We start from the raw sequence: 178958 nt of genomic DNA, 5'->3' as shown, positions 1-178958 counted from the left end.
GAGCGCTTCTCCAAAAATCGCAAAGATTTTTCTCGCCGCCAGAACTCATTGAAAGTGCAGCGATTTATCTCCCGGAGTCGTATCGGAACGATACGGCAGGAAGGAACTTATTAACCTTCCTTTTCTATCCCGGTAGGGTCGTAATTTGCAAAGCATGAGTGAGTAGCGGACGCATGCGTTTTCCCAGAACCAATTTGACGGATGCCGGAGATTTTTCCAGCGAGATTGAAACGGACCTTCCGGAGGAAAACCCAGGGGAGAAGCCGGCGGCACCCATCTGGCAGAGCAACTTTTCTCTCGCGCCGAATGTGCGTTTCACCCGCACGCCGGAAACGCTGATCAGTAGGCGGCGCGCGCCGAATGAGCCCGTTCGCGATGATTCGCAGATTGGACAGCAGGCGATACGGATAGAGCCGGTTGCCGTCGACGTGCCGTTCGATATCTATCTGCCGGAGCCGGACGAAATTTCCGCAGCACCGCACAGGATCGAACTGCAGCAGTCACCTTTGCTTGATGAGGCCGCCGCGCCGGCTTTCCGCGCCAGCGCTGAGCTTTCCTCCATTTCGGATTTCGCCTTCTGGGAAGTCATGGCCTTCGAAGAGGCAGAGCCGGTTCGCGCACCGCCGTTGATATCGTTCCCGAAGACCGAGACCTCGCCCGAATCGATCACGTCGCTGTTCCGGATCATGGAATGGCGCCCCGGCCGGCCGGCCCCCGCTCCCGTCGTCTCCCGCCCGGCCCCGCAACCCGCCGCGGTCTCCGCAAAGGTTGCCGTGCGCCCTCAGGCCGCCCCGTCCCTGGAAAAGCCGAGGCGCATTATTGTCGAGGCGCCGGTCATGCTGGCACCTCAGGCTGCGCCAACCCCTCAGGTCGCGCCAGCCCCACAAATTGCATCGGCCCCTCCGGCCGCGCCGGCGCCGCAGCGCACGCCGCCCGTCGCCGCGGTCCTACCGTCGCCGCGCCTGGCCGTGAGGCCCGAAAGGATCGACGCATCCGGCTATGAATTTCCGCCGCGCGCGCTGCTGCAGGAACCGCCGGAACGCCTTGGCGAGATCATGTCGCAAGAGACGCTGGAGCAGAATGCCGGGCTTTTGGAAAGCGTGCTGGAAGATTTCGGCATCAAGGGCGAGATCATCCATGTCCGTCCCGGCCCGGTCGTCACCCTCTATGAATTCGAGCCGGCGCCGGGCGTGAAATCGTCGCGCGTCATCGGCCTTGCCGATGATATCGCCCGCTCGATGTCGGCGCTCTCGGCCCGTGTTGCCGTGGTCCCCGGCCGCAACGTCATCGGCATCGAACTGCCGAATGTCACGCGCGAAACCGTTTATTTCCGCGAGATGATCGAGAGCCAGGATTTCGAGAAGAGCGGCTACAAGTTGGCGCTCGGCCTCGGCAAGACCATCGGCGGCGAGCCTGTCATTGCCGAACTCGCCAAGATGCCGCATCTGCTCGTCGCCGGCACCACCGGTTCCGGCAAGTCGGTCGCCATCAATACGATGATCCTGTCGCTGCTCTACCGCATGACGCCGGAACAGTGCCGCCTGATCATGGTCGACCCGAAGATGCTCGAACTGTCCGTCTATGACGGCATCCCGCATCTGCTAACGCCCGTCGTCACCGATCCGAAGAAGGCGGTGATGGCGCTGAAATGGGCCGTGCGCGAAATGGAGGAGCGCTATCGCAAGATGTCGCGCCTCGGTGTCCGCAACATCGACGGTTACAACGACCGCGTCGCCCAGGCCCGCGAAAAGGGCGAGACCATCCATGTCATGGTCCAGGTCGGCTTCGACAAGGGCACCGGCACTCCGATCGAGGAAAGCCAGGCGCTGGACCTGACGCCGATGCCTTATATCGTCGTCATCGTCGACGAGATGGCCGACCTGATGATGGTCGCCGGCAAGGACATCGAAGGTGCGATCCAACGCCTCGCCCAGATGGCGCGAGCCGCCGGCATCCATCTGATCATGGCGACACAGCGTCCGTCGGTCGACGTCATCACCGGCACGATCAAGGCAAACTTCCCGACCCGCATCTCCTTCCAGGTGACCTCGAAGATCGACAGCCGCACCATTCTCGGCGAACAGGGCGCCGAGCAGCTGCTCGGCCAGGGAGATATGTTGCATATGCAGGGCGGCGGACGGATTTCCCGTGTCCACGGTCCCTTCGTCTCGGATGTCGAGGTCGAAAAGGTCGTTGCCCATCTGAAGACCCAGGGCCGCCCGGAATATCTCGACACCGTCACCGCCGACGAGGAGGAAGAGACGGAAGAGGAAGAAGCCGGCGCCGTCTTCGACAAGAGCGCCATGGCCTCCGAGGATGGCAACGAGCTCTACGAACAGGCGGTCAAGGTCGTCATGCGAGACAAGAAGTGCTCGACCTCCTATATCCAGCGCCGCCTCGGCATCGGCTACAACCGCGCCGCCTCATTGGTGGAACGCATGGAAAAGGAAGGCCTCGTCGGCCCGGCCAATCACGTCGGCAAGCGCGAGATCGTATCGGGACGGGGCGACGGCGAGTAATCGCCGGCGGCCAGGGCGTCTGACGGATTCCTCTTTTACATCCTCAAGGCAGCCAGCCGAACCGTCTCGCTGACAAACTCGGTCTTTCCGCCGGTATAAAAATCCCAAACGCCGTCTGCCTCCGCAGCCAGCCGGCGTTTCAGATCGGCATAGGCCTCGGCCCTCCCGGGGTGATCCCTGAGATAATCGCGAAACAGAATGCGGTCCTGATGCGCGCGATTATCGGGTCCGCAAAGATAGAGCCTGAAGCCATAAGCTTGATGATCGCGGGTGAAAGCCCATCGTCGCTCTCCAGTATCGCCGTGGAAGACGAAGTCGGCAGCGCGCACGACCTCGATCGCCGCTGCCAGGAACGCGTCGGATATCACCACGGCAGCAAGGTCGATCTTCGGTTTGGCCAGCAAACCAGGCACCGACGTACTGCCGATATGATCGATGGAAAGCAGGCGGTCACCGAGCAAGGCGGAGACCTCGGTGCTGATCTCGGTAAACAGCCGCGGCCAGGAAGGATCGTAGTCGACTACCTTGATGGCGCGCATGCCCTTCCTCTCGATCTGTTCAGGGCGCCTTGGTCAGCAATCCGTCGAGGATTTCGATCATCTTCTGCTCGGCCTCTTCGAGCGAGCCGCTATTGTCGAGCTCCACCACGTCATACTCGCCGCGCACCGTCAGCGGTCCGCGGGCGAGCCGGGCCATGATATCTTCATGCGTCTCGCGGCCGCGCGCCTCCAGCCGGCCGGCGAGCACCTCGGGGCGGGCGGTGACGTTGATGACTTTCAGCCGCGGGAAGGCGGCCTGGAAGCGGTGAAGCGCCGAGCGTGAACCGTTGGCGACGACGATATGGCCTCGCGACAGCGCCACCGAGACCTCGGCCGGAATACCGTATCTCAGGCCATGCGCTTCCCACCAGACGGCGAAGGAGCCTGACTGCTCCATGGCGGCAAAACCTTGCAGGGAGACGGAAAGATGGTCTTCGCCACCGGCGTCGCGGTGACGGGTGATGACGCGGCGGACGAAATGCACATCTTCGCGGCCCTTGAAACGCCGGGCCGCGAGGTTCATCAGCGTGTCCTTGCCAGCGCCGCTCGGTCCGACGACGACGACCATGATGCCGCGCTCGGCTCCGGCTCCTGCGTGGGGTTCGTGCGGCATCATGCGACACGGCGTCCCTGGCGCCAGACGGAGCGTGTCACCGGCACGCCGTGCGAACGATGGACGCGGACGAGATCGGCGCGCAGCCCGGTCGCGATCCGGCCGCGATCGTCGAGGCTGACGGTGCGGGCGGGTGTCGACGTCACCATGGCGATCGCCTTCGGCAGGCTGATGCTCTCGACCTCGTCGGCGAGGATGAACGGCGCATGCAGCAGGCTGAGCGGCACGTAGTCGGAGGAAAGCACGTCGAGCACCCCCATTTCGGCAAGGTCGCGGGCGGCGATGTTGCCGGAATGGGATTTGCCGCGCACGATGTTCGGCGCGCCCATCAGCACGCTCATGCCATGTCCGTGCGATGCCCGCGCGGCGTCGAAGCTGGTCGGGAATTCGGCCAGGCGCACGCCGTTGTCGATCGCCTCGTCGACATGGGAGAGCGTCGCATCGTCATGGCTTGCCACGGTGATGCCGCGCTCGGCGCAGACCTTGGCAATGGCGTTGCGGTGCGGCGTCGAATTACGCGCCGATTCTGCCTGGCGCTTGGCGACGAAACGCGCAAAGGCCTCGTCGCTCAGGCCCCGCTTCTTCTGGTAGTAGAAGATATATTGATCCATCGTCTGGAACTGACGCTGGCCGGGCGCATGATCCATCAGCGAGACGAGCCGCACATGCCGGTCGTTTTCGAAATCGGCGAAATGTTCGAGCACATTGTCGGCCGAGACCTCGCAGCGCAGGTGGATGAGGTGCTCGGCGCGCAGCCTGCCTTCCGTCTCCGCCGACTGGATGGCATCGGCCATCTCGCGCATCTCGCCATGTTCGAAGCCGCCGTCCTCGTCCGCACCCATGCGCAGGCAGTCGAACACCGTGGTGATGCCTGATGTGACGATCTGGGCGTCATGCGCCTGGATGGCGGCGGTCTTGTTCCAGCGAATGCCGGGGCGCGGCTGATAATGGCCTTCGAGATGATCGGTGTGCAGCTCGACGAGGCCGGGAATGATATAGTCGCCTTCGAAATCTTCGCCGGCTACCGAGTTGCCCTCGGAGATGTCGGCGATCTTCCCGTCGCGGATGAGGATCGAGCCCGAGAGGATGTCGTCCTCGAGAACGATGCAGGCGTTGGAAAACACGGTCTCTTTGCTCATGTCGTCAGGTCTTTCAGCTTTTGGCGCCGGCAAGCGGCAGCCAGGAATGAACTTTGAACGGGGCGCCGCGCGTCTCCTCAATGAAGACGGCAAGGCCGGAAATCGAAAGCGGCCGGCCGGTAAAATCGGCAAACCGCTCGGTCAGGATCGCTTTCATCACCTCGGCGCGTGTCTCGGGCACCTGGCCGCTCAGCGTCATGTGAAAGCCGAAATCCTCCATGACGTAAGGATAACCCCAGCGCTGCAGATGGGCACGCTGGCTGTCGCTGAGCTTCTCCGGGTTGCGCCGCGCCATATCGGCCTCGGAAAGCGCCGCGCGGAACGGTTCGAACGACCTTACCACCTTCGCGGCGAAATCCTGAAGAGGTTGATGAAGAGAACCGGGAACGAGGGCAAAAAAACGGCCGAGCTGGCCAAGCACGAGTTCAGGAATCTCGAAGGCTTGCGTGCGCTGGGCAAAATCCTCGGCAACGGTCAGGAGATCCTTCTCGGTGACGGAGGAGGCGAGCGAAAACGGCGCCTTGATCGTGGCATGAAAGCCGTAGCGGCGGGGGTCGGCGGTCAGCTCGAACTGTTCTGCAGCACCCAGCTGATCATATTCCGGTGCAGAATAAGTCTCGCCCGTGAAAGCATTGCGGCCGAGCCAGAGCGAGGCCGCGCCGGTCAGGGGATCATCCTTCGGCGGCGAGAAATAGAGAGCGTAGCGCAAGACTTTTATCCTGGAGATCGTCCAAACGGGGGGAGCGCACTGTGCAGTGATTTGGCGGCGAACCGCAAGCAGGCTCCCGGCTAAAAGATTTCCGTGACAGAATGATGATGGCGTCAGTTCGTCAGTGGCCCTTTTTTCCCATCACGCGCGAACGCAGCGCATTCGAGAGGTTGTCGAAGGCGAAGACCACGAGGAGGATCAGCAGGACCATATAGGCGACTTTGTCCCAGTCCGAATTGGTCTTCATGGATTCGAGCAGCTTAAGGCCAATGCCGCCCGCACCGACGGCGCCGATTACGGTCGCCGAGCGGGTATTCGATTCCCAGAAATAGAGCGATTGCGAGATGAACACCGGCAGAACCTGGGGGATGACGCCGTAGCGTTGGACGGCCACCGGTGCCGCGCCGACCGATCTCACGCCCTCACGCTGCTTGTCGTCGATGTTCTCAAGCGCTTCGGCATAGACCTTTCCGAGCGCGCCCGTATCGGTGAAGAAGATCGCCGCGATGCCCGGAAGCGGCCCTGGGCCGAAGGCACGGGTGAAGAACAACGCCCAGATCAGCATGTCGATCGAGCGCAGGAAATCGAAGAGCCGCTTCGTGCCCCAGTTCGCAGCGCGGCTGCGCATGATGTTGCGCGCGGCGATGAAGGCGAGCGGAAAAGCGACCAGCGTGCCGAAGAGCGTGCCGACAAAGGCCATGACCAGCGTCTGCATCAACTTCGACAGGATGTCGCCATGCTGCCAGCTTGCGTTGTTGAGGAAGTTGTCCAACGCCAGCGAGGCATTGGACTGGTTCGGATCGAGCCGTTCGCCGGAGAACATCAGGCCGGCGACCTCAGGCAGGCTGCGGCCCCAGAAGAGCGACTGCGTATCGAAGAAGAAGTTCGCCCAGCCGAGAAAGCGGCGCTGGACATAGACCTGGCTGGTACGGATTTCCGCCTGTCCCGCAAAACCGTAATAGACGATCACCTTGTTGTCGTCCTGCTGCATCTGGGCAGGCGCATCGGCCGGCAGGGAGGCACGATCGCGGGTGATGGTCACGGGATAGAGCTTGCCGCCGATATAGACGTCGATGCGGCTCGGCGTCACTTCCATGCGGTCGCCGTCGCTGCCGAAGGTAACGGTGTATCGGCTGCCGTCGGCATTGGGCTTCAGCCAGTTGATATCGGCGCCCTCGGGATACTGGCGGCGGCTGGTCCATTGGGGGACGACCTGATCGTTCTGGAAACGCAGGCGCGGCTGGGCGCGCCAGGAATACCAGTCCTGGACATAGATCGCCGCGCGGTCCCAGTTGCCGTTCACGAAGGTGGGGATGACGTTGAAGAAGGCGAAGCAGAAGGCAAGGTAAACGAAAACCGCAGCTGAAATGAGGAGCAGACCCCAGCGCTGCATGAAGCTGCGATGGAAGACGTCCGGATAGGCGGAAAGCAGTCGTTCGCGCTCGGCGGCGTTGATGGTCGGAACAGAGGACATCAGGCTGCTCCCTGTCCGAATTCGAAGGACTGCTTGCCGATCAGCCGGCGGCGCAGCCAGGCGGAGAACTGGTCGACGCAAATGACGGTGACGAGCAGCAGGATGATGATCGCATAGGTCTTGGCAGCATGGTCGCGTCCGATCGACAGGCTGAAGACCTCGCCTATGCCGCCGCCGCCGACGGCGCCGATAATCGTCGAGGCGCGCACGTTGATCTCAGTCCGCAGCAGCGTGTAGGAGACGAAGTTCGGCAACACCTGCGGCAGGATCGCGAAGCGCACGCGCTCCAGCCAGCCGGCGCCGGCAGCGCGCAGGCCTTCATCCGGCTTCATGTCGGCATTCTCGACGACTTCGAAAAACAGCTTCCCAAGCGCGCCGACAGTATGGACCCATACCGCGATGATCGCCGAAATAGGACCGATCGACAGGATCGCGGCGAGAAGACCGGCGACGACGATTTCCGGGAAGGCGCGCATGATTTCCATGATGCGCCGCACGACCCAGCGCGTCACGCCTGCACCGACCAGATTGGTGGAAGCGAAAAAGCAGAGCACGAACGCGCCGCTCGCACCGAGAATGGTGGAGACGATGGCGATGTTGAGCGTGATCGCGAGCTGGTAGAAGAAATTCGGGATGTAGAAACTATCGGTGATCCAGACGCGGTCGCTTGTATAGTCGTATTTGATCGAACCGTCGGAGAACGGCGACGGCAGGTCGAACATGGCGCGGAAGATCTCCAGCGGACTGTCCGGCACGAAGCTCTTCATGAAGTCGAAGAAATAGGGGAGGCGCTCGAAGAATTTGCCCGAATTGGCGCTGTTGGCGAAGTCGAGCGAGGCGCCGAGGATGATCAGGAAGATCACGATTGAAACGACGGTATAGATCCGCCGCGTTCGAACCTGGCTCTGATAATGATCGAGGATGGTGCGGGAGCCCTCCTGCAATCCGCTCAGAGAGTCCGCGCCGGCTGAGTGCGCCATATGTGGCTTCCTTCTTGGAAAACGGCGGCATCATCATGATGCCGCCGCAAACTCGTTCAGACTGAGGATCAGCCGCCGATAACGGCCTTACGGGCGTCGATGATCGTCTGGTAGAAGCTCTGGTCGACCGGCGACCAGTCGACGTAGCCGCCGCCCGTGAACGATTCGAAGCAGCTCTTGTCTGTCTTCGGCAGTTCGGCGAAGTAGGTGGTAACCTTCTTCTGGAGGTCGGCCGGCAGCTTCTGGGAAACCATCAGTGGACCGTTCGGGATGAGCGGCGACTTCCAGACTTCGACGATATCGTCCATGTCGAGCAGGCCCTTGGTGACCATCTGGTGCAGGTTGCCGGAGGAGTAGCCCTGCGCCCAGTCGCCCTGACCGGAACCGAAGGTGGTACCAACGTCGAACTTTTTGTCGAGAACGCCGAGAACGAGGTTCTCGTGGCCGCCGCCGAAGCCGGTTTCAGAGAAGTACTGCTTGACTGGAGCGCCGGTGTCCTTCGGAAGGGCAACGTTAGGAACAAGGTAGCCGGAGGTAGAGTCCGGATCGGCGAAGCCGAGCTTCTTGCCCTTCGCGTCGGCGAGCGTCTTGATGCCGGAATCCTTGCGGGCAACCATGATCGAGTAGTAGCCGGTCGAACCGTCGGCCTGCTTGGTGGTCAGAACCGGAGTGACGGCGTTCGGATCCTTGATGTAGATCGCGGCGTAAGAGGCGGCGCCCATGACGGCGAGGTCGATCGTGCCGCCAAGGAGGCCCTGGATGACGCCGTTGTAATTCGGCGATGGGAACAGCTGAACTTCAGAAACGCCGGTGGCAGCGATCAGGCCCGGCTTGACGCACTCGGTGCGGCGAACCTGGTCGGCTTCGTTTTCACCGCCATCGAGACCGATGCGGAGGACCTTGACGTCCTGGGCAGCAGCATTGCCGGCGAGGGCGGCGACGGCGATGGTTGCCATCAGGATCTTGCGGAATGCAGACATGGAAGTCTCCTTTTGTGACATGGTTTGTTTGTCAGTTATTTTTCCGACCGTTGTCCCGTCGGCCGGAAACGGGTCAGTGCACGGCGGCTGCTTTGGCCACCCTGCCGGATGAGACATCCTCGGCGCGACGCTTGGATTCGAGGCTGGTCGAGGTCACCGTTTCGTCGATGCCGGCGCCATCCTTGTCCGTCCCGTAGATTTCCTTCACCGCTTCGGCGGTCAGCTCCGAGGGCTTGCCGTCGAAGACGACGCGGCCGCCGGCCATGCCGACGATGCGCTCACAATAGTTGCGGGCGGTGTCGAGCGTGTGAAGGTTGGTGATGACGGTGATGCCCTCGCGCTCGTTGATGTCGCGCAGCGCATCCATGACGATCTTGGCGTTCAGCGGATCGAGAGAGGCGATCGGCTCGTCGGCGAGAACCATTTTCGGGTTCTGCATCAGCGCCCGGGCGATCGCCACGCGCTGCTGCTGGCCACCGGAAAGCGTGCCGGCTGCCTGCAGCGCCGTCTGCTCGATGCCGAGGCGTTCGAGTGCCGCGATGGCATGCACGCGTTCCTCGCGGGTGAAGATGTTGAGCAGACTCATAAGCGTCGAGCGATGATTGAGGCGGCCGAGCATGACATTGGTGAGAACGTCGAGGCGCGGCACCAGGTTGAACTGCTGGAAGATCATCGCGCAGTCGCGCTGCCAGTTGCGCAACGCCCGGCCGCGAAGCCCGGAGACCTCGACGCCGGCGAAATGAACGGAGCCGGAGCTCGGCTCCTGAAGGCGGTTGATCATGCGCAGCAGCGTCGACTTGCCGGCGCCGGAGCGGCCGATGATGCCGACCATCTGGCCTTGGGGAATGGCGAGCGTAACGGAATCGACAGCGAGCTTTTTTCCGAAACGACGTGTGACATTCTTCAGCTCGAACATCATGCTCTTCCCTTGCGACCCAGGCCCTGATCAGCATCGCATTAGTCCCGCTTGATGAACCTCGCATGTCATATTTGTGTAAGTCCTGTCACAATTCTTCGCCCCTATATCGGGAGTTTTAACCGCCGTAGCGGGACAGGAAATCTTCCGCGTCCAGGTTGCGAAAATCCTCGAGCGCCTGGCGCAGCCGGTCATGCTCCCAGTCCCACCACGAAAGCCTGTCCATCCGTTCGCCGACCTCTCTTGGAAAGCGCTCGCGGATGAGCTTGGCCGGAACCCCGCCGACGATCGTATAGGGCGCGACGTCCTTCGACACGACGGCGCCGGCCCCGATCACCGCGCCGTTGCCGACGTTGACGCCCGGCAGGATCGTCGCCCCGTGGCCGATCCAGACGTCGTTGCCGATCGTCACGCGGTTTGCACGCCGCCAGGCGAAGAAGTCCGTCTCCATGTCGCCGTCCGGCCAGTAATCGGCGGCGCGATAGGTGAAATGATGCAGTGTCGCGCGCCAGGTCGGATGGTTGGTGGCGTTGATGCGCACGGCGGCGGCGATATTGACGAACTTGCCGATCGTCGCACACCAGACGGACCCGTCCTGCATGATGTAGGAATAGTCGCCGAACGTGGCCTCGCTGATGCGGCAGCGCTCCGAGACCTCCGTATAGCGCCCGAAAGTGGAATCGCTGACGGATGCCGTTTCATGAAAGTAGGGCTCGATACCCAGCTTGCGGCTCATGCAGCGATCTTTCTGGGTGAGAACTGCTGGACGTCGAGGATGCGGTCGGCGACGGCCTCGCGCACTTCTTCGTCGTGGAAGATGCCGAGAAGGGCCACCCCCGCCTTCTTCTTTTCCGCGATCATGCCGACGACGACGGCACGGTTCCTGGCATCGAGCGACGCCGTGGGCTCGTCGAGAAGCAGGATCGTGTGCTCGGTGATGAAGCCGCGTGCGATGTTGACGCGTTGCTGCTCGCCGCCGGAGAAGGTGGCGGGCGGAAGCTGCCAGAGCGTTTCCGGCAGGTTGAGCCTGGCAAGCAGGGCGCCAGCCTTTTCCCGTGCCGTGACGGCGTCCTCGCCGCGTGCCACCAGCGGTTCGGCAACCACGTCGATCGCCGCGACGCGCGGCACGGTGCGCAGGAACTGGCTGACATAACCGAGCGTATTGCGCCGCACGTTGAGCACGGTGCGCGGATCGGTGGAGGCGAGATCGACGATGCGTCCGTCGTGACGGATGAGGATCTGGCCGGTGTCGACGGCATAATTGCCGTAGATCATCTTGAGGAGTGAGCTTTTTCCGATGCCCGATGGGCCACCGAGCACGACGCATTCGCCCGATGCGACCGAGAAGGCGACATCGGAGACGACAGGTAGCTTGATGCCGTCGCGCAGATGCATGGTGAAGCTCTTCGAGACTTCGGAAACGACGAGGGGCGTTGCCATGATTTCTTCTTTCTAGAGCAATTCCAGGAAAAGTGTGAAGTGGATTTCCGTCCGGAGTTGCGTAAAAACAAAAGGTTAGAACGGTTCTGCGCTTCCCTGAAACTGAACCGCTCTAGGTTTCCGACTCAGACCTGCAGGATCGAGGAGACGAGCAGCTGCGTATAGGGTTCGCGCGGGTCGTCGAGCACGCGGTCGGTGAGCCCGTGTTCGATGACGTAGCCGTCCTTCATCACCATCATCCGGTGCGAGAGAAGGCGGGCGACGGCGAGATCGTGGGTGACGATGATGGCCGAGAGGCCGAGATCGTTGACGAGGCCGCGCACGAGATCGAGCAGGCGCGCCTGCACCGAGACGTCGAGGCCGCCGGTCGGCTCGTCCATGAAGACGAGGCGCGGGCCGGTGACGAGGTTGCGGGCGATCTGTAATCGCTGGCGCATGCCGCCGGAAAAGGCGCGCGGCTGGTCGTCGATGCGGTCGGCGTCGATCTCGACGCGTTCGAGCCAGTCAATCGCCGAAGCGCGGATCTTGCCATAGTGCCGGTCGCCGATCGCCATCAGTCGTTCGCCGACATTGGCGCCAGCTGAGACGGTCATGCGCAGGCCGTCGGCCGGGTTCTGGTGCACGAAGCCCCAGTCGGTGCGCATCAGGAAACGCCGCTCGGCCTCGTTCATGCGATAGAGGTCGCGGTAGCTGCCGTCGCGCATGTGATATTCGACGCTGCCGGTGCTCGGCAGCAGCCGGGTGGAAAGGCAGTTGAGCAGCGTCGTCTTGCCGGAGCCGGATTCACCGACGATGGCGAGCACTTCGCCGGGCCAGAGCTCGAAGGAGACGTCGCGGCAGCCAATGCGGTTGCCGTAGAATTTCGAAACGTCATGGACTTTGAGAAGTGGAGTATCGCTCATTCTGCAGCCTCCCGGGCCAGCATTTCGCCGGCATGTCCGTGCGCGCGGCGGTCTTCGCAATGATCGGTGTCGGAGCAGACGAACATCCGCCCGCCCTTGTCGTCGAGAACCACTTCGTCGAGATAGACGTCCTCGGCGCCGCAAAGGGCGCAGGGCTTGTCGAAGCGCTGGATATCGAAGGGGTAATCCTCGAAATCCAGGCTGACGACGTCGGTATAGGGTGGAACCGCATAAATGCGCTTCTCGCGTCCGGCGCCGAAGAGCTGCAGCGCGTCCGACATATGCATCTTCGGATTGTCGAATTTCGGCGTCGGCGACGGGTCCATGACATAGCGGCCGTGGACCTTTACCGGATAGGCGTAGGTCCTGGAGATGCGGCCGTTATGGGCGATATCCTCGTAGAGCTTCACATGCATGAGGCCGTATTCTTCGAGCGCATGCATCTTGCGGGTCTCGGTCTCGCGCGGTTCGAGGAAGCGCAGCGGCTCGGGGATCGGCACCTGGTAGACGAGCACCTGGCCAACCCCGAGCTTTTCCTCGGGAATGCGGTGGCGCGTCTGGATGATCGTCGCATCCTTGGTATGCGTCGTCACCGCGACATTGGCGACCTTCTGGAAGAAGGCGCGGATGGAAACGGCGTTGGTCGTGTCGTCGGCGCCCTGGTCGATGACCTTCAGCACGTCGTCAGATCCGATGATCGAGGCCGTCACCTGCACGCCGCCGGTGCCCCAGCCATAGGGCATCGGCATTTCGCGCGAGGCGAAGGGCACCTGATAACCGGGAATGGCGATCGCCTTCAGGATGGCCCGGCGGATCATCCGCTTGGTCTGTTCGTCGAGATAGGCGAAGTTGTAGCTGGCCAGATCGGTCATTCGGCGGCTTCCTTCATGTCTTCGCCACCGTTGCGGGCGGCTTCGAATTCGCGGCGCATGCGGCGGACGAGATCGAGTTCGGCCTGGAAGTCCACATAATGCGGAAGCTTCAGGTGCTCGACGAAGCCCGTCGCCTGGACGTTGTCGGAGTGCGAGATGACGAATTCCTCGTCCTGTGCCGGCGCGGTGATATCCTCGCCGAGCTCTTCGGCGCGAAGCGCCCGGTCGACCAGCGACATCGCCATCGCCTTGCGCTCACTCTGGCCGAAGACCAGGCCATAGCCACGGGTGAATTGCGGCGGCGCCTTGGCCGAACCCTTGAACTGGTTGACCATCTGGCATTCGGTGATCTGGATGGTGCCGAGCGAGACGGCGAAACCGAGTTCTGGCACATCGAATTCCACCTCGACGTCGCCGATGCGGATTTCACCGGTGAAGGGGTGGTTGCGGCCATAGCCGCGCTGGGTAGAATAACCGAGCGCCAGCAGGAAGCCCTCGTCGCCGCGGGCAAGCGCCTGCAGACGGAGATCCCGGGTCATCGGGAATTCCATCGGCTCGCGGGTCAGGTCGCCGATCTCGTGATCCTCAGGCATGTCGCCGTCGGCCTCGATCAGGCCTTCCTCGCCGAGGATTTCCGAGACGCGCATGACGCGGCCGGTCTCGGCGGCGCGCTGAGCGGGCGTCTCGACTGCCTCGTCCGAAAGCAGCGAGGGATCGAGCAGGCGGTGGGTGTAGTCGAAGGTAGGCCCAAGAAGCTGGCCGCCCGGCAGATCCTTGTAGGTCGCCGAAATGCGGCGTTCGATCGTCATATCAGCTGTGTCGAGCGGCCTGGAATAGCCGAAACGCGGCAGCGTCGTGCGGTAGGCGCGCAGCAGGAAGATCGCCTCGATCATGTCGCCCCGCGATTGGCGGATGGCGAGTGCAGCGAGCGTGCGGTCGAAAAGCGAAGCCTCGGCCATGACGCGGTCGACGGCGAGTGCCAGCTGCGCCACGATCTGATCGATGCCGATCGCCGGCAGCGAACGGTCGCCGCGACGGCGGTCGGCCAGCAGGCGGTGGGCATTGGCGATGGCGGTCTCGCCACCCTTGACGGCAACATACATGAGCTCAGATCTCCGTTGCTGTGATCTTGGTGGTGCGCGGCAGGCAGAGGAAACGCTTGCCCGCCGTCAGCACGATGTCGACGCCGCGCGGAAAGAGCGCGCGGTTCTCGGTCCAGAGCCGCAGGAAGGTCTCCGGCAGGCCGATAGGCGCCATCTCCGCCACGCTCTGGATGCCGGGACCCATCAGCGCCAGCCTGCGGCCGCCTTCGAGTTCGGCGAGTTCGATGATGAGGGTCGTCGAGCGGTCGGGATATTCCTGCGTACCTGATGCAAAGAGGCCGAAGGAGGAAAGTGCGGTGCCGGCCTCGGTGAAGGCAAAGCGCGCTTCGGCCTTTTCGGTGGTCAACGGCGCGCCGGTATGGAAGCCGAGCCACTCCGGCACGGCGGATCTCGCCAGTCCCTGGGAAAGCCAGACGGGCGTGTCGTGGTCGCAAAGCGTCAGCGCGATCGTGCCGGCGGCGATGCCGAGCGGTGCCGGCGGAGCGACGTCGGGCTGAACCGTCTGGATCGTGCTGGGGCGGGCCATACCGTCCATCAGCATCTTGAAGACGCTTTGGGCATGGAAGACCGGCTCGGCAAAGCCGCCGGTCAGAGCTTCTGTGTTCAGGCCCATCAGTTGTCTCCCCGCACCATGGTGAAGAAATCGACGCGGGTTGCCGCCGTCTCGTCCGCCTTGCGGCGCTGGGCATCGGCGATCCGCTCAGTGATCGGTAAAAGCAGGGCCTGTTCGACGAAATCCTTCGTCGCATCCTCCTGCCAGAGCGCGTCGAAGATCGCCGCAAGCCTGGCCTTTTCGCGGTCGGTGCCGAGCGCCTGTGCATGACCAATCGAGCCGGTGTCGAGCCGGACCGTCGCCCGCGTCACGGTCACTTCGCCGAGATTGAAGGGAGCGCCGCCGCCGCCGATGCGTCCGCGCACCATCACCAGCCCGGTCTCCGGTCCGCGCACCTGATGGGCCACAGGCTTTTCCGGCAGCGCATCGAAGGCCGCTGAGAGTTCGCTGCGCTCCGCACGCGCCAGCAGATCGGCGGCGCGTTTACGCCCGGATGCCGTCTGTGACGCAGCGTCTGTCCTGTCCGCTGATATCATTGCCGCTTCCCTTAAAAAGTCTATTGATATAGACAACTATACAAGATATATTTAGCTCTAAATCGATGTCGTGACAAGCGTGTGACATCCTACAGCGCCGCGCGCCTTTTAAGACGCGCAAAGGACGCTGTAGCAGAAGGCGTGAAATGGCAGGGCAGGGGTGGAATGGCGGGATTGAAGCAGGTGCAAAGGCAAACCGGCGTGGCGCTCTGGCGCCAGATCGCCGATCGGATTCGCGAGGCGATCAGCAGCGGAGCCTATGACGAAACGGGAATGGTGCCGCCGGAAACCATGCTGGCGCTGCAATTCGGCGTCAACCGCCATACGGTGCGCAGCGCGCTGGCGGCGCTGGCGCAGGAAGGTATCGTCCGTGCGGTACAAGGTCGCGGTACGCTGATCGAGCGCAAGGAGCGGCTGAATTTCCCGATCACCAGGCGCACGCGTTTCACCGCCGGCATCGGCGATCAGGCCCGTGAAATGCGCGGCCTTCTGCTCGATGAGGCGAAGGAAGAAGCGAGTGCCGAGATCGCCCGCTGGCTGGGCCTTAAACAAGGAGAACAGGTGATCCGCCTGGAAACATTGCGCCAGGCAGACAAGCGGCCGGTTTCAAGGGCGACGAGCTGGTTTCCCGCCAAGCGCTTTGCCGGTATCGGTGAGGCTTACCGGAAGGAGGAATCGATCACCAAGGCTTTCGCCGAACTCGGCCTGCCGGACTACGTCCGGGCGACGACCGAGGTGACGGCAGCCCATGCGAGTGCAGCCGATATGGCCGACCTCGAACTCACCCCCGGCGCGATCCTGCTGATCGCCAAGGCGATGAATACCGATCTTGAGGGTGTGCCGGTGCAATATTCGATCAGCCGCTTCGCGGCCGACCGGGTGCAGTTCACCATCGAGAACTGAGCGCCTTTCCCCGCCGAAGCGGGGAAAGATCAGCTGAGATCAATGCGCGCCCGACATGTCGCCGAGCACTTCCTTGGAAGCGACGGTGGAATCCGCCTTCAGCTTATAGACCATCGGCACGCCGGTCGCGAGGTTGAGGGCGAGCACGCCTTCTTTGCTCAGCTTGTCGAGCACCATCACCAGCGAGCGCAGCGAATTGCCGTGCGCGGCAACCAGCACCTTCTCGCCCCTGAGCACGCGCGGCAGGATTTCGGTGAGGTAGTAGGGCCAGACGCGGGCGCCGGTGTCACGCAGGCTTTCACCGCCGGGAGGCGGCACGTCATAGGAGCGGCGCCAGATATGCACCTGTTCCTCGCCCCATTTGGCGCGTGCATCGTCCTTGTTGAGGCCGGAGAGATCGCCGTAGTCGCGCTCGTTCAGCGCCTGGTCGCGGATCGTCAGGAGATCGGGCTGGCCGACCTTGTCGAGGATGAGCTTCAGCGTGTGCTGCGCACGCACCAGCACCGAGGTGTAGGCGACATCGAATTTGATCCCGTATTCGGCGAGCGCCGCACCGCCTGTATTGGCTTCCTGGATGCCGAGTTCCGTCAGATCGGGATCCTTCCAGCCGGTGAAGAGATTCTTCAGGTTCCAGTCACTCTGGCCGTGGCGAACGAGGACGAGGGTACCGCTCATGAACATGCCTCCGTAGTATCGTTATGAGGAAGAAAGCCCGAGCACGTCGAGCATGGAATAGAGACCCGGCTTCTTGTCGCGCGCCCAAAGGGCCGCCTTGATGGCGCCGCGCGCGAAGATCGAGCGGTCGGCCGCACTGTGCGACAGGGTGACGATTTCGCCTTCGCCGGCAAAAAGCACGGAATGTTCGCCGATGACGGAGCCTCCGCGTAGCGTCGCAAAGCCGATCGTGCCCGCTTCGCGGGCGCCGGTATGGCCGTCGCGCACCCGCACCGATTGCGAGGCAAGATCGATCCCACGCCCCTTTGCCGCGGCCTCGCCGATGAGAAGAGCGGTTCCGGAAGGCGCATCCACCTTGTGCTTGTGGTGCATTTCCAGGATCTCGACGTCCCAGTCGACAGGATCGAGCGCACGCGCTGCCTGCTCTGCGAGCACGCTGAGCAGATTGACCCCGAGGCTCATATTGCCCGACTTGACGATGCGGGCATGGCGGGCCGCCGCGGCGATCTTGGCATTGTCGTCAGCCGAACAGCCCGTCGTGCCGACGATATGGACGATGCGGGCCTGCGCGGCAAGGCCAGAGAATTCTACCGTTGCGGCAGGCGAGGTAAAGTCGAGCACGCCTTCGGCATCGAGAAAGGCGTTGAGCGGATCGTCGCCGATAACGACGCCGGTCGGGCCAAGACCGGCGATCTCGCCGGCATCCTTGCCGACGAAGGGCGAGCCGGCGCGCTCGACCGCGGCATGCAGCTTGACGCCTTCGATCGAATGGATGAGCCGGATCAGCGTCTGCCCCATGCGTCCTGCTGCGCCAACCACCACCAGTTTCATCGCAGCATCGCTCATGTCAGTCTCACCAGGTCAGTTTGAATCGGAGGCCGAAGGCCTCTGCAGGTTGTTGAGGCGAGCGTAAAGACCGTCGCTGACCTTCGCAAGCGTCTCGTGATTGCCTTCCTCGACGACGCGGCCCTGCTGCATGACGACGATCTTGTCGGCGCGCACCACGGTCGAAAGCCGATGGGCGATGACGACGACGGTGCGTCCGCTCATCGCTTCGTCGAGCGCTTTCTGCACGGCCGCCTCGGATTCGGTGTCGAGGGCCGAGGTCGCCTCGTCGAGAAGCAGGATCGGCGCATTGCGCACGAGGGCGCGCGCGATCGACAGCCGCTGACGCTGGCCGCCCGAAAGCGTCACGCCGTTTTCGCCGACCGGCGTCTCGTAACCTTGCGGCTGTGCTGAGATGAAGTCATGCGCATAGGCAAGCCGCGCCGCCTCTTCCACCTCGGCATCGGTCGCTTCCGGCCGGCCATAGCGGATATTGTCGCGGATCGTGCCCTCGAACAGATAGGGCTGCTGCGAGACATAGGCGAGTTGCTGGCGCAGCGACTTCTTGGTGATGTGGGCAATGTCCTGCCCGTCGATCAGGATCTCGCCCTCGCGCGGATCGTAGAAGCGCGGAATGAGGCTGATGACTGTGGATTTGCCGGCGCCTGAGGGACCGACCAGCGCTGTGGTCGCGCCGCCCTCGGCGATGAAACTGACGCCGCTGAGCACGCTCTCATTGCCGTAGGCGAAGGACACATTGCGGAATTCGATCCTTGCCTGCGTCACCGTCAGCGGCCGGGCATCCGGCAGGTCCCGCTGGCGCGGTTCCATGTCGAGCAGTTCATAGATCATCCGCGCATTGACGACGGCGCGCTCCATCTGCACCTGCAGGCGGGCGAGCCGGCGGGCCGGGTCATAGGCAAGCAGCAGCGCCGTGACGAAGGAGAAGAAGGCGCCAGGCGGCACATTGAAGTAGATCGAGCGGTAGGCGGCATAGGCAAGCACGCTGGCGACGGCAAAACCCGCGAAACTCTCTGTCAGAGGAGAGGTGCGTTCGGACAGCCGGGCAATCCGGTTCGCCCGGCTTTCGGCGCCCTTGATGAGTTTGTTGACCTTGCGCTCCAGCTCTTCTTCCATCGTGAAGGCTTTCACGATGGCGATGCCCTGGATCGTCTCCTGCATGGCGCCGAGAACGTGGCTGTTCAGATGCACGGCCTCGCGGGTCGCCGAGCGCAGCCGCTTGGAAACATAGCGCAGTGCATAGAGCAGCGGCGGCGCCATGATGAACACGGCAAGGCTGAGCAGCGGATCCTGGATGATCATCACGGCGAGCAGCGAAACGAAGGTCAGCAGGTCGCGCACCGTCGAGGTGATCGTCAGGTTTAGCACGTCGCGGATGCCGCTGACGTTCTGGCTCACCTGCGCGGCGATATGGGCAGATCGCGCCTCGCTGAAGAAGCCGACCGAAAGCGTCATCAGATGCGCATAGAGCCGGCGCTGGTAGCGGGCGACGATATCGTTGCCGACCTTGGAAAGCGCCACCGCCTGGCCATAGCTCGCAAAGCCGCGCAGCACGAAAGCGATGAAGATCGAAAGACAGATGATCCAGACGACGTCGGCGCGCCGGTTGGCGAAGGCCTCGTCGATGATCGCCCGCATGATCCAGGCGGTGAACGCCGTCGAAAGCGCCACCACGATGAGGCAGGCGATCGCAAAGACATAGCCCCACAGATGGTCGCGGCCGTTTTCAGCGATGATGCGTTTCAGGATGCCGGTTACGGTATCGCTGCTGACGCTCTGCGTTCTGCTTTCCGCCGCTTCCAAATAGGGTTTCCTGTCTCGGACCAAGCGCCCCGTGAGGGCGACGCGCACTTTTGCCGGGGTCTATAAAGAGTTGGGACCGGTTTGGCTAGAGCGCCGCGCGTCCGGACAGGACGCGCCAAGGACACTCTATTTGCTTTGCGTCGGGGCTAGCGGCGCCAGCGGCGGCCCTCCGTCGAGACGCCGAAATTCGCCGGCATGCGTGCATAGGAGGAAAGCCCGGCAAGCGCTGCCAGCGGATGTGTTACCACATAGGTCGGGATGGTCCGAAGCAGCGCCGTATGCGGCGCCTTGTCCTCGAAGGCGATGCGGAATTCCGGCTTCTTCAGCGCCGGGATGATCTTCTGCGAGATGCCGCCGGAGAGATAGACGCCGCCGCGCGCCATGAACACCATCGCCATGTCGCCCGCCACGCGGCCGAGATAGGTGGCAAACAGCGAGACGGTCTCTATCGCCGCCTTGTCGCTACCGGCAAGTGCGTGCGAGGTGATGTCGGCAGGATCCTTCATCGTCGGCTCGATGCCGTCGACCATGCATATGGCGTGATAGAGGTTGACGAGGCCGCGCCCGCAGAGGATCTGCTCGGCCGACACGCGGCCTTCGATCGTCTCGATATGCGGGAAGATGTCATAATCGCGCTTGCTGCGCGGCCCGAGATCGACATGGCCGCCTTCGCCGGGAACCGGGATCCAGCTATGCTGGGCATGCACGAGCCCGCCGACGCCGAGGCCGGTGCCCGGTCCGAGTACGACGCGGGAGGCGATCATGTCGCCGGTGGCGTCGCCGATGCGTTCGCGGTTTTCATCCGAAAGCGCGGCGATTGCCAGCGCCTGCGCCTCGAAATCGTTGACGACGAGCACATCCTCCATCCCGAGGCCCTCGATCATCGTTTTCGGCCGCACCACCCAGTCACAATTGGTCAGCGGGATCTCGTCGTCGTTGATCGGACCGGCGACGGCGAGGATCGCCGAGCGCGGCTGCACGGCGGTCTTGTCGAGCACGCCTTGCTGGATCGCTTCGTCGATCGTGGCGAAATCCGCCGTGCGCACGTTCGGAAACTGCTTCGGCTCGGCATAGGCATCGGTCAGGATGGAGAAGCGGGCATTCGTGCCGCCGATATCGCCGATCAGGATCGGGAAAGGCATCGGAGCGGTGCTGTTGTTCGGTTTTGACATGGCCGGTTCCGTGCTGATCAGGCTTCGAGTGTGGGAAGAAGTTTTATAGCGGTCGCGCGGTTGAGCGCCATCGGAATATCGTAGACGATCGCCAGCCGCATCAGCGCCTTCACGTCGACATCGTGCGGCATCGGCGTCAAGGGGTCGACGAAGAAGATCAGGGCGTCGACCTCGCCGGTCGAAATCAGCGCGCCGATCTGCTGGTCGCCGCCGAGCGGCCCGCTTTTCAGCCTGACGACGTCAAGGTCGGGAGCGGCGTCGAGCACCCGCCCGCCGGTCGTGCCCGTCGCGACGATCTTCCAGCGCGAGAGAATGTCCCGGTTGGCGCGGGCGAACGCCGCCATGTCGTCCTTCTTCTGGTCATGCGCGATCAGCGCAAGGCATTTGCCGCCGGCCATGAAGTGAATCTCCGCCCCACAATTCAATCGATTTGACCGCTGTATACCAAGAATTTGCGATTTGAAAGACAGCGCATCCGCCCCTTCATTGGATCGCTGGCTTGTCGTTCGGAACCGGGCCGACATCCGGTAACGCCCCATCGGTGTCATCGGCCGACGCGGCTGCCGGAGTGGCGGCGAGCGCGCTTGCGGCGGAGGGTCCACCATAGGTGGCGGCCTGCATCGAAGCAACGGAAGCGGCATCGAGCACGGCGGCGCAAGCGTTGGGCAGATCGGTGACCATCATCTCACGCGGCGGCTTCGGCGGCTTGGCGCCGGGCTTGGGCGGTTTCGGCGGCGCCCAAGGCGCCGGCGTGAACCAATAGGCGAGCGACTTATCGCAGCCGTCGCCGGCAGGGACAGGAGCTTGCGGCGTGCATCCGGCAGCGCCCGGCGGGCATTTGATGCGGATGTGGAAATGCGAGTCATGGCCGTATATTGGCCGGAGCTTACCAAGGTTGGTGCGGTCGCCGCCCCAGGTGTCGCACATCTTCTTCTTGATCGCCGGATTGACGAAGATACGCTCCACTTCGGGATAGCTCGCCGCCAGCATCAAAAGCCGCGCGCGCGATTCCGTCCACACTTTGGGGTTGACGGTGAGGAACTTGTCCTTCTGCAGCATGCTGGTGAAGGGCAAGTCCTCGCGTTCCTGGGCTGTCATGCGGCGCGCCGGCATCGGGCTAAACCAGATATCGGCGTCGAGGCCAATCTGGTGCGAGGAATGGCCGTTGAGCATCGGCCCGCCGCGTGGTTGAGCGATATCGCCGACAAGGATGCCCGGCCAGCCGGCATATCTGACCGCATCCTGCGAAAAGCGCTCCAAGAGCGCGATCATGGCCGGATTGCCCCAGCGACGGTTGCGCGAAAGCCGCATCGCCTGCCAGGTCGGACCATCGGTCGGCAGCGCTACCGCGCCAGCCATGCAGCCTTTAGCATAGAAGCCGATCGGCTGCGCTGGCCCCCGCGTCGGCAGGCCGGCGCCGCCGAACAGCGCCTTGGCGCTGCCTGGGCTTGGCGTCTTCTGCTCAGCGCCGACGTCGCCAACGGCAAGGCCTGCGCCGATCGCGCCGGCGAGCGCCAGTGTGCCTAATGTCCTGAAAGCCTGGGCGAAGCCGAAAGCCATGCTGTTCCCTTAATTCGATGTCGAAGTGATTTGCACTCGAATCTATCCTGAAAAGCGATTTTGGTGAATCGATGTTTTGGCTGGCGATGGGAAGCGGCGGTGATGGATCGCCGCAGAGTTGCGTCGCATGTTGCGAAGGCGGCTCGAAGAGGTGACGCCCTCAAGCGAGCCGATGGCTCAAAATTTCGCGCGCCCGGCAAAAACCAAACTCTCTCCTGTTTTTCGCCCGTATTTTTCGTATTGTCGAACCCATCAATAATCAGGGGAAAGCGTGAATGGCGGCTCTGTGGTCGAAGATCGGTTTGTTTCTGTCGCTTGCGGGTGCCTTGGCGCCAATGACGGCAACGGCTCAGGACCAGCCGTTTGTGATCGGAAGCTCGGTCATCAGCGAGATGAAGTACAAGCCGGGCTTTGCGCACTTCGACTACGTCAATCCCGATGCACCGAAAGGCGGAGACCTGCGCCTCTCCGCAAGCGGCGCCTTCGACACCTTCAACCCGCTGCTCGCTAAAGGCCAGGCAGCAGTGGGCTTGACGCTCGTTTACGACACGCTGATGAAGCCCGCCGACGACGAGCTGCTCGTCTCCTACGGTCTGCTTGCCGAGGGATTGTCTTTTCCCACCGACGTCTCGAGCGCGACCTTCCGCCTGCGCAAGGAAGCGAAATGGTCGGATGGTCAGCCGGTAACGCCCGAGGATGTCATCTTCAGTTTGGATAAGACGAAGGAATTAAATCCCCTCACGGCGAACTATTACCGCCACGTCGCGAAGGCCGAAAAGACCGGCGACCGCGACGTCACCTTCACCTTCGACGAGAAGAACAACCGGGAGCTCCCGAATATTCTCGGCCAGTTGGTGGTGGTGCCGAAACATTGGTGGGAGGGGCAGGGACCGGACGGCAAGCCACGCGATATTTCAAAGACGACGCTCGAGCCCGTGATGGGTTCGGGACCCTACAAGATTGCTTCCTTCTCGCCGGGCGCGACAATCCGCTATGAATTGCGTGACGACTATTGGGGCAAGGACCTCAATGTGAATGTCGGCCAGAACAATTTCCGCAACGTCATCTACACCTATTTCGGTGATCGGGACGTCGAGTTCGAAGCCTTTCGCGCCGGCAACAGCGACTACTGGCAGGAAACCACGGCTGCCCGCTGGGCGACGGGATATGATTTTCCGGCGGTGAAGGAAGGGCGTGTCAAGAAAGAGGAGGTTGCAAATCCGTTACGCGCCACCGGCATCATGCAGGCTCTCGTGCCCAACATGCGACGTGACCTCTTCAAGGACATCAGGGTCCGCAAGGCGCTGAACTATGGTCTGGATTTTGAGGAGCTGAACCGCACTGTGGCCTTTAATAGTTACAAACGCATCGACAGCTATTTCTGGAACACCGAACTCGCCTCCTCAGGCCTTCCCCAGGGCAGAGAGCTGGAAATTCTGCAGGGCATGAAGGATAAGGTTCCGGCAGAAATCTTCACCACGCCCTATGCCAATCCGGTCGGTGGCGATCCGCAGAAGAGCCGCGATAACCTCCGCAAGGCAATTGCGCTTCTCAAAGAAGCCGGCTGGGAGATCAAGGGCAATCGCATGGTCAACGGCAAGACCGGCCAGCCGATGAGTTTCGAGATCCTGTTGTCGAGCCCGATACTGGAGCGCTGGGCGGTGCCCTATGCCAGCAATCTCAAGAAAATCGGCATAGATGCGCGAGTGCGGACAGTCGACGCCTCGCAGGCCGTCAACCGCGAACGCAGCTTCGACTATGATATTATCTGGAATGTCTGGGCGGAGACCATGAATCCAGGCAATGAGCAAGCCGACTATTGGGGTTCCGGCTCGGTCAACCAGCAAGGCTCTCGGAATTATGCCGGCATTGCCAACCCGGCCGTCGATGAACTCATTCGCATGGTTATCTTCGCGCCGAATCGCGACGAGCAGATCGCAGCAATCAAGGCCATGGATCGGGTCCTGCTTGCAAATCACTACGTCATCCCGCTGTTCTACCGCGATACCTATAACATCGCCTATTGGAACACGGTCACGCATCCGGCCGAGTTTCCGGCCTACAGTCTTGGCTTCCCCGATGCTTGGTGGTCGACATCGGCAAAATGAGCGGGCTTGCAATGCAGGGGCCCTCGGCTCCAAATGGCACGAGCGAATCACGACAAGCCGGCAGGGCCGGCAAGGGAAGGCTGGCGGATTGAGCGGCATGAGACTGGACGGCAGGCAGACGAGAAAGATATTCCCGGAGGCTGAAGGCTGATGGGCGCCTATATTCTTCGCCGCCTGCTTTTGATGGTTCCGACCATCGTCGGCATCATGGCGATTTCCTTCATCGTCATTCAGTTCGCGCCCGGCGGTCCCGTCGAGCAGGTGATCGCCCAATTGACCGGTCAGGCCGACAGTGCCGACCAGCGCCTGTCCGGCGGTGGCGATCTTCTCGGCGGAGGCGGTAGCGACGAAGGCTCGAAATATCGCGGCGCCCAGGGGCTCGATCCGGAACTGATTGCCAAGCTCGAAAAGCAGTTCGGCTTCGACAAGCCGCCGCTGACGCGTTTTGGCGAGATGATGTGGAATTACATCCGCTTCGATTTCGGCGAAAGCTTCTTCCGCAACACCTCCGTGCTCGAGCTCATCAAGGAGAAGCTGCCGGTGTCGATCTCGCTCGGCATCTGGATCCTGATCTTCTCCTATGCCATTTCCATCCCGCTCGGCATCCGCAAGGCGGTCAAGGACGGATCGACCTTCGACGTCTGGACGTCGGGCGTCATCGTCGTCGGCTACGCCGTCCCGAGCTTCCTCTTCGGCATTCTTCTGATCGTGCTTTTCGCCGGCGGCTCCTTCTATGACTGGTTTCCGTTGCGCGGCCTGGTCTCCGACAATTTCGACGAGCTTGCCTGGTGGCAGAAGCCGCTCGACTATTTCTGGCACCTGACCTTGCCGCTGATCTCGCTTTCGCTTGCAGCCTTCGCGACGACGACCCTGCTGACCAAGAATTCCTTCATCGAGGAAATCAAGAAGCAGTATGTCGTCACCGCCCGCGCCAAGGGTCTGAATGAGCGGCAGGTCCTTTACGGCCATATTTTCCGCAATGCCATGCTGATCATCATCGCCGGCTTCCCCGGCGCCTTCATTTCCGCTTTCTTCACCGGCTCGCTGTTGATCGAAAATATCTTCTCGCTCGATGGCCTCGGCCGTCTCGGCTATCTCTCGGTCGTCAACCGGGATTACCCGATCGTCTTCGCCACGCTCTACATCTTCTCGCTGCTCGGCCTCGTCGTCAGCCTGGTTTCCGACCTGATCTACACCTGGATCGATCCGCGCATCGATTTCGAGCGGAGGGATGTCTGATGGACGCCGCCGCAAATTCTGTCGTTGCAACACCCGTCAAGCCGCCGCGCAAGGGCTTGCTCTCGCCGACCAACGTCCGCCGCTGGCAGAATTTCAAGGCGAACGGTCGCGGTTACTGGTCGCTGTGGCTGTTCCTGGTGTTGTTCGTGCTCAGCCTGTTCGCCGAGTTCCTCGCCAACGACCGGCCGATCATCGCCTCCTACAAGGGCGAGATCCTGTTTCCTGTCCTCATTGACTACCCCGAGGAGAAGTTCGGCGGCTTCCTGGCCGAAACCGACTATCGTTCCTCGGTGATAACAGACGAGATCAATGCCAATGGCTGGATGATCTGGCCACCGATCCGCTATTCCTACCGCTCGGTCAATTCCAACATTCCGCATTCGGCCCCCACCGCTCCCTTCTGGCTGATGACGAAGGAGGAGCGTTGCGCCGGTTATCCGCAAGGGGCGAATGATCCGGACTGCACCCTCGGCAATCTCAACTGGCTCGGCACCGATGACCAGGCGCGAGACGTGTTGGCGCGCGTCATCTACGGCTTCCGCATATCGGTGCTTTTCGGCCTGGTGCTGACCATCTGCTCGGCGATCATCGGCGTGACGGCGGGTGCGGTGCAGGGTTATTTCGGCGGCTGGACGGATCTGCTGCTGCAGCGCTTCATCGAGATCTGGTCGTCGATGCCGGTGCTCTACATCCTGCTGATCATCGCGGCACTCCTGCCGCCCGGCTTCTTCGTGCTGCTCGGCATCATGCTGCTCTTCTCCTGGGTCGGCTTCGTCGGCATCGTGCGCGCCGAATTCCTGCGCGCCCGCAATTTCGAATATGTCCGCGCCGCCCGCGCGCTCGGCGTCAACAATCGCACCATCATGTGGCGCCACCTGCTGCCGAACGCGATGGTCGCGACGCTGACCTTCCTGCCCTTCATCCTGTCCGGTTCGATCACGACGCTGACCTCGCTCGATTTCCTCGGCTTCGGCATGCCGCCGGGCTCTCCCTCGCTCGGTGAGATGATCGCGCAGGGCAAGACCAATCTGCAGGCGCCATGGCTCGGGCTGACGGCCTTCTTCGCCATGTCGATCATGCTTTCCCTGCTGATCTTCATCGGCGAAGCTGTGCGCGATGCCTTCGACCCGAGAAAGACGTTTCAATGAGTGACATGACAGAACCGCTGCTTTCCGTCCGCGATCTCTCGGTTGCCTTTCATCAGGGCGGCGAAACCTCGCTGGCGGTCGATCATATCTCCTTCGATATCGCCAAAGGCGAGGTCGTGGCGCTGGTCGGCGAATCCGGCTCCGGCAAGTCGGTCTCGGCCAACTCGATCCTGCGGCTTCTGCCTTATCCCTCCGCAAGCCACCCCTCCGGCGAAGTCCTGTTCAAGGGCACGGACCTCTTGAAGGCGTCGGAGCGGGTGCTACGGGAAGTGCGCGGCAACGACATCACCATGATCTTCCAGGAGCCGATGACCTCGCTCAATCCGCTTCACACGATCGAGAAGCAGATCGCCGAGATCCTCGCCCTCCACCAAGGCCTCACCGGTCAGTCGGCGCGCCAGCGTGTCCTGGAATTGCTGAACCAGGTCGGCATCCGTGAGCCGGAGAAGCGGTTGAAGGCCTATCCGCACGAACTGTCAGGTGGCCAGCGCCAGCGCGTCATGATCGCCATGGCGCTCGCCAACCGGCCGGAATTGCTGATCGCCGACGAGCCGACCACCGCCCTCGACGTCACTGTACAGGCGCAGATCCTCGAATTGCTCCGGCAGTTAAAAGCCGTCCACGGCATGTCGATGCTGTTCATCACTCATGATCTCGGCATCGTCCGCAAATTCGCCGATCGCGTCTGCGTCATGACCAAGGGCAGAATCGTCGAAACCGGAACCGTGGAGGACGTCTTCGCCAATCCGAAGCACGAATATACCCGGCACCTTCTCGCCTCCGAACCGCGCGGCGAGCCGCCATTGGCCGATCCGTCGAAACCCATGGTGATGGAAGGTTCGGACATCCGCGTCTGGTTCCCGATCAAGGCTGGGCTGATGCGCCGCGTCGTCGATCACGTCAAGGCAGTCGATGGCATCGATCTTTCGCTGCGCGCCGGCCAGACGCTCGGCGTCGTCGGGGAGTCCGGCTCGGGTAAGACCACGCTCGGCCTGGCGCTCACCCGGCTGATCTCCTCGGAAGGGCGGATCGCCTTTGTCGGCAAGGATATAGCCGGCTATTCATTCAATGAGATGCGGCCGTTGCGCAACCAGCTGCAGGTGGTCTTCCAGGATCCCTATGGCTCGCTCAGCCCGCGCATGTCAGTCGGGGATATCGTCGCCGAAGGGCTGAAAGTGCATGAGCGGTCCCTGACATCAGAAGAACGCGACCAGCGCGTCTGCTGGGCGCTGGAAGAGGTGGGTCTCGATCCGCTCACCCGCTGGCGTTATCCGCATGAATTCTCCGGCGGCCAGCGCCAGCGCATCGCCATCGCCCGCGCCATGGTGCTGAAGCCGCGCTTCGTCATGCTCGACGAGCCGACCTCCGCGCTCGACATGAGCGTGCAGGCGCAGGTGGTCGATCTCCTGCGTGATCTGCAGAAGAAGCACGACCTCGCCTATCTCTTCATCAGCCACGACCTGAAGGTGGTGAAGGCGCTCGCCAACGACGTCATCGTCATGCGTTTCGGCAAGGTGGTGGAACAGGGTCCGTCAGCGGACATCTTCCGCGCGCCGAAGGACGATTACACCCGGGCACTGATGGCCGCCGCTTTCAACATCGAGGCGGTGCCGACACCCGCCGTACAGCAATAAAGAAGATCATGCCAGCAACTCCTCCCGTTCTCGTCGACATCAAGTTCAATGCCGAAGGCGTCGCCCGCGTGCTGAAGACCGCCTTTGCCGACCGCGGCAGCATCAATCTCGCCGATCCGGGCAATCGGGCACGCGATCTCCGCGCGGTCGAATACGCGCTTCTGTGGAAGCCGGATGCCGACCTTTTCGCGCGGGCGCCGAACCTGAAAGTGATCTTCTCCGGCGGCGCCGGTGTCGACCATATTATCGGCATGGACGGCCTGCCCGAGATCCCGATCGTCCGCTTCGTCGACCGCAGCCTGACGACCCGCATGAGCGAATGGGTGGTCATGCAATGCCTGATGCATTTGCGCGGGCAATACGCCCATGATAGCCACCAGCGGCAGCGTGAGTGGGCCAAGCTGATCGCGCCGGAGGCGGCGGAAGTGACAGTCGGTGTCATGGGCCTCGGCATTCTCGGGCAGGATGCGGTCGCCAAGCTGAGAGTGATGGGTTTCAACGTCATCGGCTGGTCACGCAGCCGCAAGCAGATCGCTGGCGTCGAAACCTTCGATGCCAGCGAGTTGGACAGCTTCCTCGCAAGGGCCGACATCCTCGTCGGCCTGCTGCCGCTGACGCCTGAAACATCAGGTTTCTATGACGCCGGGCTGTTTGCGAAGCTGCGCCGCGACGGTGCGCTCGGACAGCCGGTCTTCATCAATGCCGGCCGAGGCAAGAGCCAGGTCGAGGCCGATATCGTCTCCGCCATCCGCGACGGCACTCTCGGCGGCGCTTCCCTCGATGTTTTCGAGGTGGAGCCGCTTGCATCAGACCACCCGCTATGGGAATTGCAGAACGTCTTCCTCACGCCGCACGACGCGGCCGTCTCAGAAGAAAACGCGCTGTTCCGGCATGTCGAGACGCAGATCGCCCGCTTCGAGCGCGGCGAGCCACTGCAGTTCGTGGTCGACCGCGCTGCCGGCTATTGAGCTTTCGGAACCTTCCAGACAGCCACCCGTTTCTTCTGCGGAAATTCTTCGCGGCCGGATCGGCCCGTCAAGACAGCGGAAGGAGACGATGATGGCCCATCAGACGGAAACACGCTGGGAAAAGTCGGATGGCAAGCTTCACAAGGAAGAGCAGATCCCGCCGGTGAAGGCAAGGCAGGGACGCATGGGTTATCGCATCCTGACGGTGCTGATCGTCGCGCTGGTGCTTGCCTTCGTGGTCTGGATACCGGTCGAAATCTGGGGTAATCGCGAGGCAAACGAAGTTGCCCCGCAACAGCCCGGTCAGCAGCTCCAGTCGCAGCAGCCTGCTCCGGCCCCCGCGCCGGCGCTGCAGAACGGTACTGCCGTTCCAACCGAAACGCCGAACACCACGCCGGCCGCTCCGAATGTGGCGCCCGCAACGCCGGCTCAATAATCGTGAGCAAAACCATGTTCACCTCCCGCCGCCACACCGCGGCGGGACGTTCATTGTTTTGTCTGGACTTTAGCCGCCGATTTTTCGATAAGAAGGCGCACGAGCCGGTTTTGTGCGCCGGCCGGGAACTTGGCAGTCCCCAGGATTTTGGCAGCACCTGACCGGAGTGGACAGGGGCGGGAGTTTGATGGCCAGGACCGATATCGCAAGACGCGTCTACAATCACGCCTGGAAACTCGATCCGATCATCCGCAGTCTGATCGATACCGACTTCTACAAGCTTTTGATGCTGCAGATGATCTGGAAGCTTTATCCGGACGTGAACGCTTCCTTCACCCTCATCAACCGCACCAAGCGGGTGCGTCTGGCCGAGGAGCTCGACGAAGGCGAGTTGCGCGAGCAACTCGATCATGCCCGCACGCTGAGACTGTCCAAAAAGGAGATGATCTGGCTTGCGGGTAACAGCTTCTATGGCCGCGCCCAGATCTTCGAACCGGAATTCCTTGCCTGGCTTTCCAATTTCCAGCTTCCCGAATACGAGCTGTCGAAGAAGGACGGCCAGTATGTGCTGGATTTCCACGGATCGTGGAAGGAAACCACCATGTGGGAAATCCCGGCGCTCGCCATCGTCAACGAGCTGCGGTCGCGCTCGGCGATGAAAGCGCTCGGTCCCTTCACCCTCGATGTGCTCTATGCCCGCGCCAAGGCGAAGATGTGGTCGAAGGTCGAACGGCTGAAGGAACTGCCGGGCCTGCGCATCTCCGATTTCGGCACCCGCCGCCGCCACAGTTTCCTGTGGCAGCGTTGGTGCGTCGAGGCGCTGAAGGAAGGCATCGGCCCGGCCTTTGCCGGTACCAGCAACGTATTGCTGGCGATGGATTCCGATCTCGAGGCCGTCGGCACCAATGCCCACGAGCTGCCGATGGTGGCCGCCGCCCTAGCCGAAACCGATGAGCAGCTGCGCAACGCGCCCTACAAGATCCTGCGCGACTGGAACAAGCTCTATGGCGGCAACCTTCTGATCGTGCTGCCCGATGCCTTCGGCACCGCTGCTTTCCTGCGCGACGCACCGGAATGGGTCGCCGACTGGACCGGGTTCCGCCCGGACAGCGCCCCGCCGATCGAAGGTGGCGAGAAGATTATCGACTGGTGGAAGAAGATGGGCCGCGATCCGCGCCAGAAGCTGCTGATCTTCTCCGACGGCCTCGATGTCGACGCCATCATCGATACCTACCGGCATTTCGAAGGCCGCGTGCGCATGAGCTTCGGCTGGGGCACGAACCTGACGAACGATTTTTCCGGCTGCGCGCCGATCGAGATCTCCGGCCTCAACCCGATCTCCGTCGTCTGCAAGGTCAGCGACGCCAACGGCCGTCCGGCGGTGAAGCTCTCCGACAACCCGCAGAAGGCGACCGGCGACCCGGCCGAGGTCGAACGCTACCTGAAATTCTTCGGCGCCGAGGACAGGATCGATCAGACCGTTCTGGTGTAGGTCTGGGCCAATGTGCCGCTATCCCGAGGCATATTGATGTGCCCCGCCATCGCATCCTCGATCGACCAACCGAAGCGCCAGGCGTCGAACATCGAGTACCATTCCTGAAAATCAGCGATCGGCAGGATATCCGGCTTCGACATCGGATTGTCGGCTAGGCTGCGGCCACGCGCACGATCCCGTGCGCCACGCTCCTGCATCTCAAGCAGATTCTCGAACATCATTACCCCCGTCTTTATCCCGATTTATGCAATCATGCTAATAAAGCATTGTCGAGTCCGGATGCGGCAATTGGGGTTTTTCACAGGATTAGCCCCAATTCGCTAGTTCAAGGGGATGATGAGGTCGCAGCCGTTCCGGGGCATTTCATCAGACAAGCAGAGCATGGCGGCGTCCGAGAGCCGGCCATGCCTTTCACCATCGCGGTCCACGAGTATCCGTGACGGGGAGGCTCGGCTTCCTGGCTGGGGTCCGCCGCCGAGCCTCCCGGCTGGCCGACCTTGAACAAGCCGGCAGCGCCGACACGTTGCCGCTTTCCGGCAGCGGCGATCCAACCCGGATGATATCGAGGGCTAACAGCCGGTTAATATCCACCGGCCTCGTCCCGATTTCGCACAAGCTATCCTTCGGGTTTTTCAGGCAGCCAGTCTGCGAAACCGGGTTCTGATACGGTCGAGGTAATAATGGCCGGGAGACGGCGCCACCGTCATTGCATGCGCTTCCGAGGAGGGAACGCCTTCGAACAGACGCTCCTCGCCATTCTTGAAACATATCCTGAGCCGTCCGTCGTCCTGGCTGAAATAGACGGATTTGATGATCTTCGACTTTACCGAAAGTTCTTCCACCTGTTTTACCTCTGTTTTTGACTTTGGCAGACGATAAACCCAAACGTGCAAAGACGCGGTGAAGCTGCATGGTAAAAAATTCAGGAATCTTTGGGCGCTTTAAACCTCGCGGCGCGGGCCGGAGCGACAGGTTCGATCAGCCTCGAACGCACGCTTGCGAGCGGAGCATTTCGTTTCCCCGTCTTGACGCGTCCAGCACAGGCAAAGACCTGTTTGGGTCATTTGATCGTGAACTCGAAAACAAGATCAAGCCCGATCAGATTTTGCCAATCCGGCGGAAAACGCCGTTAGCAAGGCCTTTCCCTGGCCCCAGTCCTCAAGGCCGCTTTGCCCGTTGATATGGCCGAAAGGACCGATCGCGACAAGGCCGCTGCCCCACAGATCCGCTCGCGCATGGGCATGGTCGAGCGTGCCGAAGGGATCATCGGCGCTTGCGACAATCAGAGTGGGGAAGCGTATTTTTTGCGATGGCGGATTTGCGAATCCGGCCGCCTCCTCGGGAAATGACGCGGACTGCGGATCTGGAACCGCCACAAGTAATGCTCCGGCAACGGCAAGCGAAGAAACCTGCTGCCAATGAGCGACCAGCAGACATGCAAGGCTGTGGGCGACCAGCAGGGGAGGGGTTGCCGATGCGCCGACGGCGCGCTCCAGGGCTGAAATCCAGTCTGCCAGGTCGGGTTTTTCCCAATCGGCTGGTTGAAAACGTCGCATGTCCGGGTTCGACCTTTCCCAGCGTGTTTGCCAATGAGCCTCGCCCGAACCGCCAATCCCCGGCAATATGATGATGTCCTTCATGTCTTTTCCTCTGATCATCCGTGCAGATGAAAATGATGCATTTTCATTTGCTTCGGAATGAATGATCATCGGAAAACCGCGTCTCTTTCCGATGATTTCAAGGTGATCCCATGGCTTTTCAGGAAAACAATCGGGTACGGCTCGATCCAACCGATATCGCCATTATCGAAGCGATGCAGGAAAATGGACGTATTGCGGTTTCCGAACTCGGTCGACGGGTCGGGCTCTCTCAGCCGGCAGCATCAGAACGGGTCAAGCGGCTGGAAGACCGCGGCATCATTGTCGGTTACGCCGCCCGTATCGACCCCACCGCTTTGGGAATTGGAATGACGGCTGTGCTTCGCTTGCGCACGACGCATGAGCATATCAAACCCTGTCTGAAACAGTTCGCGGAGATGCCGCAGGTCATGGAAGTATTGCGCCTCACCGGAGAGGACTGTTTTCTTTTGAAGGTGCTGGTTCCGTCGCCGGGAGAACTGGAAACGATCGTTGACACGATTGCGCAATTTGGGGGCGTGACGACATCTCTCGTGTTGCGCAGCGAGAATCCGAAACCGATTGGACGCGCCCTACTTCAGCGCCCTTGAGAATGTGCGGACGACCAGCTTGTTCTATCGAAGCGTGCCGCCAAAAACGCTTCCGCGTCCCGCTCTCGATACGGTTTGAATCAATATTGAGAATGAGGGTATGGCGGACAGGGTGGGATTCGAACCCACGGTACGCTTTCACGTACACACGCGTTCCAGGCGTGCGCCTTAAACCACTCGGCCACCTGTCCTTTTTTGGCGTTCGCGCCCGGATAGGAGCAAATCGTCGGAACGGCGCGATATATACCGATGAATTTTTGTCGATCAACCGAAATCTAACAGTTTTTTGACTTCTTGCGATAAAACTCGCCTCGGCCACTCCATTGTGCTTCACCTCATCGACGACTATGTAATTCTCTAAGGTGGAGAATGGCGCGGCCGGCCGGAATTGTCCGGCATATCGAGCGTCGGAGGAATTGATGCGTTTCCTGTTGCGTCTGGCGAGTCTTGTCGCGCTTGCGGCGGCCGTTATTGCCGGGACCATCGATTCGATCCAATCGGTTGCGGCGTCCTCCGTGGTGATGACGCCGATCTCCGATGCCTGGCAGGATGTCAGCCCGACAACGCTGACGTCACTGCAATCCTCCCTTTCCTATTATATCCACCCGCGTTTCTACACCCTCATCTTCCAGTGGCTGATGCTCCAGCCGGCCTTTGCCGTTTTCCTGGTGATCGCGCTGCTTCTGTGGATGATCGGCTACAAGAAGCCGCCGGTGGCCGGTCGCTTCACCGCATAAAAAACGCAGTTAATCCGGTTGGCTGTCACCCCTCTGCTGCGTCGGCATTTGCCGCCGGATTGGCTAGAAAATCCGCATTCTGATGGAGAGAATGTCCAAATATCAGCCCCGAAGAGCTGATTTTCGGCAATCGCTGCAAATCTTTACCGCCTGAAAAATTTCTGGTGAATTTTTCCGTGAGCCATGCAAGGATGCACGCAGCCAGGCCTCCGGGGGGAGGTCGGTGGTTCCGCAGACATGCCCGAAAAGGGCTTGCGGGAGGACCCCTAACGAATAGCAACAACAGGGCTGCACAATGAAAAAATCCCTTCTCACTCTCTTTGCCGTGGCTGCCATGTCGACGACGGCGCTTGCTGCCGACGTCAAGCCGGCGCTGGTTTACGGCACCGGCGGGAAGTTCGATAAGTCCTTCAACGAGGCGGCCTATAACGGTGCCGAGAAGTTCAAGGCCGAGACCGGCATTGCCTATCGCGACTTCGAGCCGACGGGCGACACCCAGGGCGAACAGGCCATCCGCAACTTCGCCAGCCGCGGGTTCAATCCGGTGGTTGCCGTTTCCTTCGCCTGGACCTCGGCCATCGAGAAGGTTGCAGCCGAATTCCCCGATACCAAGTTCATCATCGTTGACTCCGTCGTCGACAAGCCGAACGTCCGCTCGGTTGTCTACAAGGAAGAAGAAGGCTCCTACCTCGTCGGCGTTCTCGCCGGCATGGCCTCCAAGACCGGCAAGGTTGGCTTCGTCGGCGGCATGGACATCCCGCTGATCCGCAAGTTCGAATGCGGCTACGAGCAGGGCGCACGCTCCGTCAAGGCCGATATCGAAGTGTTCCAGAACATGACCGGCACCACGGGCGCTGCCTGGAACGACCCGGTCCGCGGCGGTGAGCTCACCAAGAACCAGATCGACCAGGGCGCTGACGTCGTTTATGCGGCAGCCGGCGCCACCGGTCTCGGCGTTCTGCAGACGGCTGCCGACAACAAGAAGCTGTCGATCGGCGTCGACTCCAACCAGAACCATCTGCATCCGGGCTCGGTCCTGACCTCGATGGTCAAGCGCGTCGACCTCGCCGTCTACAATGCCTACAACGACACCAAGAACGACAAGTTCACCGCTGGCGTCCAGGCGCTCGGCGTCAAGGAAGATGGTGTCGGCGCCGCGATCGACGACAACAACAAGTCGCTGATCACGCCGGAAATGCAGGCTGCCGTCGACAAGGCCAAGGCCGATATCATCGCGGGTACCATCAAGGTTCACGATTATACCTCGGACAACGCTTGCCCGAAGTGATCCGCGCCCGAATGTGATCGACGATTGAGATCGGGCGTATGGCGGAGGGGATTTTCGCCATACGCCCTTTTCTTATTTGGAGCCTGCAGTGACAGATAAGCCCGCTATCGAGCTTGTCGGCATCGACAAGAAGTTCGGTGCCGTCCATGCCAACAAGGACATCAACCTGACCGTTGCCAAGGGGACGATCCACGGCATCATCGGTGAAAACGGCGCCGGCAAATCGACCCTGATGTCGATCATCTACGGTTTCTACCATGCCGATAGCGGCGAGATCCGCGTCAACGGCAATCCCGTCACCATCCGCGACAGCCAGGCGGCGATCGCCACCGGCATCGGCATGGTGCACCAGCACTTCATGCTGGTCGATAATTTCACGGTGCTCGAGAACATCATGCTTGGCGCCGAAGGCGGCATGCTGCTGGCGAGAGGCGTTGCCTCGGCCCGCGCCGAGCTCAAGCGGCTGGAAACGGAATATGGCCTGGAGGTCGATCCGGACGCGCTGATCGAAGAGCTCCCGGTCGGCCTGCAGCAGCGTGTCGAGATCCTGAAAGCCATGTATCGCGGCGCCGAGATCCTGATCCTCGACGAGCCCACCGGCGTGTTGACGCCGGCGGAGGCCGATCACCTCTTCCGCATTCTCAAGGTGCTGCGCGACCAGGGCAAGACGATCATCCTCATCACCCACAAGCTGCGCGAGATCATGGCGATCACCGATACGGTCTCGGTCATGCGTCGCGGCGAGATGGTCGCGACCCGCAAGACGGCGGAGACGACGGTGGAGGAACTCGCCGAACTGATGGTCGGCCGCCGCGTGCTGCTGCGCGTGCAGAAGGGCGAGGCCAACCCCGGATCTGCCGTGCTGTCTGTCCGCAACCTGACGGTGAAGGACAATCGCGGCGTCACCATGGTCGACAACGTCTCCTTCGACGTGCGCGCCGGTGAGATCGTCGGCATCGCCGGTGTCGCCGGCAATGGCCAATCCGAATTGCTGGAGGCAATTGCCGGCATCCGCAAGCCGACCTCCGGTGAAATTCTTCTCGACGGCCAGACGATCGACAAGGCTGATCCCGCCCGCCTGCGTGATCTCGGCCTCGCGCATATTCCTGAGGACCGCCACCATATGGGCCTGGTGTTGAAATTCGAGGAATATGAAAATTCCGTGCTCGGCTATCATCGCCGCCCGGCCTACAGCAAAGGCCCGCTGCTCGATCTCGAAGCGATCCGCAAGGATGCGATGGAGAAGATCGAGAAATACGACATCCGCCCGCCAAACCCGCGTCTGAAGACGGCGAATTTCTCCGGCGGCAACCAGCAGAAGATCGTCGTCGCCCGCGAGATCGAACGCGATCCGAAGATGCTGATCATCGGCCAACCGACACGTGGCGTCGATATCGGCGCTATCGAATTCATCCACCGCCGTATCATCGAAATGCGCGACGCGGGCAAGGCGATCCTACTCGTCTCCGTCGAACTCGATGAAATCCGCTCCCTTTCGGACCGTATCCTTGTCATGTTTGCCGGCCATGTCGTCGGCGAGAAGACGCCCGATGCCGGTGAACAGACCCTCGGCCTGATGATGGCCGGCATTGCCGCATGAGGCCTTTATGAGCACTGCTTCCGTTCCGCTGCCAAACTGGATCAATTACGGCCTCATCCCGATTTTGAACCTTATCGTCGCCTTCCTGATCTCCGGATTCGTCGTCTGGCTGATCGGCGAGAGCCCGCTCGATGCGCTGTCGCTGCTGATCGAGGGTGCGCTCGGCAATGGCGAATTCATCGGCTTCACGCTGTTCTACGCGACGAGCTTCATCTTCACCGGCCTTTCCGTCGCAGTGGCAATCCATGCCGGTCTCTTCAACATCGGCTCCGAAGGCCAGGCCTACATGGGCGGCCTCGGCTGTGCTTTGGTGGCGCTTTCGCTCGATAATTACGTGCCATGGTATGTGACGATGCCGGTTGCGGTGGTCGGCGCTGCACTCTTCGGCGCGGTTGCCGCCTTCATACCGGCGTGGCTTCAGGCGAAGCGCGGCAGCCATATCGTCATCACGACGATCATGTTCAACTACATCATCGCCTCGCTGATGAACTACCTGCTGGTGCACGTATTGATCGTGCCCGGCAAAATGGCGCCGGAAACACGCACATTCCTCGAGGGTGGGCAGTTGCCGAAGCTAACATGGCTGATGGAAATATTCGGGACAAAGCTGGGTGCTGCCCCGTTGAATGTCTCTTTCATCATTGCACTGGTTATGTGCTACGTCGTCTGGCTTTTAATCTGGCGCACGAAACTTGGCTTCGAGATGCGCACGCTGGGCGTCAGCCCGACAGCTGCTTCATACGCCGGTATTCCCTACGTACGAATCGTGATGATCGCGATGATGCTCTCCGGCGCGCTGGCCGGCATGATGGCGCTGAATCCGGTTATGGGCGCCTCCGCGCGCCTGCAGGTGGGATTCGTCGGCGGCGCCGGCTTCGTCGGCATCGCCGTATCGCTGATGGGCCGCAATCATCCGCTTGGCATCATCCTGGCGGCAATCCTCTTCGGCATCCTCTACCAGGGCGGCGACTGGATCTCCTTCGAAATGCCGAATATCACCCGCGAGATGATCCTCGTCATCCAGGGTCTGGTGATCCTCTTTGCCGGCGCGCTGGAATATATGTTCCGGCCGGCGATGGTGCGCCTCTATCAGCAGTTCAAGCGCGGTTAAGGAGCGGGCGATGGATTATTATGACATCTTCATCAGCGTTCTAGCCTCCACCATCCGCCTGTCGATCCCGCTGATCTTCACCGCCCTTGCCGGTCTGTTTTCGGAACGCGCCGGCATCTTCGATATCGGCCTCGAGGGTAAGATGCTGGGCTCGGCCTTTGCCGCCGCCTGCGTTGCCTATCTCACCGATTCGGCCTGGCTCGGCCTCGGTGCCGGCATCCTCTGCTCGGTGGCGCTGAGCCTGGTGCACGGCTTTGCCTCGATCACCAATCGCGGCAACCAGATTGTGTCAGGTGTGGCGATCAACTTCTTCATCGCCGGCATCACCATCGTGCTCGGCCAGGCATGGTTCGGCCAGGGCGGGCGCACGCCGCAGCTGGCGCCGGATTCGCGCTTTGCGCCGATCATCCTGCCGGGCGCCGACGTCGCCCGCGACATTCCGATCATCGGCCCGCTTTATGCCAATGTCATATCCGGCAACAATATACTCACCTACCTCGCCTTTCTCGCCGTACCGTTTTCCTGGTGGGTGCTTTACCGCACACGTTTCGGCCTGCGCCTTCGCGCCGTCGGCGAAAATCCGGGCGCGGTCGATACGGCAGGTATTTCCGTTGCCTGGCTGCGCTACCGCGCCGTCATGTGTGCCGGCATTCTCTGCGGCTTTGCCGGCACCTATCTGGCCATCGCCCAGTCCGCCGCCTTCATCAAGGACATGTCGGCCGGCAAGGGCTACATCGCGCTCGCCGCTCTCGTCTTTGCCAAGTGGAAGCCGGTGCCCGTCATGTTTGCCTGCCTGCTCTTCGGCTTCCTCGATGCGCTGGCAAACTTCATGCAGGGCAAGCAGGTGCCGCTGATCGGCGAAGTGCCGGTTCAGGTCTTCCAGGCGCTGCCCTATGTCCTCACCTGCGTCCTGCTTGCCGGCTTCATCGGCGTCGCGACCCCGCCGAAAGCCGGTGGCGTGCCCTATACGAAGGAGCGTTGATATGTCTCACGATCTGTTCGAAGCCGCCCGCGGCGCCATGGCCTTTGCCCATGCGCCCTATTCGAAATTCCCGGTCGGTGCCGCGATCCGCGCCGAGGATGGCAAGGTTTATACCGGCGCCAACATCGAAAACCTCTCCTTCCCGCAAGGATGGTGCGCCGAGCCGACGGCGATCGGCGCCATGATCATGGGCGGCGGGAAGAAGATCGTCGAAATGGCGGTCATTGCCGAAAAACTGCCGCTCTGCCCACCCTGCGGCGGCTGCCGCCAGAAGATCTCCGAATTCGCCTCCAAGGAGACGAAGATCTACCTCTGCGATGAAGCGGGCGTGAAGAAGACCATGACGATGGAAGAGCTTCTTCCCTTCAGCTTCGAGACCGAACTCGGATGAAGGCGACCGTCAGCCTGCTCGCCGCATTGCTCGGCGGCATCAAGCCGCGCCACGGCATCGTGCTCGGCTCTGGTCTCGGCTCCCTCGTCGGTGAGCTGGACGGAGCCGTCCGTGTCCCTTATCGCGACCTGCCGGGCTTTCCCGTCAGCGCCGTCTCCGGACATGCAGGCGAAGTCGTCGCCGGCCGCCTCGGCGGCGTGCCTGTCGTCATGCTCTCCGGCCGCGTGCATTATTACGAGAAGGGCGATGCCAACGCCATGCGCCTGCCGATCGAGGTGCTGAAGGCGCTCGGCGTCGAAGCGCTGATCCTGACCAATTCGGCCGGATCGCTGCGCGACGACATGCCGCCCGGTTCGGTAATGCAGATCACCGATCACATCAACTATTCCGGCATGAACCCGCTGATCGGCGAGGAAAGCGATCACCGTTTCGTCGGCATGACCAATGCCTATGATGCGGGCCTTGCCGCGGCGATGCAGAGGGCAGCGGCAAAGCTTAAAATCGAGCTGGCGCAAGGTGTCTATATGTGGTTCTCCGGTCCAAGCTTCGAAACGCCGGCCGAAATCCGCATGGCGCGCATCCTCGGTGCCGATGCCGTCGGCATGTCGACGGTGCCCGAGGTCATCATCGCAAGAATGCTGGGCCTGAGGGTTGCAGCCGCCTCCGTTATCACCAACTATGGGGCAGGCATGACCGGCAATGAGCTCAGCCATGAAGAAACCAAGGACATGGCGCCCATCGGCGGCGCCCGTCTCGCCGCCATCCTGAAAGACATGATTGCGGCTGGAAGAGGATGATTTCTAGGCCGGGTCGGCCTAGAATCTGAATCCTGTTCTAAATTAAAGAGTTAGAGCATGATGTCGTCCGAAAACCGCTCACACTTTTCGGCATCATGCTCTAGAGGAAGCGAAGATGAATAGCCATTCCAACCGGGAGACGGCGGCTGTCGCCCTTTCTCTTCTCGATCTCACCAATTTGAGGGATGATTGCACCGAGGCGCAGATCGACGCGCTCTGCGCCCGTGCGCAGACGCCCTACGGCACCAGCGCTGCGATCTGCATCTGGCCGCGATTCGTCGCTCAGGCCCGCAATATCCTTGGCACCGGGCATGCCGTGCGTATCGCGACCGTCGTCAACCTCCCTTCCGGCGATATGGAAGTGGCCGATGTCGCTGCCGAAGCACGCGAGGCGATTGCCGATGGAGCCGATGAGATCGATCTGGTCATTCCATACCGCAAGCTGCTCGCCGGCAACGAGAAGGCGGTGACCGACATGGTCAAGGCCGTGCGCGCCGAATGCACCGGTCCCGTTCTTCTGAAGGTCATCATCGAGACTGGCGAGTTGAAGGATGCGGCATCGATCCGCCGTGCCTCCGAACTCGCCATCGAAGCCGGCGCCGATTTCATCAAGACGTCGACCGGCAAGGTCACCGTCAACGCCACGCTCGAAGCCGCCGACATCATGATCCGCGCCATTCGTGAAAGTGGACGCAAGGTCGGTTTCAAGCCGGCCGGCGGCATCGGCTCAGTGGCCGATGCCGCGCTCTATCTGAGCCTTGCCGAAACCATCATGACACCGGACTGGGCGATGCCGTCGACGTTCCGCTTCGGCGCTTCCGACCTGCTCGACGATATCCTGGCGGTTCTGAGTGGAACACAGTCCGCACCGGCTACGGCGTCGAGCTACTGAAATGATTCCGCAGGAGATCATCCGACGTAAGCGCGATGGCGACGAACTCGACGCCGCCGATATCAGGTCCTTCATCGCGGCACTCGCTGCTGGTCGATTGTCGGAAGGCCAGATCGGCGCATTCGCCATGGCTGTCTGGTTCAAGGGCATGTCGCGGACCGAAATCGTGGCCTTGACGCTGGCGATGGCCGATTCCGGCGACAGGCTGCAATGGGCCGATATCGACCGCCCGATCGCCGACAAACATTCGACCGGCGGCGTCGGCGACAATGTTTCGCTGATGCTGGCGCCGATCGCCGCCGCCTGCGGCCTCGCCGTTCCGATGATCTCTGGACGCGGCCTCGGCCATACCGGCGGCACGCTGGATAAGCTCGAATCCATTCCCGGCTATATGATCACCCCGGACGCGGACCTGTTCCACAAGGTCGTGAAGGAGGCGGGATGCGCCATCATCGGCCAGACCGGGACTTTGGCGCCCGCCGACGGCAGGCTCTATGCCGTGCGCGACGTGACCGCCACCGTCGATTCCATTCCCCTCATCACTGCCTCTATCCTCTCGAAGAAACTTGCGGCGGGGCTCGAGACATTGGTGCTCGACGTCAAGGTCGGCAATGGCGCCTTCATGGCCGATCGCGGCCAGGCGGAGATTCTGGCGCAGTCGCTGGTCGAGGTGGCCAATGGCGCAGGCGTGAAGACCTCGGCCCTGATCACCGACATGAACCAGCCGCTCGCCGATAGTGCCGGCAACGCTGTCGAGATGCGCAACTGTCTGGATTTCCTGGCAGGCCGGAAAAAGGACACGCGGCTCGAGACTGTCGTTCTCGCCTTCGCCGCCGAAATGCTGGTGAAATCCGGCATTGCCGCCTCGTCTGATGAAGCCGAGGGAATGGCGCGTCAGGCCCTGTCATCGGGAAAGGCGGCCGAGGTCTTCGCGCGCATGGTGTCGATGCTCGGCGGCCCGGCCGATCTGATCGAAAACCCCGACCGATACCTGGCCAGGGCGCCGGTCGCAAAGCCTGTTCCGGCCGCCCGGTCCGGCTGGCTTGCCGCCTGCGATGCGCGCGGTATCGGGGTCAGTGTCATCGATCTTGGCGGCGGAAGACGCCATCCGGCGGACCGGATCGATCATCGCGTCGGCTTCTCCGAACTCCTGCCGCTCGGTACCCGCGTGAATGCGGGCGAACCGATCGCGCTGGTTCATGCCGCCGACGACGCAGCGGCGGAGAGAGCAGTTACGGCACTTGCCGCGCACTACTGCATTACCGAGGAGAAGCCGGAGCTGACACCGGTGATTGTGGGCCTGATCTGACGCGGTTTACTGCTTGAGGCTGAGCGAACCGTCGGCGACGGAATAGGAGGCGAGCTTCTGCAGGAAGCTCATGCCGACCAGCGTCGTCGTCAGCGCATCGTCCTTCAGGACGAAGGCTTCGACCTCACGTACGCGAATACCGCCGATCTCGACGCGGTCGAGCGTCACATGCGCGGCCTTCGTCTGGCCGTTTGCCGTGTTCACCCCATAGCGGAAATCGAGCTGGTTGGCGGTAAACCCTAGCCGGCGGGCGAGCGTCTCGTTGAGCGCCACATAGGTGGCGCCGGTATCGATCAGGCCCTGCACCGGCTTGCCGTTGATCTTGAAGCTGCCGGTATAGTGGCCCTGGGCATCGGCCTGCAGGCGGATCGCATTGCTGCCGTAGACGGGCTCCGGTGCGACCGGCTGCTCGGTTTCGGCCGATACGTAATTGGCGGAGAGAGTTTCAGCGGGCTGCTGGCTGGTGCCTCCGAAGAAGGAAGGCACCTGTGTGGCGAGCACCGCGGCGATGCTGGCGAATAGGACGGTACGCACGAGCATGAAACAGAAATCCTTCCTGTATAAACCCGGCTTCATGCAGGGCCTCATGCTCCAAGCTTGCTAAACCTCAAGTGCTGATAAGTTGCTAATGTCGACAACAAAAGGCCCGGAATGAACCTCCGGGCCGTAAAGTCTTTCGATTTGGTAAAGGAAGGCTGAAATTACTTGGTGCCGTACATGCGGTCGCCAGCATCGCCGAGGCCGGGCATGATGTAGCCCTTCTCATTGAGATGACTGTCGATCGATGCGGTGAAGACCGGAACATCGGGATGCGCGGCGCGGAAGTTGCGGATGCCTTCCGGGGCGGCAAGCAGGCAGAGGAAGCGGATATTGTGGGCGCCGCGTTCCTTGAGCTTGTCGATCGCCGCGATCGAGGAATTGCCGGTCGCAAGCATCGGGTCGACGACGATGATCAGCCGCTCGGCCACGTCTTCCGGCGCCTTGAAGTAATATTCGACCGGCTGCAGCGTCTCGTGGTCGCGGTAGACGCCGATATGCGAGACGCGCGCGGACGGCACGAGATCGAGCATGCCTTCGAGCAGCCCGTTGCCGGCGCGCAGGATCGAAGCGAAGACCAGCTTCTTGCCCTCGAGGATCGGCGATTCCATCGTTTGCAGCGGCGTCTCGATCGTTTCCATCGTCAGTTCGAGATCGCGGGTCACCTCGTAGCAGAGCAGCGTTGAGATTTCGCGCAGCAAGCGCCGGAAACTTCCCGTCGATGTCTCCTTGCGCCGCATGATGGTGAGCTTGTGCTGCACAAGCGGATGATCGATGACCGTGACGCCGTCCATGGGGAAGCCTTTCATTCTTTCTATCGAATGTTTCTTTCACGGAAATCGGCCCGACCGCAAGAGTGGCGGTCAATTTGTGCCGATCATCCCCAGCCTCTAACCCTCAGATTCGAGCGAGCAGGGCCTTGCGTGTCTCATCGTCGACGAAGGCGGCTTCGATCGCCGTGCGCGTCATCGCATCGATCTCGGCGTCGCTGAAGCCGAAGGTCCCGGCCGCAAGTTCGTATTCCCGCTTGAGCGAAGTATGAAAGAAGGGCGGATCGTCCGAGCTGATCGTCACCCTGACACCTGCTTCCTTCAGCCGGGGCAGCGGATGGGAGGCGAAATCGGGAAACACCCCGAGCGCGATATTGGAGCCCGGGCAGATCTCGAGCACGGTGCCGAGATCGGCAAGCCGCGTTACGAGATCGAGATCCTCGATAGCGCGCACCCCATGGCCGATGCGCGAGGGGCGCACCGCATCGAGCGCGTCGGCGACGCTGAAGGCGCCGCAGACCTCGCCGGCATGGATGGTGAGCCCGAGGCCGGCATCTCGGGCGATATCGAAGGCGCGGGCGTAGTCGGCCACACGGCCCATGCGCTCTTCGCCGGCGAGGTTGAACCCGGTAATCAGAGGGTTACCGGCCTTTGCCGCATATTCGGCAGCACCGATCACGCTCTCCGGACCGAAATGCCGCTCGCCGGTGACGATCAGCCGGGCCTCGATGCCGCTCTTTTCCTTGGCCCGCCGGATGCCTTCGCAGATACCGGATATATAAGCATCGGCGCCCAGCCCGATGCGCTTGCCGTGGTCGGGCGAAACGATGAGCTCGCTGTAGATCGTATCGATGCCGGCGAGTTCGTCGAGATATGTTTCGGTCAGAAGCGCATAGTCCTCCTCGGTCCTGTAGACCTCGGAAACCTTGTCGTAACATTCGAGGAAGCTTGCGAAATCATGCCAGACATAGGCGCCGTCGCGAAGCTCGGCGCTGATGTCGACGCCATATTTCCGTGCCTGCGCCGCGGTCAGCGCTGGCGGTGCCGCACCTTCCAGATGGCAGTGCAGTTCGACCTTCTTCAAATGCGATGTCACAGAAAACTCCTTCCGTGCGATCCGGCCGGGATGCCGAGATGCCGCGCGATGCTCTCGCCGATATCGGCATAGCTGCGGCGCACCCCGATCGAACGCGACCGGATGCCGGGGCCATAGGCGATGACAGGCACGCGCTCGCGCGTATGGTCGGTGCCGCGCCAGGTCGGATCGCAGCCATGGTCGGCGGTGAGCACGACGAGATCGCCGGGTTTCAGTTTCTTGTGGACTTCGGGCAACCGCGCATCGAAGGCTTCGAGTGCCGCGGCATAACCCGGCACGTCGCGGCGATGACCGTAGATCATGTCGAAATCGACGAAATTGGTGAAAACGAGATCACCGTCCTCAGCCTCATCGATCGCCGAGAGCGACGCATCCGTCAGCGCCTCGTTGCCATTCGCCTTGATGACCCTGGAAATGCCCTGATGCGCGAAGATGTCGCCGATCTTTCCCACAGCATGCACGTGTCGGCCGTGCTCGATCAGCCGGTCGAGCAGCGTCGGCTCCGGCGGCAGCACGGAGAAGTCGCGCCGGTTTCCGGTGCGCTGGAAAGTAGCGGCGGACTGGCCGATAAAGGGCCGGGCGATGACACGGCCGATATTGTAGGGATCGAGCAGCCCCCTAGCCAAACGGCAGAAGGCGAGCAGACGATCGAGGCCAAAATGCACCTCGTGCGCCGCGACCTGGAAGACCGAATCCGAGGAGGTGTAGCAGATTGGCTTGCCGGTGCGGATATGGTCCTCGCCGAGCCGGGCAATGATCTCCGTTCCCGAGGCATGGCAGTTGCCGAGAATGCCGGGCACGTCAGCCTCCCTGCACAGTGCCTCGATGAATTCCTCAGGAAAGGCGTCACCCTCCGTCGGGAAATAACCCCAATCGAAACTGACAGGTGTTCCCGCAATCTCCCAATGGCCCGACGGTGTATCCTTGCCGCGGGAAATTTCGGTGGCGGCGCCATAAATGCCGTAGACCTTTTCCGGGACGGGCATACCGGCCGGAAACCGGCCGGAGGCGGACCGCGCGATGTGCATCAACCCGAGTTCCGACATGTTGGGCAGGGAAAGCGGCCCTTCGCGCAATCCGGCGCGGTCTGCGGCTCCGGCTGCGCAGAACTCGGCGATATGGCCAAGCGTATCGGCGCCCTCGTCGCCATAGGCCGCCGCATCCGGCGCTCCGCCGACGCCGAAGGAATCCAGAACAAAAAGAAAGGCACGCGCCATTTTACACCCGAGAGAGCCGATCGCCGGCCTCTGCAATATCGGAGGCGGCTGAGATCCAGCCATATAATGCTGCGGCCGGCTTGGCAAATTACAGCGCCGCGCGTCTTTTTCAGACGCGCAAAGGACGCTGTAACGCTTTGAATTGCTGCATAACTCCCTAATCGATTTCGATTGAGGGAGTTATGCAGCAGAGAAGAGTAGGCGGCGGCCGTCAGCAGTCGCCGCAGGGGATCGAGTCGCCTTGCCGCTGGCGGTAGAAATAACTGCGGCTGATGGTGATCGTGCGCATGCCGTCCGGCATGAAGTTCGGGGCGAACAGGAACATCGTATAGGGGATGCTGAGCTCGGTACGAACAAGGAAACTGTTCGCCGTCTTCATATCTGCCGGCACGTTGCTCACCGTGGTGTTCTTGGCATAGGGCACCGTCCCGTCTTGCGCCCAGGACCAGAGCACCTTCGCATTGGCGCCGGCATCGATGGTGATTCCGGTGATCTTCAGCGTCAGCGACGTGGAGTTGTAGGGCACGAAGATCGCCGTTGCGACCGACGGCATCTGCGCGAGCGCGCTCTTCGTGACGGATTGCTGCTGGGTGACGAGGTCGGCGACCGTTCCTGCGGCGCGTGTCACGCGCTTGCTGACGCTGAGGCCGACCGTGATCTCGAAAGCGCCGATATAGAGCATGACGAGCACGGGAAAGAGGATCGCGAATTCGATCGCTCCGGCGCCCTTGCGGTCGCGGGCCAGCCGCCGCATCGTTAGGACCAATCTGGTGAACGGGTTGCGCAACGCCATTATGGATACTGCTCGTTCTGGAAGGCCGCGGTCCCGACGATCAGATATTGCCTCGGCATCGAAGCGTCGGTGGGACGTATCGTGGTGATGTAAGGCCGGACCAGGTCCGCGGTGATTTCCCAGCGATAGTAAGCGCGCAGCATGTTGATCGTGCCGGCGCCGCCCGGCGCATATTTGAAGGCAGCCGTGTTGATGTCGGCATATTTGTCGGTGGAAACCTTGGGGATCGTCGTCGGAATGGCCGAGAAGGTGCTGAACGTCTGCACATCCAGGTAGAGCTTGTTCGGTGTGGCGACTTCGGTCGCCGAGCAGCGGATCAGGATCGAGACCTCATTGCAGAAAGCCTGGCGGAATTGCGCCTGGTTCATATCGGTCGTGCGGCCGAGATTATAGGTGATCTGCCCGGTTCGCATCCGGCGGCTCATCGTATCGACGGCATTGGAGACGAGTTCCTCGGCGGCGAAGGCGACGAAAGTTTCGAGAATGGCGAAAATCACCAGGAAATAGGGAATGGCGAGCAGGGCGAATTCGATCGCCGCAGCACCCTCGCGTGAGCGGGCGAGAGCGCGAAACCGTAAGAAACGGAACGGCGCAAAAGCGCGCCCCTTATCCGTCTTCTGATCAATTACCGTCATTGCCTGGACCCGAGCGACATTTTCCAGTCGTCAGACTAAGGTCCGTTCGTTGATTTTCCGTTTCAACCTGACACGACGATTTTAACGAATGGCCGAGGAAGCTCCGAAATATATTCAGGGTGAGGCGGTCGCAGTGGCCGCTTGCTGCGCATGCTGCTCGCAATTCGGCGTGCAGGACAGCACGGAGCGCTGTGTCTGCCGGTAAACGCGCACCGTATTGCCCTCGTCGATCGACACCAGGATGCGTTCGTCGAGGATCGCATTGCCGTCGGCATCGAGAAGCACCAGATTGGTGGTGCCGAAGCTGCGTCCCGTGAGCACGATGGTTTTGGCGTCGGCGACGGTCGCATCGGCGACTGCAGCATTGCCGACAATCACCTTGCTGACGGGGCGGTCGAGCTTCAAGACGCGCGCGTGATCCATATAGACGCGCAGCATGTCATCGTCTGCGGCCGCGGACACTCCCGAAATACCGAAAACGGCGATCATGCCGGCAAAGAAAATGGTTTTGCCGCTCGATGACATTGGGTCCTCTTTCACGATCACAGCGCAATATCCGCATAGAATGGAAAAAAATGGTGAACGAAGCTTTAAGCCTGCCACTCTGTTCCGAGATGAAGCGTAATGATCCGATTTGGCACGGCGTTCGGGCGGCGCACGCCTCGGTTGGAAGCGGAATTTGTGCTATTTCCGGATGAATGCAGCGGTTATTCCAGGAATATTGTTAAATATTGAGGTAAGTGCGTAAGAAAATACTGACTCTACAAAGTCCTGTTGTCTCGTTCACGTGTCGTTAACTCTTTTCCTTAAGCCGATGGAAACGGCCATTCGCTAGGTTGCAGTCATCCGATCAACGGCAAACAGTTGGCGGACGTGCTGAACATCAACTGGAGTTAGGAGTTACCATGACCAAGCTTTTTAGCCGTTTTCTGAAGGACGAATCCGGCGCGACCGCAATCGAATACGGCCTGATCGCCGCTCTCATTTCCGTAGCGCTCATCACCGGTGCAACGACCCTCGGCGAGAAGATCGGCAACACGTTCGAAGGTTTGAGCACCAAGATGGATGACGCCACTACGGCTGTCAACTAAGCGAGGTGCCGCGAGGCGGCACCTCCCTGATTCTGGCCGGATCTGACTTGGCTAGTCTATCGAGCGGGCTCACGCGCTGGAATGCCGTGAGCCTTTTCGCATCCTATTAAGATCGGGTATACGCATGATCGCAGCTGCAGTCTTTGTAATACTGCCACTCTGCCTCGCCATGGCGGCCTTCTCGGATCTGTTCACCATGACGATCCCGAACCGCATCTCCCTGATCCTTGTTTTCTCTTTCCTCGCACTGGCGCCGTTCTCGGGTCTCGGCCTGCAGGCAATCGGAACGCATCTTGCCGCCGGCGCGATCGTCTTCAGCGCATGCTTCGCTCTTTTTGCCTTCAATGTGATGGGCGGCGGAGACGCAAAGCTGTTGACCGCCACCGCGCTCTGGTTCGGCCTGAACGAATCCCTCCTTTTCCTGATGACCGATGTTGCCATGATCGGCGGCCTCATCACCCTGATTATCCTGCTGGTGAGGGCACAGTCGAATACCATCCTTGCGATCGGCCTGCCGGTTCCGAACTCTTTGCTGCTCGCCAAGAAGATCCCCTACGGCATCGCCATCGCGATCGGCGGCTTCATGGCTTTTCCCTCCTCGCCGCTCTTCCTCGCCGCGCTGGAAAGCCTGAAATAACGGCATTTTAAATGCCCGTTAACTTAAAATGTAAGCGTTCTATTAACCATAATTATACCAATTGCTGAGCATTCTACAGGGCGAACATATCGTGCCCTGAGGAATGATCGATGAAACCGGCCCGCCTTATAATCCTAGCTGTCGCCGTGGTGGCAGCCGGCCTTGCCGGCCTCCTGGCAATGCGCATGGCGGGCAGTGGCGGTGTCGTTACCCAGGTCCGCTCGGTCGTCGAGAAGGAACCGACCGTCAACATCCTCGTCTCGAGCGCCAATCTATCGGTCGGCGCAAGGCTGGACGATCAATCGGTGCATTGGATGGCCTGGCCGCAGGGCGGTGTCGTTCCCGGCCTCATCACCGAAGCCGACAAGCCGGATGCGATCAAGGATCTGCAGGGCGCCGTCGTGCGTCTGCCGATCTTCGAAGGCGAACCGATCCGGCCGGAAAAGATCGCCGATTCCAGCAGCCGCATCCTCTCCTCGCTGTTGCCGGCCGGCAAGCGCGCCGTCGCGACCGAGATATCGGTGGCAACGGGCGCCGGCGGTTTCATCCTGCCGAATGATCGCGTCGACGTCATCATGGTCCGCAAGGGCGCTGAGGCCGACAAGCTCATCACCGAAACCGTGCTGAGCAATGTCCGCGTCCTCGCCATCGACCAGCAGATTCAGGAAAAGGACGACGGCTCGAAATCGGTGGTCGGCACGACCGCGACGCTCGAGCTCACCCCTGATCAAACGAAGGTTCTCGCGGTCGCCCAGCAGATGGCGGACCGGCTGTCGCTCGCGCTGCGTTCGGTCGCCGATGCGCAGGAGCAGGATACCAGTGCCGCCGACTATCTGCTGAGCGGCGACAACGGCAGTTCGATCATTCAGGTCATCAAGTCGGGCGCCATCGTCACGGATGCCAGCGCAGCACCGAAGGCGGAGTAAAGGACGTGCAAATGGGCAATTCAACGCGGCGCGCCGGACCTCTCCTGACGGGCTGCCTTTCGCTGGCAATCGGCGTCTCCGGTATAGTGCCGGCCTCTTTCGCCCCGCTTTTCGGAGCAGGCGAGGCGCGCGCCGATTCCGATAGCCTGGTCCGGATCTCGCAGACCGGCTCCAATGCCCATCGCCGGCTCAAGCTCGGGCTCAACAAGGCCGTCGTCGTCGATCTGCCGGAGGATGCGCATGATATCCTCGTCTCCGATCCAACCATGGCCGATGCCGTGACCCGCACCTCGCGGCGCATCTACCTGTTCGGCAAGAAGGTCGGCCAGACGAATATCTTCGTCTTCGGCGCCGGTGGACAGGAGATCGTCAATCTCGACATCGAGATCGAGCGCGACGTCTCCGGCCTCGAAGTCAATCTTCGCCGCTTCATTCCCGACTCCAACATCAACGTCGAAATCGTCTCCGACAACATCGTGCTGACCGGCACGGTGCGCACGCCGCAGGATGCCACACAGGCGGCCGATCTGGCGCAGGTCTTCCTGAAAGGCGGCGAGGCGACGACCAGAACCGAAACGGCGTCCGGGACCGGCGGTGACAGCTCGGTGGCGCTCTTTGCCGAAAACCGCCAGTCATCGCAGGTCGTCAACCTCCTGCAGATCGAGGGCGAGGACCAGGTCACCCTCAAGGTGACGATTGCCGAGGTCCGCCGCGAGGTGCTGAAGCAGCTCGGCTTCGACAATCTGGTTTCCAGCTCCTCCGGTATGACGGTCGCCCAGCTCGGCAGCCCAAGCGCCGACAGCGCGACATCGACCGTCGGCGGCGGTCTGGCGGCGCTCTTCAAGAGCTCGATCGGCAAATACGACATTTCGACCTACCTCAACGCGCTGGAACAGGCCAAGGTCGTCAAGACGCTCGCCGAGCCGACGCTGACGGCGATATCGGGCCAGGCCGCGACCTTCAACTCGGGCGGCCAGCAGCTTTATTCGACGACCGACAACGACGGCAATGTCACCGTCGTACCGTTCAACTACGGTATCAACCTCGCCTTCAAACCGGTCGTGCTGTCATCGGGACGCATCAGCCTGCAGATCAAGACCAATGTCTCCGAACCGGTGGCCGGCAGCGGCAACGCCACTTATCAGCGCCGTTCGGCGGAGACCTCGGTGGAGCTGCCTTCGGGCGGCTCGATCGCGCTCGCCGGCCTTATACGCGACAATGTTTCCCAGACGATGGGCGGGACCCCTGGCGTCTCGAAGATCCCGCTGCTTGGGACGCTCTTCCGCCAGAAGGGGTTCGAGCGTCAGGAAACCGAACTCGTCATCATCGCAACGCCCTATCTGGTGCGCCCGGTGGCGCGCAACCAGCTCAACCGGCCGGACGATAATTTCAGCCCTGAGAACGACGGTGCGACCTTCTTCCTCAACCGTGTCAACAAGGTCTATGGCCGCCGCGAGGCGCCCGTTGCCGATGCGCAGTTCCACGGCTCGATCGGGTTCATCTACAAATGAGCGGGGCGCGAGCGGCAGCGATGGCAGAAAACAGAGATCAGGCGATGGCCCATATGAATGCGACGACACCCCGCCTCGGAATCGCGAAGGCGCTTTTCGCCACGGTCGCCATGTCGGCGGCGATACTTTCCGGATGCGCCGGCCCGCATGACCAGCTGACGACCGGCGGCATTCCGGACGATTACCGCGCCCGCCACCCGATCATCGTCACGGAAGCGGAGCAGACGGTGGATATACCCGTCGCCTCCACCGATCGCCGCCTCACCATCGCCCAGCGCGACCTCATCCGCGGCTTCGCCGCAAACTACATCTCGCGGGCCTCGGGGCCGGTTTACGTGCTGTCGCCGCAAGGCTCGCCCAATTCGGCAGCAGCCTATCAGCTTCGCAATCAGGTTCGTGCCGAGCTGACATCGAGGGGGATCGCAAGCTCGAAAATCGTCAACACCTCCTATGCGGCCGCCGGTCCCGGCGATGCGGCGCCGATCCGGCTGAGCTTTACCGGCACCACAGCGGTCACCACACAATGCGGTCAATGGCCGAAGGACATCTCGAACGATTTGACCAACCAGAACTACTATAATTTCGGCTGCGCCTCGCAGAATAACCTCGCCGCCCAGATCGCCAATCCGGAGGATCTGGTGGCGCCCCGCGGCATGACCCCGATCGATGCTCAGCGGCGCAACAATGCCATCCAGGAATACCGGACGACGACATCGACGATCGAAGATGTCGCCGGCAGCGACAGCAGCTTCTGAGGCGGAATGGCACGATGAGCGCGATTGAATACGAAATCAAAAACCCCAGCGAGCTTCGCAACGCCGAGGAGGCGGTGCGCATGGCGGATCTGGAAAACATGCGGCCGCTGCCGCGCATCTCCGTCCATGCTTTCTGCGAGAGCGAGGCCCTGCAGCATGTCATGGAACGCTGCGCCAATGATCGGCGCGTCGCGAAAGTTAGCATGCGCATCACCAGCGGCGGCATCGCCGCTGCCGCCAATATGTTTTCCGGCGCCCCGACGCCGAACCTCATCATCCTTGAGACCAAGGCGAATGCAGCGAACCTGCTCGGCGAGCTTGCGCCGCTCGCCGCCGTCTGCGATCCGACGACCAAGGTCGTCATTATCGGCTATTACAACGATATCGGGCTTTACCGCGAGCTCATCCGCAACGGCATTTCCGAATATATGGTCCAGCCCGTCGTCATGCCCGATATCCTTACGGCGATGGCGTCGATCTTTGTCGATCCGGACGCCGAGCCGCTCGGCCGCAGCATCGCCTTCATCGGCTCGAAGGGCGGCACCGGCGCTTCGACCATCGCGCATAATTGCGCCTTTGGCATTTCCAATCTCTTCTCCACCGAGACGATCCTCGCCGATCTCGACCTGCCCTATGGCACGGCGAACATCGACTTCGATCAAGATCCGGCCCAGGGCATCGCCGAAGCGGTCTTCGCACCCGATCGTCTCGACGAGGTCTTCCTCGACCGCCTGCTGACCAAATGCTCCGAGCATCTCTCCCTGCTTGCAGCCCCCTCGCTTCTCGACCGCGCCTATGATTTCGACGGCCAGGCCTTCCAGCCGGTGCTCGACGTCCTGCAGCGCAGCGCGCCCGTCACCGTGCTCGATGTTCCGCATGCATGGTCGGAATGGACGCGCTCGGTGCTGTCGAGCGTCGACGAGGTGGTCATTGCAGCGGTTCCCGATCTCGCCAATCTGCGCAACGCCAAGAACATGCTGGACGCGCTGCGCAAGATGCGGCCGAACGACCGGCCGCCGCATCTCATCCTCAATCAGGTCGGCATGCCGAAACGTCCGGAGATTTCGCCGTCGGATTTCTGTGAGCCGCTGGAGATCGATCCGATCGCGATCATCCCCTTCGACATCAATCTTTTCGGCAACGCCGCCAACAGCGGCCGAATGATCTCGGAAGTCGACCCGAAGTCGCCGACGGCGGAAACCTTTTCGCAGATATCGCACATCGTCACCGGCCGTGTCGCGATCAAGAAGGCGAAGAAGGGCGGCCTGCTGGGCCTCCTGAAGCGCAAGTAGACAAGTTAGAACGAGCAGATTGGATCGAGTGGCATGTTTGGAAAACGCGGAAATGAAGGTTCCGGAAAGGTGGGAGGGGCGATTGCTCCTCCGCCGCCGGCTCCGGCCGCCGCCCCTGCGGCCTCTTCCCCTTCCATTCTGGTCGAACCCTCGCGCGAGTCCGCACGCCAGCAGGTGACGCCGCCGCCGATGCAGACCCCGCAGCGCAAGCGCCCGGCCCGCACCGATGAATATTACGACACCAAGGCGCAGGTCTTTTCCGCGCTGATCGACACGATCGATCTCTCGCAGCTTTCCAAGCTCGACGGCGAAAGCGCCCGCGAGGAAATCCGCGACATCGTCAACGACATCATCACCATCAAGAACTTTGCGATGTCGATCTCCGAGCAGGAAGAACTGCTCGAGGATATCTGCAACGACGTCCTCGGCTACGGTCCGCTGGAGCCGTTGCTGGCGCGCGACGACATTGCCGACATCATGGTCAACGGTGCCGGCCAGACTTTCATCGAAGTCGGCGGCAAGACGATCGAATCCGAGATCCGCTTCCGCGACAATGCACAGCTTCTCTCGATCTGCCAGCGCATCGTCAGCCAGGTCGGCCGCCGCGTCGACGAATCGAGCCCGATCTGCGACGCCCGCCTGCCGGATGGTTCGCGCGTCAACGTTATCGCCCCGCCGCTGTCGATCGATGGGCCGGCGCTCACCATCCGCAAGTTCAAGAAGGACAAGCTGACGCTCGATCAGCTCGTCCGTTTCGGCGCGATCACGCCGGAAGGCGCAACCGTCCTGCAGATCATCGGGCGTGTGCGCTGCAATGTCGTCATTTCAGGCGGCACCGGCTCGGGCAAAACCACGCTTCTGAACTGCCTCACTAACTATATCGACAGGGACGAACGCGTCATCACCTGCGAGGATACCGCCGAACTGCAGCTTCAGCAGCCGCATGTCGTCCGTCTCGAAACGCGCCCACCGAATATCGAAGGCGAGGGCGAGATCACCATGCGCGATCTCGTCAAGAATTGCCTGCGCATGCGTCCCGAGCGCATCATCGTCGGCGAAGTGCGCGGACCGGAGGTCTTCGATTTGCTGCAGGCGATGAATACCGGTCACGACGGCTCGATGGGCACCATCCACGCCAATACGCCGCGCGAATGCCTGAGCCGTATCGAATCGATGATCGCCATGGGCGGTTTTACCTTGCCGGCAAAGACGGTGCGCGAGATCATTTCCAGCTCGGTCGACGTCGTCATTCAGGCGGCGCGCCTTCGCGACGGTTCGCGCCGCATCACCCAGATCACCGAGGTGATCGGCATGGAAGGCGACGTCATCATCACCCAGGACCTGATGCGATACGAGATCGAAGGCGAGGATGCGAACGGCCGCCTGGTCGGCCGGCACATGTCGACCGGCGTCGGCAAGCCGCATTTCTGGGATCGCGCGCGCTACTTCAACGAGGAAAAGCGTCTTGCCGCCGCCCTCGACGCGATGGAAGCGAAAACGAAGGAATAGGCGCGATGTTCGGGTTCGATCCGATAGTGTTGGCAATCGTCGTCCTCGCCGCCGTCTCCGCGGCGGCGGTCGCCTATGCCCTGTTGTTTTCGAAGATCGAGGCCGATAAGAAATCGGCAAGCCGCATCAATCGCGTCAAATCGGCCGAAAGCGACCGGGTCAAGGTCAAGGCCGCCCGTGACCGGGTGCAAGAGCTGTCGAAGCGCCGTAAATCCGTGCAAGACAATCTGAAGGATCTGGAAAAGCGCCAGCACGAAAAGACCAAGAAGACCCTGTCGATGAAATCGCGGCTGGTGCAGGCCGGCCTGACGATCACGGTGGCGAAATTCTATCTCATCAGCGCCATCTTCGCCTCCGTGCTGCTGCTTGTGGCCTTCGTCGTTGGTGTATCGTGGATGGTCATGGTCGGTGTCGCCGTGGTCGCCGGTCTCGGCCTGCCGCGCTGGGTTCTCGGCTTCCTGATCAAGCGCCGGCAGAACAAGTTTCTTAACGAGCTTCCCAATGCGCTTGATGTCATCACGCGCTCGATCAAATCGGGGCTGCCGCTCAACGATGCGATCCGTCTTATCGCCACCGAAGGTACCGAGCCGGTCAAGAGTGAGTTTCTGCGGGTGATCGAGGCGCAGCAGGTGGGCCTTAGCATTCCCGACGCCTGCGCCCGCATGACGATCCACATGCCGCTGCAGGAAGTCAATTTCTTCGCCATCGTCATCGCCATCCAGTCGCAGGCCGGCGGCAATCTGTCGGAAGCGATCGGCAACCTCTCCAAGGTGCTGCGCGAGCGCAGGAAGATGAAGGCCAAGGTCCAGGCGCTCTCGATGGAAGCCAAGGCATCGGCCGTCATCATCGGCGCTCTGCCCTTCATCGTCGCGACCCTCGTCTACATGACGTCGCCGAACTACATGATGATCCTTTTCACCGATCCGCGCGGCCATTTCATCATGGGTGTCTCGGCGATCTGGATGTCGATCGGTATCTTCGTCATGCGCAATATGGTCAATTTTGACATCTAGCCGGAAGGAAGCACCATGTCGCAGGACCTTGCCGCAACGCTGACCAATCCGAGCATGCTGATCGCCCTTCTCGTCGCGATCGCCGTCTTCGCCACTTTTTACACTATTGCCGTTCCCTTCTTCGAGCGCGGCGATCTGAACAAGCGCATGAAGGCTGTTTCCACGGAGCGTGAGCAGATCCGTGCCCGCGAACGCGCCCGCATGAACACGGAAACCGGCGCCGGCAAGGCCTCGCTCAGGAGCCAGAACAACCGCTCGGTCCGTCAGATCGTCGAGCGCTTCAACCTGCGCAAGGCGCTGGTCGACGAAAACACGGTCAACAAGCTACGTGCCGCCGGTTTCCGTTCGGAGAATGCGCTGAATACCTTCCTGGTGGCGCGTTTCCTGCTGCCTTTCCTTTTCCTGGCGCTTGCTGCCTTCTGGGTCTTCGGTCTCGGCAATCTCGCCGAAAGGGGCACGCCGATCCGCCTCTTCGCCGTCATCGGCGTCGGTTATCTCGGCTTCTACGCACCGAACATTTATATCTCCAACCGCATGGGCAAGCGGCAGCACTCGATCAAACGCGCCTGGCCGGATGCGCTGGACCTGATGCTGATCTGCGTCGAATCCGGTATCTCGATCGAGGCCGCGATGCGCCGTGTGTCGGAAGAACTCGGCGAGCAGTCGCCGGCGCTTGCCGAGGAGATGGTGCTGACCACGGCCGAACTTTCCTTCCTGCCGGACCGCCGCGTGGCGCTCGAAAATCTTGCCACGCGCACCCAGATCGAATTGGTACGCTCGGTGACGCAGGCATTGATCCAGGCCGATCGCTATGGCACGCCGGTCGCGCAGGCGCTGCGCGTTCTCGCCCAGGAAGGACGCGACGAGCGCATGAACGAGGCGGAAAAGAAGGCTGCCGCCCTGCCGCCGAAACTGACGGTGCCGATGATCCTGTTCTTCCTGCCGGTGCTGATCGCCGTCATTCTCGGTCCGGCCGGCATTCAGGTGGCAGACAAGTTCTGACGATTGCGTCAGTCCCGGAAAGCGGCTGCCGCCTTCTGTAGAAGACGATGTTGCCTCAAAGACCGTCGGCCGATCGCGGCCTTCAAACACGCGTGACCGCCGCCGACATAGCTGGTAAACGGGATGGGCGACCATCGGCAAGCGCGGATGCAACTGCAGTGCCCCTGGCGCGCGTTCAATCCCAAAGGAGAGGTTTCCGATGTCTTCTGCCGGCATTTTCATCAGTATCATGGCAGCCCTGGCGGTCGGCGCGATGAGCCCCGGCCCGAGCTTCGTCGTCGTCTCCAGGATCGCCATCTCGCGTTCGAGGCTGGACGGCCTTGCGGCCGCGCTCGGCATGGGCGTCGGCGGTGTCGTTTTTGCCGTGCTGGCGCTTGCCGGGCTGACGGCGCTGCTGTCTCAGTTCGAATGGCTCTACGTCCTGCTAAAGGTCGCAGGCGGTGCCTATCTCGTCTATATCGCCGTCAATATCTGGAGGAGTGCCGGTCAGCCGCTCGAAGTCTCTGAGGCCGTCAACGGCAACCGCGCGCTGAGATTGAGCTTCATGACCGCGCTGCTGACCCAACTCAGCAACCCGAAAACCATCATCGTCTATGCCAGCCTCTTTGCGGCACTTCTGCCGAGAACGGTGCCGCTCGATCTCATCGTCGCGCTGCCGCTCGGCGTCTTTGCCGTGGAGGCGGGGTGGTATTCGATCGTGGCCTTGGCCTTTTCGGCCCGCCATCCGCGGCGCCTCTATCTTGCCGCCAAGGGCTGGATCGACCGGGCCGCCGGTGCCGTCATGGGCGGCCTGGGTTTGCGTCTCATTCTTTCGGGCCTGAGCGCCCGCTAGACTAGAGCATGATGCCGAAAAGTGTGCGCGGTTTTCGGACGACATCATGCTCTAACTCTTTAAATTAAATCATGATCTCTCCGAAGCAGTAAGCCCTTTCGACGACATGATTGGGTCAATTGGTGCTGCTGTCGACTGCTTGCGGCGTCTTGTCCTTGGCGGCGAGTTTCTGCCAGGAATTCTGCTGCGAGAGCATGCCTCTGAGATAGGCGACATTGGCATCGGCCTGCTGCGGCGAAAGTTCGCGCCGGGCGATCTGCTCGGCTTCCGGGAAACGCCCCTGCAGACCGACGACGAGAGCAAGGTTCTGCCTGACGCGGCTGTCGGCGGTCGGTTGGCTGGCGGCGGAGCGCAGGTAGGTTTCGGCCGTGCGCAGATCGCCGGTCAGCACGTAGGACATGCCGAGGTTGGAAAGGATGGACGGCTCGTTCGGCTGGATGTCGAGCGCGTCGCGGTAGCGCTGCCGGGCATCGCTTGCCCGGCCCATCTGGTCGAGGATCGCGCCTTGGGCCGAGATCAGCTTCCAGTCCGGACGGTCCGGCGTCTGGGCGCGGCCGATCGTGTCGAGCGCCTGCTGGAACTGGCCGGCCGCCGCCTGCGCCTTGCCGTAGGCGGCCAGCACGTTGCGGTCGCCGGGATTGGCGATCGCCACCTGCTGCATGACGGCGAGCGCCTGCGCATCGCGGCCGCTCATGCGCAGCAGATTGGCATAGCTGACGCCGGTGACGGGATCGCGCGGGTTCTTTGCATAGGCCTGGCCGAGTCGGTCCGTCGCCGAGCGCAGCTCTGTCGCGTCCATCTCTTCGACCGGCTTGGTGAGTTTCGGGACCGAGCCTGTTGTCATCCGGTCCTTGGTTGTGGAGCAACCGGCAAGTGCCAGGACGAGCAGCGATGCCGCAGCGCCCTGCAGGATACGATTGGTGAATGTGGTGGTGAGCGAGGCAGGCATGGCGCGTTCCTGGATTCCGAAATCGGCGCCTGACCTCGAAGCGGAACAGGGAAAGGTTTGACGCGTAATCTTCGCTCCAGCAATAGTCTGTTAACCCTAACAGACCGTTAAGGAACGATTCCTTGCGACCGCCGAAGGACAATCATGGCCCCCTATCAGTTCATCGAGAGACCGACCCCTTTCAACACGAAGGGCGGTTCGACGCTGCCGATCTTTGCCGTCACGCCTGCCCATATCGAGACCGGCACGATCGATCCGATCGCGCTCGATTGGGCGCGCAGGGCAGGCTACAAGGCCGAAAGTGGATCGCTGCTGCTGATCCCGACGGCCGAAGGCCATCTCGGCGGCGCGCTTTACGGCCTTGGCACCAACCCATCCGAGCAGCCTTACATCACCGGCAGGCTCGCCCGTGCGCTGCCGGCCGGCGACTGGCACATCGAGACCGCGCCGCTGACGGCAAATCGCCTGGCCCTCGGCTTTGGGCTCGGTAGCTACCGTTTCGACCGTTACAAATCCGAAAAATCGCCGGCGGCGACGCTGATGATCCCCCGCGATGCCGACGCCGCCGATATCAAGCGCCAGCTGGCCGGCGTCTTTCTTGCCCGCGACCTGATCAATACGCCGACGAACGACATGGGCCCGAACCAACTCGAGGCCGTTTTCCGTGGCCTGGCCGCACACTACAAGGCGGAGATATCGGTGATTACGGGTGATGACCTGCTCACGCAGAACTTCCCGCTGGTCCATACCGTCGGCCGCGCCAGCGCCGATGCGCCGCGCCTTCTCGATCTGCGCTGGGGCAAGAAGGGCCATCGCAAGGTGACGCTCGTCGGCAAGGGCGTCTGCTTCGACACCGGCGGTCTCGACATCAAGCCTGCCGCCTCCATGCTGCTGATGAAGAAAGACATGGGCGGCGCGGCGAATGTCATGGGCCTTGCCCTGATGATCATGGATGCCAAGCTGAAAGTCGACCTGCGCGTTATCGTCCCGGTCGTCGAAAACGCGATCTCGTCCAATGCCTTCCGCCCCGGCGACATCTACCGGAGCCGCAAGGGCCTGACCGTCCAGATCGACAATACCGACGCCGAAGGCCGGCTCATCCTTGCCGATGCGCTTGCCTATGCCGATGAGGAAGAGCCCGAACTCTTGATCGACATGGCGACGCTGACCGGCGCTGCCCGCGTTGCGCTTGGCCCGGATCTCCCGCCCTTCTTCACCGACGACGCCAATCTGGCGCATGACCTCACCGAAGCGAGCCTGGAAACCGACGATCCGATCTGGCGCCTGCCGCTCTATTCCGGCTACGAAAAGGATATCCGCACCAAGTTCGCCGACCTTACCAACGCGCCGGCCGGCGGCATGGCAGGGGCGATCACCGCCGCCCTCTTCCTCAAGCGTTTCGTCAGCAAGGCGAAGAGCTGGGTGCATTTCGATATTTACGGCTGGGCTTCGTCCGAACGGCCGCATTCGCCTGGTGGTGGCGAAGCTCAGGCAATCCGCGCGCTCTTTCACCATATTCGCGAGAGCTTGCGCTGATGCCATGTTAAAGCGCGTCGCTGCGGCGCGTCGGATGATCCCTGTTCACGCGCCGCGCCTCGCTGCCGATCGTTAAAATTTTATTCACCTTGCCGGGCGGCAATTTCTGCCGCCCCTTGCATGTGCATGGCAACTGCCGGAAAATGGAACGTTAGCGTAACGATCTTCCGGAGGGGCCGTGCCGATCGAACTGACCGCCTCGCAAGCGCTGGGGCTCTGGCATGGCGCGGCGCTCGATCAGGTCCGCCACGACGACCGCGATTTGACGTTGCGCCAGATGGCGATCCTGCTGCATATTTATCTGGTGCCGCCGCCGCACACGGTGCGCGGGCTTGCCGCCACGCTTGACGTCACCAAGCCGGTCATCACCCGCGCCTTGGATACGATGGGCGAGATGGGCCTGGTCGATCGTGTGCGTGACGATGCCGACCGGCGCAACGTGATCATCAAGCGCACCGTCGGCGGTGCGCTCTATCTGGAAAAGCTCGGCGATCTCATCCGAGATCAGGCCCGCCGGTTGCCGATCTGAAGGGAATGCGAATGACGATGCTCGACCGCCGCCTGCATGCCTACAGGTCTGATCTCGCGGAAGCCGGCCTCGAAGGCAAGGTCGAGGCGTCGCGCTTTGTGAAAGGCGCGCCCGCGCGTGTCGCCGTTCCTGTCCTGGCCGTGCGCCCTGAACCGGACCTTGCCCGCGGCATCGATACGGAACTGCTTCTCGGCGAGGATGTGACGGTTTTCGATCGCGCCGACGGCTGGTGCTGGGTGAAAGCCGCCGCGGACGGTTATGTCGGTTATGTCGCGGCGGACGCGCTCTTGGAAGGCCGGCCGGTGCCGACCCATATCGTCACCGTGCAACGCAGCTTCGTCTATCCCGAACCGGAACTGCGCAAGCCCCACCAGGCCATCGTGTCGATGGGAAGTCGCGTCTACGTCGCCGGCGAGGCGGAAGCGCGGGGCAATCGCTACGTCGTGCTCGAGGACGGAACGGCGATCTTTGCCAAGCATGTCCAACCGATCGGCGCGCTCGATGGCGCCGATTACGTGGAGATCGTCGGCCGTTTCCTGGAGACGCCCTATCTCTGGGGCGGACGTTCCGGCCTCGGCATCGATTGCTCCGGCCTCGTCCAGCTGGCGATGCTGATGACGGGCAGAGCTGCGCCACGCGATACCGATATGCAGGCGGCCGGCCTCGGCCAGCCGATCGACCGATCCGAAATCCGCCGTGGCGACCTGGTATTCTGGAAGGGTCATGTCGCCGTCTTCGAAGATCCGGAAACCATTCTGCACGCCAACGGTCATAGCATGACGGTGGCGCGCGAGAATTTCGAGGCCGCGGTCGAGCGGATCGGCTGGCTCTACGAGCAACCAACCGGCTATCGCCGCCCGATCAGCTGATCAGCCGATCGGAGGCTGCGGCCAGGATCTCACTCCGCCCGTCCAGTCCTCGAAGGCTTTCGACAGTCTCAGCACCCGCATGTCGTCGAAGCGCGGTCCGACAATCTGCAGGCCGATCGGCATCCCTGATCGGGAGAAACCGCAATTGATCGAAGCGGCCGGCTGCTCCGACATGTTCCACGGCACCGTGAAACCGATATGTTCGAACGGCAGGGCCGGATCGTTGGTCGGAGATGCCCATTCGGCCGGATAGGAGATGATCGGATTGGTCGGCGAAAGCAGGGCGTCGACCTCGGTGAACAGTCGTCCGCAGCTCTTGCGCATCTCGATCGTCTGGTTGAAGCCCTTGACCGCATCGACACCGCTGATGTTGGCGCCGCCCATCGCCCAATCCCTGATATAGGGCAGGATGCTGTCGCGCCTGTTGTCGTCGAGATCGGCGATATCGCCCCAGAACCGGGACCGCCAGAAATTGTCGAGGCCATCCAGCATTGCGCGTGTCAGCACCGGCTGGACCGATAGAATGGTCGCGCCGGCCGCCTCGAACTGTTTCGCCGCCGTTTCGACCGCGGCCATGATCTCGTCCTCCACCGCAAGCCCGCAGCCGGCATCGAGCATCAACCCGATCTTCATGCCCGACAGGTCGATATCGAGATCCATCCAGTTGAAATCGTTCGGCGGCAGGCTGGTGCCGTCGCGCCAGTCCGGCCGTGACAGCGTCGCCATCGAAAAGGCCGCATCCTCGACGGTGCGCGCCATCGGCCCGACGCAGCGCCCGACATAATAGGGATCGGCCGGAATGCGCCCATGGCTCGGTTTGAAGCCGAAGATGCCGGTCCAGCCGGCGGGAAGGCGTACCGAACCGCCGATATCGGTGCCGATATGCAGCGGTCCGTAACCGGCCGCCGCCGCCGCAGAAGCCCCAGCACTCGATCCGCCGGGATTCTGCGTGATGTCCCAGGGATTACGGCTGAGAGGATGAAAGCTCGAAAGGCCGGAGGAAAGCATGCCGTAATCGGGGCAGGTGGTCTTGGCGAAGATCACCGCGCCGTCTTCCCGCAGCCGGGCAGCGGCAGGCGCATCGGCCTCTGCCGGCTTCAGTTCCACCGCCCTCGTGCCAAGTGGCACCGGCTGGCCCTTCGTGGCGATCAGTTCCTTCAGCGTCACCGGGATGCCGTCGAGTGGGCCTAGCGTTTCTGCCTTCGCCCAGCGCTCCGTCGACGCTTTCGCCTGGGCGCGCGCCGATTCCCGATCGTAGAGGTAGAGTGCCGAAATCGACGGCTCCCAGGCGGCGATACGGTCTTCGAGGGCGAGCCAGTATTCGAGAGGGGAGAGGCTCTTATCGGCGAAGCGCTGCCTGAGTTCGTGGATGGTAAGGTCGGTTTCGGTCATGGCATGGTCTTTCGGGCTTTTCGTCTTGGGAGGACATCAGCGGCTCGCCTCGCGCGGGTCGAGCAGATCGCGCAGACCGTCGCCGAGCATGTTGAAGCCGAAGACGGTGAGCGCGATGGCAAGGCCGGGCAGGATCGCCAGCCAGGGAGCGAGCGCCAGATAGGTTTGCGCATCGGCAAGCATCCGGCCCCAGGTCGGTGCCGGTGGCGCCATGCCGAGCCCGAGGAAGCTGAGACCCGCTTCGGTGAGGATCGCCAGCCCCAGCTGGATCGCGCCATGCACGATGATCTGGCTGATGATGTTCGGCAGCACATGGCGCAGCGAAATGGTCAGGCGCGTATTGCCGATGGCGCGCGCCGCCGTCACATAGTCGCGGCTCCAGGCCTGCAGCGAGGTCGCAAGCGTCACCCGGGCAAAGACCGGGATCATGAAGACGGCGATCGCGGTGATCGCGGTGAACCGCCCGGGCCCGAGAAAGGCGCCGAGCACCATCGCGGACAGGATCGGCGGCAGCGCGAAGATGACGTCGCAGATGCGCATCAGCAGTGCTTCGAAGGGACCGCGGATCGCCGCTGCCGAAATGCCTGATATCGAGCCGAGTGTCCCGCCGATCGCAACCGCTGTGATGGCGATCGACAGCGAATTCCAGCAGCCCGCCATCAGCATCGAAAGCACATCGCGGCCGAACTGGTCTGTGCCGAGCAGGCCGAAGGCAAGCGGCGGCTGCAATTTATGGATGATCTGCATTTTTGTTGGCGGCAGCGGCGTCCAGACGAGCGACAGCAGCGCCACGGCGACCAGCAGGCCGATGATGACGACCCCCGAAATCAGGTTCATTCGCCGGCTAAGTCTAAAGACCCGGCGGTGGCTGATGATTGCGGTGGATACGATCGGTACCATGTTTCAGGCCGCCTTTCTCATCCTGGGATCGATCGCCAGATAGGAGAGATCGACGATGAAGTTCATCACGATGACCAGGCCTGCGAAGAACAGCACGACATCCTGCATGACGATGATGTCGCGCTGTGAGAGCGCCTGAAGGGCGAGCCGTCCGAGGCCGGGCAGGTTGAAGACGTTTTCCACCAGCACCGCGCCGGCGACGAGAAAGGTGAATTGCAGCCCGATCATCGTCAGGATCGGGATCAGCGCATTCGGCACGATATGGCGCCACAGCACCGCACTGCGGGACAGCCCCTTGGCGACCGCGGTGCGGGCAAAATCCTCATGCATCGTGTCAAGCACCGCCGAGCGCGCCACCCGCGTCAACACGCCCGCCTGCGGCATCGCCAGCGCGACGGCGGGCATAACCAGCGCCTGCAATGCCGGCGTGAGGCCGGCGCTCCAGCCCGGGAAACCGCCGGCCGGCATCAGCCCGAGCATCGTCGAAAACAGGATGATCAACAGCAGCGCCACCCAGAAGGCGGGCACGGCGATGCTGATCTGCGAAAACAGCGTCGCGATGACGTCGAAGATACCGCCGCGGCGCGAGGCGGCCAGCACGCCGAGCGGCAGGGCAATCGCCACCGAAAGCACGATCGCCATCAGCGCCAGCGGCAGCGTTACCGCCAACCGCTCGACGATCAACCCAGCGACCGGCACGCCATAGGTCAGGGAATTGCCGAGATCGCCGGAGAGCACGCCGGCCAGCCATTGCCCGTAGCGCAGCAACAGCGGCTGGTCGAGGCCGAGACTGTGACGGAGCGCTGCAAGCGTTTCCGGTGTTGCCGATGTGCCGAGCATGATCGAGGCGGGATCGCCGGGCAGAAGGTCCATGACGGCGAAGATCAGCAGCGAGACGACGATGAGCGTGACGATGAGACCGGCGAAGCGGCGGGCGAGGAGTGGGATCATATCAGATTGAGCACGGCCGCAATGGGACGCGGCACATCCTCTCCTCCGTCATTCCTGTGCTCGTCACAGGAATCCAGCCACGGCGCGTCGGCGCCGTGAAAGACTGTCATGCGATGAAGTCGTTCTCTCGCTCCCAAGGACTTGGGCGCACTGGATTCCTGTGACGAGCACAGGAATGAGGGAGCGAGAGGTTCGCGTGAATCGACCAAATCCGACTGTCCTGCTTCAGGCACCAAGGCCATCACCTTCATCGTACGCCGCCTAGCCTGCCGCCCCTCACTCGTCCCAGGAAACACCAGACAGCACGTTGGAAGGGATCGGTTCGTTCTCCCACAGGCCCTTCAGCTTTTTGTCCCAGACGCCGAGTTTCGGCATAACGAAGAGGTAGAGCGCCGGCACGTCCTCGGCGAGGATCTTCTGCGCTTCGCCATAGATCGCATTCTGCGTGGCGGGATCGGCCGTCTCCTGGACCTTCTTCATCAGCGCGTTGAAAGCAGGGTTCTTGTAGTTGAAATAATAGGGATCGCGGGCATAGATGTCGATGTCGAGCGGTTCGGCATGGGCAACGATCGTCATGTCGAAGTTGCGGTCCTTCATGATGTCCTGGACCCATTTTGCCGGAAATTCCGTCGGCTCGATATTCATCGTCACGCCGATCTCGGCAAACATCGCCTGCATCACCTGGGCGCTGCGCGGCGCATAGGCCATCTGCGGCGATTTGATCGTGAAGGTGAAGCCGTTGGGATAGCCGGCTTCGGCAAGCAACGCCTTCGCCTTCTCGACGTCATAGGGCAGCACGCCTGTCATGTCCTGATAGCCCGGATCATTCGGCGTGTAGTGGCTGCCGATCGGCGTTCCCAGCCCGGACCATGCGCCGTCGATTACCGTCTTGCGGTCGATCGCCATCATCAGCGCCTGGCGGACGCGTTTGTCGTCGAACGGCTTCTTGGCGTTGTTCATGCCGGCAACGACCTTGAGTTCGGTATTGCCGATCCGGGTGACGAGCCTTGCATCGCCGTCGAAAGAACTCATCAGCTCGGGTGCTGCAAATTCTGGAAAGGCATCGAGATCGCCGGATTTCAGCGCAGCCGCCTGCGCCTGCGGATCGGCAATGAAGCGGAAAGTCACCTTGTCGAGCTTGGCGGCCGCGCCCTTGTTCCAGTAATCGGCATTCCTGGCGAGTTCGACCTTGTCGCCCTTCGCCCAGCTGGCGAATTTGAACGGACCGGTGCCCACTGGCGTCGTCTTGTCGTCGGCAGCCGTCTTCGGTGCGACCATCACCGAGGCCGGCCAGCCGAGCCAGTAGATCAGGCTGCCGGTCGGTGCCGAGAGATGCAGCACCAGCGTTTCGGCATCGGGCGTATCGATCGAGGCGATCGAGGCGAAGAAGCGCTTCTGCGGATTGACCGAATCCGCGCCGCGGGCGCGGTCGAGCGAAAACTTGGCGGCAGTGGCATCGAAGGCCTCGCCGTCATGGAATTTGACGCCGGTCTGTAGCTTGAACGTATAGGTCAGGCCATCGGGAGAGATCTCCCAGCTTTTTGCTAGCTGCGGCTGGATCTTGCCGGCCTGGTCGATCGTCACCAGCCCCTCGAACACGTTCTGCCAGGTCACCTGGCCGATCGCGACGGGTGCTGCGATCGTCGGGTCGAGACCAGTCGGCTCGACGCTCATGCCGAGGTTGAGCGTGGTCTTCGCCGCCTCGGCCGGCGTCATCGCCGTCATCACCAGGCCGGCCGAAAGCGCGGCACCGAGCGAAAGACGCCGGGCCAAACGCCCTGAAGGCGCAAACGAAAGCTTGATCATCATGTTCCCTTATCTGGCCGCGCGTCGATGACGAAGACCTTTTGCGAGGAGAGTGACACTATGCCGGTGCACACACAATGACGATTTTGTGTGCTCAGTGTAGCCAAAAAAGCTACACCGTAAATCGTCGGGCAATGCAAGCTCGAAGCGTCAGTCTTTCGTCTCGGCCCGGCGGTTCGTGCGCTCGCGCATGAACCTTTCGATGAAGTCGAGCAGTTTCGTCGCGGCGAAGGACAGCTGCCGGTCCGGCGCGACGCAGAGATCGACATGGGTGCGGATGCCGGTTTTGCCGGCCAGTGGAATGGCAAGGAGCTGACCCGCCTCGATCTCGCGGCGGACGGTCAGCGCCGGCAGCAGCGTGACCGCAGCCCCGCTGAGCACGAGCTCTTTCAGCATTTCGAGCGAGCTGGTGACGAAGACGGGATCGAGGCTCAACCCTTCCTTCTCGAACAGCGCGTCGAAGGCCTGGCGGAAGCCGAAGGATTGATCCGGCAGCGCCAATGCGTAGTCGGCAAGCGTCCTCAGCGGGATCTCGGCATGGGCGGCGGCCGGATGTTGCGGCGTGGCGATGAGATCATAGCCGATCTCGGAGCGCAGCCGCACCTTGGTGCCGGACATAGGAGGCGCAAACAGCGTCACCGCAATATCCGCCTCGGCGCTGTTGACGGCATCGATCGCCTGCCGCGCGCTGGTGATCGTCACGGTAAAGCGCAGCTTCGGATATTTCAGGCTGAATTCGGCGAGCGCCGGCGCCAGCAGATTGGCGACGGTGGCGCCATTGGCATAGATGCTGACACGGCCGCGCTGCAGGCCCTTGAGGTCTTCGATCAGCTGCTGCACATGATCGAGCTCGCGCAGCGTTCGGCCGGCGCGGGCGGCAAGCAGCTCGCCGGCGGCCGTCAGCTTGACGCCGCGGGCGCTGCGTTCGACGAGCGGCGCACCGAAATGGTATTCGAGGTTCTCGATCTGCCGGCTGATCGCCGTCGGCGCGACATTCAGGTTCTCGGCTGCCTGGCGCATCGAATTGGTCCTGACCAGCTCGTCGAAATACATCAGCGCCCGGATCTGCATTCACGTCTCTCCGCCATTCGGCATATTGGATCTGTAGAGAGTCTGACCCTATTCAATCAGCTGCTGCTCGCATAGCGGTCGCGCCAGGCCTTTTGCGCGCCCTCGACCGGCAGTGCGGTCGCCGCGTAGACGCCACGGGCGATCGCCCGCGCCATGACGATGGTCGCAAGGTGGCAAAGCTCCATCAGGCTTGCCATGTCGTCTCTTTGATGCCTGGCCGTCGAAGCGGCAAAGACGGTATCGCCGTCGAGCGGCAGGTGCGCCGGCAGCAGTGCCCTGGCAAACCCGTCATGGCCGGCAAGCGATAGCCGGTGCGCCTCGGCCTTCGTCAGCTGCGCATCGGTCACCACTGCGCCGATCGTCGTTGCCGGCGTGTTCATGCCCTTGAGCCGCATCCTATGGTCGGCCATCGCAGGCATGCCGAGCCCGCCGAATTCCGCGACTTTTTCAAAGGGTGCTGCCCAGAAATGCGGCCCGTCGCCGATCGTTGCCGAACCGAGCGCATTGACAGCGACGATCGCCGCGACACGATGCCCGGCGCTGCTGACGGCACTGGCCGAGCCGAGCCCGCCCTTGACGGTGGCCGTCGTCGCTCCCGTCCCGGCACCTGTCGTGCCGAGCGCGAATGTGCCCTTGGCCGCGGCCTGCAGTGCCGTGTAACCCATGTCGCGATAGGGCGAGTGAAGGCCCCAATCCTTGTCGCCGCCGTTCAGCAGGTCCATCAGGATTGCCTGCGGCACAATCGGAATGCGCACCGACCCGACGGCAAAGCCGCGGCCGAGTTCGCGCAGGCCCGCCTGCACGCCGCCGGCGGCATCCAGCCCGAAGGCCGAGCCGCCGGAGAGCACGAAGGCATCCACGGCATTGACGGTCATCGACGGATCGAGCAGGCCGGTGTCGCGCCCGCCGGGCGCACCGCCGAGCACCGTGCCGGATGCGACGGCCGGTTCGTCGAAGACGATGACCGTGACGCCGGAACCGAGCACAAGGTCGGTCGCATGGCCGACGGAAACGCCTTCGATATCGGTGATGAGGTTGAGAAGTTCGGGCAAGGGCGGATCCTTATGCGGAAAGGCGGCCGGTAGGACTGTACTGCATAATTCCTTAAATCGGAATCGATTCAAGGATAAAATTATGCAGCAATTCAAAGTGTTACAGCGTCCTTTGCGCGTCTGATAAAGACGCGCGGCGCTGTAATGTCCTCAAAAAACAAGACCGGCCCCATTTGGCGGGACCGGTCGGACATCGGGAAAAGCCGTGAATGCTAATCGCGGCCTCATGCCCTCAGGCATGAAGCGGCTTCGGATGACGGCGGGTCATCAGGTCATGGATGGCCAGCCGCACCTCGTCCGGCGAGCCGAAACGCTGCTCGTCGAGGTCGTGGACATGAAATTTCACGGCGATGAATTTCAGCCGGTCTTCATCGGGAATGACGATCCCGACGGGAACGCCTGCATATTCGATAACTTGCTTCTTCATAGATAGAACTCCTGCTGCGCGACATGCGCAGCCATGGCGAATTGACTTGTCTGGTACCGTTGAAAGGAGGACGAACGTCACATTCGACAGTTCGGGCGGGAGAGGGCGCCCGGACGGTCATTGCCAAGCACAGATCGCCCAAGGAGATCGGCGAGAATATCGATGTCTATCATGCTCGTTCCTTGTGTTGGCGTTGCACTTGAGTGGTCCCGGTAGAGCCCGGGGCCGGTGAAGGCTGTCTTCGATAATCCACTAACATAGTAGAGATTACCCGATAGCCTGTCAGAAACATATTCCGAAACATGTCAAAATATCGACGATCGAAAAAAATTCATTCCGTCAAAGCCCGAACTTACAGAAAGAAACATATCAGCTCTTCGTTAAATTCGCATGACAGAATCGAACTTCGATCGATCACCGCGGCAGAGATAGGAAGTCCTGCTGATTCCGGCAATGGCCCGCTTCATTAAAAATCGACATGCCTCGAAATGACCGATTTGATTAATGCCGGGTGCCCCTGGGTCACCAGCCTTCTTCGAGCACCTTCTCCAGCATGTCTGCGAAGAAATCCGCGCTGTCGATGCTGAGGCAGAGCGGCGGTTTGATCTTCAGCACATTTTGGTGATCGCCGGTCGGCTGCATGATGACGCCGAGTTCGAGAAGCCGGTCGCAGATTGCAGCCGTCTCTTCCGTCGCCGGCTCCAGCGTCGTTCTGTCGCGGACGAATTCGAGGCCGAGATAGAGGCCCATGCCGTGCACGGCGCCCGCAATCGGATGGCGGTCGATCAGCGCGGCGAGCCGCGCCTTCAGATGATCGCCGACCGTCCGGGCATTTTCCTGCAGCTTTTCCTCGGTCATGATGTCGAGCACCGTCATGCCGGCGATGCAACTGACCGGGCTGCCGCCGGTGGAGGAAAAGAAAGTGCCCTCCTTCTCCAGCGATTGCGCAATCTCCCGCGTGGTGATGACGGCGCCGAGCGGATGGCCGTTGCCCATGCCCTTGGCGACGGTGATGATATCAGGCACGACGCCCTGCTGCTGGAAGCCCCAGAAATAATGCCCGAGCCTGGCATAGCCGACCTGCACTTCGTCGGCGATGCAGAGGCCGCCGCGAGCGCGTACCTGCGCATAGAGCTCTTTGAGATAGCCTTCCGGCAATGGAATGCCGCCGGCATTGCCGTAGACCGATTCGGCGATGAAGCCCGCAAGGCCTTCGCCCGCAGCATCTATTGCCTCCAGCACCGGCGTCGCCATGCCGAGATAATCCGCTGCCGTATCGGGACCACGGAAGTCGCCGCGATAGGTGTTCGGCGAAACGATGGTATGCACCCAGTCCGGCCGGGTGGTCGGTGCCTGCGGATTGTCGGCGATCGAGGTGGAGACGGCATCGCTCGCCGCTGACCAGCCATGATAGGCTTCGAGCAGGCAGAGCATGCTGCGCGCGCCGCTTTGGGCTTGCGCGAGCCGAAGCGCCAGATCGTTCGCCTCCGAGCCGCTGTTGACCAGGAAGACCGCGTCGAGCCCATCCGGCGACAGGGCGGCGAGGCGTTCGGAAAATTCCGTGATCGCGGCATAGTGGAAGCGCGAATTCGTGTTGAGCCGCAGCCATTGCGCGCCGATCGCCGCCGCGAACTTGGGATGGCCATGGCCAAGGATGGTGACGTTGTTGACCATGTCGAGATAGGCGCGGCCCTCGACATCGAACAAATGTTCCTTCCAGCCGCGCTCGATCTGCGGCGGCGCCGCATAATAATTCTTCTGCGGCCTTGCGAGATGCGCCCGCCGCCTGGCGAAGAGCGGGGCGGTATCAGGTTGCGGCGCATCCGCTTGCGGGCTGAGAAGCAGCGAAGGCGAAGGGCAGAGCACCGACCAGGCCGCCGCCGCGCGCGGTGAGGCAAAGAGCGGCGGTTCGAGACCGGCGACGCTGCAAAGCTGGACGCGCAGCCCGCCGAGCGACGACGCCTCTCCGAAAACCGTGCCGAGCGAATTGCCGGCGGCAATCTCGGCTCCATCCTCGACCGAGAGGTCGAGACCATCGAGATGCAGGGTCATGTTGTCGCCGGCGAGCGTCAGATGCTGGTCCTTCCAGCCGATGCGGCCGGCAAAGGGCGCGGCAATCGCGCTGCCTGCTGCAAGGCATATGTCGACATGCAGGGCGCAGGTCGCCTGTCCCTTCGCAGTTCCCGCGCGGGAAAGCCGATATTCGCCGTAGCGCGTCGCCGCCGTACCGTTTTCGGTTGCCATGCGGGCAAGCAGCCGCCAGTCCATGTCGGTATTCAGCCAGTTGCCGGCGGAAAAATGCGGGCTCCGTACCCCAAGATCGACATAGGCGATCCCGGCGGGATCGATGTCGGGCAACAACGGCAGCCATCCCGATGTTTCCGGGGCGGCGATATCTGCGCCGGCTGCCTTGAGGATCGCGGCTTCCATGAGATCGAAGGGAACCGACATCGCCGTATCGAAGATCGCCCGCTCGCGGTCGAGATTGTCGCGGACATAGTCATTATCGGGATCGACCGAAATCTGCTGTTCGCCGCTGGCGACGAGAATGACCGCGCGCGCGACGATCAGCGGCCAGAGCGCCTTCAGTTCCTCGTCGCTCAGCGGATAGACCGCCTGATAGGCCGTGACGGCGGGCAGGATATGAAAAGGGTCGCCATCTGCCTGATGCAGCAGCGAAGCGCAGGTGACGGCGAGGTCGCCGACCAGCCAGCCGCGGATGATGTCGCCGAAATCGATCACCCCGTCGGGGATGATATGGCCATGGGCGTCACGGTGGCCGACGACATTGTCGCCGGTGACGTCGTGATGCACGGCCTGCAGCCGAAGCGCCGGCGCCAACGGCTGGATGCGGCGGACGGCCATCACCATGGTCTTGGCGATCCGGTCGCGCGCCGCACTGTCGGTGATGGCCGAAAGCAGCTGCACGGCAACGGGACCTGCTCGTCTGAGATCCCATTGCAGGCTGCGGTCGAGACCGGGATGGTTGAAATCGGCAAGCGCCTGCGCCAGCCTGGCGCAGAGCGCGCCGAGGGCCGCCACGGAAGCCGGCGCCAGATAGGTCAGCGCCGTCAGCCCCTGGCCTTCCAGATATTCCAACAGCCGGACCTGATAGCCCTGCCCGCGCACGGTAAGGACGACGATCTCCCGCCCGTCATTGGTGGTGACCACCTTCGGAACGCGCGGCGCACCTTGCCTGCTTTTGAGGTGATGGATCGCCGCATTCTGTGCTTCGAGCTCGCGGACGTCGTAGGCGGCATGGCAGATCTTCAGGACGTAGCGACCCCTATCGCTATCGACGCGATAGTTGCGATCCTGCTGGCTGCCGAGTTCGGCAAGCCTGCCGGAGAGGCTGTAATGAGCGAGGAGGATCTCTTCCGCGTCGGTGGCGGTCACGTCGGGGCGCGGCAGCGCCATGCGATCAACAAGCGCCTCGTCGGTCACGACACCCCTCCCGCAGCATGATTCGATTACCTATTGAAGGCGATAATCAAGTACTTGCCGCCGGCAGGCAACGGGGATTGTCGTTTGCCAGCAAAAGAGATGCAGGGCTGAGCTCAGCCCATGCGTTCGGAGGCGTAACCGCCGGGGCTTGCCGGGAAGACCACGGTGCGGTTGCCGTTCAGGAAGGTGCGGTGATGGATATGGGCGTGGATGGCGCGCGCCAGCACCTGGCTTTCGACGTCGCGGCCGATCGAGACATAGTCGTCGGGCGACTGCGCATGGGTGATTCGCGCCGTGTCCTGCTCGATGATCGGGCCTTCGTCGAGATCGGCGGTGACGTAATGCGCCGTCGCTCCGATCAGCTTCACGCCGCGGCCGTAGGCCTGCTTATAGGGGTTGGCGCCCTTGAAGCTCGGCAGGAAGGAATGGTGGATGTTGATGATCTTCCCGGACATTTTCTGGCACATCGCATCCGAAAGCACCTGCATGTAACGCGCCAGCACGATCAGTTCGGTGCCCGTCTGTTCGACGATATCCATGATCTGGCCTTCGGCCTGCAGCTTGTTCTCCTTCGTCACCTTGATGTGGTGGAAGGGGATGTCGTGGTTGACCACCACCTTCTGGTAATCGAAATGGTTGGAGACGACGCCGACGATATCGATCGGCAGGGCGCCGATCTTCCAGCGGTAGAGCAGGTCGTTCAGACAATGGCCGAAGCGCGACACCATCAAGAGCACCTTCATGCGGGCATTGCCGTCATGGATCTCGGCATCCATGGCGAACCGCTTGTAGATCGGCTCGAAGCCTTCCTTGAGTTCGGCAAGCGGCACGCCTTCCTCGGAGATGAAGCTGACGCGCGTGAAGAACCTGCCGGTATCGAGATCGTCGAACTGCGAACTATCGACGATGTTGCAGCCCTTGTCGGCCAGATAGCTCGAAATCGCCGCCACGATGCCGCGTGTCGACTTGCAGGATACCGTCAATACGTAACTTGTCATGTCTTTCCCTCTTCCCTCTCCACGGCCGCCGCTGTGCTTAGATCAAAGCCCGGACCGCGAATAGGCCGGCGCACTTTCATTCATGCGACAAATTGCAAGATAAACCATCACGCTTGTGCAAGTTCTGTCATTGCTCAGTGTGAAGCTTAGGAGAAGTTGCGCGAAAAACTGTACCGTCAGCGCCGCCTGGATGCGTATTCTCGCCTTCGACGCGCTTTAGGCCGGCGGCCGGCTCGCCACCGCAACCTTCCGGCGGCGCGGCGAGGTGATCTCATGGATGATCGCACCGCCGATCGACGAGAGCACCAGCGAGAGGATCACGAAGAGCACCGGCTGCTGCAGGATGCCGATCGGCAGGCGGTCGGCGGCGACCCTGAGAAAAGCCAGCGTGAAGGCGTGGGTGATATAGATGCTATAAGAGCAGTCGCCGAGATAGTTCAGCCATCCGATCACCGGCAGCTTGGAAAAATCGATGGAGATCGCGCTGTAGACGATGAAGATCGCCGGGATTCCCCAGGCATAGAACCGGCTTTCCGGTGGCATCAGCGCCTCGTTGATGAAGAGAAACGCAAAGCCCATGGCAAGAGCCGCCCAAGCCCAGCGGTTCGGCAGAAGCACCTTCTGCCCGTAGAGCCAGCCGAGCACGACACCGGCGAGGAATTCCAGCATGATCGGTTCGCCGTAGAACCGGGTCACAGTCGTTTCCGGCAGCAGCCGGCAGGCGATCAGGATGACGGCAAAGACGGCAAACATCGCCGGGATACGCCGAGCTTCCTGTAGCGGCAATAGCAGCGCAAAGATGAAGTAGAAGAACATTTCGTAGTTCAGCGTCCAGCCGGGAACGACCACCGGCGTGATCGTGCTGGGATCGGCGGGATTGGCCCATGGCAGGAAGAATAGCGAGGCTGCGAGATGCGGCAGGTCGAACACCGTCGATTTCAGCAATGATGGAGCGACCAGCGCCACTGCCGCCGAAAACAGCGTCGCCAGCCAGTAGAGCGGCACGATCCTTTTAATGCGCCGGCGGGCAAAATCGACCGGGCTCATCGCGCGTCCGCTCGTCGTCAGCCACATCACGAAACCGCTCAGGACGAAGAAGATGTCGACGCCGGTTTCGCCATAGACGAAGGCGGTGGCGGCGACTGCGGGATTGACCTTGGCAAGCTGCAATACCGCGTGGAAATAGACGACCATCAGCGCTGCGATGGCGCGCAGATATTGAAGCTGGACAAGCATCGGGCGTCTTGCTCCCTCGAGCATGATGCCGAAAAGTGTGGGCAGTTTTCGGATGACATCATGCTCTATTTCTTTGATTTAGAACAGGATTCAGACTTTAGGCCGATCCGGCCTAAAATCATCCTGTTCTAGGCTCGCGCGGACAGGCGCCCGCTGCGGTCAACTCAGTACATCTGCCGGACGATCCTGCCGGATGCGCGGGCTGTCGTGGAAACGCATATATCCGACGACAAACCACAGGAGACCGGCAATCTTCATCGAGAAGACCGCGGTTCCCCCGATCATCATATTCAGAAAAATGAAAAGAGAAAGTGAATGGGCGCAGCGCCGCTGCGCCGCCGTGCGCCCGGCGGGAAAAAGGCAGACGAACAGCCATAAGGCGATGACGCCGAAGATCGTCGCCGCGTAGATCAGGTAGACATAGCCGCTGTCGGCGAATTCGGCGACCCGGTCGACCGAAAGCCCGAGGACGGCGAGCGGATCGAGCTCCATGATCTTCTTCATCGTCAGGTTGATGCGGCCGGTAAAATTGTCGCCGGTCGCATTGGGCTTCAGGACGTAGACGAGGAAGCCCGCGGCGACGATCAGCGGCATCAGCGCCAGATTGAAATTCTTCGGGATCTTCGGAAAGACGAAATAGCCGACGATGCAGGCAAAGCAGAAGATCAGCATCGTGCGCGTGTCGTTCGTCACCAGGATCAGCACGGCCGTGGCGATCATCAGCAACCGGTCCCAGCGGCCGAGCCTTTCCCACATCGAAATCAGGTAGACGGCGATCACGCCGCAGAAATTGGCAAGCGATACCTGCTCGAGGAAGATGGAGGAGGAACGGTGGTCGATGATGCCGAAGGAGAAGCGCTCGGGAAAGCCGAGCGCGTTCTGGAAGAGGCCCGTCGTGTTGTAGCTCAGCGGCAGCAGCCCGCGCGTATTGGCGAAATAGTCGGACGGGTGGACGATGCTGACATAGAACGGCACGCTGACGATCTCGAAAATCAGGAAGATCATGACGGCAAGGCTTGCCCAGCGAAAGGCGAGCTTCATCGTTTTCTCGTTGCTCCAGCCGCCGAGCCCGGTAAAGCAGAAGATGATCAGCACGTTACGGAAGTGGTCGATGAACAGCATGCGGTTGAGCACGCTGACATAGATGGTCACGACGAGCGTGAACAGCAGGAACAGGAAGGCCGGAAGGTCGGTCTCGTATATCCCCTTGTGCAGGATATAGATGATGGCGCTCGCCATGATCAGGCCTTCGCTGGCGGCGACATGCGTCATCGAAAGCGGCACGATGTTGTGGTTGATGAAGGCGAGAATACCGTTGTAGAGCACGGAAAGCAGGCCGAGCCAGAGCACCGTATGATCGGTACGCGATGCCTCGCGGGCAGCATCGAGCCGGTTGCCGGCTACAGGGAATGTTGCTGTCCTCTGATCGACGACCGCCATGCTCATTTCCCCGCAGGCTTGACGGCGGAGCAAGTGCCGGCACCGGCTTTTGCCACCTCGGCAAGAAGCCGCATCTGCGGCCGCTCAGGACCCTTGCGCGGCTGGACGTTGAAGGGCTCGTTCGCCGGCCACCAATCGCCGGCCGCCCAATAGGACCAGCCGAGCCAGACGTCGCTATTATCAGACATGGTGGCGTAGATTTCGGTCAACCCGCTCATGCAGTCCTTGTCGGAGGAGGCGCCGAATTCGCCGAGAAAGCCGCGCTTGTGGTTCTGCTTCAGCCAGGCGGTAACGCCGTTGATCGCCGCGACTGCGGCGCCTGCACCTTCGCAGGTCGGATGGGTGCCGGAGGAATCGGCGTCGAGATACTGGTGGACCTCATAGGCGTAGAAGTCGAGCGGGTCTCGTACGCCGAGCATCACCGTGCCGTTGGCGCCGCCGATCACATCCTTTTCCCAGCTGCCCGCGCCGCTCCATGCCGTGCCCGGCACCAGGATGAGGTTGCGGGCGCCGACTGCGCGGATGCTGCGGATCGCGGCATTGGCGGCATCCAGCCAATCCGTTGCCTTGATGTCGTGCGGTTCGTTCATCAGGCCGAAGAGAACGCCGTCCTGATTGGCGAATTCGACAGCGAGCCTTGCCCAGAAATCACCGAAGGCGGCATCTGTTGCCGGCGCCGTGCCGACCTGGGTCTTGTCGTAGTAGCCGAAATTATGCGGGTCGAGCAGAACCGCCATGCCGTGTTTGCGGATCAGGCCGATCGTATCTTTGATCCGCTTGAGCTCATCCTCGTCGAGCCGCCCGCCGAGGGCCGGCTGCAGCCGTTCCCAGCGGAAGGGCAGCCGGATGATCGTCATGCCTTTTTCGGCGAAATAGCCAATCGTGTCTTCGCTCGGATAGGTGTAATTGGTGCCGTAGATGCCGCCGCGTTCGCCATATTCGCCGCCGGACAAATTGACGCCACGGTAGCAGGGGGCCTCAGCCGCAAGGGCCGGCGACGGGATGAGAGCGGCCGCAAGCAGCAGCGCTGTCAGATGTCGTGTCGTCTTCATGGGCATCCTCGCTATCGCGGCAAATCGCAACATTGGCGTCGCTGCGGTTATTTTAACGGTCCGTTAGCTAAGAATTTCTAAAGTATCGGCACCTCGGCTTCAGTCTTTCACGCTGGGCAGGACACGAGTGCGCGTATGAACCAGTATGACAGGAACAGGGTAAGCCGGCTCCCTGGCTGGCGCAGTTTTGAGCCATCTCAGACTGCGCCGGAAGGCGTGCGCGTGCGCAGTCCTGTCATTCGCCCGGATGATTTCGTCCGGCCATCGCCCGAACCCGCCCCGCCCCCCTTCGTGCCGCCGGCAAGCATTGCGGAAACCCGCCAATATGAGCGTCCGGCGCCTCCTCCTCCTCCGAAACCGCCAGTCGTGGACGCGCCGCCGAATGCAGAACCCGCACCTGCCGCACCCCTTCTCGACCTCCGCTCGAGTATCGCCGCGATCTGGAGCCGGCGGCTGATCGTGTTTGGCCTGGCGCTTCTTGGAGCCCTGGCCGGCGGAGCGGTGGCGCCGCTGATTGCCCAGAAGTTTACCGCCGTCAGCAGCCTCTATTTCGATCCGCGCCAGATCGGCCTTGCCGATGCCGGTGCGCAATCGTCGGGTCCCTCGCCGGAAATGATCTCGGCGCTGATCGATAGCCAGGTGCAGATCCTCACTTCGGGCAATGTGCTGCGGCGCGTCGCCGAAGCCATGAAGCTCGACCAGGATCCGGAATTCACCGGCGGCCGGACGGATGGCGCCGCCGTGATCGGCACTCTGCAGAAGGCGCTGGTCATCACCCGTGAGGCCAGCACCTATGTCGTTTCGCTTGCTGCCACGACCAACGATCCCGAAAAGTCCGCAAGGCTTGCCAATCAGGTCGTTACCTCCTTTACCGAGGAAGAGAACAGCGCCTCGAACGGCATTTACGAAAACACCTCCTCGACGCTCGATGGACGCCTCGACGACCTGCGCCAGAAGGTGCTGGAAGCTGAGCAGGCAGTCGAAACCTTCCGCGCCGACAACGACATGGCCGCGACCGAAGGCAACCTGATCTCCGATCAGCGGCTCGTCTCGCTGAACACGCTGCTGGTGACGGCGCAGGAAAAGACCATCCAGGCAAAGGCGCGCGCCGATGCCGTCGCCAATCTCCGCGTCGAGGACATCGTCGCTGGCAACCAGGCGGAGGGCGGCGTCACCTCGCCACTCGTCAGCCTGCGTCAGCAATATGCCACCCAGGCCGCCGCCGTCGGCAGCCTCGAAAGCCAGATGGGCACGCGTCATCCGCGCCTGCAGGCGGCCCGCTCGTCGCTGCAGAGCATATCAGTCGAAATCAGGGGCGAATTGCAGCGTCTCGCCACCTCTGCAAGGGGCGAATACGAGCAGGCCAAGGCCGCCGAGGACAGCATCGCCAAGGAGCTTGCCGTGCAGAAGGCGCTGCACGCCGGTTCGTCGGACAAGCAGGTGGAATTGAACGAATTGCAGCGCAAGGCGACTGCGGCGCGCGATATTTACGAGACGGTGCTGAAGCGCTCCAGCCAGACGAGTGAGGAACAGAACCTCAACCAGAGTAACATTCGCGTCATCTCGCCGGCCGAGCCGCCGGTCAAGGCCGACGGTCCGGGAAAGAAAATCCTCCTGGTTGCCGGCATCATCGGCGGTTTTCTTGCCGGTTTTGTCGTCGGCGCCGGCTTTGCGATCCTTGCCGGTCTCTTCGGCCATCCCGTCATCAGAAGTTATTTCAGGAAGTCGCCCGCTGCGGCCGCTTGATGACGGTCGTCGGTTTTCCTACATCGGGGAAGCGGCCTATAGAGCAATTCCAGGAAAAGTGTGAAGCGGTTTTCCGTCCGGAATTGCGTAAAACGAAAAGTTAGAGCGGTTCTGCGTTTCCGTGAAAAGCTGAACCGCTCTAGTTGGCAGGAGAGTTCCCATGCGGCTGTTGATGATGCTTCTGATATCGCTCGTTGCCGTGTCTGGCCTCGCACCGGCGTCCGCCCTTGCCGTCGACTGGACGAAATCCGTCGATTCGGGCGTTCAACCCCTCTATCCCTACAAGGGTCTTCCCGGCGTCAAGGCGCAGCCGGACAAGAAGGAAGAGGAATCCTACAATTGCCGCACGGAAACCGTCCAGGTCCGCCGCCGTTATGACGAGATCTTCCGCTCGGGCGGCATGCCGACGCTGATGTATGTCTGCGAACGCGACGGCTTCATCTCGATGGACGACAAGGTTCCGCTCCGCGGCCACTATCAGCCGGTGCGGTGAGGGACTTCAGGCGGTCAGCAAAGCCGATGGATGCGCCTGCCGGAAACGTTCGATCGGAAGCTCCATCCTCAGATAGTCGAAGCCGGCATTTGCTTCCGATCGATCGACGATCGAATATTTGACCACGCCTTCTTCCTCGGTGCGCCGTAGCGGCAGGTTTTCGGCCGCCGCAAAGCCCAGTCGCTTGTAAAGGCCGATCGCTTTTTCATTGTGGGAGAAGACGTGCAGCTCGGCGGTTTCGACCCCAAGCCAGGAAAACATCCACTCCAGCAGTGCCATGCCGCAATGGAACATCAGGTTGCGGGTATCGCTCGCCCGGCCGCGGATGACGTTGTCGAATTCGGCCGAGCCGGGCCGGATGTTGCAGACGCCGAAATTGCCGAACCGGTTTCCGCCTGGATCGCAAATGACGAATAGGATTCGGTCGGCGGCGGGCAGCGAGATGGTTTCGAGCCACCGCCGTGTGCGTTCCTGGGTGGCGTTAAACTGGCTGAGGAAAAACGGCATCGACTGGTTGCGCCACGTCGTCAGGTCGTCGATCAGGCCGGGATCGGCAAGCATCGACCTGTCGATGCATTGCAGGTCGCCGACGTGCCTGCCGCTATCGTCCCTGATCGGAAGTCGGAGCCGTCTGGCCGGATCCGCATTGTCCTTGAGGCTGACGATATCGACCTGCGCCATGAACGACTATCCCTGATTGTCCGCTCACGCCTTGCGGCAGATGCAGTAGCCGCCCGGCGAGGAAGACAGCACGAGCTTGCCGTTCAGAACCGGATCGACTTCGAAGCGGTCGGTTTCCGCCAGATAGTCGGTGACGGCCTTCAGTGGTTCGTTGCCGCGCAGCCAGACCTTGGAGCGCTTTGTGAAGGCCTGTTCCTCCGTCAGGTGGCCGATGAGCGTGTCGGCGACGACGAGGTAGCAGCCTTCCGTCACCAGCGGACCGTAGGCGCGGCATTCCGCCAGAACATGCTCGTAGGAATGGTCGCTGTCGAGTACCACCATCACGCGGGCGCCCGGCGGGATCTCGGCCTTCACGGCGGCAAGCACGTCGTCGTCGACGGAACCGCCCTGGATCATCTTGATCCGGTTCGACATCGGATGGGATTCGATCGACTCGCGATTATGGGCGCGGATGTCGATGTCGACGCCGACGACCTTGGCCTTGTCGTTGCCCATGGCGGCGAGGATCGACGCCATGAAGATCAGCGAGCCGCCGCGCGCAATGCCGGTTTCGATGATGACATCGGGCTTGGTCGCCCAGATGACTTCCTGGGTCGCCAGGATATCGACCGGAAGCTGGATGATCGGCACGCCCATCCATGACCAGAGATAGAAATAGTCGAACTTGTCGAGCCCGATCAGCGTGTTTAGCGATTGTTGGAAACTTGCCTCGTCCTTGCCGAGTGCAAGTGACATTTCCCGCTTGTGGGCTTCGAATTCGAGACGATCGTCCTTCGTGGTCATGATTGTTCTTTGTCCTTCGCTGTAGGGCTGTCTTAGACCGACTGCCGCAATGCCGTGCTGTTGTGGTAGATCCGCCCGGCCGCCATATCGAGCAGCGTTGCCGCGACCCGGTCGATATCGGCTTCGCTCATGTCGTGATAGCTTGGCAGGTTGATCGCGCGGCCCGGAATGCTCCAGGCGTTCACGTTCTCGGGCCGATCTTCGAACATGGAGAGGCTGGAGAGGGGATAGAAGAAGACGCGCGCGTCGATATTGGCGGTCTCGAAGGTCTGCTGCATCATCTCGCGGGTAATGCCCGTCGACGGATGGAAGACGGCGGTCGGCATCCAAGCGCCGTTGATCGTGCCGGTGTATTCCGGGTTCATCGTGATGCCGGGCAGGGCCGAAAGCCGGATCATGTAGGAGGCCAGAATTTCGCGCTTGCGGTTGACGAGTTCCTCGATGCGCTCGAGTTGGGCGCAGCCGATGGCCGCCTGGATGTTGGACATCTTGTATTTGAAGCCGATCGCATCGGGCCAGAACTGCTTGGTCTGTCCGCGCGCCCGGCCGTGATTGCTGAGCGTCAGCACCTTTTCGTAGAGTGCCGCGTCATTGGTGACGAACATGCCGCCTTCGCCTGTCGTCAGCGTCTTGGTGCCGTGGAAGGAGAAGGTGCCGAAGGCGCCCATCGAGCCGGCGCGGCGGCCGTGCCAGACGGAGCCGACCGCTTCAGCCGCATCTTCGATCACCGGAATGCCCGTCCTCTTGCCGATTTCCAGCAGCGCATCCATGTCGCAGAGGTTGCCGTAGAGATGCGTGGCGATAATGGCCTTGGTCTTCGGCGTGATATGGCGCTCGACCTCCTCGGGATCAATGCACCACGTATCGGCAAGCACGTCGACAAAAACGGGTCTCGCGCCGAGGTGGACGATCGGCGAGACGGTGGCAACCCAGTTCGTATCGGCGAGGATCACTTCATCGCCGGCGCCGACGCCGAGCGCTGCAAGCCCCATGTGCATGGCGCCGGTGCAGCTCGAGGTCGCGATCGCAAAGCCGCTGCCGAGATAGGTTTTGAAGTCACGTTCGAAGCGGTTGAGATAGTCGTAGCAGCGCGCGCCCCAGCCGGTGGCGGCGGCATCGGTCGCATAATCCGTTTCGAGCTGGGTGATCGAAGGCTTGGTGTAGAAGATCCTGTTTGTCATGCCGCTAATTTCTGTTGAATTGAAATCAAGACGTAGGCGCCCGCCACGACGCTAGTTTTTGAAGCTGGCGCGAGGCTCACATGATGATGTGCCGGGCGACATCGTGCTCGTGAAACACGAGGTTGGGCAGGTAGCCGAGTGCTACGAAATACTCCCGGTCGCTATTGACGCTGACGAAGACGGCGGTGCTTTCCAGCGGACTGTCGCTGAGTTTCACCGTCATCTTCACCTTTTCGTTGAGGCCGAGTTCGCGCATCAGGCCTTCGAGAGCGGTGATTTCCGAGAAACCGCCGAGAAGCAGTGTATCGATGCCGATTGCCGAATTCACTTCGCTCACCAGCGTCTGGATGGCGACCATCAGGGGCAACCTTTCACGGAAATTGCGAATTTCCGGGTGGTTGAGCATCCCGCCCCACATGATGCGGGTATAGAGCTCATAGGCCTTGATGAAGTTCTTGCGCTCCGCCCAGAAGCGGAAGGCGACCGCCATGCGATTGAGCGTGAAGACCTTGCACATCTCATCATACTTGAGACGCGTCTCGGGCGTGAGAGTCATCGCTCCGCGCTTGACGCCCATATAGAGGAAATATTCAAGCCCGCCGCGATAGCGGTCCCAACTCGTCATGACGTCGTTGGTGCCTTCTTGCGGACGGTCGCGGGCGATCGCCGAATTGACGATGGAGCGGTAGAACGGCCGTTGCAGGAAGGAGACCGCGCCCTGATCCAGGAAATGCGCAAGGAACGGGAACGGGTAGAAGCAGAATTCCCGCGGAATCCAGGCCGACCGCAGGGCTGACGAGCGATAGATCGCGATTTCCGGAAAGATGTGGCCTTCGCAGATATACTGGAAGACGTCGCCGAAACTTCCGTGCGGAAACTTCCGATCCTCCTCGACATTATAGAACTTCGTGATGTCGGTTTTGGCGACTTCGTCGTAGAGGAACCACGGCGCATGGGCGCAGGTCACCTCCTGATTGTTGTCGAGATATCTGATGGTGTCGGCCAACGCATCGGCAATCAGGATGTCGTCGTCGGCGAGATAGATGAGGTATTCGCCCTTGCCGAGGCGCAGAGCGCTCGTGACGTTTGCCGCGGCGCCGGCATTGGTTTCACGCTTGTAGTAGCGGATCGGCAGCCCGCGGGCGATGAATTCCTCGACCACCTGCTGCGTGCCGTCCGTGGAGGCATTGTCGCAGATGACGATTTCGAAGGGAAAGTCGAACTTGTAATCGTTCTCGCAGTAGGTCAGCGCGTTTCTGAGATAGGCTTCGCGGTTATAGGTCGGGATGCAGATGCTGAGTTTGATACCGCTCAAAGGCTTGTCTCCTGGCCGTGGCTGTCAAGCGCGGCGTCGCGCTCGCTGATGATGCTCGGCGTGAACGGCCAGGCGATGGAAAAGGCGGGATCGTCCCAGCGGACGCCACGGGCGAGTTCCGGCACGTAGGTTTCCGACATCTGGTAAAAGAGTTCGCAATCATCCTCGAGCGTCAGGAAGCCGTGCGCGCATCCGGCAGGTATGTAGAAGGCGTTGCGCCTGATGGCATCGAGCTCGACGGAGGCCCATTTGAGATAGCTTGGCGAATCCGGCCTCAGATCGAGCGCCACGTCGAAGACCCTGCCGCGCGTGACGCGCACCAGCTTCACCTCCGGCCGCGGTTGGGCTTGGTAGTGCATGCCGCGCAGCGTCCCGCGTTTGTGGTTCTGCGAGACATTGCACTGCGGGTAGACGGGCACGAGACCTTGCGCCGCAAAGGTCTGCGCATCGAAGGTTCGTGCGAACATTCCCCGGTCATCGGAGCGTGCGTCGACTTCCACGACAAAGGCACCCGAAACCGCGGTCGGAAGGAATTTCATCCGAGCACCGTCAGTTCCGGCACGGCAACGGCGAAGCGTCCACCCCAGCTGCCGACCCTGCTGTTGGCCGCAACGACCTCATTCTTGATGTTCCAAGGCAGGATGAGGACGTAATCCGGCTGCGTCTCGTCCATCTTCTCCGGCGCGTAGATCGGCAGTTTGCTGCCCGGCAGGAAATGCCCCTGCTTGTGCGGATTGCGGTCGACGACGTATTCGATGAGATCGGTGCCGACGCCGCAGAAATTCAGCAGCGTGTTGCCCTTGGCGGCAGCGCCATAGGCGGCGACCTTCTTGCCGCTGCGTTTGGCTTGTTCGAGGAAGGCGAGCAGGCCATCCTTGATCGGCGCCACGCGGCTCTGGAAGGCCTCGTAGGTCTCGACCTTGTCGAAACCGGCGGCCGCCTCCTCAGTGCGCACCTTGGCAAGACCGCGGCCGATTGCGTGAGCCGTGGATGTTGCACGGCAGGCAAGCACGCGGAGACTGCCGCCATGGGTCGGCAATTCTTCCACGTCAAAGATCTTGAGGCCGTGCGCCGCGAACACCTTTTCGACGGCGAGCAGCGACAAATAGTAGAAATGCTCGTGGTAGACAGTGTCGAACTGGATGTTTTCCATCAGCCGCAGCAGGTGCGGGAATTCGACGCTGACGACGCCGTCAGGCTTCAGCACGGCCGAAAGCCCGCCGACGAAATCGTTGATGTCAGGCACGTGCGCCAGCACGTTGTTGCCGATGACAATGTCGGCGGCAAGGCCGCGGGAGACGAGATCGGCAGCGGTTTCCTTGCCGAAGAAGCGCGCTTCCGTGGGAACGCCGATCTGACGCGCCACTTCCGCAACGTTTTCGGCCGGCTCGATGCCGAGCACCGGCACGCCGGCTTCGACGAAATGCTTGAGGAGGTAGCCGTCATTGCTCGCCACCTCGATCACCTGCGATGTGGCGTCGAGGCCGAAGCGCTCGCGCGCCATGATCGTAAACTGGCGGGCATGCTCCACCCAGCCGTCGCTGTAGGAGGAGAAATAGGCATAGTGGCTGAAGATATCCTCCGGCGGAACGAAGGCATCGGCCTGCACCAGCCAGCATTCCGTGCAGACGAAGGCGCGCAGCGGATAGGATGGCTCGGGCAGTTTGAGCTGCTCCTCCGTCAGATAGGCATTGGCGAGCGGCGTCGAGCCCAGATCGACAAAACGATGTTTCAGCGGAGCGTTGCAGAACCGGCAATTATGCGCTGTCATGATATTGTTTCCTCATAGGCCGCGATCTGCCCGAGCGAGAAGGCGCGCATGTCGGCTCCCTCGCGATTGGCCTTGTACCATGCGGCTGTCCAGTCGATTGTTTGCTGAAGGCTGAGGCGCGGACGCCAGCCGATCGTGTCGAGCGCCAGAGCGGAGCTCAAGGTAAGGGCAGGCGCTTCCGGATGATGTTTACCCGGCGCGGGCTTCCAGACGTCGTTCACGCCATGAGCAAGGCCGAGCGCCTCGGCAAGTTCGGAGACTGTCGCGAAGCTCTGCGGGTCTGGGCCGAAATTGAGCGCTTCGGGCAGCTCCTGTTCGCCGGCAAGTGTCAAGGCCTCGGCGAAGGCGAGATAGCCGCCGAGCGGCTCCAGCACATGCTGCCAGGGGCGGATCGCTTCGGGATAGCGCAGCAGGATCGGCTGGCTGCTTTCGAAGGCGCGGATGAAGTCCGGGATCAACCGGTCTTTCGACCAGTCGCCGCCACCAATGACATTGCCGGCACGTACCGTCGCAAGCTTGATGTCGCGCCCCTTGAAGAAGCTGTCGCGGTAGCTTTGGACGACGAGTTCGGTGCAGGCCTTGGAGTTGGAGTAGGGGTCCTTGCCGCCCAGCATATCCGTCTCGACGAAGGGAACGCCGCTGCCGTTGTTGGCATAGACCTTGTCGGAGGTGACGACGAGAGCCGTCTTGACCGAGGGCGTTTCCCGCACCGCGTCAAGCACGTTTGCCGTTCCCATCACATTGGTCGCGAAGGTTTCGGCCGGATTTTCGTAGGAGCGCCGCACCAGCGCCTGCGCTGCCATGTGGATGACGACTTCAGGCTCGAAATCGATGAAATGCTGCTTGAACGTCGCCGCTTCGCGGATGTCGGCAATGTGATGGCCCTGTCCGTTCCAGGGCGCAAGCCGCCCATAGAGCGAGGGATTGGTCTCGGGTTCGAGCGAGACAGCCGTCACTTCCGCACCGAGCTTTTCCAGCCACAACGACAGCCAGGATCCCTTGAACCCAGTGTGTCCCGTCAGGAACACGCGCCTGCCATTCCAGAAGTCCGTCAGGCCCATAGCTTCCACGGTGCCTTTCCGGAACTCCAGAGCTCCTCGAGCTGATTGCGCTCGCGCAGCGTGTCCATCGGCTGCCAGAAACCGTCATGCTTGAAGGCGGCGAGCTGGTTGTTGGCGGCGAGCCATTCCAGCGGCCCGGCTTCCCAGATCGTGTCGTCGCTGGGAATGAGATCCACCACCGAAGGGTCGAGCACGAAGAAGCCGCCATTGATGCGCTGGCCGTCACCCCTCGGTTTCTCCACGAAGGAGGTGATGAACTGCCCCTCGATATTCGTGGCGCCGTAACGTCCGGGCGGGGTTACCGCGCACATCGTCGCCTTGAGGCCATGGCTGCGATGGAACGCGACCTCGGCGGCGATATCGATGTCGCCGACGCCGTCGCCATAGGTCATGCAGAAGGGTTCGCCTGGCGTAAGATGGTCGCGAATGCGCCCGAGACGGCCGCCGGTCATCGAATACATGCCGGTATCGACTACGGTCACGCGCCAGTTCGGTCGTGTGCCGCCGTGGTAGTTGATGCTGTTGGAGGCGAGGTCGACGGTGATGTCGTTGTGGTGCAGAACAAGGTTTACGAAATATTCCTTGATCAAATAGCCCTTATAGCCGGCGCAGATGATGAAATCATTGAGCCCGTGATGGGCGTAGATGCTCATGATGTGCCAGAGGATCGGCATGCCGCCGATTTCGACCAGAGGCTTGGGTCGGATACTGGTCTCCTCGGCAAGACGAGAGCCAAGGCCACCGGCGAGAATTACGACTTTCATCCCAAGCGAACTCCAGAGTGTCTAGTCAGGTTTCCCGACCACCCTCAGAGCCGCCCGGCTCTTTACAGGCGGAACGGCCGTATGTTCATCCTTGCCCCGGTATCCGATTTCGTTCTTGTGCGAGGCTTGCGGGGGTGTGGGAACCGACAGCCGCGCGTTTCGCAGGCCGTGCGTTGAGCAATGGAACAGCTTGCCGTTCGAGACATCCCGTTTGGCCGAAGGCACGTCCCTCCAGTTTTACGAGGGGGCGCCAAGCGGGCGCAATTGATCCGACCAGACGCGGTCGATCCTGATAGGAAAACGTCAGATACCGCCGGCCGATTGCCGCGGACAAAGGCCCGCGTCGGCCCGAAGAAAAACCCCACTTCGGAATCCCGAAATTCCCTCGCTTCGGGATCCCGAAATTCGACGCCTTTTGCGGGCTGGCGTCGTGCAGAAACATTCAATGATTTCAATCCCGCAGCCAATTTCGGGATTCCGAAGTGCTATATAGATTATGGGAGAGTCCCCACCCGCCGCCATAGCTTGGCCGGATTGTTTGCGGTTAAGCCTCTAGACTAAGCTGGAGTGGAGTGTCGTCTGCCTCGGCGACCTTAGGCTTACGTTTTGTTGCCGCACGGCGTGGTGGTTTGGTGGTCTTCTGCAGAGTGTCGGAGCCGAACTCATCTGACTCGCCGCTGGGCAGCAGCGGGTAGGCAGCAAGCGCCGCGCCGGCAGAAGCTACCTCAATGACCGGCTTGGTGCGCGGCATTTCAACGGCCGGTTCGGTAGTCGACACCTCGCGTGCCTTTGGTGGATGGGGGTTGCCGGCTGCGGACGTGGCGTATCGGATCATTGCAAGACTCCATTATGTTCGCTATATGTTCACATTTTGGGGTGAGGGAGTCAATGGAGGCCAGCTATCAAGAGCGGTGGGAATAAGCGTCCAGAAATCAGGATTTCGGAGAGTTCTTGGGAGCTATCGAGTGAACAAGCCTCAAGCGCATTCTGGCTGGCCTTTGCTAAAAGGCACAAAATGCGCAACTTAATTGGAAAGGCTTAACTCCTTGATCTTGGTAGCGATCAAGAATGGAATGGTGCCCAGAAGAGGACTCGAACCTCCACACCCTTTCGGGTACCAGCACCTGAAGCTGGCGCGTCTACCAATTCCGCCATCTGGGCGACGGAGAGCGATGTAAGGGGGTGGCTCCTGACTGTCAACTGGGTTTTTGAAGTTTTTCTGACAGTTGGCGAAAAAGCAGCCGATCACATACGGGGGAGCGCCGGAAGGTGGGCATAGCGCTTCGGTTGGTACGCCCTATATAAAAGAAATATCGAAAGGAATGCCTCATGCTTGCTCCCCGCACGCTTCTGCTCGCCGGCCTTCTCGCCATTCTCACGCCCGCAATCGCCGGGGCCGATTCGCTGAAGCTGGGCAAGCCGGGGGTCGGGCCGTTGAACACGGGCTCGACCCTCTGCGATTTTCGCGGCTGCTTCGGTTTCGGGCCGCAGCAATGGCATCGTCCCGCCTATGTCCAGCCGAATTATCGCCCGCGCGGCGCGGGGCCGACCTATTACCGGCCGGGCGCTGCCGGCCGGCCGCAGCTGACCTATGATCCGCCACCGGTGCAAAGGGTGCAGCCGAAGCCGCGTGACATGAACAGCCATGCCGCTTGGTGCAGCAACGAATACCGTTCCTACAATCCGAGGACGGATCGTTTTCTGACCTATGAAGGCATCTATAAAACCTGCCGCTCGCCCTACCGCTGAGCCGTCAGCTTTCGAGCGAGGCGCGGTCGACATGGCCGAGATCTCGGCCGGGCTCGACGATGTCGCGGACCCGCTGCTTCAGCTCCTTCGGCCCGGGAAAGCCGCCGTCGCGCTTACGCTCCCAGATCAGATCGCCATTGACGCGGATCTCGAAATTGCCGCCGGTGGCGGGGATCAGCGCCACTTCGCCGAGGCTGTCGGAAAAGGTATGCAGCAGCTCCTGCGCCATCCAGCTGGCGCGCAGCAGCCAGTTGCACTGGGTGCAGTAGAGGATCGTGACGCGGGCTTTTTCGGTCATGACGATGTCCTTTCGTTTGCTCAGATTTAAGGCCTGTGGCGCGTGCGCGCAATCGCCCTCGCAGAGCATGATGCCGAAAAGTGTGAGCGGTTTTCGGGCGACATCATGCTCTAACTATTTAATTAAGAACAGGATTCAGATTTTGGGCCGAACCGGCCTAAAGCCTCGATCCTGTTCTGGCGTCTTGCGCACCGCCTTCCGCCATGGTCTCTTCCCGTGATCGGCCATACCAGGAAGAGCCCATGCGCGTCGCAGTCATCGAAAATATGCGGAATACCGGCCTCGGCGCGCTTGCCGCGGCCCTCGACGAGGCGGGCGCGGAGATCGAGTGGTTCCGGGTGTGGCAGGACGGAATTCTGCCGCTAGACATATCGGACCACGACGCGCTGGTCGTTCTTGGCGGCGAGCAGAGCGCGCTGGATGACCAAACCCACCCCTATCTGCCGGAACTCGTCCGGCTCACGCGCCGCTTCGGCGATGCCGGCAAGGCCGTGCTCGGCATCTGCCTCGGCAGCCAGATTCTCGCCCGTGCCTATGGTGCCGACAACCACTTAGGGATCGCCCGCGAATTCGGCTGGCACGGGATCGGCGTCACCGCCGATGGCCGGACCGATCCGCTGCTGTCGGCGCTTGGCGGCGAGTTCACCATCTTCGAATGGCATGCCGATACGTTTTCCCTGCCCGGGGGCGCGGTGCGTCTCGCCTCGAGCCCCGTTGCCGAGAACCAGGCCTTCCGAATCGGCCGCGCCGTCTATGGCACCCAGTTCCATTTCGAGGCCAATGCAGCGGTCGTCGCGCAATGGAAGGCCGAATTTCCCGATACGATCGCGCGCATTGCGCCGGGCTGGCTGGAGAACCATGCCGAACTGGCGGCAAGACACGCCGGTGCCGCCGATGCCGCGGGCCTTGCCATCGCACGCGCCTGGGTCAGCCTGATCGAGCGGGAAGAGGTCGAAATGCTGTCGCAGGCCTCGGCTTGAGGGGTGATGCGATGCTGGCCAGCGAACGCGACAAGATGGCGGCAGGCGAATGGTATTGCTGCCTCGATGACGAGCTCGATCTCTTGCGCCGTCAGGCGCGCTTAGCCGTCTACGCGCATAACACGCTGCCGCCGGACGAGCGTGGTGCCGTCGCGCCGGCCCTGAGGGCGCTCTTTGCGCAGGCAGCACTCAATGTCTTCATCGAAGCGCCGTTTCACTGCTCCTACGGTATCAACATCACTCTCGGCGAACGCGTCTATTTCAATGCCGGCTGCACCATTCTCGATTCCGGCCGTGTGACCATCGGCGATCGCAGCATGTTCGGCCCCGGAGTGCAGATCTATTGCGCCGAACATCACAAGGAGCCGGCACTTCGCAGCACGGGCATCGAGATCGCCCGGCCGGTCACCATCGGCAGCGATGTCTGGATCGGCGGCAGCGCCATCATCCTCGGCGGCGTCACGATTGGCGACGGTGCGATTGTCGGCGCCGGTGCGGTGGTGACCAGGGATGTGCCGGCCGGCGCAACCGTGGTCGGCAATCCAGCCTGCATCCGATAACGCCTGCAAGGCCGCCCATTCGGCGATGACCTCGCCATCTCGACAGCAACGAAAGTTCCGCTAGATCAACAGGCACAACGGGAGGACATCATGAGCGAACTGAATTTACCGATGGAGGGCGGCTGCCGTTGCGGCCGGGTGCGATTGAAGATCAGCGCCCCGCCGCTGCTCACCATGGCCTGCCATTGCACCGGGTGCCAGAAGATGACGGCGAGCGCCTATTCGCTGAGTGCGGCCATCCCGAGCGAAGGCTTCGAGGTCACGAAAGGCGAGCCGGTGATCGGCGGCCTGCATGGCGTCACGAAGCATTATTTCTGCCCGCATTGCATGAGCTGGATGTTCACCCGGCCGGAAGGCATGGACTGGTTCGTCAATCTGCGCGCGACCATGCTCGACGACCCGAGCTGGTTCACGCCCTTCATCGAGACATGGACGAGCGAGAAACTGTCCTTCGCTGAGACAGGTGCGGTCCACAGCTACGAGGCGCTGCCCGAGATGGACGCGTATGAGGGGCTGGTGAAGGAGTATATGGACAGGGGATGAGTCAAAACTGCCTGTATTTCGCAAATGGCAAGCCATGCTTCGCGACATACTCATTTTGCTCCGCGATCGCCTCGGCGTTTTCAATTCGCCAAAGTCTCTCGCGTTCTTCGCGAGGCAGCGTTTCATCATCGCTTGTTTTTTGTTCGAGAATTTGGGCTTTACCGCCCTCTTTGATCGTGGGATCGGTATTTGCGCCCGCCGCCGATCCAGGCTTTCCAGTTGCCGGGCTTTCATCGTTCATCGCAGAATCCCCTCGGAAATAACTGTTGACGGAGCCTAACCAATTCTCTTTCGTCATGCTCGGGCCTGTCCCGAGCATCTGCAGCCGTTTGATATTTAGCAGATCCTCGGCACAAGGCCGAGGATGACGGCGAACAAAGAGGGAGGCTCGTCAACATCCAAGGAGACCCACGTCTCCTCGTCAAAAGAAGCTCTGCGAAAAACCTATTCGTCGCCCATCTTCAATGCCGCGATGAAGGCTTCCTGCGGAATCTCCACCTTGCCGAACTGGCGCATGCGCTTCTTGCCGGCCTTCTGCTTGTCGAGCAGCTTGCGCTTGCGGGTGGCGTCGCCGCCGTAGCATTTCGCGGTCACGTCCTTGCGCAGCGCCGAGATCGTCTCGCGGGCAATGACGTTGCCGCCGATTGCGGCCTGGATCGGGATCTTGAACATGTGCTTCGGGATCAGCTCCTTGAGCTTCTCACACATGTCGCGGCCACGCTTTTCGGCAGCCGTCCGGTGCACCATCATCGAAAGCGCGTCGACCGGTTCGCCATTGACGAGGATCGACATCTTCACGAGGTTGCCCTCGCGGTGGTCGGTCAGCGTATAGTCGAAGGAGGCATAACCCTTCGAGATCGACTTCAGCCGGTCGTAGAAATCGAACACGACTTCGTTGAGCGGCAGGTCGTAGGTCAGCATCGCACGCGTGCCGACATAGGTGAGCTCGATCTGAATGCCGCGCCGGTCCTGGCAGAGCTTCAGGATGCCGCCGAGATAATCGTCGGGTGTCAGGATCGTCGCGCGGATCCACGGCTCGTGGATTTCGGAGATCTTGACGACATCGGGCATGTCGGCCGGATTGTGCAGCTCGCGCTCCGTGCCGTCGGTCATGTACATTTTGTAGACGACCGAGGGTGCGGTGGCGATCAGGTCGAGGTCGAACTCGCGCTCCAGTCGTTCCTGGATGATTTCGAGATGCAGCAGGCCGAGGAAGCCGCAGCGGAAGCCGAAGCCGAGGGCGGCGGACGATTCCATCTCGAAGGAGAAGGAGGCGTCGTTGAGGCGAAGCTTGCCCATGGCGGCGCGCAGATCCTCGAAATCGGCGGCATCGACCGGGAAGAGGCCGCAGAACACCACTGGCTGGGCCGGCTTGAAGCCTGGCAGCGCCTGGGCCGTCGGCCGCTTGTCCTCGGTGATCGTATCGCCGACGCGGGTATCGGCCACTTCCTTGATCGAAGCGGTGATGAAGCCGATCTCGCCGGGGCCGAGGCGGTCGATATTGACCATCTTCGGCGTCAGCACGCCGACGCGCTCGACCTGGTATTTCGCATCGGTGCCCATCATCCGCACCGTTTGGCCCTTGGTCAGCACGCCGTCGATGACGCGGACCAGAACCATGACGCCGAGATAGGCGTCGTACCAGCTGTCGACCAGCAGCGCCTTCAGCGGTGCCTTTTCGCCGCCGGGGCTCTTCGGCGCCGGCAGCTTGTGAACGATCGCTTCCAGCACATCGGGAATGCCAAGGCCGGTCTTTGCCGAAATCAGCACCGCCTCCGAAGCGTCGATGCCGATCACTTCCTCGATCTGTTCCTTGATGCGGTCGGGTTCGGCGGCCGGCAGGTCGATCTTGTTGAGGACGGTGACGATCTCGTGATTGTTGTCGATCGCCTGGTAGACGTTGGCGAGCGTCTGCGCTTCGACGCCCTGGCTGGCGTCGACGATAAGCAACGAGCCCTCGCAGGCCGACAGCGACCGTGAGACTTCATAGGCGAAGTCGACGTGGCCGGGCGTGTCGATCAGGTTGAGAATGTATTTCTCGCCGTTGTTCGCCTGGTAGTGCAGGCGCACGGTCTGGGCCTTGATGGTGATGCCGCGCTCACGCTCGATATCCATATTGTCGAGCACCTGCTCGGACATTTCGCGCTCGGCAAGGCCGCCCGTCGTCTGGATCAGGCGGTCGGCCAGCGTCGATTTGCCGTGGTCGATATGGGCCACGATCGAAAAGTTGCGGATATGGGACAGCGGAGTGGTGGAATTGGTGCTCATGCGCGCCATATAGCAGCGCCGCCCCCTGCCGCAAAGCGGTAATTATCCCGCTGTTTACGCTATTTCGTCATGTGTTGGACGCGTATCAGACCGGCCACGTCTCCTGCCGCCAGGCCGAATCCCAGAACATCCATTCATATTGCGAGGCGCGCACGAAGACATCGGTCATTTGAGCGCGCTCAACCGGCGATGCGGCGCGGGCGGCGATGTCGGTCAACGCGATCACTTCGCGGGCGCCGGCGGCAAATTGCGGATCGCCATAGGTGTTGATCCAGGCCTGGAAGGCATTGCCCTCGATAACAGGCCGGTTCTTGATCGCTTCGCCGACGTGCCAGTAGATCCAGAAGCAGGGAAGGATGGAGGACAGCGCCACCGCGTAGGAACTGTGATAGGCGGTGGCAAGCAGGAAGTTCGTATAGGCAAAGCCGGCAGGCGAGGGTTCGGCTGATGTGACGTCCGCAGACGTGATGCCGAACTGGGTGAGGAAGCCGGCATGCAGGCCCTGCTCGACGGTGATCGCCTTCTGCGCCGAACCGAGGAAGCGCAGGACCTGCGCATTGTCGGGCGCCTTGGCCGCGACGATCGCAAGGCATCGCGCATAATGCTTCAGGTAGAGCGCATCCTGCAGGATATAGTGCCGGAAAACCTCCGGTGGCAGCGTGCCGTCCGAAAGGCGCTGCAACAGCGGCAAGGCCTCGATTTCAACCATGATCGGCGCGATCCTGTCCCAGGCGGCAGCCGTGAAGCTTCCCGTCGTGTCCGTGCTCTGTGTGCTGGCGTCCATCACTCTCTCCTCGGATTACGCCGCCATATATGGACGGCGGGCCGGCGAAAGCAAGGCGCTTTTGGCCGCTTTTCGTAGCCACTTGATTCCATCATCGGATAATGCATTTCTCTTATAGTGGAATCATGGGACGGAAAAATGGAACCGGAACTCGAACAGGCGATCGGCATCCGCATCCGCACGCTGCGGCAGGAAAAGGCTCTGACGCTCGATGATCTTGCTGCGGCCTCCGGCGTCAGCCGGGCGATGATCTCGCGCATCGAGCGGGCGGAGGCGAGCCCGACTGCTTCGCTGTTGGCAAGGATTTGCGCCGCGCTCGGCCTGTCGCTGTCGGCCTTCTTTGCGGAAGAGGGGCAGGCCTCGCCGCTTGCCCGGAGGCAGGAACAGCAGGTCTGGCGCGATCCGGAGACCGGTTATCTCAGACGCTCTGTTTCACCCCCGGGCACCGCTTCCGATGTCGATATCGTCGAGGTTGAATTCCCGGCCGGCGCCCGCGTCAGCTTCCCCCCGCATGCGAGCGCCCATGGCATGACGCAGCATATTTGGCTGTTCGACGGCGAGCTGGAGATGACGGCGGGTGAGACCGTCTACCGGCTGCGCCCGGGCGATTGCCTCTTCATGCCGGTCGGCGAGGGTCACGTCTTCCACAATCCGGGCAACGCGCCGGCACGCTATTGCGTCGTGCTCGATCGCGGCGGCCGATAACAGCATTCATTTCAGGAGAACAGCATGCCTGCTATTCGTATCCTTTCCGCCGAGGAGGCCCGCGCCGCCATTCCGGCCCTTTCGCAAGTGCTTGTCGATTGCGTCGTGGGTGGCGCCTCCGTCGGCTTCATGCAGCCCTATGGGCCCGAGGATGCCGAGCCCTATTGGCGCGATGTCGCCGATGCCGTTGCCGCGGGCGGCAACTTGCTGCTGGTCGCCGAACTCGACGGCAGCATCGTCGGCACGGTGCAGGTGGGGGCCGCGCAGATGCCGAACCAGCCGCATCGCGGCGATCTGAAGAAGCTGCTGGTGCATCGCTCGGCCCGCGGCAAGGGGCTCGCCCGGCTGCTGATGGATGCCGCCGAACGCGAGGCGGCAAGGCGCGGCAAGACCCTGCTCGTGCTCGACACGGCAACCGGCAGCGATGCCGAGGCGATCTATCCGCGCCTGGGCTGGCAGCGCGTCGGCGTCATTCCGGATTATGCGCTGTGGCCGGAAGGCGGCTTCTGCGCCACCACCCTGTTTTACAAGCGGCTCGCCTGATTGCGCCGGCCCCGCTTAAGCCGGCCTGGCGAAGACAGGAAGCGCGCCGCCGAGCGTCGCGCCCGTCGTCCATTGCGCGGCATTCCAGCCGAATTGTCGAGCCGCTTCGATATTTTCGGCCATATCGTCGATGAAAGCGATCTCGCCGGGAAGTACGCCGGCGCGCTCGGTCGCCAGCCGGAAGAAATCGGGAGAAGGCTTGCTGTGTCCGAGTGCTGCGGAATAGATGATGTCGTCGAAATGCGCGTTAAGGCCGATCCGCTCCATCAGGTAGCGTGCCCGCCTATGCTCCTGGTTGGTCGCCAGCAACAGAGTGATGCCGCTTTGCCGGAGAGCGGCGAGCTCTTCGAGCAGAGCGAGATCGAGGCGGGAATCGTTTTCGAACCAGTAGTCGATCAGCGTTTCGGCGCTGAGGTGGGGCGCGATCTTTGCGAGTACGCCGGCGAGCCTCGGCTCCAGCGCCGCGCGGCCGATGATGATATCGCGCCAGTGGGTCTGGAAGAATTCCTGCTGCAGCAGGTCGAGGCGCAGGCCGAGATCGCGCTCGAGGTAGGTGAAGAGAGGCAGGCCATCGGTCGGACGACCATGAATGAGCACGCCGTCGACATCGACCATCAGCACTTTCATGCGGAAAATTTCCTCGTTCTCAAAACACCGGCGAAGGTGGCGTCATTATTCCAGACGATCAAGAGGCCACGCCGCTTTTTTGTCACGGCCGAGCCGTGTAAATCTCCATTGTCAATCAAGGGGCAGGATCTGAAATGCGCGTCATCTATTCCGAGGATCACAAGCTGCGCGATGCCAGGACGGAGCTGCACGCCGGTCAGCTGGTGACGCCCTTCGAGGCGCCGTTCCGCGCCGAATGGATCCTCGCGGCGGTCAAGGAGGCGGGCTTTACCGACGTGGTGGCACCTGATGCGCACGGGTTGGAAACGGCTCGAAAAGTGCATGATCCCGCCTATCTGGATTTTCTCGCTACCGTCTGGGACCGCTGGGTGGCGGCCGGTTTCACCGGGGAGGCGATCGCCAATTCCTTCGCCGTTCGCCGCACCAGCCAGCGCGTGCCCGACAATATCGTCGGCGCAATCGGCCATTACGCCAATGCCGCCGATACCTCGATCACCAAGGGCTCCTACGAGGCAGCGATCGCTTCCATGCGCTGTGCCGTCACGGGCGCCGACTGGCTGACGCAGGGCAATCGCTTCGCCTTCGCGCTCTGCCGCCCGCCCGGCCACCATGCCGGCATCGATCTCTTCGGCGGCTATTGCTTCATCAACAATTCGGGCGTCGCGGCGCAGCGGCTGCTCGACCATGGTGCGAGGAAAGTCGCGGTGTTGGATGTCGACTTCCATCATGGTAACGGCACGCAGGATCTCTTCTATCGCCGCGGCGACGTCTTCACCGCCTCACTACACGGCGATCCCATGCATGCCTTTCCCTATTTCCTCGGCCATGCCGACGAGGAGGGCGAGGGGGAGGGCACGGGTGCCAACCGCAACTATCCGATGCCGCCAGGCACGTCTTGGGATGTCTGGTCTTCGGCCCTTGCCGATGCGCTCACCCGCATCAAGACCTTCGGCGCCGAGGCGATCGTCGTGGCGCTCGGCGTCGACACCTTCGAGCGCGACCCAATCTCCTTCTTCAGCCTCACCTCCGACGATTTCACAGGTATGGGCGCGATGATCGCTTCCGCCGGCTTGCCGGTGCTCGCCTGCATGGAGGGCGGTTACGGCGTGTCGGAGATCGGCCTCAACGTCGCCAACGTCCTCAAAGGTCTGGAAGCCTGATCACTGCCGATGACCGACGAGACCGTTCCATCCGAGATCCCGACACCCCGCATGCTGAGCTGGGCGCGCAATTCCGCTATCTATCGCCTCGAGCGGCGGATGATGACGGAAAAGCAGCTGTTTGACGCCATCACCCGCAAGGCGAAGGAGAAATTCGAAGATATCAGCGCGGCACAACTCAAGGCCGTTGCCGATTTCGCCGTCAAATTTGCCTATGACAACAAGGTGCTCGACGATCACGCCTATGCGGAGGTCAGCACGCGCTCGGCCGTGCGTGGCGGTAAATCGAAGCGCGCGATCGCCCAGAAGCTTGCTGCCAAGGGCGTCTCCAGCGACAAGGTCGAGGCAGCACTTGAAGAGGCTGACGATCTCTATGCGGCAGCGATATTCGCACGCAAGCGCGCCTTCGGCCCCTTCCGCCGGGTCGAGCTTGACGAAAAGCGAAAGGCGAAAGAGCTTTCGGCTTTTGCCCGCAACGGCTTCAGCTTCGACATCGGCAGGAAGGTCTTCGACATGAGCTTCGAAGACGCCGAAGAGATCATCCTTGCCGGCCGATCTTTGGCGCCTCAGCATCAGCGCTCTTGATCCCGGCATGAAAAGTTTGAATTTGGTTCTCACCCGTCTTCGGCCTAGAACCGCGCCAGGATCGGGGGCAACATGGATATCAAGAATATCGAGACCGGGACGGACGGCGCAGCCTTGATCGCGCAGCCGGGCATATCGCCGACTTCGGGCGGCTTGGCGGCCGGTGTCGCCATGTGCCTGATGTCGATGTCGTCGATCCAGTTCGGCGCGGCACTGTCTTCGTCAGCCATTGCGACTTATGGCGTTGCCGGCGCCACCTGGCTGCGGCTTGCTTTCGCGGCGATCATCCTTGCCGCCGTCGTCAGGCCTTCGGTGCTGCGTTATAGCGGCGCCCAATGGCGGGCGACATTGCTGCTCGGAACGACGACGGCTGCCATGACGCTCTGCTTCTTCGCGGCGATCCAGCGGCTGCCGCTCGGCCTGGCGATCGCCATCGATTTCCTCGGGCCGCTCTCGGTCGCCGTCTTCGGCTATGGCCTGACCTGGCGGCTCACCTGGCCGTTGATCGCTGCTGCCGGCATTCTCTTCCTCGCCCATGACGGCGAAGGCTGGGTCGGCAATTCCTCAGGCGTCCTCTTTGCCCTCGGTTCGGCCGTGGGATGGGCGGTCTATATCCTGCTGACGAAGAAGGTCGGCGCTGCCTTCAAGGGGCTGGAAGGTCTCTCCATGTCGCTGATCGTTGCCGGCCTCGTCGCGACACCCTTCGGTCTGGCCGAGACAGGGGGCGCCTTCACAGCGCAGGGACTGGTCGAGGTTCTCGGCCTTGCCATCCTCGTGCCACTCTTGCCCTATGCGCTGGAGATGGTGGCGCTGCGGCGCATGCCGTCGGCATCCTTCGGCATTTTGATGAGCCTCGAACCGGCCCTCGGCGCTCTCGCCGGCTTTCTGATCCTCGCCCAGCCGATGACCGCGCTGCAGATGTTGGGTACGGCGCTCGTGGTGGCGGCCAGCGCCGGCGCCACCGCCTCGGCGGCGAAGACCTAGAAAAGTGTCAGCGTTTTTGGGGAACGCCGTCTCTACAAGATGGATCAGGCGGGTTTGCGGGCGGGATCGTCGAGCGCCGGATTGTAGAACAACGACAGTATCAGGCTTTTGGCGATCCGCTCCGCCGTTGCCATGAACCAGGCCTTGGCCTCCGGCGTTGGCGCAATATCGTCGAGCGTTGCGGCAAACAGCGACAGCCACTTCGGAAAGAGATCGGGCGTCAGGTTCTGGACACCCGTATGCGCCTGCACCGGCTTGCCGCCATAGGCGCCGCTGCGGAAGGCAACGGCCGACCAGAAGCTCTTCATTTTCGCCATATGCTCCGGCCAGCGCCCGGATAGCCTGGCGTCGAACACCGGGCCGAGATCGGGATGCGCTAGCACGCGCCCGTAAAAGGTCTCGACCAGCCTGTCGATGAAGGCCGCGTCGACGCCCATTTCCCGCATCTCCGCCTCCGCCCTTTCGCGGATCGCCGCGACATGGGCAGGGCGGCCCTGAATCTCATTGTCCATTCCAAAACCCCGGCACCGCGTGATGCGGCAGCCTCCATATAGGTGTTTATGGCGGCGAGCCAAAGTCACCCGTGTCGCTTGCGGCAATCTGTCAGCAGCCTGCCCCGCGCACTTGACCGTCACCATCTCCTTCTTTAGATTTAGAATAATTCTAAAGAATGGAGAAAGTCATGCTGGCGCGGTTTTTCAGATCCTCGAAACGATCGTTTGGATCGCTGTCCGAGCAGGAGATTCTTGCTCTCGCGATCGCCTCCGAGGAAGACGATGCCCGCATCTATCTCGCCTATGCCGACAGGCTGCGCCGCGAATTTCCGGCCTCGGCCAAGGTCTTCGAGGACATGGCCGAGGTCGAGGATACCCATCGCAAATCGCTGATCGAGATCCATCGCCAGCGTTTCGGCGAGCGCATCCCGCTGATCCGGCGCGAGCATGTGCAGGGCTTCTACGAGCGTAAGCCCGACTGGCTCAGGGCAAACCTTTCGCTGGATGCGATGCGGCAGGAAACCGAGGCGATGGAGGAACAGGCCTATCGTTTCTATGTCGAGGCGGCAAAACGGACCTCGGACGCCTCGACGCGTGAGCTTCTCGGCGATCTCGCCCTCGCCGAACAGGGGCATGAGGATATCGCCCGCATGCTGGGCGACAAACATACGCCCGCAGACGTCAAGCACGACGAGGACGCGACGGTGCATCGGCAATTCGTTCTGACCTATGTGCAGCCGGGTCTTGCCGGACTGATGGACGGCTCGGTCTCGACGCTGGCGCCGATCTTCGCCGCCGCCTTCGCCACGCAGGATACCTGGCAGACCTTTCTTGTCGGTCTTTCGGCCTCCGTCGGCGCCGGCATCTCGATGGGCTTCACCGAGGCGGCCCATGACGACGGCAAGATCTCCGGCAGAGGCTCGCCGGTCAAGCGCGGCCTTGCCTGCGGCATCATGACCGCGCTCGGCGGCCTCGGCCACGCACTACCCTATCTGATCCCGCATTTCTGGACGGCAACGATCACCGCCGCCGTCGTCGTCTTCTTCGAACTCTGGGCGATCGCCTTCATCCAGAACCGTTACATGGAAACCCCCTTCCTGCGCGCCGCCTTCCAGGTGGTGCTCGGCGGCGGCCTGGTGCTCGGCGCCGGTATCCTGATTGGGAATGGGTGACTTGCGGTCGGGCGCAGCCCGAGCAATCGATCCAGTGAATCGATTGCAGCAACGAACGCCCTGAGCCCAAAGCGAAGGGCCGGGAGACGGTGCGGCATCCCAAACCCACAAAACAAAAAGGCCGGCAAACTGCCGGCCTTTCACATTCTCTATTGCAACCCTTACCGCAGCGCGCCGACCAGGACGTCGCGGCCGTTTTCGATGGTGACCCAGCGGCCGGCATTGTAGCTCGACTGGCGCTTGACGAAGGAATAGGGCGTACCGAACCACGGCTTGACGTCGGCGGCGAGGTTGTCGAGCACGAAATCGCCCTCGGTGGTGCGCAGCGTCAGCACCGCATGGCCTTCGCCATCCGGCTTGCGCACGACGGTCATCAGCAGATCGGCAGCCGGAAAGCCGCGCTGGATCAGCATGCGGCGCTTCAACAGCGCGAAATCCTCGCAGTCGCCGGCGGTGGTCGGATAGGCCCAGACCTCATCCTTGCCGTAGATTTCCTTGTCGGTCATCGGCGTGATCGTGCGGTTGGCCGTGGCGTTGACCGAACGCACGAGCGACCACTTCCCCGGGTTCATGGCAACGGGGCCGGCGTTTCGGTCTGCGCCGCATTCAGTGCGGTGAACCTGACAGAAATCATAGTGCCCGATCGGCTGTGAGGTGGCATTGCCTGTCACCATGGAAGCATTTCTGCTGGGGGCCGGTATGGCGGCCGTCGCCATCGCAAACATGGCCATCATGGCCACAAAGATACCCTTGATCCGCACGCCCGCTCTTTCCTCGCATCGCCCCTTATTTATTAACAAAGTGTTAATGGAGAGGGCCCAAAAGAGTCAATCGTTACTTCTTGGGAGGACCTTGCGACTCGCCGACATGGTTAAAATGCAACGGGTTGGGGACCTGCATCAGGCGAATTTATCCGCCTCTGCCATACAAGCGGGCATCTGCCTATTTGTTGATGAACGGATGATGCCTTTGACGGCACTCAGGAGAAGCGCGATATCGCCAGGGCGGGAAAGGCGATGGTCGCCGTCGCGGACGAAGGTCAGCACCACATCGTCGGCGGGAAGATGTTCGACCAGTTTCATCGCATGCGCATGCGGCACGTCGGCGTCTTTCATGCCTTGGAGAATGTGCACCGGGCAGCCGGTTTCGATGATGCCGTCGAGCACCCGGTTCTTTCGGCCGTCCTCGATCAGCGCCCGCGTATAGATGCTGGGTTCGGGGCTGTATTGCGAACGCTCTTCGAAATAGCCGCGCTCGGCCAGCGACTTGCGCTCCTTGGCCTTGAGGTTCGGCTCGATCAACTCCGAGGTGAAATCGGGGGCGGGCGCAATCAGCACCATGCCTGCGAGCTTCGGGCCGCCCTGCCGTACAAGCTCCTGCGCCAGCCTGAGCGCGATCCAGCCGCCCATCGAGGAGCCGACGAGGATCACGCGTTCGGGGGCGACATGGCGGATGACGGCAAGCGCCTCCTCCAGCCAGCGCGAGATCGTGCCGTCGCCGAAGCTGCCGCCGGAAAGTCCGTGGCCGGAATAATCGAGGCGGATGCAGGCGAGCCCAAGTTCCGCCGCCAGCCCGTCGAGTTCCACCGCCTTGGTGCCGCTCATATCGGAGCGGTAGCCGGACAGCCAGACAAGCGCCGGCGCGCCGTTGCCGGCTTGCGCCGGGCGGACGAGCATGGCGATCTCACGCGCCGCCTCGCCCTCGCCGACCGTCAGGAACTGCGGCTGGGCATTGGACAACTGATCGGACATCGGCGAAACTCCTGTTGTTTTGGCCTATAAAACAGATTCTTGGCAGGCTGACAGCGGGTGATTTTTCCGCTAAAGGATGATATTGACTCCGTTGCAGCGATGACGCGACACGTTTGTGCACCCCTGATTGGGAGCGCGATGCTGCAACGTTCCGAAACAACGCGAGGAGAATACGACCATTCGCAGACCTTTTAAAACCGACGCGCCCGTGAAGGACGGACCGCGCTCGAACCGTGAAATCCGCATTCCCAAAGTTCAGCTGATCGGGGCTGACGGAGAGAATATGGGCGTCGTGCCTACCGACCAGGCCTTGAGAATGGCGGAAGAAGCCGGCCTCGATCTCGTCGAAATTTCCCCAAATGTCGAACCGCCAGTGTGCAAGATCCTCGATCTGGGCAAGCTGAAATATGCCAACCAGAAGAAGGCAGCCGAGGCGCGCAAAAAGCAGAAGATCGTCGAAGTCAAAGAAATCAAGATGCGCCCGAACATCGACACCCATGATTATGAGGTGAAGATGAAGGCGATGGGTCGCTTCTTCGACGAAGGCGACAAGGTCAAGGTGACGCTGAAGTTTCGCGGCCGTGAAATGGCCCACCAGGAACTCGGCATGAAGCTTCTGCAGCAGGTCAAGGCCGATACGATCGAGTTCGCCAAGGTCGAAGCTGAACCCAAGCTCGAAGGCCGCCAGATGATGATGGTGCTGGCGCCGAAGTAAGCGCCAGGCAGTATTTCGCCCAAGGCCGTCCGCAAGGGCGGCTTTTGTGCTTTCTGCCACTGTATTTTTGGATGCACGAAGATTCCTCCGCGGCCCCGTTGCACTTTCATGACGCTGCGGTTATAAGCGCGCGTCCGAACTGACCGGCAGGGCATGCCGTGGCAGTTTCGAATGCTTGCGGAACGGTTCGTCGCCGATGCCGCAGATCAACAACAAACGCTCCCGCAACTTGTTGCGACGGCCGGAGAACCGGACTTCGCGAGAAGGGCTTTTTTGATGAAGCGCGCAGGGAGGACAGAAGGAGTAGCAAAATGCCCAAGATGAAGACGAAGTCCTCTGCCAAGAAGCGGTTCAAGATCACCGCAACCGGCAAGGTTAAGGCTGCCGCTGCCGGCAAGCGCCATGGCATGATCAAGCGTTCCAACAAGTTCATTCGCGATGCACGTGGCACCATGGTTCTCGCAGAACCGGATGGCCGCAAGGTTATCAAGAATTACCTGCCGAACGGTCTCTGAGACTCGTCCGCGAACGCTAGATTTAAGGAGATCATGATATGGCACGTGTAAAAAGAGGCGTCACCTCTCACGCCAAGCACAAGAAGGTTCTGAAGGCCGCAAAGGGCTTTTACGGCCGCCGCAAGAACACCATCCGTACCGCCAAGGCTGCTGTCGATCGTTCGAAGCAGTACGCCTACCGCGACCGCAAGGTCAACAAGCGCAACTTCCGTGCGCTTTGGATCCAGCGCATCAACGCCGCTGTGCGTGAATTCGGCCTGACCTATGGCCGCTTCATCGACGGCCTGAACAAGGCTGGCATCGAGGTCGACCGCAAGGTTCTCTCCGACATGGCGATCCACGAGCCGGAAGCATTCGGCGCGCTGGTCAGCGCTGCCAAGAAGGCTCTTGAATACCTCAAGGAAGCCGGTACGGCGAACGAGTTTGAAGGCGCGGTCAAGTAACCAGCGCTTCCCAAGCTTTTGAATTTATGATTTTGGGAAACCCGCGCTGGTTTGGGCTAGCGCGGGTTTTTCTTTCTTTATATTCCTGGCGCCGGCCTGCGCCGCCTGCCTCCCGATCGCCCGCCTGATACTGGACGGAAAGAAGTGACAATGTCAGATATCGACCAGCTCAACACATCGCTGCTCGCCGAAATCGCCGCCGCCGATGACGAGACGGCGCTCGAAGCCGTGCGCGTGTCCGCCCTCGGCAAGAAGGGCTCCGTCTCCGAATTGTTGAAGACGCTCGGCGCCATGACGCCGGAAGAGCGCCAGAGCAAGGGCGCTGCGATCAACGTTTTGAAGAATGCAGTGACCGAGGCGCTCACCGCCCGCAAGACGACGCTTCGGCAAGCGGCGATCGATGCGCGGCTGAAGGCCGAAACGGTCGACGTCAGCCTGCCGGTGCGCTCTTCGCCGGCCGAGCGCGGCCGTATCCATCCGATCAGCCAGATCGTCGACGAGATCACCGCGATCTTCGCCGACATGGGCTTCTCGATCGCCGAAGGTCCTGACATCGAGACCGATTATTACAATTTCACCGCGCTGAATTTCCCCGAAGGCCATCCGGCCCGCGAGATGCACGACACCTTCTTCTTCAACCCGGATGAGAATGGTGAGCGCAAGGTCCTGCGCACCCACACCTCGCCGGTGCAGGTGCGCACCATGGAGGCTCAGACACCGCCGATCCGTATCATCATTCCCGGCAAGACCTACCGCCAGGACTCGGACGCCACCCATTCGCCGATGTTCCATCAGGTCGAGGGCCTGGTCGTCGACAAGAAGGCCAATGTCGCCAACCTCCGCTGGGTGCTGGAAGAATTCTGCAAGACCTTCTTCGAGGTCGACAGCGTGACGATGCGTTTCCGCCCGTCCTTCTTCCCCTTCACCGAGCCCTCCTTCGAGGTCGATATCCAGTGCGACCGCTCCGGCCCGATCGTCAAGTTCGGCGAGGGTACCGACTGGATGGAGATCCTCGGCTGCGGCATGGTCCACCCGAACGTGCTGCGTTACGGCGGGCTCGATCCGGACGAATATCAGGGTTTTGCCTGGGGCATGGGCCTCGATCGCATCGCCATGCTGAAATACGGCATGCCCGATCTGCGCGACTTCTTCAACGCCGACGTCCGCTGGATGACGCATTACGGCTTCCGCCCGCTCGACATGCCGACGCTGTTCGGCGGCCTCAGCGCTTGAACGGAGAATTGGGACGATGAAATTCACGCTCTCCTGGCTGAAAGAGCATCTGGAAACGGATGCCGGCCTCGATGAAATCTGCACGCGCCTCACCGAGATCGGGCTGGAGGTCGAGGATGTCGACGACAAGGCGGCCTTCAAGCCCTTCGTCATCGCCAGGGTCGTCTCGGCCGAAAAACATCCCCAGGCCGATCGCCTGAAAGTGCTGATGGTCGATACCGGATCCGGCGCACCGGTCCAGGTCGTCTGCGGCGCCCCGAATGCGCGCGCCGGCCTCGTCGGCGCCTTCGCAGCGCCCGGAACCTATGTTCCCGGCATCGATGTGACGCTCGCCGTCGGCAACATCCGCGGCGTCGAAAGCCATGGCATGATGTGCTCCGAAAAGGAGCTGCAGATCTCCGACAGCCACGACGGCATCATCGATCTGCCCGAGGATGCGCCGGTCGGCCAGAGTTATGCCGCCTATGCTCATCTCGACGATCCCCTCATCGAGATCAACCTGACGCCCAACCGGCCGGACTGCACCTCGATCCACGGCATCGCCCGCGATCTCGCCGCCTCCGGCCTCGGCACGCTGAAGACGCGGCCCGCCCCGTCCTTCGCCGTCGAGGGTGAGACGCCGGTGAAGCTGACGCTCGATCTCGATGATCCGAAGCTCTGCCCGGGCTTTGCGCTCCGCCTGGTGCGCGGCGTCACGAACGGTCCGAGCCCGCGCTGGATGCAGCAGCGGCTGATCGCCATCGGCCTGCGCCCCATCAATGCGCTCGTTGATGTCACCAATTACATGACCTTCGATCAGGGGCGGCCGATCCACGTCTTCGACGCTGCCAAGATCAACGGTAACCTGACTGTCCGCCGCGCCGCCGAAGGCGAGACGGTGCTGGCGCTCGACCAGCGCGAATACAAGCTCTCGCCGAACAACGTCGTCATCTCCGATGATAATGGTATCGAGTCGATCGGCGGCATCATGGGCGGCGAACATTCCGGCTGCGACGAGAACACCGTCGACGTGCTGATCGAATCCGCCCTCTGGGACCCGATGAACATCGCCAAATCAGGCCGCAGCCTCGGCATCATCACCGATGCCCGCTACCGCTTCGAACGCGGCGCCGATCCGGAATATATGGTCCCGGGTCTCGAACGCACGACGGAACTGGTGCTGGAGCTTTGCGGCGGCAAGGCCGCCAAGGCCGAGGTGGTCGGCTACAAGGGTTACCAACCGAAGATCGTCGAATTCCCGTTCTCCGAGGTCAAGCGCCTCACCGGTCTCGATATTCCTGTCGAAGAGATGAAGCAGATCCTGACCCGGCTAGGTTTCGTGGTCACCATGGGCGGTAGTGATGTCGGATCCTGCTCCGTCGCTGTCCCCTCCTGGCGCCCCGATGTCGACGGCAAGGCCGATCTCGTCGAGGAGGTCATGCGCATCCACGGCGTCGACAATATCAAGCCGGCGCCGCTCGAAAGCCACGCGGCCGTCAACGGCAAGATCCTGACGACGCTGCAGATCCGCACCCGCCTCGCCAAGCGGGCGCTGGCCGCGCGCGGCATGCTCGAAGCCGTCACCTGGTCCTTCATTCCGGAAGACCAGGCAAAGCTCTTCGGCGGCGGTTCGCCCGCCCTCAAGCTTGCCAACCCGATCGCCGCCGAAATGTCGGATATGCGCCCGTCGCTGCTGCCGGGCCTGCTGTCTGCTGCCCAGCGCAATGCCGACAAGGGTTACGGCGACGTCGCTCTCTTCGAGGTCTCCGGCACCTATGAGAACGACAGGCCGGACGGTCAGCGCCGCGTTGCCGGTGGCATCCGCCGCGGCACGGCCTCGCTTGCCGGCGCCGGTCGCGCCTGGTCGAACCCCGCCAAAGGCGGCGGCAAGCCGGTCGACGTCTTCGACGCCAAGGCCGATGCGCTGGCCGTTATCGAAGCCTGCGGCCTGCCGATGGGCAATATCCAGATCGAGCAGGGTGGGCCGGAATGGTATCATCCCGGCCGCTCCGGCACGATCAAGATGGGGCCGAAAGTCGTGCTCGGCTATTTCGGCGAATTCCATCCGCTGACGCTGGAAGCGCTAGACGTTTCCGGCGCTCTCTGCGGCTTCGAGGTCTATGTCGATGCCATGCCGGAGGCCAAGCGCAAGGCGACGCGCACCAAGCCGGCGCTCGAGCTGTCGCCCTTCCAACTGGTGCGGCGCGATTTCGCCTTCGTCGTCGACAAGACGGTGGAAGCCGGCGCCATCGTCAAGGCCGCCACAGGCGCCGACCGCAAGCTGGTGACCGGCGTCAATGTCTTCGATATCTTCGAGGGCGCATCGGTTGGCGACGGCAAGAAATCGGTGGCGATCGAGGTGCAGATCCAGCCGGTCGAGCGCACGCTGACGGACGAGGATTTCGAGGCGCTGACGCAGAAGATCGTCGCCAGCGTCATGAAATTCACCGGCGGTGTCCTCAGAAGCTGAGCTTCATCCAACGTCGCCAGATAATGGGCCGGTCGCGAATAGCGGCCGGTCTTTTCACCGATGCAGATGGAAGAGTTTGCCGACGATCGTCCAGCGGCCGTCGATCTTCAGCAGCGAGAGATAATCGGTAAAGCGCATTCCGGCGAAATCGTCGGTGACCTTGACGCTTGCCGCATCGCCCTCGACATCGACACTCTGAATGTCCATGTAGGGCTGCGTGCCGGGCGGGGCCGGCTCCTCCTGCAGGATCGCGGCGATGAACTCGTCCCGCGTCAGCCATTCGACGGCATTTTCGTAATGACCGATGATCGAGCTTTTCGGGTGAAAGGCCTTTTTCAAGGCTGCCTCATTGGCGAAGGCCATGCCTTCGACATAGAGATGAACCGTCTGTTCGACTGCCTGCCTGTCCGACATATTTTCATCCCGTTCTCCAAGATGGCGTTAGATAGCTTCGCCAGCCCCGAAGGCAAGCCCGGCCGGTTGTGGCCGACCGGGCTTTTCCAAATTTAGATGTTCGTCATGGCAAGCGAGGCGTCCGAATAGCGCTTGCCGGCCACCTGTCCGGCGGGGATCGCCTCGCCGAGCTGCTCGAGTTCCGCCGGGCTCAGCACGATATCGGCAGCGGCCGCATTCTGTTCGAGATGGTGAAGCTTGCGAGCGCCGGGGATCGGTACGATGTCGTCGCCCTGGCTCAATACCCAGGCGAGCGCCAGCTGCGCCGCCGTCACGCCCTTCTCGGCGGCAAGCCGCTCGAGCGTCGAGACGAGGGCGGCATTGGCGTCGAAATTTTCCGCCTGGAACCGCGGCACCTGCCGGCGGAAATCGTCCGCGTCGAGATCCTCCACTTTGCGGATCGACCCGGTCAGGAAGCCGCGGCCGAGTGGGCTGTAGGGCACGAAGCCGATGCCGAGTTCGCGGCATGTCGCAAGCACCTCCTCTTCGGGATCGCGCGTCCAGAGCGAATATTCGCTCTGCAGAGCTGCGATCGGATGGATCGCATGGGCGCGGCGAATGGTGGCGCTTCCGGCTTCCGAAAGCCCGAGCGCCCGGACTTTTCCTTCCTTTACCAGTTCCGCCATCACGCCGACCGTCTCTTCGATCGGCACGTCAGGATCGACTCGGTGCTGGTAGAAGAGGTCGATGGTTTCGATGCCGAGGCGTTTCAGCGAGGCCACGGCCACGGTTCGCACATGCTCGGGGCGGCTGTCGACGCCGGTGATGGCAGCAATGCCCGGCTTGCTGGCATCGATCTTGAAGCCGAACTTGGTGGCGATCACCACGCGGTCGCGGAACGGCTTCAGCGCTTTGCCGAGCAGAACCTCGTTGGAAAACGGGCCATAGACTTCGGCAGTGTCGAAGAAGGTGACGCCGAGATCGATGGCGCGATGCAGTGTCTTGATCGATTCCGCATCGTCGCTGGCGCCATAGGCAAAGCTCATGCCCATGCAGCCAAGGCCGACGGCAGAGACGGTCAGATCGTTTCCGAGTTTCCGGGTTTTCATGATGCGCTCCTTTGTGAGCAGTTTTGAACCGCTTGATCGGTTGTGCGGTTACGGGCAGACTTTATCGCTGTGCTATCCATCAGAAAATACATGCAGTTTCTAACGGGTTGTTCTATCATTTCGATCAATGAACAGAACCCAGCTCTCGCAACTCGCCGTTCTCGCCGCTGTCGCGGAGCATCGCAGCTTCCGGGCGGCGGCGAAGGAACTCCTCGTCGCGCCCTCGGCAATCAGCCATGCGATCTCAAGCCTCGAGGACAGTCTGGGGGTGCGGCTTCTGGCGCGCACCACCCGTAGCGTCGCGCCGACGGAAGAGGGCCGCCTGCTGCTTGAAAGACTTCGTCCCGCACTCGAGCAGATCGATATTGCCTTGGAGGCCGTCCGCGATACGCGCGCCAAACCGGCCGGAAACCTGCGCATCACCGCGCCACGCTTCGCCTCCGATCTGCTGCTCGCTCCGCGCCTCGGCGACTTTCTCAATCTCTATCCCGATATCACCCTGGAGATCGCCAATGAAGATGGCTTCACCGATATCGTCAAGGAGGGTTTCGATGCCGGTATCCGGCTGGAGGAGAGCCTGGAGGCTGATATGATCGCGGTCAGGGTCTCGCCCGATCTGACGACGGTGATCGCCGCTTCGCCCGAATATTTCGAGCATCATCCGAAGCCCGAGCATCCGCGCGATCTCGTCCATCATCGCTGTATCAAGCGGCGTTTCACCAACGGCTCGATCTATCGCTGGGAATTCGAAAAGGACGGGCAGGAGCTCGTCGTTTCGGTCGACGGGCCGCTGATCGTCAGCGAAGACCGGCTGGCCCTGCTTGCGGCGGTGAACGGCGCCGGCCTTGCCTATCTGTTCGACATGCGGGTCTATGACGAACTGGCGGGCGGCACACTTGTGCGGGTGCTGGAAGATTGGTGCGCGCCCTATTCCGGGGCGTTTCTCTATTACCCCACCCGGCGGCAGATGCGCCCGGCGCTACGCGCCTTCATCGATTTCTTCAAATACAGTGAACAGGAGACGGGCGGCCGGTAAGGAATGGAAACCGGGCCGCCCGTTCTTACTAGGGCGCCGTGTGCATCAGGCAGCCTTTGCCTTCTGGTTTGCCGCCGTGGTGGCGAGTTGGGAGAGGGTCTTGTCGGTGGCCGTTTCCTGCTGCAGCGTCTGGTCGAGCAGGCCGACGACCTCCTTGAGGCCGAGGGTCGCGGCCCAGGTCTTCAGCGTGCCGTAACGGGCGATTTCATAATGCTCGACGGCTTGGGCAGCCGAAATCAGGCCGGCATCGAGAGCCGCCGTGCCCTTGAATTCCTCCATGATTTCCTCGCCCTCGGCGATAATGCCCTGGATCGCCTCGCAGGTCTTGCCCTGGGCGCGTTTGCCGATCAGTTCGAAAACCTGCTGCAGGCGCTCGACCTGGCCTTCGGTTTCCTCGCGGTGTTTTTCGAAGCCCTTCTTCAATTCGGGGGATTGGGCGGCGCGCGCCATCTTCGGCAGGGCGCGCAATATCTGCCGTTCGGCAAAGTAGATGTCCTTCAGCGTGTCGTAGAAGAGATCTTCCAACGTCTTTTCCTTGGCCATTTTCTCGATCCTTGTTTTGGGGAAAACCGCGAATGCGGCGACACATTAAGAAGAGAAGATCGCGCTAATTGTTCCCGATCGATTTCGGGTGGACTGGAAATCGGTGCCGGGCGATGATTCCTGCCGTCGATGCGCAGGAGAATGACGTCATGCGAAAACCGAATTCGATGAAGGGTCTGGAGGATCTTGGCCGCGTGCGGCTGTCGCAAAACTTCTTTCTTCGCGATTTCCTGCATTCCGAAATCGCCGATTTCTACCGCATCCCCAACATGCCCGAGGATCCCGATCTGGCGATCGAGGCGGGCAAGAGGCTCTGCGAGGAATTACTGGAGCCGCTGGAGGCAACGTTCGGGCGCCTGCATATCCGATCCGGCTATCGCTCGCCCGCGGTCAACAGGTTCGGCAACGAGAACAATCTGAACTGTTCGACCAATGCGTCCACCGCCGCGCATCACATCTGGGATATGAGGGACTTTGACGGCTGCATGGGTGCGGCCGTCTGTATTGCCGTGCCGTGGATGGTCGACCATTACCACGATGAAAGCGACTGGCAGCGGCTCGCCTGGTGGATTCACGACCACCTGCCTTATGCTTCGCTCTGCTTTTTCCCGAAGCTCTGGGCCTTCAATATCCAATGGCACGAACAGCCGAAACGGGTGATCCAGAGTTATGTCAGCCCGCGCGGCATCCTGACCAAACCCGGCATGGCCAATTGGGAAGGCGATCATGCCGCCTTTTACGAAGGACTTCCTGCGATCAGAAGCTGATGCGATAGCGGATATGGCCGTCGCTCTCGACATAGCTGTCGTAAAGCGCCCGCGCCGTTCTGTTCTGCTCGCTCGTATGCCAGTAGAGCCGCGACCAGCCCTTGGCTTTGCAGGTCGAAACGAGATCGTCCATCAGCGCCCGCCCGACGCCTTTGCCGCGCGCCTCGGCATCGACGAACAGGTCTTCGAGATAGCAGTCCCTGCCGCGGATCCACGTGCCCTCATGCGTGAGATAGAGCGCAAAGCCCATGATTTGGCCATCGATTTCGGCGACACGCATCGCGATTGCCGACGCCGGATCGAAGACCCGGCGCCATGTCTGATCGGTGATATCGGCGTCGACCGTGACGTCGTAAAAGACGAGATAGGCCGCCCAGAGCTCGCGCCAACGGGTTTCGTCCTCGGGGCGGGCATCACGTATCGTCACGGTCATGGCGTCTCTTTCTTTCAGGCACCGGCTTCGTCGAGCAGCGCCATCGCGTCATCGGAAAGCGCAAGTGTCGCTGATTTTGCCAGGCTTTCAAGCTGCGAAAGGCTGGTCGCGCTGGCGATCGGCGCCGTCACGCCCTTCTTGCGCAGCAGCCAGGCGAGCGAAATTTCCGCCGGCTTGGCACCGGTCTCGGCAGAAACCTTGTCGAGCGCGGCCAGGATGCGCAGGCCTTTGTCGTCGAGATATTTCGAAACCCGGCCCTCGCGCGCGCGGCCTTGCGTATCGGCCTTGCTGCGGTATTTGCCGGTGAGGAAGCCGGCGGCGAGGCTGAAATAGGTGATGACGCCGATGTCTTCTTTGACGCAGAGATCGGCAAGCGGCCCCTCGAAGCTCGATCGCTCATAGAGATTATACTCCGGCTGCAGCACATCGTAACGCGGCAATCCGGCCTTTTCGGCAGCGTCGAAGGAAGCCTGGAGGAGTTTAGCATCATAATTCGAGCAGCCGATGGCGCGGATCTTGCCCTGCTGCTTCAGTTTGGCATAGGCGCCGAGTGTTTCCTCGTGCGGCGTATCTTCATCCGGCCAGTGCGAGAGATAGACGTCGATATAGTCGGTCTGCAGCCGGCGCAGCGAATCTTCGACCGCTTTCAGGATATAGGTCTCCTTCAGCGTCTTTCCCTGTCCCATGTCGGAGCCGACCTTGGTGACGATGACAGCCTTGTCGCGGGAAATCCTTGCTTGGCTTAGCCAGCGCCCGATGATCTCCTCGGAATCGCCGCCCTTGTTGCCCGGAACCCACGAGGAATAGACATCGGCCGTATCGATCGTGTTCAGGCCCGCGTCGAAGAAGGCATCGAGAATGGCGAAGGATGTTTTTTCGTCGGCCGTCCAGCCGAAGACATTGCCGCCGATGACGATCGGCGCGACCGATAGACCTGTTTTTCCAAGCCGGCGCATTTCCATGACGCTCTCCAGAAGTGTGAAGGAATTGAAGTCGCGGATACGGCAGAACGCCGCCCTGACCAACTTAGTGCGATCCGCGCATCCGGGAAGGCAAACTTCCGTGATTTCGGGCCGCGCCATTGCGCCGCAGCTAAGGCCTGAATATGGTTCGCTGAAATCAGTTCGGGAGACTTGGATCATGCTGCGTTTCGGTATCATTTCAACAGCGAAGATCGGCCGCGACAATGTCGTTCCGGCGATCCAGGATGCGGAGAATTGCGTCGTCACGGCGATTGCCAGCCGTGATCTCAAGCGCGCAAGAGAGATGGCCGACCGTTTCTCGGTGCCGCATGCCTTCGGCTCCTACGAAGAGATGCTGGCCTCCGACCTCATCGACGCCGTCTACATCCCGCTGCCGACCTCGCAGCATATCGAATGGTCGATCAAGGCGGCAGATGCCGGCAAGCACGTGCTCTGCGAAAAGCCCATAGCGCTGAAGGCCGACGATATCGACGACGTGATTGCCGCCCGCGACCGCAACCGGGTGGTGGTCACCGAAGCCTATATGATCGCCTATTCGCCGGTCTGGCAGAAGGTGCGCTCGCTGATCGACGAGGGCGCCATCGGGTCGCTCCGGCATGTGCAGGGCGCTTTCACCTATTTCAATCGCGACCCCGCCAACATGCGCAACGTCCCCGAGCTCGGCGGCGGCGGCCTTCCCGATATCGGCGTCTATCCCGTCATGGGCACGCGTTTTTCCACCGGCAAGGAGCCGCTTTGGATCCAGGCGATCACCGAGCGCGATGCGGATTTCGGCACGGATATCTATTCGAGCGTCAAGGCCGATTTCGGCGATTTCGAGCTGAGCTTCTATATCTCGACGCAGATGGCCAACCGCCAGGTCATGGTCTTCCACGGCACCGAAGGGTACATCGAGGTCAAGTCGCCGTTCAACGCCAATCGCTGGGGGCCGGAGGAGATCGAGCTTGCCGACCGCAGCCACTCTGAATCGCGCATCTTCCGCTTCCAGGACAGCCGCCAGTACAAGCGGCAGGTCGAGGCCTTCGCCCGGGCGGTGACGAACGGCAAGGAAGAGATCGTCACGCTCGAAAATTCGAAGCTGAACCAGAAGGTGATCGACGCGATCTACCGGGCCAGCGAGAAGGATGGCTGGGAGGCGGTTTGATTATTGTGCGCGGAAGACGAAGCGCGAATAGCCGAAGAAGCTGAAGATCATCGAGGCGATGCTGGCGATCACCATGGCCGCCAGCGGCTGAAGCGCTGGCAGCGACAGCAGAAGCGCGGAATAGAGCCCGTAATTGACGAGTGCTGCCGTCACCCCGACCGAGCCGTAGCGGAAGCCTTCGGCGGCAAGCGAACGGCCGGAGCGATCGAAGGTGAAACTCCGGTTGAAAGCCCAGGTCGCGGCCATCGCGAAGGCGATCGCCACGAGCCGCGCCAGAAACGGCCCGAGCGGCGTCAGAGCGAGCAGCGCCGACAGGATGCCCGCATCGACGAGGAAGCCGATGCCGCCGGCAATGGTGAAGCGGATTAGCTTTTTCATGCCGCATCCGCCTTGCCGGGTGGCGAGCGCGAGACCGGCCCCGCGTCGCTGAGCGGCGCCTTCATCGCGCTCGGCCTTTCCAGGCCCATATAATGGATACGAAGCTGTTCGGCGCGGGCACGCGCGACGGAATCCAGGATGACGCCGGCGGTGAACAGCATGAAAGATATCATCATCAGCGCCGTCGACAGCACCCAGGTCGGCATGCGGCTGACGAGACCCGTCTCGAAATATTCCGCCAGCACCGGCGCCATGAAGCCGAGGCTCGCCAGCATGAAAGTGGCGCTGATCGCGCTGAAAAAGGCGAAGGGCCGGGTTTCCTTCATCAGCATTGCGAACATCCAGAGGATCTTGGCGCCGTCGCGGAATGTCGAAAGCTTGGAATGCGAGCCTTCCGGTCGGCGGCCGTAATCGAGCTCCAGCTCGCTGACCGGCAGTTTCAGCCGGGAGGCATGCACGGACATCTCGGTTTCGATCTCGAAGCCACCTGATACCGCCGGGAAGCTCTTGACGAAGCGGCGCGAAAAAGCGCGGTAGCCGGAAAAGATATCAGTGAAGTCGGGGCCGAAGATCATCCGGTAGAGCAGGTTGAAAAGCCGGTTGCCGAGCGCATGGCCCTGACGGCCGGCATCGGCGTGCACGCCACGCCTGGTGCCGACCACCATGTCGGCGCGCTCGGTCAGCAGCGTGCGCACCAGTTCCTCGGCATCTTCAGGCGCATAAGTGCCGTCGCCGTCGGCGATGATGTAGATGTCGGCGTCGATATCGGCGAACATGCGGCGCACGACATGGCCCTTGCCCTGACGCCGCTCGCGCACGACATGCGCGCCGGCAAGCATCGCCTGCAGCGCGGTGCCGTCGGTGGAATTGTTGTCGTAGACGTGGATCGCAGCATCGGGCAGCGTCGCCCGGAAACCCTGCACGACAGCGCCGATCGTCGCGGCTTCATTAAAGCAGGGGAGCAGGACGGCAATATTCAGATTATGGGTACGCGATCGGGCCATGACTCTACTCGTTACACTTGAAAGCCACGCTCAGCCTAAATCATGCGCCGTTAATAAGACCCTATGACGCAGGCAAAATCGCCAGCTGCCACAAACGGCTTTACACTTTCTTGATCGGCGGCGGCTAAAGTTCGGGTATCGAAACGAACCGCTAACCACAATGAACGCTGTGCAGCCGATCCCCCATGCATCCTCCGCGATCGACGCTCCAAGGAGCGGGCTGCCCGCTCCCAGGGGCGAGGCGCGCGACCTGCTGACGCGTCTCTGGCCAACCGTCATCGGCTATAGCGTCATCCTTGCTGCCGCCATCCTCATCACCAAGCTTTCCGGCGCCACCGATTACGTCGGCCCCGACAATGATGACGGAATGCGTCTCGTCGAGGTTCGCGATTTTCTGGCCGGGCAGGGCTGGTTCGATCTGATGCAATACCGTCTCGGCCTCGACGGCGGCACATTGATGCATTGGTCGCGGCTGATCGATCTGCCGATTGCCTCGCTGATCTGGTTCTTTGGCCTGTTTGCGCCCCGTGAGACGGCCGAAGCGCTGGCGCTCGCCGTCTGGCCGGTATCGCTCATCCTGCCCGCCATGCTCGCCATGGCGGTTGCCGGCCGGCGCATCGGCGGTGTTGCCGCCATGCATATCAGTCTCGGCTTGACCGGTCTTGCGATTTACACCGGAAACCGCTTCGCGCCGGGCGCCATCGATCATCACAATGCGCAGCTGGCGCTGGTCGCGACGATGATCGCGATGCTGCTGGATCCAGAGCGTCGCGCCTGGAGCTATGCGGTTGCCGGCATCGCGGCAGCCGTTGCCATCGCCATTGGCGCCGAGACGACCCCCTTCGTCGCCGCCGTCTGCCTGACCATCGCCCTGCTCTGGGCATGGGAGGGCGAAAATTTCGCCGCCGCCAAGGCCTTCGGGCTGGCCTTGGCGATTGCGATCAGCATCCTCTTCTTCGCAACGGTGCCGCCCCGGCTTTATTCGACGGTCACCTGCGACAATCTCTCGCTCGGCTATTACAGCCTGGCGGCGATCGGCGGCGGGTTGCTGTTGTTTTCGGCGGTTTTTGCCAGCCGCTTGCGCCGGCCCTTGCGCTTTGCCGCACTCGCCGTCGTCGGCGCCGGCGTTCTCGGTTCGGCGATCGTGATCGCACCGCAATGCCTGAGCGATCCGCTGGCCGGTCTCGACCCGATGCTGGTCGAGCTCTGGCTCAGAAATGTTTCGGAAGCGCAGTCGATTTTCGCTCTCGGACGCACCGATCTCTTCTCGATCGGTGGTTTCTATGCGGCCGGCCTGTTCGGCATCGCCGTCTGCATCTTCCGCGTCGTCCAGCGTGACCGTGTGCAAATTCACCTGGTCCTGCTCTTCCTGCTGATGACGAGCTGGGCAATCGCGCTGGTCCAGGTGCGCGGTTCGACGTTCTCGAACCTGATCTCCATCCTGCCGCTTGCCCTGTTGATTATAGATGTCCGCCGCATCTCCAACGGCGACAGCGAGAATGTCGCAGCCGCCTTCGTCTATATCGTCACCGTGCTCGCCAGTGCTCCGGCCGCCTGGGCCGTCGGCGGAGGATTTGTCTCGCTGCAGATGCAGAATGCTGCACAGAAAAAGGCGGCAGAGCCGGCAAAGAAGATTTCCTGCACATCGCAAGCGGCGCTGGCGCCGCTCGCCGGGCTACCGGCCGGATTGGTCTCGGCGCCGTCGGAAATGGGCGTGCCCATCCTCCGCTTCACCGCGAACCGGGTTCTCTCCGCGCCTTATCATCGCAATCAGGGCGGCATGCTGACGGAGCTGCATATCGGCATGGCGGAGCCGCAGGAGGCGGAAGCCTTCCTGAAGGGGACCGGCGTGACGGTGCTTGCCTTCTGCCCCGGCGACCTGCAGACCCGCGAGATCGCCAAACTGAAGCCGGATGGGCTCTATGCTGAGCTCGGCAAGGGCAATATCCCGCCCTATCTGGAACCGCTTCCGAAGGCGGCGGACGTGGGCGTTCAGTTCTTTCGCTATCGGCCGGCGACGAATTGACGCCGACAATCTTCAGGATGGGATAAAGCATGTCGCGAAAACGACATGCGTAAAAGCAAAGCAAGCGCGGGAAGCCGATCTGAAAGATCGCGACGCGCTTGTCAGTGTGAAAACGCGCTGTCAGTGCGAAACGCGCATGGCGCGGCGAAGGCGCTGATTGGCATAGAGCCCGAGCACGAAGAGCATGAGGCCGCCATTATAGCCGAGCACGGCATAGACGAATGCGAGAATAGACACCGGCCCGGGCGAGGTTATCGCCGCCAACGCGAATGTCATGCCGATCAGCGCGGCGACCAGCGCGATCACGCCAGCCGAACGCGTCTGCCCGGCGCTGACGCCCAATGCTGCTGCTGTGAGAATAATCATTTCAGCACCTTCCCAGAGAGAACGAGGGGAAGCATAGGAAGCGCCAACTAACAAAGATTTACCGGCGACCTTCGCCGAAAAGCCTTTGTATTGCGGTGGTTAGCAATCCCTTTCGGATAAAACGCATATTCTAACTATCCGTTCCGCGACAAAGCATATTTACGCGATTTTGTTGTTTGTCCACCTGGCTGCAACGAGTGCATGTGCTGGATGCGTTGAGACGAGCGCGCTTGATGCAATGGCGACGAACGCCTCCCACAACGATTTCAACGGCTGGGAAAACCGATCCCAAAGCCCGTGCCACCCTTCCTGTTTCCAGCGGATGGACATAGAAAGAGGGGATGAGCAACGTCTTCGACGGCGATTCGCCGACCAACCTTGCCGAATATTCGGTTTCGGAGCTTTCCGGCTCGATCAAGCGCACCGTCGAAACCGCCTTCGACCAGGTTCGCGTGCGTGGCGAGATCTCCGGCTATCGCGGGCCGCACTCGTCGGGCCATGCCTATTTCGCGCTGAAGGACGATCGCGCCCGCATCGATGCCGTCATCTGGAAGGGCACCTTCTCACGGCTGAAGTTCCGCCCGGAAGAGGGCATGGAAGTCATCGCCACCGGCAAGGTCACCACCTTTCCGGGCTCTTCGAAATATCAGATCGTCATCGAGACGCTGGAGCCGGCCGGCGCCGGCGCGCTGATGGCGCTGATCGAGGAGCGCAAGCGCAAGCTCGGCGCCGAGGGCCTGTTCGATGCCGCCCGCAAGAGGCGGCTGCCCTTCATGCCGAGCGTCATCGGCGTCGTCACCTCGCCGACCGGCGCCGTCATCCGCGATATCCTTCACCGCATCTCCGATCGTTTTCCCGTGCATGTCCTCGTCTGGCCGGTGAAGGTCCAGGGCGAGGGCTCCGGCGAGGAGGTGGCGAACGCCATCCGCGGCTTCAACGCGCTGGAACCTTCAGGCGCCATCCCGCGCCCGGATGTGCTGATCGTCGCACGCGGTGGCGGCAGCCTGGAAGATCTCTGGAGCTTCAACGACGAAATCGTCGTGCGTGCTGCCGCCGAAAGCGCAATACCGCTGATCTCAGCCGTCGGCCATGAGACCGACTGGACGCTGATCGACTACGCCGCCGATGTCCGTGCGCCGACGCCGACGGGGGCAGCGGAAATGGCAGTGCCGGTCAAGGCGGAGCTCGAGGCGCAGGCCGCCGGTCTTGCGGCACGCCTGCAGGGCTGCATGAACCGGCAGATGGATCAGCGGCGCCAGTCGGTGCGTGCCCTGATGCGGGCATTGCCATCGCTCGATCAGCTTCTCGCATTGCCGCGCCGCCGTTTCGACGAGGCGGCAACCGGTCTCGGTCGCGGGCTGGAGCTCAACACCATCAACAAGCGCCGCGGCTTCGAGCGCGTCGCCGCGCATCTGCGCCCCGATCTGCTCGCCGGCCGCATCACCGAGCGCCGCCAGACGTTGAACGAGCGCATGGCCCGGGCCGAGCGCATGGTCGAGCGGCTGATCGACCGCTCGAAATCGCGCGTCGACCGCGCCGAAGCCATCCTCGCCTCACTGCCGGCCCGGCTGAAGACCCAGACCGACCGCGGTCGCGAACGCCTCGGCAATCTTTCGCGCCATGCCGATACGGCGGTCCGCCACCAGCTGACCCGCGCGCGCGCCGAGCTTTCCGCGCAGGACCGTGTGCTGCAGTCGCTCTCCTACAAGAATGTCCTGAAGCGCGGTTACGCCGTCATTCGCGATGACGATAACAGGCCGGTCTCGCAGGCTGCTCACCTCTCCGCCGGCATGGGCATCGCCATCGAATTCGCCGACGGCCGTGTCGGCGCCATGACCACGGAAGGTGGCACACCGCCGGCCGGTGCCAAGAAGCGCAGCGTAAAGCCCGCAGAACCGCCGAAGCAGGGAAGCCTGTTCTGACGATGCGGATCCTGCTGGTGCTTGCCCATCCGCTGGAGGATAGTTTCGCCGCTGCCGTGGCAAGGACCGCACGCGAAGCGCTGGAAGCCTCCGGCCATGTTGTCGACCTGCTTGATCTCTACCGCGAAGATTTCGATCCGCGTCTTTCGAACGCCGAGCGCGGCGGTTATTTCGATCAGCCCTACGATACCTCAGCCGTTGCCGATATCGTCGCCCGCCTGAAGGCTGCCGACGGCCTGATCTTCGTCTTTCCGCAATGGTGGTTCAATTTCCCCGCCATCCTGAAGGGTTTCTTCGACCGCGTCTTCGCCCCCGGCGTCGCCTTCAGCCATGATGCTGCCGGCGGCCGTATTGTGCCGCAGCTGACCCATATCAGGCTGCTCTATGCGCTGACGACGACAGGCTCGCCCTGGTGGCTGGTGCGTCTCTATATGGGCGATCCGGTGCGCCGGCTCTTGAAGCGCGGCATCGCCGCCTTCTGCTCGAAGCGATTGAATTTCCGCATGCTCAGCCTGCACGACATGGACCGGGCCACCGATGCAAAGCGCAGGGCCCATCTCGATCGCGTGCGTAAGCTGCTATCGGCGATCCGCTAAAGCAATTCCAGCAAAAGTGTGCAGTGGGTTTGCGTTCGGATTGCGTGAAAAAACAGATAGGAGGAGAGCTTGGTCGCGATGCCGTGGAACCGGCACGCCCTCTCTCCAGCCTCATCCTGAGGTGCCCCGCAGGGGCCTCGAAGGACGGGGCTGGCCACCGGCGCATCATCCTGAGGTGCGATCCGAAGGATCGCCTCGAAGGATCATCCGGCTTTAATCGGCCCGCGCTTCGACAAATCAGGCAGGGCCTCGTAATCCATTGCCATCAACGCTTCCTTCTTTCGGCGCGACCAACCCTTGATCTGGCGCTCGCGGGCGATGGCGTCGAATGCGGTCATAGGTTTCGGTGAAGACGAGTTCGACCGGGCGGCGCTTGGCGGTATAGCCGTCATAGGTTCCGGCATTATGCTCCCAGACACGCGCTTCGATCTCCTGCTTGGTGAGGCCGGTATAATATGAGCCATCGGCGCAGCGGAGAATATAGACGGTGACTTCCATAAGAGGGAGGCTAGCATGGTGGGTCGGCGGGCGGCAATAATGCTGGAGGTGTCTGCCACCCGCCCTCGTCCTTCGAGGCTCCGGCCTTTGGCCTCCGCACCTCAGGATGAGGGCTGATCCGTGGTGCTTGCCGCGTGGGATAACATTGCCGGCCTGCGTTGTCGCTGCCTCCCTCTTGAGCCGAGCCGCCACGTCTCTCCAGCCTCATCCTGAGGTGCCCCGCAGGGGCCCCGAAGGACGGGGCTGGCCGCACCAGCGCGCTTTATCCAGTCAGCGCACGATGATGCCGCTCAGGCCCATTCGCCTTGCCGCATCACCGGAACCCGTGAGCCATCAGGCTTGAGGCCGTCGATATCGACCTTGTCGGAGCCGATCATCCAGTCGATATGGATCAGGCTGGAATTGCCGCCCTGTGCCTTGATCTGCTCCTGGCTCAGTGTCGCGCCATCGAGGAAGCATTTGGAATAGCACTGGCCGAGCGCGATGTGGCACGAGGCGTTTTCGTCAAACAGCGTGTTGTAGAACAGGATGCCGCTCGCCGAGATCGGCGAGGAATGCGGCACCAGCGCCACTTCGCCGAGCCGGCGCGCGCCCTCGTCGGTATCAAGCACCTTGTTCAAGACCTCTTCGCCGCGCGAGGCCTTGGCCTCGACGATGCGCCCGCCTTCGAAGCGCACCTGGATATTGTCGATCAGCGTGCCCTGGTGCGAAAGCGGCTTGGTGCTCGACACATGGCCTTCGACGCGCAGCGCATGCGGCGTGGTGAAGACTTCCTCGGTCGGAATATTCGGATTGCAGGTGATGCCATTCTTGGCGGTGGACGCGCCGCCGTGCCATTCATGCCCGTCGGCAAGGCCGATCGTCAGGTCGGTGCCCGGTCCCCGGAAATGCAGCGAGGCGAAGCGCTCGCCGTTCAGCCAGGCGGAGCGCTTGCCAAGATTGGCATTGTGCTCGGCCCAGGCGGCGACGGGATCGCTGACATCGACGCGCGAGGCTGCAAAGATCGCCTTGGCGAGCTTGGCAATCGCGATCGGTTCCGGATCGTCGGGGAAGACCACCTTGGCCCAGGATGGGTTGGGATAGGAGACGATGTTCCAGTTGATGTCGAAATTCGAGATCTTTTCCAGCGCCGGCTTATAGGCGGTGGAGTTGGCGCGGTTGGCGCGGCCGACCTTGCCGGCATCCTGCTCGGACAGCAGCATCGGATTGTCGCCGGCGACCGCAAGACGGGCCGCCCCGTTGGCATAGGCCTTGGCCATGCCCTCGTAGAGCCAGCCGGAGGCGCGGTCGAAGCTCTCGTCGCTGCCATATTGATAGCGCGCCAGCGTCGTTTCCTCGTCAGAATAGAAGGCGGAGACCAGCCCGGCGCCGGCCTGATAGGCGTGTTTGGTGATCAGGCGGACGAGCGGCAGCGCCACGACAGGCGCGGTGATCACCAGGTCCTGACCTTTTTGCAGCTGCAGCCCGACCTTGACGGCGACTTCCGCAAGCTTTTCCAGCTTGACGGGATCAACGGTGTTCTGGCTCTGGGGCATGAAAGTCATGGTTCAACCTGCCTTCTGTCATCGACGGTGGGAGGCTGGAAGACTTAGACCCGTTTGCGGCGAAAATGAAGCGCGCCGCTGCCGAATTGCAGCGGCCGGATTATATGTCCGGCCGCTCGCGGGGCTTTAAGCTGCGGCAGGCAGCCTGAGCAGGATCGAGTTATGTTTTTCGAGGAATTCCATCAGCCGCTGCGGATAGTCTTCGCCAACGGCGGCCTTGACGCTTGACCGTTCGGACAACGTCTTGCGCCAGCGCTTCACCCGTTCAAGCCCTTCGAAGATGTCGCTGTCGCCGAGCGTCTCGAAGAGATCGAAATACCGAAAGACCGGCGCGAAGACGGCGTCGACGAGGCTGAAGTCGTTGCCGGCGAAATAGGGGCCGTCCGTCAACACCTTCTCGACAGTTGCGAATTTGGAGATGAGCGCCTTGCGCTTGGCCTCCAACTGCGCGGCATCCTCGGCCGTCTCGTAACCCCAGAGATCGGAAAGCACGGAGGAACCGAATTCCATCCAGCCGCGATGGCGGGCACGCGTCAGCGCGTCCTTGGGATGCAGCGCCACACCCGGCTGCGTTTCCTCCAGATATTCGCAGATGACGCTGCTTTCGAACAGCACGGCCTGGCTGCCGTCTTCCTCCTCGATCCGCAGCAGCGGCACCTTGCCGAGCGGCGAGATCTTCAGGAACCAGTCGGGCTTGTCGGCAAGATCGATGTTGATGCGCTCGAAGGGCACGCCCTTTTCGAGCAGCGCGATCGCGGCGCGCTGCACATAGGGGCACAGATGATGGCTGACGAGGGTAAGCTTGCTCATGGCGGTCTCCACACGACGATGATAGATGTAAATGCATCTAATAGTGCTTGCGGCGAAATTCAAGATAGATGTAATTGCATTTATGTCTGAAAAAACGTCGAATCCGAGCGAAGCAGTCACCTCTGCCTGGACCAGCATCATGCGCGCCCGCGAGCGGTTGCTTGGCGCCATCGAAGCCGACCTGAAGGCGGCCGGCATGCCGCCGCTTGCCTGGTATGACGTGCTGTGGGAATTGGCGCGCTCGCAAGACGGCAAGCTGCGCCCCTACGAGATCGAGGAGCGGACGTTGCTGGCGCAGTATAATCTTTCCCGGCTGCTCGACCGGCTGGAACGGGAGGGCCTGGTCCGGCGCGAGGCCTTCGCTGAGGATGGACGCGGCCGCTGGGTGGTGATGACAGATGCCGGCCGAAAGCTTCGCGAGCGCATGTGGATCGTCTATGCCAAATCGATCGACACTCATATCGGCTCCAAGCTTGCCGAAAACGAGGCGAAGGCGATCGCCGGCCTGCTCGACCGCTTTCTCTGAATCCTGTTCTCAATTGAAGAGCGAGAGCATGATGTCGTCGGAAAAACCGCTCAGACTTTTCGGCATCATGCTCCGATCAGGCAATCAGCGGCGCGGCGACGGCCTTCAGTGCCTTCAACGCATGCTTCGGATCGAGCCGCACCTGCAGCCCGCGCTGCCCGCCATTGATATAGACGAGCGGTTCGCCAAGCGCGGCTTCCTCGATCGCCGTCGGCACGGTCTTCTTCTGGCCGAAAGGGCTGATGCCGCCGACATGATAACCCGTCAGCCGCTCGGCATCGGCAGGCTTCATCATATTGGCCGATTTACCGTGAAAGGCGCTGGCAAGCTTCTTCATGCTGACCTCGCGGTCCGACGGCACGACGACGCAGACCGGCTTGCCATCCACCTCCGCCATCAGCGTCTTCAGTACCCGGCGCGGCGCCTCGCCGAGTGCTTCGGCCGCCTGCAGCCCGACGCGCTCGGCATTGGGGTCGTAGTCATAGGTATGGACCGTGAAGGCGATGCCCGCCTGCGAAAGAACCTGTGTCGCGCGCGTGGTCTTGGACATCTCTTTCCCTCGTGAGTTCACCCGGCCGCCTGTCAGCCGCCGAATGCACCGGCGTAAATCTCCGGCTTGAAGCCGATCAGTAGCTTGCCCTTCGCCTCCAGCACCGGCCGCTTGATCATCGACGGCTGGTCGAGCATCAGCTGGATTGCCTTCTCCCGGGTCAGGTTCTCGCGCTCCGCATCGGACAGTTTGCGGAAGGTGGTGCCGGTGCGGTTGAGCACGGTATCGAGGCCGGCCTGGTCGATCCAGGCTTCGAGATGGGTGCGATCGATACCCAGCGCCTTGTAGTCGTGAAACTCATAGGCGATGCGGTGTTCTTCCAGCCAGCTGCGGGCCTTCTTCATCGTGTCGCAATTCTTGATGCCATAGATGGTGACGGCCATGCCCGATCGATCTCCCTGTGATGACAGCGAGATAACATGCACGAAGGCCGGCGCAAACGCCGTGCGACTTTTTATCCCGAGCGCGTCGACAATCGCAGCAGGACAAAAGCGGCCCCGTTCAATTCTCCAGCGTGCCGGCCTTGCGGGAGGCCTTGCTGGGTTCGTCGCAGGCGATCTTCATCAGGTCGCTGCGACGCCGCACCAGCCGGTCGGAGGTTCGGGTGAGGATCAGCCCGTCCTGTGGCGCGGTGAGCTCGATGCTGCCGCCCGGCTGCCCCGGCCGGGTGACGATCGTCACTAGGCGGTCGCCTTCGGCAACCCTCTCGCCGATGTCGCGATGGAAGAGTACGGCGCCGCCTTCCGGCGCGCGGATGATCTCGACATTGTCGAGCGGCACGGCCGGACCGGAAAATACTGTCGCCGCGGGCTTCCCATCGCCAACGATCCCGCGTGCCGCGAGGAAGTGCCAGAGCCCGTCCGCATCCTTTTTCGCCAGTACCGGATCGACGTCGCGTTTGCCGCGCAGCTCGACGGTGACGGAGAGTTTGCCGGGCAGCCGGGGGCGGCGTTCGCCGGGAACTTCATATTTCCATGCAAAGCCGACGGCCTCCTCGAAGGCCGAGCTTTCGCCATCCGAAAGCAGCACGGCCTCCATGCCGAGTGCAGCGGCGAGATCGGCCGCCTCCGGCCAGAAGGCCTCGTCGATATAGGCATATTGCAGGGATTCGTCGTCGCAATGCAGGTCGAGCACGAGATCGGCCCCGAGCGCCATATGCAGTAGCTGCCTCTTCAATCTGTCGGTAGCCGGGTAATCATCGAGATCTTCGATCAGCGTGGCGCGATCAACAATCGAGATCAGCGGAAAATCCCGGTTGAAATTGGTGCGTGAGCCCAGGTCGAAACGGCCCTGCAGCTCGCCGAAATGCGATTGCGCCGCGCCGATCGGATTGGCCTGCGGCACGATGGTGATGTCGCCGGCGATCCCGCCTTGGTTTTCCGCCTGCCGCAGCCGCTCGCAGAGGAAATGCAGCAGCACCGTTCCCGGCAGTTCGCCGGCATGCAGTGCCGCCTGGATATAGATCTTCGGCGCCTTCGGATCGTGGCCTTTAAAACGCAGCACCGGCAGCCGCCACTCCGTTCCCGGCGTATCTCCGGGGATGATGATCTCTGAAACGTCCATGCTGATTTCGCTTCCCGTGTGCAACACCTGAACGAGCTTTATGCGCAGAAGCTGGGCAAGCGCAAGCCGCGGCCAAGGGCATCAGCCTGCCTTAGCCGAGCAATGGCCAGCGATCGATAATGCGATGTTCGGTTTCTCCAATCAGGCTCTCGATGAGCAGGAATTCGGACGCCGTCCACGAAACGGGTGTGTCGAGGGTCGTCGGCGGCACGGCTTTGCGGTCGTAGAGCAGCGTCATATGCGGCGTGAAATCGCGGCTGATATTGTGCCGCAATCCGGCATTGTGCATGCCGACGCCCAGTTGGACATGCACGCGGGTGAGCGGTTTCCGTCCGCCCTCGCCGCAAAGCACAAGCGCTCGCGCCTGCGGGAATCGCATGATCCGGTCAAAGGTCATTGCGATCGGCGCACTCTCGACTGTGGCGCCGGCCTGTCGTGCCGCGAAGACCACATCCTCCGGCAGCTTCGGATAGTCTCCGACCCAGATGATCGACACATGCAATGTCGTCAGGCGCGGCCTGCCGGAAAGGGAAAAGGCTCGACGATAGTCATCGGCGATTGCGGCCGCCTGCTGCTCGATGGCATCAGGAGGACAGAGCGCAAAGAAAAGTCGGTGTCCGCTGGCGTAGCTTTCGTTCCGCCGTCCGCGACCATTTTTGTCGTCTCCGAAGTCGAGGGGCATCTGGTTCATAGAGTCTCAGGTCGTCATGACCCACCTCGTCGTTTTCAAAACGCGACGAAGATACTCTGCAAGGAAGCAACATCAAGAACAGAAAGAGAACATAATTTCCCGACATGCTCGGGCCACACTTATCCGAAACGTCGCTCAGGACCGCGTGAAGTGGATAGTCGGTCGACAATGCCGAGGTGCATCGCCATATTCCCTGGAAGCCCGGCACGCGCAAGAAACGGGTTGAAACAGCGGCCGTCCCATACGATTTAGAGGGTCATCGAAAACGCGGAGGCTGTGTCATGGCTGAGACAACGCACCACTATCTCATCTTCGAAACCGCGGGCGGTTTCTGTGGTATCGCCTGGAGCGACGCCGGCATCACCCGCTTCCAACTGCCGACCAAATCAGCAGAGGCGACCGAACGGCTCCTGCTGCGCCGCCTGCCGGATGCCGAAGCCGGCGCGCCGACGCCTGCCATACTGGAAACGGTCGCGGCGGTGAAGCGTTACTTCCAGGGCGAAGAGACGGATTTTTCCGGCGTCGAACTCGATCTTGCCGGCCAGGATACCTTCTTCCGGGATATTTATGCGGCGGCAAGGCGTGTCGGCTGGGGCCACACCACCACTTACGGCGCGCTGGCGAAGGAGCTCGGCGTCGGGCCGGAAGCCGCCCGCGACGTCGGCCAGGCGATGGCGAAGAACCCGGTCGCTCTGATCATTCCCTGCCACCGGGTGCTTGCGGCCGGCGGCAAGATCGGCGGCTTCTCCGCGCCCGGCGGTTCGTCATCGAAGGCCCGCATGCTGGAGCTCGAAGGCGTCAACCTCGCCCCGCCGCCGCCTGCCCAGCAGTCTCTGGGTTTTTAGGCGGCGGAGGCTTTTCGTTTTCCGCAATTCCCGGCAAAATCGCTTCGCGCTTTGCCTGGCAAAACCACTCAACACTTTTGCTGGAATTGCTTTGACAGCAGTCTCAACTGATCAATAGGGGCTGGCTGTCGGCCGGATGATGATCTCGCTGACATCGACGTCATCGGGTTGGCTGACGGCGTAGAGGATCGAATTGGCGATGGCCTCGGGGCTGATCGTGATCGCCCTGAAAGCCTTCATGGCGTCCCGCGCCGTCGGATCGGTAATCGTGTCGGCCAGTTCCGACGTCGTCGTGCCGGGAGAAATGACCGTCACCCGGATACGATCGGTCTCCTGCCGCAATCCGTCCGAGATCGCCCGCACCGCGAATTTCGTCGCGCAATAGACGGCCGCCGTCGGCGAGACGCTGTGGCCGCCGATCGAAGACAGGTTGATGATCTGCCCGGACCCCTGTGCCTTCATGATCGGGAGCGCCGCCGCGATGCCGTAGAGAACGCCCTTGATGTTGACGTCGACCATCCGGTCCCACTCGTCGACCTTGAGAGCCTCAAGCGGCGAGAGCGGCATGACGCCGGCATTGTTGACGATCACGTCCAACCGGCCGAACTCGGATTTGGCAAAGCCTGCGAAGGCTTCCACATCCGCCCGGTCGGTGACGTCAAGCTTTTGCAGGCGCACTGACCCGCCCTTTGCCGCAATGTCGCCGGCGAGTTCCTCCAGGCGCTCGGTGCGGCGTGCGCCGATGACGATATGGGCGCCTGCGGCAGCCAGCACCTTTGCCGCAGCCTCTCCGAGGCCGCTGCTGGCCCCGGTGATGGCAATGACTTTTCCTTTGATATCAGACATTTCAAGCTCCATGTGTACGCCGCTCGCCTGGCGGTCAGGTGGGAAAATCGGCGCTGAGCGTTGTTTCCGCCCAGGCGTCGAAGTTTGCGCGCAGCGCATCGTTGCCTTTCAGGCGGCATATCATTTGCGCCGAAGCACCATGCCGCCATGATGGAGGGTATTGCCGTCGACGAAGTCGCCGTCGGCCGTGAAGCCCGTGTCATCCCAATATTCGATGTGGCTTCCGGTGACTTCGTAGCGTCCCTGGTAGGCGCTTTCCCGGCTGCCGCGAGCTTCGTCGTATCGGCCATTGGGCAGAAGTTCGTGGCGGACGCGGCCATCATCCGTCACCCACATGCCGACATAGGGATGTTGCTGCATTCTGTTCTCGCTTGTTTGTTGCTGCTGAGTTTCTCGGTCGTTCACAATGTCGGCGCCGAACGAACTGGTCGCTGCGCCCGCCAGGGTGACCACCGTGAAAAACCGCAGGAGGGGGCTTTTGAGAATCCTTCGCATTGCCTTGCCTTTCGAAGCCTTCGTTGACCTCGACTGAAAGATAATACGGAGAACCCGAGTGATTAAGTTGCCAATCCAGGATGCCTTGGTTAGAGATACTAACCAATGGTCGACGATCTCGAAGGCATTTCGGTTTTTCTTGCGGTGGCGGAGGCGCGCAACTTCCGGCTCGCCGGCGAGCGGCTCGGCGTTACCCGCTCCGCCGTCAGCCAGGCCCTGCAGCGCCTGGAGGATCGGCTCGGCGTCGCCTTGGTCCAGCGCACGACGCGCAGCGTCAGCCTGACCGAAGCCGGCGAAATGTTCTTCGACGCGGTTCGTCCATCGCTCCGTCAGGTCAAGGATGCGATGCAGACGGTAAGGGAAATGCAGGCGCGCCCGAGCGGCCTGCTGCGGATCACCGTTTCCTCGATCGCCGAGAACTTCCTCTCCGGCACCTTGCTGGCCGGCTTCATGGAAGCCTGCCCTGATATCAAACTCGATATCACCATCACCGATGACGAATTCGATATCGTCGAGGCCGGCTTCGACGCGGGTGTCCGGCTGGGCGAGGTGATCGAACAGGATATGATTGCGATTTCAGTCTCCGAAGAGCAGCGACAATGCGCGGCCGCATCCCGCAGCTACATCGAGCGCCGCGGCCATCCCCGCCATCCCCGCGAGTTGCAGAACCACGCCTGCATCGGATGGCGGCCACGCCCGGATACGGCGCCTTATCGCTGGGAATTCACCGAAAACGGCCGCGACTTCGACGTCTCCGTCGATCCCACAGTCACGACCAACGACATGGGAATGATGATCCGCATGGCCTGCGCGGGAGCAGGCATCACCTTCGGCATGGTGGAGACCTTCCAGTCCTATATCGACCGCGGCGAACTCGTGCCGCTGCTGGAGGATTTCTGTCCGCCCTTTCCGGGCTTCTATCTCTATTACCCCAGGCGCCAGAGGCAGCCGCTGAAGCTGCGCGCATTGGTCGATTATGTCCGCAAGTCTAAGGGTTAGATGCCATCTGCGAATTCGAGGCCGTCACGGCGGCGGGCTTCGGCCAATACGTCGGTTTCCATGTCTTCCAGAGTTTTCGGCTCACCGCTGAAGGGAAGCATGCCGAATACATCGTCCGGCTTGGTTTGAGAAAAGGCAGGAGCCTGCCTCAGAAGCACGCCTTCCGCAGTTTCCTCAACGATCAGCCGAGTACCAGCCTCCCATTTCCGCCGCTGGCGGATCGTTTTTGGGAGAATGATCTGCCCTTTGGTCGAGACCGTTGCAATGAGGTTTTCGGAGTGAGCCATCAGCTTGAGTCCCGCAGGTAACACAAAGACAAGATATGCGAGGCAGATGGTTCCGTCACCACACTATCGCGAGGTTCAGGGCTTGAGACGGCGGAGTCCTAAGATACCGCAGCCTCGCCAGCGAGGGCCTGGATTGCCTTAGGTTGAGGACGCAGCAGCAAATAGAATGCGAAGACGTGGCTGATCATCAGCAGGGGCACGTAGATGACCGGGATCGCATATGCGGCGCCCAATTCCTCCGCCCGCGCCGGCAGGCTGGCCTGGATCGCGTGATAGTAGTCGAGGACGAGGTCGCCCATCCCCACGAGATTGAAGGCGATGACGAATAGCCAGAAGACCGGACGTATCCTGATCGTAATGAGTGCCAGCATGGCAAGCAGCCCGGCCGCGAGGTCGCCATAGGCGGCGAAGGCGGCGAAGCTGGCGGGCAGGGTGGGACCGACGACGCCGGGCAGAATGAAGACGAGCCCGAAAAAGCGGAAGCTATGCAGAGCGGCAATGGCGCGGTGCGCCCTGACCCTGTCCATCGAAGTGAGCCAGGGCAGAATATAGGCGCCGAAGCAAAGCAGCCACGCGACATAACCTAGGACGAGATGGGTTTGGAAGATGGATTCCGTCGACATCGGGGCACTCCTGATTTGTGGGATCCAGATGTACAGCCGCTTCCCTCGATCGACTATTGGCGATAATATCGATGCGGTATGAAGCAGAACTTCACAGTCAGGCAAGGCGCGCTCGACGGCGTTGAGGCGTTTCTGAGCGTTGCCCAGCACCGCAGTTTTCGCAAAGCAGCTGGGGAGCTCGGAGTGACCCCATCGGCAATCAGCCAGGCCGTACGCGCGCTCGAGGAGCGTGTCGGCGCAGTGCTCTTCATCCGCACGACGCGCAGTGTCGGCCTGACGGAGGCCGGTGAGCGGTTTCTTATGCGCGCAAAGCCCGCTTTCGAGGAACTGGTCGCCGCAAGCGCGCTTGCGCGTGAGCTCGGGCAGCGACCGGCTGGACTGTTGCGTCTCACGGTGCCGCCGGCAGTGGTGCCGATCCTGCTGGAGCCACTGATCGCATCCTTCTGCCAGGCCTTTCCCGAGATCGAGGTGGAGGTCGCCGCGAATGAGGGACTGGTCGATATCGCCGCCGAAGGATTTGACGCCGGTATCCGGCTCGGCCAGTTCATCGCAGCCGATATGATCGCAGTGCGGCTGACGCCGCCCTTCCCGCTGGTCGTCGTCGGCAGCTCCGAATATCTGCGCCGGAGAGGGCGGCCCGAGCGCATCGACGATCTGCGTCAACATGCCTGTATCCGCATGCGCCGCTCGAACGGCTCAATCGCGCCGTGGTCGTTTGTCAGCGGCAAAGAGCCGATAGAGGCGGTTGTCTCCGGGCCGTTGATCGCCCATGATTTTCCCACCATGCTGGGGGCGGCCATCGAAGATATGGGGCTTGCGCAAGTGCCGGAGCCAATCGCCGCCGGACCCGTGAAGGCGGGAAAACTCGTCCGCGTCCTGGAGGCGTTCGCCCCGATGGCGCCAGGTGTATTCCTCTACTATCCCAGCCGTCATCAGGTGATGCCGAAGCTGCGGGCTTTCATCGATCACGTGAAAAGCCGGGCGGAGGCTGGCGACAAGACCCGAGTTCACATCGATGACTAAATGACGCTCAAGATTGCCCATCACACGTGGTTTTGATATTCCCGATCCTCAAGGGATCGGTGGGGCGAGGCGGGCGTCTTCATGCCGGTTCTACCGATCATAGCTCCATTATCACGGCCTGGCGGCCGGAGCCCCACGATCATCCATCCCGTTGGCGGAGAACATATGCTCGACGACGTCTTTCCCGTTCCGACGAGAGCCTTGATCCGTCAGGGCGGGCGGGCCTGTTTTTATCGTCTCGTCAATACGAGCCCCTTGTTGATACAGGTGCAATCGGGAACGAAGATTGTCATGGCCGATGACAAGGCCTTGCGCCTCGAGGCGGGCGCCTATGGCTTGCTGCCCGACTATCGACCGTTGACGATGGAGAACATTCCCAATGCGCCGCAGAAGTATCAGACCCTGGCGCTTCCCGTTCCGCGACCGCTATTCGAGGAAGCCTATAGCAGGATGGGATCGATCGCCGTTCCATCAAGGCCTGTCCCGGCAGGCACCTCGGACCTGCCGGAGGAAGCTGCGGCATTGTTCGACTATTGCTGTCAGCCCGGCAATTTGACGAGGCTTCCCGGCGCTATTGCCAAGGCGCGTTTGATCGAACTGATCACCTGGTTTGCGCTCGGCGGAGCGGTGCTGGGCCAATGCCAAAGCCCTCGGCTCGAGGACCGGCTGCGGCAGATGATCGAAAGCGATACGGCCTTTGATTGGACGCTGGGCCATGCGGCGCGCTCGTTCAACATGAGCGAAGCGACACTCAGGCGGAAGCTCGCCGCCGAAAGTACCGGCTTTACTGAGATCTTGAGCGATACAAGGATGAACCGCGCCTTGGGCCTCATTCAAACCACAACCCTGCCGATGGCGCAGATTGCGCTTGAGGTCGGTTACGACTCTCCTTCTCAATTCGCGGCGCGGTTCAAGGAGCGGTTCGGCGTCAATCCGCGCCATGTGCGGGGTGGCTCTGAGCGGTTTGAGCGGATCGGGGCAGAAGTTGAGCGTAGCGGGGCAGATGCGCTTGCGCGGTGACGATAGTTTTCCGACATTATCAACCGCAGGAAAACAGCATGCGTTTCATCACAGCAGTACTTCTCGCTACGTCCGTCTTCGGCGCGACGGCCGCACAGGCCGAAATGAAGCTCACCTCGAAGGATCTGGTCGCCGGCAAGTCCATGGCCGACGCCCAGGTCTTCAACAGCTTCGGCTGCGCCGGCAAGAACATCTCGCCGGAGCTGACCTGGTCGGGTGCGCCTGAGGCGACCAAGAGCTTCGCCATCATGGCTTACGATCCGGATGCTCCCACAGGCTCGGGCTGGTGGCACTGGTCGGTCTTCAACATTCCCGCAAATGCCTCGGAGATCGCCACTGGCGCCAGCGGTGACAAAAAGCTTCCCGCAGGCACTGTCGAAGGTCGCACCGATTTTGGCATGTCAGGCTATGGCGGCGCGTGTCCGCCGGCCGGCGATCCACCGCACCACTACCAGTTCACCGTCTACGCGCTGTCGGTCGACAAGCTCCCGCTTCCCGAGACTGCGCCGGCTGCCATGGTTGGCTTCTATGTCAGGGCAAACACGCTCGACAAGGCCTCCGTCGAGGTCACCTACGGCCGCTGAAGCCGGCTTCGGATCACAGTCGTCATCCCTCCATGACAACGGCCGGCCGAGGATCGCATACTCGGATCGGTCGGCACGCCGGCTGATCCATGCCAAACCGCAAGATCGGTCGAGCGCTGCGTTGCCTGAGGGATCTAGTTTGAGCTGCCACGGAGACCAAGACGAATGACCGCAGCGCTTCGGAACTATCATGAGCGGATGCAGCGAGTGCTGGACTATATCGACCGGCACCTCGATGCCGATCTCGATCTTGATATTCTGAGCGGTGTCGCAGCCTTCTCGAAGTTTCATTTCCACCGGCAGTTCACGGCGACCTTCGGATTGTCAGTGCATCGCTATATCCAGCTTGCCCGCATGAAGCGCGCTTCATACCGGCTGGCCTACAGGGACGAAGAACGCGTCACCGATATAGCGATGGATGCCGGCTACGATGCGCCGGATGCCTTCGCCCGCGCCTTTCGGCAACGGTTCGGGCAATCGCCTTCGTCGTTTCGGAAGTCTCCCGACTGGGAGCCGTGGCTTGCCGCCTTCGGGCCTCTCGACAATGCAAGGAGCAAGCTCATGCAGAAGACTTTTACCACTGACGACGTGATAATTCGCAATGTGCCCACCACGCCCGTGGCGATCATGGAGCATCGGGGCGACCCGGCGACGCTCGGTGCCACCATCCAGCGGTTCATCGCCTGGCGCAAGGCCGCTGGCCTGCACCCCAGGACAAGTCCGACCTTCAACGTCTGGCGTTCCGAGCGGCGTCCTCAGTCGCCTGCCGATTATAGCGTGGATCTTTGTGTCGGGACCGACCAACCGATCGAGGCGAACGGCAAAGAGATCAAAGCCGGCGAGATCCCTGGCGGACGCTGCGCGGTGCTGCGCGTCGTCGGCAACACCGACAATCTGGAGCCCGGCGCGCTCTACCTTTATCGCGACTGGCTTCCGGCCAGCGGCGAGGAAGCACGCGACTTCCCGATCTATTGTCAACGGCTGAGCTTCTTCCCGGAAGTGGCGGAGCATGAGGCGGTGGCGGAACTGTTGCTGCCGCTGAAATAGCGCCCTCCGGCGGCGGCTTGTCCATTCGGATCGCTGGACGTGGACGGGCCGTTGTCACCCCAAGCCGGCCGGTTGGCCAGAATGTTCGAGGCTGTCCGCTCCTTTGACCGGGTCAGCAATTCGCATGGCAGTTGGCGACCATCAGCTCGCGGATTTATGCGCTCTTCAATACCAATTGCGATATAAAACCAGTTGAGCTAACTTGAGACCGATTGCATAATGCAATCGGGCCTGCGCGGATGTGCCGTTTGAGGAGGAAGTGAGGATGTCTAAGCTTGTGTTCGGAATGAACCAGTCCCTGGACGGCTACGTCGATCATATGGCGTTTGCGCCAAGCCCGACGCTCTTCCGCCACTTCATCGAAGAGGCTCAGCGGCAGGCGGGCAGTGTGTACGGTCGCCAGATGTATGAGGTCATGCGTTATTGGGACGACGAACATCCGGAATGGGATGCAGAGCGACAGGCCTTCGCGGCGGCGTGGCGGAATCAGCCGAAATGGGTCGTCTCGCGCTCGTTGAAGTCGGTCGGTCCCAATGCCAGGCTCGTTGGGGAAGATCTTGAGGCCGCAATCCGCGAGCTGAAGGCGGAACGCGACGGGGAGATCGAAGTTGCCGGCCCCAATTTGGCGCAAAGCCTCACCGCACTTGGCCTGATCGATGAGTATCGAATCTACCTGCACCCCGTCGTGCTCGGTCACGGCAAGCCATATTTCGCCGGACCCCGGCCGCCGCTCCGCCTGATGGCTCACGATCGGATTGGCGAGGATGTGATCAGGTTGACCTACGTTCCGGCTTGATCTCGCGACTTGCGGCGCCAGCTTCTGCTGAAGTGCGCCGGAGGCGCTAGCCCTCGCCGGCTGCTGGGCTGCAGGGGCTGCCTGTTGGCTTGCCAACTGTTCGGGTTGAGACTGTGCTTGGGCAGCACCTGCGGGTATCAGGGCCGTGATCAGCAGGGCGGCTAATTTCATAACGACTCTCCATTTTGTCGATGCCGGCGGGCCTTCGACGATCCTTTCATGCGATTTCTACCTGCTCTCAGAGGTCGTAGTGGCCGCCGAAATCAGCGCGTGCTTTTTCCAGAACCTGGCGGCCTCCGATATCCATCCAGCCGCACTGGTGCCAGAACCGATGCCAAAGCCATGGCCGACATCGTCATAGAGCCGATACTCGACCGGTGTGCCCTGCTTCCGCAGAGCTTCGACGCGTCGCTGCATGGCCGCCGGCGGGGAAATGCCATCATGTGCGCCGACCACCACGAAAGTGGGTGGCTCAGTCGCCGCATAATCGGAGTGGGCGGTATAGGCCATGACAACAGCGGCAGGCTTGGGAAGGGGCTCACCCCCGAAAGCCGCCGTGCCATGCGAGCCCATGGACGCCGCCAGCCGCGCGCCCGCAGAACTTCCCCAGAGCGAATAGTGTTCGGTGCTGACGCCGAGCTGGCCCGCGTTGCGGAAAATATAAGCCAGGGCGGCAGACAGATCGCCCATTGCGGCCGCGCGTCCCTGGCTGACGCGATATCGCAGCACAAACGCATTCAGGCCCTCGGCATTGATGCCTGCCGCATAGGGAAAGCCCTCGTGAACGGAGCCGACATAGGAGAACCCGCCGCCTGCGGCGATCACGGCAAACGGTGCGCCTGCCTTGCCGCGGAAAAAGAACAGACCGGTCTCGTTCAGGGACGGATCAGCCCGTTTTTGCTCGGCGGTATAGATGTCATGGAAGACCGTATTGCCAGCAGTCTCGTCATCAATCATCCGGTTCAGGCCGGCAACGACAACCTCCGGATCAACATTCGTGTGATACGGCAGGAGGGCGCCAAAGTCGCGGATCAGCATCGTATCATCGACGGCACGCTCGTGCCGGGGCATGATCAAGGGGGCAAAGCCTGAGAAGGCCGGATGCTGCAGAAGATCCTGAATCGGACTATCTGCAGTCAGGTGGGTGGAGCGGCCGGCCTGCCCGCTGCCCAGGCGGCTCTGTTCCGAGCTCGCCAGCGCCTGCGCCGGCTGCGCGGTCTCAGCCCCGGATGTTCCCAGAAACAAGGACAGCGCCATGAATACGGGCTTAGCAATCACCGGGCCGACTCTTCCCGATCGGCGCCTCGATGACACCACGATCGTAAGCGCCCCGGAACAGTTCGAGCATCGCAGGTCGGTCGGTGGGAGTGCCATACATGCCCGCCCATTCCCATGCAGCCCATTTCCATACAGCCAAGGCCGAGGGCCGGGCCTTCAAGGCTTCCGAGTTTCCTGGTTTTCATAGCGCGACCCTTTCCGTTTCCGGGGCGTCGGTTGATTAAGCTTTTTCGCGCGCTTCCACGCCCGAGAACTGCAGCACGCGATCGGGCAGGCGCTGTCCCTTGATCTCGATTGCGCGCACCGAGGTATTCAGTTCATCGAGTTCGGCCGGGGTGAACTGGATTGCCGGTGCGCCGATGTTTTCGAGCATGTGCGGCATTTGCGTGGCGCCGGGGATCGGTACAATCCACGGCTTCTGATGCAGGAGCCAGGCCAGCGCGATCTGCGAAGGCGCTGCCTGTTTCCGCTCCGCCCACGTCTTGACCACGTTCACAAGGGTCAGGTTGTGCGGCAGGTTCTCCGGCGAGTAGCGGGATTCATCGTGGCGGATGTCGCCCTCTGCAAAGCGCGTCCGCGCGTCGATGGCGCCGGTGAGGAACCCTACACCCAGAGGGCTCCACGGCACGAAGCCAATGCCGAGTTCCTCACAGGTCGGGATGACTTCCGCCTCGGCCCCGCGCCATACCATGGAATATTCGTTCTGCACGGCAGTGAGGGGCAGTTCGGCATGGGCGCGGCGAAGCGTTTTCAGACCCATCTCGGAGAGGCCCCAGTGCAGGACCTTTCCCTCTGCGATCAGATCCTTGACGGCGCCGGCGACATCCTCGATCGGCACTTCCGGGTCGACACGGTGCTGGTAGAGAAGATCAATGCGGTCGGTGCGAAGACGCTTGAGCATACCGTCGACCGCGAGCTTGATGTGATCGGGGCGGCTGATACGGCCTGGGCGGCGTTCGCCGGTCACCAGGTCAACGTCCCAGCCAAACTTGGAGGTGATCACGACCTGGTCACGGAATGCGGCAATGCCTTCCCCAAGAATGCGCTCACCTTCATGCGGACCGTAAGCCTCGGCGCAATCGAAAAAGGTAACGCCACGATCGAAAGCCGTCCGGATGATGTTGTACATTTCAGACCGGGTCGGGATGGTCGTCTGAAAATTGCGATGCATGTTCTGGATGCCGATGCCGACGCTGGAGACCTCGAGCGTGCCGAGCTTGCGCCGGGCGCCGGAGGAGAGCGTGGTCGTCACGGGCGTTACCTGTTGTGCGGCGGCGGGACCGATCGCGGCGGCGCCGATGGTGGCGGCCGCAACCAATCCTGCCGCTCCGAGCAGCGATCGACGGCCGATTTCCGGGCCGGGACGTTCAACATTCCGCATGAAAAATCCTTCGTGAAAGAGTGCGCTGTGCATCATTGCCTGGAGACGCAATGCGTCACCGGCGCCTGTGCCGGCGCGTAGAGCCGGAGCGGCCTCATCAAGATAAGCGGCTGAGAACTGGATGATAATGTGCTATAATCCGCATGTGGTATTTAGGAGAGCTAACAAATCCATGGAGTTCAACGACCTTGCTGCATTCGCCGCGGTGGCCCGGGCACGGAGCTTCACCAAGGCTGCAGCGCAGTTGGGTGTGTCGCCGTCGGCGCTGAGCCAGACAATCCGCAATCTTGAGGAGAGGCTGGGACTTCGCCTGCTGACCCGCACCACGCGCAGCGTAGCATCCACCGACGCCGGGGAACGCCTGCTGCGCACCGTTGGACCACGCTTTGATGAGATTGAGGCGGAACTGGCAGCCCTGGGCGAGCTTCGGGACAAGCCCGCAGGGACGTTCCGGATCACCTCGGGTGAACACCCGGCCGTAAGCATCCTCCAGCCGGCCCTCAACAGGTTCCTGCTGGACTATCCGGACATTCGGGTTGAGATCATCATTGATGCCGGCCTGAGGGATATTGTTGCCGAAGGTTTTGACGCCGGCGTCCGGATGGGCGAACAGGTCGCGAAGGACATGATTGCAGTCCGCATCGGCCCTGACATGCGCATGGCTCTGGTCGGATCTCCTGCTTACTTTGAGCGCAACCCGCGCCCCGGAACCCCCAACGATCTGGCTGCCCACAGCTGCATTAACGCGCGGCTGCCGACCTATGGAGGTCTATTCACATGGGGACTGGAAAAAGACGGGCGTGAAGTGAGGGTGCGCGCCGAGGGGCAGCTCGTGTTCAACAGCCTCGCACTCAGATATCAGTCTGCCCTGGACGGCCTGGGACTGGGCTACATGCCCGAAGACAAGGTGATGCCTGCGATAGCGGACGGGCGCCTGATCCGGGTGCTCGAGGACTGGTGTCCGACGTTTCCCGGATATCACCTGTACTATCCGAGCCGGCGCCAGCCTTCTCCCGCTTTGAGCCTGCTTCTGGACATTCTCCGGTATCGAGGCCCGTAAGCGGCCAGCCTTTGCCCACTCAATCACCCTCATCGTGTGGTCGGTCAGTAGGTTGGCCTGGCGCGCCTGGCCGCGGACCTCCGCGCGTGACGAAAGCAGTGCGGCTCGTGGTCGTCGATCATGACGACCGCGCGCATCCAGGCATGGACGGTCTTCCTATCAAGAGGGGGTGAAGAGTCTCGATAAGCAATCAGTCTTTTCGCAACGCCTCACTCGAGAATCTCTGCACCCCCGCTCAGATCAGCCTGCGTTGCTCGGCACCGGCGTGTTGAGCAGCTGCTGCTCCCAGAGGTACGCGATGCCGCTACCGGCGGCGTGCTGCTTGAGAACCTCCGTCAACTCTGCAGCGTGCTCGGTGCGCGCCCAGTCGCGCTGCCATTCGGACGCCAGCGCCAGCCAGGTCATCATGTTCGCGCCAGCCGCGATCATCCGCTGGATGGCGACCTCGTGGGCCTCGACCGAAGTGCCGCCCGACGCGTCGGTGATAACAGTCACATCCCAGCCTTCGCCGAGCGCCTGGATCACCGGCATCGCGACGCAGATTTCGGTCCACAGGCCGGCGATGATCAGCTGCTTGCGGCCGGTCGCTTTGACCGCGTCCACGACGTTCCTGTCTTCCCAGGTATTGATGAACGTACGGTCGATGACCTCGTGGCCGGGAAATACGTCGGTGATTTGCGGGAAGATGAGACCGCCCCGATCGGCGATCACGCTCGTCAGGATGGTGGGAACACCGAAAGCCCTCGCGGCCTTCGCCAGTGCCGTCGAATTGTTGACCACTGCATGCGGATCGTGGCTGTTCAGGTTCGCGAGCTGGTAGGGCTGGTGGTCGATCAGAACGAGTACCGAATCTTCGGGACGAAGAAGCGAAGCAAGGCCGTTACGAAAGGTCATTATTACTTCCTTTGCTGCCGCCCATGAGCGGCATTGGTTTTGCGGGAGACATGCGCCAGGGGCGACGTTGCCTGGAAGCAGTATTGCCGTTCCTATTCGAGATGCGGTAGCACGCTTTTATGGCAAGCTGTGTCGCGGAAAGGGGAACGCTAAATGGATATCGAAGAACTGCAGACATTCGTGGAAGTGGCTGATGCCGGGGGCGTTTCGCCGGCCGCGCTCCGGCTCGGCGTCTCCAAGTCGATCGTCAGTCGGCGGCTTTTCCGGCTTGAAGCGGAACTTGGTGTCCAGCTTCTTGCACGGACCACCCGGGGCGCCGCTCTCACGGAAGCAGGGGTCACGTTCCGAGATTATGCAGCGAGAGTCTGCGCCGAGATCGACGTGGCCAGGGAAACGATCCTACCCGCCGGTGACCTTCGCGGCCGCTTGCGAGTTGCCGTGCCGCTTTCCTTCGGCCAGACTCACTTCGCTCCCATCCTCGCGGAAATGGCGCGCCGCCACCCCCAGCTCCACATCCACACCTGCTACAGTGATCGCTTCGTCGATCTCATCACAGAGGGTTATGATTGTGCGATCCGGGTTGGCTATCTTCAGGACTCCAACTTGATCGCAAGACGCGTCGGACCGATCTATGGGAAGTTCGTCGCAAGCCCGGACTACATCAAGGCGCATGGGTCTCCCGAGACGCCGGAGGAACTCGTCGCTCATGAGGCCCTCATGCAGGGCACCGAAGCCTGGCAACTCATGGATGGCGACAAGATCATCACGGTTCGTCCGCAGGGGCGCTTTAAAGCCGACAACGGCACTGCTCTGGTCGCCGCCGCGGTAGCAGGATTAGGGATCGCTTACCTGCCCGATTGCCTTACCCATGAATATATTGCCTCCGGCGCGCTTGTGCCGGTCATGACGCATTATCCACCACCCCCGGCAGGTGCCTATGTCATCCGCCCGCCAGGTCAGCATCCCGCACGGAAGATACGGGTCCTCACCGAATTGCTGATTGAGTATTGCGAACCGGCTCCGTCCTTTCACGATTTGAGGTGGGCAGATTAAGAGCCGCCCCGTGAGATCATCTGACCAACCTCCATCTGGTCGCGCGCCGCGACCACATCGGCGGTATGCAAGCCGCTTTCGAAGCGTTGGTACACGCAGGCCAAGTGACTTAGCGCGATATCACCATGTCCAGTTTGCAGCGCGAGTTTGGCCTGTTGGGTCGCAGCGCGCAGTTCGAGAGTTAGAGCGCCGCTTCGCTGCGCCGCCCGCACCGCCATGGCCAAATTTTCCACGGCGGAAAGGACATCACCCTCGCGCCACCGCGTGAGGCCAATGACGCGGAACAATTCTGAGCGACACCAAGCCTCGTCCCGCTCCAGATAATCGCTGGCTTCTGCCGCGACGGCGCGCGCGACATCGAGACGATTATGGGACAGAGCAGCGTCCGCGAGCATTGCGAGGTTCATTGCGAAATGAATCCGCAGATTGCGGCTCCTGAGTCCGCCGATAGCGTCACGCATTCTGTCTACCGCCTGCGCGTCACGGCCAGCGGTGTCGATGGCAGCCCGATAGAATCGAATAAGGGGCGGCCAAATGTCCAGCTGACAGATTTGGTACTGCGCTTCCAGCCGCTTCAACTGGTCCTGCGCCACGTCAAGAAGGCCAGACCAAAGCGATACCGAAAGTCCCCCCACCGCCAACGCATGCATGAGCGAGACGGGATGGCCGATGGTCGTTGCGGCCAAAATGCATTCCTGCGCCACATCAAAGGCCTCCCGGTGCTCGCCGACTACCCACAGCATCGGCGCGAGATAGGACCGTATTCCGACGAAGCGATCGAGTTGAAACCTTGACGTCTGCGAGCGATAGGCGACCGTGGAATGGCTGCGTGCCAACGCCTTGAGGCCGGTGACCGAAGTCTCGATATCGCCGCAGTAGAAACGGTTGACCAATTCCAGTCTCGTGACATCGGGCACCGCCGAGTGACCTCCTTCCTGGTTGAGGATGCCGCGGAGTTCGGAAAGGGCGGACAGGACTTGGCGATGATTTCCGGCGAATGTCTTCGCGCCGGCCCAGCCCATCGTCGTTCGCAACCGGTACTCGACATTCCCGGTTTCGTCGGCAAGGCTCCTCGCTTCACGCCACGCCGCTTCAATCTCCGGTCCGCGATCGTCGCCGAAATTGAGATTGAGGGCGTGCGCCGACACGAGTTTCAATCTGAGCACAACATCGTCCATAGCCAGACCATTCAGCCCCTCCACCACTTCAGCCACGCGCGTTCGGGTCTCTGAGAGGGAGGACAGCTCGTTCCACAGTGGAATGGCGGCTGCGGTCAGCCGGATGCCGAGTTCCCTGTTGTGTCCATCACGCCACGCCCAATCGATGGCTCGGTGGAGATCATTTCCCCAACGGCCGTAACGTGCGGTCCAATCTTCGCGCGCTCGCCAGTTCCACTCGACTTCGCCTTGTTCGAACAGAGCCAGCAGGTAGCGGGCATAGCTCGCCATCGCCGCCTGCTCTTCGCCGCTCGCGCGAAGGCGTTCGCTGGCGAAGCTCCGCGTGCTGTCAAGGAGGCGATAGTATCGGTGTCCGCTATGATAGCTGACAGACGACAACGATCTGGCGGCAAGGCTCTCCAGCCACGCCCCGACATCTTCTGCCGACCCGAGATGGCCGCAGACGCCGACAACATCGTTCAGCGTGAAAATTCCACTAAATAGTGATAGATGACGCAGCAGACATGCTTCGCGCTCGGGAAGTAACCTATAGCTCCAGTCCAGCATCGCCATCAGCGTCATATGCCGAGGCGCCGCCGCGTTCCCCTGCAACACAAACGCATCGAAGGCATTCTCCAACAGGTCGGCCAGCTTGGCAGGCCCATCGGTGGACAGCCGCGGCGCCGCCAATTCTATCGCCAGCGCGATACCATCGAGGCGACGGCTAATGGCCGCGAGCGAAGAGGCGTCCGCATCGTCGAGCCGATATCCCTGCGTCACCGCGCGCTGTACCAGCAATTCTACGGCCGAAAAGTCTAACGCCGCTGCCGCGTCCAGCTCGCTCCCCGCGGGCGGAAAGCGAAGCGGTGCGAGACGATAGACCGACTCCCGCCTGCACCGGAGTGGCTCTCGACTCGTCGTGACGACGAGAAGCCTCGGAAGCGCGTGATTGAGGTGGTCTGCAACCGTCGCCGCGGCGTTCAACACATGTTCGCAATTGTCGAGCACCAGCAACAATTCACGGTCGCGCAACATTTCGACAAGACCTGCCAGGATATTGACGAGATTGCTGTTCAGGCCACACGCAAAGGCAATTGCCGGCGCTACCAGCTGCGGAGAGTCGATCGCCGCAAGATCGACGAAGCAGACGCCGTCCTTCAAGCTCTCACCGACTTGCCATGCGGTGGCAACTGCTACGCTCGTCTTGCCGACGCCGGGCGGGCCGACAATTGTAAGCAGCCTGGTCTCGGCAAGCGCGCCGGCGAGGTCGGCCATAGCCTCGTCGCGCCCGATCAGCGCCGGTGGGGCTGGCAATTCCCCTGTAATACCTCTGACCGCCTCGGAAAGAGCTGCCCCGTCAGCAACGCCGAGGACGCGCAGTGGCGCGACGAACCGATAGCCGCGGCCCGGCACGGTTGCGATGCAAGTTAGATCGGGCTCAACCTGCGCCAGAGCGCGCCGCAGCACTGCGATGTTGACCTTGAGGTTGCTCTCATCGACGAAAACGTTCGGCCAGGCTGCGCGAAAGAGCTCGTCCTTACTGACAACGATACCAGGCCGGCGTACCAGCGCATGAAGTAGATCGATCGCACGGGATCCGACACGGATTGGAACCTCGCGATGAAGCAACAACTGGCGAGCGGGGATGAAGCGGCAGTCGCCGAAACAATAGGTTGTTACATTGGCCTCTTCCAATTCTTCCATCGTAGCTCCCTGGCTGAAGTAATCTCCACGGCTGCATCAAATTTACCTTTTTTAACCGGCGCCGCCAGCGCCTCGATGCTATTTACGTTCCCAGGCCAACTTGAGAAAAGGCTGAGCCGGTTGGTCCGGGCGCAAGTCGGTCGGCACGAAAACATTCAGGCATTTGGGCGCTCTACCTCCGGGGGCCATTCCCGGTAGCGCTCGTGTCGGACTGACAGAGCGGAAACCGGATGGAAGGAACGGCCGCATGCCTCGCACGCTCAACACACTGACGCTGTCGGATGCGAAGCAGATGCTGCAGGCCGGCGAGGCCAAGGCAGCCAACCTCGGCATCCCCTACAATATCGCGGTGGTCGATGCCGGAGGCGCGCTGATCGCATTCACCCGCCAGGACGGTGCGCTCGCCGGGAGCATCGATCTTGCGATCGGTAAGGCGAAGACAGCGCGCTTGTTCGACAAGACGACGGAATATCTTGCCGAGCTCGCTCAGCCCGGCGCACCGCTGTTCGGGATCGAACAGAGCAATGGCGGCAATGTCGTGATCTTCGGCGGTGGCCTGCCGGTAAAGTACGACGACCAGATCATCGGCGCGGTCGGCACCAGCGCCGGTTCGGTCGAGCAGGACATCGCGGTCGCCGTGGCGGCAGCAGAAGCAATTTCACCAAATGCGAAACCGTAGGGAGACTTGCGATGAAAGCAGCGCGTATCTTGGAGTATAAAAAGGCCCTGGTTCTCGAGGATATACCGGTCCCCGATATTCAACCCGACGAGGTACTGGTGAAGGTTGCTGCCTGTGGCATGTGCCGGTCGGATGTGTTGCTGATCGACGGCTTCTTCCAGGGCTATGGCGATATCCCCCCACCGGTCATTCCCGGCCATGAAATTACAGGCACGATCGAGAAAATCGGCAGCGTCGTGCCAAAGGCTGCTGGTATCGAGGAAGGCGATCACGTGGTGGTCGCACCCGGTTGGGGCGACGGTGTCTGCCGCCATTGCATGGTTGGCGACACGCACATCTGTCCCAATGTCCGTTGGCCCGGCTTCGGCCCCGATGGTGGCTTCGCGGAGTATATCCCGGTACCGGCACGCTATGTGATCAAGGTGCCGAAACACCTGAAGTTCGAGCAACTCGCGCCGCTGACCGACGCCGGGCTGACGCCCTACCGCGGCCTCAAGAAAATCCGTAACGCCGGTGGCCTCGGCCCGGATCGGGTGATCGGTGTGTTCGGCATTGGCGGGCTCGGAGCGTACGCCGTCCAATATGCCAAATTGCTTGGCGCCGGCGGTCCGGTCGTCGCAGTCGCCCGCAATGAAGAAAAGTTGCAGGTGGCCAAGAAATATGGCGCGGATCATATCATCGCCATAGAGGGCAAGTCCTCCGAGGACGTTGGCAAGGAGCTCAAGAAAGCCACTGGCCAGGACAAGTTCGATGCGATCATCGATTGCGCCGGCGCGACCGAGATGATGCAGCTCGCCTTCTCGCGGCTGGCGATCAGCGGCCACTATGCCGATGTCGGGTTCATCGGCGATCGCATCGATATCCCGTTGTTCCCGCGTGTGTCGGGCGAACAGACTTTCCACGGGTCGTTCTGGGGCAACAACGCAGATCTCACCGAGGTAATGGCGCTCGCGGCCGAAGGCAAAATCCAGCACACGATCAAGACGATCTCCTTCGACGACATCAACGAATATATCGACCTGATGCGCGACAATAAAATCGTTGGGCGTGCCGTCGTGACGTTCTGACAGCGTGAGGGCGCAACGAGACCGGATTACTGCTGCGCCAAGTATCCTGCGCCACAAGTGACTTCATGTCCGAATGAAACCCAATCTTTGAACGCATCACAATTCAAGGAGAAGATCGTGACCCAGCATGTCCTGTTCATCGTCACCAACGCAGCCGTGATCGGTCCGCACAGTCGCAAGACCGGCTTCTTTTTCGCCGAGGTCGCTCATCCTTTCGACGTGCTCGACAAGGCGGGGATCGCCGTTGAGTTCGCGTCTCCCGCCGGCGGATGGACGCCCTACGACGCGTACGACGAGAAAGACCCCGCCCAAAAAGAGTTTCTCGAGAGCAAGGCCTTCCGTCGCCTGAATCATAGCCGAAAGTTGTCCGAAGTGGACGCTGCGGACTACGACGCCATCCTGGTGCCCGGTGGCCTCGGGCCCATGGTCGACATCCAGCGTAACGCGGATGTCCAGAAGGCCATCGTGCGCGCCTGGACCACCGGAAAGCTCGTAACCGCTGTTTGTCACGGTCCGTGCGCGCTGCTCAGCGTCGACCTCGGTGATGGCACGCCGTTCGTGCGCGGCAAGAAGCTTACGTCGTTCTCGAAGAAGGAAGAGTACGACTACGCCCGCGATGACGTACCTTACGAACTTGAAGATGCGTTAAGGGCGGAGGGTGCCGAATACTCCTCTGCATCCAACTGGGAACCTCACGTCATCGTTGATGGCCGCCTTATCACCGGCCAGAACCCCGCCTCGGCGGGACCGCTGGGAAAAGAACTGGTCGCCGCCCTCAAACGGGCTGCCGTTCCGGCGTGAATTGATGAGACGCAGGCTGAAACATTCTGCCGTGCCCCCATACCGCGACCGCGCTCGTAGCTTCTCGCTCCGTCCGCTCAAACGAGTGCACTTGCGCATTTTATCGGGAGCCTATCGCATGACTCAATCGCCGGCCAAAATCACTGCCGTCCTTACTGCTCACCCCGGCAAAGCCGCCGACCTGCGATCACTGCTTGTCGGCATGGCACCGCTTTGCAGAGCCGAACCCGGCAATCTGCGCTGGGATGTCTGGCGAGACCAGGCCGTTCCCGAGCGCTACGTTCTGGATGAGCTCTATTGCGACGGTGAGGCGGTGGAGGCGCATCGCCGGACGCCGCACTACCAGGATTATCTGGCGCGCATTCCTTCGCTGACAGAGCGGTCGGCGCTGGTACTCGAGGCGGTAGCCGTGTCGTAGTCCTGTCGAGGATCGGAGAACATTCATGCTTGAAGTGGTGCAAGCCTTTGATCGGAAACATATCGCCGATCTGCCGACGGACGATGCTGCGGCCTTGGAATCGAAGCTCGAGACTGCGCGCGCACGCTTTCTGAATCGCAACGACTGGCTTGCGCCGCATGAACGCATGGCAGTGCTGCGGAGACTCGCGGACCTTGTCGCGCTGCAGCGCGAGGTCTTCGCCAAGCGCATCGCATGCGAAGGCGGCAAGCCCTACACCGACGCGCTCGTCGAGACCGACCGCGCGATCGACGGCATTCGTAATGCTGCCGATGTGCTGCGCACCCGCGGTGGCGTCGAGATCCCGATGGGCCTTACGCAGGCAAGTGACAATCGACGTGCCTGGACGATTCAGGAGCCGATCGGTGTCGTGGCCGCCATTTCCGCCTTCAATCACCCGCTCAATCTCATCGTCCATCAGATGGCACCGGCGATTGCAACCGGCTGCCCCGTCATCATCAAGCCGGCTGCAGCTACGCCGCTTTGTTGTCTCGAACTGGTCAAGCTGGTTCATGAGGCCGGGATGCCGGAGGGCTGGGTGCAGGCCTTCCTTCCCGAAAGTCGCGTTCTGTCAAGCGCGTTTGCGAGCGACGCGCGCATCGCGTTCCTGAGCTTCATCGGGTCAGCGGAAGTGGGCTGGCGCCTGCGCGCAAACCTGGCTCCGGGCACCCGTTGCGCCCTTGAGCACGGCGGCGTCGCGCCCGTCATTGTCGACCGGAGTGCCGATCTCGACGCGATCATCGAGCCCCTTGCCAAAGGCGGCTATTATCATGCTGGCCAGGTATGCGTGTCCGTCCAGCGCATTTATGTACACGCCGAACTCAAGGAGGCTTTCATCGAGCGGTTCGCCGCGCGGGTCGAGCAGCTCCGTGTCGGCGATCCCACCCGCGCCGAAACAGAGGTCGGCCCCCTGATCACGCCTGCCGAAGCCACGCGGGTCGAGACGTGGATCGATGAAGCCGCAACGGCAGGAGCCCGTCGGATCGGCGGTGGACGCCTGAGCGATACCACGCTCAAGCCGGCCATACTCGTCGATCCGCCGCGCGACACCAAGGTCTCGACGCATGAGATTTTCGGGCCTGTCACCTGCATCTACGGATATGACGAGGTCGAGGATGCGATTGCTGCAGCAAATTCCCTGCCGGTAGCATTTCAGGCGAGCATTTTCACACGCGATCTGGCTGTCGCGTTCAACGCGGCCGAGAAGCTCGACGCTTCGGCGGTGATGGTGAACGATCACAGCGCGTTCCGCACCGATTGGATGCCTTTTGCCGGCCGGCGCGAATCCGGTTACGGCGTCGGCGGCATTCCCTTTACGGCCCGCGAAATGACCGCGGAGAAGATGATCGTCTTCAAGCGCTAGCGCCGGCGCATCTTCTAAAATTATGCCTCGTGCACCCACCGGATTGGAGATCGGTCGATGTTTGGAAAGGCCTACGAAGCGCAATGCCAGGCAACGAAGTTTGCCCCGTCCAGTGCTCACCATGAGAGCCAGGCGCTGGCTCTTTTCTCGCTAGCGCTGGGCAGTTTCTGCATCGGAACGTCAGAATTCGCCAGCATGGGCATCATACAATTATATGCCGAAGACTTCGGCATCGATATTCCAACGGCGACGAATGCGATTACCGGATATGCTTTCGGCGTCGTCCTTGGCGCGCCGCTCGCCACGCTTGTCGCGGCCAGACTCAATCGTCGGACTTTGCTGCTGTGTCTGATGGCGCTATGGGTAGTTGGCAACGTCCTCTCGTCGATGGCGAGCAATATCGGCCTGTTTGCGGCCGCCCGGTTCATAAGCGGCGTGCCGCAAGGCGCTTATTTTGGAGCGGGAGCGGTTGTCGCGGCCTATTTCTTCGGCGCAGACCGCGCCGGAAAGGCTTTCGCGCTGGTCATGACCGGACTGACGATCGCAACGATCTTCGGTTCGCCCTTGGCAACCTTCCTTGGTCAGACGCTCGGGTGGCGGAACACCTATCTCGCCATGGCCGCGCTCGGCGCAGTTGCGTTTCTTGCGCTGTTCCTGTTCGTGCCGCGCACGGATGCCCTTAACGGAGGCTCGGTTCTCCATGAGTTATCCGGGCTTCGTCGATGGAGTGTTTGGGCAATGATCGCGGTTGCGGCGCTCGGAATATCAAGCATTTTTGCGGTCTACGCCTTTATCGGACCATTGGTGACCGATGTGGTGCAGCTCGATCAATCCACGATCCCCCTTGCGCTTGGTGTCTTTGGCGTTGGCATGACGGTCGGCAACGCTGTCGGTGGTCAGTTCGCAGACACTTTTGCGTTTCGCGGCCTCATCCTTGGGTACGGGATAACGCTCATCCTCCTTGTTATCTTGTCGTGCTTTGGGACGAACGCATGGGTTTTCATGCCCTGCCTCTTCGGCGTGGGTGCTGCGATGATGGCGGCGATTCCAACCATTCAGGTGCGGATGACGCATTTTGCACCGGAAGCCCCGACACTGATGGGGGCGATGAACCTGGCGGCCCTCAATGTCGCGAATGCGCTTGGGGCTTGGGGCGGTGGACTGGTCATCGCTGCGGGATACAGCGTCCTCTTTTCACCACTTGCCGGATTTGTGCTGACCGCTGCAGGGCTGCTCGTCTATTTCATCGCGCTTCCGCGAAGCGCTTCGGTCGTGCAGGCTTAGACGCACAAAAAGCCAGGCGCTGTCTGAAGCTGCGAGATCCAACATCAACAGGCGAGAGCGAGGAAGGAGAATTTCGGCGGTCCGCGATTTGCTCGGTTTCAAAGACTATCGATATCGGTTGGTCTATTTTCCTTCGAGCTCTCCGCAAAAGCGGCGTCTCCAGCCTGCCAAAAAGACCGTCAGCGATGGTGAAGTCCGTCGCCGTCAGTCGCGCGATATGGACAGCCCCGTGAGAAGCGGAGCGTATGCGGCGAGCCTGTGGGATACGAACTCCGTGAAGAGCCGCACGCGCTTCGTCTTGCGTGTCTCTCCCTGTGTGAGAAGCCAGAGCGTTCCGTACATGTGCAGGTCGGTGCCCGGTACCCTCGCCAGGTGGGGGTCGGCATCTCCGACGAAGCAGGGCAGTGTCGTGATCCCGAGCCCTTGCCGTACAGCAACGATCTGCGCCTCGCCGTCCGTGGTCCTGAATGGAACCCCCGTGGTGCGAACCTCACCCTCGCTGGCCCAATCCGGAATGCCATGAATGCTGATGACGATCCACCGGATCGGATCAGGCGCACCCGCACGCCAAGCGGCTAGTCGATCGCAGGACATGTAGACGCCGCCGAACACCTCCGGTCCCTTCAGGCCGTGAAGATTGAGCGGCAGAGTTTTACGGTCGTAGACGACGCGGATCGCCACGTCGGCCTCTCGGTTGGTCAGATTTGCCAGCTCGCCGGACGACACGATTTCCATCTCGATATCAGGATGCAGACGCGCGAAATCGGCGAAATCCGGCATGAGCAGGTGTGTCGCGAGGGTCGGAGCCAACGTCACCCGCAGAAGCCCGCGCACGCTCTGGTCGCGCCCGAAGACGCGCGTCTCCAGCTGGTGCGACGACGCTTCCATCTGGTTCGCGAGCTCAAGGACCTCCTCGCCCGCAGCCGTCAGGCGGTAGCCCGAAGGCAGCTTTTCGAACATCTGCGCCCCGAGGCGTTCCTCGAGCTGTGCGATGCGTCGCAGCACGGTCGAGTGATACACCCCGAGGCCCTCGGCGGCAGCCCGCACTGAGCCTCCGCGCGCCACGGCAAGAAAGTAGCGAATGTCATCCCAGTCGATCATGGTGCAATCCTGCACCGCGCGGTGCGTCTTCCAAAGCTCGTATCGAACGAATCGTACAGCAGTACGGGCGGTCATCCCAGCTTGCGTCGACGATAGCGGCCAAATTCCGAACGGCGGACACCGATCGTCGCGACTGGCGTCGGTCTTCCAGCCGGATCGATTTTGCACCACCGATGTGCGCACTTCCGCACTCAACAACTGATGCCGGCGGACCCATTTCGACGGTCTCGGGGGCGTCCCCGAATGATCAAAGGATGCATGACATGAACAGACTGAATGGAAAGACCGCCGTGATCACCGGTGGCGCTACCGGCATCGGCCGCGCCGCAGCAAAGCGGTTCATCGAGGAGGGCGCCTTCGTCTTCATCTTCGGCCGCCGGCAGGAAGCGCTCGACGCCGCTGTGGCCGACCTCGGGCCCAATGCTCGCGCGGTGAAGGGCTCGGTCTCCGATCTGGCCGACCTCGACCGGCTTTACGGGGCGGTGAAGGCCGAGCGTGGAACCCTGGATATCGTCTTCGCCAATGCCGGGGCGGGAAGCCAGCTTGCGCTCGGCAAGATCACCGCCGAGCACATTGACGAAACCTTCGACACCAATGTGAAAGGTACGATCTTCACGGTCCAGAAGGCGCTGCCGCTGATGGGCCAGGGCGGTTCGATCATCCTGACCGGATCGAGCGCCGGCACCACGGGCGCACCGGGATTTACGGCCTACAGCGCAAGCAAGGCGGCAGTACGCAACCTCGCGCGGACCTGGGCGGAGGACCTGAAGGGCACCGGCATCCGGGTAAACGTGCTGTCACCCGGGGCGACGGCGACCGAACTTGCGAAGGAGGCGCTGGGCGAGGAAGGCCAGAAGGCCTACGGGGCGATGACGCCGCTCCAGCGTATGGCCGATCCGGCGGAGATCGGGGCGGCGGCTGCCTTTCTCGCGTCGTCGGACAGCAGCTTCATGACCGCCAGCGAGGTCGCGGTTGACGGCGGCCTTGCGCAACTCTGACGCGCTGCACCTGGCCAGGCGCTCCATTCGATTTTTTCGGAGCTCCGTAGGGCTCGGTAGATAACCCAGCGCCGTTCAGGGCCAGGAAATCAATATCAACACAATATCGGAGAAGCATTTATGAGCTACGCAATTGTAGGATTCGGTAAGATAGGCCAGGCCCTCGCCCACGCCTTCGCCCGTAAAAACATCGAGGTGACCGTCGCGAGCCGCCGGCCGCCCGAGGCGTTGGCGCCGCAGGCTCGGGCGATTGGACCCACGGTCGTCGCCAAGTCGCTGCGGGACGCACTCGAGGCCGACACGATCATCCTGGCGGTCCCGTTCGGGGAGCATCGCGAGGTTGCGAAGGCCTTGCCGAGCTGGAAAGGCAAGACGGTCATCGATGCGATGAACGCATTTCCCGTCCCTGAAGAGCTGGACGGCCTCCCGTCCTCCGCCTTCGTCGCGAAATCGTTCACCGGCGCCAAGTTCGTGAAAGGGTTCAATCACCTGATTGCCGCCACCCTGGCTGCCGATCCGATCGTCGAGGGCGGCCACCGGGTCGTCTTTCTGTCGAGCGACGACGAGGACGCGATCGCTCCCGTGGCGGATTTGGCCAAGCAACTGGGGTTCGCACCCGTCGAGCTGGGAAAGCTCAACGAGGGTGGCGCGCTGGTGCACGCACGCGGCCGCACTTGGGGCCAGCTCATCTTCCAGGATTTGCTCAAGAAGGAGCAGTAATCGATCTATGATCGCGTGATCGACGCCGAGAACTGGTCGCGCGCGCTAAAGCATGTCGCGCAAAAGTGTGCAGCGGTTTTGCGATAACGACATGCGTAAAGACAAAGAGTTAAAGCACGATGCGTAGATTCAAAGTGTTAGAGCGTCCTTCGTGCGTCCGAAAGGACTCACGGCGCTCTAACATCTTCGAGCAGCGCGCGACCGAATATTTGAAGGCCACAAAGTCGTGAAGGTTGGGGTGGGCCTGACGGCGGTACTCCCCTCACTCCCACTCGATCGTGCCGGGCGGCTTGCTCGTCACATCATAAACCACGCGATTGATGCCGCGCACCTCGTTGATGATGCGGGTCGCGGCGCGGCCGAGGAATTCCATGTCGTAGTGGTAGAAGTCCGCCGTCATGCCGTCGACCGAGGTGACGGCGCGCAACGCGCAGACGAATTCATAGGTGCGCCCGTCGCCCATGACGCCAACGGTCTGGACGGGGAGCAGCACGGCGAAGGCCTGCCATATGGCGTCGTAGAGGCCGGCTTTGCGGATTTCGTCGAGATAGATCGCATCGGCTTCGCGCAGGATCTCCAGCTTTTCGCGGGTGATGCCGCCGGGGCAGCGGATCGCAAGGCCGGGGCCTGGGAAGGGGTGGCGGCCGATGAAGCTGTCGGGCAGGCCGAGCTCGCGGCCAAGCGCGCGCACCTCGTCCTTGAAGAGCTCGCGCAGCGGCTCGACGAGCTGCATCTTCATGCGCTCCGGCAGGCCGCCGACATTGTGGTGCGATTTGATCGTCACCGACGGGCCGCCGGTGAAGGAAACGCTCTCGATCACGTCGGGATAAAGGGTGCCCTGGCCGAGGAAATCGGCGCCGCCGAGCTTCTTTGCCTCTTCCTCGAAGGTTTCGATGAACAGCCGGCCGATGATCTTGCGCTTGGTTTCCGGGTCGCTGACGCCTTCGAGTTCGCCGATGAAGCGATCGGCGGCATCGACGTGCAGCAGGTGCAGATTGTAGTGCTCGCGGAACATGGCGACGACGCCGGCCGCCTCATCCTTGCGCATCAGCCCGTGGTCGACGAGGATGCAGGTCAGCTGGTCACCGACGGCCTCGTGGATCAAGAGCGCTGCGACGGAGCTGTCGACGCCGCCCGAAAGCGCGCAGATGACGCGCTTGTCGCCCACTTGCGCGCGGATCTGCTCGACCGCCTTCTGGCGATAGGCCGACATCGACCAGTCGCCCTTGATGCCGGCGATGTTATGAATGAAATTGCCGATCAGCTTGGCGCCATCAGGCGTATGCACGACCTCGGGGTGGAACTGCACGCCGTAATATTTGCGCTTCTCGTCGGCGATGAAGGCATAGGGCGCGTTGGAGGAGGTGGCGACCACTTCGAAACCATCCGGCAGCGCGGTGACGCGGTCGCCATGGCTCATCCAGACCTGATGGCGCGAGCCGGAGGACCAGAGGCCCTCGAACAGCTGGCAGTCCCTGTCGACCTCGAGAAAGGCGCGGCCGAATTCGCGGTGATGGCCGCTCTCGACCTTGCCGCCGAGCTGCATGCACATCGTCTGCTGGCCGTAGCAGATGCCGAACACCGGCAGGCCGCTGTCGAAGATGATCTGGGGCGCTCGCGGCGATCCCTCGTCCACCGTGGAAGCCGGGCTGCCGGACAGGATCACGGCCTTCGGCTGCAGGCGGTTGAAGCCCTCTTCGGCCGATTGGAAGGGAACGATCTCGCAATAGACGCCGGCCTCGCGCACGCGCCGTGCGATGAGCTGGGTCACCTGGCTGCCGAAATCGACGATGAGAACGGAGTCGGGATGTGCTGTCTGGGTCATGGCGAGGCTTTAATGAAAAGCGCCTCGCCTTGCAATCCGGGAAATCGGCGGCATCGGGTTTTTATTGTTCCGATTGTCCCCCGCGCGTCTGACAAGGCGCGCGGCGCTGTAGGGCTCAGAACCAGAAAACCCCGTCCTCCAGCGCCGTGAACAGGCTGTCGACGCCGTAAGAGAGCTTGCGGTCGACGATGTGCAGATATTCGGTCCAGCCGGAAATATGCTGCAGCTCGACGGCGCCGTCGGAAATGCCGCGAAGGCCGATCAGCGGCAGTTTGTAGCCCTGGCAGGCCCGCAGCACCGCATAGGTCTCCATATCGACCATGTCGGCGTCGATGCCCGTATAGGCGGCGCCCGAAATGATGTTGCCGCCGGTGGAAAGGCTTGCTTCGGCAATGCCGGGAATGCGCAGAGGCAGCTCGAGCGTTGCCGGCAGGTCGAGAAAGGGTGTCTTGCCCTTTTCGAAGCCGAGCGGCGAGGCGTCCATGTCGCGGTAGGAAACCGAGGTCACCTGATAGATTTCGGTCTGCTCCAGTTTCGTCGAGCCGGCCGAGCCGAGGGACACGACGAGATCGGGCAGGTCGTCGACGGCATCCAGCCGCGCCAATGTCTTGCTCAGCGCGATGGCTGCCTCGACCGGGCCGACGCCGGTCATCAGAGGTTCGATGCGCGAACGCAGGAAGGGACCGTATTCGGCCTCCGCCGCCATGACGAAAAGGATGGATTTCCCCGCGACCGATTTCAGTTCGAACTTCATCCCGTAATGCCCTCTCTACCGCGGATCACCATCATCGTTCCGGTCATGGAGGCGATGAGTTTCGCCGGCCCGTCGCTGATCGCGTAGCCTCGTCCGTCGGCGACGATGATGGTGGAGCCGGGTTTGGTGATTTCCCCGCGAAACAGGAAACGATCGCCACGCCCCGGCGACATGAGATTGACCTTGAACTCGATCGTCAGGATCGAGGCCTCCGGGTCGATGACGCTGTAGGCGGCAAAGCCGCAGGCCGAATCGAGCGCTGCGGAAATGATGCCCGCATGCAGGATGCCGTGCTGCTGTGTCAGTTTGACGTCGAAGGGTAGCTCGATCTCGACGACGCCGTGCTCGACGCGCGTCAGCTCCGCGCCGATCGTTTCCATCGCCGCCTGCCGCGCAAAATTACGGCGGATTCGCGCGCGGAAATCGCCCCTGTCAGTCTCGCTCATGTCTGCCCCTCTTGCAGCCGCGAAATTGGCATGGCGCGCCGCATTCGACAAGCTGGACATTGCTGAAATCGGTCCGGGCGGCGATGGAAACCCGGGACCGTGTCGCCGGGGCAACCCTTCGCCTTTCGGTCGCCGTGCGAGCCGGCACAGCTGGCCGGTACCGCTGGCCAGTACCGGTGGATTGTGGCGATCCGATGCGAAGACGATTGCAGCTTCGCGCGGTGCGCGTATTCTCCGCATCGGGTCGCGAAATGATGGAGCGCCGGCGGCATGACGACGATATCGCAATCGGTGCGGAATTTCGAGACCTGGCTGGCCGGCGAACTCGGCGACGATCTCGTCAAGGACGATCTCCGGGAGAAGCACGAGAAGATGCGGAGCGACGATTTCGTCTTCCTGCGCGCCACCTATTGGCGCTGGTGCGAGATCATCCTCGATATCTGCCCGGAAATGACAGGCGCGCCTCAGGTGCTGGCGATCGGCGACACGCATCTGGAGAATTTCGGCACCTGGCGCGATATCGAGGGCCGGCTCGTCTGGGGCGTTAATGACTTCGACGATGCGGCAGTGATGCCCTATGCATTTGATCTCGTTCGCCTTGCGGCAAGCGCCGTCTTGGCCCGCGGCGACGACGGTCCCTCGGTTCGCATGATCGGCGAGCTGATCCTCAGTGGTTATCGCAGGGGCCTTGAAAATCCGCTGCCCGTCATCCTCGAGCGCGACCACAAATGGCTGCGCAAGGCGCTGTTGCTGCCGAATTCCGAACGCCGGGAATTCTGGGAGAAATACGAAATGTTGCAGCCCGGCAAGAAGCCGGCACCACCAGCCTATGTCAAGGCGCTCGCAGACGCGCTGCCGTTGGGGTCAGGATCCTTCGTGGCGAAGCCACGCAGCGGCGGCACCGGCAGCCTCGGCCGGCCGCGTTTCGTCGCCTATGCCGAATGGCAGGGTGGACCGGTGCTGCGCGAGGCAAAGGCGCTGGTGCCGTCTGCCTGGTCGCTTCGCCACAACCCGCAGGATGTGGCGATCCATGCAAGCGAGATCGCCAATGGGCGGGCGCGCTCAGCCGATCCGCATTACCGGGTTTCCGGCCGCACCCTTGTGCGCCGGCTCTCGCCGAGCAGCTGCAAGATCGAAATCGACCGGCATCCCGAGATCCTGCTTTCGCCGACGATGCTCGAACTGATGGGCTTCGAGATCGCCAATTGCCATTCCGACGATGCGGCGGCTGCGGCGATCCTGAAGGATTTGACGGCGCGGGGAAACGACTGGCTGCACGAGGCGGCAAGGGCCGCGGCATCGAGCGTCGGCGCCGAACAGAAAGCCTATTCCCGCGCCGGCTAAAGCAATTCCAGCAAAAGTGTGCAGCGGTTTTGCGTCCGGAATTGCGCTTCTCTGATTTAGATCCGCACGATGTGCTGATCCCAGGCGACGTCGCTGCGGGTCGACAGAAAATCGCCGTCATAGGAGGAGACGGCAAAGCCGCTTCTGGCCGGGGCGATGCCCGCCGCATCCGGAACGGAAGTCTCAGCCAGCATCTTGCCCGTCCTTGCGTCGATGGTCACCGAGGCGCCGCCCTTCGGCGAGGTGATGCCGACGAGACCTTCGCTGCGATTGACGGCGATCGCCCCGACGTAATTGGCGAGCCGGCGCGTCGTCTCCTCCGGCAGGTCGATGAAGGAAAGATCCTCCCCCTTGGCGAAATGGCCGACAAGCGGCGGCAAATCCTTGCGGTGGCCTTCATACTGGCAGGCGAACCAGATGCGGCCCGCGCCATCGAGATCGACATGGCGGGTGGAGAGTTCTGCCCATTCCGCCGGCAGCACATGTTTTTCGACCAGCGCGCCGGTCGCCGCATCGATCAGCGCCAGCGACGGCTGCATCTCTCCGAGATTGAGCTTGGTGCGGCCGAAATCCGGATGCGTCTCGATGCCGCCATTGGCAACGATCAGCAGGCGTCCGTCGTCGGAAACGGTCATGTCGTGCGGACCGATGCCGTAGGTCTCGAATTCGCCGATGCGGGTGAGGCGGTCGGTGGCGTCGTAGAGGCCGATCATGCCGCGATTACCGTCGAAGTCGTTCTCGCTGGCGTAGAGCAAACGGCCGTCAGGAGAGAAGGCGCCGTGGCCGTAGAAATGCCGGTCTTCCCTGGAGCTGATGACGATCGGCTCGCTTTTGTTCCAGGGATCGAAGATCATCGCATAGGTGCCGGGCCGGCGTGCAAAGGCGACAGTCTTGCCGGTACTGGCGCTGAAGGCCATGCCGTGGGCGCGGGCGGGAAGCGCCACCTGATCGACGATCTCGCCGCGCTCGGTCACGGTCGCAATGGCAAAGGAGCCGTCGGCGGCCCGAATGCCCGAGGCATAGACCGCATCGGCCCGCTCCAGCGCCATCAGCGACCTTGGCGTCAAGGTGGCGAGGAAGCCGAGCCCCGCCGCCTTGACGAAGCTGCGTCGGTTGATCGCGGCGCTTTGCATCATCGTCTCAGTCTCCGTCCGAAAAGGAAAAGCCGGCCGAAAGGCCGATGGCTGCGCCATATTCGTCGCTGATCCGGGTGATCAGGTCGCGGCTGTCGGCAAGCAGCGTATCGAGCTTGGCCTTCTCCGCATCGCTGGTGGCGACGTCGATATCGGGATTGAGCTTCGGCACGCTGTCGAGCAGCGATTTGAAGTCCTCGTCGATCGAGGCGGCGATCGGCTGCTTGTCCGGCGGCAGAAGCTCGGCCATGCCGGCCTTCTGCCAGAGCGTGCGCAGGCCCTCCAGATTGGCGGCCATCGATTTCCAGGTGTTCCTGGAGCGCCAGTAGATCGCCATGCGCGGCCGCGGCGCGGTGTCCTTGCCCTTGTAGAACTGCTCCAGCCGCTGGTCGCGGACATTCTCCGCACCATGGACGAGAATGCCGAGCAACGCGGTCACCGCTTCCTTATTGTCCATGAAATCGTTGCTCTGCGGGCCTGGATGTTTCCAGCTCGCCTGCACGCCGTCGGGCTTTTCCCAGGCGGCGACGACTTCGCCGGCTTCACGCTGGATATTGCCGGCGACCGCCTCGCCGTAAAGGCAGCGGAAGCCGTTTTTCTGCCCGACGAGATCGTTGGAGCCATTGCCGTAGAGCACGTATTCCAGCGCCGTCAGGCCTTGCAGCGCAACACTCTTGCCGGCGATCGCATCGACCGTCGCATCCTTCGGATCGGCCTTGGCGATCAGCGCCTGCACCTGCTTGAGGCCGACGCCCTTGCGGTCGGGATAAAACAGGATGTGCTCGAAGAGATTGTCCTGGATGACGGGTCCGGTCTGGACGATCTCGATGATCGACCAGTAGCGGATCGTATCGTCGAAGGCGGATTTCGCCTTGTCGAGCGTCTGCTGCGTACCGTCGGCGCAAAGATCCTTCATCGCTGTCGTCAGCCGGGCGGCCGATTGCTGCATGTTGCGATAGCCGGGACGGATCACTTCGTCGACGGCGCGCTGCATGACGGCGGGAACGGCATCCTCGTTCAGCCCTGCCGGGGGAGTGGCCGTCTGGGCGGCCGCGGATGTGGCGAGGCCGATCAGAGTAAGGCAGAGCAGGGGGTGCCAAAGGCGCATCAAAGTGACTCCAGGAATGTAATCAAGGCCGCCCTGTCGTCCTTCGGCAGGGAGGAGAAAGCGTTGCGGGCTTTTTCAGCTTCGCCGCCATGCCAGAGGATCGCTTCGGTGAGATCACGCGCACGGCCGTCATGCAGGAAAAAGCTGTGTCCGCTGACTGTCCGGGTCAGTCCTATACCCCATAGCGGCGGCGTGCGCCATTCACGTCCGCTTGCAAGGCCGACCTGCTGCCCGTCGGCAAGCCCGTCACCCATGTCGTGCAGAAGAAAGTCGGAATAGGGCCAGATCAGCTGGAACGACTGCGCTTTGTCGGGCGTATCCCGCCGGGTAACGAATTTCGGCACGTGGCAGGAAATGCAGCCGCTTTCGTAGAAGATCCGCTTGCCCTGCAGCGTCTCGGGGAAACTCGCCTTGCGCCGTGCCGGAACGGCAAGATTTCCGGAATAGAAGGTGACGAGGTCGAGAATGGGACCCGGCGCTTCTTCCGCGCCCAGCCGTTGCTGCACGCCGGTCGGCATATCAAGGCATTGCACTTCCGCCTTGGTGCAATCGCCCTGCGCATCCGGGTGATCGGGCGTCGAGATGCCGATATCATTGGCGAAGGCATCGGCACTCTGGTCGCGCACCGTGGCGTTCTGCGCCTTCCAGCCGAGGCGGCCAAGGGCGATCTTGCCGCTGCGGTGGTCGCGCACGACCGCCGCCTTGCCGGAGATGCCGTCGCCGTCGGCATCATCCGGATCGGCATGGGCAAGGATATCGGCCTCGGGAATGGCCTCGATCAGTCCGAGGCCGATCATCGCCGAGGCGACACGCGGCGAAATCGTCGTCGCGGGATCGAGCGGCCCATAGCCAAGGTTCGTCACCGCATAACTCGGCCGGCGCAGCGACACGGTCTCTCCGTCGCCGAGCCTCACCCTCTCTTCGCTGTAGCTGATCGCCATCTTGCCTTCGGCGGCAAGCCCGGGAACGGCGAGGTCCTGCAACTGATGGCCGTAGACCGGATCGGGAAAATTGACGACATCGGCACGCGCAACCGCCTTTTCTTCCTCCGGTGTCGTGGCGGCGCGGGAAAGCCGCAGGAACATCGAGGTGGCGCTCAGGCCCCCCTCCGGCGGTTTGCCGCGGCCGTCATTGACATGGCAGCTCATGCAGGAGCGGGCGTTGAACAGCGGCCCGAGACCATCGGAAGCCTGCGTCGAGGAGGGAGAGGACACCCAGAGCTTGCGGAAAAGCGCATTGCCGAGCTTGAAATTCTGCTCTTCCTCGAAAGGGATGTTGGCCGAAATATGCGAGAAGCTGTCCTCGGTGACGGGGTCGATCGAGGTCGTCGCACCGGCCTGCATGGCTTCGTATTGTTCGGCCTTGGAAAAATCTGCTGTCGGCCGGGTGACGTCGGCGACGCGTTTCAGATCGGCCTCGGAGAGGTCGGTGCGTTTCGTCGGCAGATCGAAACCGGCGGCGATGGCTGCGGGCGGGCCTGCAAGAGTGGCGAAGGCGGCGATACGGATGGATAGGCGAAGTTTTGATAAGAGGCGATGATCCCAAGCGGCAAACTCAACGGTGCCGGCGCGCGCTTCCCTCTCTGCTCCCTCATTCCTGTGCTCGTCACAGGAATCCAGTGCGCCCAAGTCCTTGGGCGCAGAAGACTCCCCTTTGACCGAGTCATTCACGGCGCCGACGCGCCGTGGCTGGATTCTTGTGACGAGCACAGGAATGAGGGAGGCAATAGATGGCATTTCAGGGTCCGGGCCGCTCCGGCTTTCGAAGCGGCCCGCCTTTTTGCTTATTTGAAGACGGCGTTAGGATTATCCAAGCTGTCGGAACCTTCAAGCTGAACCGTGCCGAGATCGAGTGCGGCAATAACGCGCTGCACCGATTTCGTCTGGTCGATCAGCCCGTCGATAGCGGCCTGAACGACGGCGTTGCCTTCCTTGTTGCCTTCGCCGATCATCTGATCGTACTTTTCGACGGTCTCGCCGCGCTTTGCCATGGCATTCATCGCATCGAGCGTCTTGTTGAGCTTGCCTTCAACTTCGGCATCGAGCGCCTTGTCCTTGGCGGCCACCAGATCGTGCAGCGACGGGCCGCTGAGCTTGGTGCCGTCGACGCGGGTATAGTTGCCGGTATAGGCGGCAGCGATGCCGATCGCGTCGTTGAGATGCGAGTTGTAGGTATTGTCCGAGAAGCAATCATGCTCTTCTTCCGGATCGTGCAGCAGCAGGCCGAGCTTCATGCGCTCGCCGGCAAGCTCGCCGTAGGAAAGCGAACCCATGCCCGTCAGGATCGCGACGAGGCCGGCCTTCGGATCGGCTTCGACATTCTTCGTCGCAGCGCCATCCGGCTTCCAGTTGTCGGTCATTTCCTGCAGGTCGGAAACGAGCAGGGTGGAGGCGGACTTCAGATATTCGGCGCGGCGGTCACAATTGCCGTGCGTGCAATTCTTGAGGTCGTAATCGGTTGCCGGACGATCGCCGGCACCAGGCCCCGTGCCGTTCAGATCCTGACCCCAAAGCAGGAATTCGATGGCGTGATAGCCGGTCGCGACATTGGCTTCGATGCCGCCGGCCTCGGCCAGCGTGCCGGAGAGGAATTCCGGCGTCAGCTTGGAGGCGTCGACATCCTTGCCGTCGATCTTGATCGTCTTGTTGGCGATGACATTTGCCACATAGAGAGAATTTTCGTCGCTCTCGGTGCCGTAGGAGGCATCGACATAGTCGATCAGGCCTTCATCGAGCGGCCACGCGTTGACCTTGCCTTCCCAGTCGTCGACGATCGGATTGCCGAAGCGATAGACTTCCGTCTGCTGGTAGGGGACACGCGCCTTGATCCAGGCGTCCCTGGCCGCCTTGAGCGTCGCGTCGGTCGGCGCCTTCAGGAAGGCGTCGATCGCGGCATCGAGCGCCTTGGCCGTCGTCAGCGAGTCCTCGTATTTCGCATGCGCCACATCGGCATAGTGTTTCACCACGCTAGCAGCATCGGTCTCGGCGTACGCGGGAAGGGCGAGCAGGGCGGCGGGGGCGATCGCCAGCACGGCTGCGCGGAATTTGCGGTTGAGCTTCATGATCCTCTCCTGTGACGGATTTTCCGTCTACCGCATCGGCCCGAAAATCGGAATCGATTTTCGGAAAGCACGATGCGTCGATTCAAAGTGTTACAGCGTCCTTTGCGCGTCTGATAAGACGCGCGGCGCTGTAATCGGGCTTCGTCTCTTCGCGCAAAAGCAAACTGGTGTCAAACACTCTAGTTTGGAATGATTTTAAGAATGGACAGCGTGGCTAACCGGTCATTTTTGAACGGCATTTGCTTGAAAACCGGCAGTTGCGGAGGCCTCCGCTAAATCGCGTCAGCCCTTCCGCTGCATGCGGCAGAAGAAGAAGCCGTCGGTATCGGTGGAGGCGGGCGTCAGCGTCACCGTCAGGCCGTCGGACGAATGCGGACGCGGGGCATCTTTCCCGAAGAGCTGATCCCAGGCGGGCAGGGCGCTGACGATCTGAAAATCAGGATTGTCAGCCGTGAAGCGGCGTGCCTGTTCCTCGTTTTCCTGAGGCAGGACCGAACAGGTCACATAGATCAGATCGCCGCCGGATTTGACGAAGCCGCTCGCCTGCGCCAGCGCGTCCTGCTGCTGGGCGGTGCGCTCGTCGAGGTTCTTCGCCGTCAGCCGCCACTTCGTATCGGGGCGGCGGCGCCACGTGCCGGTGCCGGTGCAGGGTGCGTCGACCAGCACCTTGTCGCAGCGTCCGGCAAGGGCGGAGAGCGCCCTGGCGTCGTCATGCACCTGGACATTGCGTGTGCCCGCCCGCTTCAGCCGCTCGATGATCGGCGCCAGCCGTTTGCGGTCGGCGTCATAGGCGTGAACCTGTCCCTTGTTCTGCATGGCGGCCGCCATGGCGAGCGTCTTGCCGCCGCCGCCGGCGCAATAGTCGAGAACCTGTTCGCCATCATGGGCGAGCACGAGGTCGGCGACGATCTGCGATCCCTCATCCTGAACTTCGAACCAACCTTTTTGGAACGAAAGCTCGGCAGTCACGTTGGGAAGACGCGAGGCGCCTTCGCCAGCGGCAATCCGGATGCCGTAGCGGGCGATCTTCGCTGCATGCGCGTTGGCTCTTTCGAGCGCCTTGACGACCTTGTCGCGGGAGGCTTTGAGCAGGTTGGCGCGCAGATCGAGCGTCGGTCGGGCGGCGAGTGCCTGTGCCTCGGCGAGCCAGCCGGCGCCGAAGGCCTGTTCGAAGGAGGGTTGGACCCATTCTGGAATATCACCGCGGATATGCGGCGGCGCATCGTCGAGCGAGCGGCTTTGAAAGGCAGAGACGGCGTCGGCTGAAAGTGGCGCCGGCGCAAACTTGTCGTCCGCCAGCTCAGTGGCAAGACGGTCAGGTGAAAAACCCCATTGGCGGAACATGACGCCATGGGCAATGGCCGCAGCACTGTCGTCATCCATCAGCCAGGCGTGGGAAAGCCGCATGCGCAGTGCGTCATAGACGATGTTGCCGATCGCAGCACGATCGCCGGAGCCGGCGAAGCGGTGCGCGAGGCCCCAGTCCTTCAGCGCGTCGGCGACGGGCCGCTTGCGGGCATCGATGTCCGCGAGCACAGAAATCGCCCCTTCGAGGCGGCCGCCCAGACGCATTCACATGTCTCCTATTGCCGTGGCGTGGGAACGATCAGCGCAAACGCGAGTGTCACGCAGTCAATTGTTCACAAGTCTCAACCGGGTGGTAACCGCGATTGACGGCAAGAGCAAGCGCCGCTTCCGGCGCAGTCAGTGGTGGCCTCAGCTGACGACTTGGTAGCAGACCTTCGCAGTGCCGGAGCTTACCATGCCGATATTCTGCGCGGCGGCGCGCGACAGGTCGATCACACGACCACGGATGAACGGACCACGATCGTTGATGCGAACGATGACGGTGCGGCCATTGTTGCGGTTGGTGACCTTCACCTTGGTGCCGAAAGCAAGCGAACGATGTGCGGCAGTCAAGATGGCAGGGTTCATACGTTCCCCGGAAGCAGTTTTGGAGCGAAGTGCGTACCATGAAGCACCGCCACAGCCATTGCCAGCAAAACCCTCTGCCGGAAGCATGGAAGAACAGGCTACAATAGTTACAGCGGCGATAATAGAACGACGTAATTTCTTCAAAACAGAGTATCCCTCAACTATTGAACTCACGCCCTTGCAGGCGGCGGGGCTTAAATCTGTGAAAAAGTGGCGAAAAAGTGCCGAGTCAGTTCACGGAATATTACAATCTGTAACATTCGTGAGTGTGGTGTCGGGATTTCAGGAATGCGCGCCGCGCGCAAACGTGGAAAAAACCTAATAAAATCAGCTAAAATCCGAACGAATTTTCCGAAGGGATAGTTAACGCCGCGGCGTTCACGAAAATCGCGAAAATATTTTTCCGATTTCGCCATATTTACTGCCACATTTGGGCAAATTCAAAGGCCGTTAACCATAAGATGCGGCGAAAATTGTCCGGCCAAAGCGCGAAAGTAGGAATTTCCTACTCATTTTGGGTGAACGTATCCGTCGCAAACAGGACTGAGTTCTACTACCCCCGCCAGCGTCCATCCCGCCACAATTGCGCAAGCGACATAGGATAGTTCGGGAAGGAGAATGCGAAGCCGGCGGCCTTCAGTTTCGCATTCGAAACCCGTTTGTTTTCGCCGTAGAAAGTGCGCGCCATCGGCGTCAATTCGGCGGTTTCGAACGCCTGCTCCGGCGGCGGGTCGACGCCCATCAGGCGGGCTGCCTCGACGATCACATCCTGCGGCGGGCCGGGCCGGTCGTCGGTGACATTATAGATGCCGCCGAGGCCGCGCTCCGACAGGAAACGTGTCGCCGTACCAATATCCTCGACGCGGATGCGGTTGAACACCTGGTCCTTCTTGATCAGCCGTCGCGCCGTGCCCTTGTCCAGATTGCAGAAGGCGTTGCGTCCCGGCCCATAGATGCCGGAAAGGCGAAGCACCGCCGCCGGCACGCTGCGCTCCCGGCCCATAGCCAACCAGCCCTCTTCCGCCTCGAGCCGCTCGGTCGACCGCCCGGAAACCGGCAGGCACGGCGTTTCCTCACTCACCCAGGCGCCCTGGTGATCGCCATAGACGCCGACGGTGGAGAGATAACCGATCCATTCGAGCTTCGGCAGCAGGCGTGCGCCGTCTTTACCGAGCAGCCGCAGCAGCGGGTCGGCCTTTCCAGGGGCGATCGACTGCACCAGATGAGTGACGCCATCCAAAGCCTGGCGCAGCCCCTCTTCCATGCTCTCCCCGTCGAAAAGGAATGCTTCGATGCCGTTCCGGCGGAGCGTGTCCATCTTGTCAGGTGAGCGCGTGGTGCCGGAAACGCGCACGCCGTTGCCGGTAAAGGCCTTGGCGATTGCCGTGCCGGAATAACCGCAGCCAAAAATCATCACATGCATCAGCCCGCTCCCGCCAATCGCCATTCGTTCAGGACGTCGTCATCCCTCTCATCCGCCCTTTGTGCGGCAAGGGCCGCAAATTCGCCAGCCTCCATCAGCCGCGAAAGCGCCCAGACCGCCATGCCGCGCACCACGGGCGAGGGATCGTCCGAAAGCAGGCGAGATGGCCCGATGAGCGCCTTGTCGCCGGAATTGCCGGCGGCGATCAACACGTTGCGGACGAAACGGTCGCGGCCGATCCGCTTCACCGGCGAGCCGCTGAAAAAGGCGCGGAAGGCGGCATCGTCGAGCGTCAGCAGAAAGGCGATCGACGGCTCCTTCAGATCTTCCCGCGCCTTGAGCTTCATCTCGGAGGCGGAGCTTGCGAACTTGTTCCACGGACAGGCGGCAAGACAGTCGTCGCAGCCATAGATGCGATTGCCGATCAGCCCGCGCAAATCGGCGTCGATCGGTCCCTTGTGCTCGATGGTGAGATAGGAGATGCAGCGCCGTGCGTCGATCTGGTAAGGCGCCGGGAAGGCAGCCGTCGGACAGATGTCGAGGCAGGCGCGGCAGGAGCCGCAATGATCGGCCTCGGCTGCGTCGACTACAAGATCCGCGGTGGTGAACATCGTACCGAGGAACAGCCAGGAGCCATGAATGCGGCTGACGAGATTGGTGTGTTTGCCCTGCCAGCCGATCCCGGCTGCCTCAGCCAGCGGTTTCTCCATGACCGGCGCCGTATCGACGAAGACCTTCACATCGGCGCCCGCCCGCGCCGCAAAGCGCGTGGCGATCTCCTTCAGCCGGCCCTTGATGACGTCGTGATAATCGCGGTTGCGGGCATAGACCGAAATCGCTGCCTTGTCCGGCTTGTCGAGGATAGCGCGGGGATCTTCTTCCGGCGCGTAATTGAGGCCGAAGACGACGACGGAGCGCACCTCGCTCCAGAGCGTGCGGGGATCGCCGCGCCGGTCGCGCGTCTCCGCCATCCAGTCCATCGTCCCGTGACGCCCGGCATCGATGAACTGGCCGAGACGCTCCTTCGCTTCAGGGATCGCGTCCGGGCGCGTGATGCGGCAGAGATCGAAGCCCTTGGCGGCAGATTCCGCCCGGACGAACTCGGTCAAATTGTCGCGGCGGCGGTGCTCTTTGTCGTCATTGTCAGGTTCGGGCATGAAGAGCCCTCGTCAGAAATCCAGATCGGCATAGTGTGAAACCGGTGTCAGGCCGCGCACGCGCTCGGTCAGCATCGGCCGGAAGGACGGACGCGACTTCAGCCGCTGGTACCAGTCCTTGACGACCGGCGAATCCGCCCACTCGATCTCGCCGAGATAGTCGAGGATCGAGATTGAGGCCGCGGCGGCAAGGTCGGCATAGCTCATCCGCTCGCCCGCCAGCCACTGACGCGAGCCGGCAAGCCAGGTGAGGTAGCGCATATGCTGACGGATATTCGCGCGGGCCGTGCGCAGAATCTTCGAATCCGGCGCGCCGCCGCCCTGATCGGCGGTCATCTGCAACTTATAGACACGCTCGCGGGCGAGCGGCTTGGTCACATCGTTTTCCATCTTCTGCATGAACCATTCGGTCAGCCGGCGGATTTCCGCCCGCTGGAAAGGGTCTTCGGCGAGCAGCCGCCGGTCGCGCTTCAAGACACCATGCGTCTCGTCCAGATATTCGGAAATGACGCTCGCGCCGCAAAGCGCGCGCATGCTGTCGTCCACATAGACCGGCAGCGTGCCGGCCGGGTTGAGCGCCAGGAAATCCCGGCGTTTCTCCCATGTCTGCTCTTCGATCAGATCCGCCTGATAGCCGTATTCCGCCAGGATCAGCCGGACGAAGCGAGATGCGGATGACATGGGATGATGATAAAGCGTGGGCATCGATACTCGGGCTTTGTGATTGCTGTTACAGGACTGTGTGGCAGCTCGATTATAGCGCCCTAGTCATGACTCATTGGTTGAAGCTATAGGAGTTTGGCCCCGCCAATACAAGCGAATCGGATTTTACGCCATCTGACAATGGCGAAACACGGTCTAACGAATGATTGGAAACGGCGGCCTGAGCGACCCAAGCGTTCAGGCGCGGCCGAACTTTAAACCGGAGACAATGTATGGATTATATAAGTGCTGTCATTCTCGGTATCATAGAGGGGATCACCGAGTTTCTACCGATCTCGAGCACCGGCCACCTGATCATTGCGGAGCAATGGCTCGGACATCGGTCGGACATGTTCAACATCGTCATCCAGGCAGGCGCCATCCTCGCCGTCACCATCATTTACTGGCGTCGTCTGGTGGATCTGGTGCTTGGCTGGCGCGACCCGGTCAATCGCGATTATGCCGCCAAGCTGATCGTCGCCTTTCTCATCACCGCCATTCTCGGACTGGTCGTCAAGAAGCTCGGCTTTGAACTGCCGGAGACTGCAACGCCGATTGCCTGGGCGCTCATCATCGGCGGTATCTGGATGATCTTTGCCGAATGGGCTGCCGCCCGCAGGCCGCCGCATAAAGAGATCACCTGGCTTGTCGCCATCCTGGTCGGTATCGCCCAGATCGTTGCCGGCGTCTTCCCGGGAACGTCGCGCTCCGGCGCCACGATCTTCGTCGCCATGCTGGCAGGCACGGGCAACCGCGCCGCGGCGACCGAGTTTGCCTTTCTCGTCGGCATTCCCACAATGTACGCGGCCAGCGCCTATGAATTGCTGAAGACTTTCAGGGATGGCGGAGCGGCAGGCGAAGACTGGACGGCGCTCGGCATCGCCTTCGTTGTCTCCACCGTAGTCGCTTTCATCGCGGTCAAATGGCTGCTGGCCTATATCAGGAGCAACCGGTTTACCCTGTTTGCCATCTACCGCATCATTCTCGGTGTTTTGCTGCTCGGCATGGCCGCGACCGGCTTGATTGCCTGAGACATCCGTCCCGCATTGCATTCGCGCAACTCCCGGCGCGAATGCAATTGCCCCGTCGGACCGCACAAACAGGCACCCGATTACCGGCAAGGCGCCGAATTTTTCAGTTAGTCATTGAGGGGATACGCTCCCACCGCCGCTTTGAAGCAGGCGAAACTGAGCGATGATCTAGAAGCGCCCTGTATCAGGCGTTCCGATCGGCTGCTTGTCTGGGCAAGATGCCGGCGCAGGACCGGCCTTTCGTCAATGGATGATCGAAGCCGTCGAGCAAGGATCGACGCCGTAGGCCGGCGAGCAATCGCCCTTTACCGCCGCGACCGAACCGGGCGCAACGAAAGAGCCTGCAAGGATAACCAGCGCCGCACACGCAAACAGGAGCGCGATTGACTTGCCCATTGAGAAATGCCTTTCACAGTGATTGCCGCACGCGACCGAAGGTGTTGAGTCCGTTGGAAGACGCGCGGGTTTGGTAGTCAGTGGAATGACAAATAGCAATAATCGTTCCTGCTAAATTTGGCGTTAATTCCACAAAATTCCCGATGCGTCTTTTATGCAACGCTGCTGAATATGCCGAGCACCAGAACACTTCAAACTTGCGCCGGGCTTTGCGGGACACGGCAACACCAAAAGGCCGCCCGCGGCATCCGCAGGCGGCCAAGTCTCATCGTCTGGAAAAGCCCTCATCGTCTGGAAAAAGTCTCAGGCGGCCTTGCCGGTGCCGGTGTATTGGCCGTGCGGACGATAGTGCACCAGATAGGAGCCGAGCACCGATGCCACCATCGTGGGCGCGATGCCGAGGCCCTTCAGCGTTCGGCCCTCCGCCTCGGCTTCTCGGGAGACGACATTGTCGCGCTTCAGCATGCGCACCTGGTCCGGCGTGATCGGCGGCGTTATGAAGGGGACCAGCGAAGCGATGCTGCCGATCATCGAAGCGATGCCGAAGGGCAGGGATACCAGCGGGTTCTTGCGGCACGTTACCTTCAGCATCGTCTCGAGACATTCGCGGAAGCTCAGCACCTCAGGCCCGCCAAGCTCATAGACCTTGCCGCCGGCGACCTTGCCGTCGACGGCGCGGGCGACGGCCTCGGCGATATCCTCGACATAGACAGGCTGGAATTTCGTCTTGCCGCCGCCAATAAGCGGCAGGATCGGCGACATGCGCGCCATCTCGGCGAATTTGTTGAAGAAGCTGTCCTCCGGTCCGAAGACGATCGATGGACGGAAGATAACCGCATCGGGCTTGACCGAGAGGATGGCCGTTTCGGCGCGGCCTTTGGTGCGGCCATAGTCGGAATCGGACTTCGCGTCGGCGCCGATCGCCGAAATATGCGTCAGCGTCGCACCTGCGCCGCGCGCCGCTTCGGCAATCGCACGAGCGCCGAATTCCTGCACGGCGTCGAAAGTGTTGCGGCCGGTCTCATGCAGAATGCCGACGCAGTTGACGACGTGGCTCGCGCCGTCGACAGCGCGGTCGATCGAGCTGCGATAGCGCAGGTTCGCCTGCACGAAGGAAATCTGGCCGACATTGCCGAGCGGCTGCAGGAAGCCGGCAAGATCGGGACGGCGCACGGCGACGCGGATGTTGTAGCCGCGCTTGGCCAGCGCCCGAACCACGTGCCTGCCCACGAAGCCGGACCCTCCGAACACGGTGACGAGCGGCGGCAGGTTGGCAAGGGTCATGGCAGGCTCCTCGAAAGGCTTTGCGGGATGCTGAATTGGCTCTCGTCTTAGCCGAATCCCGGCGCGACGGGAAGGCCCATCACGCCGTCAGTTTGTTAGGATGTGACCGCGCTCTAGACGCCTTCGACGACCACCATTTCCGCATCCGCGACTTCCTGGCGGATTTTCGCGGCGATCTGGTATTCCGGCGAATTATAGCAGTCGACCGCATGCTGCATCGAAGGGAATTCGATCACCACGTTGCGGACGCGCGCCTTGCCCTCGAGCTCGGTAAAGGCGCCGCCGCGCGCCAGGAAATTCGCGCCATATTTTTCGAAGGCCGGCTTGGCCGCCGTCACGTAATCCTTGTAGCGCTCGGCATCGCGAACGTCGACGCGGGCGATCCAGTATCCTTTGGCCATGGTCTTTTCCTTTACAGTGAACCCTGTCAGCGATTTGCCGGCCAGAGTGCGCTCACCATCTCGCTGAGGATCGCGCGGGCGGCATCTCGGGGATCCGGCGCTTTGACGACAGGCCGGCCGACGACGAGATGCGTCGCTCCCGCCTTCAGCGCGTCGAAAGGCGTCATCACCCGCTTCTGATCGCCCCTGTCGCTGCCGGTTGGCCGAATGCCGGGGGTGACGATCGCCATTTCGGGTCCAACAATCTCGCGCACCGCAGCCGCTTCCTCCGCCGAGCAGACGATACCGCCCATGCCGGCCGCTCGCGCCTGTTCGGCGCGGCGCAGCACCAGGCTGTGCGGATCCTGGCTATAGCCGGCATCGGCAAGGTCACCGGCATCCATCGAGGTCAGCACGGTCACGCCGAGCAGGCAGAGGCCGGAGCCGGCCGCGGCCTCGACCGCCGCCTTCATGGCTTTCGGATAGGCATGCAGCGTCAGCATCGACATGCCCATCTTGGCGATGTTCTCGACGCCGGAGGCGACGGTGTTGTCGATGTCGAGCAGCTTCATGTCGAGAAAGATCTTCTTGCCGCTGGCGGCAAGATCGCGGGCGAATTCCAGGCCGCCGGCAAAGACCAGCTGATAGCCGATCTTGTAGAAGAGAATGTCGTCGCCGAGCGTGGAAACCAGTCTTTCCGCCTCGCCGATCGTTGGAACATCCAGGCCGACGATCAACCGCTCGCGTGTGTCCATCTGAAATCACCCCTGCCAGTCTTCGATGGGCGTCCAGTCGCATGTTAGGCGCCGATCCGCAAGACCGAAAGCATAGAGATTGCCGCCACCGCCCGGCTGGTCGCGGTCGCGCGCGATCGGGCTGCCCGCCAGATGGCATTTGAGCAGCGTGCCGACGCCGCCATGGCCGACAAAGGCGATCGGCGCCGTCGCATCATGCGTGGCGAGAACGGCGTTAACAGCCTTGACGATGCGGGCCTGCGCGTCGACGGCGCGCTCCCAGCCCTTGAAGCTCTGCTCCGGATGGGCAAAGAACCAGTTTGCTGCTTCTTCGAATTGCGGCGGCGGCAGGAAGCCGGTGGCCGTGCGGTCGTTCTCGTGCATGGCGTGGACGATCTCCACGGTCACACCGGAAGCTTTCGCCAGGATTTCGGCCGTCTCGATCGCCTTGGTCTCGTCGCTGGAAACGATGCGCCGCAATTGCCTCGCCCAGCCGCTCTCTGCCGCTTTGCGGGCGCGCGCCGCGCCGACATCGGAAAGTCCCCATTTCGGCACCGGCACGTTGGCGTCGATCCTGACCTGCGGATGAGTGATGTAGATCCCGAACATCTCAGCCGCGCTTATAGATCCAGAGCTGCGCCGGCGGAATGTTGCGCATGACGAAGTCGAAATGCTGGATATGGTAGCGGTCGGGATTGGCGGCGATCGGCGAGATCGCGCCGTAGGAAATCTGCACCATCGGCCGGCCGGCCGGCAGTCGATCGAGCAGGCTTTCGAGCAGCGAAATGCGCTTCGCCATCGGGAAATTCAGCAGCGGAATGCCCGAGACGACGGAATCGAAGGTGAGACCGCTGAAATTGCCAAGGGTGGCCTGAAGATCGAAGGCATCGCCGTTGATGAAGTGCACGCCGGGATAGGTCCGCTGCAGATGTTTATGAAAATCCGTCGAATATTCGATTGCGACGAGATTTTCCGGACGGACGCCGCGGCCGAGAATGGCCTTGGTGATAGCGCCCGTGCCCGGTCCGAGTTCAAGCACCGGCAGCCCGGAATGGATATCGACAACGCTTGCCATGCGCTTGGCCGTGATCGAGGAGGTCGGCACGATCGAGCCCACCGTCTTCGGCCCCTGCATCATGCCCCGGAAGAAGCGGATCTCGTCGTCGAACCTCTTCCCGAACCGTTCCTTCACCTTGACCCGTAAGCTCATTCTCCACCCATCCGCATGTTGATCGAATGCCTTAATATGCCGCTTGTCGCTTAAGGGACAAGGATTTTCGCAACAAGGACATCGGCATCAACAGTTCATGCAGCTCTAGGCGCTGAACGAGGCATGAGATCGGCGAGCTTTTCGCTCAAATGATCGGCGTCGACAGGGGCGCGCAGCTTCACATCGGTATTGTCGAAATAGAGATAGACGTCGCGGCCCTTGTTGCGCGCCGGTAGGGGCGCCAGCACCCGCGGCGCATCCTCACGTTCTCCGCCGCTCGCCCAGGCGCGGATGCGTTGCGCCCATATGTCGAGTGCTTCGTCCTCATAGCCGCTGACATAGAGCTTTTCGGAGCCATGCAGGCGGCAATAGACGAAATCGGCAGTGATATCCATCAGCAGCGGCCATTTCACCGTATCGGCGCAGACGAGAGCGACCTTGTGCCGCCTGAGCATCTCGATGAAGACGGGTGAGCGGAAGCTCTCGTGGCGGATCTCCAGTGCATGGCGGATCGGCTGGTGCCTGTCGCAATTAAGCCAGGCCGGTCCCTTGATATGCCAGTCGTGCCGTTTCGCAAGCGCTATCGCCGCGTCGCGGTCGTGCGGCAGCAGCGACAAAAAGCTTTCGAAAAGGGATGGGTCGAAGACCATGTTCGGCGGGAATTGCCAGAGGATCGGCCCGAGCTTGGGGCCAAGCCGCAGCAGGCCGGAAGCGAGGAAATTGGCGAGCGCCGTCTCGATATCCTGCAGCCGCAGCATATGGGTGATGAAGCGCGGTCCCTTGACCGCGAAGACGAAATCCTCCGGCGTTTCCTCGCGCCAGCGGCCGAAGCTTTCGGGTCGCTGCAATCCGTAGAAAGTGCCGTTGATCTCGATCGACCGGAAGTGCCGGGCGGCGTAGGAAAGCTCCTGCTTCTGCGGCAGGTCCTTCGGGTAGAATTGGCCGCGCCAGGGCGCATAGGTCCAGCCGGATATGCCGATGCGCACCGCTCCCGTCTTTTTCACCATGGGATCCTCCGTTTTGACAGGAGGAAAAACGGCAGCGGGCGGCCTTCGTTCCGGTCAAACGCGCATCGGCATCAGCACGTAGAGCGCATCGTCGCCCGCCGTGTCGCGGATCAGCGTCGGCGAGCCGGCATCGGCAAGCAGGAAGATCGCTTCCTCGCCGGAAAGCTGGGCGGTGATGTCGAGCAAGTATTTGGCGTTGAAGCCGATTTCCATCGCATCCGTGTCGTAGCCGACGGCGACCTCTTCCGTCGCGCTGCCGGAATCGGGATTGTTGACGGTCAGCATCAGCTGCCCCTCGGAAAGCGCCAGCTTGACGGCGCGGCCGCGCTCGGAGGAGATGGTCGAGACGCGGTCGACGGCCTGTGCGAAACTCGTGCAGTCGACGCGCATTTCCTTGTCGTTGCCTGTCGGGATGACGCGCTGATAATCCGGGAAGGTGCCGTCGATCAGTTTCGAGGTCATGACGATCGAGCCGATCGTCAGCCGGATCTTGGCGTCGGAGACCTCGACGGTCACCATCACCTCGGGATTGTCGACCAGCTTCTGCAGCTCGCCGACCGTCTTGCGCGGAATGATGATGCCGGGCATGCCTTCGGAGCCGGAGGGTGCGTCGACATCGGCGCGCGCCAGCCGGTGGCCGTCGGTCGCAACCGCCCGGAGTTTCAGCTGGCCGTTGCTCTCGATCGTGTGGAAAAAGATGCCGTTGAGATAATAACGCGTCTCTTCCGTCGAGATCGCAAACTGCGTGCGGTCGATCAGCATTTTCAGATCGGCCGCCTTCAGCTTGAAGGAATGCGTGAAGGTACCGGCGGTCAAGTCCGGGAAGTCCGATTCCGGCAGGCACTGCAGTGAGAATTTCGAGCGGCCGGACTGCACGGTCATCGAGCCGCCATCGCTGCTGGTGGCAAGCAGCACTTCCGAGCCGTCGGAAAGCTTGCGCACGATGTCGTAGAGAAGATGCGCGGGAACGGTGGTGGCGCCGGGCTGCTCGACGCTAGCAGGGGTCGCCTCGGTGATTTCGAGGTCGAGGTCGGTCGCCTTCATATCGAGCTTCTGGCCATCGGCTTTGAGCAATACGTTGGACAGGATCGGGATCGTGTTGCGACGTTCGACCACGCGGTGGACGTGGTTCAGCGATTTCAACAGGTTTGACCGCTCAATAGTAATACGCATGGGATGCTACCGCTTTCGACCGTGACTGTCCGGGCGCGTCGAGCACCCGAAGAATGCTGTCCCGGCTTGATGCCGGGGGAGTGGACGGGCAAAATGGCAGACTTCAGCATTGCTTTGCAAGAGGCATGGACGCCGGCGCCCCTGCATTTGCGGTTTTCCAGAGCAATGCTCACAGAAATCCGAACCCTTGCCGAAGTGGTGCGGCTCGCCCATAAGGGTTCGATGCCGGCGACGATCCGGTGGGACGAAAGCAAATGGCATGAATGAGGAAACCACAGCGGACGCCGCCAGCCGGCGAAGCTTCCGCCTGCACAATGCAACAGTGCCGGCGCGGCCGGTGGAGCCGGCGCTCTATCTCGTCGCCACCCCCATCGGCAATCTCGGCGACATCACGCTGCGGGCGCTGGAAACGCTGGCCGGCGCCGATGTGCTTGCCTGCGAGGATACGCGCGTCACCCGCGTGCTGCTCGACCGCTACGGCATCCACAACCGCCCCTTTGCCTATCATGAGCACAATGCCGACGAAGCTGGCCCAAGGCTGCTGCAGGCGCTCGAAGCCGGGCGATCGGTGGCGCTGGTTTCCGATGCCGGCACGCCGCTGGTCTCCGATCCCGGTTATCGGCTGGCGCAGCAGGCGATAGCGGCAGGTTACCGCGTCATTCCCATTCCCGGCGCCTCCGCGCCGCTTGCAGCCCTTGTCGGCTCCGGCCTGCCGAACGATGCTTTCCTTTTCGCCGGTTTCCTGCCGGCCAAGGACAAGGCCCGCCGCGACCGCCTCGGTGAACTTGCCGCAGTACCCGCAACGCTGATCTTCTTTGAATCGCCGCATCGCATCGGCGCAACGCTTCTGGCCGCCGCCGATGTGCTCGGGCCTACTCGGCCCGCCTCCGTCTGCCGCGAGCTGACCAAGACCTATGAGGAGTTCCGCCGCGGCACGCTTGCCGACCTTGCCGCGCATTATCAGCAGGTGGAAAACGTCAAGGGTGAGATCGTCCTCGTGATCGGTCCGCCGGAGCCGGTCGAGACGGATGAGGCCGATGTCGAAGCCATGCTGGCCGACCTGTCGAAGTCGATGCCGACGGCCGGCGCCGCGACCGAGGCGGCCCGCCTCACCGGCCTGCCGCGCAAGGTGCTCTACCAGCGCCTGCTGGAGATCAAGAACGCCGATGGGCGATAGCGATCTCACCGCCATTAGAAGGAAGGCGCTGCGCCGGGGCCGCATGTCGGAATATCTCGCGGCCGCCTTCCTGATGCTGAAGGGCTACCGCATCCTGGCTCTGCGCCACCGCACCCGGCTCGGCGAGATCGACATCATCGCCCGCAAGGGCGATCTCGCCGTCTTCGTCGAGGTCAAGGCCCGCCACGGCGAGGCCGCGGCGGTCGATGCCGTCTCTGTCGCCGCGCAGAAGCGGATACGGGCGGCAAGCGATCTCTGGCTCGCCCGCCAGAGGGATCAGGCCCTGCTTTCCCAGCGTTATGATATCGTCGCGATCATGCCGGGCCGGCTGCCGCGGCACTTTCCGGATGCCTTCTGACCTCTTTCGATCCATCGGAATTCCGGATCGTTAAAATTTTAGTTCCCGCTTGAACCAGGTCCTTACGACTCTCTGCTATCCCGTCACGGCAGGGGTAACAATTGGGGGTTGTTTCATGGCCTGGAAGCTGATGCTTGCAAGTGCGGTCGCCATGGCCGCGCGCTCGGTGCCGTATGCCGTGGCGAAGCCGGCCGGAAAATCCTTCGTCGCGCATGCGAGCGATCTGCTGCCGCTGAAATCCACGCCGATCAATCCGGACTGGATCGTCAGCGGCAATCCGCAGGCCCGCACCGCCGAACATTCGCGCGGCCATGACGAGGCCGCGCTGACGGCGATCTGGGATTGCACGGCGGGCGAATTCCGCTGGTATTTCGGCTGGGACGAGACGGTGATGATCCTCGAAGGCGAGGTCCATATCACCGCCGAGGACGGCACCGAACGAACCCTCAGCGCCGGCGACGTCGCCTTTTTCGCCGGGGGAACCTGGGCGAGCTGGCGGGTCGACAATTACGTCCGCAAGGTCGCCTTCCTGCGCAAGCCCTTCCCGAAGCCGTTGGCGATCGCCTATCGCCTCCGCAACATGCTGCGCAACAACGGCAACCAGGGCATCGCCGCCTGAACGCCCCGCGTTGAGGCGCCGGAAGCCCTTGATTGACCGTTGCGTTTGATATCTGGCCGACCTACATCTGTCCGGCATTCAGCGAGGGATGGAAATGGCCAAGATCACCAATGTAGCGGTCCAGATGGATCATGTCGAAGGCATCAATATCGCAGGTGATTCCACCTTCGCCATGAGCCTGGAAGCCCAGGCGCGCGGCTACAGGCTCTTCCATTATACCCCCGACCGCCTGAGCTTCCGTGACGGCAAGCTTTATGCCAGTGTCGAGCCGATGGTACTGCGCGACCTCAAGGGCGATCACTATGAGCTTGGCGCGCCGGAGCGCGTCGATCTCTCGACCATGGATGTCGTGCTGCTGCGCCAGGATCCGCCCTTCGACATGGCCTACATCACCTCGACGCATCTGCTCGAACGCGTCCACCCGAAGACGCTCGTCGTCAACGATCCGGCCTGGGTGCGCAATTCGCCGGAGAAGATCTTCGTCACCGAATTCTCCGACCTGATGCCGAAGACGCTGATCACCAAGGATGCCGCCGAGATCCGCCGCTTCCGCGACGAGATGGGCGACATCATCCTGAAGCCGCTCTACGGCAATGGCGGCGCCGGCGTCTTCCATTCGACCCGCGACGACCGCAACCTCTCCTCGCTGCTGGAAATGTTCGGCCAGCTTTTCCGCGAGCCCTTCATCGCCCAGCAATATCTGCCCGACGTGCGCAAGGGCGACAAGCGCATCATCCTGGTCGACGGCGAATTCGCCGGCGCCATCAACCGCGTGCCGGCCGAACACGACAGCCGCTCCAACATGCATGTCGGCGGCCGCGCCGAGGCGACCGAGCTGACGGCGCGTGAACAGGAAATCTGCGCCCGCATCGGCCCGGCGCTGAGGGAACGTGGCTTCCTGCTCGTCGGCATCGATGTGATCGGCGATTACATGACCGAGATCAACGTCACATCGCCCACCGGCATCCGCGAAGTCAAGAAATTCGGCGGCGCCGATATCGCGAGCCTGCTTTGGGATGCGATCGAGCGCAAGCGCGGCTGAGCCTGCCGCCCATGCCCGTTTGTTCCTGTGACCGGGTACAACCAAGGTCACAGCGGATGCCTGACTATGTTCTGTGATTGTTCTTGTTTTATTCCGGCTTCCATGCCAGATTGCAACCGTCGGCCTTAATGCCTGTCGCCCAAAAGTGCGAAGCGGTTTTGGGACCACGACATGCATCAGATAAAGGCCGTTGGGCGGTATGGTAGAGTCTGCGGGACAAGGGATGGGCATATGGTCGCGCGTGTCAGTACGGTGGCATTTCAGGGCATCGAAGGTGTGCCGGTCGAGGTTCAGGTCATGGTCGCGCCCGGCAAGGTCGGCATGCAGATCGTCGGCCTTCCTGACAAGGCGGTGGCTGAGAGCCGCGAGCGCGTGCAGGCAGCCCTCCACGCCTCCGGCCTGGCGCTGCCGGCAAAGCGCGTGACGGTCAATCTGGCGCCGGCCGACCTGCCGAAAGAGGGCTCGCATTTCGATCTGCCGATCGCCCTTGCCCTGATGGCCGCCCTCGGCGCCATTCCCGCCGATGCGCTGTCGGACTTTGTCGTCGTCGGCGAGCTCAATCTCGACGGAACGATCGCCGCCATCTCAGGCGCTCTGCCGGCCGCGATCGGCGCCAATGCGCTCGGCAAGGGGCTGATCTGCCCGGCCGAAAGCGGCGCTGAAGCCGCCTGGGCAGGCGCCGAGGTCGATATCCTCGCACCGCGCAGCCTGATCGCCCTTGCCAATCATTTCCGCGGCACGCAGGTCCTATCCAGGCCCGAAGCGTCGATCCGCGCCAATGCCGCAAACCTGCCGGACCTTGCCGAGATCAAGGGCCAGGAAAGCGCCAAGCGCGCGCTCGAGGTCGCAGCCGCCGGCGGCCATAATCTGCTGATGGTCGGTCCTCCGGGCTCCGGCAAGTCGATGCTGGCGGCCAGGCTGCCATCGATCCTGCCGCCGCTTTCGGCCGCCGAGCTGCTTGAGGTGTCGATGGTCCATTCGATCGCCGGCCAGCTCTC

At 61.9% G+C, this 178958-nt stretch carries 185 protein-coding genes, 2 tRNA genes and 2 pseudogenes (1 of these 189 only partly in view); 81 read left to right on the top strand and 108 right to left on the bottom strand.

Annotation, left to right across the window (positions count from 1 at the left end; all coding sequences use genetic code 11):
• The first annotated feature begins 173 nt into the window (after positions 1-173).
• Positions 174-2519 (top strand): DNA translocase FtsK, encoded by a 2346-nt coding sequence (locus OLZ32_RS15590; protein ID WP_003544392.1) that lies wholly within the window; start codon positions 174-176, stop codon positions 2517-2519.
• A gap of 35 nt (positions 2520-2554) precedes the next feature.
• On the opposite strand, the gene OLZ32_RS15585 is transcribed toward OLZ32_RS15590, so the two are convergent.
• The 15 genes from OLZ32_RS15585 to phnG form a co-directional block, all read right to left on the bottom strand.
• Positions 2555-3058 (bottom strand): GrpB family protein, encoded by a 504-nt coding sequence (locus tag OLZ32_RS15585; protein ID WP_003544394.1) that lies wholly within the window; start codon positions 3056-3058, stop codon positions 2555-2557.
• Positions 3059-3077: 19 nt separating this feature from the next.
• The gene (gene phnN / locus OLZ32_RS15580; RefSeq protein ID WP_264421755.1) at positions 3078-3674 is read right to left on the bottom strand and encodes a phosphonate metabolism protein/1,5-bisphosphokinase (PRPP-forming) PhnN; all 597 of its coding nucleotides are present in this window, start codon (positions 3672-3674) and stop codon (positions 3078-3080) included.
• Positions 3671-4810 (bottom strand): alpha-D-ribose 1-methylphosphonate 5-triphosphate diphosphatase, encoded by a 1140-nt coding sequence (locus tag OLZ32_RS15575; protein WP_264421753.1) that lies wholly within the window; start codon positions 4808-4810, stop codon positions 3671-3673. The genes phnN and OLZ32_RS15575 overlap by 4 nt, the downstream gene beginning before the upstream one ends.
• A 13-nt stretch (positions 4811-4823) precedes the next feature.
• Positions 4824-5519 (bottom strand): DUF1045 domain-containing protein, encoded by a 696-nt coding sequence (locus tag OLZ32_RS15570; RefSeq protein ID WP_003544400.1) that lies wholly within the window; start codon positions 5517-5519, stop codon positions 4824-4826.
• Positions 5520-5640: 121 nt separating this feature from the next.
• Entirely contained in the window at positions 5641-6993 is a 1353-nt protein-coding gene (phnE, locus tag OLZ32_RS15565) for a phosphonate ABC transporter, permease protein PhnE (RefSeq protein ID WP_264421751.1), read from the bottom strand.
• Positions 6993-7973 (bottom strand): phosphonate ABC transporter, permease protein PhnE, encoded by a 981-nt coding sequence (phnE, locus tag OLZ32_RS15560; protein WP_003544404.1) that lies wholly within the window; start codon positions 7971-7973, stop codon positions 6993-6995. Before phnE (OLZ32_RS15560) ends, phnE (OLZ32_RS15565) begins: the two co-directional genes overlap by 1 nt.
• A 68-nt stretch (positions 7974-8041) precedes the next feature.
• A complete protein-coding gene (gene phnD, locus OLZ32_RS15555; RefSeq protein WP_264398619.1) occupies positions 8042-8953 on the bottom strand; it encodes a phosphonate ABC transporter substrate-binding protein in 912 nt (303 codons plus the stop codon).
• 73 nt (positions 8954-9026) lie between these two features.
• Complete coding sequence (phnC, locus tag OLZ32_RS15550; protein ID WP_264421749.1) at positions 9027-9869, bottom strand: phosphonate ABC transporter ATP-binding protein; 843 nt, start codon at positions 9867-9869, stop codon at positions 9027-9029.
• A 118-nt stretch (positions 9870-9987) separates the two neighbouring features.
• The gene (locus OLZ32_RS15545; protein ID WP_264421747.1) at positions 9988-10605 is read right to left on the bottom strand and encodes a DapH/DapD/GlmU-related protein; all 618 of its coding nucleotides are present in this window, start codon (positions 10603-10605) and stop codon (positions 9988-9990) included.
• Positions 10602-11309, bottom strand: a complete 708-nt coding sequence (gene phnL / locus OLZ32_RS15540) for a phosphonate C-P lyase system protein PhnL (RefSeq protein WP_003544411.1) — start codon at positions 11307-11309, stop codon at positions 10602-10604. The genes OLZ32_RS15545 and phnL overlap by 4 nt, the downstream gene beginning before the upstream one ends.
• A gap of 125 nt (positions 11310-11434) precedes the next feature.
• Positions 11435-12211, bottom strand: coding sequence for a phosphonate C-P lyase system protein PhnK (phnK, locus tag OLZ32_RS15535; RefSeq protein WP_003544413.1), 777 nt, complete (start codon positions 12209-12211; stop codon positions 11435-11437).
• Positions 12208-13083, bottom strand: coding sequence for an alpha-D-ribose 1-methylphosphonate 5-phosphate C-P-lyase PhnJ (locus tag OLZ32_RS15530; RefSeq protein ID WP_264421745.1), 876 nt, complete (start codon positions 13081-13083; stop codon positions 12208-12210). The genes phnK and OLZ32_RS15530 overlap by 4 nt, the downstream gene beginning before the upstream one ends.
• A complete protein-coding gene (locus tag OLZ32_RS15525) occupies positions 13080-14186 on the bottom strand; it encodes a carbon-phosphorus lyase complex subunit PhnI (protein WP_003544416.1) in 1107 nt (368 codons plus the stop codon). Before OLZ32_RS15525 ends, OLZ32_RS15530 begins: the two co-directional genes overlap by 4 nt.
• A 4-nt stretch (positions 14187-14190) precedes the next feature.
• On the bottom strand, positions 14191-14799 hold the full coding sequence (gene phnH, locus OLZ32_RS15520; protein ID WP_003544418.1) for a phosphonate C-P lyase system protein PhnH: 609 nt from the start codon (positions 14797-14799) through the stop codon (positions 14191-14193).
• On the bottom strand, positions 14799-15275 hold the full coding sequence (phnG, locus tag OLZ32_RS15515; RefSeq protein ID WP_003544420.1) for a phosphonate C-P lyase system protein PhnG: 477 nt from the start codon (positions 15273-15275) through the stop codon (positions 14799-14801). The genes phnH and phnG overlap by 1 nt, the downstream gene beginning before the upstream one ends.
• Positions 15276-15440: 165 nt before the next feature.
• On the opposite strand from phnG, the gene phnF reads away from it, so the two are divergent.
• The gene (gene phnF, locus OLZ32_RS15510; RefSeq protein WP_264421741.1) at positions 15441-16178 is read left to right on the top strand and encodes a phosphonate metabolism transcriptional regulator PhnF; all 738 of its coding nucleotides are present in this window, start codon (positions 15441-15443) and stop codon (positions 16176-16178) included.
• Between the two features lie 39 nt (positions 16179-16217).
• On the opposite strand, the gene OLZ32_RS15505 is transcribed toward phnF, so the two are convergent.
• From OLZ32_RS15505 to mepA, 6 genes are all read right to left on the bottom strand, one after another.
• Positions 16218-16853, bottom strand: coding sequence for a 2,3-bisphosphoglycerate-dependent phosphoglycerate mutase (locus OLZ32_RS15505; RefSeq protein ID WP_264421739.1), 636 nt, complete (start codon positions 16851-16853; stop codon positions 16218-16220).
• 21 nt (positions 16854-16874) lie between these two features.
• Positions 16875-17699 (bottom strand): 4-hydroxy-tetrahydrodipicolinate reductase, encoded by an 825-nt coding sequence (dapB, locus tag OLZ32_RS15500; RefSeq protein WP_264421737.1) that lies wholly within the window; start codon positions 17697-17699, stop codon positions 16875-16877.
• Positions 17700-17714: 15 nt separating this feature from the next.
• Positions 17715-19502: an ABC transporter ATP-binding protein gene (locus tag OLZ32_RS15495; RefSeq protein ID WP_264421735.1), complete on the bottom strand. Its 1788-nt coding sequence runs from the start codon at positions 19500-19502 to the stop codon at positions 17715-17717.
• A gap of 146 nt (positions 19503-19648) precedes the next feature.
• Positions 19649-20674 carry a glucokinase gene (locus tag OLZ32_RS15490; protein ID WP_003544429.1) on the bottom strand — a complete coding sequence of 342 codons (1026 nt, stop codon included), beginning with the start codon at positions 20672-20674 and terminating at the stop codon, positions 19649-19651.
• A 17-nt stretch (positions 20675-20691) separates the two neighbouring features.
• Entirely contained in the window at positions 20692-21072 is a 381-nt protein-coding gene (locus tag OLZ32_RS15485; protein WP_264421733.1) for a methylglyoxal synthase, read from the bottom strand.
• Between the two features lie 85 nt (positions 21073-21157).
• Positions 21158-22234 (bottom strand): penicillin-insensitive murein endopeptidase, encoded by a 1077-nt coding sequence (gene mepA / locus OLZ32_RS15480; protein ID WP_003544433.1) that lies wholly within the window; start codon positions 22232-22234, stop codon positions 21158-21160.
• A gap of 275 nt (positions 22235-22509) precedes the next feature.
• Between mepA and OLZ32_RS15475 the strand changes: the two genes are divergently transcribed.
• The 7 genes from OLZ32_RS15475 (at position 22510) to pncB (ending at position 31259) form a co-directional block, all read left to right on the top strand.
• A complete protein-coding gene (locus OLZ32_RS15475; RefSeq protein WP_264398613.1) occupies positions 22510-24342 on the top strand; it encodes an extracellular solute-binding protein in 1833 nt (610 codons plus the stop codon).
• Between the two features lie 150 nt (positions 24343-24492).
• Positions 24493-25581: a microcin C ABC transporter permease YejB gene (locus OLZ32_RS15470; RefSeq protein WP_264421730.1), complete on the top strand. Its 1089-nt coding sequence runs from the start codon at positions 24493-24495 to the stop codon at positions 25579-25581.
• Positions 25581-26729 carry an ABC transporter permease gene (locus tag OLZ32_RS15465; RefSeq protein ID WP_003544444.1) on the top strand — a complete coding sequence of 383 codons (1149 nt, stop codon included), beginning with the start codon at positions 25581-25583 and terminating at the stop codon, positions 26727-26729. Before OLZ32_RS15470 ends, OLZ32_RS15465 begins: the two co-directional genes overlap by 1 nt.
• Positions 26726-28363 carry an ABC transporter ATP-binding protein gene (locus OLZ32_RS15460; RefSeq protein WP_264421728.1) on the top strand — a complete coding sequence of 546 codons (1638 nt, stop codon included), beginning with the start codon at positions 26726-26728 and terminating at the stop codon, positions 28361-28363. The genes OLZ32_RS15465 and OLZ32_RS15460 overlap by 4 nt, the downstream gene beginning before the upstream one ends.
• Before the next feature lie 8 nt (positions 28364-28371).
• A complete protein-coding gene (locus tag OLZ32_RS15455) occupies positions 28372-29331 on the top strand; it encodes a 2-hydroxyacid dehydrogenase (protein WP_264421726.1) in 960 nt (319 codons plus the stop codon).
• Positions 29332-29419: 88 nt separating this feature from the next.
• On the top strand, positions 29420-29767 hold the full coding sequence (locus OLZ32_RS15450) for a hypothetical protein (RefSeq protein ID WP_163878907.1): 348 nt from the start codon (positions 29420-29422) through the stop codon (positions 29765-29767).
• Positions 29768-29954: 187 nt separating this feature from the next.
• Positions 29955-31259 (top strand): nicotinate phosphoribosyltransferase, encoded by a 1305-nt coding sequence (gene pncB / locus OLZ32_RS15445; RefSeq protein WP_003544452.1) that lies wholly within the window; start codon positions 29955-29957, stop codon positions 31257-31259.
• Here pncB and OLZ32_RS15440 read toward each other — a convergent pair.
• The 3 genes from OLZ32_RS15440 to OLZ32_RS15430 form a co-directional block, all read right to left on the bottom strand.
• Positions 31241-31480, bottom strand: a complete 240-nt coding sequence (locus OLZ32_RS15440) for a CrpP-related protein (protein ID WP_003544454.1) — start codon at positions 31478-31480, stop codon at positions 31241-31243. The two genes, pncB and OLZ32_RS15440, sit on opposite strands and share 19 nt — an antisense overlap.
• Positions 31481-31894: 414 nt before the next feature.
• Complete coding sequence (locus OLZ32_RS15435) at positions 31895-32104, bottom strand: KTSC domain-containing protein (RefSeq protein WP_003589248.1); 210 nt, start codon at positions 32102-32104, stop codon at positions 31895-31897.
• A 246-nt stretch (positions 32105-32350) separates the two neighbouring features.
• The gene (locus OLZ32_RS15430) at positions 32351-32971 is read right to left on the bottom strand and encodes an RBBP9/YdeN family alpha/beta hydrolase (RefSeq protein WP_264399407.1); all 621 of its coding nucleotides are present in this window, start codon (positions 32969-32971) and stop codon (positions 32351-32353) included.
• A 41-nt stretch (positions 32972-33012) separates the two neighbouring features.
• On the opposite strand from OLZ32_RS15430, the gene OLZ32_RS15425 reads away from it, so the two are divergent.
• On the top strand, positions 33013-33489 hold the full coding sequence (locus OLZ32_RS15425; RefSeq protein WP_264421723.1) for an Lrp/AsnC family transcriptional regulator: 477 nt from the start codon (positions 33013-33015) through the stop codon (positions 33487-33489).
• Positions 33490-33590: 101 nt separating this feature from the next.
• Here OLZ32_RS15425 and OLZ32_RS15420 read toward each other — a convergent pair.
• Positions 33591-33680 (bottom strand) — tRNA-Ser (locus OLZ32_RS15420).
• Between the two features lie 228 nt (positions 33681-33908).
• On the opposite strand from OLZ32_RS15420, the gene OLZ32_RS15415 reads away from it, so the two are divergent.
• The 9 genes from OLZ32_RS15415 (at position 33909) to deoA (ending at position 42596) form a co-directional block, all read left to right on the top strand.
• Complete coding sequence (locus OLZ32_RS15415) at positions 33909-34226, top strand: hypothetical protein (RefSeq protein WP_003544459.1); 318 nt, start codon at positions 33909-33911, stop codon at positions 34224-34226.
• Between the two features lie 295 nt (positions 34227-34521).
• Entirely contained in the window at positions 34522-35514 is a 993-nt protein-coding gene (locus tag OLZ32_RS15410) for a BMP family lipoprotein (RefSeq protein ID WP_011650009.1), read from the top strand.
• An 88-nt stretch (positions 35515-35602) separates the two neighbouring features.
• Positions 35603-37114: an ABC transporter ATP-binding protein gene (locus OLZ32_RS15405; RefSeq protein ID WP_020486828.1), complete on the top strand. Its 1512-nt coding sequence runs from the start codon at positions 35603-35605 to the stop codon at positions 37112-37114.
• A 7-nt stretch (positions 37115-37121) separates the two neighbouring features.
• Entirely contained in the window at positions 37122-38225 is a 1104-nt protein-coding gene (locus tag OLZ32_RS15400; RefSeq protein ID WP_017989956.1) for an ABC transporter permease, read from the top strand.
• A 10-nt stretch (positions 38226-38235) separates the two neighbouring features.
• On the top strand, positions 38236-39207 hold the full coding sequence (locus OLZ32_RS15395; RefSeq protein WP_011650012.1) for an ABC transporter permease: 972 nt from the start codon (positions 38236-38238) through the stop codon (positions 39205-39207).
• 1 nt (position 39208) lies between these two features.
• Entirely contained in the window at positions 39209-39598 is a 390-nt protein-coding gene (locus tag OLZ32_RS15390; protein ID WP_017989957.1) for a cytidine deaminase, read from the top strand.
• Complete coding sequence (locus tag OLZ32_RS15385) at positions 39595-40395, top strand: purine-nucleoside phosphorylase (RefSeq protein ID WP_017989958.1); 801 nt, start codon at positions 39595-39597, stop codon at positions 40393-40395. Before OLZ32_RS15390 ends, OLZ32_RS15385 begins: the two co-directional genes overlap by 4 nt.
• Before the next feature lie 115 nt (positions 40396-40510).
• Positions 40511-41287, top strand: a complete 777-nt coding sequence (deoC, locus tag OLZ32_RS15380) for a deoxyribose-phosphate aldolase (protein ID WP_003544466.1) — start codon at positions 40511-40513, stop codon at positions 41285-41287.
• 1 nt (position 41288) lies between these two features.
• Positions 41289-42596, top strand: a complete 1308-nt coding sequence (gene deoA, locus OLZ32_RS15375) for a thymidine phosphorylase (protein WP_264421716.1) — start codon at positions 41289-41291, stop codon at positions 42594-42596.
• Positions 42597-42602: 6 nt separating this feature from the next.
• Here the strand turns inward: deoA and OLZ32_RS15370 are convergent, their stop codons facing one another.
• The 7 genes from OLZ32_RS15370 to OLZ32_RS15340 form a co-directional block, all read right to left on the bottom strand.
• Positions 42603-43172 (bottom strand): TIGR02281 family clan AA aspartic protease, encoded by a 570-nt coding sequence (locus tag OLZ32_RS15370; RefSeq protein ID WP_003544471.1) that lies wholly within the window; start codon positions 43170-43172, stop codon positions 42603-42605.
• A gap of 125 nt (positions 43173-43297) precedes the next feature.
• Complete coding sequence (upp, locus tag OLZ32_RS15365; protein WP_003544477.1) at positions 43298-43927, bottom strand: uracil phosphoribosyltransferase; 630 nt, start codon at positions 43925-43927, stop codon at positions 43298-43300.
• A gap of 103 nt (positions 43928-44030) precedes the next feature.
• Positions 44031-44999 (bottom strand): adenosine deaminase, encoded by a 969-nt coding sequence (locus tag OLZ32_RS15360; protein WP_003544479.1) that lies wholly within the window; start codon positions 44997-44999, stop codon positions 44031-44033.
• Positions 44996-46216 (bottom strand): phosphopentomutase, encoded by a 1221-nt coding sequence (locus OLZ32_RS15355; protein WP_003544482.1) that lies wholly within the window; start codon positions 46214-46216, stop codon positions 44996-44998. The genes OLZ32_RS15360 and OLZ32_RS15355 overlap by 4 nt, the downstream gene beginning before the upstream one ends.
• 211 nt (positions 46217-46427) lie before the next feature.
• Entirely contained in the window at positions 46428-47009 is a 582-nt protein-coding gene (locus OLZ32_RS15350; protein ID WP_003544488.1) for a TadE/TadG family type IV pilus assembly protein, read from the bottom strand.
• A complete protein-coding gene (locus OLZ32_RS15345; RefSeq protein ID WP_264421713.1) occupies positions 47009-47644 on the bottom strand; it encodes a TadE/TadG family type IV pilus assembly protein in 636 nt (211 codons plus the stop codon). The genes OLZ32_RS15350 and OLZ32_RS15345 overlap by 1 nt, the downstream gene beginning before the upstream one ends.
• Positions 47645-47758: 114 nt before the next feature.
• Positions 47759-48169, bottom strand: coding sequence for a pilus assembly protein N-terminal domain-containing protein (locus OLZ32_RS15340; RefSeq protein ID WP_003544493.1), 411 nt, complete (start codon positions 48167-48169; stop codon positions 47759-47761).
• A 380-nt stretch (positions 48170-48549) separates the two neighbouring features.
• Here OLZ32_RS15340 and OLZ32_RS15335 point away from each other — a divergent pair, with 380 nt between their 5' ends.
• The 10 genes from OLZ32_RS15335 to OLZ32_RS15290 all read left to right on the top strand — a co-directional run bounded on the left by OLZ32_RS15335 (position 48550) and on the right by OLZ32_RS15290 (position 58212).
• Positions 48550-48735, top strand: a complete 186-nt coding sequence (locus OLZ32_RS15335) for a Flp family type IVb pilin (RefSeq protein ID WP_018482138.1) — start codon at positions 48550-48552, stop codon at positions 48733-48735.
• A gap of 124 nt (positions 48736-48859) precedes the next feature.
• A complete protein-coding gene (locus OLZ32_RS15330; RefSeq protein WP_264421709.1) occupies positions 48860-49372 on the top strand; it encodes an A24 family peptidase in 513 nt (170 codons plus the stop codon).
• Positions 49373-49482: 110 nt separating this feature from the next.
• Entirely contained in the window at positions 49483-50298 is an 816-nt protein-coding gene (cpaB, locus tag OLZ32_RS15325; RefSeq protein WP_264421707.1) for a Flp pilus assembly protein CpaB, read from the top strand.
• A gap of 11 nt (positions 50299-50309) precedes the next feature.
• Positions 50310-51809 carry a type II and III secretion system protein family protein gene (locus OLZ32_RS15320; protein WP_264421705.1) on the top strand — a complete coding sequence of 500 codons (1500 nt, stop codon included), beginning with the start codon at positions 50310-50312 and terminating at the stop codon, positions 51807-51809.
• Complete coding sequence (locus OLZ32_RS15315; protein WP_264421703.1) at positions 51806-52564, top strand: CpaD family pilus assembly protein; 759 nt, start codon at positions 51806-51808, stop codon at positions 52562-52564. The genes OLZ32_RS15320 and OLZ32_RS15315 overlap by 4 nt, the downstream gene beginning before the upstream one ends.
• A gap of 14 nt (positions 52565-52578) precedes the next feature.
• A complete protein-coding gene (locus OLZ32_RS15310) occupies positions 52579-53856 on the top strand; it encodes an AAA family ATPase (RefSeq protein ID WP_264421701.1) in 1278 nt (425 codons plus the stop codon).
• Between the two features lie 33 nt (positions 53857-53889).
• On the top strand, positions 53890-55365 hold the full coding sequence (locus tag OLZ32_RS15305) for a CpaF family protein (protein WP_017989964.1): 1476 nt from the start codon (positions 53890-53892) through the stop codon (positions 55363-55365).
• 5 nt (positions 55366-55370) lie between these two features.
• Complete coding sequence (locus OLZ32_RS15300) at positions 55371-56378, top strand: type II secretion system F family protein (RefSeq protein ID WP_264421699.1); 1008 nt, start codon at positions 55371-55373, stop codon at positions 56376-56378.
• Positions 56379-56393: 15 nt separating this feature from the next.
• Positions 56394-57380 carry a type II secretion system F family protein gene (locus OLZ32_RS15295; RefSeq protein ID WP_168345578.1) on the top strand — a complete coding sequence of 329 codons (987 nt, stop codon included), beginning with the start codon at positions 56394-56396 and terminating at the stop codon, positions 57378-57380.
• Between the two features lie 199 nt (positions 57381-57579).
• A complete protein-coding gene (locus OLZ32_RS15290) occupies positions 57580-58212 on the top strand; it encodes a LysE family translocator (RefSeq protein ID WP_264421697.1) in 633 nt (210 codons plus the stop codon).
• A gap of 115 nt (positions 58213-58327) precedes the next feature.
• On the opposite strand, the gene OLZ32_RS15285 is transcribed toward OLZ32_RS15290, so the two are convergent.
• Positions 58328-59161, bottom strand: a complete 834-nt coding sequence (locus OLZ32_RS15285; protein WP_264421695.1) for a tetratricopeptide repeat protein — start codon at positions 59159-59161, stop codon at positions 58328-58330.
• A gap of 144 nt (positions 59162-59305) precedes the next feature.
• Here OLZ32_RS15285 and OLZ32_RS15280 point away from each other — a divergent pair, with 144 nt between their 5' ends.
• From OLZ32_RS15280 to OLZ32_RS15270, 3 genes are all read left to right on the top strand, one after another.
• Positions 59306-60697: a leucyl aminopeptidase family protein gene (locus OLZ32_RS15280; protein WP_264421693.1), complete on the top strand. Its 1392-nt coding sequence runs from the start codon at positions 59306-59308 to the stop codon at positions 60695-60697.
• Between the two features lie 178 nt (positions 60698-60875).
• The gene (locus tag OLZ32_RS15275; RefSeq protein ID WP_003544522.1) at positions 60876-61226 is read left to right on the top strand and encodes a MarR family transcriptional regulator; all 351 of its coding nucleotides are present in this window, start codon (positions 60876-60878) and stop codon (positions 61224-61226) included.
• A gap of 11 nt (positions 61227-61237) precedes the next feature.
• Positions 61238-62095 carry a C40 family peptidase gene (locus tag OLZ32_RS15270; RefSeq protein ID WP_264421691.1) on the top strand — a complete coding sequence of 286 codons (858 nt, stop codon included), beginning with the start codon at positions 61238-61240 and terminating at the stop codon, positions 62093-62095.
• Here OLZ32_RS15270 and OLZ32_RS15265 read toward each other — a convergent pair whose 3' ends face one another.
• From OLZ32_RS15265 to OLZ32_RS15210, 12 genes are all read right to left on the bottom strand, one after another.
• On the bottom strand, positions 62096-63487 hold the full coding sequence (locus OLZ32_RS15265; protein WP_264421689.1) for an amidase: 1392 nt from the start codon (positions 63485-63487) through the stop codon (positions 62096-62098).
• 36 nt (positions 63488-63523) lie between these two features.
• Positions 63524-64387: an ABC transporter permease gene (locus tag OLZ32_RS15260; protein ID WP_264421687.1), complete on the bottom strand. Its 864-nt coding sequence runs from the start codon at positions 64385-64387 to the stop codon at positions 63524-63526.
• 3 nt (positions 64388-64390) lie between these two features.
• The gene (locus tag OLZ32_RS15255) at positions 64391-65338 is read right to left on the bottom strand and encodes an ABC transporter permease (RefSeq protein ID WP_264421685.1); all 948 of its coding nucleotides are present in this window, start codon (positions 65336-65338) and stop codon (positions 64391-64393) included.
• A 276-nt stretch (positions 65339-65614) separates the two neighbouring features.
• Positions 65615-67144, bottom strand: a complete 1530-nt coding sequence (locus tag OLZ32_RS15250) for an ABC transporter substrate-binding protein (protein ID WP_264421683.1) — start codon at positions 67142-67144, stop codon at positions 65615-65617.
• A 150-nt stretch (positions 67145-67294) separates the two neighbouring features.
• A complete protein-coding gene (locus OLZ32_RS15245) occupies positions 67295-68215 on the bottom strand; it encodes a LysR family transcriptional regulator (RefSeq protein WP_003544535.1) in 921 nt (306 codons plus the stop codon).
• A 56-nt stretch (positions 68216-68271) separates the two neighbouring features.
• Positions 68272-69267 (bottom strand): P1 family peptidase, encoded by a 996-nt coding sequence (locus tag OLZ32_RS15240; protein ID WP_264399387.1) that lies wholly within the window; start codon positions 69265-69267, stop codon positions 68272-68274.
• Between the two features lie 232 nt (positions 69268-69499).
• Positions 69500-69694, bottom strand: coding sequence for a hypothetical protein (locus OLZ32_RS15235; protein WP_003544544.1), 195 nt, complete (start codon positions 69692-69694; stop codon positions 69500-69502).
• 522 nt (positions 69695-70216) lie between these two features.
• A complete protein-coding gene (locus tag OLZ32_RS15230; protein ID WP_264421681.1) occupies positions 70217-73138 on the bottom strand; it encodes an aminotransferase in 2922 nt (973 codons plus the stop codon).
• A gap of 113 nt (positions 73139-73251) precedes the next feature.
• Complete coding sequence (gene purU / locus OLZ32_RS15225; RefSeq protein WP_017989974.1) at positions 73252-74136, bottom strand: formyltetrahydrofolate deformylase; 885 nt, start codon at positions 74134-74136, stop codon at positions 73252-73254.
• A 216-nt stretch (positions 74137-74352) separates the two neighbouring features.
• Positions 74353-75372: an acyltransferase family protein gene (locus OLZ32_RS15220; protein WP_003544551.1), complete on the bottom strand. Its 1020-nt coding sequence runs from the start codon at positions 75370-75372 to the stop codon at positions 74353-74355.
• A gap of 159 nt (positions 75373-75531) precedes the next feature.
• Positions 75532-76812 carry a hypothetical protein gene (locus OLZ32_RS15215; RefSeq protein ID WP_264421678.1) on the bottom strand — a complete coding sequence of 427 codons (1281 nt, stop codon included), beginning with the start codon at positions 76810-76812 and terminating at the stop codon, positions 75532-75534.
• A 2-nt stretch (positions 76813-76814) separates the two neighbouring features.
• Positions 76815-77864 (bottom strand): glycoside hydrolase family 5 protein, encoded by a 1050-nt coding sequence (locus OLZ32_RS15210; protein WP_003544555.1) that lies wholly within the window; start codon positions 77862-77864, stop codon positions 76815-76817.
• A gap of 135 nt (positions 77865-77999) precedes the next feature.
• Between OLZ32_RS15210 and OLZ32_RS15205 the strand changes: the two genes are divergently transcribed.
• Both OLZ32_RS15205 and OLZ32_RS15200 read left to right on the top strand, forming a co-directional pair.
• Positions 78000-79610 (top strand): GumC family protein, encoded by a 1611-nt coding sequence (locus OLZ32_RS15205; protein ID WP_264421676.1) that lies wholly within the window; start codon positions 78000-78002, stop codon positions 79608-79610.
• Between the two features lie 160 nt (positions 79611-79770).
• Positions 79771-80103 carry a hypothetical protein gene (locus tag OLZ32_RS15200; protein ID WP_029873678.1) on the top strand — a complete coding sequence of 111 codons (333 nt, stop codon included), beginning with the start codon at positions 79771-79773 and terminating at the stop codon, positions 80101-80103.
• 6 nt (positions 80104-80109) lie between these two features.
• Here the strand turns inward: OLZ32_RS15200 and OLZ32_RS15195 are convergent, their stop codons facing one another.
• From OLZ32_RS15195 to OLZ32_RS15150, 10 genes are all read right to left on the bottom strand, one after another.
• Positions 80110-80784: a GNAT family N-acetyltransferase gene (locus OLZ32_RS15195; protein ID WP_264421672.1), complete on the bottom strand. Its 675-nt coding sequence runs from the start codon at positions 80782-80784 to the stop codon at positions 80110-80112.
• A 24-nt stretch (positions 80785-80808) separates the two neighbouring features.
• A complete protein-coding gene (locus OLZ32_RS15190; protein WP_017962832.1) occupies positions 80809-81567 on the bottom strand; it encodes a cephalosporin hydroxylase family protein in 759 nt (252 codons plus the stop codon).
• Between the two features lie 32 nt (positions 81568-81599).
• Positions 81600-82748 carry a DegT/DnrJ/EryC1/StrS family aminotransferase gene (locus OLZ32_RS15185; RefSeq protein WP_264421668.1) on the bottom strand — a complete coding sequence of 383 codons (1149 nt, stop codon included), beginning with the start codon at positions 82746-82748 and terminating at the stop codon, positions 81600-81602.
• Positions 82749-82824: 76 nt separating this feature from the next.
• On the bottom strand, positions 82825-84063 hold the full coding sequence (locus OLZ32_RS15180) for a glycosyltransferase family 2 protein (RefSeq protein WP_264421666.1): 1239 nt from the start codon (positions 84061-84063) through the stop codon (positions 82825-82827).
• On the bottom strand, positions 84060-84602 hold the full coding sequence (rfbC, locus tag OLZ32_RS15175; RefSeq protein ID WP_264421664.1) for a dTDP-4-dehydrorhamnose 3,5-epimerase: 543 nt from the start codon (positions 84600-84602) through the stop codon (positions 84060-84062). Before rfbC ends, OLZ32_RS15180 begins: the two co-directional genes overlap by 4 nt.
• The gene (locus OLZ32_RS15170; RefSeq protein ID WP_264421662.1) at positions 84599-85834 is read right to left on the bottom strand and encodes a class I SAM-dependent methyltransferase; all 1236 of its coding nucleotides are present in this window, start codon (positions 85832-85834) and stop codon (positions 84599-84601) included. The genes rfbC and OLZ32_RS15170 overlap by 4 nt, the downstream gene beginning before the upstream one ends.
• Positions 85831-86895: a CDP-glucose 4,6-dehydratase gene (gene rfbG, locus OLZ32_RS15165; protein WP_026160072.1), complete on the bottom strand. Its 1065-nt coding sequence runs from the start codon at positions 86893-86895 to the stop codon at positions 85831-85833. Before rfbG ends, OLZ32_RS15170 begins: the two co-directional genes overlap by 4 nt.
• Positions 86886-87659: a glucose-1-phosphate cytidylyltransferase gene (gene rfbF, locus OLZ32_RS15160; RefSeq protein WP_003544573.1), complete on the bottom strand. Its 774-nt coding sequence runs from the start codon at positions 87657-87659 to the stop codon at positions 86886-86888. Before rfbF ends, rfbG begins: the two co-directional genes overlap by 10 nt.
• A gap of 544 nt (positions 87660-88203) precedes the next feature.
• Positions 88204-88494: a poly(hydroxyalkanoate) granule-associated protein gene (locus OLZ32_RS15155; protein WP_264421660.1), complete on the bottom strand. Its 291-nt coding sequence runs from the start codon at positions 88492-88494 to the stop codon at positions 88204-88206.
• Between the two features lie 239 nt (positions 88495-88733).
• Positions 88734-88820 (bottom strand) — tRNA-Leu (locus OLZ32_RS15150).
• 168 nt (positions 88821-88988) lie between these two features.
• On the opposite strand from OLZ32_RS15150, the gene OLZ32_RS15145 reads away from it, so the two are divergent.
• Complete coding sequence (locus OLZ32_RS15145) at positions 88989-89408, top strand: BA14K family protein (RefSeq protein ID WP_003544577.1); 420 nt, start codon at positions 88989-88991, stop codon at positions 89406-89408.
• Positions 89409-89412: 4 nt separating this feature from the next.
• Here the strand turns inward: OLZ32_RS15145 and OLZ32_RS15140 are convergent, their stop codons facing one another.
• The gene (locus OLZ32_RS15140; protein ID WP_003544579.1) at positions 89413-89706 is read right to left on the bottom strand and encodes a SelT/SelW/SelH family protein; all 294 of its coding nucleotides are present in this window, start codon (positions 89704-89706) and stop codon (positions 89413-89415) included.
• A 203-nt stretch (positions 89707-89909) separates the two neighbouring features.
• Between OLZ32_RS15140 and OLZ32_RS15135 the strand changes: the two genes are divergently transcribed.
• From OLZ32_RS15135 to OLZ32_RS15125, 3 genes are all read left to right on the top strand, one after another.
• Positions 89910-90686: a type 1 glutamine amidotransferase gene (locus tag OLZ32_RS15135; protein ID WP_017989986.1), complete on the top strand. Its 777-nt coding sequence runs from the start codon at positions 89910-89912 to the stop codon at positions 90684-90686.
• A gap of 11 nt (positions 90687-90697) precedes the next feature.
• Positions 90698-91246: a sugar O-acetyltransferase gene (locus tag OLZ32_RS15130; protein ID WP_264421657.1), complete on the top strand. Its 549-nt coding sequence runs from the start codon at positions 90698-90700 to the stop codon at positions 91244-91246.
• Between the two features lie 90 nt (positions 91247-91336).
• Entirely contained in the window at positions 91337-91789 is a 453-nt protein-coding gene (locus OLZ32_RS15125; RefSeq protein ID WP_264399372.1) for a GFA family protein, read from the top strand.
• A 1-nt stretch (position 91790) separates the two neighbouring features.
• On the opposite strand, the gene OLZ32_RS15120 is transcribed toward OLZ32_RS15125, so the two are convergent.
• From OLZ32_RS15120 to tenA, 3 genes are all read right to left on the bottom strand, one after another.
• Positions 91791-92030 carry a type II toxin-antitoxin system CcdA family antitoxin gene (locus OLZ32_RS15120; protein ID WP_264421654.1) on the bottom strand — a complete coding sequence of 80 codons (240 nt, stop codon included), beginning with the start codon at positions 92028-92030 and terminating at the stop codon, positions 91791-91793.
• A 203-nt stretch (positions 92031-92233) separates the two neighbouring features.
• Positions 92234-94066, bottom strand: coding sequence for a translation elongation factor 4 (gene lepA / locus OLZ32_RS15115; RefSeq protein WP_264421652.1), 1833 nt, complete (start codon positions 94064-94066; stop codon positions 92234-92236).
• Positions 94067-94142: 76 nt separating this feature from the next.
• On the bottom strand, positions 94143-94841 hold the full coding sequence (gene tenA, locus OLZ32_RS15110) for a thiaminase II (RefSeq protein WP_264421651.1): 699 nt from the start codon (positions 94839-94841) through the stop codon (positions 94143-94145).
• 138 nt (positions 94842-94979) lie between these two features.
• Here tenA and OLZ32_RS15105 point away from each other — a divergent pair, with 138 nt between their 5' ends.
• Positions 94980-95546 carry a helix-turn-helix domain-containing protein gene (locus tag OLZ32_RS15105; RefSeq protein WP_017989989.1) on the top strand — a complete coding sequence of 189 codons (567 nt, stop codon included), beginning with the start codon at positions 94980-94982 and terminating at the stop codon, positions 95544-95546.
• 24 nt (positions 95547-95570) lie between these two features.
• A complete protein-coding gene (locus OLZ32_RS15100; protein ID WP_017989990.1) occupies positions 95571-96089 on the top strand; it encodes a GNAT family N-acetyltransferase in 519 nt (172 codons plus the stop codon).
• 15 nt (positions 96090-96104) lie between these two features.
• On the opposite strand, the gene OLZ32_RS15095 is transcribed toward OLZ32_RS15100, so the two are convergent.
• Positions 96105-96716: an HAD family hydrolase gene (locus OLZ32_RS15095; protein ID WP_017989991.1), complete on the bottom strand. Its 612-nt coding sequence runs from the start codon at positions 96714-96716 to the stop codon at positions 96105-96107.
• A 134-nt stretch (positions 96717-96850) separates the two neighbouring features.
• Here OLZ32_RS15095 and OLZ32_RS15090 point away from each other — a divergent pair, with 134 nt between their 5' ends.
• From OLZ32_RS15090 to OLZ32_RS15080, 3 genes are all read left to right on the top strand, one after another.
• Positions 96851-97876 (top strand): histone deacetylase family protein, encoded by a 1026-nt coding sequence (locus OLZ32_RS15090; RefSeq protein ID WP_017989992.1) that lies wholly within the window; start codon positions 96851-96853, stop codon positions 97874-97876.
• Between the two features lie 9 nt (positions 97877-97885).
• Entirely contained in the window at positions 97886-98461 is a 576-nt protein-coding gene (gene recX, locus OLZ32_RS15085; RefSeq protein WP_003544605.1) for a recombination regulator RecX, read from the top strand.
• A gap of 72 nt (positions 98462-98533) precedes the next feature.
• Positions 98534-99445 (top strand): EamA family transporter, encoded by a 912-nt coding sequence (locus OLZ32_RS15080; RefSeq protein ID WP_017989993.1) that lies wholly within the window; start codon positions 98534-98536, stop codon positions 99443-99445.
• A gap of 44 nt (positions 99446-99489) precedes the next feature.
• Here the strand turns inward: OLZ32_RS15080 and OLZ32_RS15075 are convergent, their stop codons facing one another.
• The gene (locus OLZ32_RS15075) at positions 99490-99957 is read right to left on the bottom strand and encodes a group III truncated hemoglobin (RefSeq protein WP_264399366.1); all 468 of its coding nucleotides are present in this window, start codon (positions 99955-99957) and stop codon (positions 99490-99492) included.
• A gap of 170 nt (positions 99958-100127) precedes the next feature.
• Here OLZ32_RS15075 and mbfA point away from each other — a divergent pair, with 170 nt between their 5' ends.
• The gene (mbfA, locus tag OLZ32_RS15070; RefSeq protein WP_264421645.1) at positions 100128-101111 is read left to right on the top strand and encodes an iron exporter MbfA; all 984 of its coding nucleotides are present in this window, start codon (positions 100128-100130) and stop codon (positions 101109-101111) included.
• A gap of 161 nt (positions 101112-101272) precedes the next feature.
• On the opposite strand, the gene OLZ32_RS15065 is transcribed toward mbfA, so the two are convergent.
• A complete protein-coding gene (locus OLZ32_RS15065) occupies positions 101273-101872 on the bottom strand; it encodes a transglutaminase-like cysteine peptidase (protein ID WP_264421643.1) in 600 nt (199 codons plus the stop codon).
• Positions 101873-102010: 138 nt separating this feature from the next.
• Positions 102011-102862 (bottom strand): alpha/beta hydrolase, encoded by an 852-nt coding sequence (locus OLZ32_RS15060; protein ID WP_264421641.1) that lies wholly within the window; start codon positions 102860-102862, stop codon positions 102011-102013.
• A gap of 178 nt (positions 102863-103040) precedes the next feature.
• On the opposite strand from OLZ32_RS15060, the gene infC reads away from it, so the two are divergent.
• The 5 genes from infC (at position 103041) to pheT (ending at position 108217) form a co-directional block, all read left to right on the top strand.
• The gene (gene infC, locus OLZ32_RS15055) at positions 103041-103577 is read left to right on the top strand and encodes a translation initiation factor IF-3 (RefSeq protein WP_075225634.1); all 537 of its coding nucleotides are present in this window, start codon (positions 103041-103043) and stop codon (positions 103575-103577) included.
• 311 nt (positions 103578-103888) lie between these two features.
• Positions 103889-104092 (top strand): 50S ribosomal protein L35, encoded by a 204-nt coding sequence (rpmI, locus tag OLZ32_RS15050; RefSeq protein ID WP_003544621.1) that lies wholly within the window; start codon positions 103889-103891, stop codon positions 104090-104092.
• A gap of 38 nt (positions 104093-104130) precedes the next feature.
• Positions 104131-104535 carry a 50S ribosomal protein L20 gene (gene rplT / locus OLZ32_RS15045; protein WP_003544622.1) on the top strand — a complete coding sequence of 135 codons (405 nt, stop codon included), beginning with the start codon at positions 104131-104133 and terminating at the stop codon, positions 104533-104535.
• Positions 104536-104685: 150 nt separating this feature from the next.
• Positions 104686-105768, top strand: coding sequence for a phenylalanine--tRNA ligase subunit alpha (gene pheS, locus OLZ32_RS15040; protein WP_024322278.1), 1083 nt, complete (start codon positions 104686-104688; stop codon positions 105766-105768).
• A gap of 16 nt (positions 105769-105784) precedes the next feature.
• A complete protein-coding gene (gene pheT / locus OLZ32_RS15035; protein WP_264421637.1) occupies positions 105785-108217 on the top strand; it encodes a phenylalanine--tRNA ligase subunit beta in 2433 nt (810 codons plus the stop codon).
• Between the two features lie 54 nt (positions 108218-108271).
• Here the strand turns inward: pheT and OLZ32_RS15030 are convergent, their stop codons facing one another.
• Together OLZ32_RS15030 and OLZ32_RS15025 are read right to left on the bottom strand one after the other, a co-directional pair.
• A complete protein-coding gene (locus OLZ32_RS15030; RefSeq protein ID WP_264421635.1) occupies positions 108272-108631 on the bottom strand; it encodes a nuclear transport factor 2 family protein in 360 nt (119 codons plus the stop codon).
• Between the two features lie 92 nt (positions 108632-108723).
• Positions 108724-109719 (bottom strand): aldo/keto reductase, encoded by a 996-nt coding sequence (locus tag OLZ32_RS15025; protein ID WP_264421633.1) that lies wholly within the window; start codon positions 109717-109719, stop codon positions 108724-108726.
• Between the two features lie 127 nt (positions 109720-109846).
• Between OLZ32_RS15025 and OLZ32_RS15020 the strand changes: the two genes are divergently transcribed.
• Entirely contained in the window at positions 109847-110755 is a 909-nt protein-coding gene (locus OLZ32_RS15020) for a LysR family transcriptional regulator (RefSeq protein ID WP_264421631.1), read from the top strand.
• Positions 110756-110800: 45 nt separating this feature from the next.
• On the opposite strand, the gene OLZ32_RS15015 is transcribed toward OLZ32_RS15020, so the two are convergent.
• Entirely contained in the window at positions 110801-111298 is a 498-nt protein-coding gene (locus tag OLZ32_RS15015) for a YciE/YciF ferroxidase family protein (RefSeq protein WP_003544628.1), read from the bottom strand.
• A 113-nt stretch (positions 111299-111411) separates the two neighbouring features.
• Between OLZ32_RS15015 and OLZ32_RS15010 the strand changes: the two genes are divergently transcribed.
• Positions 111412-112065, top strand: coding sequence for a hypothetical protein (locus tag OLZ32_RS15010; protein WP_032987361.1), 654 nt, complete (start codon positions 111412-111414; stop codon positions 112063-112065).
• Here the strand turns inward: OLZ32_RS15010 and OLZ32_RS15005 are convergent.
• A complete protein-coding gene (locus OLZ32_RS15005; RefSeq protein WP_264421629.1) occupies positions 112055-112498 on the bottom strand; it encodes a GNAT family N-acetyltransferase in 444 nt (147 codons plus the stop codon). The genes OLZ32_RS15010 and OLZ32_RS15005 overlap by 11 nt on opposite strands.
• A 14-nt stretch (positions 112499-112512) precedes the next feature.
• Positions 112513-113460 carry an aldo/keto reductase gene (locus OLZ32_RS15000; RefSeq protein WP_264421627.1) on the bottom strand — a complete coding sequence of 316 codons (948 nt, stop codon included), beginning with the start codon at positions 113458-113460 and terminating at the stop codon, positions 112513-112515.
• A gap of 178 nt (positions 113461-113638) precedes the next feature.
• Between OLZ32_RS15000 and OLZ32_RS14995 the strand changes: the two genes are divergently transcribed.
• A complete protein-coding gene (locus OLZ32_RS14995) occupies positions 113639-114625 on the top strand; it encodes a Gfo/Idh/MocA family protein (RefSeq protein WP_003544635.1) in 987 nt (328 codons plus the stop codon).
• Here the strand turns inward: OLZ32_RS14995 and OLZ32_RS14990 are convergent, their stop codons facing one another.
• Complete coding sequence (locus OLZ32_RS14990; protein WP_017990005.1) at positions 114626-115003, bottom strand: GtrA family protein; 378 nt, start codon at positions 115001-115003, stop codon at positions 114626-114628.
• Positions 115000-116007, bottom strand: a complete 1008-nt coding sequence (locus OLZ32_RS14985) for a glycosyltransferase (protein WP_264421625.1) — start codon at positions 116005-116007, stop codon at positions 115000-115002. The genes OLZ32_RS14990 and OLZ32_RS14985 overlap by 4 nt, the downstream gene beginning before the upstream one ends.
• A gap of 160 nt (positions 116008-116167) precedes the next feature.
• Here OLZ32_RS14985 and OLZ32_RS14980 point away from each other — a divergent pair, with 160 nt between their 5' ends.
• Entirely contained in the window at positions 116168-118033 is a 1866-nt protein-coding gene (locus OLZ32_RS14980; protein WP_264421623.1) for a hypothetical protein, read from the top strand.
• 120 nt (positions 118034-118153) lie between these two features.
• On the opposite strand, the gene OLZ32_RS14975 is transcribed toward OLZ32_RS14980, so the two are convergent.
• The gene (locus tag OLZ32_RS14975) at positions 118154-118399 is read right to left on the bottom strand and encodes a hypothetical protein (protein WP_003544643.1); all 246 of its coding nucleotides are present in this window, start codon (positions 118397-118399) and stop codon (positions 118154-118156) included.
• Positions 118400-118740: 341 nt separating this feature from the next.
• Here OLZ32_RS14975 and xseA point away from each other — a divergent pair, with 341 nt between their 5' ends.
• Both xseA and OLZ32_RS14965 read left to right on the top strand, forming a co-directional pair.
• The gene (xseA, locus tag OLZ32_RS14970; protein WP_264421621.1) at positions 118741-120321 is read left to right on the top strand and encodes an exodeoxyribonuclease VII large subunit; all 1581 of its coding nucleotides are present in this window, start codon (positions 118741-118743) and stop codon (positions 120319-120321) included.
• 2 nt (positions 120322-120323) lie between these two features.
• Complete coding sequence (locus OLZ32_RS14965; RefSeq protein WP_264421619.1) at positions 120324-120917, top strand: NAD(P)H-dependent oxidoreductase; 594 nt, start codon at positions 120324-120326, stop codon at positions 120915-120917.
• 203 nt (positions 120918-121120) lie between these two features.
• On the opposite strand, the pseudogene OLZ32_RS14960 reads toward OLZ32_RS14965, so the two are convergent.
• The 3 genes and pseudogenes from OLZ32_RS14960 to OLZ32_RS14950 form a co-directional block, all read right to left on the bottom strand.
• Positions 121121-121415: pseudogene (locus tag OLZ32_RS14960) on the bottom strand (GIY-YIG nuclease family protein).
• A gap of 290 nt (positions 121416-121705) precedes the next feature.
• On the bottom strand, positions 121706-122959 hold the full coding sequence (locus OLZ32_RS14955) for an aminopeptidase (RefSeq protein WP_017990010.1): 1254 nt from the start codon (positions 122957-122959) through the stop codon (positions 121706-121708).
• Between the two features lie 126 nt (positions 122960-123085).
• Complete coding sequence (locus tag OLZ32_RS14950; protein WP_003544653.1) at positions 123086-123769, bottom strand: glutathione S-transferase family protein; 684 nt, start codon at positions 123767-123769, stop codon at positions 123086-123088.
• An 82-nt stretch (positions 123770-123851) separates the two neighbouring features.
• On the opposite strand from OLZ32_RS14950, the gene OLZ32_RS14945 reads away from it, so the two are divergent.
• On the top strand, positions 123852-124295 hold the full coding sequence (locus tag OLZ32_RS14945) for a MarR family winged helix-turn-helix transcriptional regulator (protein ID WP_264421617.1): 444 nt from the start codon (positions 123852-123854) through the stop codon (positions 124293-124295).
• A gap of 76 nt (positions 124296-124371) precedes the next feature.
• Here the strand turns inward: OLZ32_RS14945 and ybaK are convergent, their stop codons facing one another.
• From ybaK to OLZ32_RS14925, 4 genes are all read right to left on the bottom strand, one after another.
• A complete protein-coding gene (ybaK, locus tag OLZ32_RS14940) occupies positions 124372-124845 on the bottom strand; it encodes a Cys-tRNA(Pro) deacylase (protein ID WP_003544657.1) in 474 nt (157 codons plus the stop codon).
• Between the two features lie 32 nt (positions 124846-124877).
• Positions 124878-125228 carry an ArsC family reductase gene (locus tag OLZ32_RS14935; RefSeq protein ID WP_003544659.1) on the bottom strand — a complete coding sequence of 117 codons (351 nt, stop codon included), beginning with the start codon at positions 125226-125228 and terminating at the stop codon, positions 124878-124880.
• Between the two features lie 118 nt (positions 125229-125346).
• Entirely contained in the window at positions 125347-126408 is a 1062-nt protein-coding gene (locus OLZ32_RS14930; RefSeq protein ID WP_003544660.1) for a succinylglutamate desuccinylase/aspartoacylase family protein, read from the bottom strand.
• 91 nt (positions 126409-126499) lie between these two features.
• Positions 126500-127099 carry a 2'-5' RNA ligase family protein gene (locus OLZ32_RS14925; RefSeq protein WP_264421615.1) on the bottom strand — a complete coding sequence of 200 codons (600 nt, stop codon included), beginning with the start codon at positions 127097-127099 and terminating at the stop codon, positions 126500-126502.
• A 281-nt stretch (positions 127100-127380) separates the two neighbouring features.
• Between OLZ32_RS14925 and OLZ32_RS14920 the strand changes: the two genes are divergently transcribed.
• On the top strand, positions 127381-127944 hold the full coding sequence (locus OLZ32_RS14920) for a methylated-DNA--[protein]-cysteine S-methyltransferase (RefSeq protein ID WP_264421613.1): 564 nt from the start codon (positions 127381-127383) through the stop codon (positions 127942-127944).
• Positions 127945-128055: 111 nt separating this feature from the next.
• Here OLZ32_RS14920 and OLZ32_RS14915 read toward each other — a convergent pair whose 3' ends face one another.
• The 3 genes and pseudogenes from OLZ32_RS14915 to OLZ32_RS14910 all read right to left on the bottom strand — a co-directional run bounded on the left by OLZ32_RS14915 (position 128056) and on the right by OLZ32_RS14910 (position 129285).
• Positions 128056-128790, bottom strand: a complete 735-nt coding sequence (locus OLZ32_RS14915; protein WP_264421612.1) for an SDR family oxidoreductase — start codon at positions 128788-128790, stop codon at positions 128056-128058.
• 34 nt (positions 128791-128824) lie between these two features.
• Positions 128825-128929 (bottom strand): annotated as a pseudogene (locus OLZ32_RS39395) (short-chain dehydrogenase/reductase); the annotation flags it as partial.
• Positions 128911-129285 carry an Atu4866 domain-containing protein gene (locus OLZ32_RS14910; protein WP_264421611.1) on the bottom strand — a complete coding sequence of 125 codons (375 nt, stop codon included), beginning with the start codon at positions 129283-129285 and terminating at the stop codon, positions 128911-128913. The pseudogene OLZ32_RS39395 and the gene OLZ32_RS14910, both read right to left, overlap by 19 nt.
• 105 nt (positions 129286-129390) lie before the next feature.
• Between OLZ32_RS14910 and OLZ32_RS14905 the strand changes: the two genes are divergently transcribed.
• Positions 129391-130284 (top strand): LysR family transcriptional regulator, encoded by an 894-nt coding sequence (locus tag OLZ32_RS14905; RefSeq protein ID WP_264421609.1) that lies wholly within the window; start codon positions 129391-129393, stop codon positions 130282-130284.
• Here the strand turns inward: OLZ32_RS14905 and OLZ32_RS14900 are convergent.
• Together OLZ32_RS14900 and OLZ32_RS14895 are read right to left on the bottom strand one after the other, a co-directional pair.
• Positions 130281-130571, bottom strand: a complete 291-nt coding sequence (locus OLZ32_RS14900; protein WP_264399672.1) for an AbrB/MazE/SpoVT family DNA-binding domain-containing protein — start codon at positions 130569-130571, stop codon at positions 130281-130283. The two genes, OLZ32_RS14905 and OLZ32_RS14900, sit on opposite strands and share 4 nt — an antisense overlap.
• Before the next feature lie 98 nt (positions 130572-130669).
• Entirely contained in the window at positions 130670-131194 is a 525-nt protein-coding gene (locus OLZ32_RS14895; protein ID WP_264421607.1) for a hypothetical protein, read from the bottom strand.
• Between the two features lie 78 nt (positions 131195-131272).
• On the opposite strand from OLZ32_RS14895, the gene OLZ32_RS14890 reads away from it, so the two are divergent.
• The 5 genes from OLZ32_RS14890 (at position 131273) to OLZ32_RS14870 (ending at position 135664) form a co-directional block, all read left to right on the top strand.
• A complete protein-coding gene (locus tag OLZ32_RS14890) occupies positions 131273-132217 on the top strand; it encodes a LysR family transcriptional regulator (RefSeq protein WP_003544677.1) in 945 nt (314 codons plus the stop codon).
• A gap of 165 nt (positions 132218-132382) precedes the next feature.
• Positions 132383-133237 carry a helix-turn-helix transcriptional regulator gene (locus OLZ32_RS14885; RefSeq protein ID WP_264421605.1) on the top strand — a complete coding sequence of 285 codons (855 nt, stop codon included), beginning with the start codon at positions 132383-132385 and terminating at the stop codon, positions 133235-133237.
• A 38-nt stretch (positions 133238-133275) separates the two neighbouring features.
• A complete protein-coding gene (locus OLZ32_RS14880; protein WP_003544680.1) occupies positions 133276-133821 on the top strand; it encodes a YbhB/YbcL family Raf kinase inhibitor-like protein in 546 nt (181 codons plus the stop codon).
• A gap of 165 nt (positions 133822-133986) precedes the next feature.
• Positions 133987-134868 carry an AraC family transcriptional regulator gene (locus OLZ32_RS14875; protein WP_264421602.1) on the top strand — a complete coding sequence of 294 codons (882 nt, stop codon included), beginning with the start codon at positions 133987-133989 and terminating at the stop codon, positions 134866-134868.
• Positions 134869-135133: 265 nt separating this feature from the next.
• Complete coding sequence (locus tag OLZ32_RS14870) at positions 135134-135664, top strand: dihydrofolate reductase family protein (protein ID WP_003544683.1); 531 nt, start codon at positions 135134-135136, stop codon at positions 135662-135664.
• Between the two features lie 228 nt (positions 135665-135892).
• Here the strand turns inward: OLZ32_RS14870 and OLZ32_RS14865 are convergent, their stop codons facing one another.
• Both OLZ32_RS14865 and OLZ32_RS14860 read right to left on the bottom strand, forming a co-directional pair.
• Complete coding sequence (locus OLZ32_RS14865; protein ID WP_264421600.1) at positions 135893-136942, bottom strand: alpha/beta hydrolase; 1050 nt, start codon at positions 136940-136942, stop codon at positions 135893-135895.
• Positions 136943-137162: 220 nt separating this feature from the next.
• Complete coding sequence (locus tag OLZ32_RS14860) at positions 137163-138323, bottom strand: aldo/keto reductase (protein WP_264421598.1); 1161 nt, start codon at positions 138321-138323, stop codon at positions 137163-137165.
• Positions 138324-138495: 172 nt separating this feature from the next.
• On the opposite strand from OLZ32_RS14860, the gene OLZ32_RS14855 reads away from it, so the two are divergent.
• Positions 138496-139383, top strand: a complete 888-nt coding sequence (locus OLZ32_RS14855) for a LysR family transcriptional regulator (RefSeq protein WP_017990027.1) — start codon at positions 138496-138498, stop codon at positions 139381-139383.
• 240 nt (positions 139384-139623) lie between these two features.
• Here the strand turns inward: OLZ32_RS14855 and OLZ32_RS14850 are convergent, their stop codons facing one another.
• Positions 139624-140277: a hydrolase gene (locus tag OLZ32_RS14850; RefSeq protein WP_264421595.1), complete on the bottom strand. Its 654-nt coding sequence runs from the start codon at positions 140275-140277 to the stop codon at positions 139624-139626.
• Between the two features lie 153 nt (positions 140278-140430).
• Between OLZ32_RS14850 and OLZ32_RS14845 the strand changes: the two genes are divergently transcribed.
• Entirely contained in the window at positions 140431-141330 is a 900-nt protein-coding gene (locus OLZ32_RS14845; RefSeq protein ID WP_003544689.1) for a LysR family transcriptional regulator, read from the top strand.
• On the opposite strand, the gene OLZ32_RS14840 is transcribed toward OLZ32_RS14845, so the two are convergent.
• A complete protein-coding gene (locus OLZ32_RS14840; protein WP_264421593.1) occupies positions 141327-144191 on the bottom strand; it encodes an ATP-binding protein in 2865 nt (954 codons plus the stop codon). The two genes, OLZ32_RS14845 and OLZ32_RS14840, sit on opposite strands and share 4 nt — an antisense overlap.
• A gap of 247 nt (positions 144192-144438) precedes the next feature.
• Between OLZ32_RS14840 and OLZ32_RS14835 the strand changes: the two genes are divergently transcribed.
• The 6 genes from OLZ32_RS14835 to OLZ32_RS14810 all read left to right on the top strand — a co-directional run bounded on the left by OLZ32_RS14835 (position 144439) and on the right by OLZ32_RS14810 (position 149842).
• Positions 144439-144870 (top strand): GlcG/HbpS family heme-binding protein, encoded by a 432-nt coding sequence (locus OLZ32_RS14835; protein ID WP_003544692.1) that lies wholly within the window; start codon positions 144439-144441, stop codon positions 144868-144870.
• A gap of 11 nt (positions 144871-144881) precedes the next feature.
• Positions 144882-145937, top strand: coding sequence for an NAD(P)-dependent alcohol dehydrogenase (locus tag OLZ32_RS14830; protein WP_130824112.1), 1056 nt, complete (start codon positions 144882-144884; stop codon positions 145935-145937).
• Positions 145938-146054: 117 nt separating this feature from the next.
• Positions 146055-146738: a type 1 glutamine amidotransferase domain-containing protein gene (locus OLZ32_RS14825; RefSeq protein ID WP_264399660.1), complete on the top strand. Its 684-nt coding sequence runs from the start codon at positions 146055-146057 to the stop codon at positions 146736-146738.
• A 118-nt stretch (positions 146739-146856) separates the two neighbouring features.
• Positions 146857-147156, top strand: a complete 300-nt coding sequence (locus OLZ32_RS14820; RefSeq protein WP_264421590.1) for a putative quinol monooxygenase — start codon at positions 146857-146859, stop codon at positions 147154-147156.
• 25 nt (positions 147157-147181) lie between these two features.
• Positions 147182-148558 (top strand): aldehyde dehydrogenase family protein, encoded by a 1377-nt coding sequence (locus tag OLZ32_RS14815; protein WP_264421588.1) that lies wholly within the window; start codon positions 147182-147184, stop codon positions 148556-148558.
• Between the two features lie 57 nt (positions 148559-148615).
• Positions 148616-149842, top strand: coding sequence for an MFS transporter (locus OLZ32_RS14810; protein ID WP_264421586.1), 1227 nt, complete (start codon positions 148616-148618; stop codon positions 149840-149842).
• Positions 149843-150046: 204 nt separating this feature from the next.
• On the opposite strand, the gene OLZ32_RS14805 is transcribed toward OLZ32_RS14810, so the two are convergent.
• A complete protein-coding gene (locus OLZ32_RS14805; RefSeq protein ID WP_130817009.1) occupies positions 150047-150943 on the bottom strand; it encodes a LysR family transcriptional regulator in 897 nt (298 codons plus the stop codon).
• Positions 150944-151206: 263 nt separating this feature from the next.
• On the opposite strand from OLZ32_RS14805, the gene OLZ32_RS14800 reads away from it, so the two are divergent.
• Positions 151207-151941: an SDR family NAD(P)-dependent oxidoreductase gene (locus tag OLZ32_RS14800; protein ID WP_003544700.1), complete on the top strand. Its 735-nt coding sequence runs from the start codon at positions 151207-151209 to the stop codon at positions 151939-151941.
• A gap of 120 nt (positions 151942-152061) precedes the next feature.
• A complete protein-coding gene (locus OLZ32_RS14795; RefSeq protein WP_264421582.1) occupies positions 152062-152661 on the top strand; it encodes an NADPH-dependent F420 reductase in 600 nt (199 codons plus the stop codon).
• A gap of 262 nt (positions 152662-152923) precedes the next feature.
• On the opposite strand, the gene guaA is transcribed toward OLZ32_RS14795, so the two are convergent.
• From guaA to OLZ32_RS14780, 3 genes are all read right to left on the bottom strand, one after another.
• Complete coding sequence (gene guaA / locus OLZ32_RS14790) at positions 152924-154486, bottom strand: glutamine-hydrolyzing GMP synthase (RefSeq protein WP_003544702.1); 1563 nt, start codon at positions 154484-154486, stop codon at positions 152924-152926.
• Positions 154487-154601: 115 nt separating this feature from the next.
• A complete protein-coding gene (locus OLZ32_RS14785; RefSeq protein WP_264421579.1) occupies positions 154602-155240 on the bottom strand; it encodes a 5'-methylthioadenosine/S-adenosylhomocysteine nucleosidase in 639 nt (212 codons plus the stop codon).
• Positions 155237-155686, bottom strand: coding sequence for a PaaI family thioesterase (locus tag OLZ32_RS14780; protein ID WP_003544704.1), 450 nt, complete (start codon positions 155684-155686; stop codon positions 155237-155239). Before OLZ32_RS14780 ends, OLZ32_RS14785 begins: the two co-directional genes overlap by 4 nt.
• A gap of 270 nt (positions 155687-155956) precedes the next feature.
• On the opposite strand from OLZ32_RS14780, the gene OLZ32_RS14775 reads away from it, so the two are divergent.
• Positions 155957-157030: a DUF2252 domain-containing protein gene (locus tag OLZ32_RS14775; RefSeq protein WP_264421577.1), complete on the top strand. Its 1074-nt coding sequence runs from the start codon at positions 155957-155959 to the stop codon at positions 157028-157030.
• 56 nt (positions 157031-157086) lie between these two features.
• On the opposite strand, the gene OLZ32_RS14770 is transcribed toward OLZ32_RS14775, so the two are convergent.
• The 9 genes from OLZ32_RS14770 to OLZ32_RS14730 all read right to left on the bottom strand — a co-directional run bounded on the left by OLZ32_RS14770 (position 157087) and on the right by OLZ32_RS14730 (position 167552).
• The gene (locus tag OLZ32_RS14770) at positions 157087-158166 is read right to left on the bottom strand and encodes a DUF1513 domain-containing protein (protein WP_264399657.1); all 1080 of its coding nucleotides are present in this window, start codon (positions 158164-158166) and stop codon (positions 157087-157089) included.
• Between the two features lie 4 nt (positions 158167-158170).
• Positions 158171-159271 (bottom strand): imelysin family protein, encoded by a 1101-nt coding sequence (locus OLZ32_RS14765; RefSeq protein WP_264421575.1) that lies wholly within the window; start codon positions 159269-159271, stop codon positions 158171-158173.
• A complete protein-coding gene (locus OLZ32_RS14760; RefSeq protein ID WP_264421573.1) occupies positions 159271-161007 on the bottom strand; it encodes a di-heme oxidoreductase family protein in 1737 nt (578 codons plus the stop codon). The genes OLZ32_RS14765 and OLZ32_RS14760 overlap by 1 nt, the downstream gene beginning before the upstream one ends.
• A gap of 47 nt (positions 161008-161054) precedes the next feature.
• Positions 161055-162332, bottom strand: coding sequence for an imelysin family protein (locus OLZ32_RS14755; protein ID WP_003544713.1), 1278 nt, complete (start codon positions 162330-162332; stop codon positions 161055-161057).
• A gap of 282 nt (positions 162333-162614) precedes the next feature.
• On the bottom strand, positions 162615-163904 hold the full coding sequence (locus tag OLZ32_RS14750) for an RsmB/NOP family class I SAM-dependent RNA methyltransferase (RefSeq protein WP_264421571.1): 1290 nt from the start codon (positions 163902-163904) through the stop codon (positions 162615-162617).
• 144 nt (positions 163905-164048) lie between these two features.
• Positions 164049-164411 carry a septal ring lytic transglycosylase RlpA family protein gene (locus OLZ32_RS14745; protein ID WP_264421569.1) on the bottom strand — a complete coding sequence of 121 codons (363 nt, stop codon included), beginning with the start codon at positions 164409-164411 and terminating at the stop codon, positions 164049-164051.
• 409 nt (positions 164412-164820) lie between these two features.
• Positions 164821-165690, bottom strand: coding sequence for an SDR family oxidoreductase (locus OLZ32_RS14740; RefSeq protein ID WP_264421567.1), 870 nt, complete (start codon positions 165688-165690; stop codon positions 164821-164823).
• On the bottom strand, positions 165690-166847 hold the full coding sequence (gene queG / locus OLZ32_RS14735; RefSeq protein WP_264421565.1) for a tRNA epoxyqueuosine(34) reductase QueG: 1158 nt from the start codon (positions 166845-166847) through the stop codon (positions 165690-165692). Before queG ends, OLZ32_RS14740 begins: the two co-directional genes overlap by 1 nt.
• 12 nt (positions 166848-166859) lie before the next feature.
• Positions 166860-167552: a glutathione S-transferase family protein gene (locus tag OLZ32_RS14730; protein WP_011650131.1), complete on the bottom strand. Its 693-nt coding sequence runs from the start codon at positions 167550-167552 to the stop codon at positions 166860-166862.
• A gap of 230 nt (positions 167553-167782) precedes the next feature.
• On the opposite strand from OLZ32_RS14730, the gene OLZ32_RS14725 reads away from it, so the two are divergent.
• On the top strand, positions 167783-168580 hold the full coding sequence (locus tag OLZ32_RS14725) for an undecaprenyl-diphosphate phosphatase (protein ID WP_264421562.1): 798 nt from the start codon (positions 167783-167785) through the stop codon (positions 168578-168580).
• Between the two features lie 243 nt (positions 168581-168823).
• On the opposite strand, the gene OLZ32_RS14720 is transcribed toward OLZ32_RS14725, so the two are convergent.
• From OLZ32_RS14720 to dnaN, 8 genes are all read right to left on the bottom strand, one after another.
• Positions 168824-168976, bottom strand: coding sequence for a hypothetical protein (locus tag OLZ32_RS14720; protein ID WP_003544729.1), 153 nt, complete (start codon positions 168974-168976; stop codon positions 168824-168826).
• A 303-nt stretch (positions 168977-169279) separates the two neighbouring features.
• Positions 169280-170260 (bottom strand): complex I NDUFA9 subunit family protein, encoded by a 981-nt coding sequence (locus OLZ32_RS14715; protein WP_264399649.1) that lies wholly within the window; start codon positions 170258-170260, stop codon positions 169280-169282.
• 113 nt (positions 170261-170373) lie between these two features.
• Positions 170374-170661 (bottom strand): DUF1330 domain-containing protein, encoded by a 288-nt coding sequence (locus OLZ32_RS14710; RefSeq protein WP_017990037.1) that lies wholly within the window; start codon positions 170659-170661, stop codon positions 170374-170376.
• 26 nt (positions 170662-170687) lie between these two features.
• Positions 170688-171395 (bottom strand): orotidine-5'-phosphate decarboxylase, encoded by a 708-nt coding sequence (gene pyrF, locus OLZ32_RS14705; RefSeq protein WP_264421559.1) that lies wholly within the window; start codon positions 171393-171395, stop codon positions 170688-170690.
• 6 nt (positions 171396-171401) lie between these two features.
• A complete protein-coding gene (locus OLZ32_RS14700) occupies positions 171402-171983 on the bottom strand; it encodes a histidine phosphatase family protein (RefSeq protein WP_264421558.1) in 582 nt (193 codons plus the stop codon).
• A 1-nt stretch (position 171984) separates the two neighbouring features.
• Entirely contained in the window at positions 171985-172584 is a 600-nt protein-coding gene (gene pmtA / locus OLZ32_RS14695) for a phospholipid N-methyltransferase PmtA (RefSeq protein ID WP_017990040.1), read from the bottom strand.
• Between the two features lie 95 nt (positions 172585-172679).
• On the bottom strand, positions 172680-173591 hold the full coding sequence (locus tag OLZ32_RS14690) for a DUF72 domain-containing protein (protein ID WP_264421555.1): 912 nt from the start codon (positions 173589-173591) through the stop codon (positions 172680-172682).
• Between the two features lie 54 nt (positions 173592-173645).
• The gene (gene dnaN / locus OLZ32_RS14685; protein WP_264421553.1) at positions 173646-174764 is read right to left on the bottom strand and encodes a DNA polymerase III subunit beta; all 1119 of its coding nucleotides are present in this window, start codon (positions 174762-174764) and stop codon (positions 173646-173648) included.
• A gap of 93 nt (positions 174765-174857) precedes the next feature.
• Between dnaN and OLZ32_RS14680 the strand changes: the two genes are divergently transcribed.
• The 6 genes from OLZ32_RS14680 to OLZ32_RS14655 form a co-directional block, all read left to right on the top strand.
• Positions 174858-175031: a methyltransferase gene (locus OLZ32_RS14680; RefSeq protein ID WP_264421551.1), complete on the top strand. Its 174-nt coding sequence runs from the start codon at positions 174858-174860 to the stop codon at positions 175029-175031.
• Positions 175024-175941, top strand: coding sequence for a 16S rRNA (cytidine(1402)-2'-O)-methyltransferase (gene rsmI / locus OLZ32_RS14675; RefSeq protein WP_264421549.1), 918 nt, complete (start codon positions 175024-175026; stop codon positions 175939-175941). The genes OLZ32_RS14680 and rsmI overlap by 8 nt, the downstream gene beginning before the upstream one ends.
• Complete coding sequence (locus OLZ32_RS14670) at positions 175931-176299, top strand: YraN family protein (protein WP_264421546.1); 369 nt, start codon at positions 175931-175933, stop codon at positions 176297-176299. Before rsmI ends, OLZ32_RS14670 begins: the two co-directional genes overlap by 11 nt.
• A gap of 115 nt (positions 176300-176414) precedes the next feature.
• The gene (locus OLZ32_RS14665) at positions 176415-176918 is read left to right on the top strand and encodes a cupin domain-containing protein (protein WP_264421544.1); all 504 of its coding nucleotides are present in this window, start codon (positions 176415-176417) and stop codon (positions 176916-176918) included.
• 94 nt (positions 176919-177012) lie between these two features.
• Positions 177013-177960: a glutathione synthase gene (gene gshB / locus OLZ32_RS14660; protein WP_264421542.1), complete on the top strand. Its 948-nt coding sequence runs from the start codon at positions 177013-177015 to the stop codon at positions 177958-177960.
• Positions 177961-178191: 231 nt separating this feature from the next.
• On the top strand, positions 178192-178958 hold the 5' portion of the coding sequence (locus OLZ32_RS14655) for a YifB family Mg chelatase-like AAA ATPase (RefSeq protein WP_130817010.1). The gene runs 766 nt beyond the window's last position; 767 of the gene's 1533 nt are visible here — the first part of the coding sequence; it begins with the start codon at positions 178192-178194; its stop codon lies off the right edge, out of view.

Origin of the sequence: Rhizobium acaciae (genome assembly GCF_025941625.1) — a bacterium.
Taxonomy (GTDB): domain Bacteria; phylum Pseudomonadota; class Alphaproteobacteria; order Rhizobiales; family Rhizobiaceae; genus Rhizobium; species Rhizobium acaciae.
This window is presented reverse-complemented; position numbering and strand designations above follow the sequence as displayed.

What these genes read in the sequence shown, in the direction of transcription:
- OLZ32_RS15010 (WP_032987361.1), top strand. Translation starts at nt 111,412, where the DNA reads ATGATTCCTGCCGTCGATGCGCAGGAGAATGACGTCATGCGAAAACCG.
- OLZ32_RS14720 (WP_003544729.1), bottom strand. Translation starts at nt 168,976, where the DNA reads ATGGGCAAGTCAATCGCGCTCCTGTTTGCGTGTGCGGCGCTGGTTATC.
- pyrF (WP_264421559.1), bottom strand. Translation starts at nt 171,395, where the DNA reads ATGGACACACGCGAGCGGTTGATCGTCGGCCTGGATGTTCCAACGATC.
- OLZ32_RS15455 (WP_264421726.1), top strand. Translation starts at nt 28,372, where the DNA reads ATGCCAGCAACTCCTCCCGTTCTCGTCGACATCAAGTTCAATGCCGAA.
- OLZ32_RS14835 (WP_003544692.1), top strand. Translation starts at nt 144,439, where the DNA reads ATGCCTCGCACGCTCAACACACTGACGCTGTCGGATGCGAAGCAGATG.
- OLZ32_RS15425 (WP_264421723.1), top strand. Translation starts at nt 33,013, where the DNA reads ATGGCTTTTCAGGAAAACAATCGGGTACGGCTCGATCCAACCGATATC.
- OLZ32_RS15310 (WP_264421701.1), top strand. Translation starts at nt 52,579, where the DNA reads ATGAGCGCGATTGAATACGAAATCAAAAACCCCAGCGAGCTTCGCAAC.
- OLZ32_RS14885 (WP_264421605.1), top strand. Translation starts at nt 132,383, where the DNA reads ATGCTCGACGACGTCTTTCCCGTTCCGACGAGAGCCTTGATCCGTCAG.
- phnF (WP_264421741.1), top strand. Translation starts at nt 15,441, where the DNA reads ATGGCGGGATTGAAGCAGGTGCAAAGGCAAACCGGCGTGGCGCTCTGG.
- OLZ32_RS15490 (WP_003544429.1), bottom strand. Translation starts at nt 20,674, where the DNA reads ATGTCAAAACCGAACAACAGCACCGCTCCGATGCCTTTCCCGATCCTG.
- OLZ32_RS15305 (WP_017989964.1), top strand. Translation starts at nt 53,890, where the DNA reads ATGTTTGGAAAACGCGGAAATGAAGGTTCCGGAAAGGTGGGAGGGGCG.
- OLZ32_RS15025 (WP_264421633.1), bottom strand. Translation starts at nt 109,719, where the DNA reads ATGAAAACCCGGAAACTCGGAAACGATCTGACCGTCTCTGCCGTCGGC.
- OLZ32_RS15320 (WP_264421705.1), top strand. Translation starts at nt 50,310, where the DNA reads ATGGGCAATTCAACGCGGCGCGCCGGACCTCTCCTGACGGGCTGCCTT.
- guaA (WP_003544702.1), bottom strand. Translation starts at nt 154,486, where the DNA reads ATGACCCAGACAGCACATCCCGACTCCGTTCTCATCGTCGATTTCGGC.
- OLZ32_RS15060 (WP_264421641.1), bottom strand. Translation starts at nt 102,862, where the DNA reads ATGTCCGATCAGTTGTCCAATGCCCAGCCGCAGTTCCTGACGGTCGGC.
- OLZ32_RS14920 (WP_264421613.1), top strand. Translation starts at nt 127,381, where the DNA reads ATGGCTGAGACAACGCACCACTATCTCATCTTCGAAACCGCGGGCGGT.
- dnaN (WP_264421553.1), bottom strand. Translation starts at nt 174,764, where the DNA reads ATGCGTATTACTATTGAGCGGTCAAACCTGTTGAAATCGCTGAACCAC.
- OLZ32_RS14980 (WP_264421623.1), top strand. Translation starts at nt 116,168, where the DNA reads ATGAACGCTGTGCAGCCGATCCCCCATGCATCCTCCGCGATCGACGCT.
- OLZ32_RS15300 (WP_264421699.1), top strand. Translation starts at nt 55,371, where the DNA reads ATGTTCGGGTTCGATCCGATAGTGTTGGCAATCGTCGTCCTCGCCGCC.
- OLZ32_RS14915 (WP_264421612.1), bottom strand. Translation starts at nt 128,790, where the DNA reads ATGTCTGATATCAAAGGAAAAGTCATTGCCATCACCGGGGCCAGCAGC.
- phnH (WP_003544418.1), bottom strand. Translation starts at nt 14,799, where the DNA reads ATGGGCCTGAACACAGAAGCTCTGACCGGCGGCTTTGCCGAGCCGGTC.
- OLZ32_RS15080 (WP_017989993.1), top strand. Translation starts at nt 98,534, where the DNA reads ATGGATATCAAGAATATCGAGACCGGGACGGACGGCGCAGCCTTGATC.
- OLZ32_RS15130 (WP_264421657.1), top strand. Translation starts at nt 90,698, where the DNA reads ATGCTGGCCAGCGAACGCGACAAGATGGCGGCAGGCGAATGGTATTGC.
- OLZ32_RS14750 (WP_264421571.1), bottom strand. Translation starts at nt 163,904, where the DNA reads ATGCGTCTGGGCGGCCGCCTCGAAGGGGCGATTTCTGTGCTCGCGGAC.
- OLZ32_RS14850 (WP_264421595.1), bottom strand. Translation starts at nt 140,277, where the DNA reads ATGACCTTTCGTAACGGCCTTGCTTCGCTTCTTCGTCCCGAAGATTCG.
- OLZ32_RS14680 (WP_264421551.1), top strand. Translation starts at nt 174,858, where the DNA reads ATGGCAGACTTCAGCATTGCTTTGCAAGAGGCATGGACGCCGGCGCCC.
- OLZ32_RS14760 (WP_264421573.1), bottom strand. Translation starts at nt 161,007, where the DNA reads ATGCCATCTATTGCCTCCCTCATTCCTGTGCTCGTCACAAGAATCCAG.
- OLZ32_RS14710 (WP_017990037.1), bottom strand. Translation starts at nt 170,661, where the DNA reads ATGGCCAAAGGATACTGGATCGCCCGCGTCGACGTTCGCGATGCCGAG.
- pncB (WP_003544452.1), top strand. Translation starts at nt 29,955, where the DNA reads ATGGCCAGGACCGATATCGCAAGACGCGTCTACAATCACGCCTGGAAA.
- rfbF (WP_003544573.1), bottom strand. Translation starts at nt 87,659, where the DNA reads ATGAAAGTCGTAATTCTCGCCGGTGGCCTTGGCTCTCGTCTTGCCGAG.
- mepA (WP_003544433.1), bottom strand. Translation starts at nt 22,234, where the DNA reads ATGGCTTTCGGCTTCGCCCAGGCTTTCAGGACATTAGGCACACTGGCG.
- OLZ32_RS15355 (WP_003544482.1), bottom strand. Translation starts at nt 46,216, where the DNA reads ATGGCGCGTGCCTTTCTTTTTGTTCTGGATTCCTTCGGCGTCGGCGGA.
- OLZ32_RS14765 (WP_264421575.1), bottom strand. Translation starts at nt 159,271, where the DNA reads ATGCGCCTTTGGCACCCCCTGCTCTGCCTTACTCTGATCGGCCTCGCC.
- OLZ32_RS15205 (WP_264421676.1), top strand. Translation starts at nt 78,000, where the DNA reads ATGAACCAGTATGACAGGAACAGGGTAAGCCGGCTCCCTGGCTGGCGC.
- tenA (WP_264421651.1), bottom strand. Translation starts at nt 94,841, where the DNA reads ATGGACGCCAGCACACAGAGCACGGACACGACGGGAAGCTTCACGGCT.
- OLZ32_RS14995 (WP_003544635.1), top strand. Translation starts at nt 113,639, where the DNA reads ATGCTGCGTTTCGGTATCATTTCAACAGCGAAGATCGGCCGCGACAAT.
- OLZ32_RS15185 (WP_264421668.1), bottom strand. Translation starts at nt 82,748, where the DNA reads ATGACAAACAGGATCTTCTACACCAAGCCTTCGATCACCCAGCTCGAA.
- OLZ32_RS15030 (WP_264421635.1), bottom strand. Translation starts at nt 108,631, where the DNA reads ATGTCGGACAGGCAGGCAGTCGAACAGACGGTTCATCTCTATGTCGAA.
- OLZ32_RS14800 (WP_003544700.1), top strand. Translation starts at nt 151,207, where the DNA reads ATGAACAGACTGAATGGAAAGACCGCCGTGATCACCGGTGGCGCTACC.
- OLZ32_RS15410 (WP_011650009.1), top strand. Translation starts at nt 34,522, where the DNA reads ATGAAAAAATCCCTTCTCACTCTCTTTGCCGTGGCTGCCATGTCGACG.
- OLZ32_RS14930 (WP_003544660.1), bottom strand. Translation starts at nt 126,408, where the DNA reads ATGGACGTTTCAGAGATCATCATCCCCGGAGATACGCCGGGAACGGAG.
- OLZ32_RS15210 (WP_003544555.1), bottom strand. Translation starts at nt 77,864, where the DNA reads ATGAAGACGACACGACATCTGACAGCGCTGCTGCTTGCGGCCGCTCTC.
- xseA (WP_264421621.1), top strand. Translation starts at nt 118,741, where the DNA reads ATGAGCAACGTCTTCGACGGCGATTCGCCGACCAACCTTGCCGAATAT.
- rfbC (WP_264421664.1), bottom strand. Translation starts at nt 84,602, where the DNA reads ATGAAATTCCTTCCGACCGCGGTTTCGGGTGCCTTTGTCGTGGAAGTC.
- OLZ32_RS15095 (WP_017989991.1), bottom strand. Translation starts at nt 96,716, where the DNA reads ATGAAAGTGCTGATGGTCGATGTCGACGGCGTGCTCATTCATGGTCGT.
- OLZ32_RS15400 (WP_017989956.1), top strand. Translation starts at nt 37,122, where the DNA reads ATGAGCACTGCTTCCGTTCCGCTGCCAAACTGGATCAATTACGGCCTC.
- phnE (WP_003544404.1), bottom strand. Translation starts at nt 7,973, where the DNA reads ATGGCGCACTCAGCCGGCGCGGACTCTCTGAGCGGATTGCAGGAGGGC.
- OLZ32_RS15370 (WP_003544471.1), bottom strand. Translation starts at nt 43,172, where the DNA reads ATGAAGCCGGGTTTATACAGGAAGGATTTCTGTTTCATGCTCGTGCGT.
- OLZ32_RS14665 (WP_264421544.1), top strand. Translation starts at nt 176,415, where the DNA reads ATGGCCTGGAAGCTGATGCTTGCAAGTGCGGTCGCCATGGCCGCGCGC.
- deoA (WP_264421716.1), top strand. Translation starts at nt 41,289, where the DNA reads ATGATTCCGCAGGAGATCATCCGACGTAAGCGCGATGGCGACGAACTC.
- OLZ32_RS15460 (WP_264421728.1), top strand. Translation starts at nt 26,726, where the DNA reads ATGAGTGACATGACAGAACCGCTGCTTTCCGTCCGCGATCTCTCGGTT.
- OLZ32_RS14990 (WP_017990005.1), bottom strand. Translation starts at nt 115,003, where the DNA reads ATGAAAAAGCTAATCCGCTTCACCATTGCCGGCGGCATCGGCTTCCTC.
- OLZ32_RS15340 (WP_003544493.1), bottom strand. Translation starts at nt 48,169, where the DNA reads ATGTCATCGAGCGGCAAAACCATTTTCTTTGCCGGCATGATCGCCGTT.
- pheT (WP_264421637.1), top strand. Translation starts at nt 105,785, where the DNA reads ATGAAATTCACGCTCTCCTGGCTGAAAGAGCATCTGGAAACGGATGCC.
- OLZ32_RS15390 (WP_017989957.1), top strand. Translation starts at nt 39,209, where the DNA reads ATGTCTCACGATCTGTTCGAAGCCGCCCGCGGCGCCATGGCCTTTGCC.
- phnN (WP_264421755.1), bottom strand. Translation starts at nt 3,674, where the DNA reads ATGATGCCGCACGAACCCCACGCAGGAGCCGGAGCCGAGCGCGGCATC.
- ybaK (WP_003544657.1), bottom strand. Translation starts at nt 124,845, where the DNA reads ATGTCCAAGACCACGCGCGCGACACAGGTTCTTTCGCAGGCGGGCATC.
- OLZ32_RS15215 (WP_264421678.1), bottom strand. Translation starts at nt 76,812, where the DNA reads ATGGCGGTCGTCGATCAGAGGACAGCAACATTCCCTGTAGCCGGCAAC.
- OLZ32_RS15330 (WP_264421709.1), top strand. Translation starts at nt 48,860, where the DNA reads ATGATCGCAGCTGCAGTCTTTGTAATACTGCCACTCTGCCTCGCCATG.
- deoC (WP_003544466.1), top strand. Translation starts at nt 40,511, where the DNA reads ATGAATAGCCATTCCAACCGGGAGACGGCGGCTGTCGCCCTTTCTCTT.
- OLZ32_RS14985 (WP_264421625.1), bottom strand. Translation starts at nt 116,007, where the DNA reads ATGGCCCGATCGCGTACCCATAATCTGAATATTGCCGTCCTGCTCCCC.
- cpaB (WP_264421707.1), top strand. Translation starts at nt 49,483, where the DNA reads ATGAAACCGGCCCGCCTTATAATCCTAGCTGTCGCCGTGGTGGCAGCC.
- OLZ32_RS14690 (WP_264421555.1), bottom strand. Translation starts at nt 173,591, where the DNA reads ATGGTGAAAAAGACGGGAGCGGTGCGCATCGGCATATCCGGCTGGACC.
- OLZ32_RS15295 (WP_168345578.1), top strand. Translation starts at nt 56,394, where the DNA reads ATGTCGCAGGACCTTGCCGCAACGCTGACCAATCCGAGCATGCTGATC.
- OLZ32_RS15470 (WP_264421730.1), top strand. Translation starts at nt 24,493, where the DNA reads ATGGGCGCCTATATTCTTCGCCGCCTGCTTTTGATGGTTCCGACCATC.
- rsmI (WP_264421549.1), top strand. Translation starts at nt 175,024, where the DNA reads ATGAATGAGGAAACCACAGCGGACGCCGCCAGCCGGCGAAGCTTCCGC.
- OLZ32_RS15195 (WP_264421672.1), bottom strand. Translation starts at nt 80,784, where the DNA reads ATGGCGCAGGTCGATATCGTCAGCCTCAAGGACAATGCGGATCCGGCC.
- OLZ32_RS14815 (WP_264421588.1), top strand. Translation starts at nt 147,182, where the DNA reads ATGCTTGAAGTGGTGCAAGCCTTTGATCGGAAACATATCGCCGATCTG.
- OLZ32_RS15260 (WP_264421687.1), bottom strand. Translation starts at nt 64,387, where the DNA reads ATGGTACCGATCGTATCCACCGCAATCATCAGCCACCGCCGGGTCTTT.
- OLZ32_RS14910 (WP_264421611.1), bottom strand. Translation starts at nt 129,285, where the DNA reads ATGCGAAGGATTCTCAAAAGCCCCCTCCTGCGGTTTTTCACGGTGGTC.
- OLZ32_RS14725 (WP_264421562.1), top strand. Translation starts at nt 167,783, where the DNA reads ATGGATTATATAAGTGCTGTCATTCTCGGTATCATAGAGGGGATCACC.
- OLZ32_RS15575 (WP_264421753.1), bottom strand. Translation starts at nt 4,810, where the DNA reads ATGAGCAAAGAGACCGTGTTTTCCAACGCCTGCATCGTTCTCGAGGAC.
- lepA (WP_264421652.1), bottom strand. Translation starts at nt 94,066, where the DNA reads ATGGCGCGCATGAGCACCAATTCCACCACTCCGCTGTCCCATATCCGC.
- OLZ32_RS15440 (WP_003544454.1), bottom strand. Translation starts at nt 31,480, where the DNA reads ATGTTCGAGAATCTGCTTGAGATGCAGGAGCGTGGCGCACGGGATCGT.
- OLZ32_RS14740 (WP_264421567.1), bottom strand. Translation starts at nt 165,690, where the DNA reads ATGCATGTGATGATTTTTGGCTGCGGTTATTCCGGCACGGCAATCGCC.
- OLZ32_RS14975 (WP_003544643.1), bottom strand. Translation starts at nt 118,399, where the DNA reads ATGATTATTCTCACAGCAGCAGCATTGGGCGTCAGCGCCGGGCAGACG.
- OLZ32_RS15395 (WP_011650012.1), top strand. Translation starts at nt 38,236, where the DNA reads ATGGATTATTATGACATCTTCATCAGCGTTCTAGCCTCCACCATCCGC.
- OLZ32_RS14770 (WP_264399657.1), bottom strand. Translation starts at nt 158,166, where the DNA reads ATGATGCAAAGCGCCGCGATCAACCGACGCAGCTTCGTCAAGGCGGCG.
- phnL (WP_003544411.1), bottom strand. Translation starts at nt 11,309, where the DNA reads ATGGCAACGCCCCTCGTCGTTTCCGAAGTCTCGAAGAGCTTCACCATG.
- OLZ32_RS15090 (WP_017989992.1), top strand. Translation starts at nt 96,851, where the DNA reads ATGCGCGTCATCTATTCCGAGGATCACAAGCTGCGCGATGCCAGGACG.
- OLZ32_RS14820 (WP_264421590.1), top strand. Translation starts at nt 146,857, where the DNA reads ATGACTCAATCGCCGGCCAAAATCACTGCCGTCCTTACTGCTCACCCC.
- OLZ32_RS15255 (WP_264421685.1), bottom strand. Translation starts at nt 65,338, where the DNA reads ATGATCCCACTCCTCGCCCGCCGCTTCGCCGGTCTCATCGTCACGCTC.
- OLZ32_RS15250 (WP_264421683.1), bottom strand. Translation starts at nt 67,144, where the DNA reads ATGATCAAGCTTTCGTTTGCGCCTTCAGGGCGTTTGGCCCGGCGTCTT.
- OLZ32_RS15475 (WP_264398613.1), top strand. Translation starts at nt 22,510, where the DNA reads ATGGCGGCTCTGTGGTCGAAGATCGGTTTGTTTCTGTCGCTTGCGGGT.
- OLZ32_RS15000 (WP_264421627.1), bottom strand. Translation starts at nt 113,460, where the DNA reads ATGGAAATGCGCCGGCTTGGAAAAACAGGTCTATCGGTCGCGCCGATC.
- OLZ32_RS15120 (WP_264421654.1), bottom strand. Translation starts at nt 92,030, where the DNA reads ATGAACGATGAAAGCCCGGCAACTGGAAAGCCTGGATCGGCGGCGGGC.
- OLZ32_RS14945 (WP_264421617.1), top strand. Translation starts at nt 123,852, where the DNA reads ATGTCTGAAAAAACGTCGAATCCGAGCGAAGCAGTCACCTCTGCCTGG.
- OLZ32_RS14905 (WP_264421609.1), top strand. Translation starts at nt 129,391, where the DNA reads ATGGTCGACGATCTCGAAGGCATTTCGGTTTTTCTTGCGGTGGCGGAG.
- OLZ32_RS15430 (WP_264399407.1), bottom strand. Translation starts at nt 32,971, where the DNA reads ATGATCATTCATTCCGAAGCAAATGAAAATGCATCATTTTCATCTGCA.
- rpmI (WP_003544621.1), top strand. Translation starts at nt 103,889, where the DNA reads ATGCCCAAGATGAAGACGAAGTCCTCTGCCAAGAAGCGGTTCAAGATC.
- recX (WP_003544605.1), top strand. Translation starts at nt 97,886, where the DNA reads ATGACCGACGAGACCGTTCCATCCGAGATCCCGACACCCCGCATGCTG.
- OLZ32_RS14775 (WP_264421577.1), top strand. Translation starts at nt 155,957, where the DNA reads ATGACGACGATATCGCAATCGGTGCGGAATTTCGAGACCTGGCTGGCC.
- purU (WP_017989974.1), bottom strand. Translation starts at nt 74,136, where the DNA reads ATGACAAGTTACGTATTGACGGTATCCTGCAAGTCGACACGCGGCATC.
- OLZ32_RS15335 (WP_018482138.1), top strand. Translation starts at nt 48,550, where the DNA reads ATGACCAAGCTTTTTAGCCGTTTTCTGAAGGACGAATCCGGCGCGACC.
- gshB (WP_264421542.1), top strand. Translation starts at nt 177,013, where the DNA reads ATGGCCAAGATCACCAATGTAGCGGTCCAGATGGATCATGTCGAAGGC.
- OLZ32_RS14860 (WP_264421598.1), bottom strand. Translation starts at nt 138,323, where the DNA reads ATGCGGAATGTTGAACGTCCCGGCCCGGAAATCGGCCGTCGATCGCTG.
- OLZ32_RS15075 (WP_264399366.1), bottom strand. Translation starts at nt 99,957, where the DNA reads ATGGACAATGAGATTCAGGGCCGCCCTGCCCATGTCGCGGCGATCCGC.
- rplT (WP_003544622.1), top strand. Translation starts at nt 104,131, where the DNA reads ATGGCACGTGTAAAAAGAGGCGTCACCTCTCACGCCAAGCACAAGAAG.
- phnE (WP_264421751.1), bottom strand. Translation starts at nt 6,993, where the DNA reads ATGTCCTCTGTTCCGACCATCAACGCCGCCGAGCGCGAACGACTGCTT.
- OLZ32_RS15155 (WP_264421660.1), bottom strand. Translation starts at nt 88,494, where the DNA reads ATGATCCGATACGCCACGTCCGCAGCCGGCAACCCCCATCCACCAAAG.
- OLZ32_RS14805 (WP_130817009.1), bottom strand. Translation starts at nt 150,943, where the DNA reads ATGATCGACTGGGATGACATTCGCTACTTTCTTGCCGTGGCGCGCGGA.
- OLZ32_RS15125 (WP_264399372.1), top strand. Translation starts at nt 91,337, where the DNA reads ATGAGCGAACTGAATTTACCGATGGAGGGCGGCTGCCGTTGCGGCCGG.
- OLZ32_RS15530 (WP_264421745.1), bottom strand. Translation starts at nt 13,083, where the DNA reads ATGACCGATCTGGCCAGCTACAACTTCGCCTATCTCGACGAACAGACC.
- OLZ32_RS15245 (WP_003544535.1), bottom strand. Translation starts at nt 68,215, where the DNA reads ATGCAGATCCGGGCGCTGATGTATTTCGACGAGCTGGTCAGGACCAAT.
- OLZ32_RS14755 (WP_003544713.1), bottom strand. Translation starts at nt 162,332, where the DNA reads ATGAAGCTCAACCGCAAATTCCGCGCAGCCGTGCTGGCGATCGCCCCC.
- OLZ32_RS15190 (WP_017962832.1), bottom strand. Translation starts at nt 81,567, where the DNA reads ATGACCACGAAGGACGATCGTCTCGAATTCGAAGCCCACAAGCGGGAA.
- OLZ32_RS14925 (WP_264421615.1), bottom strand. Translation starts at nt 127,099, where the DNA reads ATGAACCAGATGCCCCTCGACTTCGGAGACGACAAAAATGGTCGCGGA.
- mbfA (WP_264421645.1), top strand. Translation starts at nt 100,128, where the DNA reads ATGCTGGCGCGGTTTTTCAGATCCTCGAAACGATCGTTTGGATCGCTG.
- phnK (WP_003544413.1), bottom strand. Translation starts at nt 12,211, where the DNA reads ATGAGCGATACTCCACTTCTCAAAGTCCATGACGTTTCGAAATTCTAC.
- dapB (WP_264421737.1), bottom strand. Translation starts at nt 17,699, where the DNA reads ATGAGCGATGCTGCGATGAAACTGGTGGTGGTTGGCGCAGCAGGACGC.
- OLZ32_RS15590 (WP_003544392.1), top strand. Translation starts at nt 174, where the DNA reads ATGCGTTTTCCCAGAACCAATTTGACGGATGCCGGAGATTTTTCCAGC.
- OLZ32_RS15020 (WP_264421631.1), top strand. Translation starts at nt 109,847, where the DNA reads ATGAACAGAACCCAGCTCTCGCAACTCGCCGTTCTCGCCGCTGTCGCG.
- OLZ32_RS14935 (WP_003544659.1), bottom strand. Translation starts at nt 125,228, where the DNA reads ATGGCCGTCACCATCTATGGCATCAAGAATTGCGACACGATGAAGAAG.
- OLZ32_RS14810 (WP_264421586.1), top strand. Translation starts at nt 148,616, where the DNA reads ATGTTTGGAAAGGCCTACGAAGCGCAATGCCAGGCAACGAAGTTTGCC.
- OLZ32_RS14845 (WP_003544689.1), top strand. Translation starts at nt 140,431, where the DNA reads ATGGATATCGAAGAACTGCAGACATTCGTGGAAGTGGCTGATGCCGGG.
- OLZ32_RS14730 (WP_011650131.1), bottom strand. Translation starts at nt 167,552, where the DNA reads ATGCCCACGCTTTATCATCATCCCATGTCATCCGCATCTCGCTTCGTC.
- pheS (WP_024322278.1), top strand. Translation starts at nt 104,686, where the DNA reads ATGTCAGATATCGACCAGCTCAACACATCGCTGCTCGCCGAAATCGCC.
- OLZ32_RS14890 (WP_003544677.1), top strand. Translation starts at nt 131,273, where the DNA reads ATGAAGCAGAACTTCACAGTCAGGCAAGGCGCGCTCGACGGCGTTGAG.
- pmtA (WP_017990040.1), bottom strand. Translation starts at nt 172,584, where the DNA reads ATGAGCTTACGGGTCAAGGTGAAGGAACGGTTCGGGAAGAGGTTCGAC.
- OLZ32_RS14880 (WP_003544680.1), top strand. Translation starts at nt 133,276, where the DNA reads ATGCGTTTCATCACAGCAGTACTTCTCGCTACGTCCGTCTTCGGCGCG.
- OLZ32_RS14795 (WP_264421582.1), top strand. Translation starts at nt 152,062, where the DNA reads ATGAGCTACGCAATTGTAGGATTCGGTAAGATAGGCCAGGCCCTCGCC.
- OLZ32_RS14955 (WP_017990010.1), bottom strand. Translation starts at nt 122,959, where the DNA reads ATGACTTTCATGCCCCAGAGCCAGAACACCGTTGATCCCGTCAAGCTG.
- OLZ32_RS15145 (WP_003544577.1), top strand. Translation starts at nt 88,989, where the DNA reads ATGCTTGCTCCCCGCACGCTTCTGCTCGCCGGCCTTCTCGCCATTCTC.
- OLZ32_RS15285 (WP_264421695.1), bottom strand. Translation starts at nt 59,161, where the DNA reads ATGCCTGCCTCGCTCACCACCACATTCACCAATCGTATCCTGCAGGGC.
- OLZ32_RS15235 (WP_003544544.1), bottom strand. Translation starts at nt 69,694, where the DNA reads ATGAAGAAGCAAGTTATCGAATATGCAGGCGTTCCCGTCGGGATCGTC.
- OLZ32_RS15465 (WP_003544444.1), top strand. Translation starts at nt 25,581, where the DNA reads ATGGACGCCGCCGCAAATTCTGTCGTTGCAACACCCGTCAAGCCGCCG.
- OLZ32_RS14870 (WP_003544683.1), top strand. Translation starts at nt 135,134, where the DNA reads ATGTCTAAGCTTGTGTTCGGAATGAACCAGTCCCTGGACGGCTACGTC.
- OLZ32_RS14895 (WP_264421607.1), bottom strand. Translation starts at nt 131,194, where the DNA reads ATGTCGACGGAATCCATCTTCCAAACCCATCTCGTCCTAGGTTATGTC.
- OLZ32_RS14715 (WP_264399649.1), bottom strand. Translation starts at nt 170,260, where the DNA reads ATGACCCTTGCCAACCTGCCGCCGCTCGTCACCGTGTTCGGAGGGTCC.
- OLZ32_RS15485 (WP_264421733.1), bottom strand. Translation starts at nt 21,072, where the DNA reads ATGGCCGGCGGCAAATGCCTTGCGCTGATCGCGCATGACCAGAAGAAG.
- OLZ32_RS15545 (WP_264421747.1), bottom strand. Translation starts at nt 10,605, where the DNA reads ATGAGCCGCAAGCTGGGTATCGAGCCCTACTTTCATGAAACGGCATCC.
- OLZ32_RS14875 (WP_264421602.1), top strand. Translation starts at nt 133,987, where the DNA reads ATGACCGCAGCGCTTCGGAACTATCATGAGCGGATGCAGCGAGTGCTG.
- OLZ32_RS14785 (WP_264421579.1), bottom strand. Translation starts at nt 155,240, where the DNA reads ATGAAGTTCGAACTGAAATCGGTCGCGGGGAAATCCATCCTTTTCGTC.
- OLZ32_RS14780 (WP_003544704.1), bottom strand. Translation starts at nt 155,686, where the DNA reads ATGAGCGAGACTGACAGGGGCGATTTCCGCGCGCGAATCCGCCGTAAT.
- OLZ32_RS15315 (WP_264421703.1), top strand. Translation starts at nt 51,806, where the DNA reads ATGAGCGGGGCGCGAGCGGCAGCGATGGCAGAAAACAGAGATCAGGCG.
- upp (WP_003544477.1), bottom strand. Translation starts at nt 43,927, where the DNA reads ATGGACGGCGTCACGGTCATCGATCATCCGCTTGTGCAGCACAAGCTC.
- OLZ32_RS15270 (WP_264421691.1), top strand. Translation starts at nt 61,238, where the DNA reads ATGACGATGCTCGACCGCCGCCTGCATGCCTACAGGTCTGATCTCGCG.
- OLZ32_RS15005 (WP_264421629.1), bottom strand. Translation starts at nt 112,498, where the DNA reads ATGACCGTGACGATACGTGATGCCCGCCCCGAGGACGAAACCCGTTGG.
- OLZ32_RS15265 (WP_264421689.1), bottom strand. Translation starts at nt 63,487, where the DNA reads ATGACCGAAACCGACCTTACCATCCACGAACTCAGGCAGCGCTTCGCC.
- OLZ32_RS14700 (WP_264421558.1), bottom strand. Translation starts at nt 171,983, where the DNA reads ATGTTCGGGATCTACATCACTCATCCGCAGGTCAGGATCGACGCCAAC.
- OLZ32_RS15220 (WP_003544551.1), bottom strand. Translation starts at nt 75,372, where the DNA reads ATGCTTGTCCAGCTTCAATATCTGCGCGCCATCGCAGCGCTGATGGTC.
- OLZ32_RS15200 (WP_029873678.1), top strand. Translation starts at nt 79,771, where the DNA reads ATGCGGCTGTTGATGATGCTTCTGATATCGCTCGTTGCCGTGTCTGGC.
- phnG (WP_003544420.1), bottom strand. Translation starts at nt 15,275, where the DNA reads ATGATATCAGCGGACAGGACAGACGCTGCGTCACAGACGGCATCCGGG.
- phnD (WP_264398619.1), bottom strand. Translation starts at nt 8,953, where the DNA reads ATGTCTGCATTCCGCAAGATCCTGATGGCAACCATCGCCGTCGCCGCC.
- OLZ32_RS15170 (WP_264421662.1), bottom strand. Translation starts at nt 85,834, where the DNA reads ATGACAGCGCATAATTGCCGGTTCTGCAACGCTCCGCTGAAACATCGT.
- OLZ32_RS15415 (WP_003544459.1), top strand. Translation starts at nt 33,909, where the DNA reads ATGCGTTTCCTGTTGCGTCTGGCGAGTCTTGTCGCGCTTGCGGCGGCC.
- OLZ32_RS15505 (WP_264421739.1), bottom strand. Translation starts at nt 16,853, where the DNA reads ATGAGCGGTACCCTCGTCCTCGTTCGCCACGGCCAGAGTGACTGGAAC.
- OLZ32_RS15350 (WP_003544488.1), bottom strand. Translation starts at nt 47,009, where the DNA reads ATGGCGTTGCGCAACCCGTTCACCAGATTGGTCCTAACGATGCGGCGG.
- OLZ32_RS14840 (WP_264421593.1), bottom strand. Translation starts at nt 144,191, where the DNA reads ATGGAAGAATTGGAAGAGGCCAATGTAACAACCTATTGTTTCGGCGAC.
- OLZ32_RS15290 (WP_264421697.1), top strand. Translation starts at nt 57,580, where the DNA reads ATGTCTTCTGCCGGCATTTTCATCAGTATCATGGCAGCCCTGGCGGTC.
- OLZ32_RS15135 (WP_017989986.1), top strand. Translation starts at nt 89,910, where the DNA reads ATGGTCTCTTCCCGTGATCGGCCATACCAGGAAGAGCCCATGCGCGTC.
- OLZ32_RS15585 (WP_003544394.1), bottom strand. Translation starts at nt 3,058, where the DNA reads ATGCGCGCCATCAAGGTAGTCGACTACGATCCTTCCTGGCCGCGGCTG.
- OLZ32_RS14855 (WP_017990027.1), top strand. Translation starts at nt 138,496, where the DNA reads ATGGAGTTCAACGACCTTGCTGCATTCGCCGCGGTGGCCCGGGCACGG.
- OLZ32_RS14670 (WP_264421546.1), top strand. Translation starts at nt 175,931, where the DNA reads ATGGGCGATAGCGATCTCACCGCCATTAGAAGGAAGGCGCTGCGCCGG.
- OLZ32_RS14830 (WP_130824112.1), top strand. Translation starts at nt 144,882, where the DNA reads ATGAAAGCAGCGCGTATCTTGGAGTATAAAAAGGCCCTGGTTCTCGAG.
- OLZ32_RS15525 (WP_003544416.1), bottom strand. Translation starts at nt 14,186, where the DNA reads ATGTATGTTGCCGTCAAGGGTGGCGAGACCGCCATCGCCAATGCCCAC.
- rfbG (WP_026160072.1), bottom strand. Translation starts at nt 86,895, where the DNA reads ATGGGCCTGACGGACTTCTGGAATGGCAGGCGCGTGTTCCTGACGGGA.
- OLZ32_RS15280 (WP_264421693.1), top strand. Translation starts at nt 59,306, where the DNA reads ATGGCCCCCTATCAGTTCATCGAGAGACCGACCCCTTTCAACACGAAG.
- OLZ32_RS14950 (WP_003544653.1), bottom strand. Translation starts at nt 123,769, where the DNA reads ATGAGCAAGCTTACCCTCGTCAGCCATCATCTGTGCCCCTATGTGCAG.
- OLZ32_RS15100 (WP_017989990.1), top strand. Translation starts at nt 95,571, where the DNA reads ATGCCTGCTATTCGTATCCTTTCCGCCGAGGAGGCCCGCGCCGCCATT.
- queG (WP_264421565.1), bottom strand. Translation starts at nt 166,847, where the DNA reads ATGCCCGAACCTGACAATGACGACAAAGAGCACCGCCGCCGCGACAAT.
- OLZ32_RS15015 (WP_003544628.1), bottom strand. Translation starts at nt 111,298, where the DNA reads ATGGCCAAGGAAAAGACGTTGGAAGATCTCTTCTACGACACGCTGAAG.
- OLZ32_RS15345 (WP_264421713.1), bottom strand. Translation starts at nt 47,644, where the DNA reads ATGACGGTAATTGATCAGAAGACGGATAAGGGGCGCGCTTTTGCGCCG.
- phnC (WP_264421749.1), bottom strand. Translation starts at nt 9,869, where the DNA reads ATGTTCGAGCTGAAGAATGTCACACGTCGTTTCGGAAAAAAGCTCGCT.
- OLZ32_RS15105 (WP_017989989.1), top strand. Translation starts at nt 94,980, where the DNA reads ATGGAACCGGAACTCGAACAGGCGATCGGCATCCGCATCCGCACGCTG.
- OLZ32_RS15385 (WP_017989958.1), top strand. Translation starts at nt 39,595, where the DNA reads ATGAAGGCGACCGTCAGCCTGCTCGCCGCATTGCTCGGCGGCATCAAG.
- OLZ32_RS15450 (WP_163878907.1), top strand. Translation starts at nt 29,420, where the DNA reads ATGATGGCCCATCAGACGGAAACACGCTGGGAAAAGTCGGATGGCAAG.
- OLZ32_RS14900 (WP_264399672.1), bottom strand. Translation starts at nt 130,571, where the DNA reads ATGGCTCACTCCGAAAACCTCATTGCAACGGTCTCGACCAAAGGGCAG.
- OLZ32_RS15140 (WP_003544579.1), bottom strand. Translation starts at nt 89,706, where the DNA reads ATGACCGAAAAAGCCCGCGTCACGATCCTCTACTGCACCCAGTGCAAC.
- OLZ32_RS14965 (WP_264421619.1), top strand. Translation starts at nt 120,324, where the DNA reads ATGCGGATCCTGCTGGTGCTTGCCCATCCGCTGGAGGATAGTTTCGCC.